The sequence below is a fragment of the Pseudomonas sp. QD4 genome (assembly GCF_049199125.1).
Lineage (GTDB): Bacteria > Pseudomonadota > Gammaproteobacteria > Pseudomonadales > Pseudomonadaceae > Aquipseudomonas.
This window is the reverse complement of record NZ_JBLZOM010000003.1, coordinates 113,003-336,003: the sequence shown is the minus strand read 5'-3', so window position 1 is coordinate 336,003 and position 223,001 is coordinate 113,003. Positions and strand designations below refer to the sequence as shown.

Here is a 223,001-nt window from a genome sequence, read left to right as displayed (position 1 = left end):
CTGGCAACTGCAACGACGTGCCAGCAGCCGTCAGACTGAACTGTCGTTGCTCGAAGAGCGCCTGGCCACTGCGCAACTGGCCCAGGAGGGCCTGGCGGCGCAACTGGATGCCTGTCGCGACGAAATCAGTGACCTGAGCCAGGCCAACGGCGCCAAGCAGGCCGATCTGGCGGCAGTGCGCCGTGAGGTCGAGCTGTTGCAGATCGAGCGCGACAACGCCCGTGACGCGGCCCACGCCTGGAACCTCGAACGTGCCGGCAAAGAGGCCGAGCTGCGCCGGCTGGATGCCCAGGCTGCCTCGCTGCATGCCGAGCTGCGGGAACAACAGGAAAGCCATCAACAGCGCCTGAGCGATTTGCAGGGCTCGCGAGATGAACTGCGGGCGCAATTTGCCGAGCTGGCCGGGAAAATCTTCGATGAGCGCGAGCAGCGCTTTGCCGAGAACAGCCAGCAGCGCCTCGGGCAGTTGCTCGACCCATTGAAGGAACGCATCCAGTCGTTCGAGAAGCGGGTCGAGGAAAGTTACCAGGCCGAGGCCCGCGAGCGTTTCTCCCTGGCCAAGGAGCTGGAGCGCCTGCAGCAGTTGAACCTGCGCCTGAGCGATGAGGCGACCAACCTGACCCGCGCCCTCAAGGGCCAGAAAACCCAGGGCAACTGGGGCGAGCTGATTCTGGAGCGGGTGCTGGAGCACGCCGGGCTGGAAAAGGGCCGCGAGTATCAGACCCAGGTCAGCCTCAAGGGCCCGGACGGCGAGCGCTTCCAGCCCGATGTGCTGATCATGTTGCCGGGCGACAAGCAGGTGGTGGTGGATTCCAAGGTCAGCCTGACCGCCTATCAGCAGTACGTCGTCGCCGATGACGAGGTGATTGGCCAGGCGGCGCTCAAGCAGCACGTACTGTCCTTGCGCAATCACGTCAAAGGCTTGGCCGGCAAGGATTACAAGCGCCTTGAAGGGCTGCACAGCCTGGATTTCGTGCTGCTGTTCGTGCCGATCGAAGCGGCTTTTTCCGCAGCCCTGCAGGCCGAGCCTAATCTGTTCCAGGAGGCCTTTGATCGCAATATCGTGATTGTCAGCCCGACCACCTTGCTGGCCACCCTGCGAGTGATCGACAGCCTGTGGAAGCAGGAGCGGCAAAGCCAGAACGCCCGGGAAATTGCCGAGCGGGCCGGGTGGCTGTACGACAAGTTCGTGCTGTTTATTCAGGATCTGGATGAAGTCGGCAATCGTCTGCAGCAACTGGATAAGGCCTACAGTGCGGCGCGAAACAAACTTACAGAAGGGCGCGGCAACCTCGTCAGCCGCAGCGAACAACTCAAGCTGCTCGGCGCCCGCGCCAGCAAGAGCCTGCCGGCCGACCTGCTGGAGCGGGCAATGACCGACGCCAATGGCGAGCTGCTCGAACTGCCCGAGTAACCCCACGCGCATCGTCCCGGGCCGGGGCTGACCCCTAGGCGCTCTGGCTCAGAGCGGTAGGTGGCGGCTGAGCAGGGCCCTCAAGGCGGCCGGCTTCACCGGCTTGGCCAGGTAGTCGAGGCCCGCTGCATGCACCTCGGCCACCATCTCCGGGCGGCCGTCCGCGCTGATCACCACCCCGGGCACCGGCTCGCCAAGCTGGGTACGCAGCCACGCCATGAGCTCGGTTCCGGTTTCGCCGTCGTCCAGGTGATAGTCGACCAGGGCCAGTTGCGGGCGAACGCCATCGCTGAGCAGCGCGGCGCATTCTTCGCGGTTGCGCGCGGTCCACACCTGGCAGCCCCAGCGGCTGAGCAGGCTGTTCATGCCAATCAGGATGCTGTCTTCATTGTCGATGCACAGCACCTGGGCGCCGCTGGGCAGCGTGCCGTTGGGCTCGGCGGTCTTGCCGGGTGCAGCGGCAGGAGTACGCGCCAGGGGCACGCTGACGCTGAACACGCTGCCCTGGCCCGGCCAGGATCTGACTTGCAGGCCATGGTTGAGCACCCGGCACAGGCCATCGGCGATCGCCAGCCCTAGCCCCAGGCCTTTTTCGGCGCGGGTCTGGTGGCTGTCGAGGCGTTTGAACTCCTCGAAAATCACTTGCTGCTTGTCCTGTGGAATTCCCGGGCCGCGGTCCCAGACTTCCAGGCACAGTTGATCGCCGCGACGGCGCACGCCCAGTAGCACCGGGCCCTTGGCATAGCGGAAAGCGTTGGTCAGGAAGTTCTGCAGGATGCGCCGCAAGAGCTTGATATCGCTGTCGACCCGCAGGCGGCTGCCGCGCAGGCGGAATTTCAGGCCTTGTTCCTGAGCCAGGGCCTTGAATTCGGCGCCGAGGGTGTCGAACAGTTCGTTGAGTACGAACGGCTTGCGGTCGGGGTTGATCTTGCCGTTTTCCAGGCGCGAGATGTCCAGCAGGTCACTGATCAGGTCTTCGGCGGAGCGCAGCGAGCTGTCCAGGTGTTGCACCAGTTGCTGGGCTTCGGTGGACAGGCCGTCGTCCTGGTGAGACAGAGCGGCGGAGAACAGGCGAGCGGCGTTCAGCGGCTGCATCAGGTCATGACTGACGGCCGCCAGGAAGCGTGTCTTGGATTGGTTGGCCGACTCGGCGGTGCCCTTGGCTTCCGTCAGCGCGGCGTTGAGTTGCGACAGTTCGTGGGTGCGTTCGGCAACCCGCTGCTCCAGGCCTTCGTTGGCCTCGGTCAGCGCCTGCTCGGCTTCGCGGAACGGGGTGATGTCGGTGAAGCTCATGACGAAACCGCCACCGGGCATCGGGTTGCCGATCAGCTCGATGACCCTGCCATTGGGGAACAGCCGTTCGGACGTGTGGGCGCGGCCCTGGCGCATCCAGTGCAGGCGCCGCGCCACGTGGACCTCGGCCTCGCCCGCGCCGCACAAGCCGCGCTCGGCGTTGTAGCGAATGATGTCGGCGATCGGCCGGCCGACGCTGATCAACCCTTCCGGGTAGTTGAACAGCTCCAGATAGCGTCGGTTCCAGGCCACCAGTTTCAGCGACTGGTCGACCACGCTGATGCCCTGGGTGATGTTCTCGATGGCGCCCTGCAGCAGCGCGCGGTTGAACTGCAAGACCTCAGAGGCTTCATCGGCGATGCGCACCACGTCTTCAAGCTGCATCTCCCGGCCCTCGATGGCGGCCTTGACCACCGCGCGAGTCGAGGAGGCGCCGAGCACACCCGCCAGCAGGCGCTCGGTGTGGGCGATCCATTCGCCATCGGCATTCTGGTTGGGGTTGAACCCTTTGCCCTGGCGGTAGGCGAAGCGGATAAAGCTCTGGCGCGCGCGTTCTTCACCGACAAAACGTGCCGCGAGTTTCAGCAGGTCATCGATCTGCACCGAGAGCATCGAACGTGAACTGGGGCGGCCGCTGATTTCCTGGCCAATAAAGCGTCCGGCCTGCCAGTGCTCGGAAACCCGGGTGCGCGACAGCACCGAGACCCAGGCAAACAGAGTGAAGTTGCCCGCCAGCGACAGCACCACGCCCTGGGTCAGCGGGGTGATCGGCAGCCCCAGCGGGTTGCTGTGCAGCCAGGCCAGGCCTGGAAAGCTGCTCAGGGACCAGCCCAGGCTGTGGGCCGCAATCGGCAGGATCAGGGTGTAGAACCACAGGAAAGTACCGGCGGCCAGGCCGGCGAACACGCCACGGCGGTTGGCCTGTTTCCAGTACAGCGCGCCGAGCATGGCCGGCGCCAGTTGGGTCACGGCGGCAAAGGCGATCTGGCCGATGGTCGCCAGGCTCGCGGTGGAGCCCAGCAGGCGATAGCTGACGTAGGCCAACAGCAAAATCACGACGATGCTGACCCGGCGCACCGAGAGCATCCAATGGCGAAACACTTCGAACGGCCGCTCGGCGTTTTTGCGCCGCAGCAGCCAGGGCAGCAGCATGTCGTTGGAGACCATGGTCGACAGCGCGACGCTGGCCACGATCACCATGCCGGTGGCCGCCGAAGCGCCACCGATAAACGCCAGCAGGGCCAGGGCAGGGTGGGCCTGGGCCAGGGGCAGGCTGATCACGAAGGAGTCGGGCAGCACCGAGCTGGGCAGGAGCATCTGCCCGGCGAGGGCAATCGGCACTACAAACAGCGCGGCCAGGGCCAGGTAGGCCGGGAACACCCACTTGGCCAGGCGCAGGTCCTGGGGTTCGATGTTCTCCACCACGGTGACGTGGAACTGCCGGGGCAGGCAGATGATGGCCATCATCGCGACACCGGTCTGGACCACCATCGACGGCCAATTGATGGTTTCTTTCCAGTATTGCTCCAGACGCGGGGCGAGCATGGCCTGGTTGAACAGGTCGTCGAAGCCGTCATAGAGGCCGAACGTGACGAAGGCACCGACGGCGAGGAAGGCAAATAGCTTGACCAGGGATTCGAAGGCAATCGCCAGCACCATGCCCCGGTGGTGCTCGGTGGCATCGAGGTTGCGGGTGCCGAAGACAATGGTGAACAAGGCCAGGATCAGCGACACGATCAGCGCTGTGTCTTGCGCGCGGGTGCCCATGGCATCGGCCCCGGCGCCGATCAGCAGGTTGACCCCGAGCACGATGCCCTTGAGCTGCAAGGCGATGTAAGGCAGGACGCCGACCAGGCAGATCAGCGCCACCACCACCGCCAGGGACTGGGATTTGCCATAACGTGCGGCAATGAAGTCGGCGATTGAGGTGATGTTTTCCTGCTTGCTGATCAGCACCATCTTTTGCAGGACCCAGGGCGCCAGCACCAGGAGCAGGATCGGCCCCAGGTAGATCGGCAGGAATGACCAGAGCTGTTCCGCCGCCTGGCCCACGGCGCCGAAGAAGGTCCAGCTGGTGCAGTACACCGCCAGGGACAGGCTGTACACCCAGGCACGCACCCGCGGCGGCAACGGCGCGCTGCGGCGGTCGCCGTAGAAGGCGATGGCGAACATGATGGCCATATAGGCCAGGGCGACGGCGGCGATCAGCCCGCTGGACAGCGACATGGGAACTCCGGACAAAAAGGCATCCGGGCACTCCAGCCCGGCCCGACAGTCTCGCACGATGTCCGGGGTTAGTCAGTGTCGACCATGGTATTGGCGTGGCCTGGTGTCGCAGGGCTTGCAAGCCATTTTCGGCATGGGCTGGCAGGCTAGGGAGGTGGCGTTTTGTGGCGCTTCTAGGGGCGTCGAGCTTATTGCCCAAGCGCCAGTTCGATCAGTTCATGCAGCTCTGGAACCGTCAGCGGCGTGGCTGAAAACAGGATGCGGAATACGGTTGGCGCCACCACCAGGTTAAGCAGGCGGTCGACGCTGGGCGGCGTGTCGGCAGACGGGTAGCGAGCGAGGATGATCTGCAATTGGCCGCCGAGGATGGTCACGCAGTAGCCGGGAGTGGCGCTGCACTGCACGTCACGCATCATGTTGCGCCCGGGCTCCGAGCTCATTTCATCCAGGTACTGTTCGGCCCAGGCGCGCAGGTCGCCGCGCAGGCTGCCGGTGTTGGCGGGCTCGCTGTCCGGCTGCATGCGCGCCAGGGCGACATCCGCCAGCAGCGCCGACAAATCGCCCCAGCGCCGGTAAATGGTCGACGGCGTGACCCCGGCGCGTACAGCGATCTGCGGCACGGTCAGGGTCGCGCGCTCCTGTTGTTCCAGGAGTTCGCGGACTGCCGAGTGGATGGATTCCTGAACCCGGGCGCTGCGGCCGCCTGGGCGTAAACCTTCTTTAATAGCCATGGGCGGCACCTTAACACAAAGAATTTGCTTTAAGCTCGAGCCAGTAGCACACTGCGCAAAAGCAAAATATTAGCTTTAGCGGAGCGTCCCCATGTCCAGCCTTGCCGACACCCCGGTGTCAAACCGTCCCAGCCTGGTGTTTTTGGCTATCACCTTGCTCAGTTTCCTAGCTGCCTCCAGCGCGCCGACCCCGCTGTATCACCTGTACCAGGAGGCCATGGGGTTTTCCCCCGCCACCCTGACCCTGATTTTCGGCGTCTATGCCCTGAGCCTGCTGGCCGCCTTGCTGACGGTGGGTTCGTTATCGGATTACCTGGGGCGCAAGCCGGTGATCTTTATTGCCTTGCTCCTGGATATTCTGGCGATGCTGCTGTTTATCAATGGCCACAGCGTGGCGTGGCTGGTGGCTGCGCGGGTGATGCAGGGCTTTGCCACCGGCATGGCCACCAGCGTGCTGGGCGCGGCCCTGCTCGATACGGATCGCCAGCAGGGGCCGTTGGTCAATAGCGTGGCGCCCTTGCTGGGCATGGCCTGCGGCGCCATGGGCACGGGGTTGCTGGTGGAGTTCGCGCCGCTGCCGCTGCAGTTGGCCTACTGGATTTTGTTGCTGTTGTTCGTGGCGCAGGCGTTGTACGTCTGGCGCTTGCCGGAAAGCGTCAGCCCTCAGCCAGGCGCCTGGGCCTCGCTGCGTCCGACTCTGCATGTGCCGCCCCAGGCGCGACGGGCTTTGTGGCTGGCGCTGCCGGTGGATATAGCGGTCTGGGCCATGGGCGGTTTTTACCTGTCATTGGCGCCTTCCCTGGTGCGGGCGGCCACCGGGTCCACTTCGAACCTGATCGGAGGCGGCCTGGTTGCCGTCTTGACCCTGAGCGGCGCGCTGATGATTTTCACCCTGCGCAATCGCCCGGCCGACAAGGTGCTGCGCCTCGGCGCCGGGCTGCTGGCCGCCGGGGTCATGTTGATTCTGTGTGCGGTGCACAGCGCCAGCCTGGCGCTGTTCTTCTTCGGCACCCTGGTGGCCGGCAGCGGCTTTGGCGCCGGCTTTCTCGGGGCGCTGCGCAGTGTGGTGCCCCTGGCCTTGCCCCATGAGCGGGCGGGGTTGATGTCGGCGTTTTATGTCCTGAGTTACCTGGCGTTCTGCCTGCCGTCGCTGTTGGCCGGCAACCTGACCCGGACCTTCGGCCTGATCGCCACTACCGACGGCTATGGCGCGGTCTTGATCGTGCTGGCCGTCGGTGCCTTGTTGGCCCTGGTGCGTCAAGGTTCGGCCAACGCCCTCACCGCTAATGGCCGGTGATAAAACAGCCGCCGATTTCCTGTCGCCTTGGGTTAGCCTTGGGTTCCTGAAGCGCCAGGGCGCATGGACCCCGTTATGGAGCAGCACGCCGTGACCAAGATTATTCGCAGCAAATCCTTCACCGGTGAGCGCGCCTGGGCGGCGCTGGATATCGCCTCCATGAACGGCATCACCACCCGCCTGCACTGGACCGACCAGCCCTATAAATGGCACATCAACGATGGCCAGGAAGTGTTTGTGGTGCTCGATGGCTGCGTGCAGATGCGTTACCGGGAGGCGGGCGTTGAAAAGGCGGTGCAGTTGGAGGTGGGCGATATCTTTTATGCGGATGTCGGCACCGAGCATGTGGCCCATCCACAAGGCGTGGCGCGAATCCTGGTGATCGAAAGCGAAGGCAGCGTCTGATATATATCTGCAAAGTAGATAACAGATAGAGAAATTACCCGTTATATAGATATTCGATTCGCTTCTATCATGGGCTCCACCTCATCAGAGGACAGGAGGCACGCCATGCAATGCTCTAAAACTCCCGCCAGCCAGCGCCGTCCGCTGAGCCAGTTGCAGCACCCACGGGAAGCCATTCGGCAATTCACCCCCAACTGGTTCGCCGCCACCATGGGCACCGGTGTCCTGGCGTTGGCCCTGGCCCAGTTGCCGCTGCAAGTCCCGGGTTTGCACCTGCTGGCCGAAGGCTTGTGGTGGTTCACCATTTTTCTGTTTCTGTTATTCAGCGCGGCCTATGCCGCGCGCTGGATTCTGTTTTTCGATGAAGCGCGGCGGATCTTCGGCCATTCCACGGTCTCGATGTTTTTCGGCACCATTCCCATGGGGCTGGCGACCATCATCAATGGCTTCCTGCTATTTGGCGTACCGCGCTGGGGCCAGGGCGTGGTGTCGCTGGCCGAGGTCTTGTGGTGGCTGGATGTGGCTCTGTCGCTGGCCTGCGGGGTGTTGATCCCCTACATGATGTTCACCCGCCAGGAGCACAGCATCGATCAGATGACGGCCGTCTGGCTGTTGCCGGTGGTGGCCGCGGAAGTAGCGGCGGCCAGTGGCGGCCTGCTTGCACCCCATCTGCTGGAGGCGCATTCGCAGTGGGTAGTGCTGGTGACCAGTTACGTGCTGTGGGCGTTTTCGTTGCCCGTGGCCTTCAGCATCCTGACCATCCTCATGCTGCGCATGGCCTTGCACAAATTGCCTCACGAGAGCATGGCTGCCTCGAGCTGGCTGGCCCTCGGACCGATCGGCACCGGGGCCCTGGGCATGTTGCTGCTGGGGAGCGACGCGCCAGCGATCTTCGCCGCCAATGGCTTGCCAGGCATCGGCGAAATCGCAGCCGGGCTGGGGCTGGTCGCCGGGGTCACGCTGTGGGGCTTCGGCTTGTGGTGGATGTTGATGGCAGTCTTGATCACCCGGCGCTACCTGCGTGCTGGCATCCCGTTCAACCTCGGGTGGTGGGGCTTTACCTTTCCCTTGGGGGTGTACGCGCTGGCCACCCTGAAATTGGCGAGCACCTTGAACCTGACCTTCTTCAGTATCTTTGGCAGCGTGCTGGTGCTGGCACTGGCGATCATGTGGCTGATCGTGGCCAAGCGCACCGTGCAAGGCGCCTATAAAGGCGAGCTGTTTGTTTCGCCCTGCATCGCAGGATTAGCGAAATAATTGCTCAGGATTAGGTAAGGTTGTGGCCTGGATCAAAGATCGACATTCCAATAACCAGCATCCACGCCACTCAGGGACATGGAAGATGAGTCACCCTTCGCAGTTCACCTTGCTCCGCAAGCGGCGCTTCTTGCCGTTTTTCATCACGCAGTCCCTTGGTGCATTCAACGACAACATCTTCAAGCAGTCGCTGATTCTTGCCATTCTCTACAAGCTGACCATCGAGGGCGATCGCTCGGTCTGGGTCAACCTGTGTGCCTTGTTGTTCATTCTGCCGTTCTTCCTGTTTTCGGCGCTGGCCGGGCAGTTTGGCGAAAAGTTCGCCAAGGACTCGCTGATCCGTCTGATCAAACTGGGTGAAATCGCGATCATGGTGGTCGGCGCCGTGGGCTTTGCCTTCGATCATCTGTCGCTGATGCTGGTGGCGCTGTTCGCCATGGGCACTCACTCGGCGCTGTTCGGTCCGGTGAAGTATTCGATCCTGCCCCAGGCCCTGCGTGAAGAAGAGCTGGTGGGGGGCAACGGCCTGGTGGAAATGGGCACCTTCCTGGCGATCCTGGCCGGGACCATCGGCGCCGGGATCATGATGTCCTCGGCGCACTACGCACCCATCGTCTCCACGGCCATGATCGGCGTCGCGGTCCTGGGGTATCTGGCCAGTCGCAGCATTCCACGGGCCGCTGCGTCCAGCCCGGAAATGCGCCTGAACTGGAATATCTTCAGCCAGTCCTGGGCCACCCTGCGCCTAGGCCTGGGGCAGACGCCGGCAGTGTCGCGCTCGATTGTCGGCAACTCCTGGTTCTGGTTTGTCGGGGCGATCTACCTGACGCAGATTCCGGCCTACGCCAAGGAGTGGATGCACGGCGATGAGACCGTGGTCACGCTGATCCTGACCGTGTTCTCGGTGGGTATCGCGCTCGGTTCCATGCTGTGCGAGAAGCTGTCCGGGCGCAAAGTCGAGATCGGCCTGGTGCCTTTCGGCTCCCTGGGCTTGACGATTTTCGGCCTGTTGCTGTGGTGGCATTCGGGGGGCATTCCACTGAGCGCCAACCCTGAAGGGCACAGCTGGCTGGCGGTGCTCGGGTTTGGCCAGAGCTGGTGGGTGTTGCTCGATATCCTCGGGCTCGGTGTGTTCGGTGGCTTCTATATCGTGCCGCTGTACGCCTTGATCCAGTCGCGCACGCCGGAGAAGGAACGGGCGCGGGTGATTGCCGCCAACAATATTCTCAATGCCTTGTTCATGGTGGTCTCGGCGCTGGTCTCCATCGTGTTGCTGAGTGTGGCCAAGCTGTCGATCCCGCATTTGTTCCTGGTGGTGTCGCTGCTGAACATTCTGGTCAACGGCTACATCTTCAAGATCGTGCCCGAGTTCAGCATGCGCTTCATGATCTGGCTGCTGAGCCACTCGATGTACCGCGTCGAACATCGCAACCTGGACTTGATCCCCGACGAAGGCGCCGCCCTGCTGGTGTGCAACCACGTCTCGTTCGTCGATGCCTTGTTGATCGGCGGTGCGGTGCGTCGGCCGATTCGCTTTGTGATGTATTACAAAATCTACAACCTGCCGGTGCTGAACTTTATCTTCCGCACGGCCGGGACCATTCCCATCGCCGGGCGTCACGAAGACCTGCAGATTTACGAAAAGGCCTTCAAAAGGATTGCCCAGTACCTGAAGGACGGTGAGTTGGTGTGCATCTTCCCGGAAGGCAAACTGACCGCCGATGGCGAGCTCAATGAGTTCAAGGGTGGCTTGACGCGGATTCTGCAGGAGACTCCGGTGCCCGTGATTCCGTTGGCGCTGCAAGGATTATGGGGCAGCTTCTTCAGCCGCGATCCGGGCAAGGGGCTGTTTCGCCGGCTCTGGTCGCACGTGACCCTGGTGGCCGGTCCGCCGGTGGCGGTGGAGGCCGCTGAGCCGGCCCACTTGCAGACGCTGGTGGGGCAGTTGCGCGGCAGCGTGCGCTAGTTTCAGCCAGGCAAAAAAACGCCCGCATGATTGCGGGCGTTTTTATTGGCATCGGATTTCTTGCCGTCAGCTGGCGCTGACCTTCAGACCGACCAGCCCGGCGATGATCAGGCCGACACTCAGCAGTCGGACCAGGGCCATGGATTCACCAAACAGAATGATCCCGGCGATCACCGTGCCGACTGCGCCGACCCCGGTCCAGATCGCATAGGCGGTGCCCAGGGGCAACTCCTTCATGGCCAGGCCCAGCAGGCCCAGGCTGATGGCCATGGCGATCACGGTCAGGGCGGTGGGCAGCGGGCGGCTGAAGCCGTCGGTGTATTTCAGGCCGACGGCCCAGCCAACTTCAAACAGGCCGGCAAAAAACAGAATGATCCAGGACATGAACACCTCCATCGATTGATGGGGCCGTCCCCAGATTGATAACTCGATCGAGCCGCGAGGTCGTCCCCGCGATGCGCAGTATAGTGCCCACTAATAAACCCTCGATCAAGCCCGCGCTTACTCGGCTGTGGGTTGCGTGGCCTGCTTGCGGTCTTCCTTTTCACTCATGCGGCGGAAATAGGTCGAGAGCAGCGCTCCGGAAATATTGTGCCAGACACTGAACAGCGCGCTGGGCACTGCCGCCAGGGGTGAAAAGTGCGCGCTGGCCAGCGCCGCGCCCAGGCCGGAGTTCTGCATGCCGACTTCCAGTGCCAGGGATTTACGCTGGGCCAGCGGCAGTTTGAACAGCTTGCCGGTGAAGTAGCCCAGCAGGTAGCCGAAACTGTTGTGCAGCATGACCACGGCCATGATCAGCAGACCCGATTCGGCGATCTTCGCCTGACTGGCGGCGACCACGGCGGTCACGATGATCACGATGCTGACCACTGACACCAGGGGCAATACCTCCACCGCGTGCCGCACCCGATCACCCAGCAGGCGCTGGGCCGCCACGCCCAGCACGATCGGCAGCAACACCACCTGCAGGATCGACCAGAACAGCTCCATGAACGAAACCGGCAGCCAGGCTGAAGCCAGTAGCCAGATCAGCGCCGGGGTCAGCACCGGGGCGAGGAGGGTGGTGACGGCGGCGATGGCCACGGACAACGCCAGGTCGCCCCGTGCCAGCCAGGTCATTACGTTGGATGAGGTGCCGCTCGGGCAGCAGCCCACCAGGATCACCCCGACCGCGATTTCCGCGGGCAGATGGAACACCTGGCACAGCAGCCAGGCCACCCCCGGCATGATCACGAAATGCGCGACCACCCCCAGCGCCACCCGCCATGGATGGCGAGCGACCTCAGCGAAGTCATCGAGCTTCAGGGTCAGGCCCATGCCGAACATCACCAGGCCCAGCAGCGGCACGATGGCGCCCTTGAGGCCGATGAACCAGCCGGGTTGCAGGAACGCCACCACGGCGAAAATCAGCACCCAGTAAGCGAAGGTATTGCCGACAAAACGACTCAATGCAGCCAGTGCACGCATGGCCTGTTCCTTATTATGTGAAAACGCCACCCAGGCGGTGGCGTCTATAAACAGTGGCTGGCTTGGCTGCGGCGTTGCGGCTGCGGCCAGGCCGGGTCCCGCAAGGGTCAGATGCCTTGGGGTATTTCTTCGCCACCCAATGCTTCGACCAGTGCCGGCAGGAATTCGCCGAAGGTCAGCATCATCAGGGTGAAGCTGGCGTCCAGCTGGCCGAGGGCTTCTTCGCCGCCGTCCTGTTCCGCCTGGTCTTGCAGCAGGTCTTCGAACTTCAGGCGCTTGACGGTCATTTTGTCGTCGAGCATGAAGGACAGCTTGTCCTGCCAGGCCAGGGACAGCTGGGTGACCACTTTGCCAGTGCTCAGGTGCAGCTGGATCTCTTCGCTGGTCAAGTCCTGGCGTTTGCAGCGCACGATGCCGCCATCTTCATGGGTGTCGCGCAGCTCGCACTCGTCGAGCACGAAGAAGTCGGCCGCGGTTTCCTGGGTCTTGACCCAGTCGGTCATGATCGCGGTCGGTGCAGTCTTGACGGTCAGCGGACGTACCGGCAGGGTGCCGAGCACTTCGCGCAGGGTGGAGAGCAGGTCTTCAGCGCGTTTCGGGCTGGCCGAGTTGACCAGGATCAGGCCCTGTTTCGGCGCGATGGCGGCAAAGGTCGAGGAACGACGAATAAAGGCGCGGGGCAGGAAGGCCTGGATGATTTCATCCTTGATCTGGTCGCGCTCCTTTTTATAGACCTTGCGCATTTGTTCGGCTTCGATCTCTTCGACCTTTTCCTTCAGGGCGTCGCGTACGACGCTGCCAGGCAGGATGCGTTCTTCCTTGCGCGCGGCAACCAGCAGGAAATCCTGGCTGACGTGGACCAGGGGCGCATCTTCGCCTTTGCCGAACGGCGCGACGAAACCGTAGGTGGTCAACTCCTGGCTTGCACATGGACGCGCCAGTTTGGTGGCCAGTGCGGTTTCCAGCGCCTCAGCATCAAAGGGCAGATCTTGGGTCAGGCGATAGATAAGCAGGTTTTTGAACCACATGGGGTGAATCTCTCCTTTATACAAAGGAGGGCATTATTCTCTTCGCGGCTGCTCAGGCCAACCCTTCGCTAAGCCTTTGGAAGGCATGAAAAAATTATTATAAAAAGTGCTTGCCAGAGTTCGGGTCGCTCCGTAGAATGCGCGCCACACCGAAAGTGAAGGGTGATTAGCTCAGCTGGGAGAGCATCTGCCTTACAAGCAGAGGGTCGGCGGTTCGATCCCGTCATCACCCACCATTCGCTTCAAGTGTTACGCGCAGCGGTAGTTCAGTCGGTTAGAATACCGGCCTGTCACGCCGGGGGTCGCGGGTTCGAGTCCCGTCCGCTGCGCCATATTCGGTTACCTGGAACGCTGAACGCCAGGTCACCACGGAAAGCCCGCTAACGCGGGTTTTTTTGTGCCTGTATTTTGCGGGTGCCCGTTGTCTTGCAATTATTTCTGCTTTTTTTAATAAATTGTTTATTTAAATCAGCACGTTATGAATTTTTGTGAGAGAATGCGCCCCGCAACGAAGGTAAAGGGTGATTAGCTCAGCTGGGAGAGCATCTGCCTTACAAGCAGAGGGTCGGCGGTTCGATCCCGTCATCACCCACCACTTACTTTCAACGCTACGCGCAGCGGTAGTTCAGTCGGTTAGAATACCGGCCTGTCACGCCGGGGGTCGCGGGTTCGAGTCCCGTCCGCTGCGCCATTATTCAGTTTCCAAGCCCCTTGAACGCTTGGAAGCGCCAAAGAAAGCGACCTTAGGGTCGCTTTTTTTGTGCCCGGATTTTGCCCTGCTCAACCTACTGCGTGAGATGACGACTCGTCGGTGCGCGGCTTGCTCACCGAGCGGCTGGCCAGCAGGCCCACCTCGAACAGCATCCACATCGGCACCGCCAGCATGGTTTGCGAAAACACGTCTGGCGGGGTCAGCAGCATGCCGACCACAAAGCAGCCGACGATCACGTAGGGCCGACTTTTTTGCAGGGTCTGCACGTCGGTGATGCCGGCCCAGATCACCAAGAAGGTCGCCACCGGAATTTCAAAGGCCAGGCCGAACGCCAGCAGCAGCGCGAGAATGAAATCCAGGTACAGCGCGATGTCGGTCATCATTGCCACGCCGTCCGGTGTGACGCTGGTAAAGAAGCCGAACATCATCGGGAACACCAGGAAAAACGCAAACGCCATGCCGCCGTAAAACAGCAGCACGCTGACGGCCAGCAACCACGCGGCAATCCGCCGTTCCTGGCGATACACCGCCGGTGCGATCAACCCCCAAACCTGATGCAGCAGCAGCGGCATGCTGATGAACAGGGCAATCATCATCGTCAGCTTGAGCGGTGCCAGGAACGGTGAGGTCACGCCGGTGGCGATCATGCTGGCGCCGGCGGGCAGGAATTCGCGCAGCGGCTGCGAGACGAAGCTGTACAGGGTCTGGGCGAAGGGAAACAAGGCGCAGAACACCAGGGTGATGGCCAGGGCGCAACGCAGCAGGCGCGAGCGCAATTGAGTCAGGTGCCCGGTCACCGACAGGCGTCGAGCAGGCAAGGGCAAGTCGTTCATGGGGTGGGGTGTCCTGATGGGGTGCCGCTCTCGGGTTGCGGCGCCCCCGGGGGCGGGGCCTCCAGGCGGATGCCGTCGCGCAGTTGCTGTTCCAGTTGCCGCAGAGGCGCCTGGTCGAGGCCCTGGAGCATGTGCTCGTTATCCAGCTCCTGGGTCACCTGGGCCTTGAGCGTATTCATCGCGCGTTTGGCCCGGCCCAGCCACAAGCCGGCGTTGCGCGCAGCAACCGGCAAGCGTTCCGGGCCCAGCACCAAGAGAGCCACCAGGCCGACCAGCAGCAGTTCGCTGAAGCCGATATCGAACATCAGTGTTTGCTGTCTGCAGATCGATTGTGCGCGGCGTCCACCTCAAGCCCGGTTTTTGCCGGGTCCTGCTGGGCACCGGGCTCGTTGCCCATCGATGAGCGGAACCCCTTGATCGCCTCGCCCACATCGCTGCCCAGCCCTTTCAAGCGTTTGGTGCCGAACAGCATCATCACGATCAGCAGCACGATGACCAGTTGCCAAATCCCTATACCACCCATATCGACGCTCCAAGCCATTGATTTGAGATATAAAGGCGCAGTTTGCCGAGGCTTTGTGACGCTGCGGTGACGTTTTCGGGGGATTTGTGTGAGCCTGCCACCTGGCTGAAACATCCACTGTGTTGACTGTCGCCTGTTGTTCAACAAAGGCGGCGTGGCGATGTTCGGAAAGCGGCAGCAAGGGGCAGCGTTGTTGATGGTCCTGGTGGCCCTGGCAATGCTGGCGGGGGGCATGGCGTGGATGGTCGAGCAGGGGCGGCAGGAGGTCGACAGCGTGCGGCTGATCCAGCAACGGGTGCAGGCGCGGGCTATCGAGCGGGCGGCGCTGGCCTTCACCGAGCAGGCGCTGCAGGACCCGTTATGGCGCGCCAGCCCGCTGTTCTGGCAGGCCCTGCGCGGGCAGCCCCTGAGCTATGACTTCAAGGGCGGCAAGGCGAGCATTCGGATTCGCGACCTGCACAGCTGTTTCAACGTCAACGCGCTGATTGGCCCCGAAGCCGAGCGTGCGCAACGCCAGCTGGTGCAGTTGCTGGGCGCCGACATGGCCGCCGAACGCCTGGCGCAGACCCTGGCCGACTGGCTCGACGCCGACCAGCAGACGCGCCTGCAGGGTGCGGAAAGCAACGAATACCTGCGCCAGTTGCCGCCGCGCCTGGCGGCCAATCAGTTGATGGGCGATATCAGCGAGTTGAACCTGCTGCTGGCCGCCGATGCCGGTCGGGCCCTGCGCTACCCGCAATTGTGCGCCCTGGCCGAAACTTCGGGCTGGCGCCTGAACGCCAATGCCTTGAGCCTGGATATGCTGCCGCTGCTGGATGCGCTGTATGAGGGCGAGGTGTCGCGCTCGCTGCTGACTCGCCTGGTCAGTGCACGCCCTGCCGGGGGCTATCGCGATGCCGGCGATCTGCGCCAGGCCCTGGGAGCGCTGGATGACCCGACGTTCGAGCGGATCAGTGAAGGCTTGCAGCTCAATGGCGATCACTTTCTGCTGCAACTGGAGATCGATCTGGACGGCCAGCTGTTTCGCAGCCAATACCGGGTCGAAGCCCAGGGCGTGGTCAAGTGGCATGCCAGGGTGCCGGCCCAGGGCATGCTGCTGCGCTCGCGCGAACCGCTGCCTTTATAGGGCAGACGGCAAAAGCCCCGAACCAGTCGGGGCTTTTGTGGTGGCGGGGCGGTTGTCAGATCGCCAGTTCACCGTCATCGCTGCGCTGGATCACCACCGTGGATGCGCGTGGGCGCACAGTGCCGACCGTGACATCGGTGGCCACATCGGTGGACGGCCAGTTGCCCGGGTGCTGGATATTGACGAACACGGTTTTGTTGTCGGGGGTGAAGGTCACGCCGGTCACTTCGCAGCCGTTGGGCCCGACGAAGAAGCGCCGCAGGTCGACCTGGTTCTGGGCGTTGACCGGCACCTGTTTGCCCTGGGCATCGACCAGGTTGGTGGGGATCACCACCAGCATCTGATCGTTGGTGTAGCTGGTGAGGGTGGATTCGCCGTTGTCGGTCTGGATCCACATCACCCCACGGCTGTCGAAGCTCATGCCGTCCGGGCTGGCGAACTGGTTGAGTACGGTCAGGCCGGAGCGGTTGATGTCCGGGGTGCCGGCGGCGTTGGCGCCGAAGACAAAGATGTCCCAGGTGAAGGCGATCTGATTGTCGGCGTCGTGCCAGCGAATGATGTGCCCGTGCTTGTTGTTGACGCGCGGGTTGGCGGCGTTGGCCACGGTGCGGCTGGTGTTGTTGGTGAGCGTCAGGTAGACGTCGCCATTGAGCGGGTTGACCGAGGTCCATTCCGGGCGGTCCATGGGCGTGGCACCCACGGCGTCGGCGGCGCCCCGAGTGTTGAGGATGATCCCCGGCAGGTCGGTGAATTTCGCCCCCAGGGTGCTGCCGTCGGTGGTGGCGCTGGCCACGTCGAGCAGCAGCCAGTCGCCGCTGCCATCGGCGTTGAAGCGCGCCACGTACAGCTTGCCGCTGTCCATGTACTTGGTGCCGGTGGCCAGGCGATCGCTGGGGTTGGCGTCGGCCGGGTCCCACAGGGCGGTGGAGACGAACTTGTACAGGTACTCGTTCTGCGAGTCGTCGCCGCTGTAGAACACCACCGGTTTGCCGGCGGTGGTCAGGCCCGGCCAGCAGCCTTCATGGCGGAACCGGCCGAGGGCGGTGCGTTTCACCGCGCGGGTGGCGGAGTTGTAGGGGTCGATCTCGACGATATAGCCATAGGTGCTGGCTTCGTTGCGGTAGTCGTCGGTGGCGGTGGCGCCAGTGGGGGTCACGTTGAAACGGCTGAACTCTTCGGCCACTTCGCTCGGGTCGCCGGCGGCGGTTTCCCAGCGATAGTTGCCGTTGGTGGTGCCGACGCCGATCCGCACCTGGTCTGCCGGTCGCGCGCCGCTTTTATTGATGAAGATCCCTGGCCAGTTTTCCTCGCAGGTGAGGTAGGTGCCCCACGGCGTGTAGCCGTTGCCGCAGTTGTTGTTGGTGCCGCGGGTCTGGGTGCCGGTGGGCGAGAACTTGGTCTTGACGTGGTCGGTGCCTTTCATCGGGCCTGACAGGTCCATCACCGTGGCGGTGGTGAAGCGGCGGTTCAGCGGGTCGTTTTCAATCACCTGCCAGCGGCCGCTGATCTTGGTCACGCGCATCACGCCGGCGCCGTGGGCGTTGATTTCCTTGCGCACTTCCTCGACCGGGCGAATGCCGCCGATCAGGGTGGCGCCGGCCGGGTGCAGGGCGGCCTGGTCGATGTATTCGTGGTTGATGGCGATCAGGCCGTCGGTGGAGCTGCCATTGATCGGGAAGAACCGCATGCCGTCGTGGTGCATGCCCACCGAGTTGGCCTGGTCGGTCGAGGTGTTGCTGCCGTCGCTTTTCCAGGCGGCGGCGGTGCTGTTCAACGGCGTGCCCCAGGGCGCCAGGACATGGGCGGTGTAGCCGGCGGCCACGGTGCAGGCGTCGATCAGGGAGCCGGGGATCGAGTTGAAGCCCAGTTTCAGTGCTGGCTTGGTGGTCGGTGGCGGCGTGCTGTCGTTGTCTGAGCCGCTGTCGCTGTCAAAGCAGCCGGTCAGGCCGGTGCCGGCAATCATGGCGATCGCGGCGCCGAGCCCGCCACGTACCACGCTGCGACGGCTGAGGTAGGTAGTGAGTACCGATTCCATCGGCTCGTTGAGGCTCAGATTGCGATTCTGGTTGTCGCCAGTCTCTCGACTCATTTCATCAGGTCCTTTGTAGATCACGGTTGGTTTGAAAGGAACCGGGACTGTAAGAGCCGAGTGTGATGATTCTTTGGCGGTTTTGTTAAAAACGGATTTAACCTGCTTTCTTTTATTTCCTTTTGTTACAAGGCCGCAGATTTCAGCCCTGTTAAAAAACTGACATTAAACCGTCATTAATTGCCCGCCACTATGCCGCCCCTGTGAAGAGTTAGCCTCAGGGTGAGAGAACAATGGCTTCAATGGTGCGGCGCGATGTATTGGGATGGATGACGCTCGGGGCCTGTGCGCCCTGGCTCGCCGGCTGCTCCAGCCTGGGGGCTGCGGCGGGGCCGAGCGACAGCCAGCCGGTGGATCTGTTGTATGTCGCCGATACCCTCGACGCCCGCCAGCCGGGTCGCCCGGTGGTGCCCGCCACTCGCCTGGGGCCGGCGACACGTATCGGCCAGGCACCCTGGATCACCGGGGCCAATGCCCGTTCTGCCCAAGCCGGCGGCAGCCCGCTCGATGGCCTGCTTGATGCGGCCTTGAGCGATGGCGTGGAAACCGGCGGCTACGCGGTGCTCGGTGCGCTGCTGCAACGCTTGCGTGAGGAGTCCGGCCACGGCAACAGCCTGACCCTGGAAAACGGCCAGTGCTGGAACGGCAGTGGCCTGGCCTACCTGACCCGCGGGGTCTCCGGAGTCCAGGGCAGCGCCTTGCTTGGCAGCGAAGTGCGAGTCAGCAGCGATGAACGTGTGCTCTGGCCGGACCAATGCCAAGGGCTGTACCACCAGTTCGGCCATCCGGTACTGGGCGCCGGGCTGGCCAGCGACAGCGCGCAACGCCTGGCCACCCCCGGCATGAGTGTGTTCCGCCGTGGCGGCGTGCGCATCGCCGTGGTCGGGATCACCGATCCCTATGCCCGGGATCAGAAAGCTTCCCTCAAGCAATGGCTGCACAGTCTGCAGCCGGTGCTGACTCAGGCCCGGGCCGAAGCCGACCTGGTGGTGGCCCTGGTCGATGTCGGCACTGGTCCGGGGTTCTGGCTGGCCGAGCGCCTGAGCCAGGTCGATCTGGTGCTCTGTGCCCGGGGTCAGGACCTGTGGCCGCAACCGGTGGAAATCCTGCAAGGCTCCGGCAAACGGGTCCCGGTGCTGCTGGGCGGGGCCCGGGCCAGCGGCGCGTTTCGTATCCGGTGCCAGGCCCAGGCCGGGCAGTGGCGGTTTGAAGCGCGCTTCTACCCGGCCTTCAACAATGCCCTGGACGCTGGCGGACAAGCCCATGCCCAACGCCTGCGCCAAAGCCTGCAACAACAGCGGGCGGCCCACGCCGGCTGGCTCGATCAACCCTTGGCCCGGGCCCCGGAAAACCTCTGGCGCCGCGATGTGCGCGGCGGCAGTTGGGACCGCCTGTTGCACCAGGCACTGGCGAGCCAGCCCGACAGCGCGGTGCTGCTGCCGGGGTTGCGCTACGACAGCCCCCTGGCGCGGGGCCAGATGATTACCCGCGAACACCTGATCAGCCTGAGTGGCAGCTACCCGGCGCCGGTGGTCGACGTGCCGGCGCAGCAGGTACGCCAGGTGCTGGAGAACGCGGCCGAGCAACTGTTTGGCGAGCCGTTGCTGCTGGATAACAGCCAGGATCTGCCGCGCTGGCTTGGCCAGCCCTGGCAGGTCACTTACAGCCCCAGCGGCAAGCGGGTCAGCGAGTTTGCCGAACCGCTCGGCCAATGCCGGACCTTCGGCCTGGGCTTTGACGCCGAGGCCGGGCAACCGCTGTGGCAGCACCTGGAAGGCTGGTTGCGCGAGCGGCCGGCGGATTGGCAACTGGCGCCGCTGCAACTGCCGCACGTGCGTTACGTGCAGGGTCACCCCGGGTGGCACCCACGGAGCCTGATCAGTTGAGCCGTGCCGGCGGCCTGTTCAACCTGGTGCTGGTGACCCTGCTGGCCTGGCTGGCGGCGCGCTGCGTGCTGCAACTCTGGCACGGCGCCGCGCAACCGCCGCCGCAGTATCCGCAACCGGCTCCGGTGGCCGACCTGCTCCAGCGGCATTGGGCACCGCGCCAGGCGCCAGGCAGCGACTTGCCGCTGACCACGCTCAAGGTCGATTACCTGGGCAGCCTCAAGGCCAGCCAGTTGCGCGCCACGGTGGTGGTGCTGCGTTACCAGCAACAAGAACGGACGTTGACCCTCGGTCAGCGCCTGGCCCCGGGCATCGTCTTGCACGACATCGATGAGCGCGGGCTGATTTTCGACAATCAAGGGCAGCACGAACGCCTGCCGTGGCCGCCCCGGCGGCCGGTGATCGGCCTCACGCGCCAGGAATGAACCGACTATGCACATGATCAATAAATGCCTGGGCCTGACGGCCTTGTGCCTGAGCTTGAGTTTTATTCCGGCCGGCGCCGAAGAAGAGGAGGCCTTGTATGAGGTCAACTTCATCGACACCGAGCTGACCGACTTTATCGACAGCGTGTCGCGCATCACCAGCACCACCTTCATCATCGACCCCCGGGTCAAGGGCAAGGTCACGGTGCGCAGCATCGAGATGCTTGGCAGCGAAGAGATCTACGACATCTTTCTCGCCCAACTGCGGGCCCAGGGGTTTGCCGCGGTCGACCTGCCCAATGGCAGCGTGAAGATCGTGCCCGACCAGGCGGCGCGCCTGGAGCCGGTGCCGGTGGAGTCCTCGCGCCAGGACCCGCAAGTCAATGACGGCATGGCGACCCGGGTGTTCAGCGTGCGCAACGCCGCCAGCGAGCAGATGCTGAACATCCTCAAGCCGCTGATCGACCCCCGGGTCGGGGTGATTACCCCCTATCCCTCGGCCAACCTGTTGGTGATCACCGACTGGCGCAGCAACCTGGACCGCATCGACAGCCTGCTGTTGCAGCTCGACCAGGTCAGCCAGGAACCCCTGGAGGTGTTGCCCCTGGTCAACGCCAGCGCCAACGACACCGCGCAGTTGATGACCCGCCTGCTGGCCCGGGAACAGGGCGCCGACAGCGCGCAAGTGATTGCCGACCCACGCAGCAACGCGTTGCTGGTGCGCGGCAGTGCCGATAGCCGGCAGCGGGTGCGGACCCTGCTCAAGCAGCTGGACCAACCCCAGAGCGCGCTGCGCAGTTCCAACACCGTCGTGATGTACCTGCGCCACGCCAATGCGGCCGAGGTGGTCAAGGTGCTGCGCGGCCTGACCCAGGACACGGCGGCCGGCGCGCCACCGGCCGAAGGCGAGCAGAAGCAGGTGGCGGTCAGCACCTCGGGGATCCGCATGGAGTCGGAGGAGGGCACCAACGCCGTGGTGATGGTGGGTCCGGACAGTGAAATCGCCGCCTACCGCACCATCGTCGAACAGCTGGATATCCGCCGCGCCCAGGTGGTGGTCGAAGCGATCATTGCCGAAGTCTCCGACACTCGTGCCCAGGAGCTGGGGGTGCAGTGGCTGTTTATGGGCGACTCCTTCGGCGGCGGTGCGGTCAACTTCACCGGCAGCGGCGCCAGCATCACCAGCCTGGCGGCCGCCGCCTCCAGCAACGACACCGCCGGCCTGGGCAAGCTCCTGGCGAATGTCCCGGGGGTGACTGCCGGGGTCGGCAACCTGAGCGGTGGCGGGCTGAATTTCCTGGCCCTGCTCAATGCGCTGAAAAGCGAAAGCGGCTTCAACCTGCTGTCGACTCCGACCCTGCTCACCCTGGACAACGCCGAGGCGTCGATCCTGGTGGGTCAGGAAGTGCCCTTCGTCACCGGCTCGGTCACGCAAAACAACACCAACCCCTACCAGACCATCGAGCGCAAGGAAGTGGGGATCAAGCTGCGGATCAAACCGCAGATCAATATCGACAACACCGTGCGCCTGGACATCGTCCAGGAAGTGTCTTCGATTGCCGACAGTGCCGGCGCCAGCGATGTCATCACCAACAAGCGCGAGATCAAGACCAAGGTCATGGTCGAGGACAACGGCCTGGTGGTGCTCGGCGGGCTGATCGGCGACGAAGCCAAATCCGGCGACCAGCGCGTGCCCTGGCTCGGCGATATTCCGGGCTTGGGCCGGCTGTTCCGCTCCACCTCCAGCCAGCGCACCAAGCAGAACCTGATGGTGTTTATCCGCCCGCGAATCATGCGTGATGGTGAGACCCTGGCCCAACTCAGCAGCGAAAAATACCGCAACCTCAAGGTCAACACCTCCCTGGCCTTGCCGGCGCTTTCGCAGAGCAATGCCTTGCTGCAGTTGTTCCCCGCCAGCCGCGAGCGCCTGGATGCCGGCACATGGTAAGCAGCCTGTTGCCCTATCGGCTGGCACGCCAGGCCGGCCTGGCGCGGGTGCCGGGCCAGGATGGCTGGAGCCTTTTGCTGCGCGAGGATGTCGACACCGATGCCTTGCAGGAAGTGTTGCGGGTCCATGGCCTGCCGTTGGCGGTCGAGCACCTGGACCCGACCCAGTACGAAGTGCGCCTGGGCAGCCTGTACCAGGCCGGGGAGTCGGCCACTGCGGCCTTGATCGAAGGGATTGGCGAGCAGGTTGACCTCGACAGCCTGATCAGCGAGTTGCCGCGGATCGAGGACCTGCTCGAAAGCGACAACGAAGCGCCGGTGATCCGCCTGATCAACGGGTTGTTCGCCGAGGGCCTGCGTTTGCGGGCGTCGGATATCCATATCGAAACCTTCGAGCAGAGCCTGGTGGTGCGGCTGCGGGTCGATGGCCATTTGCGTGAGATCCTGCGTCCGCCCAGGGCCCTGTCGGCGATGCTGGTGTCGCGGATCAAGGTCATGGCACGCCTGGATATCGCCGAAAAACGCCAGCCCCAGGACGGGCGCATCACCCTGCGCTCGGGCGGTCGCGAGGTGGATATCCGGGTCTCGACTTTGCCCGGCATCCACGGCGAACGGGTGGTGATGCGGGTGCTCGACAAGCAGGCCAACCTGCTGGACCTGAACAACCTGGGCATGCCGGCCGAGGTCGAGCAGGCGCTGCGTGCCTGCCTGTCGCGGCCCAACGGCATTCTGCTCAGCACCGGGCCCACCGGCTCGGGCAAGACCACCACCCTCTATGCCAGCCTCAATGCGCTGAACGACGGTTCGTGCAACATCCTCACCGTCGAAGACCCGGTGGAATACGCGATCACCGGCATCGGCCAGACCGCGATCAACCCGCGGGCCGGCATGACCTTCGCCAGTGGCCTGCGGGCGATTCTGCGCCAGGACCCGGACGTGATCATGCTCGGTGAAATTCGCGACCAGGAGACCGCGCAGATCGCGGTGCAGGCCAGCCTGACCGGGCACCTGGTGCTGTCGACCCTGCACACTAACAGCGCGGTGGGCGCCGTGACCCGCTTGCGCGACATGGGCATCGAACCCTTTCTGATTGCCTCCAGCCTCAAGGGCGTCATGGCCCAGCGCCTGGTGCGGCGCTTGTGCCATTGCGCCACCCCCTTGCCGTTGCAGGCTGCCGAGCGCCAGCTGTGGCCGGAACTGGCGCAGCTGGAGCAGAGCTTTCACCCTCAGGGCTGCGAAGACTGCCAGGGCAGCGGCTACAACGGACGCATCGGGCTCTACGAATTCATCACTTTGGATGCCGGGCTGATCAGCCTGCTGTACGACGGCGCCAGCGAAATGGCCATGCACGACTACCTGGCGGACAAGCGCCAGAGTCTCACGGCCATGGCCACCGAATGCCTGCGCCTGGGCCAGACCAGCCTCGAGCAAGTACTGCGCGCGGTGCGTGACTGATGCCGACGTATCGCTACCAGGCCCTGGACCTGCTCGGGCGCAGCCGCAAAGCCAGCATCCAGGCAGAGAGCGAGCGCCATGCCCGGCAGTTGCTGCGCGAGCAGGGCTTGTTCGCCCGCGACTTGCAGGTGCAGCGCGGGAGCCTGTCGAGCCCGCGCGGGCAACGCTTGAACCATGGGCAACTGTGCGAGCTGACGCGGCAGTTGGCGACCTTGCTCAGTGCCGGCATTCCCCTGGTGGATGCCCTGGCGACCCTGGAGCGCCAGCTTGCGGAACCGGCGATTCGCAACCTGCTGGTGGCGGTGCGCGGTGCCTTGGGCGAAGGCCTGAGCCTGGCCCAGAGCCTGCGGCGCCAGGGCGGGCAGTTCAACACCCTGTATTGCGCACTGGTCGAGGCCGGCGAGCGCTCCGGCAAATTGGCCCCGGTGCTGGAGCGGCTGGCCGAGCACCTGGAGCAGGTGCAGAAGCAACGGCACAAGGCCCGCACCGCCCTGGTGTACCCGGCGGTGCTGATCCTGGTGTCGCTGGCGGTGGTGATCGGCCTCATGACCTTTGTGGTGCCCAAACTCACCGAGCAGTTCAGCCATACCGGGCAGAGCCTGCCCCTGATTACCCGAGTGCTGATCGGCGCCAGCGAAGGCCTGGTGCTGCTCGGCCCCTGGTTGTTGGCCCTGGCGTTGGTGCTGGGGCTGGGCGCCCGATTGTTGCTGCGCCAGGCGCCGTGGCGCTTGCGCCGCGACCGCCTGGCATTGCGCCTGCCACGGGTCGGGGCGCTGTTGTCGGTGCTGGAAAGCGCTCGGGTCTCGCGCAGCCTGGCGATTTTGCTGGGCAGCGGTGTGCCGTTGCTCGAATCCCTGGAAGTGGCGACCGCCACCGTGGGTAACCGGCAGATTCACCAGGCTCTGGAAACCGTGCGCGAGCAGGTCGAAGGCGGCGTGACCCTGTACCGGGCGCTGAGCGCCAGTGGGTATTTCCCGCCGATGCTGCTGAACATGGTGGCCAGCGGCGAGGCCAGCGGCACCTTGCCCGACATGCTCGAACGGGTTGCCGACAACCAGGAGCGCGGTTTTGCGCGGCAGGTCGACCTGCTGCTGGCGCTGTTCGAACCGCTGATGATTCTGCTGATGGGGGCGGTGGTGTTGTTCATCGTGCTGGCGGTGCTGCTGCCGATCATGCAGCTCAACCAAGGCCTTACTTTCTGAAAAAGGAGATCCATGCCATGCCTGGCAATCGTGTGTTCAAGCGCCGCGAGCGCGGTTTCACCCTGATGGAAATCATGGTGGTGATTTTTATCATCGGCCTGCTGATCGCGGTGGTCGCCCCCAGCGTCCTGGGCAGCCAGGACAAAGCCATGCGCCAGAAAGTCCTGGCGGACCTGGCGACCCTCGAGCAGGCCCTGGACATGTACCGCCTGGACAACCTGCGCTTCCCCAGTTCCGAGCAGGGGCTGCTGGCCCTGACCAGCAAGCCGAGCGTGGAGCCGTTGCCCCGCAGCTGGCGCGCCGATGGCTATATCCGGCGCCTGCCCCAGGACCCATGGGGCAACGCCTACCGCTACCGCACCCCGGGCCAGCATGGTCGGGTGGATGTGTTCTCCCTGGGTGCCGACGGCCAGGAAGGGGGCGAGGGCACCGACGCCGACATTGGTAGCTGGGACCTCTAGGCATGCCGCGCTGCGACGGTTTCTCGCTCCTGGAAATGCTGGTGGTCTTGCTGATCGTCGGGTTGTTCAGCGCCCTCGGCGTGGCTGCGCTGGATGCCGGCCAGGCCCCGATGCGCCAGGCTCTGGCGCAATTGGCCAATGACGCCCGGACCCAAGCCGCCCAGGCCCGGCATGGCGGACAACTGCTGGGCTTGCGCTGGAACGGCCGGCAGCCGGAGTTCGTGCGCTGGCAGGTGGCGCAGGGCCGGGGAGCCTGGCGCGTCGAGGGTGCACGCTCCACGCCCTGGCCGGCCCAGTTGCAGCCCGACTGGCCTCGCAGCGCCGAGCCGCAGGTGATTTTCACCCCCTCCGGACTGGCCCGCCCCGTGGCCTTGACCTGGCGCTGGCCCGAGGGCAGCCAGCGCTGGCAATGGCGCGCCGACAACACCCTGGAGATTGCGATCCAGCCATGAAGCGCCAACGAGGTTTTACCTTGCTCGAAGTCACAGTCGCCCTGGGGATCGCCGCACTGATGGCGGTGATGGTCAGCCAGCTGTTGCGCCAGCGCATCGCCACCCACCAGGCGGTGGCGCAACACCGTGTCGGCAGTTTGTGCGCCCGGGAGCTGGAGGCGCGCTTTGGCGTGGAACGCTACTGGCCGCAGATCAACGCGGTGAGTGGCGAACTGCGCCAGGGCCACACCACCTGTCACTGGCAATTGGCGCTGGGCAACACCGGGGTCAACCGCCTGCGGCGCGGGGAGCTGACGCTGTTCGCCGACCCCGAGCAGCGCCAGCCCCTGGGCCGGTTCAGCCTGTTTCTGGTGCGCCCATGAGGGCGGCGCAGCGCGGCCTGACCCTGATCGAGTTGCTGGTGGCGATGGCCTTGACTGCGGTGCTCGGGGTGCTGCTGGCGGCCCTGGTCAATGGCTGGATCAAGGTTCGCGAGCGCCTTGAAGAGCCTGGCAGCGAGCCCCGGGTGCTGGAATTCTGCCTGGCCCTGGAGCGGCGTTTCGATGCCCTGGTGCTGCGTCAGTTGTATGAACAGCGTCTGCCACTGGGGCTGACCTGGCTGGATTGGCAACCCGGGCTCGGCCACTTGCAGTGGGTAGCACTGGGCGCCTGGCCAGCGGCTGACGCCACATCCCGGGTGCAGCGCCAGCGCCTGGTGTTCGACCCCCGGCAACGGCGCCTGAATCTCCTGACTTCGGCCGACCTTTACGCGGCCGGCATGCCGCGCTGGGAGTTGCGTGAGTCGCTGGAAAACATCGACCGGGCCACCTTCAGTTTTTATCAGGGCACGCGCTGGCTGGCCTTTCCTTCCACCGTTGCCGCCCAGCCCAACCGTGGCGTGCGGATCGAGTTCGAGCACCAAGGAGCGCCTTATGTCTGTACCTTCGCCTTGCCCGACACCCAGCCATGAGTCGCAGCATGTTTGAGCGTCTGCGGGCCAAGCCGCGACAGTGGCTGCTGGTGCGGCCGCCGACCGGCGCCGACGCTGGCTGGCAATGGCTGCACTACGCCGCGCAGCAGCCTCGATCCAGCGGTGACTGGCCGCCGCCGGCCGCCTATCTGGAGCTGCCCGGGGCCTTGATCATTCCAGCGCTCGATTGCAGCCATTTCTGCCTGCCGGCGCCCCCGGGGCTCAAGCGCCATGAGTGGCCGCAATTGTTCGAAGACTATGGGCAACAGCCTGCCGAGCAGTTGCTGGTCAGTTGTCTGTCCCGGGATTGCGGGCACCTCGAGCTGCTGGTGATGCAGCGCCAGCAGGTGCAGCAGTGGCTGGCCGAATGTGCGGCGCTGGGGGTGCAGATCACCCAGGGCTGGGCCGAGCTGCAATTGTTGCCGCAGCCCGAACCCGGGCACGGCGTGTGTTGGCAGCGCGAGCAGTTGCTGTGCCTCAAGCGCGGTGGCCAGGCGCAGCCCGGGCAGTGGCTGGTGTGGCCACAGGTGCTGGGCGCTACTTTGCCGCAGGCCTGGCGTGAGTTGCCCGTGGAGCAGATTGCAGGCACCTGGCCCTCGCGACTGGCAGCGCTGGAGCAGGTGCCCGGGGTGCTGGAGGGCGCGCGTCCGCAGCCTGGCCGCGGGCGTCGCTCTCTGCAATTGACCGGGTTGCAGCGCCGCTTGCTGCTTGCTTGCGCGTTGCTGGCGGTCTGCTGGGGTGCGGTTTATCTGCTGCAGACCTGGCAGCAGCTCGCTGACTGGAAGGCTCAGGTCAAGGCCGTGGCCGGGCCGTCCAGCAGCCCGCTCCAGGCGCGGGGGGCGCTCGCTCGGTTGCAGAACCAGGACACCGACTGGCGGGTGCGTCAGCAGCAGATCGTCACCCTGGAGCAGGCACTGTCGGCCTGGTTGCAACAACAGCCGGGCTGGTCGGTATCGAGCAATCATTTTGACGGCCGGCTCTGGCGCGTGGGCCTCAGTGGCAGCGGGGTGCGGCCCGAGCCGGCTGAGTGGCAGGCGATGGCCCAGGCAGCCGGGGCGCAATGGCGTGCCGAGCCCCAGGGCCCTGGCGCTGACCTGCAGTTGAGCTTTGATCTGGGGGAACAGCCATGAGCGTACGGATGCTTGCGTACCTGGACAGCTTCAAGCAATTGGCCCCGGCCCGGCGTTATGGCGTGCTGGTCGGCTGGGCCCTGGTGCTGCTGTTGTTGCTGGTGCTCTTGACCCGGCCCCTGCTGGCGGCCTGGCAAGAGGCGCGCCAGTGGCAGGCTCTGGCCCAGCAGGCGCGCACCCTGGCGCCGCGCCCGGTGTTTTCCAATGAACACTGGCAGGCCCTGGCCGCCTCGCGGCAGTGGGTCCTGACCCATGTCGAACGCCAGGGCGAACGCTGGCAGTTGCAGGGTGAACTGCCCGGTCCCCAAGCCTTGCAGCAGTTGCTGCGCACGGTGCAGGAACAGGGCGGGCGCCCGATGCAGTGGCGCCTGGAGCGTGGCGCGCAAGGCTACGCCTTCAGCCTGGAGCTGGCCGCCGGGGTTGAGGGGGCATGAGCCGCCACATCGCCTGGGGCGTTCTGGTGTTTGCCTTGACCCTGTTGCTGGAACTGCCGGCAGCCTTTGTCGCCCGCCAGGTGCCTTGGCCAGCGCAATGGCAGCCCGACGGAGTCTCGGGCAGTGTGTGGCAGGGCCGGGCGACCCGGTTCGCAAGCCTGGGGCCGCTGGAGTGGGAGGTCCGACCCTGGGCGCGGGAGGTGCGGTTGAACCTGGGGTTTCAACAACGGTTCTGGGAGGGCTCGGTCCGCGGCTGGCCTTGGAACTGGCAGGTGCAGTTGGCACCGCGTGCGGCCAGCGCGATGCCCACGACGGCATGGGTGCTGGACGGGCGCTGGCAGGGGCGGCTCCAGGTCAATGGCGCCGGGCATCGTTGTCGCAGCGCTGAAGGTGAATTACTGGGCAGCGAGCTCGCGCTGCTGAGCCCATGGCAGATCAACCTGGGCAGCACCCGGATCGAACTGCAATGCCGGGATGGGCTGCAACTGTTGGCAGACTTGCAGCTGCCTGGGGAACACGGTTTCAAGGTCGAGGCCGACCTGCAACGCCAGCGCGTGCAGGTGGACGGGCGGGTTGAACCGGACGCCGCCGTCATCCCGCTGCTGGTTCAGGCGCGCTGGCTGCAACCCTCGGCGCAGACCTTCAGCAAGGTCCTGGGTAAACCCTGAGGGCTGCGCGGCGCTGATCACTGCTCGGCGTTGCGGCTGTGGCGGTAGTCGCTGACGGCTTCATACACCGCTTTGCGCAGGCGGTTGATGCCGCCAATCGGGCGATGTTCTTCCAGGCCGAACCAGGGGTTGAAGGACTGGTTGTCGCAGGCCAGGTTCTGCGCCGGGGTATCGAAATCCTGGGGCGCAATCCTGACCCGGGCCACGGTCTCGAACGGGGCATCGCTTTCGCGCCACTCGATACTGGTGTCTTCCAGCGGCATGTATTTGCTCGGGTCCTGGCGCTGGATCTGCAACACGAAGCAGGCCGCCACCCGGTCGGTGGACAGTTGCTGGGTCAGGGCGCTGCGCAGGAAGTTGGGCAGGTCCTGATTCTGCGCCGGCAGCTCGTAGCTCGGGCAACTCGCCGGATCCGGCGCGACCCGGAATTTGGCGTTGGCGCTGCCGAACTTGTAGGGCGATACCGAGAAGTAGGTGGTCTGGGTCGGGCTGGTAGGCGCGGGCGACAGGGTAGCCAGGGCGATAAACAGATGACGCACCTGCCAACTGCGCGGATCCCAGCCGGGGAAGAACGCCAGGACCTTCTTGCCGTCCGCCTGGGCCGCGACGTTCTGCGCGTATTCCGCCACATCGCTGACGAAGAAGTTGGGATGGTTGAACATCACAAAATCTTGTTCGGTGCGCAGCGGTTGGTCCTTGAGCAGTTGTGGCCCCGCCACGTCGAGTAGCTTGATTGCCATGCCCCGTGCATCGCGGATGCTGTCGAACTGCGGGTAGGCATTGCCGTTGGATAAGCGGATGTTCGCTTGCCAGGTCTTGCCCGGCTCGGCGAAGACCCCTTGGCGCAACTCGGGGGCCAGTTGCTCCAGCACCTGGACCTCGGCCTTGACGCAGCCGTGGGCCTTGGCGTGGGCATCGCGCAGGTAGCGAGTGCCTTCGCGGTGCTGGTCGACGATGCGCACGGCGGTCTGGATGATGCCCTGGGTCATGGCCGCCTCGCCCGGCGGAATCTGCTCCTGGGCCGAGACCGCGCCGCTGTGGTGCCAGGCGAACCAGGCGCTGGACAGGGCCCAACCGAGCAGTCCCAGGCCCAGCAGCCAGAGTAGAGTCTTGCCCAGCAGGGCACCGACGCGTAGCCAGAGGGTTATCAGCATGGGGCAATCCTTTTAACGAAGTCGATCATCATGGCAGTTGTGGTTCCAGCGGCCCGCCCAGGACCTTCAGGTATTCGAGCAGGGCCCAGCGTTCCTCGGGTTGCAGCAGGCGACCGATCACCCCGTTGCCCCGTGCCCCCGAGCGAAATTCGTGGCCGCTGTTGTGGTTGCCGCTGATTCGGGTGTCGAACACGAAGCCATTGGCGAAAGCCTCGGTGCGATAACCCAGGTGGCGCGGGTCGTATTCGAAGGTGCCTCTATAGAAGGTGGTGGCGCGCTCATCCTGAGGCGACAGCAACTGATAGATGCTTGGCACCGAACCGTTATGCAGGAACGGCGGCGTGGCCCACACCCCCGCCAGCGGCCGGGCCTTGTAGGCTCGCAGTTCGCGTACGCCGATCGGCAGGCCGAAACCGTCAAGTTGGGGCCGCTCTTCGGGGGTGACCTGGGCATCGCGGTAGGCGCGCTCCTCGACAAAGGCGGTGACGTAGGCCAGGCCCTTGGCTACCGACAGTTGGCTCATGTCCAGCGCCTCGGTGGGCGTCGGGTGCAGTTGCACATTGGACGCTGCCAGTTGCGCGGCGTCCCACTTCAGGGCGCTGAGGTCGTAGCGCTGGTCGGCAATGTTGTTGGCGCTGTTGGGATCAGTGCCGATCACCTCGACCGGCAGCATCTTCAATTGCTGGACCGGGCGGCCGTTGACCTGGGTCACGGGGGGCACATGGCAGCCGGCGCAGTTCTCGTTAAATAGCCCACGACCCTTGGCCGCCAGCGGCAGGTCGATGGCGCCGAACAGCTCCTGCGGCCACGCTGGCGGCTTGAGGCGCTGCAGGGTTTCTTCAATCAGGTTCAGGTCCCGCACCCTTACGCTTGAGGGGTAACGTGCTTCGTTCTGCAGCGGCTGGCCGTTGGCGTCGAAGAAATTCAGGGTGGCGCCCACTCCCAGGGCTTCGCCTATGTTGCGGGCCATGGGCTGCTGGGCCGAACCGTTCCACTGCACCCAGTCGAAGGTCCAGATGTCCCACAGTTGCGGGTAATCCACCGGGGCGTTGGCGACGCGGTAGTTATCGGGAGTGATCGCATCGCCGAAGCTGGCATTGGCGATACGGCCGAAGGCATCGGTGCGTCCCGGGCCCTCTTCGGTTGGATAGAGGCCCCGGTGGGTATCGTTCCAGGCCACGCGCAGGAAGTTGTTCAGCGACAACTTGAAGTCTTTGCGCAACTGTTGGTGCTGGGCCTCGTAATCATCGCCCAGTACGTTGCGCGCGAAGCGCTCGAATTTCCACGGGTTGTAATAGGTGGCCGCCAGGCTGGCCACCAACGCCTGGCCAAAACTGCCGCCACGCAGGGTCGGCACGCTGGAGGGCAGCACATGCTGGGCCGAACCGCCGTCGATACGCAGTGCCTGGTTATTGAAGCGCAGCTCGCCGGTGTGGCAGGCGGCGCAGGTGATGTCCAGGTACTGCGCCGGGTTGCCCGGGTTCTGGTGGCGGGCAAAGCCCACCGGCAGATTGCCCGGGTTGTTCGGCGTGGCTTTCTGCGCCGGGTCCACCAGGAAGCCGAAGCGCGCCAAGTACTCGGGCGCCGCGAAGCGCTGCTCGGAAAACGGCAACTCCAGGGCGCCGAACCACTCATAACGCAGGCCTTTGACCTGGGTGCCCTGGGGGGTGAAGTAGTAGGTCTGGCGGTCGGCAGCACTCCACTGTTCCAGGTAGTGCACCTGTTGCGGCGGCTGATAGGCCGGCAATCTGGGGTTGGCGACGTAGTACAGGACGACGGCTAGGATAATTCCGAGCAGCAGTGCGATCAGGGTCAATACACGGTAGAAAAGGCGCAAGTTAAACATCCTTGTCGAATTTTGTTTCCTTATGCACTAGGGCACCAGGCTGGGCAAGTCGCCATTATCGCGTAATCAGGCCGCCCGCGGGCTTTGGCGGCGGGTGCCGCCCTGGCCTTTGCAGGCTGATTAAATGCGCTTTAAGACGTGAACTAATCCAGGGTTTGTTGCTCTCATGCCGGTAGCCATTGGTTGTGGGCGCCTGATAAGCTCGCGGCTTTATTCGATTGCCCTTTTGGCGCATGAACAAGGAAATAGCATGAAACAGCATCGGTTGGCGGCGGCGGTGGCCCTGGTTAGCCTGGTACTTGCGGGTTGTGACTCGCAGACCAGCGTAGAGCTGAAAACCCCGGCGCAAAAAGCTTCCTACGGTATTGGCCTGAACATGGGCAAAAGTCTTGCCCAGGAAGGCATGGATGATCTGGATTCCAAAGCTGTAGCCCAGGGCATCGAAGATGCCGTCGGCAAGAAAGAACAGAAGCTGAAAGATGACGAGTTGGTCGAAGCCTTCGCTGCCCTGCAAAAACGTGCAGAAGAGCGCATGGCCAAGGTCAGCGAAGAGTCGGCTGCAGCCGGCAAGAAATTCCTCGAAGAGAACGGCAAGAAGTCTGGTGTGACCACCACCGCTTCCGGTCTGCAGTATGAAGTGCTGAAGAAGGCCGACGGCGCTCAGCCCAAGCCGACTGACGTAGTGACTGTTCACTACACCGGCACCCTGACCAACGGCACCGTGTTCGACAGCTCCGTCGAGCGTGGCAGCCCGATCGATCTGCCGGTAAGCGGCGTGATCCCGGGTTGGGTCGAAGGCCTGCAACTGATGCACGTTGGCGAGAAGTACAAGCTGTACATCCCTAGCGACCTGGCTTACGGCGCGCAAAGCCCGAGCCCGGCGATTCCAGCCAACTCGGTGCTGGTATTCGAACTGGAACTGCTGGGTATCAAAGATCCAGCCAAGCAAGACGCCGCCAAGTAATACGCGTCTGTGTTTGAAACAACGCCCCGCTTGACGGGGCGTTGTCGCATCTGGCGCTTGATGCTGGTAAAAAATGCGAACGGACGCTGCAAGGCGCAGTCTGATCAAGAGGTAAGCAGTGGGTAGCCGCACAAGGCTGCCAAGTCAATGAAATAATGGGTTTTTTTATGTGAGTAAAAAACGCCCGATCTGAGCTCAGCCCTTATGAAACGGGGCTTTCAGCCGTGAAAAATAGCTCTGTTCACAAGGTTATCCACAATTTGTGTGGATAACATTTCAGTGGGAGTGAAGATGAAAGCGCCGTGGAATTTTTCCCGCTTCCTGCCCCTCGCCGGAAGGCTGCTCAGCCGTGGTCGCCTGCCTACCCTGTTGTTCGCCGTGGCGAGCAAAGGCGCCAGCCAGGGCAACCGCCTCGGCAAGCTCAAGGACGACCTGCGACTGCTCCAGGCCTTGTGCCTGGCCTACTGGCGTGGCGAATATCGGGCGATCAGTCCCAAGTCGATGATTTCAATTGTGGCTGGCCTGATGTATTTCCTCAGCCCGCTGGATGCGATTCCCGACTTCATTCCGGTTTTCGGCATGATCGACGACATCGCCGTGCTGGCCTGGGTGATGAAAACCCTAGACGACGAACTCAATGCCTTCCGCGCCTGGCGTAATCGCCAACTGCCGGAGAAGCTCGCCGTGGTCGAACGTTTGCCCGATACCCCGGAGCAATTGCAGCTCGAGGCCCCGAAGAAAGACTGAATCCTGCGCAACGGATCCATACAATGATGCTCCCCGCGACCTTGGCGACTGTTAGGATTACACTTCAAGGGAAAAGTCCGACTCGCTAAGTGTCGTTGTCCTACGGGGTAGTAATGGATATTCAGATAATTGCACGCGATGGCGAGCCCGAATATGCGGTTGTGCCATGGGCTCAGTATCAGGCTTTATTGACAGCAGCAGGGATCACCGACCCATCGCCGCGCCCGGACTCCGTCATCCACGCGGCCGCACCAGGCCAGGTTCTTCCTGGCCTGGATCAACTACGCAGTTTGCGCGAAGGGAAGGGCATCGCCATTGAGGCGCTGGCCCGCAAAGTAGGCATCAGCCCGTCTTACCTGGCCCTGATTGAAAGCGGCGAGCGTCTACCCGACGCTGCGATTCGCCGCAGCCTGGCCTGGGAACTGACGGTGCCGGGGTGGAGGGAGCAACCGTGAGTGTAAGGATCAGTCGTCAGCATTGGGATGGGCTGTTGGGTGAACTGGATCAGGCCCGTCGACAGCGTCATCTTCTTACTTATCGTGCGCTCCTTGAGCGCCTGCAGTTACCCAGCCCCGCCATGCAGACCCTGACCGCCGCGCTCGAACACTTGGCGGCTCTGGATGCGCGCGCGGAACAACCGCTGCGCAGTTCGCTGGTCATCAGCCAGGGCGCCAGTCGCCTGCCACGCACCGGTTTTTTTGAGTGTGTCGAGCGTCTCGGGCGTTTTTCCGGGCCGTCCGACGGTGTAGCCGCGGCCTCCTGGCATGCTTCGGAAGTGGTGCGGGTGTTCGAATACGAGTACCCCGAATCAGCGGAGGCCTGACATGTTCTGGCGACTCAAGGCGCGTTTCGGCTACTGGCTGGCGCGCCGGTTGTTTCATTGGTCATGGCTGGTGCGGCAACCGCGCAGTTGGCACTGGCTGGAAGGGCAATTTGCGCGCATGGCCAACCTCGGCAATGTCGATGCCCAGAGCTTCTACGGGCATATCCTGACTTTTCGTGGCCAGGGGCTCGGTGCTCGCGAGGAAGGTGTGCGCCTGTTGCGTCTGGCGGCGTTGGCCGGGGACGGCAAGGCCGCTTATCAGGTCGGTGTGATCAGCCTCGCCGGCACAGCCAGCAAGGCACCTGACCCGGCCGAAGCCGCGCGCTGGTGGACCATGGCGGCCAAGGCCGGGCACCCGTTGGCCGAGCTCAAGCTTGCGCAGCTGAATCCACCGGATCCTGCACTCCCTCAGCGCTGAGTGTGGCCGCCAGGTCCAGGCTGTCGATCACATGGATGCTGTAACCCAGCACATTCTTGGCGTGGTGCTTGGCCTGGGAGGCCAGCTCGGCGAGCTGGCTGGAGTCGAGTTGTCCACAGGCCTCTGGATGCAGATGCACCACCCCGATCGACAATGACAGCAGGGCGAATTCCTGGCGCACGCCCTGGCGGTTGGGCGCGATGAAGCACCCGGCTTCCAGGTGTTCGGCGCGGTAGAAGCGTCGGCACTGGCTGTGGAAATCATCCAGGAGCTGGCTCAAGCGCTTGCGCCAATCCTCGGGGCCCAGCACCAGCAAAAAATCATCGCCGCCGATATGCCCGACAAAGTCGCGACTGGGGTCAACACGATCGTTCAGGCATTGCGCCAGGCACAGCAGCACTTCATCGCCGCGGCCGTAGCCGTAGATATCGTTGAAGGGTTTGAAACTGTCGATATCCACATAACAGATCACCGACTCCCGCCCTTGTTGCAGCAGGCGCGTCAGGCATTGCTGGATCGGCACATTACCCGGCAGCAGGGTCAGCGGATTGGCATAGCGTGCCTGCTGGATTTTCAGCTCGGTGATCAGTTTCAGCACATCGATTACCCGCCCCAGGCCCAAGTAGCCGCCGTTGAGGGTGATGATGAAGTCTTCTTCGATGCGCTGGCGTGCGCGGCTGGTGATCAGCCGGCTGACCTGCTGCAGTGATTGACTCAGCTCTACGGCCAAGAAGTCGTCGTTCATCAGCCGGCTGATGGGCTTGCGCGCGAACAGGTCGGTGGCGAAGGGCTTGAGCAGGGCATCGGACAGCGAATGGCGGTGCACGATGCCACAGGGTTGGCCGCGCTCATCCAGCACCGCCAGCGAGTTCAGGTTGGCCTGGGAGCGGAAGGCCTCGAGTACGGTGGCGGTCGGCGTATTACGCGCCACTGCCGGTTGCTCGTTGAGCAGGGCGCTAAGGTCGGGGCTTTCATCGCTCAAGGCTACCGTGCTGCTCTCGTGCTTGGGCAGCATGGCGCGGGCGTCCCGGGGGGGCTGCTCTTGCGGGCGGCAAAGCAGATAGCCCTGAATCAGATCGACGCCCATCTCGGTCAGCACCGCCAATTCTTCCGCCAGTTCGATGCCCTCGGCGATAACCTGGGCCCGGGAGGCCCTGGCGATTTGCAGAATCGAGCCGACGAATTCGCGCTTCAACGCGTCCTGATGAATGCCGTCGATAAAGTGGCGGTCGATTTTCACGTAGTCCGGACGCAGTTCCGACCACAGGCGCAGGCTAGAGTAACCGGCGCCCAAATCGTCCAGGGCAATCGAGAAGCCCATGTCGCGGTAATGGTGCAGTGCGTTTTGCAGCAGGCCGAAATCATCGATTGGCGTCTGCTCTGTCAGCTCGATGACCACCTGGCTCGGCGGGATACCGAAGTCCTCCAGCAGTTGCAAGGTACGGCCAGGCTGGTGGGCGGCTTCAAGCAGGGATTCAGGGGAGACATTGAGGAACAGTTTGCCGGGCAGCTGCTGCTCGCTGAACCGTTTGCAGGCACTGTGACGGCAGGCTATTTCCAATTCGCTGAGGCGTCCGGCCTGGCGGGCCACGGCGAACAGTGCTACCGGCGAATGCAGCGGGCTGTTGGAGGGGCCGCGACTCAAGGCTTCATAACCCAGGATTCGACGTTCGGAGAAGCTGATGATGGGCTGGAACAGGCTGTGCAGACCGCTTTGAGCCAGGATTGAACTCAAGGCACTCAGCTGTTCGGTCGTGGTCATGGCGATCTCTGTCGAAAAAAAAAGGACCGGGCGAGCCCTTGATTCAAGAGCAGCGCCCGGTCCTTTATTTCACGACAGAATGATGACTGTTTGATGACGCTCCGAGGAGCGTCAGCATTAAATTGCCATCATTGTCAGTGCTTGGCGACCGAGGTGTTGAGCTTCAGGTAATCGAGCAGGATGCGCCCGGTTTCGCTGAGGTAGGCATCGTCTTCCGGTTTGGTCTTGTCCGGTTCGGCGGCGGCCAGTGCGTCTTCGTCCTCTTTCTTCAGCTCTTTCAGCGGGTCCTCGCCCTTGGCCTTGCGGCGGGCGTTTTCCAGGGCCAGTTGCTTGGCTTCGATGTCGGCATGTTGTGCGCGGCGTTCGACTTCGTTGAGGCTGACGGTCTTCTCGGCCATCAGTTTCTGCGCCAGGGCCAGCTTGTCACGGATAAAGACGAATTCCGCGTCTTTGGCCGAACGTGCTTCATGTTCCGACTTGAGCTGTGCCAGGTACGGTTTGAACGGGTCTACCGCAGGCTTGATCGAAGGACGAATGGTGTCCCACGGCATGGCTTCGGGCAGGGCGCTCTCGCCGATTTCCTTGGTGTCGATGATCGATGGGAAGTTGACGTCCGGCAGTACGCCCTGATGCTGGGTGCTCTGCCCGGAAACCCGGTAGAACTTGGCCAGGGTCAGCTTCAGCTCGCCATGGTTGAGCGGCTGAATGGTTTGCACCGTGCCTTTGCCGAAGGTCTGGCCGCCGACGATCAACGCGCGGTGATAGTCCTGCATCGCACCGGCGAAAATCTCCGAGGCCGACGCCGAGAGGCGGTTGACCAGCAGCGCCATCGGGCCTTTGTAGAAGGCACCCGGGTTCTCATCTTCCAGCACATCCACGCGGCCATCAGCGTTGCGCACAAGTACGGTCGGGCCTTTGTCGATAAACAGGCTGGTCAGCTCGGTGGCTTCCTGCAGCGAGCCACCACCGTTGTTACGCAGGTCGATGACCACGCCGTCGACTTTTTCCTTCTGCAACTCGGTCAGCAGTTTCTTCACATCGCGAGTGGTGCTCTTGTAGTCCGGATCGCCGGCACGGAAGGCCTTGAAGTCCAGGTAGAAGGCCGGGATCTCGATCACCCCGAGCTTGTAGTCCTTGCCGTCCTGTTTCAGGTTGAGGACCGACTTCTTCACCGCCTGGTCTTCGAGCTTCACCGCTTCGCGGGTGATCGGCACGATCTTGCTGGTTTGGTCGTTTGGCGCATTACTGGCCGGGATCACCTCCAGGCGCACCAGGGTGCCTTTCGGGCCACGGATCAGCTTGACCACTTCGTCCAGGCGCCAGCCGACCACGTCGACCATTTCCTTGTCGCCCTGGGCGACACCGATGATCTTGTCTGCCGGTGCCACTTGTTTGGTCTTGTCTGCCGGGCCAGCCGGCACCAGGCGTACGACCTTGACCTGGTCGTTGTCGCTCTGCAACACGGCGCCGATGCCTTCCAGCGACAGGCTCATGTTGATGTCGAAGTTTTCCGCGTTATCTGGCGACAGATAGTTGGTGTGCGGATCGTATGACATGGCGAAGGTGTTGATGTAGGCCTGGAAGATGTCTTCGGCACGGGTCTGGTCCAGGCGCGCCAACTGGTTCTTGTAGCGCTTGGTCAGCAGTTCCTGGATGGCCTTGGGCTCTTTGCCCGCGATCTTCAGGCGCAGGACTTCATCCTTGACGCGTTTGCGCCACAGGTCGTCGAGCTCTGCGGTGGTCTTGAGCCAGGGAGCGTCCTTGCGATCGATCAGCAAGGTTTCCTTGGTGGTGAAATCGAATTTGTCGACGCCCTTGTCCAACTCTGCCAAGGCGAAATCGAGACGGGTTTTGACCCGATCCAGGTAGCGCTTGTAGATGGTGAACCCGGCGTTGAGGTCGCCGCTTTTCAGGAAGTCGTCGAACTGGGTTTTCCACTTGTCGAATTCGGCGATATCGCTGGCCAGAAAGTAGCTGCGCGAAGGGTCCAACAGCTTGATATAGCTGTCGTAGATAATTACCGAACGCGCATCATCCAGCGGAGGCTTGCTGTAATGGTGGCGCTTGAGCAGCTCGACGACGCTAAGGCTGGCAATCACCTCTTCGCGATCAGGCTGAAGTTTGTCCCAGCTATTGGCTGCGAACGTATTGGCCGACATCGGCAACAGGCCAATACCAATGAAAAGAGCGAGGGCGGTGCTGGGGAACAAATGCTTCATGCTGATTCGACGCGGGGGCAATTGATAACGCATATTAGGCCGTCTTTGAAGTCGCCGGTTCCATAAGGGCCGGTCGCATAATGCAAAAAGCCCGGCGCTACAGCATCGGGCTCAGTCCAGACTCACTATGGAGGCACTGTGAAAGCATTGCAAGGCGTTGAAGGTCAAGTGGAGTGGGTTGAAGAGCCGAGCCCTGCGTGTGATGTAGGTCAAGTTCGCATCCGGGTGGCCGCTGCCGGCCTGAATCGAGCCGATTTGCTGCAGAAGGCCGGGCTCTATCCACCGCCGCCCGGTGCGAGCCAGGTGCTGGGGCTGGAATGCTCCGGAGTGATCAGCGAGGTGGGGCCGGGGGCGTCGTGGCAGATCGGCGACCGGGTGTGTGCGCTGTTGGCTGGCGGCGGCATGGCCGAGGAAGTGGTGGTCGATGCCCGTCATGTTTTGCCGGTACCGGAAGGCCTTTCCCTGGCCGAGGCGGCGGCCTTGCCGGAGGTGTACAGCACGGCGTGGTTGAATCTGTTCCAGCTGGCGGCGCTCAAGCCTGGGGAAAAGGTTCTGCTGCACGCCGGTGCCAGTGGCGTCGGTTCGGCGGCGATCCAGCTGTGCAAGGCCTTTGGCAATCCCTGTTGGGTCAGCGTCGGTTCGGCCGAGCGCCTGGCGTACTGTGAGTCCCTGGGCGCACAGGGGGGCGTGGTGCGTACTGATGGCCTTGAAGGCCTGAATGATTTTGCGCCGTTTGATGTGATTCTCGACCCGGTCGGTGCCAACTATGCCGCGCTCAACCTCAAGCTGCTGGCCCGTGACGGGCGTTGGGCACTGATTGGCTTGATGGGGGGGCGCGAGGCGAAATTGGACCTGGCCCAGGTGTTGGTCAAGCGTGTGCAATTGCTCGGTTCGACCTTGCGCAGCCGCGACGAGCAATTCAAGGCGGACCTGTTCAGCGACCTGAGCCAACACGTCTGGCCCCTGTTCGCCGAAGGGCGCCTGAGCCCGCAACTGGCCAGGGCCTACCCGATCAAGGATGCCGAAGCGGCATTTGCCGAACTGGCGACCAATCAGGTCTCGGGCAAGCTGGTGCTGGTGATTGATCCCACTTTGGTTTGACCGTCACTCGTAGCCGCTGCCGTGAGGCTGCCCTGGCGGTGTCGGGCGGTGGGAGCTGTTGAGATGCGGCGTTGTCGAGGGGCAACGCAGCCTTCGGCAGCGGCTACACAGAGGGTAGCCGCGGCCCTATCAGGCGCTGGGTTACTTCCAGTGATGAATCGGCCAGCCGGCTTTTTCGGCATGTTCGCGCAGCACCGGGTCGGGGTTGACCGCGTGGGGGTGGTCGACCTTGAGCAGCAACGGCAAATCGTTGCGCGAGTCGGAATAGAAGCTTGCGCCCTCGAGGTTTTCCTCTTCTTCATCCAGCCATTGCAGGAGCCGAGTGATCTTGCCCTCGCGGTAGGTCAGGGTACCGACGGTGTTGCCGCTGTAGACCCCGTGGGTGACTTCCAGCTCGATCCCCAGCACTTCATCGATGCCTAGGCGCTCGGCAATCGGCTTGACCAGGTGCGTGCCCGAGGCCGAGATCACCAGGATCCGGTCACCGGCCTGGCGATGGGCGGCGATGGCCTTGCAGGCGTCGCTGTAGATGATTGGTTCGATCACGTCTTCGACCCAGGGTCCTACCAGGTGAGCGACTTCTTCCGGGGTGCGCCCGGCCATGGGTTCCAGGCTGAAGCTCATGAACTCTTCCATCGCCAGCTTGCCGTGGCTGTAGGCGTCCATCAGCTCGTGGTTGCGGCGCATGAACGACTCGCTGTCGACCCAGCCCAGGCGCCCCATCTGCTCGCTCCAGAGGGTGGCGCAGTCGCCGTGAATCAGGGTTTCGTCCAGATCAAAAATTGCCAGGGCCATCAGTGCAGGTCTCTCTTCAGAAGCGTTGCTGTCAAAGGCATCAGGCTACCTCACACAGGGCCGAGGGATCGATGGAAAGTGCCAGGCGCTGGCCGTCGGCATGCAGGTCGGCCGCCGAACGGTTGAGCACATCGACCACCAATTCCACGCCCCGGGCTTCCACGCGATAGCGAATCACATTGCCCAGCAGGCTGTGGCTACGCACCAGGGCGTCAGGCTCGCCGCTGCGGCTGAGTTCAATGGCTTCCGGGCGAATCGCGATGCGTCCGCTGATCGTCCGTTGCAGCAAGCGGCTCGCGCTCTCGGCGTCCAGCAGGTTGTAGTTGCCGATAAACCCGGCGGCGAATGCATCCACTGGCGCGGTGTAGAGGGTCTCGGCGTCGCCGCTCTGGACGATCCGCCCTTGGTTCATCAGGAAGATCCGGTCGGACATGGTCAGGGCTTCTTCCTGGTCATGGGTCACGAAAATCGTGGTCAGGCCCAGCTCGCGCTGGATCTGCCGGATCTGCTCGCGCAGGTGCTTGCGGATCCGCGCATCCAGGGCCGACAGCGGCTCATCGAGCAGCAGCAGGCGCGGGCGGGTCACCAGGGAGCGGGCCAGGGCCACGCGCTGACATTGGCCGCCGGACAGCTGATGGGGGTAGCGCCCGGCAAACTCATTGAGTTCGACCAATTGCAGGGCTTCGAGCACGCGCTTGTGGCTGTCGTCGGCGTTGACCTTCTGCATCCGCAGGCCAAAGGCGACGTTCTGTTCCACGGTCATGTTGGGGAACAGCGCGTAACTCTGGAACACCATGCCGATTCCGCGTTTCTGCGGGCTCAGCGGCACGATGTCCTGGCCTTCGAGAAGGATTTTGCCGGCGTCCACCGGGGTCAACCCGGCGATGCAGCGCAGCAGGGTGGATTTGCCGCAGCCGGAGGGGCCGAGCAGGGTGACGAACTCGCCCTTGGCGATTTCGCAATTGATGTCGCTGAACACCGGCGTGGCGGCGGCGCCTTTTTGCCCGTAACTTTTTTGCAGATGCTGGACGCTGACATAGCTCATTGGCTTTTGTCCTTGTTCAAGGTGTTGGCGGCCCAGGTCAGGACCAGGACAAAGAGGAAGTACGAGATCACCAGCGCACTGGTGAAGTGGCCACTGCTGTTGCGCATGTTGTTGAGGTAGACCTGCAGGGTTTCATAGCGGGTGCCGACCAGGATGTTGGCGAACACAAACTCGCCGAACAGGAACGAGAACGACAGCAGCAACGCCACCATCAAGCCTTTGCGCAGGTTCGGCAGCACCACCAGGATCGCCGCCTGCCAGGTACTGGCGCCCAGCAATTGGGCCGCATCCATGAGGTCGCGCAGGTTGATTGCCTGCAGGTTGTTGGTGATCGCCCGGTACATGAACGGCAAGGCGACGGTGAAGTAGCAGCCGATCAGGATCCACGGCGTGCCGACCATGGCGAAGGGGCCTGAACCGTACAGCTGCAACAGGCCGACCGACGACACCACCGGCGGCACCGCGAAGGGCAGCAGGATCAGGATATTCATCAGCGCGTCGAGCTTGGGGAAGTGGTAATGCACGACAAACAGCAACGGCAGGATCAGCACCACCGACAGGATCAAGGCGCCGACACAGACCAGCAGTGACTGGCCGAATGCGCTCAGAAAACGCGGATCGCTCCACAGCTGCACGAACCACTTGAAGGTGAAACCGCTGGGCAGGATGGTCGCCGACCAACTGCTGGCAAGGGAGTAGATCAGGGTCCCGGCGAGGGGCAGCAACAGGATCACGAACAGCAGGTAGACCACTACCCGGTGGTAGAGGTGGGCGGAGCCTTGTTCAGCGCGAGACATGGTAGCTCCTCTTCAGCAGCAACTGATGGACGATGGTCACCAGGGTCATCAGCGCTACCAGCACCAAGGCCAGGGCGCTGGCCATGTTCGGGTCCAGGGAAATATCCCCCGACACCATCGCCGCGATGCGGATCGGCAGCACGTTGAAGTTACCGGTGGTCAGGGCAAATACCGTGGCGTAGGCGCCCAGGGCATTGGCCAGGAGGATGACGAACGTGCCGAGCAGGGCCGGGGTCAGCACGGGCAAGCCGATGTGGCGCCAGAACTGCCAGCCATTGGCCCCGAGCAGGGAAGCCGACTCGCGCCAGTCTTCGCGCAGGGCATCGAACGCCGGGTACAGCAGCAGGACGCCGAGGGGAATCTGGAAGTAGGTGTAGAGAATGATCAGCCCGGTCTTGGAGTACAGGTTGAAGTCTTGAATGATCCCCGACTGCTTGAGCATCAGGGTGATGGTGCCGTTGAAGCCCAGCAGGATGATGAACGCGAAGGCCAGGGGCACGCCGGAAAAGTTGCTGGTCATGTTGGCGAAGGCGTTCACGAAGTTGCGCAATCTGGAATCCACGCGACGCAGCGAGTAGCTGCCGAGCACCGCGATGACGATGCCGAATGTGCTGGACCAGAACGCCAGCTCCAGGCTGTACTGGATCGATTGCAGGTAGAACTTGGAGTTGAAGATCTTGCTGAAGTTGGCCAGGCCCCAGCCGAACTCTTCCGATCGCAGGCTGTTGATCATGACCCAGATCAGCGGCGCGATCTGGAACACGATGAAGAACAGGGCGAAAGGCACCAGGCACAGGATCGCCAGCCATTTACCACGGGTGACTGAATTCACTTCAACAGCTCCCGGCATGCAGGTTTGTCGTGGGGGACGCCGAGCAACTCGCAGACCGTGCCGCACAATTGGGTCTGCGTGGGCGCGGCGTCAGGGTTGAAACTGAACGCATCACCGATCACGAACAGCGGCACTTCGCGCTCTTCGGGCAACAGGCCATTGTGCGAGCGGTCATTGTTCATGCCGTGGTCGGCGGTCACCAGCACCTGGTAACCGGCGTCGAGCCAGCCTTGCAGGTAGTCGGCCAGGATGATGTCGGCCGAGCGTGCGCTGTTGCGGTACTGCGCAGTGTCGAGGCCGTGCTTGTGCCCGGCATCGTCGATGTTCATCGGGTGCACCAGCAGGAAGTTCGGCGCGTGGCGCAGGCGCAGGTGCTCGGCGTCGGCGAACAGGTGCGAGTCCGGGTAGTGATCATTCCAGTAGAAATGCCCCTGCTGGATGGGCAGCTCCGGGTTGTCGGTATGCCGATCACGGGCCGCGACAAAGGGCGTCCGGTTATACAGCTCGCTGACCCAGTGATAGGCCGCCGCGGCGGTACTGAGCCCGGCATCCCGGGCGTAATGGAAGATGCTGCGTTGGGTCGATAGTCGCGAGACATTGTTGTGCACGATGCCGCTGTCGATCGGCGGTACTCCGCTGAGGATGCATTCATAGAGCGGGCGAGACAGGGCGGGCAGTTCGCATTCGAGCTGGTACAGCGCTGCGCGCCCTGCACCGCAGTAAGCCTGAAGGTGGCCCATGGCATCTCGGGCGACCTGGTAATTCAGGCCGTCGAGCACCACCAGGATGACGTTGTGCTTCATGGGTTGCAGGACTCCGGATCAGATACAGCGTTGAACCGCCAGGAGCCGGCAACCCGGCCCCTGGGGATTACAGCCTTACTGCATGTTGATGATCACTTCTTCCTGCCACTTCTGCGGCAGGCCTTTGGAGGTCTTTTCCCAGGCATCGGGGTCCTTGATCGGCGTGACGTGTTTGTACTGCTCGTTAGGCAGCAGGTTGGCCTGGACCTCGGCCGGCAGAGTCAGGTGTTCGGCACGGATCGGCCGGGCGTTGCCCCGTGCCAGGTTGGTCTGGCCGGCGTCGCTGAAGATGTATTCGCGTGCCAGTTTGGCGGCGTTCGGGTGCTTGGCGTATTTGTTGATGATGGTGGTGTAGCCGGAGATCACCGAACCGTCCGAAGGGATCAGCACGATGTAGTCGTCCTTGTTGACCATCTTGTTGCGATAGCTCAAGCCGTTGAAGTCCCAGACCACGCCGACTTCGACCTCACCCTTTTCCATGGTGGCGATGGTCGGGTTGGCCAGGGACAGGCGTCCCTGCTTGGCGATTTCGGCGAACAGCAGCAAGGCCGGCTGGATGTTCTTTTCATCGCCGCCCTTGGCGATGGCGGCGGCCAATACACCGTTAGCGGCTTGCGCGGCGGTGCTGACGTCACCGATGGAAACCTTGTACTTGCCTTTCTCCAGGTCGGCCCAGCTTTTCGGCGCTTCGGACCCGTGCAGCAATTTCTTGTTGATGATGAAGGCAATGGTGCCGGTATAGGCCAGGGCCCAGTTGCCGTCCTTGTCCTTGGCCCAGTCCGGGACCTGGGCCCAGGTGCTTGGCTTGTAAGGCTGAACCACGCCCTGCTTGACCGAGATAGGGCCGAAGGCGGCACCGACGTCGCCGATGTCGGCGCTGGCATTGTCTTTTTCGGCTGCGAACTTGGCGATTTCCTGGGCCGAGCTCATGTCGGTATCGATGTGCTTGAGGCCATAGAGTTTGGCCAGGTCGTCCCAGGTGCCTTTCCAGTTGGCCCAGTCATCGGGCATGCCGACGCTGTTGACCGCACCTTCCGCTTTCGCAGCGGCTTCCAGGGTTTTCAAATCGGTATCAGCCGCCATGGCTGCGGTGCACATGGCAATGGTCGAGCCTAACAGTGATGCCAGGAAAAGCTGTTTCATCCGAAGCTCCTTTGGGCGTGTTCAACGCTGCGTTTTTATCGACGTTTGCGGTTGGGTTGGTCTAGGTCAGCAATACCTGAGCCAATTTAGGCGTGCTGGATGACACTTTGATGTCGGCATCAGTCCTGCAAGGTTTTTGATGGCCGCAGGTTGGGCGCCGCGAGATAAGCGTAGACCATGGCTAAACAGCTGAAATGAAAGGACTTGGCGAAGTAATTGCAGGTGTCTGCAACAGCCGTTCGGCGGCTTTGTCATCTGTCAGTCATATGTATTGCCTAGGCTTTGGGCGACTTGCAGAGGCCTTGTTTGCCAGGCTGGCTGCCCTGTAACAGTGCTGGTCTAGTCCAGATAGGTAACGTTGATGCGCATCGATGCAACAAAGGCGGTAACCGCCATTGGCCAGGTCCTGCAGGAACAGATCGACCATGGCCTGCTGGCGGCAGGCAGCAAGCTGCCGGCCGAGCGCAAACTCAGTGAGTTGTTCGGCACCACCCGTATCACGGTGCGTGAGGCGTTGCTGCAGCTGGAAGCCCAGGGCCAGATTTATCGCGAGGAGCGCCGCGGCTGGTTTGTCTCGCCGCCACGGCTGGCTTACAACCTGATGCAGCGCAGCCACTTCCACGCCATGGTCAGTGCCCAGGGACGGGTACCTTCCACCGAGGTCATCTCCGCACGCTTGCAGCCGGCGTCGGCGGCGGTCTGTGCCTGGCTGCAACTGCCGGCGTTATCCAGCGTGATCCAGATCTGCCGGGCGCGACGCATCGATGAGCGGCTGGTGCTGTATGTCGAGCACTACCTGAACCCGCAGTACTTTCCGAAGATCCTCGATCTTGACCTGAACCAGTCGATCACCGAACTCTACGCCCGGCACTACGACCTGCATTACGGGCGGGTGCGCTTCGAGATCGTGCCGACCTCGTTGCAGGTGGAGGCGGCGGCGGCCTTGCGGGTGTCGGTGGGCAGCCCCGGATTGCGCATTGCCCGCGTCAACTACGACCAGCACGAGCGGCTGATCGATTGTGATCTGGAGTTCTGGCGCCATGATGCGATCCATGTCGGGGTCGACGTGGCCTGATACCGACCACTGGCCAAGTGACCGGCGTGCAGGAGGGAGGGGCTTACTCTTTTTCTGCACCGCCGGCGCCGGTGATCACCTGGATGCTCATGCGTGGGGTCGCCAGATCCAGGCCTGCGGCGTCGAGGTGGCGCTTGAGCGACAGGTTGAAGGCCCGTGACACTTCCCATTGCTTGATCGGCGCGGTCTTGAAGCGTGCGCGCAGCACCGCGCTGCCGGATTCAAAGCTCTCTACACCCTGGATCTCCAGGGGCGACCAGATATTGCGCCGTTGCAGCGGGTCGGAACGCATCTTCTGGCCGACATCGCGCATCAGCTTGATGGCGTCATCAATCTCCATGTTGTAGGGGATGGCCACGCGGAAAATCGCGTAGCCGAACTCCCGGGAGTAGTTTTTGATGCTCTTGATTTCACTGAACGGGATGGTGTGCACGATGCCGTCGATGTCCCGCAGGCGCACGGTACGGATGGTCAGGCCCTCGACGGTGCCGAGGTGGCCGCCGACGTCGACGTAGTCATCGATAGCCAGGGAATCTTCAATGATGATGAACAGGCCGGTGATCAGGTCGGCCACCAGGGACTGCGCACCGAAACCGATCGCCAGGCCGATCACACCGGCACCGGCCAGCAGCGGCGTGACGTTCATACCCATGTTGGCCAGGGCGACGATGGTGGCAATGATGAAGATGGCCACGAACAGCACGTTGCGGATCAGCGGCATCATGGTCTGCGCGCGGGCATTGGCCAGGCCTTTGCGCGAGCGGGTCAGGGCGTGATGCACGGCGGTGTCGCTGAGGATCCAGATCAGCCAGGCGAAGATCAGCGTGCCGGCGAGGCTGAACAGTTTGACGCTGACTTCGTGGCCCTCGCCTTCGGTGAAGCGGATCAGCGACATGCCCCAGACCCGTAATCCCAACTCGATAAACGCCAGCCAGACCAGCAGGTGGGCGAGGGTGTAGCAGAAGCTTTTCAGGCGTTCGGAATACAGCGCATGGCGCTTGTGTCCGCGCAGGGGCTTGAGCGAGTGGCGTCGCACCAGGCCGTTGATCACCATGCACAGCACCAGCAGCACGGTGCAGATCAGCGATTGACGCAGGGCGGTGCTGGTGTCGCCGGCGGAAACGAAGGTGGCGAACAGCGAGATGCCTACCAGCAGCAGCGCTGGCAAGTACCAGAACGTGCCAATGATTTCGATGGTGTCGCTCAGCGCACGGCGGGTCAGGCGCCGCGACAGTGGCTGGTTACGGATCAGGTGGGCGATCGGGCGGCGAAAGCGCAGGATGAACACCGCCGTGGAAAGCGCCGCCATCACATTGGCGAGCGTGGCGGCGGTGTGCGCCAGGTGGCTGCCCAGGCTGGCCACCAGGCGCGGGTCGCTGAGGGCTTCGCCAAAGGCGGCAAAACTGCCGATCAACCACAGCGGGCGGAATGCCTGACGGCGCAGAATGTAGAGCGCACGGTGACGATGCGGGCCGTCAAGCACCGAAAACGCCACCACGCAGATCGCCGAAAAGAAGGTGCCGACCACCAGCGCATACGCCAGGACCATGGCCAGGTCCTTGCCCAGGGAGGAAGGCAGGGCGTAGCTCATGTACACCGTGATCAACAGCGCGATCAGCCAGGGGCCGAGCTTGCGCAGGGCAAAGCGCAGCATGTCCCAGGTCTTGGGGTGTTGCGGCAGTTCCTCGGTCAGGCCAAAGCGCAGGCGGACCCGGTGGCTGATCCAGATCAGCGCAGCGGCCAGCAGGCTCCAGAGCATCAGGATCATGGCAAAGGCAAAGATGATCGGCAGCCATTCGCTGGCGGGCAGCATCAGCGCCGAGAGTTCGTCCTTGGCCTGGTCGAATTCTGCGGACCAGCGGTTGATCGGGCTGTCGGCACCGGAGAACTGTTTTTCCAGGCTCGCCAGGGTGCCGCCTATCAGGCCGAGCACGCCTTCCTCGCTGATCGGCTGAGCCTTTTTCGTGGTGTCGCGCAGCTTTTTCAGATCGGCCAGCAGCTTCGCCCGTTGCTGGTCGTTTTCCAGTGACTTGATCACTTCATCCAGGGATTGCCCCAGTGGCTGGTCGGCCTGGGGCTGGGTCTTGCTCGAGTTATTGAGCAGCCCCGGCAGGCCGACCGCCTGGGCAGCTGTCAGCGGCAGCAGGGTCAGCAGGCAGACAAGCAGGCAGTAGGGCAGGCGGAACAGACGAGCGAACACTGGGCGGGCAACCTCGGACAATAGCGGATCGACCGAGTGTACGAGGCAGTCCGGGCCAATGCGAGCTTGGCGGGCTGATTTATTCGGCGAGTTTGGCGAGGATCTTGTAGACCACTGTGCCGAGAATCAGCAGCATGCCCACCCACATGGTGAACACCCCGGCGTTTTTGTCGCGGAAGTTGAAGCCGATGGCCAGCAGGATCATCCCGGTCAGGATCGGAATGAGCATGGAGTGAAACGACGACATCGAGATCATGGCGACTGCCTTGTCAGAGAGAATACTAATAAGTCTAGGTCGCTTTACTGCGACCCGGATTGATGTGTATCAGAAACAAACCTGTAGCCGCTGCCGCAGGCTGCGCTGGTCCAATAAAACTGACACTTCCACTGCGCCCATTTCGGCCCGCGCAGCCTAGTGCCTCGGCAGCGGCTACAGGATTATGGCAACTCGCGGCTGGCGTAAAACGCGCTCAGCACTTTTACCAGATGCGCCAGGTCGTGGCTGCCGCACAGTTCACGAATCGAGTGCATGGCGAACGTCGGCAAGCCGATGTCCACGGTACGCACGCCCAGGTGGCTGGCGGTAATTGGGCCGATGGTCGAACCACATCCCATGTCGCTGCGCACCACAAAGCTCTGCACCGGCACTTCTTCGGCCATGCACAGGTGGCGGAAGAAGCCGGCGGTTTCGCTGTTGGTGGCGTAGCGCTGGTTGCTGTTGACCTTGATCACCGGGCCAGCGTTGAGTTTCGGGCCATGGTTGGCATCGTGCTTGTCGGCATAGTTGGGGTGCACGCCGTGGGCATTGTCCGCAGAGATCAGCAGCGACTTCTGAATGGTGCGTACGAACTCATCACCTTCCGGCAGCAGGCGGCGCAGGGTCTGCTCCAGCATCGGTCCATCGGCACCGCAGGCCGAGCAGGAACCGACTTCTTCGTGGTCGTTGCACACCAGTACGCAGGTTTCATCGGTCTCGGCGGTCAGCAGGGCTTGCAGGCCCGCATAGCAGGACAACAGGTTGTCCAGGCGCGCGCCGGCGATAAAGTCGCCATGCAGGCCGATGATCGCCGCGCTCTGGGTGTCGTAGAAGCTCAGCTCGTAGTCGAGGACCACGTCGGCGTTCAAACCATGCTCGCGGGCCAGCTGATCGGTGAGCACGGCACGGAAATCCACGCGCTCGTCACCGGCAAATTGGGCCAGGATCGGCGGCAATTCGGTTTGGGCGTTGATCGCCCAGCCCTGGTTGGCCTCACGGTTGAGGTGAATGGCCAGGTTGGGAATGATCGCGATCGGCGCCTTGAAGTCGATCAGTTGGCTTTCAACCTTGCCATCACGACGGAAGGTGACGCGCCCGGCCAGCGACAGGTCGCGGTCGAACCACGGCGCCAGCAGCGCGCCGCCATAGACTTCGACACCCAGCTGCCAGAAGCCCTGGCGCTGCAACTCCGGCTGCGGCTTGACCCGCAGGCACGGGCTGTCGGTATGGGCGCCGACCAGGCGAATCCCGCCCTGCAGCGGCGAATGCCGGCCCAGCTTGAACGCGACAATCGAGGAGTCATTGCGAGTGACGTAATAGCGACCATTGGCTTCGGTGGTCCACGGCTCGCGCTCGTCGAGACGTTGAAAACCTGCCGCTTCCAGGCGCTGGACAAGGCTGGCGGTGGCATGGAAAGGGGTAGGGGAGGCCTTGAGGAAATCGATCAGGCCTTGGTTCAACTCTTCGCGCATAAGTAGCTCCAGACAGCAGTGGCGCGAGTTTAACGTATTGGCCCAAGGCATTGCAGGGACAACGCGGCGATTGTTGTCCGCTTGCCCCGCGGCTCAGCCAACCACCAGTTGGCCGCTGAGATAGACGTCGCGCCGTTGCTTGCGCCCCACGTGCTCGTGTTTGCTGGGCTGGTAGAACGCGTGGAATTTCTCTGATGAGACGTTTTGTTGCTGGCCCACATACTCATCGACCAGGCGATCGTAATCGGCTTCGGTAATCAGTTTGTAGATTTCCCGCCGATAGAAAAAACCCAGTTGGAAGCCCAGGGTTTCGCTGTGGTGTTGGGCAGGCCTGGCAAAGCAGTTTTCGAAGTCGATGACTTTGAGTTCAGCGTCGACAGTCGGTGGCAGCATGATATTGCCGGCCCAGAAATCCATGTGGATGATTTCTTTCTGGGTCAGGGAACCCAGCAGGGCGAAGGCGTCGCGCACGAACTGCTCGACCCTCTCAGGGTGCTTTTGCAGCCACTCCACGCCGTTTATATGGTCTTCCAGCAGGTGGGTGATGATGAAGTATTCGTGGGTCAGCCCCAGGCGACCCTTGGTGTAGCCATAACCCTGCAGTGGAGGCATGTTGACCCCGCGACTCTGGGCTTCCTGAGTGTTGATCAACTCTTCCAGGGGCCAGTCGAAACGCCCGTTGCGTTGTGGCTTGCCCAGGGTCACGCGGACTTTCGCCTTGAAGCTGTCCAGAGGCTGGACTTTGGCGAACAGTGAAGTATCGGTGGTACTCAGGGGGGCACTGGCACGGGTCTGCTTTTTTTCGTGGCGATTCTTGATGAGTTTCTTGAGCGCTTGAGCGACCTTGCTGGAGGGCTTCTCACGAAGGTGCAAGGTGGTGTTCAGAAAGGAAAACGTGAAAGGGTAATCGATGTGAAGATTCATACTGCTGAGCACGCTGGCATCCCGCCTTTATTTCTTCAATTTTGGATCCGAAACTTTTCACATTATTTCACAAAAAATTCACATTTAAGTTACATTTTTTTTTGGTTCTTTCGCTACAAGGTGTTTCAAAAAAAAGCCCCTGAGATCAGGGGCTTTTTGAGCAAGAGCGCTGACACCGGCACGCATCAGAACGGCGCCGGGCACTCGAAGCGCAGGCGTTCACCGCTTTGCGGGTGAGTGAAGCTGAGCATGCTGGCGTGCAGGCACAGGCGTGGCCAGGCGGCCAGCGCTTGTGGGTGCGCATAGAGGCCGTCGCCAAGCAGGGGGTGGCCGATGGACAGCATGTGCACGCGCAGCTGGTGCGAGCGCCCGGTGATCGGTGTCAGCTCTACCCTGCACCAGTCGTCGCAACGTTCCAGCACGCGCCAGAAGGTCAGGGCGTTCTTGCCAAATTCGTGATCGACCACATGGCGTGGTTTGGTCGGCGGGTCGTAGCGCAGGGGCAGGTCGATGCTGCCGCTGTCCAGTTCCGGCTGGCCCCAGCAGAGTGCGGTGTAGGCTTTTTCCGTTTCGCGGTCATGAAACTGGCGCGAGAGTTCGCGATGGGTATCGGGGTCGCGAGCCAGCAGGATGATGCCTGAGGTTTCCCAGTCCAGGCGGTGGACGATTCGCGCTTCGGGGTAGCCGTTTTCCTGCAGGCGGGTAATCAGGCAGTCCTTGTTGTCATCGGCCCGGCCGGGCACGGAGAGCAGCAGGGTGGGCTTGTTCACCACCAGTACGGCGGCGTCCTGATGGATGATGCGGATATTCGACAGCGGCATTAAAACAGCCTCGTAACAAACGCCAACGGCGGCTCGGAAGCCTGATGCAGTGCACCAGGTCCCGAGCCGCCGTGGCTCCAGCGGGATCGATCAGCGATCCGGCAGGGTGATATTGAGTTCCAGAATCGAGCAGCTACCCTGGTTTTCCAGGGCGACGTGCACATCATCGGACCCGATATTGACGTACTTGCGGATCACTTCCACCAGTTCCTTCTGCAAGGCCGGCAAGTAATCGGGGGTGCTGCGCTGGCCGCGTTCATGCGCCACGATAATCTGCAGACGCTCTTTCGCTACCGACGCGGTACTTACCTTTTTATTGGCACGAAAGAAGTCAAAAAGATTCATTATCTACCTCCAAACAGGCGCTCGAAGAATCCCTTCTTCTCGACATCAAGGAACCGATGTTCCACGGTTTTGCCCAGCAAACGATCGACGGCATCGCTGTACGCCTGACCGGCGTCGCTCTGGTCGTCGAGAATGACCGGCACGCCCTGGTTGGAGGCCTTGAGCACCGCTTGAGATTCCGGAATGACACCCAGCAGGGTCACGGCGAGGATTTCCTTGACGTCTTCGACGCCAAGCATTTCGCCGTTACTGACGCGCTCGGGGTTGTAGCGGGTCAGCAGCAAATGTTCCTTGATCGGGTCTTCGCCTTTTTCGGCGCGGCGCGATTTGCTGGCCAGCAGGCCCAGCATGCGATCGGAGTCACGTACCGAAGACACTTCAGGGTTGGTCACGACAATCGCTTCGTCGGCGAAGTACATGGCCAGGTGAGCGCCTTTCTCGATACCGGCAGGGGAGTCGCAAACCACGAACTCGAAGGTTTCCTTGAGTTCCATCAGGACTTTTTCCACGCCTTCGACGGTCAGCGCGTCTTTGTCGCGAGTCTGGCTGGCGGCCAGTACGTAGAGGTTTTCCAGGCGCTTGTCTTTGATCAGGGCTTGCTGCAGGTTGGCTTCGCCGTTGACCACATTGACGAAGTCGTACACCACGCGGCGTTCGCAGCCCATGATCAGGTCGAGGTTACGCAGGCCGACGTCGAAGTCGACGATGACTGTTTTGTGGCCGCGCAGAGCGAGGCCGGTACCGATAGCGGCGCTGGTGGTGGTCTTACCCACACCACCCTTGCCGGATGTAACCACGAGAATCTTGGCCAAGGTGTTTCACCCCTAAGGAAAAAGGACTTTTAGCCCCTGAAAAACATCTCTTGAAAACTACTTCAGTCGGACAGCCTGGGCTGGAGTTCGGTCAGCAGCAGGATTTACCCTCGGTAAACACCACCTATTGCCAATTTCCCACTTCGTTTGAGCCGTTTTCGCTACGTTTTAGAGATGCTTGGAAAATGCGGCAGTATCCGTTAAAGACGAGTGATGTTCAACACGTCACCCGACAGGCTGACCTGCACGCCCGCACCCCATAACGGATCACGTCGCAAGTCTTCGGAAACCTTGTACTGGCCAGCGATGGAGACCAGTTCAGCGCTCAACTGCTGACAGAAAATCCTGGCCTTGGTATCACCCTTGACGCCCGCCAGTGCGCGACCGCGCATGGGGCCGTATACATGGATGTTGCCATCGGCCAGAAGTTCCGCGCCCGGGCTGACCGAGGACACCACTACCAGATCGCCACCCTGGGCATAGATCTGCTGCCCGCCACGTACTGGCGAAGTGATGATGCGAGTCGGCTTGATGGTCGGTTCCGGCGGTTTTTCCGGTTTTTTGCGCAGCTCGTTTTCCTGCGGGTCGAGCGGCCGTTCGCGGGCGCCGGAGGGCGGCAGCACCGGCAGGTCGACGGCAATGGCCGCGGCAATGTCTTCGATGCGATTGGCGCGGATCGCCAGGGTACGCAGGCCATGCTGGCGACATACGCGCATCAGGCTCTGCAGATCGACTGCACCTTCGCTGGCCGGCAGTTTGTCCAGGGCCAGCACCAGGGGGGCGTTGCTGAAGAAGTTCGGGGCCTGTGCCACCTTCGCGGCCAATTGGCGATCGAGGCCTTCAAGGTCGTTGCGGGCCAGTTCCAGCACCGTGATGGCGAGCATGCTGCCCTTTAACTGGAACACAGGATCTTGGTCTAGCGATTCGGTTTGGCTCATGGTCGGCATAAAGCGGCTTGTCACTAAAAGTGCCGAGACTTATAACGAGAACGCCCGCGAGCCGCAAGCCGGGTCGAACCGATGTAGAATGCGCGGCCTTGTTGTCTGTCCGGAATCTGTAATGGATCGCCCGCGTTTTCGAGCTGCATTTTTATCCCCGCGTTTCTGGCCGCTGTGGCTGGGCCTGGGCCTGTTGTGGCTGGTGGTCCAGCTGCCTTATCCCTTTATAGTCTGCCTGGGCCGTGTTTTGGGGGCGCTGATGTATCGGGTGGCCGGCGACCGGCGGCGGATTGCCAAGCGCAACCTGGAGCTGTGTTTCCCCGAGAAGTCAGTGGCCGAGCGCAAGCGTTTGCTCAAGGAAAACTTCGCCTCCACCGGTATCGCCTTCTTTGAGATGGCCATGAGTTGGTGGTGGTCCAAGCCGCGCCTGGCACGTCTGGCCCACGTCGAAGGGCTGGAGCATCTGAAGCAGGCGCAGCGTGAGGGCAAGGGCGTGATTCTCATGGCTCTGCACTTCACCACCCTGGAAATCGGCGCCGCTCTGCTCGGCCAGCAGCACACCATCGACGGTATGTACCGCGAGCATAAAAACCCGCTGTTCGACTTTATCCAGCGTCGCGGTCGCGAGCGGCATAACCTGGATTCTCTGGCGGTTGAGCGCGAGGACGTGCGCGGCATGCTCAAGCTGCTGCGTGCGGGCCGGGCGATCTGGTATGCACCCGATCAGGACTACGGCGCCAAGCAGAGCATTTTCGTGCCGTTCTTCGGGATTCAGGCCGCCACTGTGACCGCCACCAGCAAGTTCGCCCGCCTGGGCCGAGCGCTGGTGGTGCCCTTCACCCAGCAACGCCTGGCCGATGGCAGCGGCTACCGGTTGGTGATCCACCCACCGCTCAGCGACTTCCCCGGTGAAACCGAAGAGGCCGACTGCCTGCGCATCAACCAGTGGGTCGAAGCCGCCTTGCGTGAATGCCCGGAGCAATACCTCTGGGCCCACCGGCGTTTCAAGAGCCGGCCGCCGGGTGAGCCCAAGCTCTACGCCAAACGCGGTTGAGTTGATTTCTTTCAGGCCCCCTTGAACGCCATGGACGGAGTGTTGCGATGAGCCCAGTTGAACCGGTCACAGGTCTGATTCTGTCTGGCGGTGGTGCCCGTGCGGCTTATCAGGTGGGGGTGCTGGCGGCGATTGCGGAGTTGCTGCCGGCGGGCGCCGCCAACCCCTTTCCGGTGATCGTCGGCACCTCGGCTGGCGCGATTAATGCGGTCAGCCTGGCCAGCGGTGCCATGGATTTTACTGCGGCCATCCAGCGTCTGACGGCGTTCTGGCAGAACTTTCGCAGCCACCAGGTGATGCGCAGCGACTGGCCCGGCGTGATCAGCCAGGCCAGTCGGTTTGTCGGCCATAGCCTGCTGGGCCTCGGTGCCCAGGTTCCCGTGGCATTGATCAACAGCTCGCCATTGCGCGACTTGCTCAATGATCAGTTGCACCTGTCGGGTATCCAGGAAGCCATCGAGCAAAACCAGTTGCACGCGGTGGCGGTGACGGCATTCGGCTACGAGTCGGGGCAGGCAGTGACCTTCTATCAGGGCGGCGGGGTGATCGATGCCTGGTTGCGCCATCGTCGTGTCGGCGTGCCTACGCGGATCACGGTGGAGCATCTGCTGGCCAGCTCGGCGATTCCGTTGCTGTTTGCGCCGGTCAAGATCGACCAGGAGTTTTTTGGCGACGGCGCCGTACGCCAGTCAGCCCCCATCAGCCCGGCGTTGCACCTGGGCGCACGGCGGGTGCTGGTGGTGGGCGTCAGCGGCAACCCGCGAGGCGCGGATGCTGCCGGACCGCGCTCCTACACCGGGCAGCAGCCGACCCTGGCGCAGATCGGCGGGCACATGCTCAACAGCACCTTTATTGACAGTCTTGAAAGCGATATCGAACTGTTGCAACGGCTCAATCAGTTCGGCCGGCTGTTACCTCCGGAGTTCGTGGGCAATGGCCTGGGTGTGGCGCCGGTCGAGGTGCTGGTAATTGCCCCGAGCCAGCCGATCGACGAGATCGCCGCCCGTCACCGCCAGGAATTGCCGGCGCCCCTGAGGGTGTTCTTGCGTGGCCCGGGGGCCACCAAGACCAGTGGCGCCGGGGTGCTCAGCTATCTGTTGTTCGAGTCCGGATATTGCAGCGAACTGATCGAGCTGGGACGCAAGGACGCCTTGGCCAAGCGCGAGGAGTTGTCGCGCTTTCTCGGGTTGGCGGCCGCCTCTCCCACGGGGCTGGCAGGAGAGGCAAACCCAGTCACTGGGGCGGGTAATCCCGGATGAACTGGCGGATCACGCTGGCAAAATTCTCATCGGCGGTAAACCCCAGGCTACGGGCGTAGCGGGCACTGAACTCTCCGGGCCATGAGCCGACAATCCGCTCGATGCTGGCATCCGGACGCAGCTCAATGCGTTGCGCCACCTCGTCGCCCGAGACCTCGCGCAAGGCGCCGATCATCTGCTCCGCCGTCTGCGACAGGCCGGGCATGTTGATCACCCGGCCTTCAGTCAGGCGCTGCGCCGCCAGCTCATGGCCATGAATCAGGTTGGCAATGGCCTGGGCCGGCGACATCAGCCACAGTCGGGTCCTCAAAGGCACCGGGCAGACGCTGGCCAGGCCATTGAGCGGTTCGCGGATGATGCCGCTGGCAAAGCTTGACGCTGCCAGGTTCGGCTTGCCCGGGCGCACGACGATGGTCGGCATGCGCAGGCTGCGGCCATCGACGAAGCCGCGGCGGCTGTAGTCGGCGAGCAGCAGGTCATTCATGGCTTTCTGGGTGCCGTAGGAACTTTGCGGCGCCCAGACCTGATCGTCGTCGACGACCTGGGGCAGTTGCCCGCCGAACACCGCCACCGAGCTGGTCATGACCCACTTCGGGCAGGTGCCCAATTGCCGCGCCCGCTCCAGCAGGCCCTGGGTGGCGCTGAAGTTGACGCGCATGCCCAGCTCGAAGTCGCTTTCGGCCTGGCTCGAAACCACGGCCGCCAAATGGAAAATACTGTCGGTATCGGCGTCGATCAGGTTGGCCAGTACCTGTTCATCGGTGATGTCTCCGCCTTTGACCAGGACCCGAGGGTCCGTGATGCCTTGCACAGGTTCGCGGTCGAACGCGGTGATGCGGGTGATGGGCTGCAACTGGCCGTGCCGGTCAGTGAGCGAGCCGAGTTGCAGCAGGGCTTCGATCAGGCGCCGTCCGAGAAAGCCGGCCGCGCCGGTGACGAGAATATTCATGAGTGACTCCAACTATCAGCGATTGACGAGTTTTCCGGGAATTCTGAAGACCAGCAGGGCACCGATGAACAACGCGCTGGCCATGACGTACATGCCGATCGTGGTGCTGTGGGTCAGGTCCTTGAGAAAGCCCATGAGGTAGGGCGAGACAAAGCCCGCGAGGTTGCCCCAGGAGTTGATCAGGGCGATGCCGGCTGCGGCAGCCGTGCCGCCGAGGAAGGCCGTCGGCAAACTCCAGAACAGTGGCAAGGTGCTGAAGGCACCCATGGCGCCCAGGGTCAGGCCGATCATCGACACCGTGAAGTTGTCGCTCCAGGTCGCGGAGATCATCAGCCCGACACCCCCCAGCACGGCGGTCAACGCCAGGTGCCAGCGGCGTTCACGCAGACGGTCGGCGCTGCGCGAGATCAGGACCATGGTCAGCGCCGCAGCGGCATAGGGAATCGCGGTGAGCATGCCGACTTCGAACACATCGCTGACGCCCGCCTGGCGAATCAGCGACGGCAGCCAGAAACCCACGGTGTAGAAGCCGGCGATCATGCAGAAGTAGATCGCGGTCAGCAGCCAGATCCGCGGTTGGCGGAATACCTGGCGGACGCTGTGCACCTGATGGCCATCGGTCTCGGCTTCGATCCGGGTTTGCAGCAGGGTTTTCTGTTCGCGGGTCAGCCAGCGGGCATCGGCGATGCGGTCGCTGAGGCAGTAGATCACCAGGCCACCGACCAGGATCGACGGCAGCCCTTCGAGGAAGAACATCCATTGCCAGCCCGCGTAGCCATGCAAGCCGTTGAGGGCGGTCATGATCCAGCCGGACAAGGGCGCGCCGATCAGCCCCGAGAGCGGCACGGCGGTGGCGAACAGGGCGTACATCTTGCCGCGACGGCTGGAGGGGAACCAGTACGAGAGGTAGAGAATCACCCCTGGGTAAAACCCGGCCTCGGCGATGCCCAGCAAAAAGCGCATCACGTAGAACGAGGTCGGCGTGGTGACGAAGGCCATGCACGAGGAAATGATGCCCCAGCTGATCATGATGCGGGCGATCCACAGGCGGGCGCCGACCCGGTGCAGGATCAGGTTGCTGGGAATTTCCACGAGGAAGTAGGCAATGAAGAAGATCCCGGCCCCAAGGCCATAGACCGCTTCGGAGAATTGCAGGTCTTGCGACATCTGCAACTTGGCAAAACCGACGTTGACCCGGTCCAGGTAGGCCACCAGGTAACACAGCAACAGCAGGGGCAGGATGCGCCAGGCAACTTTGCGGTAGGCCACATCCTCGAGGGAGGCAGTGGGTGAGCGGGCAGCAGTTTGCGTCAGTGATTCAGGCATGTCTTTACCCATCCTAGTTTCTTGTTTTGGGTGATTTTGTTTTTATCGGACTCGCTGAGGTGTCTTAGATATCATAATACATCATACGAATTCAATGGTCGGCGACCGGACGCGACGGCTTAACGGAAATCCAGTACCGTTAGCCCATTTGAATACAGAGATACCCATGTCCAAGCCTGATAACTCTTCCCGCGTCGACTCCCTGGCGTCGCTCAAGGACTCGGCCAAGGGCACGCTGGCGGATCAGGTGACAGCCGCGCTCAAGGCGCATATCGCCAGCGGCGAGGCGCTGCCGGGCTCGCGCCTGCCGACTGAACCGGTGTTGTCCGAGCGTTTTGGTGTCAGCCGTACCGTGATTCGCGAGGCGATTTCGCGCCTGAAATCAGCCGGCCTGGTGGAGGTGCGCCAGGGCAGTGGCACGGTGGTCAGCGAGGGCGCCCATATCAAGGCCTTCACCATTGACCTGGATGTGCGCGGCTCGATCGAGGCGGTGCTGCGGGTCACCGAGTTGCGGCGCGGCATCGAAGGCGAGGCGGCAGCGCTGGCGGCGCAGCGGCATACCGCGGAACAGTTGCAGGCCATCCATCAGGCCTTGCTGGCCATCGATGCGGCCGAGCAGGCGGGCCTTGATGGAGTGGAGCAGGACCTGGCCTTTCACTTTTCGATTTCCCAGGCCACGGGCAACCCGCTGTATCCCTCGTTGCATGAATTCATTGCGCAGTTCATCAAGGAGGCGATCCGCATCACGCGCTCCAATGAAGAGCGGCGGCGGGATCTGGCGAGTACGGTGCGTACCGAGCATTTCGCAGTATATGCGGCCATTGCCGCGCGGGATGTGGAAGGCGCGCGGCAGGCGGCTCTGACCCATATCCATAACGCGGTCGAACGCCTGAAAAACGCCGATCCGGCCTTTTGGCAGAGCCCGGGATCACGCATTTCCTGAGCGCCGGCTCGACGCGGCTTGCCTCAGGCACCGAGGCAAGCCGTATCATCCACGACCTTAGAAGTGGTACTTGACCAGCAGGCTGGCGGTGTCCTGGTTGGTTTCGAAGTTGCGCGAATCCTCGATCCCGTATTTGTTTTTCCAGTAGTCGTACTCGACACCGACGTACAACTGCTTCTCACCCCAGTTCAGCGCCTTGCCCAGGTCGTACTTGATCTGCGGGTTGAAGTGCAGGTTGGCGTGGTAGGTGCCACGGGCGTTCTTGTCGTTGTCCACCACCCAGTCCATGAAACCGTCGATCAGGATGTTCGAGTCGCCCACTGGAATGGTGTAGGACCACACCGGCGTGATCTGCCAGACGTTGTCGCCCGGGCGGCTGCCTTCGGTGTGGCGCTGGTAGAAGTTGAGCTGGAAGTAGTCGAAGCCGGGGATCGCCAGGTCAAAGCCCGGGCCGATCAGGTATGACTCGTTATCGCCTTCGCCAAACTCGTAAGTCAGTGCCAGCAGCACGTCCTTGATCGGGCCGAACTCCAGTTTCTGGTCGAATATCTTGCCGAACGACAGGCGTGGGCTGAACTCGCCGTAGTACGTATCCGGGCCGACGTTGCCGTCTTCCTTGCCGTTGTAAAAGATGCGGTCGAGGAAGAAGAAGTTGTCGCCGTATTTCCAGCCATCGGCGTGTTCGAAAGTGACGGTCTGCTGGATTTGCGGATTGACTTCGAAGTTCTTGCCGTACAAGTAAGTCAGGCTGTTGTTTTGCCATTGCAACAGGTCGCCGGCCATGGCCTGGCCCCCGGCCAGCAAGGATCCTGCAAGCATCAGGCGTGTGCACGTATGTTTCATTCGGTTGCTCCCAAAGTTAAGTGGTCCGACGTTTTTTCAAATGGGCGCTCTGGTGTGGCGCCTTTTTTAATTGCAGTAAAAGTCATCCATTCGGTCAGCTTTATTGCTGATAGCAAGAGCTGAGCCAACGCGCTTAAAAAGCAAAAAAACTCCCGCTCGGCTGTAGCGAAACAGTCGATTGAGAGTGGATTCGGCTTGAATTCAATGCGCCTTGATACTGTCCAGGGCCTGGGTAAGTTGGCTTTCTGGTCAGGTTTTAGATCCGGGCTTTTTTTTTCACCGGATATGCGCGGTCGCGGAGAATACTGGCTCCCGTGACCTGGCTCAAGTGCCCCGCAACAGCGCACTTGAAACAACTTTGGGGCATGTTTGGCCTGGCTTTGGACTGGGGTCCGCAAAGAGGGGGAGTCCTCACGTGGCCAATGCCGGGCATTTTGCGGCCCAGGCGCGGGCACAGCCCTCCAGGGCTGGTTGATGGCCACCGACGGTTCGGTGCTCGTCAGGCAGCGAGAGTGTGGAGCGCGCATCCTGTGGCCTCTGTTGTTTTTATTGTCAGGGCGTAGGGGGCCGGCGCCAGCCCCCGGGTGTCGACCGGGGTGGGCGTGCGGTGCAGCAGGTGAGCGGGGCGAGGCGTTGCTCGCCCGATTGGCGATCAGTGCGGGTGGGCGTGTCGGGCATTTTCGGCGGCGCGCTCATGGCCGCCGAGGATGTTGAACAACAGGTTCAGCGTCAGGGCGCTCAAGGTCGCCATGGCGATCCCACTGTGGGTGATCGGGCTCATCCATTGCGGCAGGTGGGCGAAGAACTCCGGACGTACCACCGGGATCAGGCCCATGCCGATACTCACCGCCACCAGCAACTGGTTACGGCGATCGGCAATGTCGGCCTCCTGGAGAATCTTGATGCCGGTGGCCGCCACCATGCCGAACATGGCGATGGCCGCACCGCCGAGCACCGCGGCTGGAATCGACGCCACCAGGAATGCCGCCTTGGGCAGCAGGCTGAGGACGATCAGCAAGCCGCCGGCGACGATGGTCACCGAACGGCAGCGCACGCCGGTCATTTGCACCAGGCCGATATTCTGGGCGAACGAGGAGTGGGTGAAGGTGTTGAAGAAACCGGCAAAAAATGACGCGCCGGCATCGCACAGCAAGCCACGGCGCAGCATGCGGGGTGTGACCTCTTGGCCGGTGATCTTGCCCAAGGCCAGAAACATCCCAGTGGATTCGACAAAAATGATCACCACCACCAGGCACATCGAAAGAATCGGTGCGAGGTGGAACTGCGGCATGCCGAAATGCAGCGGCGTGACGATCTGCAGCCAGGGCGCCTCGGCCATGCCGCTGAGATCGACCATGCCGATCAGCCCGCACAGCACGTAGCCCAGGCCCATGCCGATCAGCACCGAGATATTGACCCAGAAGCCGCGCATGAACCGGTGAATCAGCAAGATGCTGCCCAGGACCAAGGCGGCGATAGCCAGGTAGATGGGGGAGCCGAACTGAGCGGCGTTGCTGCCGCCCCCGGCCCAGTTCACGGCCACCGGAAACAGCGACAGGCCAATGGAGGTAATGACCGTACCGGTGACCAGGGGTGGGAAAAAGCGCACCACCTTGGACATGAACGGCGCGATGAGCATGCCGAAGAAGCCGGCGGCGATAGTGGCACCGAAGATCCCCTGCATGCCGATACCGGGCATGCCGGCCATGGCCACCATGCTGCCGACGGCGGCGAAGCTGGCGCCCATCATCACCGGCATGCGGATGCCCATGGGGCCGATGCCGAGGGATTGAACAACAGTGGCAATGCCGGCCACCAGCAGGTCGGCATTGATCAGGAAGGCGATTTCTTCACGACTCAGGCCTGCGGCCTGTCCGATGATCAACGGCACCGCAATCGCACCTCCATACATCAGCAATACATGCTGCAAGCCAACCAGGATCAGTTGCAGCAGCGGCAGGCGCTGAATCGCAGGCGCGTCGGGGATGCGCGGTTCGGATAACTCGGACATGCAACACCTCAGGTCTTTTTTATTCTTGTGATTTAGCGGCTGTGTGGTTGCTCACAGCCTTGTGCAACAAAGGCTGCGGTACCGTTTCCGGTAGCGCAGCCTTTCTCGGCATTACTTAGTTGGTCTGCGCCCCCTGGTTGATCCAGGCACCGATCAGGTCACGTTCCTGCTGGGTCATCTGAGTGATGTTGCCCAGGGGCATGATCTGCGTGGTGATGGCCTGGGCCTGGATGCGTGCGGCCTGCTGGCGAATCTGCTCCGGTGTATCGAACATCACCCCGGCTGGCGCGGCACTGAACAGCGGGCTGGTGGGCTTGGCTGAATGGCAGACTGCGCAGCGTTCCTGGATCACGCTGTGCACCTTATCGAACGCGGGCCCGGCGCTGGACGCCTGGGTCGCGGCGGCTGGCGCGGCCGGTGCAGCGGGTTTGGCACCACCGCCCAGGGCGGTTTCCGGTAGGGGCTGGTAGTCGATCTGGCCCGCGGCCTTGGCCACTGGTGCGGCGGCGGGTGCGGTCGCCGGGCCGGTGACGTACGCCAGGCAAATCATGCCCAGGGCTGCCACGGGCAGGGTCCAGGCAAACTTGTGGCTGTTGTGGCGGGTGTTGAAGTAGTGACGTACCAGTACTGCCAATACCGCGATCCCGGCCAGGATCAGCCAGTTGTATGAGCTGCCGTAGGTGCTCGGGAAGTGGTTGCTGATCATGATGAACAGCACCGGCAGCGTGAAGTAGTTGTTGTGGCGCGAGCGCAGCAGGCCCTTGGCCGGCAGTGCCGGGTCGGGGGTGCGGTTTTCCGCGATGGCGGCGACCAGTGCGCGCTGGGCCGGCATGATGATGCGGAACACGTTCCCGACCATGATGGTGCCGATGATGGCGCCGACATGCAGGTACGCACCGCGACCGCTGAATACCTTGCTGAAGCCGTAGGCGGCTGCAATCAGCAGCACAAACAGGATCAGGCCGAGCAGGGCTGGGCGCTTGCCCAGGGCCGAGTCGCAGAGGAAGGAGTAGACGAACCAGCCGATGAACAGCGAGCCGATACCGATGGCCACGCCTTCAGGGCCGCTCAGGCCGCTGCCCGGTGCCAGCAGGTACAACGTGGGGTTGGAGTAGAACACCACGCACAGCAGCGCGATCCCCGACATCCAGGTGAAGTAGGCTTCCCATTTGAACCAGTGCAGGTTGTCCGGCATGGTCGGCGGGGCCAGTTTGTATTTTTCCAGGTGGTAGATACCGCCGCCGTGGATCGCCCACAGGTCGCCGGCCAGTCCATCCTTGGGGTTGACGCGGTTGAGGTTGTTTTCCAACCAGACGAAGTAGAACGATGCGCCGATCCAGGCCACGCCGGTGATCATGTGTACCCAACGCACGCTCAGGTTGAGCCATTCCAACAGATGTGCTTCCACAGTCTTTACCTCTCGCCTGTCACCCTTGTTGTCGGGTGATCAGACCTTCTCTTATTGGTGGGGGGCGAGGATCAAACGCTCATCCTCTTTGAAAAAATGCTCATCGCAGTTATTGCCTGTGCCACTGCGATCAACCACCAGGAAGTCATCCCGCTTTTCGATCGTCAGCACCGGGTGGTGCCAAACGCCGCGATGGTAATTAATGCCCTGCCTGCCATTACTGACAAAGGCGCGGACCAAGCCCGATACAGGTTCATCGCCAAGTGGCGCGACCACGATCAGAAAGGGGTTGCCGAGCAGCGGGATGAAAGCCTGGCTGCCCAGCGGGTGACGCTCCAGCATGCACACGGTCAGCGGCATGTCCTGCGCGTCGGCGCGGAAGATGCTGATGATCGCGTTGTCTTCCGGCGTAGCGGTTTCGACCGTCGCCAGTTTGTGAAAGCGCATGGTCGAACCGTTGTTGATCATGAAGTGGTCGCTGCCGTCGGTTTCAATCACGTCACCGAAGGGGGCGAAGGCTTCTTTGGTCAGGGGTTCGATCATCAGTGTGCGCATGGCTGTCTCTTATCCGGATTCTGTGTTGTTTGTTCTGCTGTTGTGGGGAGGAGGGAGCACGCTCCCTCTCCGCGGGGCACTGCTTATTTAGCGACCTTGCCCAAAATCCGCAGGCGGCTGACGCCACCGTCCGGGAAGATGTTCAGACGGATATGAGTGATTGGGCCCAGGGCCTTGATCTGCTCGGCGAAGGTGTGTTCGGCGTGCATTTCCAGCTTCTGGCTCGGCAGCAATTCACGCCAGAACAGCGACTGGGTTTCGATCTGGCTGTCGGTGCCGCCTTTGACAAAGGCACCCTGGATCGAGCAGCTGTCCGGGTAGTTGCCCTTGAAGTGCAGGGTATCGACGACGATTTTCTCGACTTCGCCGGCATGGCCGAGGGCGACGATCACCCAGTCGTTGCCAGGGGTACGGCGACGTGCGGTTTCCCAGCCATCGCCCATGTTGATCCCGCGGCCCGGGTTGAGCAGGTTGCTGATACGGCCGAAGTGTTCATCGGAGCATGCCAGGGCGCGGCCACCGTTGAGGGCCGAGGCCAGGTCGACCTGTTCGTTGTCGCCAATCGCCGACCAGTCGCGGAACGGAATGCCGTACACCCGCAGGCGGGCCACGCCACCGTCCGGGTAGATATTGAAGCGCAGGTGGCTGAAGGCCTGGTCGTTGCTGATCTCGTGGTAGTGGTGGCTGTTGCCTTGCAGCTCGACGGCCGACAGCACTTCCACCCACTGGGTGTTTTCATTGGGCTCGCCGGAGGCCAGGAAGCAGGCTTCCAGGGAGGCCGAAGGCGGGAAGTTGCCGGTAAAGAATGAAGTGTCAATGTCCACGCCCTTGATCGAACCTGGCACGCCCAGGCGGATCACTGCGCTGTCGTAGCCTTCGAAGCGCTTGCGGCGCGACTCCCAGCCGTCCATCCACTTGCCGTTGTCATCGAAAACGCCCTCCTTCCATACGGCCGGGGTCGGCTGGAACATCCGGTTGGCATCGGCGAACCAGTCATCGGTCACCGAAATGATCTTGGTGCCCAGGCGGGCATCGGCCAGGTTGACGAACTTCTCGAAAGGTACGGCGTAAGCTTTCATTCTTCTTGTCTGCCTTTAATAAAGTGGCTGGGGATGCTTGCAGAGCCCTGGGAAACCGTTGCGTACGTGGTGATTTCTCGGGCTAAGGTCGCTATAGGGTCAGTAAACGGAACAGGGCGATCTTGTTGATCTCCGCCAGCGCGCATTTGAATTCGGTGTCCACCGAGTTGTGGATGCGCGTTTCGAACGCCGCGAGGATCTGATGCCGGTTGCTGCCTTTTACCGCCATGATGAAGGGAAACTTGAACTTGGCCTTGTAGGCATCGTTCAGCTCGGTGAAGCGAGAAAACTCTTCGGCCGTGCATTGGTGAATACCGGCGCCCGCTTGTTCGTTGGTGCTGGCTTCGGTCAGTTGGCCCTGGACGGCGGCACGGCCGGCCAGGTCCGGGTGAGCGTTGATCAGTGCCAGCTGGCTGGCATGATCGGCGCTCAACAGGATGTCGCTCATGCGCTGGTGCAGGGTTTCGATCTCGTCGATCGAAGCGTCCTGGCCCAGGTCGAAGGCCTTTTCGGCCACCCATGGCGAATGTTCGTAGGTGTCGGCGAAGGCTTTGACGAATTCGTCACGGCTCAGGGTCGACGGTTTCAAGGTCTGGAACGCAGTCATTTGGCGGCTCCCTGGAAAGGGTGTACGTCATGCCAGTGACGGGCAATGTCTACGCGGCGGGTGAACCACACCTGGTCATGGCTCTTGGCGTACTCGATAAATCGCTTGAGGGCGGCCAGGCGCGCCGGGCGGCCGATCAGGCGGCAGTGCAAGCCGATAGAGAGCATCTTCGGTGCTTGCGCGCCCTCGGCATACAGGACGTCGAAGGCGTCTTTGAGGTACTCGAAAAAGTCATCGCCCTTGTTGAAACCCTGGACCTGGGTGAAGCGCATGTCGTTGGTATCGAGGGTGTAGGGGATCACCAGGTGCGGCTTGCCGGTAGGATTGTTCGGCTCCCAGTACGGCAGGTCATCGTCGTAGGTGTCGCAGTCATAGAGGAAGCCTCCTTCCTCCATCACCAGGCGCCGGGTATTGGGGCCGGTGCGGCCGGTGTACCAGCCCAGTGGGCGTTCACCGGTGATTTCGGTGAGGATGCGGATCGCTTCGAGCATGTGCTCGCGCTCCTGGGCCTCATCCATGTACTGATAGTCGATCCAGCGGTAGCCATGGCTGCAGATCTCGTGGCCGGCATCGACCATGGCGCGGATCACATCCGGGTGGCGCTGGGCGGCCATGGCCACGGCGAAGATGGTCAGGGGGATGTCGAATTCCTTGAACAGCTTGAGAATCCGCCACACGCCAGCACGGCTGCCATACTCGTACAGCGACTCCATGCTCATGTTGCGTTCGCCCTGCAGCGGTTGTGCCGAAACCATTTCCGAGAGGAAGGCTTCCGACTCTTTATCGCCGTGCAGGATGTTGCGTTCGCCGCCTTCTTCGTAATTGAGCACGAAGGACAGGGCAATCCGGGCATTACCCGGCCAGTGAGGATGAGGTGGGTTGGAGCCGTAACCGATCAGGTCGCGTGGGTAGTCAGCGCTCACTGCAGTCTTCCTTCTTGTGCGTGATAACGGTGGCGTGGCGTGGCCTGAAAAAGAAAAGCCAGGCTGGCGTCACTGCGATGGAGTGATTGTATACAAAACTGTAATCACATTGTAAGCCTGAATTTTTGCATTTTTCATCGGTTACTGGCGCATTGTGATACTGCAAGAAACCTGCCTGACTGGTCAGCTAATCGACAATAAACCTTCTATTCCCATGGTGTGCCCGCCGGACGGTGGTTAAACGCTTTATGGCCGTCAGGTGACTTAATTTGTGATTTTTATTGTGTACAATTTTTTTTAAAAATGTCTTAATCAGTCGCTCGCCGCATTTTTTCAGGCCCTGAAAGGGTGCGGCCTCCTTATTAACTGACTCCGGGAGGCGCGAGGTCTGGGTGCTTGAAGCGCGCCAGCCACGCACAATCAATGGGACGTTTGACTACACACGTTTTGGATGCCGCACATGGCTGCCCTGGCAGCGCAATCAAGGTTGAACTGTACCGGGTCGAGGGAGCCCAGTTGGAGCTGGTCGCCAGCGCCCTGACCAACAGCGACGGCCGTTGCGATGCACCCTTGCTGCAAGGCGATGACTACCGTTCCGGGGTTTATCAATTGCAATTCCACGCCGGGGACTACTACCGCGCCCGTGGCGTTCAGCTACCTGAGCCGGCGTTCCTCGATGTGGTGGTGCTGCGCTTCGGTATCTCGGCCGAGCAGGACCATTACCACGTGCCACTGCTGATTTCGCCCTACAGCTATTCGACCTATAGAGGAAGCTAGGAGGCTCCCCCAAGAATCCTGCGCAAATAGCTTCTTTGGTCTTTCGCCCGCTCACACTGCGGGCTTTTTTTCGTCTGCTGAACACCGTTGCCGGCAACCGCCCCCCGCAGGAGGCGGCTCGCCGATGTTGTCCTCAGCGGCTCAGCAGCGATGCCGCACCGGCGCCGCTGAACAACCCGGCGCTGATGCGGTTGAACCAGCTCTGGCCCTTGCCGCTGCGTAGATAGCGCGCGGCACCGTGTGCGCCAAGGCCATAGGCCAGCTTGCACAGCAGGTCGAGCACGGTCCAGGTGGCGATCATGATCAGCAGCTGGGGCAGGAACGGCTGCTCGGCACTGAGAAACTGCGGCAGGAAGGCGGCGAAGAACAGGATGTCCTTGGGATTGCTCGCCCCCAGGACGAATGCGCGCCCAAACAGTGCACGAAAGCGCGGAGTCGGTGCAGCCTCGGGCACATGGGCCCCCCGGGAAGGCTGTCGCGATTGTTGCCAGCTCTGCCAGGCGAGGTAGAACAGGTACAGCGCGCCGACGATTTTCAGGGCGCTGAACAGCTGTTCAGAGGCCAGCAGCAGCGCACCCAGGCCCAGCGCCGAAGCGCTCAGCAGGCAGATCGAAGCAAACACCCCGCCGAGAAACGCCGGGTACGAACGGCGCAAGCCGTAGTTCAGGCTGTTGCTGATCATCAGCAAAGACAGGGGCCCCGGAATCAGGATTACCACCAGCGCCGCGCCGCTGAACAGCAGCCAGGTTTCCACACTCATCACTTTCCTCCCAATGCACAAAAGCCCCACCCGACGGGGTGAGGCGGTTAAAACCGGTGTCGCCTACAAGAAAATGAACTTGGCGATAAAGATCGCGCACAGCACGTACAGGCTGACGGAAATTTCCTTGTGCTTGCCGGTCCCGGCCTTCAGCACCACATAGGTGATAAAGCCCAGGGCGATGCCATCGGCCACCGAGAACGTCAGCGGCATCATGATTGCCGTGACGATCGCCGGAATGCTGTCCGTAGCCTCGTCCCAATTGATATGGGCCATGCCGCCCATCATCAGCATCGCCACGTAAATCAATGCGCCGGCGGTGGCATAAGCGGGAATCATGCCGGCCAGCGGTGCAAAGAACATGGCCGCGATAAATAGCACGCCGACGGTGACCGCGGTAAGACCAGTCCGACCACCTGCCGCGACCCCCGCGGCGCTTTCGACGTAGCTGGTTACCGGCGGCACCCCGACCATGGCCCCAAATACGCTGGACGCGCTGTCGGCCTTGAGAGCTCGGGAGAGGTTTTCGATCCGGCCATCGGCGTTGACCAGCCCAGCGCGTTGGGCCACGCCCATCAGGGTGCCGGCGGTGTCGAACATGTGCACAAACAGAAAGGCCAGGACCACGCTGATCATGCTGACGTTGAACACCCCGGCGATGTCCATCGCCATCCAGGTTGGAGCCAGGCTCGGCGGGGTCGAGAGAATGCCGTTGTAATGCACCAGGTCCAGGCCCCAGCCGGCTGCAGTCACGGCGATGATGCTGATCAGGATCGCGCCGAACACCCGGTGGTAGCTGAGTACGGCGATCATCAGGAAGCAGATTGCTGCCAGCAATGGGCCGGGTTCGCGCAACGAACCGAGCTTGATCAGAGTGGCCGGGCTATCGACGACAATGCCTGCGGTCTTCAGGCCGATCAGCCCAAGGAACAAACCGACCCCGGCGCCCATGGCATAACGCAGGCTTACCGGAATGCTATTGAGCAGCCATTCACGCACCCGGGACAGGGTCAGGATCATGAACAGCACGCCCGAGATAAATACGGCGCCCAGTGCGGTTTCCCAGGTGTAACCCATGGTGCCGACCACGGTGTAGGTGAAAAACGCATTGAGGCCCATGCCCGGCGCCAGGCCCACCGGCCAGTTGGCGTACAACCCCATCAGCAGGCAACCGAGGGCGGCGGCGATGCAGGTCGCGACGAACGCCGCGCCATGGTCGATGCCGGCGTCGGCCATGATGTTGGGGTTGACGAAGATGATGTAGGCCATGGTGATAAAGGTCGTCAGGCCGGCAATCAACTCAGTCTTGACCGTGGTGCCATGCAACTTGAGTTTGAAGATGCGCTCCAGCCAGCCATGGCGCAGCGGCGGCGAGAGGTCGAGCGTAGGGGCTTCGGATTTGCGGCTTTCCACAGCGAGTACTCCTCAAGAGTTTTATTGTTATTTCCAGAACCGGACACGCGAAGGTGGGCAGCGGCTCTTTGAGGCAGGCAAGGCTGGCGGGTTTTGTTGACTGGAAGGTCAGGAACTCGCACGGAGCGAATTATGCGTTTGTATACAAAGAAAGCAAATAATGTTTTCTATATTGTATTCGAAAACTCCGGCGCAAAGGCTATATGCGCCAAAGGGTGACGCAAGGCCGCCAGGCGCGGCCTGTACCGGCAACCGTGCAATCGATTTTTTGGGGCCAGATCTGGCCCGGGGAGGGGATCAGCGGTTTTCGCCCAGCGCCTTGTTCACGGCCAGCCAACCATTCACGGCCGCCTCGCCGGCTTCGGCAAATGCGCGCTGCAGCAGTTTGACCTGCTCGCGGCGCAATGACTGCTCAAAGCGCACGCCGTCTTCGCTCAATTCGAGCAGGCGTTTGCGCTTGTCGGCTTCGGACGCAACGCTGCTGACCAGGTGCATTTCCATCAATTGGCGCAATGGAATGTTCAGCGCCTGCTTGCTCACGCCCAGGGCGGCGAGCAGTTCTTTCACGCTCAGCCCCGGGTAGCGGGCGATAAAAAACACAATGCGCTGGTGCACCCGGCTCAGGCCTCGGCGTTCGAGCATTTCGTCGGCCTTGGCGGTGAACGCCTGGTAGCCGAAGAAAAACGCTTCCATGGCATCTTGCTGAGTGGTTTGGTTTTTAAGGTCAAGCATATTGACGTATCTGTCCGGCTCGGCGTAATTTCGGTCAAGCAGTTTGACGTATTTCCTTCAGCCTTCGCTAGCGGTGATCCCCATGGCCTTCTCCGAACGTGTCTCTCGTCTTAAAAGCTCCCTGATCCGTGAAATCCTTGCCGCGGCCCAGCGCCCGGAAGTGATGTCGTTTGCTGGCGGGCTGCCGGCCGAGGTGATGCTGCCGAAGATCGAATGGGACGACATGCCGCTGTCCATGGGTCAATACGGCATGAGTGAGGGCGAACCGCAGCTGCGTGAAATCCTCGCTGCCGAGGCCCGGGTCCTGGGTGTGCCGTGTGAGGCGAGCCAGGTGCTGGTGGTCAGTGGTTCCCAGCAGACCCTGGATCTGGCAGCCAAGCTGTACATCGACAAGGGCACCGAGATCATGCTCGAAGCGCCGACCTACCTGGCGGCGCTGCAGATCTTCCAGCTGTTCGGCGCTGACTGCATCACCGTGCCCCTGGAGGCCGACGGCCCGGATCTCGGGTTATTGCGTGCGCGCCTGGAACAACACCGGCCGGCGTTTATCTACCTGATCCCGACTTTCCAGAACCCGTCGGCGGTGCGCTACAGCGAAGCCAAGCGCGATGGGGTGGCGGCGTTGCTCGATGAATTCGGCGTGACCCTGATCGAAGACGAACCCTATCGCGAGCTGACCTTTGACGGCGGCAGCGCCACCCCCATCGTCAGCCGTTTGAAAAAGGCCAGCTGGATCTACACCGGCACGGTTTCCAAGACCTTGCTCCCCGGTTTACGTGTGGGTTACCTGATCGCCAGTCCGGACCTGTTCCCGCATCTGCTGCGGCTGAAACAGTCGGCCGACTTGCACACCAACCGTGTTGGCCAGTGGCAGGCGATGCAATGGCTTGGCAGCGAAAAATTCCAGCAGCACCTGCACGAGTTGCGAGCTTTTTACCGGGTGCGCCGCGATGCATTTCAGGCCGCACTGCAGACTCACTTCGCGGACCTGGCGGATTGGCAGGTGCCTCAGGGTGGACTGTTTTTCTGGCTGAGCTTGAAACAGCCCCTGGACACCCGCACCTTGCTCAAGCCAGCGCTGGAACAGGACGTGGCTTTTATGCCTGGCGAGCCGTTCTTTTCCGAGCCGGACCGCAATCCAGGTCATTTGCGGTTGAATTTCAGTCATATCGATCCAGCGCGGCTGGACGAAGGTCTCAAGCGGTTGGCCGCCGTAGTACGTCAAGCACAGGCTGCACAAGCAGCCTAAGGGGAGGGCCATGTACAAGGTTTACGGCGATTATCGTTCAGGCAACTGCTACAAGATCAAGCTGATGCTGCACCTGCTGGGGCTGCCCTATGCCTGGCAGGCGGTGGATATCCTCAATGGCGACACCCAGACCGAGGCCTTTCTGGCCAAGAACCCCAACGGCAAGATTCCGGTGCTGGAACTTGAAGACGGCACCTGCTTGTGGGAGTCCAACGCGATCCTAAACTTCCTGGCCGATGGCAGCCGGTTCTTGCCCAGCGAGCCGAGATTGCGCACCCAGGTCCTGCAATGGCAGTTTTTCGAGCAATACAGTCACGAGCCTTACATCGCCGTGGCGCGTTTTATCCAGCTGTACCAGGGCTTGCCGGCAGAGCGGCAGCATGAATACGAAAAACTGCAAAAGCGCGGCTACAAGGCGCTGGACGTGATGGAACAGCAACTGAGCCGCACGCCCTATCTGGTGGGCGAGCAGTTCTCGATTGCCGATATTGCGTTGTATGCCTACACCCACGTGGCCGATGAGGGTGGTTTCGACCTGGTTCGCTACCCGGCGATCCAGGCCTGGATCCAGCGGGTACAAAGCCAGCCGGGGTATATCGGGATGTTTGACTGAACCTGCGCGGCCGCCGGACCGGGGCTGAGCAGCCCCGGGGTTGGCGACCTCAAGCCGCCTGGAAGCGTTTGTCGAGGTAGTCGATGATCACTTTGGATTCATACATCCAGGTGGTCTGGCCGTTTTCTTCGATGCGCAGGCACGGGACTTTGATCTTGCCGCCCTGTTCCAGCAGGGTCTGGCGGTCCTGTTCGTTGTTTTTCGCATCACGCAGGGCCACCGGCACGTTCAGGCGGCGCAGGGTGCGGCGGGTTTTCACGCAGAACGGGCAGGCATGGAACTGGTACAGGGTCAGGTCCTTGGCGGCCTGATCGACCTGGGCCTGGGCGGCGGCAGGGCGCTGCTGCTTGCGCGGGCGGGTGATGAAGTCGATGAGGATGATGAGTTGGCCCAGGCCGACTCGGAGCGCTTTGACAATCACAATTACAGCCTCTTGCCCATGAATGAAGGGGCGGCAGCTTACCTGATTTTGCCCAGGCGAAAAAAAACCGGCGATGAACGCCGGTTTTTCTGTGTTCGGTATTACTTGATCAGGCTGAGAAACTCGCTGCGGGTGGCAGCGTTTTCGCGGAACTCACCGAGCATCACCGAGGTGATCATGGACGAGTTCTGTTTCTCGACACCGCGCATCATCATGCACATGTGCTTGGCCTCGATCACCACAGCCACGCCCAGGGCGCCCGTCACTTGCTGGACGGCGTCGGCGATCTGCCGGCTGAGGTTTTCCTGGATCTGCAGGCGGCGGGCATACATATCGACGATGCGCGCGACCTTCGACAGACCCAGGACCTTGCCACTCGGAATGTAAGCGACGTGGGCCTTGCCGATGAAAGGCAGCAGGTGGTGTTCGCACAGCGAGTAAAGCTCGATGTCCTTGACCAGTACCATTTCGCTGTTGTCGGAGCTGAACAAGGCACCGTTGGTGACTTCTTCCAGCGTTTGTTCATAACCGCGGCAGAGGTACTGCATGGCTTTGGCGGCACGCTTAGGCGTGTCGAGCAGGCCCTCGCGGGAGACGTCCTCGCCCAGTTGGCCGAGGATCGCGGTGTAATTCTGTTCCAGTGTCACAGAGGCTGATTCCATAAGGGTTTCAGAGGGGTACTGTTTCTGTCTGTACCGATTTTGTACCAATCAAGCTTTGTTCAAGCTTCCCGAGTTCGCCCCAGTCAGTGCTGGAGTTTATCCATCGGGCGTATGTCGATAGCAGCATCTGAACGCTATGACCTAGCTGATTGGCAATAAACGCAGGGTTCATACCCGCCATGAGGCACATGGTAGCGTATGTGTGTCGGCAGTTGTATTGCCGGCGGGCGCGAATAGTCAGATCACTCAGCGCAGCCTGGAAGTGCTTATCTGTAACGCTCGCTTGCTGAATGAACTCAAAGCTCTTGGTTGGCGGAAACACGAATGGTGACTTTGTATGCTTGCGCCTGGTCTGTCGTTCACGTTGCTTGGCGACCAGTTTAGCCTCCTCAATGGCATGTAAGGCTCGACTGTTGAGCATGACCTGGCGGGTGTTGCGGGTCTTGGTGCGCTCCTCAATCTTGTAGTCAACGACGATTCGGCAAACATTGGCGAGGCGTTTCTCGGTGTCAATCTCGCTCCATTGAAGTGCGGCGATCTCACCTGGTCGCATCCCGGTATAAAAGGCGAACTCGAAATAAGCCGCGTAGATACGCATTGAACCTGTGAGTGTTGAGTACAGGTGCGCGATTAGTGCGTCTGCCTCCGCAACGCTAAAGGGATCTATAGTCTTTTTTGCCTTCGCCGGTAGTTCAATAGATTCAACGGGGTTTCTATTGATTAGCCCGTCTTTTACAGCAGTGCCGAGCAATGTGCTGAGCCGCTGAATAGCCGAACGCTTCACTCCCGCTGATGCCCATGGCGTGCTGCCGACGATCTGCCGCAGCATCACCGAGGTGATGCTGTCGAGTGGAAATATCGCCAGGCTAGGCATCCAATATAGGTTGAAGGATATGCGGTAGTTTTTGCGAGTGCCTTCCACAACTTCCCTGCTGTTCAGCCATTGCTGGGCATACTCCCCGAAGAGAGGCGTTGCCGTATATGTGGCGTATGCAGAGTTAGGAAACAACTCTGCATAGCGCTGATCATCCATTACACCGTGTTTGATCAGGTTGGTTACGTTAGTGCGTAGATCGGCGGCCGCTTTAATTCCTTTCGGCGTCTGGGGATAGGGGAGGGTCTCGCAGCGCCGGCGCCCGTTCCATGTGAAGCGAATGCGGACTGATTGACCGGCAAATTCAACTCCTGTGGGCAATCCCATTGGCTTTCGAGCCATGCCTCGTATCTCCTGATGCTGTAATAAATGCGATTATCAATGACGTTCCAAACACCCTTGGGGATGATTCCCCGGGCACGTTTGCCTTGTAGGGCTCTGCGAGTCGATCCCACCAATTCAGCCATTTTTTCTTCTGGAATCTTGTCGACTTGATAGCTTTCGAGGGGGGTGTCGGCTGTATCAATGGCCTTGTTCATTTATTGGACCCTCCACTCTGCTAAGGCCTGGAGCTGGGCGGCTGCTCGTCGATTCCACTCCTTCACAGCTTCGTCATGCCCTGGTTGATCTTCGTAGTCGTGCTGTTGAACTCCAACCGGACCCCGCGCCAAACAAGCGGAATGCTCACCTACCCGACCCTGACAGATGACAACTGAGGAGTCGCTGTCCAGCTGCTCGACGAATGGATCCTGCTGACCGCAGAAAGGGCACGGTTGGAGCGGCACGCTGATCAACTTACCCATGGCTCGCGCCCTCTGTGGCGGTGTCTTTCTGTTCAATCTCGTTCATCTGCTTACGCACCACGTCGACCAGTTCGTGACCGGTTTGGCCGGGGTAAAAATATGTACTGACCTGGCCTCGAGCATTACTGCGACACCAGTCAATTCGCAGGCAGTAGGAGCCGGGGCGCCAAGTGTTCGGGTTTGCCTCCCAGTATGTGTAGGTTTTGGGGTTGCGCAGCTTGAGCAGGTGCTGGCGCTGCGCCAATGTCAGGTGCTGTGGATAGCTGCTCATGCTGCCTCCTTTAACTGCTCGGCTTGGCGCCAAGGGTCATTTGTACGGGCGAGGGCAGCCATTGGCGGCGGGCTGACGCTGTTGCCGCACATGTGGACCTGCTGGGTCTTGGTGAACGGCTTGCCGTCGGCGCCGTGGCTGATGATGTAGTCGGCCGGGAAGCCCTGGGCCTTGTACAGCTCAGCCGGTTTCAGCATCCGCAGGCAGATGTCGACGATCACATACGGCGTCCCCTGGAGCATTACGGTGACCATGGCCAAGCGATCCTTGGTGGTGATGGTCGGTGTTGGTGAGTCGCAGGCGCTGATGTTCTCGGTGCCGTAGTAGCTGATCAGGAACGCCGCAACGCGCAGGGCGCCGGCTTCATGCTCTGGCGACAGCGTGAGCGACACCAGGGAGCTCTTGCCGCCACCACCGGCGGTAATGGTAGGCGCCGGTTCTTCCAGGCCCTGGCCTACACTGGCGCCGAACGCCCGCTCCATGAATGCGCTGGCCAGCCCGTGGTGTTGGCCGCCGGCGCTGATGGTGTGCAGCGGGTCGTTTACGTCCCGAGCATCGCAGTTGCCACGCAGGTGCACCAGGTTTGCCACGGCCAGCTGCTGCTGGCTGCCGGTGTTGGTTACCGTGGTCATGGGTTCGTGCATGCCCTTGGCGTGCGTGGTGTTGAATCCCCCGTTGGCCTGGATCATCACCGCCGTGCTGACGGCTTGGCCGCCGCCGCTGGCCGTGATGGTGCCGATCGGGCCGCAGATGTCGTTCACCCCGTGGGAGCGGCGCTTGTTTGCGCCAGAGCCCTCGCCGTGCCCAGCCTGGACGATACAGGCGGAAGCCAGCGCGCGGTGGTTCTGGGTCATCAGCGTGCCCACTGGCTGTTCCATGCCCACCGGCTTGCCGGAGTACTCCGGGCCACCGGCCCCAACCATCAATGGGCTGATAAGTGTCAGCTCGCCGCGATTCGCGCAGGTCACCGTCGGCAGCGGATCAAGTGGGTCATTGATCCTGTCACTGCCCTGGTGCGTTGCTGGTGCGATCACCGGACTCACCACCGAGAAGGCGCCGCCCTTGGGGTAAGAGGTAATGGTGCGCAACGGCTCGCCGGCGGATTGCACGGACTCGCCTGACCAATTAGCAATCGGCACAATGAACGGCGCCGGGTTGTCGATGACAAACTTCTTCATCCCCTTGGCGACACGGCGCAGGGTGGCCTGGGCCAGGTCTTTCTTGCGACCGAAAATGCTTTTGCCCAGGTCGGTGAAATCGATGCAGTCGGCGGCGGTTTTCCACTTCTGCTGACCCTTGACCGGGTTCTTTGCGTGGGTTGGCTCTGGCCATACGATCGGCTGGCCGTCGCACCGGGCAATCATGAACAGGCGTTCCCGGCTCGTCGGTGCGCCGAAGTCGCACGCTTTGATCACCTTCCACTCGACGACATAGCCCATGCCTTCCAGCAGGGCCACGAAGCGGCGCCAAGTGCGGCCGCGCTGTTTCGGGTCTGGTACCAGGAACTGGTTGGATACTGGCACCTGTTCGCCCGGCGCTGCCACTCGGTTGGTGGTCTTTCCTTTCTGGGTCGGGTGCGGCACCTGGTCCAGGGTCACCACGCGCCCGGTTGCCTTGTCGCGCTTGGCGATCAGGCGCCCCCACTGCAGGATCTGCTTCACGTTCTCCAGGCTGATCACTCGGGGCTTCTTCTTGCCGCCCCACTTAAGACCGATCCACGACAGATTACGGATCTCGCGCTTGCGCGGCTGACCGCCGGCTGCCTGGCTGTGGTGTGTGCAGTCCGGTGACATGTGAAACCAGCCGACGGCCTTGCCGCCGCATTCGGTGTCCGGATCGCCATCAAACACGTCGGTGGTGAAGTGTTTTGCGCCCGGGTGATTTACGGTGTGCATGCTGATTGCTTGCGGGCTGTGGTTCTTCGCCACATTCACAGTGCGGCCGAGGCCCATCTCCAGACCGGTCCCGGCACCGCCGCCACCGCAGAAGAAGTCGACAACGATCTCATCGTCTTGCGTGTTGAAGCTCAAAGCGTATTGGGTCTTGAAATCGAAGGGAGGTTTTTTCATGGATGTCATGACTGCTTCCCCTGAACAAGCAGAGAGTCAGCTCGCCCTGATAGGTGTGCATACCCCACGGCAGGCTGCGCGGGCGGGCAATCCTGAGCGATTAGCGTTGCATCATCAGTGGCTGCCTCGCGCAGCTTTTCGTGGGGTATAAACGCCTCGGAGGTGTTGCTGGAAAGAGTAGTAATGCCTGCTGCTGCGCAGCAGAGGCTCTCTGTTTTCTGAGTGTCGACGCTGATCGAGCAGCAGAGCAAAGCGGCTCCTGAACATGCTGTGTGCCTGCAGGTTTGTGTGCCGCTTTTCTCTGGGGAATGAATGGGTGTCGGTCCTGTGGTCGCTGTTATGTGGTGGCTAAGATCACTTGAGTGGTTCATGCCACCTTCTCCTGATCTGCAGAAAGCATTGCAGCCAGTTCGAGCAGTTTCTCCCGGTGGGCGCGAGCGTCCCTCTCCAGCTTTTTACCTGTCCGGAAGGCCCTGAAGGTGTCAGCTGCAATTCTCAGAGTCTCAGCAGCTTCAAGTAGCGTCAGGCGCTCAGCCTCACCCAACTTTGTGGCTGACAGGGCGCGTTCGTAGTGGCCGTAGAGCTTTTTGTAGTGAGCCCGGGCCTGGTCGAGTTGTAGTTGAACCTCCCTGATCGCTTCAGTGCTGTCGGCGTGCTCAATCGTCTTGCCTTCTTCAATCCCTGAAGTGCGGCCATCGTTCAAGCCATTGCGATAACCGGCGCAAAAGACGATGCCGACAAGCAGGATGAAAACGATCAGTGCGCAGATTTGGTACTCGGTCATGTGGTGTGCTCCTGGTGATTAAATCCGGCTGGTGGTGTCAGCCGGATGGGTTACTGATCTTGCTCAGGTGTTTCGGTTTGCAGCTTGGCTTGGTCCTCGTCGGCTCTGTAGGCGCGGATATCGATCAAGGCGGCTACATGTCGGATGTGTGCGTACTTCGGTGCCTTGCGGCTGCCGTACAGTGTTGTGATGGGGAGCTGGATACGACCGCTACTAATTTCTGTTGCGAACGACTGCTCGTTCAGGTTGCGGAAGTACTGCACGCGCAGCTTGTCAAGGGGGATCAGCACGTCGCCGAAGGTGCGGTAAAGCAACTCGACGGTGGCTGGATCCGGTGCAGGCATAAGCCGCAGTGGGTTCTGGTTAGCGTTGCTCATTTTTCTGTTGGCTCTCCGTGCGTTTCTGGCGGGCCGGGTGGTTCCAGGTATTGAGGCAGTGGCGTTTGGTCAACTCGCGCAGGTGCTCAGGTACCTCAAGGAGCGCAGCGTTGCGCTCCTCTTTGGTCCGCATGGCAAGGATCTGGCGAGCGTATTCCCTAGGCCACGTCACGGTGGTCAGCCTGGATCTCCGGCAATGGGAGTCCTAACTGCTCGGCAAGCCAGTGAAGCCCGAGTTGTTTTACCCGTGCTGAGCGGCTGTATTGCATGCCGAGTTTCGGGTGCCACCATTTGCTTTCTTTGATGCCCAGGTACTCGCGATCCCGAGTTGGGAAGGTGGGCAGGTTCTGCTCGTTGAGTAGACCTTTTGCACGCATCAGTTTGATCAGTTTCGGCCGAGTCGTGCCCAGGTACTGGGCAGCTTTGGTGAGGTTGCGTTCCATGGCTGCCCCCTCACGCTGCATGCGCTGCAGGTGTTGCGACTTCAGACAGGTGCCGGATGGATTCGACCAGCTTCTGGTACATCTCGATTTCAGTGCCGCATAGGGTGAAGCACTTGGTGCGTGGTCGTTTCTTGCCAATGCTCATGATGGTGGTCACGGCATTGCGGGTGCTGCAGCGGTGCAGCGCCACCTGGATGGGGAGATCAAACCCCATGTACAGGTCCAGAACACCGCCACGGCGAACCAGCTCAAACAGCTGTTGTTGATGTGCGGTATCAAATTCGCCGTATTGACGAGTCGCATGAGGGAGGGGGTTGAGGTCAACCACGCCGTCCAGGTCGCTGGTGCCATTGGCGATTTCCTCGATGAAGTCCGCCAGTTTGAGGTGCGTCTTCGGGCCGTTTTCCAAGGTCAGCGTGTGGCGTTCGCTGCCGAGTTCAACCGTGAAGAGGGTGTCGGTAAGGCCGCGGTCGACCTTCAAGCGAAAGGTCATGGCTTCACGCTTGGGAGCTGAGCGGATCGTGTGCACGAATGTCTCACTCAAGTTCACTTGGGCGTTAAGCAGCTGCAGTGTGCGGTTGTCGAGTTTGAACACGTTCATGCTGCGTGCCCTCCGCCGTTAGGGTCGACAGTGGGAAACGCAGTGGGAGCCTTGAGGCGTGGCTTGGACGCAATGAACGCGCACCCGAATTGAAGCGCCAGGCGGCGAACTTCAAAAATTCGGGTGGATGTTGCGGCCGTTGGGTGGACGTGCAGAGTTGCTGTGGTGTGCATGGTGTTGCCTCGCTCTGTGGTGGAAGAGTGAGGCGAATATCACGTATCGTGCGCTACCATGTCAACACGAAATGTGATTTTTAATCACGGATTGTTCAGGAACCGTGATGACTTCAGTATTCCTCCTACTAGATGTATCTCCATCACCTCGCTTTTAGCTATATGAATTGGAGAGTGTTCAGCATTGACGCTGTCCAGTCTGTACATACCGTCACGTTGGTAAATGAACTCTTTGATCATGGTTCGACCGGCGACAGTTCGGACCATAACCTCGTCACCACTGTAGTAACTCTTGTTCGGTTCAATTAGGACGTATTCGCCGTTTTTGATCCTGGGGTGCATGCTATCGCCTGTGACTTTCAGGCCATAAGCATCAGGGTCGTCGCTGTGAATATTTAGATAACCGTCACCGTGGCCCGGTGGGAAATCCATTGCTTCAAAGAAACCTTCATTACCAAGCTGAGCAGTTCCAACCACTGGAACACGTCCTGTTTTCGCTGTTCCCGCGCCTATATACAGGGGGGAATCCTGGTTGATCTTCAGCTTAGGGCGAGCGCTGATGTCGTAGGTGTTCCCTAAAGTGTCATTGAACTTGTGAGGCGAGGGCCCTTCAGCTTCGGCAACAAGCTCAGCAAATTTAATGTTTAGTGCAGCTGCGATCTTCCCTAAATCTTGAAGGTTGGGTTGGCGGGTCCCCTTCTCATAGTTGCCGATTCGAGACTGTGATTCCCACCCACAGGCTTGGGCAAGCTCCTTTTGGCTCATGCCTTTGGCGGTTCTTAATGTTTTGATGCGTGAGCCGAGTGTGTTCATGGGGGTATTTTTACCACGCATTGAAATGTTTTTTTTGCACTTTGCGTGTTGCCTTAATCACGTAACGTGATAATATTTGATCCGTTCAAAGGAGGATCTGAATGAACAGGATTGCAGAGCTTCGAGACAAGGTCGGTATAAAGCAGCGTGATTTGGTTGCGGCCTTAGGCTGGACGCAAGCCCGGATCAGTAATTATGAGGCAGGGCGGAGAACGGCTGGCCTTGCTGAGTGCCGAGCTATTACTGCAGCGTTGAATCAGCTTGGGGCGAAATGTTCTTTGGATGAAGTTTTCCCGCCCGAAGTAAACGCTTCAGAGGCAGCTTAGAAAAAAGGCGACCCAAGGGCCGCCCAGTTCCTCCCGACACGCACCACCACAGCGCCGTCGGGTCGCGATAAAGATAGGCGGGCACACCACATGCAAACCGTCGATCTTTACCGCGCTTTCCAAGGCTCGGAAGCCTTGGTGTTGCTGCCTTTTCCACCACAGATTGGGCAGCTGTTGCGCCAGAGGTGAACAACGGATTGTTCGCCTTGGCACGGTGCCGGTATCGGTCTTGCGGACCTAGCCGGCTTTTGGGCCCTTTCAAGCCACGCGGCAAATGTATCACCACTGCATGCCGCGCGGCACTGGCAACTTACAAGGATTAATGCCATGAGCCGTATCGCTCTGAGTTGCGTTGATCGAGCACAGCGGGAAGTCCTGACGCTCGAATTAGCGCTGTACCACGCCGCCCGGGACTATCCAGGCGGCGCTGCTGCAATCGCCGCCACCACCGGCAGAAACTCCACCACGCTGCAGCACAAACTGTCCCCGACCCACCCCAGCCACTCGGTGAACATTCAAGAGTTTGGCGAAATCCTTGAGTTGACCAAGGACCGCCGGATCCTCGATGCGGTGCACGCGTTAGTCGGGGATACGACCTGGCAAGAGTTGGCCGAGGCGTATACCAACGACATGCCGGAGACCCTTACCACCGGCATTGCAGTCTATTTCCGCCAGGTGGCGGATCTGGCTGATACCTGGGCCAAGAGCATTGGTGACGGAGTTGTCTCCGACAGTGAGCTGGCTGAGATTCGCCTGCAGGTTTTTCGTGGCATTCAAGGGCTGTTGGGGATGTTCAACCGCGCCACCTACGTCAACAAGACGACGCGAGGTGCCGACCGTGGCTGATATCGCTGATTTTGCTAATGACCTGGTGCAGGAGCGTCTCGACCAAGCGCTTGCAGCACGAAATGCCAGCAAGCCCGAGACCGCCCCTCACTCCTTTTTGTTCTGCGACGAGTGCGACTCGCCGATCCCTGAAGCCCGGCGCCTGGCATTGCCAGGGTGCATCTGCTGCGTTTCGTGCCAACAGATCAACGAACTGCGGGAGGCCCGCCATGCTCGATGAGGTATTGGGGCAATTCGCCGATTACGGCCTGGAGCCCTTGCAGCCGCTGGTGTTCGGCAAGCTCACTCGCTGCAAGACTGCCCAGGACAAGGGCAAGGAAAAGAATGGTTGGTACGTGGTGCATGAGCACCGAACCGCGAAGGGTGAAACCCTGATCTTCGGCAGCTTTGGCGACTGGCGCTCGGGCGAGACGCAGAAGATCAAGGTCAAGGCCGGTCGCATGAGCGCTGAGGAGCGCGAGGTGATGCGCGCTCGCCAGGAGGAGGCCAAGCGACGTGCTGCAGAGGTGGCTGCCAACGCAGCGCGCCGCGCGGCGAACCGTGCGGCCTCGCTGTTCAAACGTATGCCCGAAAAGGGCCGCAGCACCTACCTGGATCGAAAGCAAATCGTCGGGTTCGGCGTTCGTTATGCACCACGCTCCGGCGCATTTTTGGTGCCGATGAGCAACGTACGTGACCAGATTGTCGGCCTGCAGGTGATCTTCCCCGAGAAGCAGCCAGACACCGGGCGAGACAAGTCCTACTGGCCCTACGGGATGTCAAAGGAGGGCGCTTTTCATCTGATCGGGCCGCACCCTGAGCCGGGCGAGGCCATCTTGGTGTGTGAGGGCTACGCCACCGGCGCCAGCTTGCACATGGCGACCTCGCTAACGGTCGCCATTGCTTTTGATGCTGGCAACCTGATGCTGGTTTCAAAGGCCATGCGTGAGCGTTTTCCTGGGCGCCCGGTCATTGTGTGCCGGGATGATGATTGGAAGACCAAACGCCCAAATGGCGAGCCTTGGAACCCGGGCAAGGAGCGTGCTGAAAACGCGGCGACCGTCGTGGGAGGCCAGGTGGTTGGGCCGAACTTTGCTTGTGAGCGAGAGGATAAGTGGACCGACTTCAACGACTTGCACTGTGCTGAAGGCTTGGACGCTGTCCGGCGGCAGGTGCTCGCGGTGGTCAAGCCTGCCGCAGCTGGTGGTTGGAGGGATCTGTTGGCCCGTAGTGAAAGCGGCATGCTGATTGCGCACATGCAGAACGTTGAGCTGATCCTCGGTAATGACGAGCGCTGGGCCGGAGTGATCGGCTTCAGCTCATTCAGTTCGAAGATCGTCAAACTGCGAGTCCCACCCTATGGCGGTGTGACTGGTGATTGGGCGGACATCGACGACATGCTGGTAATGAAGTGGCTCGCGCAGCAGTACAACCTGCGGGTAAAGGCTAGTCACGTGATCGAGGCTGTCAGCGTCGTCGCTCACGACAGCTCATTTCACCCCGTACGCAACTACCTTCATGGCTTGGAGTGGGACCAAGTACCACGGCTCAGTTCCTGGTTGACCGACATCATGGGTGTGGCCCCCACTGACTACAGCTCAAAGGTGGGCAAACGATGGATGATCTCGGCTGTGGGCCGGGTTATGTCGCCCGGCTGCAAGGCCGACTCGGTGATGATCCTTGAAGGTGCCCAGGGCGCCGGTAAGTCGACTGCCATGAGCATTCTCGGTGGTGAGTGGTTCATGGATACGCCGTTTACTCTGGGTGACAAGGACGCGTTCCAAGCGATCCGGGGGAAGTGGATTATCGAACTGGGTGAGCTGGACAGCTTCAACAAGGCCGAGTCGACCAAGGCTAAACAGTTCTTCTCGGCCTCGATTGATACCTACCGTGAGAGCTATGGCCGCAGAACGATGGACGTGCCACGCCAGTGTGTTTTCGTGGGCACGACCAACCAGGACGAATACCTCAAGGACGCGACGGGCAACCGGCGCTATTGGCCGGTGGCGTGTACCAAGGTTGAGCTGGAGCAGTTGCGCCAGGTACGTGACCAGCTCTGGGCTGAGGCGATGTTCTGCTACTTGGCGGGGGATATCTGGTGGGTTGTTCGAGATGAGGCGCCCCTGTTCGCTGAGGCCCAGGAGGAGCGCTTTGTGGTGGATGAATGGGAGGGCCCGATCCTCACCTGGTTGGAGGAGTCGCAGATCGGTGAAACCGCCACTGGTAGCGAGATCTTGGCCGGAGCCTTGAAGCTGGACTTCGGACATTGGGGCAAGCCGGAGCAGATGCGTGTCGGCGCGATCATGCATCGCCTGGGGTGGCGCAAGGTGCGGCAGCCCGCGTTGGCCAAGAGTGGGGTTCGACCTTGGGCCTACAAGAAGCCTGAGACGTGGGGCCGGCACTCGGCGCTGGTGGTCGAGAAGATCGAGGAGCCTTGTTTTGATTAAGGAGATCGATGCGCTGTTGCGGCTTTGGGCCCATGAGCTACACAGCGATCTATCCAGCGGTGGGCTCGCCGGCGGCAACATGGTCGCGATGATGATGGAGAGTAACGGCCAGCTCAGTCGAGGCAGGCGTGCAAGTAAGGCGCCACTGGAGGGCTCGCTCGACATGGAGCTGATCGTGACTAAGCACCTGGATGCAGAGCTGGCGTTGGTCGTGCGCGAGCACTACTGCAACCACGACTCCAACATGGCACTGCGTTATGCCCATTGCGGATGCGGCCGCGACACCTACTACCAGCGTCTGCACGACGCTCACCTGTGCATTGGTATGTTGCTGATGGGGAAGGCTGCTTGATCCTTGCCCTAGCTCCGTTCCTTGCTGTCCTACTGTCCAGCCTTGTCCAACTGCAAATGGGTGCAGTTGGACAGGCGCGGGGCACGTCTTTTGTGGTCTGTCCTACTGTCCTACCTTCCCGCACGTCACACACATGTGTGAGCGCAGCGGGCGCCCATACGCGCCATGGGCGCGCACGCGTGCTTTTAGCTTTCTCTCTTTACACGAGGAAGGATAAGTAAAGGTAGGACAGTGGGCCAGAGCCTTTAATTTCGGGGCCTGTAGCTGTCCGACCTGACTCAATATAGGTGGGACAGGTAGGACAGCGCCAAAGGCGCTGATAGCCGAAATAAAGATATTCACCGACATTGCCTAGGCGTTCACCAGACATTCACCGGGTGGCATTAAAACAGGCTTGCTGCCACCGGAATCGACCTGTAAAAAGTAGTCATCTTCGATAGGTGCGACCGCAAGCAGCGGGACACACCACCACACTGAGCCCGGCCATTGCGCCGGGTTTTTGCGTTTATGGGGTAGGGCGATGACGAACGAGCAGCAGGCTCTTGTAGATATGCCGGTATGGATGCTGATCATGCTGTCGCTGGTCGGCGGCGTGTCCGGTGAGATGTGGCGAGCGGACAAGGCCGGGGTCCGAGGCTGGCCCTTAGTGCGGCGCTTGGCGCTTCGGTCCGGCGCCTGCATCGGGTGCGGGTTGTCCACCATGATGTTGTTGCACGCTGCCGGCGTATCCATCTGGGCGGCTTCGGCCATTGGTTGCCTGACGGCGATGGCCGGCGCCGATGTGGCCATTGGGTTGTACGAACGTTGGGCAGCCAAGCGGCTGGGCGTGTGTGAAGTGCCGCCCAGCGATGGCGGTCAAGCATGACAGCGCCGGGCAGGCCGGGGCGGAGCCCAGAATTTCTGGGTCCTCCCCCGGGGCCGCCCCCTACACGGGTTATCGAACTCGCGGTTTCCCTGTAGCTGAGATTGGTGCAGGGATGTCCGTCTTTTCAAGGACTTAACAATGGGCAAGACAGTCAGCAAGCCCGAGCTTAGTGAGATCGTCGGTCGCGATGAACGCACCCTGAGCCGGTGGCAGAACGACGGGATGCCGGTGATTGAGTTCGGGGTAGGGCGGGGCAACGAAAACCAGTACGACACCCAGGCAGTGATCGAATGGCTGATGCGCCAAGCCGCACTGAACGGCAAGAAGGAGTCCACCCGGGACCGGCTCGACAGGCTGCGCGGCGACCGCGAAGAGCTGGCGCTGGCCAAGGAGCTGGGCGCGGTTGTGATCGAGGCGGAGATGGTCCAACGGTTTGAGACCGCGATCACTTCAGCCAAGATCGAACTGCTCAATACCTTTCCCGATGAACTGGCTACGACCTTGTCCGCCCGCTATGGGGTTGAGGTGGATGAGCAACTTATCCGCGAGCCCGTCGAATCAATACTGAGGAGGCTGTCCGCGTATGACCAGGACGACGATGATCCCGAGTGGGATACTGACGAGCCGGACGATGAGGAGGGCGCTGAAGAAGACGGCGAGTAATGGCATCCGTCGGGCGTGCCGAAAATGGGCGCCGCCGCCACGCATGAGTATCATCGAATGGGCCACTCGATACCGTTACCTCTCAACCGAAGAGGCGGGCAAGCCAGGCAAGTATCGATTTGACGTTACGCCTCACTTGATTTGGCCGGGTGGCCCGCTGGAGGCACTAGACGATCCGAATGTGTTTGAGGTCGTTGGGCGCAAGTCGGCCCAGGTAGCCTGGACCTCGGGCGTGATGGGTAACGCTATCGGCAAATGGATCGACCTCGACCCGTCCCCGATCCTGATCCTGTTCCCCAAAGCCGAAGCGGCGAAGCAATATGTCGCCGAAAAGCTGGAGCCCATGATTGCCGCAACTAAGCGCTTGCGTAAAAAGGTTGATCTGCGCAGCCGCAAGCTGCAGCAACGTCAAGACTTCAAGCGCTTTCCGGGTGGCTTCCTGAAGATGGTTGGCTCCAACAGCCCGTCCAGCGTGAAGTCGACGCCGGTACCTCGGGTGGCGGTGGAAGAACCCGACGACTGCAACCTCAACCTGAGGGGGCAGGGGGACAGCATCAAGCTGGCCAAGGAGCGTCTCAAGACCTTTCGCCGTTCAAAGATCATCATCGGCGGCACCCCGACCATTAAGGGGCTGTCGGCAATCGATGCAGAGCTGGAGCTGTCGGACAAGCGCGTGGGCCTGGTGCCGTGCCACGAATGCGGCCAGGCCCACGCGCTGAGCTTCGAACACCTGCACTGTGACGAAGACCCGCATTACTTCCATGAGGTCTACGGCAAGCGTCGACCTGAAACGGCGTTCTATGCTTGCCCGCATTGCAGCGCCATCTGGGATGACCACCAGAAGAACGCCAACCTTAAGCACGGGCGCTGGGAGGCAACGGCCGAATTTCGCGGCATTGCGGGTTACATCCTCAATGAGCTTTACGCCACGTTCTACGGTTCGCGGTTTGAGGCGTTGATGGAGAAGAAGCTGCAGGCCGAGCATGCCGCTTCTAACGGTAACCATGGGCCGATGATCGCGTTTACCAACAGTCAGATGGGCGAGTGCTACGAATACAAGAGCAACGCGCCCAAGACCGACGAGCTGGAGAAACGGGCCGAACCCTACGCCGAGTTGACCGCCCCTAAGGGTGTGTTGCTGGTGACGGTTGGTGTGGACGTCCAAGGCGACCGCCTGGCGCTGATGATCGTGGGCTGGGGCAGGGGCGAGGAGTCTTGGCGGTTGTACTGGGGCGAGCTGCCCGGCAACCCCATCGACCCCCACGACCCGGTCTGGTCCGAACTCGACAAGATCATTGCCACCCCGATTCCGGTTGAAGGCGGCGCACAGATCGCGGTTTCGGCGGTGAGCATCGACAGCTCGGACGGTAACACCAGTGATGCGGTGTACACCTACGTGCGGGACCGTCAGCGCTTCAACATCATGGCAATCAAGGGCGCGTCCATCGACAGCCGCGACCGGGAGATCTTCACCAAGCCGGCCCAATCGGCAGACACCAGCCAGGACAACACCAAGGCCGCCAAGTACGGCCTGCGGGTGTATATCGTTGGCACACATAAGGCCAAGACGCTGATCGATGGCCGCATGCGGCTCACGGGCAGCGGGCCCGGGCGGATGCACTGGTACAGCGAGATCCGCCCGGACTACTACGAGCAAGTCACCAACGAGGTGCTGGCACCGCATCCCCGACAACCCAGCAAGATGGTCTGGCAGAGGAAAGCAGGCCGGCGCAACGAAGCGCTGGACTGCGAGGTGTACGCCTTGCATGCGGCTCGCAGCCTCAAGACGCACCTGTTGCGTGACAACGAATGGGACCAGCTCGAGCAGCAACAGCTCCAGCCCACCCTCTTTTCTACTGAGCAGGCGGTCGCCCCGGTTCCTCGTCGCGCGGTTTCTCGCGGCAGGGGTACCCGGAGCCGCGTCGGCTAACCGAGGTTCACCATGACAGATGCACAACAACGCCTTGCGGAAGTACGGGCGGCGATCTCGGCCGTCCTGAACACCGGCCAGCGCCTGCGCCGAGCGGACCGCGAGGTACAACTGGCGGAGCTCAACAGCTTGCGTCTCTTGGAAAAACAGTACGCCGAACAGGTGGCAAGCGAGCAGGCCGCGCTCAAGGGGCGAGGCCGTAGCCGCGTTTCTTACGTGGGGATCTGATCATGTGGCCATTTCGTACACGTGAGTCTGCACCTGAACAGCTGATGCGCGAGGCTATCCGGGTTGCGAGGGCATCGACCGATGACCAGCAGATCGTCGCCCAGGGCGGTGGCGGCGGCGTCGAAACCCGCTGGCGCGGCGCCTCCCGTGTGCTGCGCAGCATGGCCAGCTGGATCCCTGGGCTGGGCAGTCCGCGCCGTGATTTCAATCAGAGTGAACGGCGCATGCTGGTGGCGCGCTCCCGCGATGCCATGCGCAATCACCTGGTCGCTCGCGCGGCCATCACGCGTTTGCGGACCAACGTGGTGGGCACCGGGTTGGTCTGCCGGGCGCAGGTCGACAACGAGGCGCTGGGCCTGAGTGAAGAGGAGGCGGATGCGCTGAACGGCCGGCTAGATCGGTTGTGGTCCTTGTACGCCGATGACCCTCGGGAGTGCGACGCGGAGGCAACACTGAACCACTACCAGCTGCAGGCCCTGGTGCTGGTGTCCTCGTTGGTAGCCGGTGATGTACTGGTGGCCAGCCCGGATCAAGAGCGGCCCGGGTGCATTTTCAGCACACGGCTGCAGCTGATCGAATCGGATCGGGTCAGCAATCCGAACGGCGGTATGGACCGGGTCGACCTGGTCGACGGGGTGGAGTGTGACGCGTTGGGGGCGCCAGTCGCTTATCACGTCTGCACCGGCTATCCCGGCGAGCACCTGGTGGGCAAGACGTTGGCCTGGGAGCGTCTAACCGCGTTCGGTGCTGAGACAGGCCGGCGCCGTGTGCTGCATGTCCTTGCAGACAAGGAACGGCCAGGACAGAAACGAGGCATGCCCTACCTGGCCCCGGTGCTGGAGCCGCTGCAGAAGCTGGAGCGCTATAGCAGCGCGGAGCTTATGGCGGCGGTGATCTCGGCCATGTTCACCGTGTTTATCAAGAAGGGGTCCGATTTCTCGGCCGGCAATCTGCCGATGACGGCACTCTCTGAAGAGCGTCCTGATGGAGACAACACGGCAGACGGTGAGCTGAGCCTTGGCGAAGGGGCAGTTGTCGACCTCGGGGTGGGCGAGGAACCGGTGGTAGCCAACCCCGGCCGGCCTAATGCCCAGTTCGACCCGTTCTTCACCGCTGTGGTCAAGGAGATCGGCGCTGCCCTGGAGCTGCCGCTGGAGGAGTTGCTGCTGCACTACAGCAGCAGCTACAGCGCCGCCCGGGCTGCAATGCTGCAGGCGTGGCGCTTCTACAGCCTGCGCCGCTGGTGGTTGGCCTGCGACTTCTGCCAACCCAGCCGCGAGCTGGTGATCGATGAGGCGGTGGCCCGGGGGTTGATCGACCTTCCCGGGTACGGCGACCCAGCCAAGCGCAAGGCGTACTGCCAGGCCATCTGGATCGGCCCAGCCCGTGGCGCCATCGATGAACTGAAAGAGGCCAACGCCGCCGGCAAGCGCATCGAGATCGGCGTTAGCAACGAAACCCTGGAGACCGCAGCGATGACTGGTGAGCCCTGGCAGCAGGTCTTCCGCCAGCGCGTGCGCGAGGTCGACCAACGCCGCAAACACAGCCTGCAAGCCCTGCCCAAGAGTGGGTTGGAAAACCCGCCTGAGCCTACCCCCGAAGAGGAATAGACATGCCGCGAGCACTTGAGCTGGCTGCCTCGCAGCCGTGGCTGATGCTGCCTGCCGCCCTGGATAACCTGCTGACCATCTCTGATCGCATGGGCGATCCGATGGCGCTGGAGACCAAGCGCGGGGAGCGGCTGGAAAACACCCGCCAGGTCACCCTGCGCAACGGCGTGGCGGTGGTGCCAGTCATCGGGCCGATCTTCCGTTACGCGAACCTGTTCACCGAGATCAGTGGCGCTACCAGTACCCAGGTCCTGGCCACTGACATTCAGCGAGCGCTGGATGATCCGAAGGTGAGGGCCATTGTCCTCAACATCGACAGCCCAGGCGGCGTTGCGTCCGGTATCAACGAGCTGGCGGAAATGATCTACGCCGGTCGCTCTCGCAAACGCATCGTGGCCTACATCGGCGGCACCGGGGCGAGCGCTGGCTATTGGATCGCTTCCGCCGCGAGCGAGATCGTGATCGACGAGGCAAGCCTGGCTGGAAGCATCGGCGTCGTTGTCGAGGCTGTCGTTGAGAACGAGAACGCCACCGGGCGTACGCGTTACCAGATCGTCAGCCGTGACGCGCCGAACAAGCGCCCCGACCTCTCTACCGAGGAAGGCCGCGCCAAGATCGGCGAAACCATCGACGCCCTGGGCGAGGTCTTTGTGGGCAAGGTCGCCCGCAACCTGGGCGTCGCTGCCGAGCTGGTCCCCGAGATGGGGGACCACGGCGGGCTGCGTGTCGGTGCCGACGCCGTTAAGCACGGCCTGGCCCACCGCGTGGGCTCGCTGGAGTCTCTGATCACTGAACTGGCCAAGCCGGCCATCACTAACCCAAGGATACACACCATGACCACCGTCAAGACCACGGCCGACTTGCGCACAGCTCTGGCAGCCGGCACCGACCCGAACACCATCGAAATTGCCCAGGCCGACCAGCCTGACCTCGCCGCGATCCGCGCCGAGACGGCCACCGCCGAGCGTGAGCGCATCAAAGGCATCAATGCCCTGGCCAGCAAGGGTTTCGAGAAGGAAATCGAGGCGGCCATTGATACAGGCAGCTCGGTCGAGGCCACCGCGCTGGTGCTGTTCAAGGCCGCTCAGGATCGCGGCATCTCGCTCCAGGGCATCAAGAGCGATGCCCAGGGGGCCACTGGAGCCGCCCCAACCGGCGACAGCCTGCAGGCCGAACGCCAGGCAGCTGTTAGCGCAATCGTTGCAGGCGCCTCGCGCCGTTAACCGGAGACACCCATGAGCAACCCTAAACGTGAAACCTATGTGCCACGCCAGATCTCGGCGGGCGACTTCCCCATTGTGATGGACACCGGCGTTATCGCTGCCGGCCAGACGTTGCACGCCGGGGCGGTCCTGGGCCAGGTGACCCCATCCATGGAGTACGTCCTGTGCAAGGCGGCGGCAGAGGATGGCTCGAAAACCCCAGTTGCCATCCTCGATCAGGACGTCGACACCACCGGCGGAGCGAAGAGCGCGCCTGTTCGCCTGACCGGCCAAGTGCTGGGCAGCCAACTCACCCTCGGCGAGGGGTTGACCCTGGCCGCAGCCAAGGCCGCTCTGCGTCCTTTGTCCCTCTTCATTCGCTGAACGGAGTCACCATGACTGACATTTTCGACACCATGACCATGCTGCAAGCGGTCGAGCAGATCCGCACGCCACGCCGCTTTCTGATGGACACCTTCTTCAACGGCTCCATGCCGGAAACCTTCGGGACCAAGACGGTGACCATCGACATCATCAAGGGCCAGCGCAAAATGGCCCCGTTCGTTCACCCCTCGCTGCCGGGCAGCGTTGCGTCTCGACAGGGCTTTGTCTCTAACACCTACGAGCCTCCCTACATTCAGCCCAAGCTGCCGACCAATGCTGAGCTGATCCTGAAGCGCTCGGCTGGCGAAAACCCTTTCTCCACCCGTACGCCGTTGCAGCGCGCTGGCGAGCAGTTGGGTAAAGACCTGGTTGATCTGGACGAGCAGATCATTCGCCGCGAGGAGTGGATGTGTGCGCAAGCGCTGACCACGGGTAAGGTCCGGGTCATTGGTGAGGGGGTTGATGACACCATCGATTTTCTGATGGAAGACAGCCACAAGATCACGCTCGGTAACGGGCGTTGGAATGCCGCTGGCTCGGATCCGATTGCCAACCTGCGGCAGTGGCAGCGCTTGGTGGCCAAGGACTCCGGTCGCACTGCCAACGTGGTGGTGCTGAGCGCCGAGGCCCAAGACGCTTTCCAGGGCAATTCAAAAGTCCTTGAGCAACTCAACAGTCGCCGCGTAGACATGGGGATTATCAAGCCCGAGTTACTGCCCGACGGTGTGACGTACCTGGGCTATTTGAATGATCCAGGCGTTGACCTGTATGCCTACAACGAGTGGTATCTGGCCGATGACACTGGCGACGAGGCGCCGGTGATCCCGGCCGGTGGTGTGATCCTGGGGGCTACTGCCACCCGCAACGCCATGCTGTATGGCGCGATTCAAGACCTCGACGCCATCGAGAGCGGCTTGGTCGAGGCGGCTCGTTTCCCTAAAAGCTGGGTGACACAGGAACCGAGCGTGCGCTGGCTGAAACTGCAGAGCGCGGCGCTGGCCGGCCTGCTGGAGCCGAACGCCTTCATCTACGCAAAGGTGGTGTGACATGGCTGCGAAAGTTGAGTACGTGGTGGTGGACGGCTGTATTCAGGACGGTCGCGAAGTCGTAAAAAAGGGTGAGGTGTATGCGCCGCCTAATGCCGAGGTCCGAGATCAATTGCTCGCTGAGGGCAAGATTGCCAAGCGCGGCAAGCTCGACGCCGAACAGGGCGAGGACGACTAGCTATGTCGTTCCGTGACCAGGTGGCAGTGATGGATGCGCGCCTGCTGGATGTCCTGGGCGATGAGGCGGTGATCGAGGGCATCGACAAGCCAATCCCTGGCTTTCTCGCTGCTCCCTGGTTGCAGCCCAAGTTGGGGCGGATCAATACGGGGCTTCGAGAGCCGCGTTTTGAGATTCGCGTCAGCGATGCGGCGGGCATCACCCCGGGCAGGCAGGTCTCGATTGACCTGCCGACCCAGGATGGCGGTGGGCATTATGACCTTGTACGGCTGGAGCCAGGCGGGGCTGGATGGGTGGCACTGGTACTGAGGGCTAAAGCATGAGCGTTGGAAGTTACGTCAGGCAAACATCCCGCGATGCCATGATCACCCTGCAGCCATCGGCCACCGATATGCAGGCGTTCAAGGACTTTGCAGCACTGGTACCCAAAGCCGCAGCCGCTGCTCAGCGGCGGGCTATCAACAAGACCTTACGCTGGCTGCGCACGCACATTGCGCGCGCTGTCAGCAGCAAGGAGCGGATTGCCGTTGCGGCGGTTCGCCAGCGGTTGCGGGCTTACCCTATCAACGGCAACGGCCAGGGCAAGCTCTGGTTTGGGATCAACCCCATTGAGTCCAGCCGGATCGGGCGAGCGCGTCAGAACCGCGCGGGCGTGTCGGTCGCTGGGCGGCGGTATCAGGGCGCCTTCTTCAAGAAGGTTTATGGCGGGCAAGCCGATATCTGGATCCGCACCGGCAGCAAGCACTTCAACGCGCAGGACTACCCCGAGACACGGCAGGGCAAACGGCGCTCTGGCTTCGTTGCCGAAAACGACAACCGCTTCCCCCTGGCCAAGGCCAAGGTGTCGCTAGATGACGTCCGGCCGCAGTTCGAACAGTGGGTTGCGAAGGCCGACGAGCGCCTGCTGGTGGTGCTGGAGCAAGAGCTGAACTTTGAGCTGCAGAAGTATCTGCGAGGAGCGAACAGTGTCTGATGAGCCGTTTAGCCTGGATCAGTTGTACGCCGCGATCGAGCAGCACGTGATCGAGGCGATCCCCGGGTTGTGTTTCGTGAGCACCATGCCCGACATGCTTGAGCGTGTTGCCCTTCCCGCCGTGGTGATTGAGCTGACGGAGTTGGAGCCCGGGGTTGATCAGCTCACCGGTGAGACGGCGCTGGAGGCGCGCTTTGAGGCTCGAGTGATTGTTGGTTCTGAGCAGGAGCAATGCCAGCAGCAAGCCGCGTTTGTGGCCTCGCAGATCGTGGTGCTGTTGCGCATGCAAACCTGGGGCTTGGCGGTCAATCAGGCCGAGTTTGTGAGGGCGGCCCAGGACTGGACCCGCCCGGAGCTGGATGGTTACGCCGTGTGGGTGGTGGAGTGGACCCAGGGCATTTACCTCGGCCAAGAGGAATGGCCGTGGCCCAATCAGGCGCCAGGTGAATTGGAGTATCACCTGAGTGAAGAAGCCCCAGGCGTCCGTGTTGAGGTTGAACCATGAGCTACGTCGCAGCCTCGCATGACCGCATGCTGTCGGGCCTGATTATTCCCTGCAGCGTTGTGGGTGTCGACTTGGCCGGTGGCACTGTGCGCGTATCGGACGGCGCCGGTTGGACCAGTGCCTGGGTGCGCTGGCACAGCCAGGCCGCCGGCAAAGCCCGTCACTGGCGGGCGCCGAGTCTGGGAGAGCAGGGAGCATTGATCAGCCCCAGCGGTGAGCCGGCGCAGGGTACGTTTGTCGCTGGCCTGTACGGCAACGCCGGCCCCCAGCCGGATAACCGCGACCACGTCGAGGTCTGGCGCTTTGATGATGGCGGCTCGCTGGTCTACGACTGGCAGGCCAAGAGCTACATCATCAGCCTGCCCAGCGGCACGGTGAGCATTCAGGTCGGCGGCAGCTCTGCGGTGGTGACGGACAACGCCATTGCTGGCAAGGCCGACACCATCACCCTGACTGGAAAGATCACCCTCAATGGCGACGTGCAAATCAACGGTGCCAGCCTGCAGCACAACGGCGTAAACGTCGGATCGACCCATACCCATATGGGTGTGATGCCAGGCCCCGGGTCAACCGGAGCGCCGCAGTAATACCGATCAGCAACCCATAACCCCATCAGCCGCCGAGAGCGGTTTTTTTGTGCCTGGAGAACAGCATGGTCACCCCCAAGAAACTCACAGACGAATCAGCCAGCCCCGGCCCTGCGGTGTTTCGCGACACCCTCTATACCTCCCGTGCTCTGTTCTTGCCGGACGGTCGCCAATTGGCGGTGGCCCAGGGTCGAGTGTCTGCCGAAGTCGGTGACGCCGTAGCCCTGGACTACCTGAGCAAGCACCCGGATCTGCAGCAGGAGTAAACGCGATGATCGGAATGGATCGCCGCACCGGCTTGCCGCTGTCGGGCATCGAGCATGTGCGGCAGTCCATCGAGGACATCCTGACCACACCGCTCGGCAGCCGGCGCATGCGGCCGGAGTACGGCAGCAAGTTGCGCCGCTTTGTCGACCTGCCGGTGACCGAGGGCTGGAAAAGTGCGGTGCAGGCCGAGGTCGCTCGGGCGTTAGAGCGCTGGGAGCCGCGGCTGAAACTGGAGCGGGTGCGGGTGACGGCGGTGGTGGGTGGCCAGATCACCTTTCACCTGACCGGCCAGTACCTGGGTAATAGCGCGATATTGGAGGTGGCGGCATGAGCACGCTGGATTTGTCGGCACTGCCGGCGCCGCAGGTGCTGGAAAGCCTCGACTTTGAGGAGCTGTACCAAGGCAAGCTGAGCACGTTTCGCCTGTACATGGGCGACAACTGGTCCGCCAACCTGGAGAGCGACCCGGTGGTCAAGCAGCTGGAGCTGGCGGCCTACCGTGATATGCAGTTGCGAGCCCGGGTCAACGATGCGGCTAAGGCCTTGCTGCTGGCCCACGCCAAAGGCACGGACCTGGACCACTTGGCAGCCAACGTCAGCCTGTCGCGCCTGGTGATTCAGGCAGCGGACCCGCTGGCGGTGCCGCCGGTGGAGGAGGTCAAAGAGTCGGACGATGCTTTGCGCGAGCGTGTGCAGCTGGCCTATGAAGGCCTGACCACGGCCGGGCCGCGTAACAGCTACATCTTGCATGCGCGCAATGCCTCGGCCCTGGTCGCGGATGCCTCGGCCGAAAGCCCATCACCGGCGCGCGTGACGGTGACCGTGCTGAGCCTGGACGGCAACGGCGCGGCCAGCCCTGCGTTGTTGGCGACGGTGGCTGCCGCGCTCAATGATGAGGATGTGCGGCCGCTGGGGGATCGAGTCACGGTGCAAAGCGCCCAGGTCCTGCCGTACCGCATTGATGCGGTGCTGCACATGAAAGGCCCGGGCCCTGAAAGCGATACGGCCCTGGCCGAAGCCGAGCGCAAGCTGGCGGCCTGGATCAATCCCCGCAAGCGCCTGGGCGTTGAGGTGGCTCGTTCGGCCATCGATGCGCAGCTGCACGTCGCCGGCGTGGCCCGGGTTGAGCTGACCAACTGGCAGAACATTGCCCCGACGCTGGCCCAGGCCGCGTTCTGCACCGGCTACAGCGTGACGCTGGGAGACTGATATGAGCAGTCTTCTGCCGATCAACAGCACGCCGCTGGAAAGGGCGATTGAGGCGGCAAACGCGGGTGATACCGAGATTCTGCTGCGCACCCTCTACGACCCCAGCACCTGCCCGGTGCACCTGTTGCCGCAATTGGCCTGGGCCTGGTCGGTGGATCGCTGGGACCCGCGCTGGTCCGAGGCGGTCAAGCGCAACGCCATACGCGCCTCGTTCTTCATCCATGCGCGCAAGGGCACCATCGGCGCGTTGCGTCGGGTGGTCGAGCCGCTGGGTTACCTGATCGAGGTGGTGGAGTGGTGGCAGACGGTGCCCGAGGGCGAGCCCGCCACCTTCGCGCTCAAGGTCGGGGTGCTGGACACCGGCATCACCGAGCAGATGTATCAGGAGCTGACCCGGCTGATCGACGACGCCAAACCGGTGACCCGGCACATGACGGGCCTGGCGATCAGTCTGGAGACCTCCGGTGTGATCGGCTTCGGCGCCTACGTGGATGAGGGCGAGGTGATCGACGTTTACCCGCCAAGCCCGCGCGATATCGAGGTGACCGGCCGCTATGGCCAGGTCATGTGCATTGATGAAATTGACACCCTGGACGTGTACCCATGATCGATTCAAACAGTCAGTTCTTCGCCATCCTCACCGCAGTGGGCGAGGCGAAACAGGCCAACGCTACGGCGCTCGGCGTGCCCTGGACCTTCAAGGAAATGGGCGTGGGGGATGCCAACAACACCGACCCCATTCCCAACCGGACGCAAACCAAGCTGATCAACGAGTGGCGCCGGGCCCCGGTCAATCAGGTGCGCACCGACCCGGCCAACCCGAACGTGGTGATCACCGAGCAGGTGATCCCGGCCGATGCCGGCGGGCGCTGGATCCGAGAGATTGCCCTCTACGATGCTGACGGCGACATGGTGGCGGTGGCCAACTGCGCGCCGAGCTTCAAGCCGTTGCTGGCCCAGGGCACCGGCAAAACCCAGATCATCCGCATGAACTTCATCGTGGCCAACACCGCGCAGATCGTGCTCAAGATTGACCCGGCCGTGGTCCTGGCGACCCGCGAGTACGTCGACAATGCGGTGATCGAAGCCCTGGCCAAGATGGATTTCAAGCACTCAGCGCTGGTGGCCACCACGGCTAACATCGCGTTGAGCGGGATCCTGACTATCGACGATGTGCTGCTGCCGGCTGATGCCCGGGTGCTGGTGAAGAACCAGGCCCAGGCCAAGGACAACGGCCTGTACGTGATGTCAGCGACCGGCGTGTGGAAGCGGGCGCAGGATGCCGACAGCAGCGCGGAAGTGACCCCGGGCCTGTTTGTCAGCATCGAGAAGGGCACGGTCAACGGCGACAGCGTCTGGCAGTTGGTCACCGATGGGCCGATCACCCTGGGCACCACGCCGCTGGCCTTTGAAATGGCCGTGGGTCGTACCGGCATCAGCGCGGGCTCATATGCCAATGTCACAGTCGACAAGTACGGCCGGGTAATCGCCGGCACCAACCCGGCCACCCTGGCCGGTCATGGCATCACCGACACCTATACCAAGCCTGAGATCGAATCCATCGTCGCGCAGGCGTCGTCGCTGCCTGTCGGCTCTATGGTGGCGTTTCCCAAGGCCAGTGTGCCGCCTGGGTTCCTTGAGATTGATGGCAGCGTGAAGAGTGTTGCTGCCTTTCCTGACCTGGCGGCGTACCTCGGGACCACCTTCAACAAGGGCGATGAAGGCGCGGGCAACTTCCGTTTGCCGGACTCACGTGGGGAGTTCTTTCGGGGTTGGGACCACGGCCGTGGTGTTGATGCCGGGCGAGAGCTTGGAAGCGGTCAGGGAAGCCAGAACCTGAAGCACGTTCATCCTCAGCCATTGGCGGGTAATGGAGAGGTAATTTCGACGCAGTTTGTTCCAGGGTCGTGGGCATTAACCCCCAATCTTGCGAAGACGCTGATCAATGACAGCGCGCCAGCTGACAACGGAACAGCGGTTCCACTTGACTGGGCGGCAAGTGGTGGCAATGAAGCTCGCCCGCGCAACTTGGCGGTCATGTGGTGTATCAAGGCCTGGAACGCTCCGGTCAATCAGGGAAACATCGATGTTGCAGCGCTGGCCCCGCTGGCTGCTCAGGCGACAGAGGCAAATCAAGGTACGGCGAAAATCGCAACTGACGCGCAGATCAACGCTGGTACGAATGACGCGACAATCGTCACTCCAAAAAAACAGCGCATTGGTTTTTCATGCATGTTCGGTACTGACGGATATGTTGCGCTCCCGACTTGGCTAGGCGGATTTATCTTGCAGTGGGGTCGATTCTCGATCAACGGCAACTCCGCCACTGTGCTTTTTCCGACTGCATTCCCATCACGCGCGGTTTTTATTTCTGCGCAACGTGTCACGGACGGCACGGGGGCGTATGCGTTGACGCTCAGTCAAAACATTCCGCATACCAATTCGAGCGCCACTTTCCGGCATTCTGGCGGAACAATTACAGAAACCGATTTCTGGTGGGCATGGGGGTACTGATGGCACATTTCTACTCTGCAACAGCGCACAGCTTTTACACGTCTGCTGTAAACGGCAAGAGCATGCCGTCGGACGCGGTTGAGATTACGCGTGAGGCCCTGGTGTCGCTTCTTGCCGCTCAACGTGAGCTAAAAGTTATCGTGCCGGACGAGCGAGGATTTCCGATTGCTGTCGATCCTGGCCCGCCTTCTCATGAACAACTGATAGAAGCGGAACGAGCCTGGCGCGATGGTGAGCTTACATCAGCTGTCTGGCTGCGCGAGCGTCACCGCGACCAACTGGAGATCGAGGTGGAAACCACGCTTACGGCGGAACAGTTCAAAGAGCTGTTGGTGTACATGCAGGCTCTGCGCGACTGGCCGCAATCGCCAGATTTCCCTGTGCTCGAGCAGCGTCCTGCAGCACCACCCTGGATCGCCGAACAAACTCAATAAACGCCCCGCATCGTCGGGGCGTTTTTGTTCCTGCTACCCGTCACACGCACACCCCTACAGCCTCGCTTATGCGGGGCTTTGTCATTTCTGGAGCTTATCCATGAGCGGTTTCTTTCACGGCGTTACTGTCACGAATGTGGACACCGGCGCGCGCACCATTGCGTTGCCGACGTCCTCGATCATCGGCCTGGTGGACACCTTCACCGAGGCCCCGGCCTTCACGGCCAAGGCCAACGACCTGGTGCTGATCACCAACGAACGCGAAGCCATTGCGGCCTGGGGCCCGGACGCGGCCATCACCAAGGCCTGCCAAGCCATTTACCTGCGCGCCAAGGCGGTGATCGTGGCGTGCGGCGTGGCCAAGGTCGCGGATGCAGCGCAGCAGACCTCGGCGATCATCGGCGGTGTGCTGGCCAGCGGTAAGCGTACCGGCCTGCAGGCACTGCTCGATGGCAAGAGTCGCTTCAACGCTCAGCCGCGCCTGCTGGTGACGCCCAAGCACAGCTCGACCCTTCCGGTCGGGATGGCCCTGGTCGCCCTGGCGGACAAGCTGCGTGGCCTCGCCATCCTCGACGGCCCCAATACCACCGACGAGGCGGTGATGGAGTACGCCAAGAACTTCGGCGCCAAGCGCGCCTTTATGGTCGATCCGGGGATTCAGTACTGGGACACCGTGGCCAGCGCGACCCTCGACACATCGGCCTCGGCCTGGGTGGCGGGCTTGTTTGCCTGGACCGACAACGAGTACGGGTTCTGGGCCTCGCCGTCGAACAAGGAGTTCGTCGGCGTCACGGGTACCACGCGCGCCATTGAGTTTCTGGATGGTGACGAGACCTGCCGGGCCAACCTGCTCAACAACGCCAATATCACCACGATCATTCGTGACTCGGGCTTTCGCCTGTGGGGCAACCGGACGTTGGCGAGCGATCCGAAATGGGCGTTTGTCACCCGGGTGCGAACCATGGACATCGTCATGGACGCGATCCTCTTCGGCCACAAGTGGGCGGTCGACCGCTCGATCACGGCGACCTATGTCAAGGACGTCACCGAAGGCCTACAGGCGTTCATGCGCGACCTGAAGAACCAGGGCGCGATCATCAATTTCGAGGTGTATGCCGACACCGAGCTCAACACGGCCAGCCAGCTGGAGCAGGGCAAGGTGTACTGGAACATCCGTTTTACCGATGTACCGCCGGCCGAAAACCCCAATTTCCGGGTCGAGGTCACCAACCAGTGGTTGACCGAAGTCCTCGACCAAGCCGCTTAAGGAGCCGCAGCAATGGCAATGATTCCCGAAACCCTGGCGAACATGAACCTGTTCGCCGATGGCGTCAGCTTTCAGGGCGACGTGCCCAGCCTGACCTTGCCCAAGCTCACGCTCAAGACCGAGGAGCACCGCGCCGGCGGCATGGACGTCCCGGTGGAGCTGGACATGGGCATGGAAAAACAAGAGGCCGGGTTTACCACCACCGGCGTGCGCCGCGAGTCGCTGAAGTTCTTCGGCCTGGCTGATGGCACCTCGTTCAATGGCGTATTCCGCGGTGCCTTCAAAGGCCTCAAGGGCAAGGTCACCCCGGTCATTGTGACCCTGCGCGGCCTGCTCAAAGAGGTCGACATGGGCGACTGGAAGGCCGGCGACAAGGCCGAGATCAAGCACAACGTGGCCCTGACCTACTACAAGCTTGAGGTCGACGGTCGCCTGATCTATGAAATCGATGCGCTGGGTATGAAGCGTGTCATCAACGGCGTCGACCAGCTCGCCGCCCAACGTTCGGCCCTGGGCCTTTAAGGAAACCCCCTCATGTCTCAAGTCAAAAAGACCCCGGCCTGGATGGTCCTCAGCGCCGAGAGCGTCGTGGTGAGTCTCACCAAACCGGTGCAAATGAACAGCGTCACCTGCGACAAGGTCACCTTGCGGGCCCCGACCGTGCGCGATGTGCGCGCCGCCAATACCGCCGCCGGCGGCGATGACGAGCAGCGGGAGCTGCTGCTGTTTTCCAGCCTGGCCGAGGTCGGTGCCAAGGACCTGGAGGGTATGACCCTCAAAGACTACCAGCGCCTGCAGGCCGGTTATTTTCGCCTGGTGCAAGACGACGAACTTTGACCCGGCGGTGATGAAGATGGCGGCAAAGCGGCTAGCGAGTGAGCTGCACTTTTCCGCCGAGGAAATCATGACCATGCGCTTTTGCGACATGGTCTGGTGGCTCACGGACTGAGCCGGTCACATCGGGCATAGGGGCGACAGATGGCGAGCAAACTGGCATTAGGGTTGGTGATCGGCGGCGCCGTCAGTTCGACGGTCGGCGCTGCTTTCAAGACGGTTGAAAACCGGATCAAGAAGCTGGAAGAAACAGGCAACCGGGCCAAGGTGCTGAAAAACACCATCGGCGAAACCATGCGCTTGCGTGATGAATGGAAAAAGGCCTACGAGACCGGTTCCGCCTCGGCGTCCGGTCTGCTGCGTAAGCTCGAGGGCAATCTGGATTGCCTGCGCAAGCAGGGGGTGCAGGTCCACAAACTGCGCCAGGAATACCAGGCACTCGGACGGGTCGCCAAAGGTGCAGATCTGCAGCTCAAGGGGCATGAGCAAATTCGGCAGGGCAAGGACAGCCTCAAGTCGGGGATCGGCCAGGCAGTGGCCGGCGTCGGTGCGGTCGCGATTCCGACTAAGATCAGCGCTGACTATCAGGCGATCATCCGTGACATCGCGATCAAGTCGGACGTGGCCAACAAGCCGCAAGAAGCCCAGATGACCCGCACCATCATTCAGACCTCGCAAGACACCGGGATGGGCCGCAACGACGTAGCCGACCTGGTGAACCAATTGGTCGGTGCCGGCATGGAGCTGGACAAGGCGCTGGCCTATGCGCCAGTGGCGGCCAAGTTCGCCGTGGGGCAGGGCGCAACCGGGGTCGATACCGCGAACATGATCCAGGCGCTGCAGCAGAACGCCAATATCACTGACCCCAAAATCATGGAGAAAGCCCTGGAAGCCATTGCCCTGCAGGGCCAGGCGGGCAGCTTTGAGGCGGCCGACATGGCGCGCTGGTTTCCCCAGTTGTTGGCCAGCATGGGCAACATGAAGATTTACGGCATGGATGCGGTGAGTCAGCTGGGATCAATGTTGCAGGTGCAGATGAAGACCGCCGGCGGCACTGATGAGGCGGCCAATAACCTGAAAAACTGGATGGAAAAGATTGGTTCCGGGGAAGTGGTCAAGGCGTATAAGGACGCCGGTATTGATTACCACGCTTCTCTCAACACCGGTATTCAGGGGGGCATGTCGACCCTGGAGTCGAGTTTCGCCCTGGCCATGAAGTACATCAAGGCTACCGACCCGGCCAAGGCCGCGAAGCTGGAGAAGGCCCAGGCCCAGATCAGCAAGGAGACGGATCCGGTCAAGGCCAAGGCCATGCTCGAGGCACTGGAGCAGTCGTTGCGGACCGGCGATCTGTTCGCCGACATGCAGGTCAAGGCAGCCTTGACCGCATACTCGCAGAACAAGGCACTGTATGAGCAGCTGAAAGCCGAATCGAAGAACGCCACCGGCATCCTCGATAAGAACCTGGCCGAGCGACGCGAGTCGTCGTCGCAGATGTGGGCCGAAACCGCGCAGGCTCTGAACGACAGCATGCGCGCCGTAGGTGATGCCCTGCGGCCGGTGACGGACTCGGTAGCCCAGGGCATCACCGTGGTGGCCAAGTCGCTGACCGGTCTCACAGAGAAGGCGCCGCCGTTGGTGCTGGGTCTGACCGCCTTGGGCGCCGGGCTGATCGCGCTAAAAAACGTGGTGGCCGCATTCAAGATCGGCAAGGGCCTGCTCAACGTGGCCCGGGGCTCGATGATGGGCAACCCGAACGTGATTCAGCGGGTGTTTGTCACCAACCCAGGGGCGGGCGGTGATTACGACACGGATGGCGGTAAGGACAAGAAGGGCCGTAAGGGCGGACGTGGTGGTCGTGGGCGTGGTGCTGGCCGTGGGCTGGGTGCCCGCGCTGGTGCTGCCGGCATCGGTCGCGGTGCCACTAACTTCATTAAATTTGGCACCCTGCTGGCTGTGGTCGGGGCCGTCGTCAAGGCTAAGGACACCTACGACAACGCCGTCACCCGGGACGAAAAGGCCGAGGGTTATGGCGGTGCGGTGGGTGGCTTAGCGGGCACCATCGTGGGAGCCAAAATGGGCGCTGCGGCTGGAGCTGCCCTAGGCTCAATCGTGCCAGGGCTTGGCACGGCCATCGGTGGCGCTATCGGTGTCGTCGTTGGTGGCGCTCTCGGTTACTGGGGCGGTGACGCCCTGGGCTCCTTTGCAGGCAAGTCGCTGTTCGGGACCGACGAGTCGCTTAAAACCATGCCCATCGCTGGGCCGCTCATGATGGCGAACGCCGGGAAGAACATCCCCCCAGTTCTGGGCGACATCGCCAAATCATTCAAGACCGGCCAGACCGATCCAGCGATGGGGCAGGTGGTGCGGTCGATGGCCCTGGCGTCGCCCACTGCGGCAGCGCCGCCGATGATCAAGGCGCCGGAGCCTCCCAAGCCCGCACCGCCCAAGGTCGAGCAGCAACTCACCTTCGCACCGCATATGCCCATCGTGGTGCATGGCGATGTGAAAGACCCTGCGCAATTGGCGCGGGAGATCGAGCCGCAAATGCGCCGGATGTTCGACGAGTTCAACCGCCAGGCGGCGGCCCGTCAGCTGTCCGACGCACCACATATTTAAGGAGGGGCCATGGCTTACATGGAGCAACTGCAGTCGGGGTTCCAGTCCCTGGTGGCGGCAGGAGAGGCTGGCCGGCAAAGTGCCGACGGCATGCTGGGCCCCATGAACGGTGCGATCAGCGACATCACCGGCGCCGCCTCGGAGCTGGAGAACATACCGTTTGTGGGGCCTGAGTTGGGCGCCAAGCTGCAGCGGACCATGCGCGGCATCACGGCCGCCCAAGCTGCGGTCGGTGAGGTGGCGGCCAAGTACAGCCAGGCGGTCACGGCGGCGAGCCAGATCCAGGAACGCATGGGCGCACTCAAGGAGCAGGCGGCCAAGGCCAGTGCTGCGATCAACCGCATCGGCGGACAGATCAGCCCGAGCCTGGGCAACATCTTCCCGACCGGCGCCTTCGGTGCTGAGACCACGCCGGCGGCCGAGGCGGTGAAGCCGTTCCCGCACCTGCTGATCATTCAGCCGTTCCGGGCAGCCGGCGAGGCCTTCTACTTCAACCTCGACACGGCGGCCTTTGATGAGCTGCGGCGGCAGACGGGCTTTCGTTGGGCGGCTCAGGAGCGCCTGACCCGTAGCATCGCGCAGCAAGCGGTGGGTCAGGGCGACGACAAGATCACCCTCAAGGGCGCGATCTTCCCGGGGTTCAAGGGCGGCCTCGGTCAACTGCAGACGTTGCGCAGCATCGGGCGGCGTCTGCAGCCGTTGAGTCTGACCACGGGCTATGGCGAGGTGCTGGGCACCTGGTGCCTGACCAGCCTCGAGGAGGAACAAAGCCACCTGCTGGCCGGCGGCATCCCGCGTAAACAAGGCTTTTCACTGGAGTTTGTGAGCTATGGCGATGACCTGCAGAACGTCTAGCGGGGATCTGCTCGACACCCTCTGTCATCAGTATTACGGCCACCTGAATGGCTGTGTCGAAGCGGTGCTGGATGCCAACCAAGGGCTAGCCGATGAGCCGCAGCCATTCCGGGCCGGGGTGTTGATCGTGTTGCCAGATCTGCAGATCCAGGCCGAGGCCACGGTGCAGCTCTGGGATTGATTGCCCGTGCTACCTACAGACCCCGCCGCGTGCGGGGTTTTCCATTTCTGGAGCTTGAACAATGAAACCTGAGTTCCGAATCGTTGCCGATGGCAAGGACATCACCGCGCTGATCAACGATCGGCTGTTGACCTTGCGTACCTCGGACAAGCCTGGGATGGAGTCCGACGAGTTTGAGCTGCGCATCGATGACCGTGACGGCGCCGTGGCCTTGCCCAGCCGTGGGGCCAACATCGAGGTTTACATGGGTTACAGCGGCCAGGCCTTGACCCGCCTGGGCCGATACACCGTCGACGAGGTGGTGGTGTCGGGTCCGCCGGACTCCATCGAGATCCGTGGCAAGGCCAGCGACATGCGCGGCAGTGGCAAGACCACCCGCAGCGGCAGTTGGGAAGGTGTGCCGCTGCAGCAGATCGTGCGCGACGTGGCGGCGCGCAATGGCTGGACGCCGGTTTGCCCGGTCACCACCAAGGTGCCTCGGGTCGACCAGCTCAATGAATCCGATTTCAACTTCATCACGCGCCTGGCCAAGCAGTACGACTGCACGGCCAAGGTGGCGGACGGCAAGTTGTTGGTGTTGCCGCGACAGGCCGGGCAGAGCGCGAGTGGTAAGGCCCTGGGCACGGTCACCGTTCACCGCAGCGACGTGAGCCGCTACCAGTTCCGCCTTGGCGACAAGAGCACGCACAAGGCCGTGCAGACCAAGCACCAGGACAAGAAGAGCGGAAAGCTGCAGGTGGTCGACCTGGCCAACGATGAATCGCCCGATGGCCTCCCGCCGGTTCACACCGACCGGCATATCTACCCGAACAAATCCGCCGCCGAACAGGCGGCCAAGGCGCGCTTAGCGGCGTTCAACCGCAGCACCGCCGGCGTGCGCCTGGAAATGCTCGGGCGTACCGACCTGTTCGCCGAACGCATGATCAACGCCCAGGGCTTCAAGGTCGGGCTCGATGGTGAGTACCTGGTCGAGTCGGTGGAGCAGACGTTCACCCAGTCGGGCTGGAGCACCACCGTCGAGTGCAACGGCGGCAAGAAGGGCAAAGCCAAGGCCGCCGGAAAGAAGAAAAAGAAAGAGACCAAGCCGCTCAGGGTTGAGCAGCGTTAAACCCACATCACTGGAGACGTACGCATGACCATTAACGCGCAGCAGCTGCTGCAGATCCTCCCCAACGCCGGCGCTAAAGCCGGCGTTTTTGTTCCTGCGCTCAACGCCGCTATGGGTAAGTACGCCATCGTCACCCGGCTGCGTATCGCGGCCTTCATCGCCCAGATCGGCCATGAGTCAGGCCAGTTGCAGTGGGTGCGCGAGCTGGGCGGCGACCAATACTTGAGCAAGTACGACACCGGCACCCTCGCTAAGCGCTTGGGCAATACCCCCGAAGCGGATGGCGACGGCCAGAAGTACCGGGGCAGGGGCCTGATTCAGGTCACCGGCCGGGCCAACTATGCAGCCTGCAGCGAGGCGCTGTTTGGTGATGCGCGCTTGCTCAACACCCCGGAGCTGCTCGAGCATCCGGTGTATGCCGCGCTGTCGGCTGGGTGGTTCTGGCAGCGAGTGGGGCTGAACACCCTGGCCGATAAGGGGGACTTTCTTACCATCACCCGCCGCATCAACGGCGGTACCAACGGTCTGGCAGACCGTGAGGCGCTGTATGAGCGTGCGCTCAAGGTGCTGCCGTGAGCGCGCTGGGTGCACGCGGACTGATCGCCGCCCTTGTGCTGGGGCTTGCCCTCGGCGCCTGGGCTGCTTGGGCCTGGCAAGCCAACCGCTACGGCCAGCAATTGGCCGCCCAGGCCGAGGCGAACCGGCGTGAACGCGAGCAGGCGGCGGTGGCGGTGATCGATTGGCAAGACCGCCAGCAGGTTGAGCGCCGAGCGCTGGAGGATCGCCTGCAGGTGAATGACGATACCCACTACAAGGAATTGCGAAATGCTCAAACCGATCAGGCTCGCCTGCGTGACCGGCTTGCTACTGCTGATGTGCGGCTGTCAGTCCTACTCGCCGCCCCGGGTGGTGGCGGTGGGCTGCCAGCCGTTACCAGCGCCGGCGGCGTGGATCATGGAGAAGCGCGAGCCGAACTTGACCCAGCGGCTGCTCAACGAATTGTCGCCATCGCCGGCGACGGTGACCAAGGACTGATCGCCCTGGCGGCATGCCAGGACTACGTCAAAGAAGTGATTGCCCCGAAGTAAAAGAAGCGGCCGGCCTGGATGCGTCAACATTCCGGCCGGCCCCTGTCCCCGCAGAATGTCCCTGCAAGTCCAGCCAAGGCTTCTGCTTCGTGCACAAAGCGAAGCGAGCCTAGCACCTGTTTATCCATACAGTAAAGGTCTTGCTTTTTATGTCCTCTCCCATCATCCCCTGGATGGGCGGCAAACGCCGCCTGGCCGACCGCCTCATTCCTCTCTTTCCTCCCCACGAATGCTATGTCGAGGTCTTTGCCGGCGGTGCCGCGTTGTACTTCATGCGGCCTCAAGCTGCGCCCGTCGAGGTCCTCAACGACATCAACGGCGACCTGGTGACCCTTTATCGAGTGGTGCAGAACCACCTGGAAGAGTTCGTGCGCCAGTTCAAATGGGCACTTAGCTCGCGCCAGGTGTTCGAGTGGCAGAAGATGACCCGCCCCGAAACCCTCACAGACATTCAACGCGCAGCGAGATTCTTCTACCTGCAGCACCATGCTTTCGCCGGTAAGATCACTAGCCAATCATTTGGGACAGCGACGACAGCACCTGCCATCAACCTTTTGCGGATTGAGGAAAACCTATCTGCCGCTTGGCAGCGCTTGTCCGGTACCTACGTCGAAAACCTGTCCTGGCTTGAATGCGCCGAACGCTACGACCGTGCCCACACCTTTCACTACATGGACCCACCTTACTGGCAGACTGCTGGTTATGGCGTGGATTTTCCGTTCGAGAACTACGAGCGAATGGCGGACTTCATGCGACGCTGCAAGGGCAAGGTGATGGTGAGTATCAACGATCACCCGGACATTCGCCGGGTGTTCGAGGGATTTCATTTCGAAACCGTGGATATCCGGTACAGCACCACCAATCAGCGGCAGAAAATGGCGGAGTTAACCGGCGAGCTGGTGATTTTGAATTGGGAGCCTGAAGCCTTGGGCGGGCTTTTTTAGTCACCAAAGTTGCCCGGTGGAGTACAGGGTTAGAATAAGGTTTAGAAATCGAATGGTTTCAATGTAAGCGATTAATAGTAGCGCGTTCATGATTTCTGCTCGCAGTAGTCCGGCGCCGCATTAGTCACGGTGCTGGGTTTAGTTGGTTGGGTGGTACAGCTGCGAATGTACCGTTACTTTAATTGCTGCGTCAATAAAGGAGCATATTTTTTCAGTTAAATAAAATTATGTTGGGGCGTGTAATGCGCGCGTGGTGGCTGAGGGGCGCGGTTTATAAGGGGGTGGGTGGTTTTTGTTGGTTGCAGGCTGTTTGCTCGATTGGTTTAAAGCCCGTGATTGGGTGGGGGGCTGGATTGTCATGGAAAGTAGCACGGAATCTAAGTTAGAAAACCAGAATGGGAAACGAGTATGGAAAGTAGCGTGGAATATAAGTTAGAAAGCCAGAATGGGAAGCGAGTATGGAAAGTAGCGTGGGATATAAGTTAGAAAACCAGAATGGGAAACGAGTATGGAAAGTAGCGTGGAATATAAGTTAGAAAACCAGAGTGGGAAATGAGTATGGAAAGTGGCGAGAAAACTAAGTTGGAAAACTAGCTTGGGAAATGAACGTGAAAAGTAGCGTGGAATCCAAGTTTAAAACCTAGCTGCGGAAGCGAGCATGGAGCGTAGTCCGAAATCTAAGCTAAAAATGTGGCTTGGGAAGCGAACATGGAAGCTAACGTAGAACTAAAATAAAAGCCTATCTTGGATAACAAGCACAGAAACTTTCGTAGATTTTGACTGATTAATGCTTCACGCAATCGGGCGAATCAGTGATTCATCCTGATTTTTAACGTTTCCCACGGCTTTGCCGACCTGAAACCATTCGAACTTATCAGTGGGTTGGCACAGGTTTTTGGCGATCTCCTCGGCACGCTCGGGCGATAGCTCTGGGTCAAGCCACTCGTTCGCATGCTCAGGTGTCAGCACAAGCGGCCGGCGGTCGTGGATGTCGACCATCCCTGAATCACTCGCTGCGGTGATGATCACAAAACCATCTCCTTCGTGTGGCTCCAGCCCGAGATGTATCTGGGCCAGGGCGCCGAAGAACATGGGTCGCCCGCTCTTCAATCGGATGAAGTAGGGCTGTTTCTTCTTGGGATCATCGGGATCCTTTACCCACTCATACCACCCTTCACTGGGTACGATGGCACGGCCTTTTGGCCAGAGCTGTTTGAAGAACTTGCCGGTGGTAACCGTCTCCACCCGAGCATTGATCTGGTCGGGCCGCTTTCCCTTCGCCCAAAAGGGCGCCCATCCCCAGTGGACTGCATCTATGTGCAGTCCGTCCTCCAGGCCGTGCAGCACCTGCACGCGCGTCGAAGGTGCGACGTTGAACCGGTTTATCGGTTGAGCGTCGTAGCCGCTGAACAGCTTGAGCTGCGGGCTCAGCTCTTCCATGTAGACCGCCATCCCCTCGTATTGCACGAAGCGTCCGCACATCGCCGTCTCCACATGTCGGAAGTACTGAACGGCTCAGCGTGGCCGTTTTCAATACTGTAGACCCCAACCGATGCGCATCGTCATGAAAATCGACATCCAAAAAATCAACGAGCTTGAAGCGTGGTACGCACTTTTCAACGACCCTGAGTTTTTAGCCGGCCCCCCCGAAGATCGCTACGACGCCAGGTTGGCCCTTGCTGATGACCTGGTGGCGCGGGGCGTTATCCACAAGTGGGAGTGGAAAGAGCTGATGGAAGAGGCTGACGCTGGATACGCTGACGAGCTCGGCTGATATCAATCCTCCTGTCAGATAAATCCTACATGGAAATTGACCGCAAGCCGTTCTCACAGTTAACTGTATGTTCGTACAGTATTGAGCGACTACGTCATGAGCTTTTCAATTTTAGGCCCTATCGCCGAGCGCGGCCGGAAGCTGCCGCTGTGTCTCTTCCAGGTGCCTGCCGGGTTTCCATCTCCGGCGGCTGACCACATCGAGGCGCATATCTCATTGGATGAGGTTCTAAATATCCGTGCTCCCCATGTGTACTTGGTGTCGATCACCGGTGACAGCATGCAGGGTGCAGGAATCTATGAAGGGGATCTGGCCGTGGTCGACCGTTCGATTGAGCCGGCCCACGGCCACGTCGTCGTCGCATTGCTGAACAATGATCCCGTCTGCAAGCGCCTATGCAAGCGCGGCAAGGAAGTCATTCTGTTGTCCGAGAACCCTAAATACCCGGCCCGGTATGTCCTGGAAGGCGACGAGCTCTCTATATGGGGTGTGATTACCAGCACAGTGCGCAGCCATGTCTAAAGCTCTGCCTGTTTTTGCCTTGATCGACTGCAACAGCTTCTATGCCAGCTGCGAGCGGGTATTCCGGCCGGACTTAGCCAAGGTCCCCATTGTGGTCCTGTCGAACAATGACGGCTGTGTCATCGCCCGCAGCTATGACGCCAAGCCCTTTATCAAGATGGGCGAGCCGTATTTCCAGATCAAACAGAAACTTCGCCAGCACGGCATCGTTCCGTTCTCATCGAACTACGCGCTTTACGGCGACATGAGCGAGCGGGTGATGACGCTGATTGAGTCGATGGTGCCGGCGGTCGAGGTCTACAGCATCGATGAGGCCTTCGCCGACTTGACGGGGATCGATGGCCTGGACGCGCTCGGCCGGCAGATACGGGCTCAGGTGCTGCGCTGCACCGGCATCCCGGTTGGCGTCGGTATTGCCCACACCAAGACTCTGGCCAAGTTGGCCAACCACACAGCAAAGCGCCTGCAGGCTCAAACCGGTGGCGTCGTGAACATTTGCGACCAGGTCAAACGCGACTGGGTATTGCGCAACACTGACGTCTCAGAGGTTTGGGGCGTAGGCCGGCGAATGAAAGCACACTTGGACGCCATGGGCATCAAGAGCGCAATGGACCTGGCCAAGGCCGACCCCTGGACGCTACGAAAGAACTTCAGTGTGGTGATCGAGAAGACGGCCCGGGAACTGGCCGGCACACCGTGCCTGGAGCTGGACGAGCCCGACCCGCCGAAACAGGAGATCTGCTGTAGCCGGATGTTCGGCAAGCGCCTCAAGGAGTTGCCACCGATCAAAGAGGCCGTGGCCACCTACATGATGCGAGCCTCGGAAAAGCTCCGAGCCCAGAACTCCCTATGCAAAAAGATCCGCGTCAGCATCCGCACCGGCATGTTCAATCCGGAGGAGGCCAAGTATGCAAACGGAGTAATAGTGGATCTGCCGTACCCGACCGATGATGTTCGGCTGCTGACCAAGGCTGCGGTCGACGCGCTTGATCGGGTGTTCAGGCCCGGCTTCAACTACAGCAAGGCCGAAGTGATGCTGCTGAGCCTGTGCCAGCCTGGCGAGTACACAGACGATCTCTTCGCCATATCTCAGCCAGCCGAGGCTACGAAGGTGATGACGGTCCTTGATCAGATCAATGGCCGGTGGGGTAGAGGTACGCTTCGCGCTGCCAGTGTGCCGAAAAATCCGGACTGGGGGATGCGGCGGGAGATGATGAGCCAGAGCTATACAACAAAGTTGGATCAGCTATGGCGAGTTCATTGCTAGTGAGGTTCCCAGCGCAACAGTATAGGAGTCCGTATCAGACGCCGTAAGCTTATGGTGAAATCGGTTGTGAATTAAGAGAATCGGATGGTCGTGGAAGCCTGTGCTGGGGGGGCCGTTCTATCGCGTCTCTTCGAGTCAAAACCGGAAATCGGGAGCCGTTGATTGGCGGCTGTGTTCGCAAAAAATCGGCCAGATCAAAAGGAAGGCTGAAGTAGCGCCCAATCCACATTAGCAGCTCTGCTAGCTTAGGGGGCTTCGGCGTACTGGCGCGAAGTGTCTGCTTTCCGGCTTTTTGGATCGTCGACTTGGGATGGACTAGGCGATTCCTCTCGCTGAAGACTCTACGTAGTGTTTCGGCCTCGGCACAGCCTGGTGGGATCACGTAGTCAGGTAACAATATTTTCGGGCCATGCAGCCATTTTTCTGGCGTCGGCTTCGACTCTATCAGTTGGAACACGTCCTCTTTATCGAGCATCGAGAGTCCCCAGGCCAGCGCAAGGTTGATCTCGGCCTCACAAAGTGCCGCTGAGATTATGGCTACCTCAGTGTGGAGAGGCAGGATCCGCCAAGAGTAGCGATGGGAAACTCGCTCTTCTGGGGTTTTATCAAGTCCGGATCGCCGTCTCGCTTCCTCATCAATTTCCAAGTCGGAAGCTTCGGGGTTCAAAGAGATCAAGTGTGATCGCCACTTTACAAAGTCGGCACGTGCCTCTTCAGAGGTTCGGGTAGCATCGCTTTTGATCTCGTCACGCAATGCGATGAACTGCGGCCAAAGTCCTTTCAGTACGTGTTCTAGCCAATTGTCGCTTCCGACATGCCAGTTGGCTACTAAAACTGGGGCCTCAGCAATCCTTTCGCGAAACTCGTCCCAGCCATCACCGGTGATCAACGCCATGGCCCCCCCCTAGTCCGATGTCGGACACATCCATGTGATGCTGTGGTGTTGCATTCAATTCGGCGCTGATCAAGAAATACGCCGTGTGCAAAGTTAGTTGCCTTTTGAGAGTCAAAATCAAAAGAATCTCAGCACAACCATGTACCAATTTTTGTACCAATGCATAGGGATAGTAGTGAAAAACTGGGTTCGCTAGAGTGTGACCTAACCCGGTTTCGTTACTCCATCCTACCTAGGCAGCCCCACCTGAAATAGCGGTGTAATTCTGTTCCAGGGACATGAAACTACCTGTGGGATTTTACGCAAAGGGCAAGGGTACGGTGGCGGACACGACGCTGCAAGCATGCAACATCGGCTTTATTCGTCGCGACCTTCCATCATGGTGCGTTTGAGCATGACGTAAACCGCTCCGGCACCGCCATGCCTGGCCTGGCACGAGGTAAAGCCAAGCACTTGCGAATGCTGGCGCAACCAGGTGTTGACGTGGCTTTTGATCATCGGCCGCTTGCCGTCCAGGCGCACCGCCTTGCCGTGGGTTACGCGCACGCAACGGATTTCGAATTTGGTGGCTTCGGCGAGAAAGGCCCACAGGGTTTCCCGGGCTTTTTCCACGGTCATGCCGTGCAGGTCGAGGCTGCCTTCGAACGGGATCTGGCCAACCTTCAGCTTGCGCATCTGGCTTTCCTGAACTCCGTCGCGGGCCCACATCAACTCGTCTTCCGGACCCACGTCGATAACGAACTGGTCGGACAGGCCATCCACAGTCGTGGCGTCGTTGCGCACGGTCGCGGCCTGGCGCAATGTCGCAATCTGCGCCCGGTCGGACTTGGGTTTGCCGGTATCGGCGCGATCATGCTTGATCGGCTTGACGCCGCGGATCTCGCTTTTGAACAGGGAAAAATCGTCGTCTTGCATGTCAGCCTCCGCGAAGGGCGGCTAGTTTACCCAACTCGACGCCAGCGGCGCGACAAAACACGGGCGCGTCGAGTCAGTCATGTTTTTTCATCAGGTGCGGGGCGATGTTCAGCGTTTGCGGTTGGCGCATGCGGCGCCGGCAGCGACGCCAGAGCCAGACACCGGCGTACAGCAACAACAGGCCCACCACCAGAATCACCGCCGAGCCGGCTGGGCTCGCATTCAACTCGCCGAGTGCCGGAGGGCGTCCGAGCAGGCTGGCAGCGCCGGCCATTGCCAGCAGCACACCGAAGGTCGCCAGCAATGCAGAGAATGCCGCGCCCAAGCGCAATCGCCAGTTTCGCGGGCCTTTGGGCCGTAGTCGGCGTGCGTCAAAACCATCGGATATCTTCATTCCGACCTTCCTCAATGGGTATCGGCCCTTCGACCGGGAGATGCGCGGGTTGTTCCTGAGGCTAAGGCAATTGCCGCCAATGACAGGTTATTACGGATGAGCGGCCCACCAGCCGCTCATCTGGGGAGGGGATCAAATCAGATCTTTGGTCTGCGCCAGGGTGGCGAAGTTATCGGCCATGATTGCCATTTCGGTCTGCTGCACGGTTTCGGCGCTGAGGATGCCGCCCTTGTAGGGGAGGTCGCGGGTGGCGCAGGCGTCCTCGACTAACGTGCAGCGAAAGCCCAGGTTCTTGGCCGCGCGCACGGTGGTGCTGACGCTGGAGTGGCTCATGAAGCCGGCGACGATCAGGTCGAGCGAGCCGAGGTCCTGCAGGCGTTTTTCCAGGTCGGTGCCATGGAAGGCGCTGGGCAGCAGCTTGCCGATGATGGTTTCGTCACCTTGGGGCTCTAGACCCGGGATGAACTCGCCCCGTTCGCCTTGCGGGTCGAACAGGCCGCCGACGGTGCCGAGGTGACGCACATGCACCACTGGCCGGCCGGCTGCGCGGGCAGCGGCCACCAGTTGCTGGATGTTGGCGACGGCCGCCGCCATGCCGGACAGCGCCAGCGGGCCGTTCAAATATTCTTTCTGGGCGTCGATGATCACCAGGGTCGCGTGGCTCAGATTGGCCGCTGCATAACCACGACCGCTGAGTTGAAACATCGTCTTTGGAACAGACATTCTGGGGCTCCTGTGAGTGGGGCTTTTGCGTCATTGTCCTCTGGCAGAGCGCTTCTGTGAATCGCTACTAACGTAAGGTGCGCCGTTGTTGGCTTACAGCCGTGTCAAGGGCCGCGTGCAATGGCGTCCGACGACGAAAAACGGCTCCGGTGCCGGGTTTTTTCAAGCGTCGTCGGGGAGCGTTTAGGCTGCTAGAATTGCCAGTCGTTTTTTCAGGAGTCTGCCCGTGATCACTTCCCGCCTGCGCACCTTGCGCGACCACATCCGCTGGGCTGTCAGCCGTTTTCATGGGGAGGATCTTTTTTTCGGCCATGGGACCGACAATGCCTGGGATGAAGCCCGCCAGTTGGTACTGGGAGCCCTGCATCTGCCGTGGGAAATCGCCGACAGTTATCTGGATTGCGCGCTGGAGGACGATGAGCTGGTCAACCTGCAACGGCTGCTCAAGCGTCGGATCGAAGAGCGCATCCCCACCGCCTACCTGTTGGGCGAGGCCTGGTTCTGTGGCTTGTCGTTCATTGTCGACGAGCGTGTGCTGATCCCGCGTTCGCCGATTGGCGAGCTGATCGAAAAACGCTTTGCGCCCTGGTTGGGCCGCGAGCCTGCGCGGATTCTCGATCTGTGCACCGGGTCCGGCTGCATCGGTATTGCCTGTGCCTACGAATTCCAGAGTGCCGAAGTGGTACTCGCCGACCTGTCGTTCGAAGCCCTTGAAGTAGCCAATCAGAACATCGAGCGCCATGGCGTCGATGAACGTGTATTCACCGTGCAGGGCGACGGGTTTGACGGGTTACCGGGGCAGCGGTTCGACTTGATCGTGTCCAACCCGCCCTATGTCGACGCCGAAGATTTTGCCGACATGCCCGATGAGTATCAGCACGAACCGGAGCTGGGCCTGGCCTGTGGTGAAGACGGCCTGAACCTGGTGCGACGCATGCTGGCCGAGGCCGGCGAGCACCTGACCGAGAAGGGCTTGTTGATCGTCGAGGTCGGTAACAGCCAGGTGCATGTCGAGGCGCTGTATCCGGAAGTCGACTTCGCCTGGCTCGACTTCGCACGTGGCGGCCATGGCGTGTTCATGCTGACCGCCGAGCAGTGCCTAGCGCATCAGGGGCTGTTTGCCTCCCGCGTCTGAGGCATGAAAAAGCCCGCTCGATGGCGGGCTTTTACGTGACAACACGGATGTTCAGCGGTGGGTGGCGATCCAGATCAGCAGCCCGGCCTGGAACACCGCAAAGGCCACCAGGCAACTGATGGTAAAGCGCAGCCCGGTGTCTTCGCGTTTGTACTTGCTGACCTTTTCGTCCTGCTTGCGCAGTTTGCCTTCCAGCTCTTCGAGGTTCTGTTCGGCTTGCTGGAGCATCTGTGCGGCTTCGAGGATTTCCACGAACTGCAGCTTCTCGGTGTTCCACTTGTCCAGCAGCTCACCGACCTGCACCGCCTTCACGCTGCCCTTCAAGTGCTGGGCATCGGCGTAGACCACATCAAAGCCCTGGGTGCGCAGCACGTGGTCGCGGCGCAGGCGCGTGTCTTCGTTCAGCGCATCCTTGTTCGCCAGGTCAAAGCCTTCGATCCGATAGTGCGACCACTTCTTCTGCGCCCAAATCGCCGCCTGGGCCAGCAGGAAGCGGCCGATGCCGCGGTTTGCCGGTTCGATCTGCAAACCGCTTTCCGGCTGGAACGTGACGCTGTGGGTGGCATGGTCGACCCACAAATCCAGATGATTCTGTTCCTTGCGTACCCGTTGCCCGGGCAACGAAATACTCATGCGCAACAAGCTGTGCTCTTTGTTACTGCGCTCGGCATAACCGAACTCCACAAAACGCAAAGGCCGCCCACCGGTGGCGCGATCAGTCTGCAGCGGTGCCAGGCGGAGCATCTTATGGTGCTCGGCATGCACATCCGCCCACGGCCGCTCGACCGCCTCCGGGGCGGGTTTGTCGAGTTCGGTGTCGGTTGAATTCGGGGTTTCAGTCATAACGGCGAGGTCCTGTCCAAGCGCTGCTTGCCGACGGAAAGTAAGCGGCCGGCAAAGGCTTATCGGCCGTTTTTTTCAGGACTGGAGGGCGAAAACGCGTTAACGGATGTGAAGTCCGTCAATAAATCCGAGAATTTTCGTTCCCAGCTCGGCGGCCAGTGGCAGTTGCGGATCCTTGTAGGAGGCCAACTGACGCTTGATGTCGTTGGGCACGATGCGCATCACGTGGTTCATACCCTCGATCAGCGCCAGCTGCGCATCCGGCTTGGCGGCCTTGAGCATTTGCGCATCGCCGACGCCGACCTGGATGTCGTTGCTGCCCTGGATGATCAGGGCCGGCATTTTCAGTCTGGCAAAGGCGGCGGACGGGTCTTCCCGGAACAGGGTGATCAGGTAGGGCTGGACGCTGGGGCGGAAGATCACCTGCAGTTGCGGCGGCACGTCTTCATCCACCCGGCCGGCCTTGAGGCTGTCCAGGAGTTCGTTGGCGCGCAGCATCAGCGCGGGTGGCAGGCGGTAGCTCAACTGCTGGCGCAGTACCTGGTCGACTGGGCGCGCGGTGCCGGACACTGAAATGACCGCCGCCGCATCCAGTTGTGGAGCGGCGAGGGTGGCAATCAGCGCACCTTCACTGTGGCCAAGCACGATCAGCGGGCCCAGGCGCGAGTCGGCCTTGAGCTTCTGGCCCCAGGCCACGGCGTCCGACACGTAGGCGTCGAGGGTCAGGTTGCGTTCGTCCGGGGTCGCGGCCAGGCTGGCGGCGACCCCGCGCTTGTCGTAGCGCACGCTGGCGATGTTGTGCTTGGCCAGCACCCAGGCCAGGCGCTTGAGGCTGTCATTGCGCCCGCCGTCCGGGTTGTTGCCGTCGCGATCGGTGGGCCCGGAGCCGGAGATGATCAGCACCACCGGCACCGGCTGCTCGGATTTGGGCAGTAGCAGCGAGCCATAGAGTTCGCCGTGCCCGGTGTCCAGGCTGATCGGGCGTTGCAATACGGCGGCCTGGACCAGGCCGGTGAACAGGGTAAGGCTCAAGAGGAGAACTCGCAGCATCATCACGCCATCATGGATAAGGTGCCGGTTGGACTTCCCGGTACGGATAAGGTTCGAGGATGAACTAGTCCGATAGCCTGCGTATACTGGCGCGCTCAGTAATCCTGATTGAGTTATTTCGGCTGATTTCACGGAGCTCCCCGCATGTCCGGCAATACCTACGGCAAGCTGTTCACTGTCACCACCGCGGGCGAAAGCCATGGTCCGGCGTTGGTCGCCATTGTCGACGGCTGCCCGCCGGGCCTCGAGCTGTCGCTGGACGATCTGCAACGTGACCTGGACCGGCGCAAACCCGGCACCAGCCGCCATACCACCCAGCGTCAGGAGCCCGATGAGGTCGAGATCCTTTCCGGGGTATTCGAAGGCAAGACCACGGGCTGCGCCATCGGTCTGCTGATCCGCAATACCGACCAGAAGTCCAAGGATTACTCGGCGATCAAGGATCTGTTTCGCCCCGCTCACGCCGACTACACCTACCACCATAAATACGGCGTACGCGACTACCGTGGCGGCGGACGCAGTTCGGCGCGGGAAACCGCCATGCGCGTCGCGGCCGGTGCCATTGCCAAGAAGTTCCTGGCCACCCAAGGCATTGTGGTCCGCGGCTACATGAGCCAGCTGGGCCCGATCGAGATCCCGTTCAAGACCTGGGACTCGGTGGAAGACAACGCCTTTTTCAGCCCCGACCCGGACAAAGTGCCGGAGCTGGAGGCCTATATGGACCAGTTGCGCCGCGACCAGGATTCGGTCGGAGCCAAGATCACGGTAGTCGCCGAAGGCGTGATGCCGGGCCTGGGCGAGCCGATTTTCGATCGCCTGGACGCCGAACTGGCCCACGCGCTGATGAGCATCAATGCGGTCAAGGGCGTGGAGATCGGCGCCGGCTTTGCCTGCGTTGCCCAGCGCGGCACCGAACACCGTGACGAACTGACCCCGGAAGGTTTCCTCAGCAACAACGCCGGCGGCATCCTCGGCGGGATCTCTTCGGGACAGCCGATCATTGCCCACCTGGCACTCAAGCCAACCTCCAGCATCACCACTGCGGGCCGTTCCATCGACGTTGATGGCAACCCGGTGGACGTCATCACCAAGGGCCGTCACGACCCGTGCGTCGGCATTCGCGCCACGCCGATCGCCGAGGCGATGATGGCCATCGTGCTGATGGATCACCTGCTGCGTCATCGCGGGCAGAATGCCGACGTGCGCGTCAGCACGCCGGTGCTGGGCCAGTTGTAATGGCGGTCCTGCCAGTCGCCACGGTCTGAACGCCGTGGCGGCGCTCCCGTACTGGCGGCTCTCCAGTTTCTACCTGTTCTATTTCGCCTTGCTGGGGTCGACCGCGCCGTTTCTTGCGCTGTATTTCGACCACCTGGGGTTTTCCAGCGCGCGCATTGGCGAGTTGGTGGCCATCCCCATGCTGATGCGCTGCGTGGCGCCCAATATCTGGGGCTGGCTGGGGGACTACAGCGGGCGGCGCTTGGCTATCGTGCGTTTTGGCGCGATCTGCACGTTGCTGAGTTTTTCGCTGATTTTCATCAGCAAGACCTACGCCTGGCTGGCGATGGTCATGGCCCTGCACGCCTTCTTCTGGCACGCGGTGCTGCCCCAGTTCGAAGTGATCACCCTGGCCCATCTGCGGGGCCAGCCCGCACGCTACAGCCAGATCCGCCTGTGGGGCTCGATCGGTTTTATCCTGGCGGTGGTCATCATCGGGCGCCTGTTCGAATGGCTGAGCCTGGATATCTACCCGGTGACGCTGGTGGTGATCATGTCCGGAATCGTACTCAGCAGCGCCTGGGTGCCCAATGCCCAGCCTGCGACCCAAGGCAGCAACAGCTCGGCGGGTTCGGGGTTTCTCAAGCAACTGCGGGTGCCGGGCGTCCTGGCGTTTTATCTATGCGTGGCCTTGATGCAGTTGAGCCATGGCCCGTATAACACCTTCCTCACGTTGCACCTGGAGCGACTCGGTTACAGCCGTGGGTTGATCGGCCTGTTGTGGGCGCTGGGGGTGGTGGCCGAAGTGCTGATGTTTCTGGCCATGAGCCGGATCCTGGCGCGCTTTTCAGTACGCCGGGTGCTGCTGGCGAGTGTGCTGCTGGCGGCCTTGCGCTGGCTGCTGCTGGGGGAGTTTGCCGAGTACCTCGGGGTCTTGTTGCTGGCCCAGGTGCTGCACGCGGCGACATTCGGCAGCTTTCATGCGGCTGCCATTCATTTCGTGCAACGTAGTTTCGGTGCCCGCCAGCAGGGTCAGGGCCAGGCGCTGTATGCCGCCTTGGCCGGTGCCGGCGGGGCCATGGGGGCCTTGTATTCCGGTTACAGCTGGAATGCCCTGGGACCTGTGTTGACCTTTAGTATTGCCAGCGTCGCAGCTTTGGCTGCAGCCGTTATCATTGCCACACGTATGCAAGAGGACAGGCCATGAGCCTTACCCGTGAACAGCTCGCCCAGGAAATCATCGATGCCGGGCGCTTTCTTTATGGCCGCGGCTGGTCGCCGGCCACCAGCAGCAACTATTCGGCCCGCCTGTCGTCGACCGAGGCTTTGCTCACGGTCTCTGGCAAGCATAAGGGGCAGTTGGGGGTGGACGATGTGCTGGCCACCGACCTGGCCGGCAACAGCCTGGAACCGGGGAAGAAGCCGTCGGCGGAAACCCTGCTGCACACCCAGCTCTACAGTTGGCACCCGCAGATCGGTGCGGTATTGCATACCCATTCGGTGAACGCCACAGTGCTCTCGCGCCTGACCCCGGGGACCGTGATCGAGTTCGAAGACTACGAATTGCAGAAAGCCTTCAGCGGCGTCTCGACCCACGAGTCGCGGGTACGGGTACCGATTTTTGACAATGATCAGGACATTGCGCGCCTGGCAGCCAAGGTCCAGCCCTGGCTGGAGGCCCACCCGGATTGCGTCGGCTACCTGATTCGCGGCCATGGCCTGTACACCTGGGGCGCACGCATGAGTGATGCGCTGCGCCAGATCGAGGCTTTTGAGTTTCTGTTCGAATGCGAGTTGAAGACCCGCGCGATCCTGAACCGTTAAACCGTCAAGGCTTTCTTCGACCGAAGTAGCCATCGCCTGATGAAGTGCCTCGCCTGACCGGTGTGTAAAAGCCGGAAGGCGGGACGAAGACCTAGGAGTTGCCATTATGAGCAGCCTGTCCGTTTACCACGTATCCAGCCCGGACCTGCCAAACAAGGTCCTGACCCATTTCGACGATATCGCTTCGACCCTGGCCGAGCAGGGCGTGCGTTTCGATCGCTGGCAAGCTGCTAGCAAGATCGAGCCGGGTGCCAGCCAGGAAGAAGTGATCGCCGCCTACCAGGTGCAGATCGATCGCCTGATGACCGAGCGCGGCTACATCACCGTCGATGTCATCAGCCTCAACAGCGATCATCCGCAAAAAGCTGAATTGCGCGCCAAGTTCCTCGACGAGCACCGACACGGCGAAGATGAAGTACGGTTTTTCGTCGCCGGGCGTGGGCTGTTTACCCTGCATATCGATGATTATGTGTACGCGGTGCTGTGTGAGAAAAACGACCTGATCTCGGTGCCAGCTGGCACCCCGCACTGGTTTGACATGGGCGAGCACCCGCATTTCGTTGCCATCCGCCTGTTCAATAATGCAGAAGGTTGGGTCGCTCAATTCACCGGCGAAGACATCGCCAGCCGTTTCCCACGCCTGGAGGATTGAGCGGATGCCGATCAAGGCCATTCTGACCGACATTGAAGGCACCACCAGCGCGGTGAGTTTCGTGTTTGATGTGCTGTTTCCCTACGCTGCCACGCATTTGCCCGACTTTGTTCGCCAGCACGCCACCCGCGCAGATGTGGCCGAGCAGTTGCAGGCGGTGCGCCAGGACAGCGGCGAAACGGCGGCGGATGTGGAGCGGGTGATCGAGATCCTGCTGGGCTGGATCGCCGAAGACCGCAAGGCCACGCCGCTCAAGGCATTGCAGGGCATGGTCTGGGAGCAGGGTTATCAGGCCGGCCAGCTCAAAGGGCATGTCTACCCCGACGCGGTCGAAGCGCTGCAGCGCTGGCATCAGCAAGGTTATGAGTTGTATGTCTACTCGTCTGGCTCGATCCAGGCGCAGAAACTGATCTTCGGCTGTTCGGATGCCGGGGATCTGTCTGGGCTGTTCAGCGGGTATTTCGACACCACTTCAGGCCCCAAGCGCGAGGAGCAATCCTATCGCCGCATCAGCCAGGCCATGGCTTGCCCGGCGGCGCAGGTGCTGTTCCTGTCGGATATCGTCCAGGAACTGGACGCAGCCAAAGCCGCCGGCATGGCCACTTGTGGACTGGTGCGCGACGGCGGGGAATTGCTGGGGCATCTCAATGTAACGAGCTTTGCCGATATCGATCCGGCCAGCTTCTAAAACGAAGGCCGTGTCAGCGCAAGGCTGGCACGGCCTGAGGTGTGGCGCGAGCTTCACTCAAACGGAGTGATAGGTCGGCAGGGCGAAGCGATTCTGGCTTTGCAGCATGGAAATCTGTGGCAACTCGCTGGCTTGTTCGGCCAGGTCGCGACGAATCGCACTGATCACCCAAGACAACTGGTCACCGGCATGCAACTGCGCGTAGGAGATCGACCGTTTGAACTGTCGGCCTTCGCTATTGCGCAATGTGAGCAGGATGCCGCCGTCAGGACGTGGCTGGGTGGTGACTTCGAAGTTGGAGAACAGCGACGAAAATTTTTCTTGGATCAGGCTCATGTCTATCAGCTCCGTTAGCTCTTGAATGGCAAGCGTGGAGTGATAGGTGCAGCGATTGTGCCAGTATTTGATTTTAATAAAACTCTATTAAAATCAACACGTTACAAATTATCCGATTTTTCTTTTTCGTGCATATTGCATGAATGGCCATCGTGCATCCTGCATTTTGCGTGGTTCGGGCGGGCTCTGGCGCTCGATCCGGGTACCGCTGTGACCCTGGCACCGTCCTAAAAATTCCATGGCTCAGACTTGCGGTCGGCAATTTTTCCCCAGGGCAGGCGTTGCCAAGGGATACAAAACTTTGCAAAAACCACGTGTACAGTCCGAGAACGGCTGACGTATTTTTCAGCCTGCAACGCTGCCTCACGGCTGTCGTGGCCAAGCGTTGTGCCAGCTGTTTACGGGAGTTGCCGAGTAGTGCCGGTTATCACGACAAGGAAAGTCATGAGCGGCGGATTGCGAGGTCCGCTCGACCGAATAATAAGAAACAGGATGGGATCCATGAACAGCAATCAAAGCGACATGATCACCTGGGGCATGATAATTCGTAAGTTGCCGTCCATTGCCCGGGCGTTGCCTCGGGTGCTCAAGGGCATGAAAGCGGCCAACGTCGAGAAACCTGATCAAGCCTGCGGTCTGGGCTGGACCTTCGAACAGGCAACACAGCGCAATCCCGATGGCGCGGCGCTGCTCTATGGCAACCAGCGGCTGACTTATACACAGGTCAACCAATGGGCCAACCGCATCACTCATTACCTGCAGCAACAGGGCCTGGGCAAGGGCGATGTGGTGGCGATCTTCATTGAGAACCGCCCGGAACTGCTGGTGACGGTGCTGGCGGTGGCCAAGCTGGGTGGCATCTGCGCAATGCTCAATACGGCGCAGACCCAGGGCGTGCTCGCGCACAGCCTGAATCTGGTCAAGCCGGCAGCGATTGTGGTTGGTGGCGAACTGGTCGCGGCCTATTCCGCGGTTCGCCCGCAGTTGGCGATCGACGCGCAGCGGACCTGGTTTGTTGCCGATCAACAGACCTTTGTCGATCCGGGCGAGGCGCCCGAGGGCTACATCAATCTGATCAGCGCCAGCGCCGATTCGCCATCGAGCAATCCGCCGAGCACCCAGCAGATCTACCTCGATGACCCGTGCTTCTACATCTATACCTCCGGTACCACCGGCCTGCCCAAGGCCGGGATCTTCAAGCACGGGCGCTGGATGCGCACCTCCGCCAGCTTCGGCACCATCGCCCTGAATATGCAGCCCGAAGACGTGGTCTATTGCACCTTGCCGCTGTACCACGCCACCGGGCTTTGTGTGTGCTGGGGTTCGGCCATTGTCGGCGCCTCGGGGTTTGCGATCCGGCGCAAGTTCAGTGCCAGCCGGTTCTGGGATGACGTACGACAATTCAATGCCACCACCCTGGGTTATGTCGGCGAACTCTGCCGCTACCTGATCGATCAGCCGCCCAGCGCCCGGGACCGTGACAACCCAGTGTTGAAGATGATCGGCAATGGCCTGCGCCCGGGCGTCTGGGCCGAGTTCAAGCAACGTTTCGGAGTCGGGCATATCTGCGAGCTGTACGCCGCCAGCGACGGCAATATCGGTTTCACCAACGTGCTCAACTTCAACAACACCATTGGGTTTTCCCTGGCGTCCTGGGCCTTGGTGGAGTACGCCCACGACACGGGGGAACCGATCCGCAACAGTGCCGGGTTCATGCAGAAGGTCGCCAAGGGCGGGCAGGGCCTGCTGTTGGCGAAGATCGATGACAAGGCGCCTCTGGACGGCTACACCGAGCCAGAGAAAAACCGCAAGGTCACGCTGTGCGATGTGTTCGAGAAGGGCGATCGCTATTTCAACACCGGCGATCTGCTGCGCGATATCGGTTTTGGCCATGCGCAATTCGTCGACCGCCTGGGCGATACCTATCGCTGGAAGGGCGAAAACGTCTCCACCACCGAGGTCGAGAATATCTTCCTGCAACACCCCCATATCGCCGAGGCCGTGGCCTACGGAGTGCAAGTGCACAACACCAACGGCCGTGCCGGAATGGCGGCGATCACCCCGGCCGAGTCCCTGGCGACCCTGGATTTTCGCGACCTGCTGCAATTTGCCCGGGAGCAGATGCCGGCGTATGCCGTGCCGCTGTTCCTGCGGGTGAAGGTCAAGATGGAAACCACCGGCACCTTCAAATACCAGAAAACCCGGCTCAAGGAAGAAGCCTTCGACCCCGCCAAGACCGGTGACGACCCAATCTATGCCTGGCTGCCAGGCTCGGATACCTATGTGCAGGTAACTGAACAGACGGTGCTGGATATCCAGGCGGGCAAATTCCGTTATTGATTCTGGCTATGGCCGCTCTTGAGAAAAAAGGGGTGACAGGGCCGGGGCGGCTTAAGGAAACTAGCGCCTTTGCAATTTGCCGAATGTGGAGTTTCCGATGACAGACAACAGCCGCCAGATGACCCAGGAAGAAGCTGAGGAATTTGCCGAGCAGGTGTTCAACGTGGCCCGCCAGGGTGACGCATTGATGCTCGACAGGCTGGTGAGCAACGGCCTGCCGATCAACCTGCGCAACCATAAGGGCGACACTTTGCTGATGCTCGCCAGCTACCACGGCCACCTGGACGCGGTGCAAGTGCTGCTCAAACACAAGGCCGACCCGGAGATTCGCAACGATAACGGGCAGAGCCCGATTGCCGGCGCGGCGTTCAAGGGCGACCTGGCGGTGGTCAAGGCGTTGGTCGAGGGCGGCGCCGAGGTTGAAGGTTCGTCCTTCGACGGCCGTACCGCGCTGATGATGGCCGCGATGTTCAACCGCACCGAGATCGTCGACTACCTGATCAGCCAGGGCGCCGACCCCAAGGGCCGCGACGCGAATGGCGTGAGTGCGCTGGAGGCGGCCAAGACCATGGGCGCCAAGGACACGATCGCGCAGCTTGAGCGCCTGCTGGGCTGACCGCAGGGGAGGGCGAGGGCGCAACACCCTCGCCGCCGCCTGGCCTTTGCGCTATCCTGCGCGCCCGAAAAAATCACTCGCCTTCAGGATGCACCCATGAAAACCGCCCTAATCGAACTCATCGGCAAAATCAGCTCCGGGTGCATGGGCGATGCTGAAATCGAGCAAATCGCCACCGACGCGGCGCAAGCCTACGCCGACCCCGAAGCGTTTCTGACGGCCAATCCGGACATCAACTACGACGATACTTTCCCGATCCCGCTGGGTGAGTGGGTGGTAGTGGGTAGTCTGCCGGACACCGTGCTGTTCCAGGCCGATACCTATGTCGACCTGTTCGCCCAGATCGTCGACTCGTTCGGCCCGGGCGTGACCTTCAACATCAAGCCCAAGCAACTGGCGAAGACCGAGGCGTTGACTGCCCTCAACCGCATTCAGATCCAGATGGCCAGCATGAACCCGGAAAACGGCGGTTATGTGCTGATGAATTTCAGCCAACTGCTGGATGACGAGCTGCAACTGGTGCTGGTGTATGGCAACGACGTGCCGCGCGTCCTGGAGTTGTGCGCCGAGGTAGGGATCGCCGCTGCGCCGTCCCTGGAAGCACTCAAAGTCGCGATTCACGTTTAAAGCCGGCGATCTGCGCAATAAAACGGAACCCTGGCCAGGCGCGGCTATCCTAAGGGTGCAATCCATCACTTGGGAGCAACACCATGGGATCCACCTTCAATGGCCTTATCGGCCTGATTATTCTGGCGCTGGATATCTGGGCGATCATCAACGTTCTGAAAAGTAGCGCAGAAACCGGGATGAAAATCATCTGGGTGCTGCTGATCATCCTGTTGCCGGTGCTGGGCCTGATTATCTGGGCGATCGCCGGGCCACGAGGCAATGTGCGGATCTGACCCGATGCGGGTGTAACAGCCCCCGAGCCCCGGCAACGGCTGCCGGGTGATTCATGCCGTGGCCCGGGCCGGGCATGAAAGTCGAACCAGAAGGTTCGACCTGTCATGTTCGGCGACGTAGAATGCGCGCCTTTCCTTGGTTGAATGCCCACACGCAGGTGCCGGCATCCGACCATCATGGGCGGGTAACCGTCCGTTGCCACCAGCATTTATCGGGGGACTTACCCATGAGCAGCACCAAGACCAGCGAATACCTAGAAACCCTCTACGAAGGCTACGGCCAGCGTTTTCGCGTGGAAAAAATGCTTCACGAAGTGCGCACCGAGCACCAGCACCTGGTGATTTTCGAAAACCCGCGCATGGGCCGGGTCATGGCGTTGGACGGTGTGATCCAGACCACCGAGGCTGACGAATACATCTACCACGAGATGCTGACCCACGTGCCGATCCTCGCCCACGGCACGGCCAAGCGCGTGCTGATCATCGGCGGCGGTGACGGCGGCATGTTGCGTGAAGTGACCAAGCACCGCAGTATCGAACACATCACGATGGTCGAGATCGACGGCACCGTGGTCGAAATGTGCAAGGAGTTTCTGCCCAACCACTCCAAGGGTGCGTTCGATGATCCACGCCTGAACCTGGTGATCGACGATGGCATGCGCTTCGTCGCTACCACCGAAGAGAAGTTCGACGTGATCATTTCGGACTCCACCGACCCGATCGGCCCGGGTGAAGTCCTGTTCTCGGAAAACTTCTACCAGGCTTGCCATCGCTGCCTGAATGAAGGTGGGATCCTGGTGACCCAGAACGGCACGCCGTTCATGCAACTGGGTGAAGTCCAGACCACCGCCGGCCGCCTGCGCAGCCTGTTCCCGGATTGGCACTTCTATCAGGCGGCGATTCCGACCTACATCGGCGGCGCCATGACCTTTGCCTGGGGCGCGACCGACACCGCGTATCGCAAGCTGTCCCGTGACGTCCTGCGCCAGCGTTTTGCCGGCAGCGGTATCGTGACGCGCTACTACAACCCGGAAATTCATATCGGCGCCTTTGCCCTGCCGCAATACGTCTTGCAAGCAGTGAACAAACCGAGCAACGACTGATCATCATATGGAAAGGGCCTCAGGGCCCTTTTTTATGTGACCAAATATGCGTTGCACAAAATTTTCACAAAGTTTCCAAGACAATCCGCCCGCACCGTTTCCTCTGTTTTGTGACGCAATCTCTTGCCCTAGAGCCGTTGCGGGCTTGCTTGGGTGTTTGCCAGTAATCAATGGCAATGCCACGAGTGATCGTGCAACATTTGCGCTCCGCGTATCCCCCCTGCCCCTGGTGGCGAAAAGAGGGCAGAGCGCAGCTGCATTTTTGAAACTTAAACTTCCAATGGGTCCTAAAACGACATGGCAAACCCGGACGCCCTGAGTCAGCAGCGAGCCTCGAATCGCCTGCTGCAACCGACCGTCAAATCCCACCTGGCTTATACGCTGCTGTGCGCGTTGGTCATGATGGTGATGTTCACTTTGCTGCGCGTGGCGCTGCTGGCCTACAACCGCGAGATGATCCTCGACACCCCGGCTTCGACCTTTCTCGAAGCGTTCGCCAACGGTCTGCGTTTTGACCTGCGGCTGGTGGTGTACCTGAGCATTCCGCTGTTGCTGGCACTGTTCAGCGCCAGGGCCATGGCCGCACGCGGCTTCTTCCGCTTCTGGCTGACCCTGGTATCGAGCATCGCGCTGTTCCTCGGCCTGATGGAGATGGACTTCTACCGTGAGTTCCACCAGCGCCTCAACGGCCTGGTCTTCCAGTATGTGAAGGAAGACCCGAAAACCGTGATGAGCATGCTCTGGTATGGCTTCCCGGTGGTGCGTTACCTGCTGGCGTGGGCCGTGGGTACCTGGATCCTGAGCCTGGCGTTCAAGGGCGCTGACCGTGCGACCCGCCCTCGTGGCCCCTTCAGTGGTGGCAGCATCGGCACCCGGCAGATCGCCCCCTGGTACGCCCGGGTCGGTGTGTTCGTGGTCTGCCTGCTGATCTGTGTGGTTGCAGCGCGTGGCACCTTGCGCCAGGGGCCGCCGCTGCGTTGGGGTGACGTGTACACCACCGACTCCAACTTCGCCAACCAGCTCGGCCTGAATGGCACCTTGCAACTGGTGGCGGCAGCCAAGGACCGCATGTCGGAAGACCGCGGCAACATCTGGAAAGCCACCCTGCCTCAGGAAGAGGCAACCAAGATCGTGCGCCAAATGCTGGTGATGCCGGACGAAAAACTGGTGGATGCCAACACGGCCGCCGTGCGCCGTGACTACACGCCGCCCGCCGAGAAGACCCTGCCGATCAAGAACGTGGTCGTGATCCTGATGGAAAGCATGGCCGGTCACTCGGTCGGTGCATTGGGCGCTCCCGGCAACATCACGCCGTACCTCGACAAGTTGTCCAAGGAAGGGCTGCTGTTCGACAACTTCTTCTCCAATGGCACCCATACCCACCAGGGCATGTTTGCCACCATGGCCTGCTTCCCGAACCTGCCCGGTTTCGAATACCTGATGCAGACCCCGGAAGGCAGCCACAAGTTGTCGGGCCTGCCGCAACTGCTCAGTGCTCGCAAGTACGACGATGTGTACGTCTACAACGGCGACTTCGCCTGGGATAACCAGTCGGGCTTCTTCAGCAACCAGGGCATGACCAACTTTGTCGGGCGCAACGACTTCGTCAACCCGGTGTTCTCCGATCCGACCTGGGGCGTATCCGACCAGGATATGTTCGATCGCGGCCTGGTCGAGCTCAAGGCGCGGGAGAATGGCGCACCGTTCTATGCCCTGCTGCAAACCCTGTCCAACCACACGCCTTACGCGCTGCCGACGCCGTTGCCGGTTGAGCCGGTGACCGATCGCGGCACCCTGAATGAGCATTTGACCGCCATGCGCTACGCCGACTGGGCGTTGGGCCAGTTCTTCGAGAAGGCGCGTAAAGAGCCTTACTTCAAGGAAACCCTGTTCGTGGTGGTGGGTGACCATGGCTTCGGCAACGAGCGCCAGATCACCGAAATGGACCTGGGCCGCTTCAACGTGCCGATGCTGATGATCGCGCCGGGGATCCAGGAAAAGTTCGGTCCGCGCAGCCACATCGTCGGGACCCAGGTCGACATCGTGCCGACCATCATGGGCCGCCTGGGTGGCGAAGTGCGTCACCAGTGCTGGGGCCGTGATCTGCTGAACCTGCCGGAAGGCGACACCGGGTTTGGCGTGATCAAGCCATCGGGTAGCGAGCAGACCACCGCCATTGTGACGGCGGGCGAGATCCTGGTGCTGCCGAAGGAAAAGGAAATGCTGCCCAAGATGTACCAATACCAACTGGGGACTAACCCACGAGCTGAAATCGTTCCGGACGCACCTGATACCGCCGAGATGAAACTCAAGTTGGAAGCGTTCCTGCAAACAGCCACCAAGAGTCTGATTGATAACACGGCCGGTGTTATCGATGGCAAGCCGGACTGATCAGTAAGCGCAATAAAAAAGAGGCCCTGCAAGGGCCTCTTTTTTTTCGGCTATACAATAGCGATGTGCTTATATTCGACCCAGCAGCAGCAATACCAGCAGCACTACCAGAACCACACCGATGATACCGGACGGGCCGTAACCCCAGCTTCTGGAGTGCGGGAACACCGGAAGACCACCGATCAGAAGAAGTATCAGAATAACGATCAGAATTGTGCCCATGTCGATTTCCTTATTGGAGTTTTCGGTCAAGACGCGGCTGTTTGACGACGAGGTTCAGTTATCAACTAAGCCGAACCGCTTAATAAATCCGACTCTGCACGCGGAGAAAAAATTCCAAGTATTTTTAATGTTTTTTGCACACGGGTTTATTTCTTTTAATGCTGGGGCAATTGCCCTTCGGCGCTGAACTTATTGATTCGCGCCAAGTCCCGACTCGGATTGTGCAAGGCATGGGGGCTAAGTTTGCCTGGGGCATTCAGCATTCTGATGGTACGTGGGAGAGCCAGGCTCCTTCGCTACACTGCGGCTCAACTTCCCCGGAACAACAAGGCAACTCCTATGCAAAATCGCATGATGATTACTGGCGCCGGGTCCGGCCTGGGTCGTGAAATCGCACTGCGCTGGGCTCGTGAAGGTTGGCAGTTGGCGTTGTCCGATGTCAGTGAGCCGGGCTTGCAGGAAACCCTGAAGCTGGTGCGCGAGGCGGGTGGCGATGGCTTCGTGCAGCGCTGCGATGTGCGCGACTACAGCCAATTGACCGCGTTTGCCCAGGCCTGCGAGGTGAAGCTGGGCGGTATCGATGTGATCGTCAACAACGCCGGGGTGGCCTCGGGCGGGTTTTTCAGCGAGCTGTCCCTGGAGGATTGGGACTGGCAGATTGCAATCAACCTGATGGGCGTGGTCAAGGGCTGCAAGGCGTTCCTGCCGTTGCTGGAACAGAGCAAGGGCAAGATCATCAACATCGCCTCCATGGCGGCCCTGATGCAGGGCCCGGCCATGAGCAACTACAACGTGGCCAAGGCCGGTGTGGTGGCGCTGTCGGAAAGCCTACTGATCGAGTTGGCGCAACAGGAGGTTGGGGTGCATGTGGTATGCCCGTCGTTCTTCCAGACCAACCTGCTGGATTCATTCCGTGGCCCGACCCCGGCGATGAAAGCCCAGGTCGGCAAACTGCTTGAAAGCTCGCCCATCAGCGCGGCCGACATTGCCGACTATATCTACCGTCAGGTCGCCGCCGGCGAGTTCATGATCCTGCCCCATGAGCAGGGCCGCATGGCCTGGGCCCTGAAGCAGAAGAACCCGCAGCTGCTGTACGACGAAATGACCCTGATGGCCGACAAGATGCGGGCCAAGGCCCGGCAAAGCGCAAGCTGAACTTGCCCGCTGGCCGGTGCGTCGTTAGGGTTGCCGGCATCTGGCAATCCTGACGAGACCTTGCATGCTTAATTACCTGTGGTTTTTCCTTGCCGCGCTATTTGAAATCGCTGGCTGCTACGCCTTCTGGATGTGGTTGCGCCAGGGCAAGAGTGCCTGGTGGATCATCCCCGCGCTATTGAGCCTGACCTTGTTTGCCCTGTTGTTGACCCGCGTCGAGGCCACTTATGCGGGGCGCGCCTACGCCGCCTATGGCGGGATCTACATCATCGCTTCGATTGGCTGGCTGGGGCTGGTGGAGCGGGTGCGTCCGCTGAGCTCGGACTGGCTCGGGGTGGCACTGTGTGTGATAGGCGCGAGCGTCATCCTGTTCGGCCCACGCTTCTCCAACGGCTGATCGGGCCCAATGCGGGCCCGCAGACTCTTCAGTCGAACAGGGCCTTGGGCACATCGTGCTTGAGCATCAACTGGCACTGTTCGCTCTCCGGATCGAAAACGATCAGCGCCTGACCCTTGCTCAAGGCCTGGCGCACCCGCAGCACGCGGGTTTCCAGTGGCGTGTCATCGCCATTATCGGTGCCGTCGCGGGTCACGAAGTCTTCGATCAGGCGGGTCAGGGTGTCGATTTCAAGTTGGTCGTGGGGAATCAGCATACGGGCCTCCGGCAAACAATCCCGGATGCTACTGCGCCCGGGCCTGCACCGCCAGCCAAAGCGCGTGCAGGCAGGGTGTCAGTCGCCGTTATGATTTTTGCCCGACCAGGCTGTCGACCGACGGCACTCGGGTGTCGCTCTCCATCTGTGCGTCATGCTCCAGTTGATGGCTGAAGCGATCGAGTGAGCCCTGGGCCGGTTGCGCGTCGCTGGCGAATACCGGCGGGCTGAGGATGTAAGCCCCGAGCAAGCGACTGAGCGCTGCCAGGCTGTCGATATGAGTGCGTTCGTAGCCGTGGGTCGCGTCGCAACCGAAGGCCAGCAGCGCCGTGCGGATATCGTGACCGGCGGTGACCGCCGAATGGGCGTCGCTGAAGTAGTAGCGGAACAAATCCCGGCGTACCGGCAACTCGTGGTCATGGGCCAGGCGCAGCAGGTGGCGCGACAGGTGGTAGTCATAAGGGCCGCCGGAATCCTGCATGGCGACACTCACCGCGTGTTCGCTGGAGTGCTGGCCGGGCGCGACCGGGGCGATGTCGATGCCGACAAACTCGCTGACATCCCAGGGCAGGGCGGCCGCCGCGCCACTGCCGGTCTCCTCGGTGATGGTGAACAGCGGGTGGCAGTCGATCATCAAGGGTTCGCCACTGTCGACAATGGCCTTGAGCGCGGCCAGCAAGGCGGCGACCCCGGCCTTGTCGTCCAGGTGGCGGGCGCTGATATGCCCGCTTTCGGTGAATTCCGGCAGCGGATCGAAGGCGACGAAATCCCCGACGCCGATGCCCAGGGAGTCGCAGTCGGCGCGGGTGGTGCAATAGGCGTCCAGGCGCAGCTCAATGTGGTCCCAGCTGATGGGCATTTCATCCACTGCCGTGTTGAACGCGTGCCCGGAGGCCATCAACGGCAACACGCTGCCGCGCAGCACCCCGTTATCGGTAAACAGGCTGACCCGGCTGCCTTCGGCAAAGCGGCTTGACCAGCAGCCGACCGGGGCCAGGGTCAGACGCCCATTGTCTTTGACCGAGCGGACGCTGGCGCCAATGGTGTCCAGGTGGGCCGAGACTGCGCGGTCCGGGCTGTTTTTCTGGCCCTTGAGGGTGGCGCGGATGGTGCCGCGGCGGGTCAGTTCAAAGGGAATGCCCAGCTCTTCCAGGCGTTCGGCGACGTAACGCACGATGGTGTCGGTAAAGCCCGTCGGACTGGGGATGGCCAGCATCTCCAGGAGGACTTTCTGCAGGTAGGTGAGGTCGGGTTCGGGGATTTTACGGGTCATGGAAACTCCTGATGAGTAAAGGACATCGATGGTTTCGATGAGGCCAAGGGCGTGTTGCCTGGTGCAGGTCGAGGGCCTTGATGCCGGCACCACAGCCCGTCGGGCTGCCGATGCCGGCCCAGGGCGAACCTAGGTCGCCGGTTGGCTATGGGGGAACAGCAGATCGACAAAGCGCTCCGCCGTCGGTTGCGGCTCGTGGTTGGCCAGGCCGGCGCGTTCATTGGCTTCGATAAACACGTACTGCGGCTGATCGGCGGCCGGCACCATCAGGTCGAGGCCGACCATCGGGATATCTAGCGCCCGCGCGGCTCGCACCGCAGCGTCGACCAGGGTCGGATGCAATATCGCTGTGACGTCTTCCAGGGTGCCCCCGGTGTGCAGGTTGGCGGTACGTCGCACAAACAGGCGTTCGCCTGCCGGCAGTACGCTGTTGTAGTCATAGCCTGCGGCATGCAGGGTGCGCTGGGTTTCGTGGTCCAGGGGGATCTTGCTTTCGCCGCCGGTAGCGGCCTGGCGTCGGCGGCTCTGGGCTTCGATCAGGGCACCGATTGAATGCTGACCGTCACCGATCACTTCCGCAGGCCGGCGAATCGCGGCCGCCACCACTTCAAAGCCAATCACCAGGATTCGCAGATCCAGGCCTTGGTGAAAGCTTTCCAGCAACACCCGGCCGTCGAACTGCCGGGCATGATCGATAGCCTGCTGCACCTCTTCAATGCTGCGCAGGTCGACCGCCACGCCCTGGCCTTGCTCGCCGTCCAGGGGCTTGACCACGACCCGCTCGTGTTCATCGAGAAACGCCAGGTTGTCGTCGGCGTTACCCGCCAATTGCTGCGCGGGCAGATTCAGCCCGGCGCTGCGCAGCACTTTGTGGGTCAGGCTCTTGTCCTGGCACAGGCTCATGCTGATGGAACTGGTCAGGTCGCTCAGGGACTCGCGGCAGCGCACCCGGCGCCCGCCGTGGCTCAGGGTGAACATCCCGGCCTCGGCGTCGTCGACCTGCACATCGATGCCGCGGCGATGGGCTTCCTCGACAATGATCCGCGCGTAAGGGTTGAACTCGGCTTGGGGCCCAGGGCCCAGGAACAGCGGCTGATTGATGCCGTTCTTGCGCTTGATGGCAAAGGTCGACAGGGTGCGAAAACCGAGCTTGGCATAGAGGTTCTTGGCCTGGCGGTTGTCGTGCAGCACCGACAGGTCGAGGTAGCTCAGACCACGGCTCATGAAGTGCTCGATCAGGTGCCGCACCAGCACTTCGCCGACACCGGGGCGGGTGCACTGCGGGTCTACCGCCAGGCACCAGAGGCTGCTGCCGTTTTCCGGGTCTTGGAACGCCTTGTGATGGTTGAGCCCCATCACGCTGCCGATCACCGCGCCGCTGTCTTCGTCTTCCGCCAGCCAGTACACCGGGCCGCCCGCGTGGCGCGGAGTCAACAGCGCCGGGTCGATGGGCAGCATATTGCGCGCCTGGTACAGCTGGTTGACGGCCTGCCAGTCGGCCTCGTTCTGCGCGCGGCGGATGCGAAACCCGCGAAAGACCCGGGTCGCCTGGCGGTAATCACTGAACCACAGGCGCAAGGTGTCGGACGGGTCGAGAAACAGCTGCGTCGGCTCCAGCCCCAGAATCTGCTGCGGCGCCGCCACATACAGCGCGATATCGCGCTCGCCGGGCTGTTCGTTGAGCAACTCCTGGGCCAGGCTCGCCGGGTCGGGAAAGGTATGGCCGATCAGCAGCCGGCCCCACCCGCAATGCACGGCAATGGGTTCCGGCCCGGGCTCGCTGCCGTCTTCGGCAAAGCGCGCTTGCAGGCGTTCATAAGACGGCGCCTGACCGCGTAACAAGCGTTGGCTGTAAGCCGTGGCGTGGGGTTTCATCGATCAGATTCCTTGTTCGCTGAGCCACAGGTTCAGCGCTGCCAGTTGCCACAGCTTGGAGCCGCGCAATGGCGTCAGTTGGCCTTGCGGGTCGGTCAGCAGGCGGTCGAGCATGGCCGGGTTGAACAGGCCACGATCCTGGCTCGGGTCCAGCAGCAGTTCGCGCACCCAGTTCAGGGTGTCGCCTTGCAGGTGCTTGAGGCCCGGGACCGGGAAATAGCCTTTCTTGCGGTCGATCACTTCGCTGGGGATGACCAGCCGCGCCGCTTCCTTGAGCACTTGCTTGCCGCCGTCCGGCAGCTTGTATTTACCCGGCACCCGCGCCGACAACTCCACCAGGCGGTAGTCGAGGAAGGGCGTGCGCGCTTCCAGGCCCCAGGCCATGGTCATGTTATCCACACGCTTGACCGGGTCGTCGACCAGCATCACCGTGCTGTCCAGGCGCAGGGCCTTGTCCACCGCGGCGTCGGCTCCGGGCTGGGCGAAATGCTCGCGCACAAAGTCACCGGCGGCGTCGTTGGCGGTCAGCCATTTGGGCTGCACGGTGGCGGCGTAGTCGTCATAGCTGCGGTCGAAGAACGCCTCGCGGTAGGCGGCATACGGGTCGCTGGCGCCATCCACCTGCGGGTACCAGTGGTAACCGGCAAACAGTTCATCGGCGCCCTGGCCGCTTTGCACCACCTTGCAGTGCTTGGCCACTTCCCGCGACAGCAGGTAAAAGGCGATGCAGTCGTGGCTGACCATGGGCTCGCTCATGGCTCTGAAGGCTGCCGGCAACTGCTCGATGATTTCGCGCTCGTCGATACGCAACTGGTGATGCTCGGTGCCGTAATGCTTGGCGATCAGGTCCGAGTACTGGAACTCGTCGCCACGTTCGCCGCCGGCATCCTGAAAACCGATGGAGAAGGTCGAGAGATTTTCCACCCCGACTTCCCGCAGCAGGCCCACCAGCATGCTCGAATCGACACCGCCCGAAAGCAGCACACCGACATCCACCGCCGCCCGCTGGCGGATCGCCACGGCTTCACGGGTGCTGTCGAGCACACGGTCGCGCCAGTCTTCCAGGGTCAGGTCGAGCTCGTCAGCGCGCGGACCGTAGGGCAGGGTCCACCAGGTTTGCTGCTCGGTGCGGCCATCGGCTTCGATGCGCATCCAGGTCGCGGGCGGTAGTTTTTCGATACCGGCCAGCAAGGTGCGCGGCGCAGGTACCACGGCGTGGAAGTTCAGGTAATGGTTCAGCGCCACCGGATCGAGGATCGGGTTGATGTCGCCGCCCTTGAGCAGTGCCGGCAAGGCCGAGGCAAAGCGCAGGCGCTGGCCGGTGCGGGACAGGTACAGCGGCTTGACGCCCAAACGGTCGCGGGCGATGAACAGGCGCTGGGCATCGCGCTCCCAGATGGCAAAGGCAAACATGCCGTTGAGCTTGGACAGCAGGTCGGCGCCCCAGGCGTGATAGCCCTTGAGCAGCACTTCGGTGTCGCCGCCGGAATAAAAGGCGTAACCCAGGCCTTCGAGTTCGGCCCGCAGCTCGGGGAAGTTGTAGATCGCGCCGTTGAACGCCAGGGACAGCCCCAGCTGGTTGTCGATCATCGGCTGCGCCGAGCCGTCCGACAGGTCCATGATTTTCAGGCGTCGATGGCCGAGGGCAATGGGCCCCTGGCTATGGAAGCCCCACGCGTCAGGGCCGCGAGGGGCCAGGTGATGGGTGATTCGTTCAACCGCTGCCAGGTCGGCAGGTTGATGATCAAAGCGTAATTCGCCAGCTAGTCCGCACATAAGTCCTTACCGGTTTTTCCGTTGGGGAGAGTCAATCGTCGATCGGCCAGAAGGGCCGGTACTCAGAAACTGACCTGTGTGAAACTCGGGAGTTTTAGACCAATAGGTTATAAGGCGCCCGGCTGTAGTGCGCAGCCAGGTGCTGGAAAAGGCTTGGGGTGCATGCGGGCGGCGTTGCACGGGAGCAACGCCGCCAAGGGGCTCAGGCTTTGCCGCGAATCAGCCGACGCAAGGCAAAACGGTTGGGATGACAGGCTTCGGCCACGCTGCGGGGCAGTGGCAGCGGCTCGTTTTCCAGCCAGGCGGCCAGCAGTTCGCCGGAAAGCGGGGCGGTGATCAGCCCCCGGGAGCCATGGCCGCTGTTGATATACAGGCCATCCAGCCAGGGGCACCGCAGGTCCGGTACTTGCCGCGCGTCCTTGGCCAGTGCGGCGTAGGTCTGGGCAAAGAGCGTCTGATCAGCCAGCGGCCCGACGATCGGCAGGTAATCCGGGCTGGTGCAACGAAACGCGGCCCGTCCCTGCAGGTTATCCACAGGCAGTTGATCGGCCTGCAGGCGTGCCACCAGGTCGCTGGAGATTTCTTCCAGCATCTGCAGGTTGCCGGCGTGTTCAGCAGCGGTGGGCGTCAGGTCGTCGCTGTTGAAGTCAAAGCTCGCCCCCAGGGTGTGTTCGCCCAGGCGTGGCGGCGCGACATAACCTTCGGCGCAGACCACGGTGGCCAGGCTCTGGCTGAGGGCGGTCTGCGGCAGGCGGGTGATCTGCCCGCGAATACGCTTGAGGGGCAGTTCGGCGCTGGGCGCGAAGCGCTTGATCTCTGCTGCGCCGGCAAGAATCACCACCGGCGCACTGGCCAGCAACTGCTCGCCGTCCCAGGCTTGCCACTGCTGGTCGACCTTGTGCAGGTGCAGCACATCGTGGTGCGCGAGGACCTTGATCAACGGGTTGCGGGCCTGCCACTGGCACAGTGCCGGTGGATGGACCCAACCGCCCTCGGGGAAAAACAGCCCCCCTTGGGCCAGGGCGATACCGGCCCGTGCCTCGGCCTGGGCCTGGTCCAGTCGATGCAACAGGTCGGCGGGAAAGGCCTCGGCCAATTGTTGCTGGCGCTCATCTTCCTTGGCGTTGAACGCCAGTTGCAGCACCCCGCAGCCGTCCCAGTCGACGCCCCGTTGCAGGTGCTCCAGCAGACGCCGGGTGTAACCGAAGCCGCTGAGGATCAGCTGCGACAACGCGGTGCCGTGGGCCGAAAGCTTGAGGTAGAGCACGCCCTGGGGATTGCCCGAGGCTTCCTGGGCCAGCCCGGCATGGCGCTCCAGCAGGCTGACCCGCCAACCGCGTGCGGCCAGGCTCGCGGCACTGGCGCAACCGGCCAGGCCGGCACCGATCACCAGAGCGTGTTTGTCTGTCGGGGCCTGATCGGGGCGAGCGAACCAGGGCCTGGCAGTGGCGGGTGCCGGTGTCTCGGCGGGCCAGCCGAGAAACTCGCCGCGCAGCACTTCCCATTTGTGGCCGATGCCCGGGGTGCGTTTCATTTTGAAGCCGGCGGCGTTCAGCAGGCGGCGCACCCAGCCGGTGCTGGTAAAGGTGCTGATAGTCGAACCCGGGGCCGCCAGGCGCGCCAGCTCGGCGAACAGCTCTGGGGTCCACATGTCGGGGTTTTTCGCCGGGGCGAAGCCGTCGAGGAACCAGGCATCGATCTGTGCGTCGAGCTGGGGCAACTGCTCCAGGGCATCGCCGATCAGCAGGGTCAGGGTGACGCGGCCCTGGTCCAGGACCAGGCGCTGGAAACCCTGATGCACTGCGACATAGGCCTTGAGCAGCGGCTCGGCAAGCGCCGCCAATTCCGGCCACAGGGCCAGGGCGCGTTGCAGGTCGGCAGGGGCCAGCGGGTACTTTTCAACACTGACGAAATGCAGGCGAGCGCTGGGCTCGGCCTGTTGCTCGAAGAGCTGCCAGGCGCAGAGGAAATTCAGCCCGGTGCCGAAGCCGGTCTCGCCAATGACAAATCGGGCACCCGGGGCCAGCGCGGCAAAGCGTTCGCGCAGCCGATTCTGTTCGATAAACACATGGCGGGTTTCATCCAGCCCGGACTCGGTGGAGAAGTACACGTCATCGAACACCCGCGAGTGCGGGCGTCCCTGTTCGTCCCAGTCGAGCTGGGCGTGGGGCAATACGGCGGTCATGTTCGGCTCGATTACGGCAAGGCGGCCATTCTAGCCGATAGCCGTGGCGGCGATTGATCCATGACAAGGCCGTGGTTCGACAGTCGGCCGCCATTGGCGCGGGGGCAAGGCCGGGTGAATGAATCGTCGGGGATTTGTTTCCACAGCCAGGGGGCGATCCGCTAGTCTTGCCCCATCTTGGAAGGGAGCCGCCCATGTTCGAATCTGCCGAAATCGGTCACGCCATCGACAAAGAAGTCTACGACGCCGAAGTCCCCGCCCTGCGGGAAGCCCTGCTGGAAGCACAGTTCGAGTTGCGAGAAAAAGCGGCCTTTCCGGTGATCGTATTGATCAACGGCATCGAAGGCGCCGGCAAGGGCGAGACGGTCAAGCTGCTCAACGAGTGGATGGACCCGCGGCTGATCGAGGTGCGCACCTTCGACCAGCAGACCGACGAAGAACTGGCGCGGCCGCCGGCCTGGCGCTACTGGCGGATGCTGCCGGCCAAGGGCCGCATGGGTGTGTTTTTTGGCAACTGGTACAGCCAGATGCTCCAGGGGCGGGTGCATGGGGAGTTCAAGGATGCGCGCCTGGACCAGGCGATCAACGCCGCCGAGCGTCTGGAGAAAATGCTCTGCGACGAGGGCGCGCTGATCTTCAAATTCTGGTTCCATTTGTCGAAGAAACAGATGAAGTCGCGGCTCAAGTCGCTGCAGGACGATCCGCTGCACAGCTGGCGCATCAGCCCCCTGGACTGGCAGCAGTCGAAGACCTACGACAAGTTCGTCAAATACGGCGAGCGTGTCCTGCGCCGCACCAGTCGCGACTACGCGCCCTGGCACGTGATCGAAGGTGTGGACCCGCACTACCGGAGCCTGACAGTGGGGCGGATTCTGCTCGAGGGCCTGCAGAATGCCCTCAACCGTCCCGCCGCCAAGCCGGCCACGGTGAACGCGGCGCCGTTGCCGGTGAGCGTCGATCAGATCAGCCTGCTCGACAGCCTGGACATGACCCAGCACCTGGAAAAAGACGATTACGAAGAACAACTGATTACTGAGCAGGCGCGCCTCGCCGGCTTGCTGCGTGACAAGCGCATGCGCAAGCACGCGCTGGTGGCGGTGTTCGAAGGCAACGATGCGGCGGGCAAGGGGGGCGCCATTCGCCGTCTGGCGGCAGCCCTCGACCCGCGCCAGTACAGCATCGTGCCGATTGCCGCGCCCACCGAAGAGGAGCGGGCGCAGCCTTATCTCTGGCGGTTCTGGCGGCATATTCCGGCGCGGGGCAAATTCACCGTGTTCGACCGCTCGTGGTATGGCCGGGTGTTGGTGGAGCGGGTCGAGGGCTTTTGCAGCCCGGGTGACTGGTTGCGTGCCTATGGCGAGATCAATGACTTCGAAGAGCAGCTCGATGATGCGCGGGTGATCGTGGTCAAGTTCTGGCTGGCGATCGACAAGCAGACCCAGCTGGAGCGCTTCCAGGCCCGCGAGGAAATCCCCTTCAAGCGCTTCAAGATCACCGAGGACGACTGGCGCAACCGCGACAAGTGGGACGCCTATCGCGCGGCCGTTGGCGACATGGTTGATCGCACCAGCACCGAAGTTGCGGCCTGGACCCTGGTCGAAGCCAATGACAAGCGCTGGGCGCGGGTCAAAGTGCTGCGCACCATCAACCGCGCCCTGGAATCGGCGTTTGAAAAGTCCGACAAGCACGATAAGAAGCACGGCAAATAAGGCGATGGTTTTGCATACGCGGGGTGAATGATTGTCGCGGTCGGGGGAGGGCTGGATCTATGCTCGATCCACTCTTAACCGACAACAACAATGAGGTGTGCCATGCGTGAAGTGGTGATCGTCGACAGCGTACGGACTGGCCTGGCCAAATCCTTTCGCGGCAAGTTCAACCAGACCCGTCCGGATGACATGGCGGCTCATTGCGTGAATGCGCTGCTGACCCGCAATGGCATCGACCCGGCCAGCGTCGAGGACTGCATCGTCGGCGCCGGCTCCAACGAAGGCGCCCAGGGCTACAACATCGGGCGCAACGTCGCGGTGCTTTCGCAACTGGGCACCGGCACTGCGGGCATGACCCTCAACCGTTTCTGCTCCTCGGGCCTGCAGGCAATCGCCATCGCCGCGAACCAGATCGCTTCCGGTTGCAGCGAGATCATCGTCGCCGGTGGCGTCGAGTCCATCAGCCTGACCATGAAAAGCGTCAACACCGACAACCTGATCAACCCGCTGCTCAAGGAACAGGTTCCCGGGATCTACTTCCCCATGGGCCAGACCGCCGAGGTCGTCGCCCGGCGCTACAGCGTCAGCCGCGAAGAACAGGACCTGTACGCCCTGCAAAGTCAGCAACGTACGGCCCAGGCCCAGGCGGCCGGCCTGTTTGATGACGAAATCGTGCCGATGGCGGTCAAGTACCGGGTCGAGGACAAGAACACCGGGCAGGTGCAGATTCTCGAGGGCGTGGTGGACCGCGACGACTGCAACCGCCCTGACACCACCCTGGAAAGCCTGGCTGGCCTCAAGCCGGTATTTGCCGAAGACGGCTCGGTGACCGCGGGCAACTCCTCGCAATTGTCCGATGGCGCGTCCATGACCCTGGTCATGAGCCTGGAAAAAGCGCTGGCGCTGGGGCTCAAGCCTCGGGCGTTGTTTCGCGGGTTTACGGTAGCCGGTTGCGAGCCCGACGAGATGGGCATCGGCCCGGTGTTCTCGGTGCCCAAGCTGCTCAAGGCCAAGGGTCTGCAAGTGGCCGATATCGACCTGTGGGAGCTCAATGAGGCATTCGCCTCGCAGTGCCTGTACAGCCGCAACCGCCTGGAAATCGACAACCAGAAATACAACGTCAACGGCGGTTCGATCTCCATCGGCCACCCGTTCGGCATGACCGGCTCGCGACAGGTAGGGCACCTAGTGCGTGAGCTGCAACGGCGCAACCTGCGCTATGGCATCGTCACCATGTGCGTGGGCGGGGGCATGGGTGCGAGTGGGTTGTTCGAGGCCTTGCGTTGAGCAGACAGTCCTCTTTGTGGGGCCTGGCGGCGGGTTGCACCGCTGACGGAGCGACGGCTCTTGCATGGGTTGCCTGTGCAAGAGCCGTTTTTATCCACAGCCCGAATCAGCCCTGTTTGCCAGCCTCGAGCATGTTTTCCGGGCGAACCCAGGCGTCGAACTCCTCGTCGGTCAGATAACCCAGTTGCAGCGCCGCTTCGCGCAAGGTCAGGTTCTCGCCGTAGGCCTTCTTGGCGATTTCCGCCGACTTGTCGTAGCCGATATGGGGGTTGAGCGCGGTCACCAGCATCAGGCCGCGTTCAAGGTGCGCCGCCATTTGCACCGGATCAGGTTCCAGGCCCGCCACGCAATGCTGCTGGAAGTTGCTGCAGCCATCGGCCAGCAGGCGAATCGATTGCAGCAGGTTGTGGATGATCACCGGTTTGAACACGTTCAGTTGCAGGTGACCCTGGCTGGCGGCGAAGCCGATGGCCACGTCGTTGCCCATGACCTGGCAGGCCAGCATCGACAGGGCTTCGCACTGGGTCGGGTTGACCTTGCCGGGCATGATCGAACTGCCGGGCTCGTTGGCCGGCAACTTGACCTCGGCAAACCCGGCCCGCGGCCCGGAGCCCAGCAGGCGCAGGTCGTTGGCGATTTTCATCAGGCACACGGCCAGGGTTTTCAGCGCACCGGACAGGCTGGTCAGCGGCTCATGGCCGGCGAGGGCAGCGAATTTGTTGGGGGCGGTGACAAACGGCAGGCCCGACAGCGCGGCCAGCTCGGCGGCAATCGCTTCGCCGAAACCATGGGGTGAATTGAGTCCGGTGCCCACTGCAGTGCCGCCCTGTGCCAATTCGCACACCGCTGGCAGCGTGGCGCGAATCGCCCGTTCGGCGTAATCGAGTTGGGCGATGAATGCCGACAACTCCTGGCCGAAGGTGATGGGCGTGGCGTCCATCAAGTGAGTGCGTCCGGTCTTCACCAGCTTCATGTGCCGCGCCGAAAGTTCGGCCAGGCCGCCGGACAACTCGGCGATCGCTGGCAGCAGGTGATGCTGCACGGCCTGAGCTGCGGCAATGTGCATGGCGGTCGGGAAGCTGTCGTTGGAGCTTTGCGAGCGGTTGACGTGGTCGTTGGGGTGCACCGGGCTTTTGCCGCCGCGTGGGTTGCCGGCCAGTTCGTTGGCGCGTCCGGCGATCACCTCATTGACGTTCATATTGCTCTGGGTGCCGCTGCCGGTCTGCCAGACCACCAGCGGAAACTGCTGGTCGTGATCACCTGCCAGCACTTCATCGGCGGCCTGCTCGATCAGGCGTGCGATGTCAGCGGGCAGGTCGCCGTTGCGATCGTTGACCCGGGCCGCGGCCTTCTTGATCAGGGCCAGGGCATGCACCACCGACAGCGGCATGCGCTCGTCGCCGATTGCGAAGTTGATCAGCGAACGCTGTGTCTGAGCGCCCCAGTAGGCTTCATCCGGGACTTCAACCTGGCCAAGGCTGTCGGTTTCGATACGGCTCATCGTGCACACTCCTGTAGGTCTGATTGCGCAGTTTAGGTCGTGATCGGGCAGTGGGGTTCCCTAAAGCTGCTTTTGCGTCGTTTGGTCGAGCAAATCCAGGCGCGGCAAGGGGTGGGGTTGAGTGCATGAGTTTTTTAGGCGCAGAATGGTCGCCCTTGGGGTCTTACCTCGCCTGCTAGAAAAGGAAACTCGATGACTCGTCTTCGTGCCATCTGTACCGCGGTTGTTCTGGTTTGCGCCAGCGGCCAGGTTCTTGCCGATACCGCCAGCCACAATGCCAGTGCCGAAGCCTTCCTGACCCTGGCGCACGCCGACAAGCTGGGTACCCCGGTGTACATGCAAGTGCAGCAAATGTTCGCTCAGCGGTTTGAGCAGACCAAAGCCCCCGAATCGAAAAAAGCCCTGCTGGACACCTACCAGGCCAAGGCCAACGCCGCCCTGGACCAGGCCATCGGCTGGAACAAGCTGAAGCCGGACATGGTCAAGCTCTACACCAGCAATTTCAGCGAATCCGAACTCAAGGACCTGGTGGCGTTCTACCAGTCGCCGCTGGGCAAGAAAGTCCTGGAAAAAATGCCTCAGCTGACCCAGCAATCGGCCCAACTGACCCAAGCCAAGCTGGAAAGCGCGGTGCCTGTGGTCAACAAGCTGCTGGATGACATGACCACTGAACTGACGCCAAAAGCAGCACCGGCGAAGAAGAAGTAAGCGGAGCCAGGAATGACCATGCAACAACGTATCGAATCGGCGCTCGGCGCATTGCAGCCAGAGCATTTGCAGGTGGCGGATGAAAGCCATATGCACAGTCGCGGGCTGCAGACCCATTTCAAGGCCGTGCTGGTCAGTGAGCAGTTTGCCGGGCTCAACAGTGTCAAGCGCCACCAGAAGGTGTACGCCACGCTTGGCGACCTGATGGGCGAGTTCCATGCGTTGGCGCTGCATACCTATACCCCTGAGGAATGGGCGAAGATCGGTGTGGCCCCGGCCTCGCCGACCTGCGCCGGGGGCAGCGGCAAGCATTGAGGGGCCCGCCGCAAGCTTGACGCTTGCCCCTTGGAGCTTGTAGCTGCCTTCCTGCTACAATCCGCAACGCGCCGCTCAGTCGGCGCGTTTTTTTTCGCATCCGGTTCACCCTTTACGAGGGTAGCCACCTGGAGATCACCCATGACACAACCCATTGTCGTGGCGGCACTGTATAAGTTCGTCACCCTTGAAGATTACGTAGCCCTGCGCGAACCCCTGCTGCAGGCGATGCTGGACAACGGCATCAAAGGCACCCTGTTGATCGCCGAAGAAGGCATCAACGGTACGGTTTCCGGTAGCCGCGAAGGCATCGACGGGCTGATGGCCTGGCTCAAGAACGACCCGCGCATGGACGACATCGACCACAAAGAGTCGTACTGCGACGACCAGCCGTTCTACCGCACCAAGGTCAAGCTGAAGAAAGAAATCGTCACCCTGGGTGTCGAGGGCGTGGACCCCAACAAGCAGGTCGGGACCTATGTCGACCCGCAAGACTGGAATGCCCTGATCAGCGATCCGGAAGTACTGCTGATCGATACCCGCAACGACTATGAAGTCTCGATCGGCACCTTCGAAGGCGCCATCGATCCGAAAACCACCAGTTTTCGCGAGTTCCCCGATTACATCAAAGCCCACTTCGACCCGAGCAAACACAAGAAAGTCGCGATGTTCTGCACCGGCGGCATTCGTTGTGAAAAAGCCTCCAGCTACATGCTCAGCGAAGGCTTCGACGAGGTGTTCCACCTCAAGGGCGGGATCCTCAAGTACCTCGAAGAAGTGCCGCAGCAAGAGAGCAAATGGCAGGGCGACTGCTTTGTCTTCGATAACCGGGTCACCGTGCGCCACGACCTGAGCGAAGGCGACTACGATCAATGTCATGCCTGCCGCACTCCGGTAAGCGTCGAAGATCGCGCATCCGAGCACTATGTGCCGGGCATCAGTTGCCCGCACTGCTGGAACACCCTGAGCGAGAAGACCCGACGCAGCGCCGCCGATCGGCAGAAGCAGATCGAACTGGCCAAGGCTCGCAACATGCCTCACCCCATTGGTTACAACTACAAGCAATCACCTTCCGAGGCCTGAGCCATGTCTGCCCGCCTGCTCTATGTAATGGATCCGATGTGTTCCTGGTGCTGGGGCTTCGCTCCGGTGGCCGAGGCCCTGGTGGAGCAGGCACATGCAGCAGGCGTCGAGCTGCACCTGGTGGTGGGTGGTTTGCGCACCGGCAGCGGTGCGGCGCTCGAGCCCACGACCCGGCGCTACATTCTTGAGCACTGGCAGGCGGTCACCGAGGCCACCGGCCAGCCGTTCCAGTTCGAAGGTGCGCTGCCGGATGGCTTCGTCTACGACACCGAGCCCGCCTGCCGCGCCATCGTCACCGCCCGCAGCCTGGCGCCCGACTGCGCCTGGAAGCTGCTCGGGCTGATCCAGCGAGCGTTTTACCGTGAGGGGCGCGACGTCACCCACGCCAGTGTGCTGGTGGAGTTGGCCGAGCAGGCGGGTGTGCCGCGAATCGAATTCGCCGAGGCTTTCGACCGTGCCGAACAGCACGCAGCCACCGCAGCGGATTTCACCTGGGTACAGGATCTGGGCATTGCCGGTTTCCCGACCCTGCTGGCCGAGCGCAATGGTCAACTGGCGTTGCTGACCAATGGTTATCAACCGCTGAGCGAGTTGTCGCCACTGCTCGGACGCTGGTTGGAGCGAGCTGCCGGTGGATGAGCGGGACGCGACGAACGAGCAAGGTCAAACGGTCGACCGCCTGAGCTGGGCGGAAATTCGCCGTCTGGCACTGCATCACAAGAAAGCCTTGTGGATTGCCAACGGCGTCGCCGTGCTGGCGACCTTGTGCAGCGTGCCGATCCCTCTGCTGCTGCCGCTGTTGGTGGACGAAGTGCTGCTGGGCCACGGTGACGCCGCGCTGAAATTCATGAACCATGCCTTGCCCACGGCTTGGCAGAGCGCGGCCGGTTATATCGGCCTGATGCTGCTGGCGACGCTGACCCTGCGCTGTGGCGCGCTGGTGTTCAACGTGTTGCAGGCGCGGCTGTTCGCCGGGCTGGCCAAGGACATCGTCTATCGGATTCGCACCCGGCTGATCGAGCGTCTCAAGCGGATCTCCCTGGCTGAATACGAAAGCCTGGGCAGCGGCACCGTGACCACGCACCTGGTCACCGACCTCGACACTGTGGATAAGTTTGTCGGCGAAACCCTCAGTCGCTTTCTGGTGGCGATGCTGACCCTGGTCGGCACGGCCGGGATCCTGATGTGGATGCACTGGCAGCTGGCGCTGTTGATCCTGTTGTTCAACCCGCTGGTGATCTACGCCACGGTGCAACTGGGCAAGCGGGTCAAGCACCTGAAGAAGCTGGAGAACGACAGCACCGCGCGTTTCACCCAGGCCCTGACCGAAACCCTGGACTCGATACAGGAAGTGCGAGCCGGCAATCGCCAGGGATTTTTTCTCGGCCGCCTTGGGCTGCGGGCACGGGAGGTTCGCGATTTTGCCGTGGCCTCGCAGTGGAAAAGTGATGCATCCAGCCGCGCCAGCGGCCTGCTGTTCCAGTTCGGCATCGATATATTTCGTGCTGCGGCCATGCTCACCGTGTTGTTTTCCGACCTGTCCATCGGCCAGATGCTGGCGGTATTCAGCTACCTCTGGTTCATGATCGGCCCGGTGGAGCAGTTGCTGAACCTGCAATACGCCTACTACGCCGCCGGTGGTGCCCTTTCACGCATCAACGAGTTGCTGGCGCGTGCCGACGAGCCGCAATACCCGGGGGGTGTGGACCCGTTCCAGGGCCGCGAAACCGTGGGAATCGACGTCCGCGGCCTGTGTTTTGGCTATGGCGACGAACTGGTGCTCAATCAATTGGACCTGTCGATCACCCCTGGCGAAAAGGTCGCCATCGTCGGTGCCAGTGGCGGTGGAAAAAGTACCCTGGTGCAGTTGCTGCTGGGGCTCTATACCCCGCAGGCCGGGACCATCCGCTTCGGCGGTTCGACCCAGCAGGAGATTGGCCTGGAAACCGTGCGGGAAAACGTCGCAGTGGTGTTGCAGCATCCGGCGCTGTTCAACGACAGCATCCGCGCCAACCTGACCATGGGCCGCGAGCGCACAGACGCTGCCTGCTGGCAGGCCCTGGAAATCGCCCAGCTGGAAGCCACGGTGCGCAACCTGCCCCAGGGCCTGGACAGCGTTGTTGGACGTTCAGGGGTGCGTTTGTCCGGCGGCCAACGCCAGCGATTGGCCATTGCGCGCATGGTTCTGGCCGAGCCCAAGGTCGTGATACTCGACGAAGCGACCTCCGCCCTGGACGCCGCTACCGAGTACAGCCTGCACCAGGCGTTGACCCGATTCCTGCGTGGGCGCACGACCCTGATCATTGCCCACCGCCTGTCGGCGGTAAAACAGGCGGATCGGGTGCTAGTGTTCGATGGCGGGCAAATTGCCGAAGATGGCGACCATCAGCAGTTAATTGCCGACGGAGGTTTGTACGCCAAGCTTTATGGGCACTTGCAGCAAATTTGACGCTCTTGAGTTTTGCCCGATTTTCTGCGCTTAGTAATTGAATTCCTTGGTGGAAAGCCTGTTTCGAGCGTATCGGCCACAGGCATTCAAGGGCGTGGCGCCGAAGCGCGCGCCTCGCTGCACTTCGAACGGACGCAAACTAGCCTAGTCTGTGCTGGTAGGTGCAGGACTCCTCGGGTGTTCATTGGGCAATGCTTATGCAAGGGACCTCATGAAGCAAAAGCGCACTCTCGGAACCCCACGGCTGCTGGGCATTGTCTGGCCATTTATCGCCGTGGTGTTGTTTCAAGCACTGTTGGGTGGCCTGAGCCTCTACGTCCTTTCGGCGGTGCGTGGGTATGTCGCGGGCGAAAGCCTGTGGTCCAAGGGGCAGAAGGATGCGATTTATTACCTCAACCTCTATGCCGACAGCCGCGATGAATCGGCCTTCCTCAAATACCAGAACGCAATTGCCGTGCCCCAGGGCGGTCATGAACTGCGTCTCGCCCTGGACCGCAAGCCGCCGGACTTGGAAGCCGCGCGACTGGGTATCCTCAAGGGCGGTAACCATCCGGACGATGTGTCCAGCCTGATCTGGCTTTACCTCAACTTTCGTCACTTTAGTTACCTGGAAAAGGCCATCGACCTGTGGACCGTCGGCGACAGCTACCTGGTGCAGCTGGATGCGGTGGCGCGGGACATGCACCAGAGCATCAGCCGCAATCAAGTCAGTGATGCCGATATCCTTCGCTGGAAGAGCCAGATTTTCGCCATCAATGATGGGGTGACTCCGGCCGCCAAGGCGTTCAGTGATGCCCTGGGCGAGGGCTCGCGGGTCATCCTGCGGTTGCTGCTGGTGACCAACCTGGCCACCGCGCTGGTGCTGATTGCCCTGGCGTTATTGCGAACCCACAAATTGCTCACTCAGCGCCATGAATTTGCCGATGCCTTGCAGCTGGAAAAGGAGCGGGCGCAAATCACCCTGCAGTCCATCGGCGACGGGGTGATCACCACCGATGTGGAAGGCGCCATCGCTTATATGAACCCTGCAGCCGAAGAGCTGACCCACTGGAAGGCCGAGCAGGCGGTAGGGTTGCCCCTGGCGGCATTGTTCAACCTGCTGGATGAAAATGCCCAAGCCGACGGGTTTACCCTGATCGAACATATTCTCAGTGGCCAGCTCAGTGGCGGCAGCGAGCATTCCAAGCTGATCCAGCGCCTAGACGGCAGCACGGTGTCGGTGACCCTGGTCGGGGCTCCGATCCAGAACGCGGGCAAGGTCAGCGGCACCGTGCTGGTGCTGCACGACATGACCCAGGAGCGTCAGTACATCGCCAATCTGTCCTGGCAGGCGACCCATGATGCGCTGACGGGGCTGGCCAACCGCCGAGAATTCGAGTTCCGCCTGGAGCAGGCGTTGCACAACCTGTCGCGCCAGCCAGGGCGCCATGCGTTGATGTTTCTGGATCTGGACCAGTTCAAACTGGTCAACGATACCTGCGGTCACGCGGCCGGGGATGAATTGTTGCGGCACATCTGCGCGCTCCTGCAATCCGGGCTGCGCGAGGGCGATACCCTGGCGCGCCTGGGTGGCGATGAGTTCGGCATATTATTGGAGAACTGCCCACCCGACGCGGCAGAGAAAATCGCCGAAGGCCTGCGTCAGACCGTGCAGAACCTGCATTTTGTGTGGAAGGGCCGGCCGTTCGTGACCACGGTCAGCATTGGCCTGGTGCATATCGCGCAGACCCCGACCACTCTGGAAACCTCCCTGCGTGCGGCCGACATGGCCTGCTATATGGCCAAGGAAAAGGGCCGCAATCGAGTCCAGGTCTACCACGCCGATGACTCGGAGCTGTCCTTGCGCTTTGGCGAAATGGCCTGGGTCCAGCGCCTGCATATGGCCCTTGAGGAAAATCGCTTCTGCCTTTACTCCCAGGAGATTGCGGCCCTCGGACACCCTGATCGCTCTGGCGGACATATCGAGATTCTGTTGCGCCTGCATGACGAAGCCGGGCGCATGATCCTGCCGGATAGCTTTATTCCTGCGGCCGAGCGCTATGGGCTGATGACGTCCCTGGACCGTTGGGTGGTGCAGAACGTGTTCAAGATCATTGCCCAGTGCATTGAGGAGAAAGGCGAAGGGCCGATGGCCATGTGTGCGATCAATCTGTCGGGCATCACCATCGGTGACGACGACTTTCTCGACTTCCTGCGCGAGCAATTCACCCGCTACGCCATACCGCCGGCGATGATCTGTTTTGAAATCACCGAAACCAGCGCTATTGCCAATCTGGGTAGCGCGATTCGTTTTATTAATGAACTCAAAGGGTTGGGTTGTCACTTCTCCCTGGATGACTTTTGTGCGGGCATGTCCTCATTCGCTTATCTCAAACATTTGCCTGTAGACTTCTTGAAGATCGATGGAAGTTTCGTAAAGGATATGCTGGACGACCCGATTAACCGCGCCATGGTCGAAGTGATCAATCACATCGGCCATGTCATGGGTAAACGCACCATTGCCGAGTTTGTCGAAACACCGCAGATCGAGCAGGCGTTGCTCGAAATCGGTGTGGATTTTGCTCAGGGCTACATCATCGAACGCCCGCAATTGTTCACCTGTGACAGTCTGCAGTGTCGACCACCACGCGCGCAGCCGCTGTTGTTCAAGGCGCCCGGCACGTTCCGTTGAAACCTTTGTTGATCAGTATGAATCACACTCAAAAGGAGCCCGACAGTGATTGACACCTTCAACCGAACCGGCCCGCTCATGGAAGCCGCAAGTTACCCCGCCTGGGCTCAGCAACTGATCCAGGATTGCAGCGAGAGCAAGCGCCGTGTAGTCGAACACGAACTGTATCAGCGCATGCGTGACAACAAACTCAGTGCCAAGACCATGCGCCAATACCTTATTGGCGGTTGGCCGGTGGTCGAGCAGTTTGCTTTGTACATGGCGCAAAACCTGACCAAGACCCGCTTTGCCCGCCATCCGGGCGAGGACATGGCGCGACGCTGGCTGATGCGCAATATTCGCGTCGAGCTCAACCATGCCGATTACTGGGTGCATTGGAGTCGAGCCCATGGCGTCAGCCTGGAGGACTTGCAGGCGCAACAAGTGCCGCCCGAATTGCACGCCTTGAGCCACTGGTGCTGGCATACCAGTTCGTCTGACTCCCTGATCGTGGCGATTGCTGCCACCAACTATGCGATCGAAGGTGCGACGGGCGAGTGGTCTGCGCTGGTCTGTTCCAATGGCCTATACGCCGCGGCCTTTCCTGAAGAGGACCGCAAGCGCGCCATGAAGTGGTTGAAGATGCATGCCCAGTACGACGACGCCCATCCATGGGAAGCACTGGAAATCATCTGCACCCTGGCCGGCCAGAATCCGAGCAAGGCGTTGCAGGTCGAGTTGCGCCAGGCTGTGTGCAAGAGCTACGACTACATGTACCTGTTCCTGGAGCGCTGTATGCAGCAGGAAAAAGCCCCCGTAAGCCGCGAGCGGTTGGCCCTGGCGGAAGGCTGAGTATAGGATTTGCCTGCGCAGGCAGGTTCGGCGTCAACGGGAGCTGCGGCTTTCCGAGGCGACGAACCTGCCCGCGATTGTTTTCGGGGCAGGTTCAGCCGGCCATTGCCAGGCGGTTACGGCCTTCGCGCTTGGCCACATAGAGTGCGCTGTCGGCACGGCGCAGCAGGCTGTCCGACGACTCGCCAGGCAATAGAGTCGAGCAGCCGAGGCTGACGGTCAGTTCGATCGGCTGGCCGTCGACCCGATAATCGTGGGTCTGAGTCGCATGCCGCAGGCGCTCGCCAATCATCGCGGCAGCGTCGCGCCCGGTGTTGGAAAGCAGGATCAGAAACTCCTCCCCGCCGAAACGGAACACCATGTCGACATTGCGCAGTTGCCCCTTGATGGCTGCTGCAACGGCTTTGAGCACCTCATCGCCCGCGCTGTGGCCATGGTTGTCATTGATTCTCTTGAAGTGGTCAATATCCAGCATCAGCAGCGACAGCGGCTGGGTGTGCCGGCGTGCCATTTCGATTTCGCGCTGCAGGGTCTGGTCCATGGCGATACGGTTGCCGGTATCGGTCAGGGGGTCACGCAGGGCACTGCGGGTCGCTGCGCGATACAGCAGGGCGTTGCGCATGGGGTAGAGCAGGGATGAGAGCAGCGATTCGAGATTGCCCTGTTCCTGGTCGTTGAAGCGCTGATTGCGTCGGAACACCAGTTCGCCCATGGGCTCGCCTTCATGGCTGAGGCTGTAGCAGACCGAGTGGTGGCCGCGCAGGCCGAACTCCAGGCGCAGGTCGCTGGGAGTGTGTTTATAGACCATGGCGTCGAGGGGGACCAGGCGCTGGACTTCACGGAAGAACAGGCCAAGGATCCGCTGTGGTTCGAGGCTGGTTTGCAGCTGCAGGCCCAGTTGCTGGCGTAATTGAGCCAGCCCTACCGGACGTTGCGCCAATGGCGATGGTTGACCAAAGCCCAGGCGTTGCAATTTGGCGCTATCGAAGTCAATTGCGTTGGTCTGGGTTGGTGTTTTCATATGGCGTGAGCCCCTGAGCACGTAATGCAGTCTTACTGGCTGGGTGAGAGCGGCTCTGGGCTGCGCGTCATACTGTTCCATCAGTCCCGTAGGACGAGTTTTCACAGTCTAATCCGCTTTGCCCGTCGTTATAAGCCCCGATTGGGGCGGTGCCTGGCTCGCCAATACACTGCGTGTATGAGCAGGTTTAGAGCGAAAGTCATGCCATTCGGTTCAGATAAATAAAAGTCTTTTGAATTCAATCTGTTGGCAATAATGAGTGGCAAGAGAGGATGCCTGGCGCGGCATTTGTTTGACTGGAGGCGGCAAAAGTCCGCGGAATTTCAAAAAAGGCCGCGACAGCTTTCCGCCGCGACCTGATGTACGGCATGTTTACTGGGCGTCGAAGGCCTGGCCGTTGATCTCGCTGCTGTCCGGCCCCATGAGGTAGAGGTAGACCGGCATGATCTGCTCCGGAGTTGGGTTGTTGCTCGGGTTTTCCCCGGGGTAGGCCTGGGCGCGCATGCTGGTGCGGGTGGCGCCAGGGTTGATGCTGTTTGCGCGGACCGGGGCCACGGTATCCAGTTCGTCGGCCAGGGTCTGCATCAGGCCCTCGGTCGCGAATTTGGAAACGCCGTAGGCGCCCCAGTAGGCACGACCCTTGCGGCCGACGCTGCTCGAAGTGAAGACCACCGAGGCGTCCTTGGATAGCTTGAGCAACGGCAGCAGGGTGCTGGTCAGCATGAACATGGCGTTGACGTTGACTTGCATCACGCGCATGAAGTTCTCGCCCGAGAGCTGCTCCAGTGGCGTACGCGGGCCGATGATCGATGCGTTGTGCAACAGGCCGTCGAGGTGGCCGAATTCGGTTTCGATCATGGCCGCCAGTTCGTCGTACTGGTGAGGCAGGGCGGTTTCCAGGTTGAACGGGATCACCGCCGGTTGCGGGTGGCCGGCGGCTTCGATTTCGTCGTAGACCTGGGTCAGGTTGGCTTCGGTCTTGCCCAGCAGCAATACGGTGGCACCGTGGGCGGCAAAGGTCTTGGCGGCGGCAGCACCGATACCACGGCCGGCGCCGGTGACCAGGATGACCCGATCCTTGAGCAGTTCGGGGCGAGCGGAGTAATCAAACATAAAAACCTCAACACAATTCAACGATAGGACCGGCAGCACTCTTGGCGCTGGGCCGGTCGCACAGCCTGGGCGGTGACAGTGCAACTGCTCGGGCGAGGGGTATTACCCGCGTCGCATCAGCAGCTGCAGAGGGCGTTATCCAGCACGCGGCGCAGTTCCAGCGGGTGATCGACTACCACGTCGGCACCCCAGTGCCTGGGGTTGTCGTCCGGGTGGATATAGCCGTAGGTCACGGCGGCGGTCTTGGTGCCGGCATCGCGCCCGGATTCGATATCACGCAGGTCATCGCCGACGAACAGCACGCTGGCCGGGTCCAGGTCGAGCATCTTGCACGCCAGGATCAGCGGCTCCGGGTCGGGTTTGCTGTTTTTCACGTGGTCCGGGCAAATCAGCAGGGCCGAGCGTTCGGACAGCCCCAGTTGCTGCATGATCGGTTCGGCGAAGCGCAGCGGCTTGTTGGTCACCACGCCCCAGATTAGGTTGGCCTTCTCGATATCCGCCAGCAGCTCGGCCATGCCGTCGAACAATTTGCTGTGCACCGCGCAGTGCTGGAGGTAACGCTCCAGGAACTCCAGGCGCAGCTCTTCGAACCCGGGCGATTCAGGGTCCATGGAGAAGGTCACGGCGACCATGGCCCGGGCACCACCGGAGATTTCGTCACGAATGTGCTGGTCGACGATCGGTGCCAGGCCGCGATCGGCGCGCATGCTCTGGCAGACGGCGATGAAGTCCGGCGCGGTGTCGAGCAGGGTGCCGTCCATGTCGAAAAGAACTGCTCTGATACCCATGGGCTTATTCCTCTCGCAGGGTCTGGATCATGTAGTTGACGTCAACGTCCGCCGCCAGCTTGTAGTGCTTGGTCAGGGGGTTGTAGGTCAGGCCGATGATGTCCTTGACGGTCAGGCCGGCCATGCGGCTCCAGGCGCCAAGCTCGGAAGGGCGGATGAATTTCTTGAAGTCATGGGTGCCGCGCGGCAGCAGCTTCATGATGTATTCCGCGCCAATGATGGCGAACAGGTAAGCCTTGGGATTGCGGTTGATGGTGGAGAAAAACACCTGACCGCCCGGCTTGACCATGCGGAAGCAGGCGCGGATCACCGACGACGGGTCCGGTACGTGTTCGAGCATTTCCAGGCAGGTCACGACGTCGAATTGCTCTGGCATCTCTTCGGCCAGGGCTTCGGCGGTGATTTGCCGGTATTCGACGCTGACACCCGACTCCAGCTGGTGCAACTGCGCCACTGCCAATGGCGCTTCGCCCATGTCGATACCCATCACGGTAGCGCCACGCTGGGCCATGGCTTCGCTGAGGATGCCGCCGCCACAACCGACGTCGAGGACTTTCTTGCCCGCGAGATTGACCCGCTCGTCAATCCAGTTGACCCGCAGCGGGTTGATGTCGTGCAGGGGTTTGAACTCGCTTTCACGGTCCCACCAGCGGTGAGCCAGGGCTTCGAATTTGGCGATTTCAGCGTGGTCGACGTTGCTCATGGGTAATCCTCAAATCTAAAAAATTCTGCACTGGGCCTTGAGTTGATCCTCAAGGGGTCTGTCTATTCGGTATGTCCGCTGATGCGCTGGCCCCAGGCGGTGGCCGTGGCGCACAGCTGCTGTTCATCGACGCGGGTCAGGCGCCGGTCGTCGAGCAACTGCTTGCCGGCGACCCAAAGGTGTTTCACGCAATCGCGGCCGGTGGCATATATAAGCTGCGAAACCGGGTCATAAATCGGCTGCTGGGCCAAACCCGACAGGTCGAACGCCACCAGGTCCGCGGCCTTGCCCAGTTCCAGGGAACCGACTTCAGTCTCCAGGCCCAGGGCGCGAGCGCCGTTCAGGGTCGCCATGCGCAGGGCGCGATGGGCGTCCAGTGCGGTGGCGGAGCCTGCAACGGCTTTGGCCAGCAGCGCGGCAGTGCGGGTTTCACCCAGCAGATCCAGGTCATTGTTACTGGCGGCGCCATCGGTTCCGACCGCGACATTCACCCCAGCCTGCCAAAGTCGCTCCACCGGGCAGAAACCGCTGGCCAGCTTGAGGTTCGATTCCGGGCAATGAATGACGTTGCTGTTGGTTTCTACCAGCAAAGCCAGGTCTTCATCGCTGACCTGGGTCATATGAACGGCCTGGAAGCGAGGACCGAGCAAACCGAGGCGACCAAGGCGGGCCAGGGGCCGCTCGCCGCGCTGTTCGAGAGATTGTTGCACCTCGAATGCGGTTTCATGGACGTGCATATGGATCGAGGCGTCGAGTTCTTCGGCGATAACGCGAATTTTTTCCAGGTTCTCATCGCCCACGGTATAGGGTGCATGAGGGCCGAAGGTGATCTTGATGCGTGGGTGGTGCTTGAGGTCGCCGAACAGCTCGACGCCCTGGCGGATCGCTTCATCGGCGTCGTGGGCGCCGGGGATCGGGAAATCGAGGATTGGAATCGCGATCTGTGCGCGTATGCCGCTGTTGTGCACGCGTTCGCTGGCCACCTTGGGGAAGAAGTACATGTCGGAGAAGCAGGTAATGCCGCCTTTGAGCTGTTCGGCAATTGCCAGGTCGGTGCCGTCGCGCACGAAGGCTTCATCGACCCACTTGGCCTCGGCCGGCCAGATGTGCTTTTCCAGCCAGGTCATGAGCGGTAGATCGTCGGCCAGGCCGCGAAACAGGGTCATGGCCGCATGCCCGTGAGCATTGATCAGGCCCGGGCTGAGCAGCATGCCTGGCAGTTCCCGCACTTGCGTGGCCTTCAGGCGCAAGGCCTCGGCCCTGGGCCCGATAAAAGCGATGCGCCCGTCGCGGATGCCCAGGCCGTGTTCTTTGAGAACCACGCCAGCAGGTTCGACAGGCACCAACCAGGTCGGCAACAGCAATAAGTCGAGCGCAGCGGCAGGTGTCGGCATCGAAGATCGGTTCCAGAGCTTTTGTAAGGGATGGCGAAGTATACCCGAGCGTCTTCGCCGGGGGATCGCTATAATCGACGGCTTTTGTTCATGAGTGCGGGGTGAGGGATGCGCGATCGACTGTTGGCTGCGGAGAAGGTGAAGGCCATCGATTGGCGGGATGACGCCCTGTATCTGCTCGATCAGCGCATTTTGCCTTTCGAGGAAACCTGGATCGCCTACACCAGCGCCGCGGGCGTTGCCGAGGCAATTCGCTCCATGGTGGTCCGTGGCGCGCCGGCAATCGGCATCAGCGCGGCCTATGGCGTGGTCCTGGCGGCGCGCGCGCGGTTTGCCGCCGGCGGTGACTGGCAGGCGGCAATGGAGGAGGACTTCACCCTGCTTGCCGACTCGCGCCCGACCGCGGTCAACCTGTTCTGGGCGCTCAATCGCATGCGCGATCGCCTGGAGCGGCTCAAGGACCACATCGACCCGCTGGCCGTGCTCGAGGCCGAAGCCCTGGCCATTCATGAAAGCGATCGCGAAGCCAACCTGACCATGGCGCAGTTGGGCGTGGACCTCATCCGCCGGCACCAGGGCAATGCCCAGGCGCTGCTGACCCACTGCAATACCGGTGCCCTGGCCACCGGTGGCTTTGGCACGGCGTTGGGGGTTATCCGCGCGGCATGGCTCGAAGGCATGGTCGAGCGCGTTTACGCCGATGAAACCCGGCCCTGGCTGCAAGGTTCGCGCCTGACGGCCTGGGAATTGGCCAATGAAGGCATTCCGGTGACCTTGAACGCCGACTCCGCAGCCGCCCATATCATGAAGACCAAGGGTGTGACCTGGGTGATAGTCGGTGCCGACCGCATTACCGCCAACGGTGATGTGGCGAACAAGATCGGCACTTATCAGTTGGCGGTCAATGCCATGCACCATGGCGTGCGATTCATGGTGGTCGCGCCCAGTTCCACCATCGACATGAACCTCGCCAGTGGCGATGAGATCCCGATCGAAGAGCGCGACGGCAAGGAATTGCTGGAAGTGGGCGGCAAGCGCGTCGGTGCCGAGGTGGACGCCTTCAACCCGGTATTTGATGTGACGCCGGCAGACCTGATCGACGCCATCGTCACTGAAAAAGGCATAGTCGAGCGGCCGGATACCGCGAAAATGGCCCAATTGATGTGCCGCAAACGCCTGCATTGAGACACTCGTTTCCCGTGGAGTAGGCCGCTGCTCCCTGGAAACGGCTATTGGTCAAGAAAAAATCCCCGTTTAAGCGCGAAATCCGCCTCTGAGCTTCTCTGGTCCCCTATCAGGCTGTCACCGGTCAACTAACTACGCACCATGCGCATCTGGGGGATAGGTGCGTGGCGGCGATTGTGATAACATCCGGCGGTTTCCAAGGTGGCCCAAAGTGGTTGCCTTTACTGCGCAAATCCATGGCATAACTTGTTGATTTGTCGTAAGTCGGTGCAAGGCGCTAAGCCTGCAGCGACGAGCTTCGTTCGTCCCATATGGATGTGACGAGGTTTCACCAGAAAAAGGAATCAGGCTTCTCATGGGCGAACTGGCCAAAGAAATCCTCCCGGTCAATATCGAAGACGAGCTGAAACAGTCCTACCTCGACTACGCGATGAGCGTAATTGTCGGGCGGGCACTGCCTGATGCGCGCGATGGCTTGAAGCCCGTGCATCGGCGTGTGCTGTTCGCGATGAGCGAGCTGGGCAACGACTTCAACAAGCCGTACAAGAAATCTGCCCGTGTTGTCGGTGACGTGATCGGTAAGTATCACCCTCACGGTGATACCGCGGTGTACGACACCATCGTTCGGATGGCGCAGCCATTCTCGCTGCGCTACCTGTTGGTAGACGGTCAGGGCAACTTCGGTTCGGTCGACGGCGATAACGCTGCGGCCATGCGATACACCGAAGTGCGCATGACCAAGCTGGCACATGAGCTGCTGGCCGACCTGCATAAAGAAACCGTGGACTGGGTGCCGAACTACGACGGCACCGAAATGATCCCGGCGGTCATGCCGACCCGTATTCCCAACCTGCTGGTCAACGGTTCCAGCGGCATCGCCGTGGGCATGGCGACCAACATTCCGCCGCACAACCTCGGTGAAGTCATCGACGGTTGCCTGGCGCTGATCGACAACCCTGAGTTGACGGTCGACGAGCTGATGCAATACATCCCGGGCCCGGACTTCCCGACCGCCGCGATCATCAACGGTCGTGCCGGCATCATCGAAGCCTATCGCACCGGTCGTGGCCGCATTTACATGCGCGCCCGCTCGATGATCGAAGATATCGACAAGGTCGGTGGCCGCCAGCAGATCGTCATTACCGAGCTCCCATACCAGTTGAACAAGGCGCGTCTGATCGAGAAGATCGCCGAGCTGGTTAAAGAGAAGAAGCTCGAAGGCATCACCGAGCTGCGCGACGAGTCCGACAAAGACGGGATGCGCGTGGTGATCGAGCTGCGTCGCGGCGAAGTGCCTGAGGTGATCCTCAATAACCTCTACGCCCAGACCCAACTGCAAGCGGTGTTCGGTATCAACATCGTGGCCCTGATCGATGGCCGCCCACGGATCCTCAACCTCAAGGATCTGCTGGAAGCCTTCGTTCGTCACCGTCGCGAAGTCGTCACCCGCCGTACTGTGTTCGAGCTGCGTAAAGCGCGCGAACGCGGCCACATTCTTGAAGGTCAAGCGGTTGCCCTGTCGAACATCGACCCGGTCATTGCCCTGATCAAGGCCTCGCCAACCCCGTCGGAAGCCAAGGAAGCGCTGATCAGCACTGCCTGGGAGTCCTCCGCGGTGGTGGCAATGGTCGAGCGTGCCGGTGCCGATTCCTGCCGTCCAGAGACCCTGGACCCGCAGTACGGCCTGCGCGAAGGCAAGTACTTCCTGTCGCCAGAGCAGGCGCAAGCCATTCTGGAGCTGCGTCTGCACCGCCTGACCGGCCTGGAACACGAAAAACTGCTGGCTGAGTATCAAGAAATCCTCAACCAGATCGGCGAGCTGATCCGCATCCTCAACAGCGCTACGCGCCTGATGGAAGTGATCCGCGAAGAGCTGGAAGTGATCCGTGCCGAATACGGCGATGTGCGCCGTACCGAGATTCTCGATGCCCGTCTCGACCTGACCCTGGGTGACATGATCCCGGAAGAAGAGCGCGTGGTGACCATCTCCCACGGCGGCTATGCCAAGACCCAGCCATTGGCTGCGTACCAGGCCCAGCGTCGTGGCGGGAAAGGCAAATCGGCCACTGGCGTCAAGGATGAGGACTACATTGCTCACCTGCTGGTAGCCAACAGCCACACCACGCTGCTGCTGTTCTCCAGCAAGGGCAAGGTGTACTGGCTCAAGACTTACGAAATCCCTGAAGCATCGCGTGCGGCCCGTGGTCGTCCGCTGGTCAACCTGTTGCCGCTGGATGAGGGTGAGTACATCACCACCATGCTGCCGGTCGAGGAATACACCGAAGGTCACTTCATCTTCATGGCCACCGCTGGCGGCACCGTGAAGAAGACCCCGCTGGAATCCTTCAGCCGTCAACGCAGTGTCGGCCTGATCGCGCTGGAGCTGGACGAAGGCGACGTGCTGATTTCTGCCGCGATCACCGATGGCGAGCGTGAAGTCATGTTGTTCTCCGACGGCGGCAAGGTCACTCGCTTCAAGGAATCCGACGTTCGCGCTATGGGCCGTACCGCTCGCGGTGTGCGCGGCATGCGTCTGCCGGAAGGCCAGAAGCTGATTTCCATGCTGATTCCGGAAGAGGGCAGCCAGATCCTGACCGCATCCGCACGTGGTTATGGCAAGCGCACGGCGATCACCGAGTTCCCTGAGTACAAACGTGGCGGCCAGGGCGTTATCGCCATGGTCAGCAATGATCGTAACGGCCGTCTGGTCGGTGCGGTCCAGGTGCTGGATGGTGAGGAAATCATGCTGATTTCCGACCAGGGCACCCTGGTGCGTACACGGGTCGACGAAGTGTCGAGCCTGGGTCGTAACACCCAGGGCGTGACCCTGATCAAGCTGGCCAGCGATGAAACGTTGGTCGGCCTGGAGCGGGTGCAGGAGCCGTCTGAAGTCGAGGGTGACGAGCTGGAAGGCGAAGAGGGCGAAGAGTTCGAAGGGACCGTGCTGGACGCGGGCACCGATCCGGATGACGCAACCGAGGGCCGGCAGGCTGACGCCGCAGGCGAAGAAGAGTCGCAAGACTAAATAAATCGTAGCAGGGCAGAGTGTTTGCTCTGTCCGCTACCGTGAATGCATAGCGAGAGTGGATGTGAGCAAACGAGCCTATAACTTCTGCGCGGGTCCCGCTGCGCTACCTGAAGCTGTCCTGTCGCGTGCCCAGGCCGAGTTGCTGGATTGGCATGGCAAGGGTCTGTCGGTCATGGAGATGAGCCATCGCAGCGATGAGTTCGTGTCCATTGCCACCAAGGCTGAGCAGGATCTGCGTGACCTGCTGGATATCCCCTCGAACTACAAAGTGCTGTTTCTGCAGGGCGGCGCCAGCCAGCAATTTGCTCAGATCCCCCTGAACCTGTTGCCGGAAAACGGCTCGGCCGACTATATCGATACCGGTATCTGGTCGCAGAAAGCCATTGAAGAAGCCTCGCGCTACGGCCACGTCAATGTGGCTGCCACCGCCAAGCCCTACGACTATTTCGCCATTCCCGGCCAAAACGAATGGCAGCTGTCGAAAGACGCGGCCTACGTTCACTACGCACCGAACGAAACCATCGGTGGCCTGGAATTCAACTGGATCCCGGAAACCGGCGACGTTCCGCTGGTGGCTGACATGTCTTCGGACATCCTGTCGCGCCCTGTGGATATCTCCCGTTTCGGCATGATCTACGCCGGCGCGCAGAAAAACATCGGACCTAGCGGGATCCTGGTCAACATCATCCGTGAAGACCTGCTGGGGCGTGCCCGCTCCCTGTGCCCGACCATGCTCGACTACAAGGTCGCGGCGGACAACGGCTCGATGTACAACACCCCGCCGACCCTGGCCTGGTATCTGTCCGGGCTGGTGTTTGAGTGGCTCAAGGAGCAAGGCGGCGTGGAGGCCATCGGCAAGCTCAATGAAGTGAAGCAGCGCACGCTGTATGACTTCATCGACGCCAGCGGCTTGTACAGCAATCCGATCAACAAGTCCGACCGCTCGTGGATGAACGTGCCGTTCCGTCTGGCTGACGATCGCCTGGACAAGCCGTTCCTGGCCGGTGCCGAAGCGCGTGGCCTGTTGAACCTCAAGGGTCACCGCTCGGTTGGCGGCATGCGCGCCTCCATCTACAACGCCGTCGACATCACCGCAGTCAATGCGCTGGTGGCCTTCATGGCAGAGTTCGAGAAGGAACACGGTTAATGTCTGAGCAAGAACTCAAGGCACTGCGCCTGCGCATTGATGCCTTGGACGAAAAGGTCCTGGAACTGATCAGTGAGCGTGCGCGCTGCGCCCAGGAAGTCGCGCGCGTCAAGATGGCCTCCCTGGCCGAAGGCGAAGTGCCAGTGTTCTATCGTCCTGAGCGTGAAGCTCAGGTGCTCAAGCGGGTGATGGAGCGTAACCAGGGGCCGCTGGGCAACGAAGAGATGGCGCGCTTGTTTCGCGAAATCATGTCGTCGTGCCTGGCGCTCGAGCAGCCGTTGAAAGTGGCCTACCTCGGCCCTGAAGGCACCTTCACCCAGGCCGCGGCGATGAAGCATTTCGGTCACGCCGTGATCAGCAAGCCAATGGCAGCGATCGATGAAGTGTTCCGCGAAGTGGCAGCCGGAGCGGTGAATTTTGGCGTGGTCCCGGTGGAAAACTCCACCGAGGGCGCGGTCAACCACACCCTCGACAGCTTCCTTGAGCACGACATGGTCATCTGTGGCGAAGTCGAGTTGCGGATTCACCACCATTTGCTGGTTGGTGAAAACACCAAGACTGACAGCATCAGCCGCATCTACTCCCATGCCCAATCCCTGGCCCAGTGCCGCAAGTGGCTGGACGCGCACTACCCGAATGTGGAGCGTGTCGCCGTCTCGAGCAATGCCGAGGCCGCGAAGCGGGTCAAGGGTGAGTGGAACTCGGCGGCAATTGCCGGCGATATGGCAGCAGGTTTGTATGGCCTGACTCGCCTGGCCGAGAAAATCGAGGACCGCCCGGACAACTCCACGCGGTTCCTGATGATCGGCAGCCAGGAAGTGCCGCCGACTGGCGACGACAAGACCTCGATCATCGTCTCCATGAGCAACAAGCCGGGCGCGCTGCATGAGCTGCTGGTGCCATTCCACGATAACGGCATCGACCTGACGCGAATCGAAACCCGACCTTCGCGCAGTGGCAAGTGGACCTATGTGTTCTTTATCGACTTCGTCGGCCATCACCGCGACCCATTGGTCAAAGGTGTGCTGGAGAAGATCAGTCAGGAAGCAGTGGCACTCAAGGTGCTGGGTTCCTACCCGAAAGCGGTTCTCTGAGGCTTTAACAATGAGTGGCGACTTCCTCGCTCTGGCACAGCCGGGCGTGCAACAACTTTCGCCTTACGTTCCGGGCAAACCCGTGGACGAACTGGCGCGTGAGCTGGACATCGATCCGGCAAAAATCGTCAAGCTGGCAAGTAACGAAAACCCGCTGGGTGCCAGTCCCAAAGCGCTGGCGGCGATCCGTGACGAGCTGGCAGAGCTGACACGTTATCCCGATGGCAATGGTTTTGCCCTCAAGACCCTGTTGGCCGAGCGTTGCGCTGTCGAGCTGAGCCAGGTCACCCTGGGCAACGGTTCCAACGACATTCTGGAGTTGGTCGCTCGTGCTTACCTGGCTCCGGGCTTGAATGCCGTATTCAGCGCCCATGCCTTTGCCGTCTATCCGATTGTCACCCAGGCCGTGGGCGCACAGGCGCACGTGGTTCCGGCCAAGGATTGGGGGCATGACCTGCCTGCAATGCTCCAGGCAATCGACGCCAATACCCGGGTGGTGTTTATCGCCAATCCGAACAACCCGACCGGTACCTGGTTCAGCGCCGAGGCGTTGGACGAGTTCCTGCAGGATGTGCCAGGGCATGTGCTGGTGGTGCTGGACGAGGCTTATATCGAGTACGCCGAAGGCAGCGACTTGCCCGACGGCCTGGATTTCCTGGCGGCCTACCCGAATCTGCTGGTTTCGCGGACCTTCTCCAAGGCCTATGGCCTGGCGTCGTTGCGTGTGGGTTATGGCTTGTCGACGCCGGTGGTGGCCGATGTGCTGAACCGGGTTCGCCAGCCGTTCAACGTCAACAGTCTGGCGTTGGCTGCTGCCTGTGCGGCGTTGCAGGACGAGGAATACCTGGCTGAAAGCCGTCGCCTGAATGAGGCTGGCATGCAGCAGCTGGAGGCGGGCTTTCGCGAGCTGGGACTGTCGTGGATTCCTTCGAAGGGCAACTTCATTGCCGTTGACCTGGGAAGGGTGGCTGCTCCGGTATTCCAGGGGTTGCTGCGCGAGGGTGTGATTGTGCGTCCGGTGGCCAATTACGGTATGCCAAACCACCTGCGTATTACCGTCGGTCTGCCGGCTGAAAACAGTCGCTTCCTCGAGGCGTTGTCCAAGGTTCTGGCTCGTGGTTGATGTCATTCCAATGCAATCTGCTGTGCCTATGATCGGTCGCCTGGTGGTGGTCGGTCTGGGGCTGATTGGTGGCTCTTTTGCCAAGGGCCTGCGTGAAAGCGGGGTGTGTCGCGAGGTGGTAGGGGTCGATCTGGATCCTCAGTCGCGCAAGTTGGCAGTCGAGTTGGGCGTGGTGGACCGCTGCGAAGAAGACCTCGCCGTGGCCTGCCAGGGTGCTGATGTGATCCAGCTGGCAGTACCGATCCTGGCCATGGAAAAGCTCCTGGCGCTCTTGGCTGGTATGGACCTGGGGCAGGCGATCCTGACGGATGTCGGCAGCGCCAAGGGTAATGTGGTACGCGCTGCAACCGAGGCCTTTGGTGGCATGCCGCCGCGCTTCGTGCCGGGGCACCCGATTGCCGGTTCCGAGCAGAGCGGCGTCGAGGCGTCCAATGCCCAGCTGTTTCGTCGACATAAAGTAATTCTGACTCCGCTGGAGCAGACCGACCCCGAGGCGTTGAGGCTGGTCGATCGGTTATGGCGCGAGCTGGGAGCGGATGTCGAGCATATGCAGGTCGAGCGCCACGATGAAGTGTTGGCGGCGACCAGTCATTTGCCCCACCTGCTGGCATTCGGCCTGGTCGACTCGTTGGCCAAGCGCAGTGAAAATCTGGACATCTTCCGTTACGCTGCGGGCGGTTTCCGCGATTTCACGAGAATCGCCGGCAGCGACCCGGTCATGTGGCACGACATCTTCCTCGCCAATCGCGAAGCGGTACTGCGCACACTCGATACATTTCGCAACGACCTCGACGCCCTGCGCGACGCGGTCGATGCAGGGGATGGGCACCAATTGTTGGGCGTATTCACTCGCGCCCGGGTTGCCCGCGAGCATTTCAGTAAAATCCTGGCCCGCCGGGCCTATGTGGACGCTATGAACTCCAACGATCTGATTTTCCTGGCAAATCCTGGTGGCCGCCTGAATGGGCGGATTCGTGTACCGGGTGACAAGTCGATTTCTCACCGCTCGATCATGCTCGGCTCGCTGGCTGAAGGCGTAACCGAGGTCGAAGGTTTCCTCGAAGGCGAAGACGCGCTGGCAACCTTGCAGGCGTTCCGCGACATGGGCGTGGTGATAGAAGGTCCGCACCACGGCCGCGTAACCATTCACGGCGTTGGCCTGCATGGCTTGAAGCCCGCCCCAGGTCCTATCTACCTGGGCAACTCCGGTACCTCAATGCGCCTGCTGTCCGGCCTCCTGGCGGCGCAGAACTTCGACAGCACCCTGACGGGTGATGCGTCGCTGTCCAAGCGTCCGATGAATCGCGTGGCCAACCCGTTGCGGGAAATGGGCGCTGTCATCGAAACGGCTGCCGAAGGTCGTCCGCCGATGGTCATTCGCGGTGGCAGCAAGCTCAAGGGCCTGACGTACACCATGCCGATGGCCAGTGCCCAGGTTAAGTCCTGCCTGCTGCTGGCGGGGCTTTACGCCGAAGGCAAAACTACCGTGACCGAGCCTGCGCCGACCCGTGACCATACCGAGCGTATGCTGCGCGGTTTCGGCTACCCGGTCAGCGTCGACGGTGCGACTGCTTCGGTTGAGTCGGGCCACAAACTGACTGCTACGCACATTGAAGTGCCAGGCGATATCTCGTCGTCGGCGTTCTTCCTGGTGGCTGCGTCGATCGCCGAGGGTTCGGAGTTGGTGCTGGAGCATGTCGGTATTAACCCGACCCGCACCGGCGTGATCGACATCCTGCGCCTGATGGGGGCGGATATCACCCTGGAAAACCAGCGTGAAGTCGGTGGCGAACCTGTGGCAGACCTGCGCGTACGGGCAGCTAAACTCAAAGGTATCGAGATTCCTGAAGAGTTGGTGCCCTTGGCCATTGACGAGTTCCCGGTGCTGTTTGTCGCTGCGGCCTGCGCCGAAGGGCGTACCGTGCTGCGTGGTGCTGAAGAGCTGCGGGTCAAGGAGTCTGATCGTATCCAGGTCATGGCCGACGGCCTGCTGGCGCTGGGCGTCAAGTGCGAGCCTACGGCGGACGGCATCATCATCGATGGCGGCCAGATTGGCGGCGGTGAAGTGCATGGTCACGGTGATCACCGGATTGCGATGGCTTTCAGCGTGGCTTCGCTGCGTGCCAATGCTCCGATCCGCATTCATGATTGCGCGAACGTGGCGACTTCTTTCCCCAACTTCCTCGCGCTGTGCGCGCAGGTCGGTATTCGCGTAGCGCAAGAGGCTCAGTCGTGAACATCAAGGCACCTGTAATCACCATCGATGGGCCTAGCGGTTCTGGCAAGGGCACCATCGCCGGGATTCTGGCCAAACGTCTGGGCTGGTGCCTGCTGGACTCCGGGGCCTTGTACCGGTTGCTGGCATTTGCCGCACGCAACCATGGCGTCGACCTGACCAACGAAGAGTCGCTGAAATTGCTCGCGGCTCATCTCGATGTGCAGTTCCTTGGTGCGACTGAAGGGCATCCGCAGCGCATCATTCTCGAAGGTGACGATGTCACTGATGATCTGCGCAATGAGCAGGTGGGCGCCTGGGCTTCCCAGGTAGCCGCATTGCCCGCGGTGCGTGATGCGCTGTTGCAGCGCCAGCGGGCCTTCCAGGAGCCGCCGGGCCTCGTGGCTGACGGTCGTGACATGGGTACGGTGGTTTTTCCAGAGGCGCCGTTGAAGATTTTCCTCACTGCCAGTGCCGAGGAGCGTGCACGTCGCCGTTACCTGCAGTTGAAGGGAAAAGTAGATGGTGTTAGTCTGTCGAGTCTGCTAGATGAGATTCGTGCGCGCGATGAGCGCGACACCCAGCGAGCGGTAGCCCCGCTTAAACCGGCGGCTGACGCCATACAGCTGGATTCCACGGAGTTGTCCATCGAGCAGGTGCTGGAACGCATTCTGAGCGAGATCGCCATTCGCGACATCGCCGGGTGACCAAGAAGAGCGTGGGGAACCAGTCATAGTCCCGCGGTCTTTCTTTTATATGAACGTAACCCACATCGTCTGGGATGTGGCAGATGGGCGTATTCTTCGCCCTTATCAACAGGAATTAAAATGAGCGAAAGCTTTGCGGAACTCTTTGAAGAAAGCCTAAAAACCCTGAACCTTCAGGCAGGCTCCATCATCACCGGTGTTATCGTTGATATCGATTACCAAGCTCGTTGGGTAACCGTTCACGCTGGCCTGAAGTCTGAAGCACTCATCCCGCTTGAGCAGTTCTACAACGACGCTGGCGACCTGACTATCAACGTCGGTGACGAAGTTCACGTTGCGCTGGACTCGGTTGAAGATGGCTTTGGTGAAACCAAGCTGTCCCGTGAAAAAGCCAAGCGCGCTGAATGCTGGATTGTTCTGGAAGCAGCCTTCGCAGCCGAAGAAGTGGTCAAGGGCGTTATCAACGGTAAGGTTAAAGGCGGCTTCACTGTCGACGTTAACGGCATCCGTGCGTTCCTGCCAGGTTCTCTGGTTGACGTCCGTCCAGTGCGCGACACCACGCACCTGGAAGGCAAAGAGCTGGAATTCAAGGTCATCAAGCTGGACCAGAAGCGCAACAACGTTGTCGTTTCCCGTCGCAGCGTCCTCGAAGCCGAGAACTCCGCCGAGCGTGAAGCTCTGCTGGAATCCCTGCAGGAAGGCCAGCAAGTCAAAGGTATCGTTAAAAACCTCACCGATTACGGCGCATTCGTCGATCTGGGTGGCGTTGATGGCCTGCTGCACATCACCGACATGGCTTGGAAGCGTATCAAGCATCCTTCCGAAATCGTCAACGTTGGCGACGAGATCGATGTCAAGGTTCTGAAGTACGATCGTGAACGTAACCGTGTCTCCCTGGGCTTGAAGCAGCTGGGCGAAGATCCATGGGTCGCTATCAAAGCTCGTTACCCAGAAAGCACTCGCGTTACCGCGCGTGTAACCAACCTGACCGACTACGGCTGCTTCGCTGAGCTGGAAGAAGGCGTTGAAGGCCTGGTACACGTTTCCGAAATGGACTGGACCAACAAGAACATCCACCCTTCGAAAGTCGTACAAGTCGGCGACGAAGTGGAAGTTATGGTTCTGGACATCGACGAAGAGCGTCGTCGTATCTCCCTCGGTATCAAACAGTGCAAATCTAACCCATGGGAAGATTTCTCTGGCCAGTTCAACAAGGGCGATAAAATCTCCGGCACCATCAAGTCGATCACCGATTTCGGTATCTTCATTGGTCTGGACGGCGGCATCGACGGCCTGGTTCACCTGTCCGACATCTCTTGGAACGAAGTGGGCGAAGAAGCCGTACGCCGCTTCAAGAAGGGCGACGAGCTGGACACCGTTATCCTGTCGGTTGACCCAGAGCGTGAGCGTATCTCCCTGGGCATCAAGCAACTGGAAAGCGATCCGTTCTCCGAGTACGTTCAAGAGAACGATAAAGGCGCAATCGTTAAGGGTGTTGTAAAAGAAGTTGACGCCAAAGGCGCCATCATCACCCTGGCCAACGACATCGAAGCTACTCTGAAAGCCTCCGAAATCAGCCGTGACCGCATCGAAGATGCACGTAACGTTCTGAAAGAAGGCGAAGAAGTTGAAGCCAAGATCATCAGCGTTGACCGCAAGAGCCGCGTAATCCAGCTCTCGATCAAGTCGAAAGACGTTGAAGACGAGAAAGAAGCAATCCAAAGCCTGCGCGACAAGCCAGCTGCTTCGGACATCGCTGCTGGTCCTACCACTCTGGGCGACCTGCTGCGTGCACAAATGGAAAAACAGAACTAAGTTCTGTAAGACCATAGAAAAAGGGCGACTTCGGTCGCCCTTTTTTGTGCCTTGAATTTGAGTTAAACCCTTCTGAAACCAACATATGCAGTGAGTTGTCTCTTCTTACAAGCAACGAGCTTGCTCATCAGGAGCTAGGCTTGGGTTGAAAGGGTGTCAGCATCGCAGCCTATGCTGCATAAGGAAGGGAATGAACAGACTCGCAGTTATTGTCGCCGTGCTCCTTCTTGCTGGATGTACTACCAGCGCCAAGACCCATGCGATACGTGGCGTCAGTGGAATTGAAATTGATTGCTCGGGCTTGGGCTCGGATTGGGATAAATGTTACAAGCGCGCGGCTAAGGAGTGCAAAGCCGGTGGGTATAAGGTCATAACCAAGTCCAGCGACGCGAAGGACGAGGAGGGCGATTATCCCTTCGGCTGGAACCCCGCTGGCTACGTTACCCGGACAATGCTGGTCATGTGTAGGTAAGTGGCTCTGAGGTGCTGAAGGGGGCGCTAGATGCGATGCAATTGTGGTCCAGCAGATAAGTCAATACACGGGCTGTTCAAAATCCTCAGAGCATGCTAAAACCTTCTGAGCACTGACCTAGCTGCTTGAAAAAGAAGGGAAAAATATGACGAAGTCGGAGTTGATTGAACGAATTGTCACCCATCAAGGGCTGCTGTCATCCAAGGATGTCGAGCTGGCCATCAAGACTATGCTTGAGCAAATGTCCCAATGCCTGGCTACCGGCGACCGGATCGAGATTCGGGGATTTGGTAGCTTTTCACTGCACTACCGTGCGCCGCGAGTGGGTCGCAACCCGAAGACAGGGCAGTCGGTAAGCCTCGACGGTAAATTCGTGCCGCATTTCAAGCCGGGTAAAGAACTGCGAGATCGAGTGAATGAAGAAGAGGAAGAGGGTTTTTAATATGTATATAAGGAGCAAAAGCTGAGGTTTCTAGGCTTGGTTGTTTTTGTTTTTTACGAAGATGTTGGTGCTCGATATATTAGTGTGGTTTTATTGATGTTCAAGTGTGTTGATGTTTTGTTAAGAAACATCTGGGCGTTCATGATGTGCTTTTTATGGTTTGTCAGTAGATAACCGTTTTATTGTTTTTTTAGTTTTCTTGCGTGGTGCGCTTGTAGAGTTGTACGGTAGTTCGAATATTAATTATGGAGGGTATGTTTTTTATTTTTTATTAAAGATCGGTTCTTTTAAATTTTAGCCATTTTTCTCCATCTTAATGTTAAGTTGAATTTTGTAGTGGCTTTTTAAGGGTGTTTGAGTCGGTTAGTATTGCAGGGCTAATATGTAAAATTAGTCTGTTTCTTTTGAGCAAGATGTCCAGTCTTGTGGGTCGTACGTTCCCAGAAAAATTAGTTTATCGTTGCGTTATTGGATTCTATTGGTACTTCCCATAAGCCACCTATCACACTGAAAATTCCGATATCTATGTGTCTGCTGCTTGGTGAGATGGCTAGAAATACCTTTAGTCATGCTGCGGCTCGAGTTTTTGTCTTGGTCAGATATCAAGTAAGAGGGTTATGATTCTCAATCGAGGAATGTTGAAGGCTTGCTTAAGCTGGCTTGACGAGCTTCGCGAGTATTGTCGATTGCTTTTTAGCTCGATCAAGTTCAACGGAAAATAAATGATTTCAGGCTCTCCTTATTCGATGATGCTGCATTTTTATTCTCGGATTTCCATGGTGCTCCCAAGTTGTAGGCGAGCAGAAAGATGGAAAAAACAGATATGCGGTAATGTGGGTTGTCATTGTTCGTGACATACATCTTATATGTGAAATTCTGATCTATTAATAGAATAAGTTGGTTTGGCGAGGAGAGGGTGCTATTTGAAGTGAGAGCGTAATACTATGGCTCTGGCGTAGCTATAAACCTGATTGATTTGGTCGTGATCTCTATCAAACATTGTGCATCCACCAATCAGGCCTTTTTGATCAGTGACGATGCGCATCTGTCTATTCTCGGGTTACCGCGTAGTATGGGCAGAGTCGCTCGGCTCTATGGCACTGCTACACCCTGTGTCCCGTCGTATGCTTGACTCGGTGGCTATGCTCAGGCTAAAGGCTCATTCCCACCGCTTATGTGGATCGCTTAACGTTTATTTTAGTACACTCCACGAGTTATTAGGCTGGACTCCTCCCCTGAGTGTTGATGCTGCACTGCGCGTCACCGCTCAGCATTTTATTGAACAGCGTAAGTAATCCGCAGGCGGTCCAACGAGCGCAGTTATTCTCATCCGGATGTTAGCGCCTTGGATCTGTCCGCTGATGAACTCTCATATGGTTTCAGGAACTGAATCGTAAATGGCAATTTGGTACTTTTTTGCGGGGGTGGCACTTGCCTCGCTTTTGCTCACATGGGTACTGCGTCGATACGCATTGGCGCGCAGCCTTATGGATATACCTAATGGGCGTAGCTCTCATACGGTACCAACGCCGCGCGGGGGCGGGGTGGCAATTGTCCTTAGTTTCCTTCTCACTTTGCCGTTTCTGGCGGTAGCAGTTGAGATGCCATTGCATGTTGTATGGGCACTGACGGGAGCTGGAGGACTGATAGCAATTGTTGGGTTTCTGGATGATCACGGGCATATCGCCGCCCGCTGGCGATTATTGGCGCATTTCCTTGCCGCGGCGTGGGCATTGCTCTGGTTGGGTGGGCTGCCGACTATCAAAATTTTTGGGGCTGACATCAGCCTTGGTTGGCTGGGCCACGCCCTGGCTGCTTTTTATCTGGTCTGGTTGCTCAATCTCTACAACTTCATGGATGGAATTGATGGTATCGCCAGTGTTGAGGCTATTTGTACGTGCCTGGGAGCTTGCCTGATCTATTGGTTTACTGGCAATGAGCATTTGATTTGGTCGCCATTGTTACTGGCGATGGCTGTGCTCGGATTCCTCTACTGGAATTTCCCACCGGCACGCATTTTCATGGGGGATGCGGGCAGTGGTTTTCTGGGCATTATCCTTGGCGTCCTGTCTCTGCAAGCTGCGTGGGACTCGCCAAAATTTTTATGGGTGTGGCTGATCCTGCTGGGCGTATTCATCGTTGACGCTACTTTCACCTTGATCCGGCGTCTGCTGCGAGGGGACAAGGTTTATGAAGCGCACCGTAGCCATGGATATCAATTCGCTTCCCGACAGTTTGGGCGACATCTGCCGGTCACGCTTGCAGTCGTGTTTATTAATCTGTTCTGGTTGCTGCCAATAGCGCTTGGCGTCGGTCTTCTTGGGCTGGATGGTATTATTGGTGTTGCGCTGGCTTATCTGCCTTTGATTTTCCTGGCACTCAGATTCCATGCTGGAGAGCTGGAACAAAAAAGCTGATGCACATCTGCATGGGTTAGCGTGGAGCACGTATTGGCTTGCTGACCAAATAAATCAATACACCATGGTTATCAAGCCTAGGGATTGAGGTAGTAACAGAGGTTATGGATAAAATACGAACATATCTATTGAGCCTTCCGCGCCGACAAAAGCGCTTCCTTCAGGTGGCCACCGACATTGTGTTGGTGTGGATCGCCTTGTGGATGGCGTTTGTTGTGAGGCTGGGGTTCGATGATCTGAACAATCCCTTTGTCGTTCATCTCTGGCTATTTTTGAGCGCGCCGGTGGTGGCAATTCCGCTTTTTGTCAGGTTTGGAATGTATCGCGCGGTGATGCGTTACTTTGGTAACGATGCGCTGATCGCCATTGTCAAAGCAGTCAGTTTATCTGCGTTGATACTGGCCCTGGTTGTGTACTTGTACAGTAATCATCAAACGGTCGTCCCTCGCTCCATCGTGTTCAACTATTGGTGGTTGAGCATGGTTCTGGTAGGTGGATTACGTCTGGTGATGCGCCAGTACTTTATCGGTGACTGGTTTACCGCAGCACAGCATGTTCCTTTTACTAATCGCGATGATGGGCTGCCCAAAGTTGCCATCTATGGAGCCGGCGCTGCTGGTAACCAGCTTGTTGCTGCATTGCGCATGGGTAAGCTTATGCGTCCCGTGGCCTTTATCGATGATGACAGCAGCATCGCCGATCGGGTGATCTCCGGGTTGCAGGTCTATAAACCAAAACACATCAAACAGATGATTGATGATACAGGGGCGATCGAAGTGCTCCTGGCTATCCCTTCATCAAGCCGCAGTCGTCGTCGGGAAATATTGGGTTTCCTGGAGAAGTACCCACTGCACGTGCGCAGTGTTCCCGGTTTTATGGACCTTGCCAGTGGTCGGGTAAAGGTCGATGACATTCAAGAGGTGGATATTGCTGACTTGCTGGGGCGTGATGCAGTGCCCGCGCAGGAGGAGCTGCTTGCCCGTTGTATCAAAGGGCGAATTGTTCTGGTGACGGGAGCGGGTGGGTCTATCGGCTCTGAACTTTGCAGGCAGATACTTTCGGCCGAGCCAACGACGCTGCTGCTGTTCGACCATAGCGAATTCAATCTTTACAGCATTCTGTCAGAGTTGGAGCAGCGCATCGCGCGCGAATCATTGCCGGTCAAGTTGCTACCCATTTTAGGCTCGGCCCGTAATCAGGCGAAGTTGTTAGATGTGATGACAACCTGGAAGGTCGATACGGTCTACCACGCCGCGGCGTACAAGCATGTGCCGATGGTCGAGCACAACATTGCCGAAGGTGTCCTGAATAACGTCATCGGCACACTGAATACGGCTCAGGCCGCTTTGCAGGCAGGTGTCGCAAACTTTGTACTTATCTCTACAGATAAGGCTGTTCGCCCGACCAATGTCATGGGCAGTACCAAGCGTCTTGCCGAATTGACTCTGCAGGCGTTGAGTCGTGAACTGGCTCCCGTTTTTCTGGGCGATGAGTCGAATATTTCTCGAGTCAATAAAACCCGCTTCACCATGGTTCGCTTCGGCAATGTGCTGGGATCTTCCGGTTCAGTCATTCCGTTGTTCCATAAGCAGATCAAATCTGGCGGCCCGCTAACGGTCACCCATCCCAAGATCACCCGTTACTTCATGACCATCCCTGAAGCGGCTCAATTGGTGATTCAGGCCGGCTCCATGGGGCAGGGCGGTGATGTTTTCGTGCTGGATATGGGGGAGCCGGTCAAGATCGTCGAGTTGGCGGAGAAGATGATTCACCTTTCGGGCCTGAGCGTGCGTTCGGACAAGAACCCGCATGGTGATATCGCCATCGAGTTCACAGGTCTGCGTCCGGGTGAAAAGCTTTACGAAGAGTTGCTGATTGGCGACAACGTTGCTGCGACCGATCACCCCATGATCATGAGTGCCAACGAAGACCATTTGCCTTGGGATGTATTGAAGGTCCGGCTGACCGAACTGCTTGCTGCTGTTGAGCTGGATGACTACGCCCGGGTTCGCCAATTGCTGCGCGAGACGGTCAGCGGCTATACCCCGGACGGGGAGATTGTTGATTGGATTTATCAGCAGCGGCGCCTCAAACCCTAGACCTACATAAGCTGTAACTCACCCACTTTTGACTTGCCCGGCACATCACCTAGGTTTGGAAGGCAGCTTCGGAAAAGCTGCTTTTCCTAATCGATGTCATGGAGAGTCACTCAATGCGTAACCCTTACTTTTCTTCGTTGATCTTTGCATTGCTGGCCGGCGTGGCGGCGACTGTCGTCAACGCTGCTCCTGTCGCCAAATCGCAAACTGAAGCTCCGATCGTTGCTTCAGCTCCCGCAACGGTCGCGGTAACCAAGCTCGATTTGAATACCGCTGATGTAGCAGCATTGCAGCGTGAGCTTTTCGGTGTCGGTGAAACCAAAGCGAAGGCCATCATCGCTTATCGCGAAAGCAATGGCCCGTTCACATCGGTGGATGAATTGCTGGAAGTCAAAGGGATCGGCAAGGTGTTGCTGGAAAAGAACCGCGAGAAACTCGAGGTCAATTGAAGCTGATCTAACGTCTGAAGCCGGTCATTGACCGGCTTTTTTTTGCGTTGGTTTTGGTGAGTGTAGGCAGGCTTTTATTGTGAGCTGAACGTTGCGAGGCGGCGCTGCGCAATGTGGCTGCGGCCAAGATTCCCAAGTGCTTTACGCAAGCCTGTTCAGCTCGATGACGGTGGCGTCTGCTTCAGTTGCTCACGCGCGACATCCAGTATACGTCGAGCTAGCTCGGTGCTTTGCACACTGCGCGACAGTACCAGGGCACCCACCAAGGTCGACATGATCAGCAGGCTTTGATCGTTAGCCTGCTCTGTACCCAGCAAGGCGTTTTGCACTTGCTCAAGTCGGGCCTTGAGGATGGCATCGGTGGTGGGGCTTGGCTGGCCGCGCAAGCCCAGTTCTGCGGACATGGTCGGCAGGGGGCACCCTTGGTGAGGGGAGCTTTGATGCCATTCGGAAAGGTAGTTGTCGATAAAGGCGTGCAGCGGTCGCTGCTCGCTAAACAGCTGGGCGCAATGCTCGTCGAGCTCTGCAGCCGAGGCTTGCAGGGCTTTCTCGACCAGTTCGTCCTTGGACGCGAAATGCGAGTAGAAGCCTCCGTGGGTCAGGCCTAAGGCTTTCATCAGCGGTTGCAGTCCGGTGGCGCCGATACCGTCACGTCGGAAGCGCTGCGAAGCCTCTTTGATGATGCGCTGGTGGGTCTGGGCTTTGTGGTCTGGTGAGTACCGCATCTTAGAAATCTCCACAAACTGAGGCGCCATCTTAACCAAGGTTAATCAGATGGTGACTGTACTTCAAAGTCCCGACGGCCAGCTGTCGGCGGAGTCAGTCCGTTGCTGACGGGATGTGGGTAGTTGGCACGATTAGTGGTTATCTGTTGTTCAGTGATTGTTGAACAATGTCGAGGCGCCCCATGAGTGCAGGTGTGTCACTGGCCGATCAGATCAGGCTCGAATTGCGTGACGATATTATCGGTGGGCGCCTGCTGCCCGGGATGGCGTTGATCGAAAGCGAGCTGGTGGCGGCTTACAACGCTTCGCGCAATACCATCCGCGAAGCCTTGCATCAGCTTGGGCAGGAAGGCTTGACCCGTTATGTGCGCAACAAGGGGGTCATGGTCCGGCGCTTGGGCACGGAAGAAGTACGTGATCTGTTCCAGGTGCGCCGGACGCTGGAGTTGCAGGCCATCGCCAATAGCCGGCCTTTGCGCGACTACCAGTCCGATCGCATGCTCGAATCCATTGAGGCCGCGCAGTTGGCATGGGAGCGTGAAGACTGGCGCTCGGTAGGCACCCATAGCCTGGGTTTCCACCAGCATGTTGTGGGGTTGATGGGCAGTCGGTTGTTCGACGAGTTCTTCACCAACGTTGTGGCACAGATGCGACTGGTGTTTTGTGCCGCCCCGGACGAGCAGCATTTCCAGGCCCCCTGGCTGACGCGGGACCGGCATATCCATGACTTGCTGGCCGAAGGCGACAGGTACCAGGCGGGTGTGGCCATGGAAGGGTATCTGGACGACTCCGAGCGTTTGCTGCTCGACATTCTCAATCAGGCTTCCCGTTAACCCGCGAGGGCTTCAACCATGTACAAGGACTATCCAGCCGCTTATCAGGTGAGCAAAGGCTCTGCTTTGCAGGTAGACACGGCGTTTTATGAGCGGATCCGCGATACACCCGACAAGCGCCGGCTGATCGAGCAGTTCGAGGTTCCGATCCGCACCGGGCGTGCCTGGAAAGTACCCGCCGGGCATGTGTTTCGGGTGACCACCCCGGTGGGGCCTCAGGTTGGCGACTTCAATGTCTGGAATGCCAATGACCCTCGGGAGCGGTTGTGGGCGGCGCGAACCCGGCAATTGCAGGGTGCCCACGTCAGCACCCATGACCGGCTCTGGTCGAATCTCCCGTTTCTGCGGCCGTTGGTCACCATCACCGATGACAGTCTGGCCAGCTACGGCATCGATGAGCATGGTGGCCGGGTGCATGACCTGCTGGGCACGCGCTGCGACCCCTACGTCAACCGGATGCTGACCGGCGAGGACTTCCATCACCATTGCCACTCCAATCTGACCCGCGCCGTGCTGCCCCATGGCCTGACCGAGTTCGATGTGCACGATGTGTTGAATATCTTTCAGTGCACCGGGCTCAACCATGACGACCTGTATTTCATGAAGGCCTGTCCGGCGCAGAAGGGCGACTACCTGGAGTTCTTCGCCGAGATCGACGTGCTGTGTGCGTTGTCGACCTGTCCCGGCGGCGATCTGTCGTTGCCGATGTGGGGGCCGGATGCCCAGGATCCGTTGAGCGTCTGCCGACCGTTGGGGGTGGAGATTTATCAGCTGGAGGAATCGTTGCTCGAGGGTTGGAGCCAACCCGAACGTGCGGCCTATAAGGGGCAGCATGGTCTGCAACTGGCCAGGGCCGATTGGGAATAGCGGCCATTGAAAAGCCCCTTCCTGATCAGGGAAGGGGCTTGAGGTTTAACGGTCTTGCGCTTCCTTGGCATCCATTTGTGCGTTGCGCTCGGCGACGCGTTTACGTTGCTCATCGGTCAGTCCCACCTTGTCGGCGGTGTCGCGCAGCATCATCAAGCCGCCGACGATCGAACCTATAGCAACCACCAGAATCAACCAGGCATACCAGGGCATAGGGCTCTCCTTGATGGCAGGCCGGTGGGCGAAGGGTTCGCCTGCGAGCCTGCCTGTACCACTTTGAGTTAAAGCGTTTCGCAGTGGTTCCATTGTATGCCTGATCAGGCGGGCATGCGTCCGCTCCGTTGTCAGAGCCCGGTGAGCATCGCGTCCGCTGGAGCCTCGGCGCGCAGTTGCGCGGTGAGCTGGAAGTAGATGAAGCCGGCCGCCATGAAACCGAGAAAGATCAGCCCGATCAGGGTGTTGAACCAGGCCATGGCCACCAGGCAAACCACCGCCAGTGCCAGGGCGATGGCGGGTACCAGCGGGTAGCCCGGGGCACGGAAAGTACGTTCCAGGTTGGGCTCGGTTTTGCGCAGCTTGAACAGGCTGAGCATGCTCATGATGTACATCACAATCGCTCCGAACACCGCCATGGTGATCATTGCCGCCGTCAGCGTCATGCCGCCCAGGTTGATCAGGCCGTCACTGTAGATGGCGGCGATACCGATCAGGCCGCCCGCGATGATGGCACGGTGCGGGGTCTGGAAACGTGACAGTCTCGACAGCGATTTGGGCAGGTAGCCGGCGCGGGCGAGGGCGAAGAATTGCCGCGAGTAGCCAAGGATGATGCCGTGGAAGCTCGCCACCAGGCCGAACAGGCCGATCCACACCAACATATGCAGCCATCCCGAGCTTTCGCCGACCACGGTCTTCATTGCCTGGGGCAGCGGGTCATTAATGTTCGACAAGGTGCGCCAGTCACCCACGCCGCCGGCAAAGAACATCACGCCCATGGCCAGTAGCACCAGGGTCAGGATGCCGCTGATGTAGGCCTTGGGAATGGTGCGTTTCGGGTCCTTGGCTTCTTCGGCGGCCATGGCTGCACCTTCGATGGCGAGGAAGAACCAAATGGCGAATGGAATGGCCGCGAACATCCCGGCAATCGCCGGCGCGCCGAAGGTGTCCGAACCGGCCCAGCCATTGAGGGCGAAGTTGCTGAAGCTGAACGCCGGCGCGACCACGCCCATGAACACCAGCAGTTCGGCCACCGCCAGCACGCACACCACCAGTTCGAAGGTGGCGGCCAGTTTCACCCCGAGAATATTCAGCCCCATGAACACCAGGTAGGCGCCGACTGCGGCGTGTTTTGGGTCGAGGGCGGGAAACTGCACGTTCAGGTAGGCGCCAATCGCCAGGGCGATGGCCGGCGGGGCGAAGACGAACTCGATCAAGGTCGCCAGACCCGCAATCAGCCCGCCCTTTTCACCAAAGGCCCGACGGCTGTAGGCAAAGGGCCCGCCGGCATGGGGAATCGCGGTGGTCAGCTCGGTGAAGCTGAATATGAAGCAGGTGTACATGGTCGCGACCATCAGTGAGGTCAGCAGAAACCCCAGGGTCCCGGCCACGCCCCAGCCATAACTCCAGCCGAAGTACTCCCCGGAAATCACCAGGCCGACCGCAATACCCCATAAGTGCAGCGTGCCCAAGGTGGGCTTGAGTTGTGTGTTCATCGCATGCTCCCTGAACGGTTTGAAGTGCTCAGGGGGGAGGGCTGCACCGGCCATGCCAGTCTTGGCCAGTACGTCGCAAAGCTGTGAAAGCTGTCGTATCGAGGATGTTTAGCCCTTTTTCACCCCTGAAAGCGTTCGAAATGGGGCGCCCGCGTGCCTTGCATCGGGGCGCCGCTGTTGGCGTGGCCAATGGTGATCGGCCCCTGGCAGACCGGCGTAAAGGGCATGCAAAGCCACTCTTTACGCTTTCTTTATGCCTGGCCCACCGCGTCGATCTCGTTCCTTTACAGGCTGCCTGCGGACAATGCCCCTACACGCGGCAATCGCCGTAACTCGGAGAAATTCCATGAGCGTTCTGGACGGGGTGTCACTGCTGTTGGCAGTGGGGCTGTTCATTTATCTACTGGTTGCGCTGTTGCGCGCGGATCGGAACTAGGAGCAGCTATGCACAGTTATGACTACGGGCTGATCCTGGCTTTTTTCGCCCTGGTGCTGCTACCGGCGCCGTTGCTGGGACGGTTCTACTACAAGGTAATGGAAGGCCAGCGCACCTGGTTGACACCGGTGCTGGGGCCGGTGGAGCGGGTCTGCTATCGCCTTTCCGGGGTTGATCCACAGACCGAGCAGAGCTGGCAGAAGTACACCCTGGCGTTGCTCGCTTTCAACCTGGCGGGCTTTGTCCTGCTGTTCGCGATCCTGCTGTTCCAGGACCACCTTCCGCTCAATCCGCAGAACCTGCCGGGCCAGGAGTGGACGTTGGCGTTCAACACCGCCATCAGCTTCATGACCAACACTAACTGGCAGAGTTACAGCGGCGAAGCCTCCCTGAGCTACCTGAGCCAGATGGCAGGCCTGACCGTGCAGAACTTCGTCAGCGCCGCCACCGGCCTGGCCGTGCTGGTTGCCTTGTGCCGTGGCATCGGTCGTCGCTCGGCGCAAACCCTGGGTAACTTCTGGGTCGACATGACCCGCGCAACGCTCTATGGCTTGCTGCCGTTGTGCCTGCTGCTGGCGCTGTTCCTGGTGTGGCAGGGCGTGCCTCAGACCTTCGCTCACTATGTGAATGCCCTGACGATGCAGGGCGCCGATCAGGTGATCCCCCTGGGCCCGGCGGCCAGCCAGATCGCCATCAAGCAACTGGGGACCAACGGCGGTGGCTTCTTTGGCGCCAACTCGGCCCACCCATTCGAAAACCCGAGCGCCTGGAGCAACCTGTTCGAGTTGGGCTCGATCATCCTGATCCCGGTGGCCCTGGTGTTTACGTTTGGTCATTACGTCAAGGATCTGCGGCAGAGCCGGGCCATCATCGCCTGCATGCTGGCGTTGTTCCTGATTGGCGGCGCCACCTCGCTGTGGGCTGAATACCAACCCAACCCTGCGCTGAACAATGTGGCGGTGGAGCAGACCGCGCCGCTGGAAGGCAAGGAAGCGCGTTTCGGTACGACCGCCACCGTGCTCTGGTCGGTGACCACCACCGCGGCGTCCAACGGTTCGGTCAACGGCATGCATGACAGCCTCAACCCCCTGAGCGGGATGGTGGCGCTGATCAACATGATGGTTGGCGAAGTGATTTTCGGCGGCGTGGGAGCCGGTCTTTACGGGATGTTGCTCAACGTGTTGATCGCGGTGTTCCTGGCCGGGCTGATGATCGGGCGAACCCCGGAATACCTGGGCAAGAAACTACAGGCCAAGGAAGTGCAATTGCTGGTGGTGACCCTGATGGTGATGCCGATCGGTGTGCTGGTGCTGGGGGCGGTTGCCGCCAGCCTGCCGGTGCCCGCATCGGCCATCAGCAACCCCGGGCCCCATGGTTTCAGCCAGTTGCTCTATGCCTACACCTCGGCCAGTGCCAACAACGGCTCGGCCTTCGCCGGCTTCAGCGCCAACACTGCCTTCCACAACCTGATGCTGGGCCTGGGCATGTTGATCGGGCGCTTCGGCTACATCCTGCCGGTACTGGCCCTGGCCGGTAGCCTGGCGATGAAGAAGACCGCGCCGATTGGCCAGAACAGTTTCCCGACCCATGGCCCGCTGTTCGTCACGCTGCTGACGGTGACCATTTTGCTGGTGGGTGGCCTGACGTTCCTGCCAACCCTGGCACTGGGGCCTATTGCCGAACACCTGAGCATGGCTGCCCTTGGGTTCAAGGGCTGAGGATTAGACGATGAATATGCATGTTCCTGCTGCAAAAAAATCTGCGCCTGATGCTGCTGGCACCACGCCTGGCAGTTCCCGGCCGGCAACCTCGGAGCAGTCGAAAACCGCAATCTCGGCCCTGTGGCGCCCGGCGCTGGTCCAGGCCTTCGTCAAGCTCGACCCGCGCCAGCTCAAACGTTCGCCGGTGATGCTGGTGGTGGAGCTGACCGCGGTCCTGACCACTGTCCTGTGTGTGCTGCCGGACCCTGCGGTACCGACCTTCGTCGCCGCGCAAATCGCTCTGTGGCTGTGGTTTACCGTGCTCTTCGCCAACTTTGCCGAAGCCTTGGCCGAGGGGCGCGGCAAGGCTCGCGCCGACAGCCTCAAGGCGGGCAGCGAAGGCTTGAGCGCCCGGCGGCAAAAGGACGATGGCAGCTTCCAGGTCGTACCCGCCGCCAGCTTGCGCAAGGGTGATGTGGTGCGAGTCGAAGCCGGGGAGATGATCCCGGGTGATGGTGAGGTGATCGAAGGGATTGCCGCGGTCAACGAAGCGGCGATTACCGGGGAGTCGGCCCCCGTGATCCGCGAGTCCGGGGGGGATCGCTCGGCGGTCACCGGCAATACCCGGCTGGTGTCTGACTGGCTGCGTGTGCGGATTACCGCCAACCCCGGCGAGTCGACCCTGGACCGCATGATCGCCTTGGTGGAAGGCGCCAAGCGCCAGAAAACGCCGAATGAGGTGGCGCTGGATATCCTGCTGATCGGCCTGACCCTGATCTTCCTGCTGGTGGTGGTGACCTTGCAGCCCTTTGCCCACTTCGCCAACGGCAGCCTGCCACTGGTGTTTCTGGTGGCGTTGCTGGTGACCTTGATCCCGACCACCATTGGCGGCCTGTTGTCGGCCATCGGCATCGCTGGCATGGACCGCCTGGTGCGCCTGAATGTGATCGCCAAATCCGGGCGAGCGGTGGAGGCGGCGGGGGACGTGCACGTCCTGCTGCTGGACAAGACCGGCACCATCACCTTCGGTAACCGCCGCTGCACCGCGATTCACGCAGCGCCTGGAGTCAGTGCCAAAGAGATGGCCGAGGGCGCGTTATTCGCCTCCCTGGCTGACGACACCGCCGAGGGCAAGTCCATCGTCGAGTACCTGCGCGGGCTTTATCCACAGCCTGAACCGGCGATCGAAGTGCTGACTGCCGTACCGTTCAGCGCAGAAACCCGCTTGTCCGGGGTCGATTACCAGGGGCGGGTCTACCGCAAGGGGGCGGTGGATTCGCTGCTGGCCTTTGTCGGCCTGCAACGCAAGGACCTGCCTGCGGCGCTGTCCCGGGAGATCGACCAGATCGCCCAAAGCGGCGGTACTCCTTTGCTGGTCTGCGCCGAGGGCAAGCTGCTGGGCGCGATCCATCTCAAGGACGTGGTCAAACCGGGCATCCGCGAGCGTTTCGCCGAGCTGCGCAAGCTCGGGATTCGTACCGTGATGGTGACGGGTGACAACCCGCTGACCGCCGCCGCCATTGCGGCCGAAGCCGGTGTCGATGACGTGCTGGCCGAAGCCACGCCGGAGAAGAAGCTGGCGCGGATTCGCCATGAGCAGAATGACGGGCGGCTGGTGGCCATGTGTGGCGATGGCGCCAACGATGCCCCGGCCCTGGCCCAGGCGGATGTCGGCATGGCGATGAACGACGGCACCCAGGCGGCTCGCGAGGCGGCGAACATGGTCGACCTCGACAGCGATCCGACCAAGCTGCTGGACGTGGTGCAGATCGGCAAGGAGCTGCTGGTTACCCGAGGCGCACTGACCACCTTCTCGATTGCCAACGATGTGGCCAAGTACTTCGCGATCCTGCCGGCGTTGTTTGCGGCGATTTATCCACAGCTGGGCGTGCTCAACGTCATGGGGCTGACCAGCCCGCAGAGCGCGATCCTGTCGGCGATCGTGTTCAACGCCCTGATCATCGTCGTGCTGATTCCACTGGCATTGCGTGGGGTGCGGGTGCAGGCAGCCAGTGCGGCCCACCTGCTGCGGCGCAACCTGTTGATTTACGGCGTGGGCGGGATCGTGGTGCCGTTCGTCGGTATCAAGCTGATCGACATGCTGCTGACCGCGCTGCACCTGGTGTAACTCCCCGTTGCAGGGGCCGGCTGACCCGCCTGCTCCTGCCGGGATCGGACTTGATGAATCGAGGATTGAATGATGTCTAGCGTATTGCGTCCGGCCTTGAGCCTGATGGTATTGATGGCCCTGATCACCGGTGTCGCCTATCCACTGGTTGTGACCGGGGTCGCCCAGTTGGCCTTCCCGGACCAGGCCAACGGCAGCCTGGTGCGTGACGCCGACGGCAAGGTGCGTGGCTCGGCCCTGATCGCCCAGGATTTTGTCGGCGATGCCTGGTTCCATCCGCGTCCTTCTGCAGGCGCTTTTGCCACGGTTTCCAGCAGCGCCAGCAACCTGGCACCGAGCAACCCGGCCCTTGCCTCGCGGGTGATCGATGACGCCAACAAACTGCTGGTGCCTGGCCAGGGACCGGTGCCCCTGGCCTTGCTCACCACCTCTGGCAGTGGCCTGGATCCGCACTTGCCTCCGGCCGCGATTACCTATCAACTGGCGCGGGTTGCGGCGGCGCGCAACCTGCCCCAGGCCAAGGTCCAAGCGCTGGTGGACACGCTGGTCGAGCAGCCGCTGATAGGCCCTCCAGTGGTCAATGTGCTGGCCCTGAATCGGGCCCTGGAAACCTTGTAGGCACAGGCGCGGCTGTTTACTGCCGCTGCGTTGATTAACTTTTTTGTTGCAGAGAGTTCCGCCCATGAGCGATTCCGGCCGCGCCGACGCGCTGTTAGCTGATCTGCCCCGCGATGGACGCGGTCGGCTCAAGGTTTTTCTGGGCGCCGCACCGGGCGTGGGCAAGACCTACGCCATGTTGCAGGCGGCCCATGCGCAGCTGCGCCAGGGGGTGAAGGTCCTGGCCGGGGTGGTCGAGACCCACGGCCGCGCAGAAACCGAAGCCTTGCTCGGCGGCCTGCCGCAACAGCCGCTGGTGCGCTCCGATTATCGCGGGGTGATGCTGGAAGAGATGGACCTCGACGGGTTGCTCAAGGCTCGGCCCAAGCTGGTACTGGTAGACGAGTTGGCCCACAGCAACGCCCCCGGCAGTCGCCATGCCAAGCGTTGGCAGGACATCCAGGAACTGCTGGCAGCCGGGATTGACGTGTTCACCACGGTCAACGTGCAACACCTCGAAAGCCTCAACGATCAGGTGCGCGGAATCACCGGTGTGCAGGTGCGCGAAACCTTGCCTGACTGGGTGCTGCAGGAAGCCTATGAGCTGCTGCTGGTCGACCTGCCGCCCCGAGAACTGTTGGAGCGCCTGCGCGATGGCAAGGTCTACGTGCCGGAGCAGGCGCGGGCGGCCATCGATGCCTTCTTTACCCAAACCAACCTCACTGCCTTGCGCGAGTTGGCGATGCAGACCGCGGCGGCCCAGGTCGACGATGACCTGGCCCAGGGCTATCGGCAGCTGGGGCAGGCGGCGCCGGCCGTGCGCGGCCGATTACTGGTCGGGGTCGATGGTGATGCCCAGGCCGAACGCCTGGTGCGGCATGCGAGCCGGGTGGCACAACGTCGGCACCTGCCCTGGAGCATGGTGCATGTCGACAACGGCAGTGTGCGTGACGAGCAGTCGCGCCTGCGCTTGCAGGCGGCGCAGCAATTGGCCGAGCGCCTGGGCGGTGAAGTGGTGTTGCTGCGCGCCGCCGAAGTGGCGAAAACCCTGATTCAGCATGCGGCGGAGCGGCGGGCGAGCCTGGTGCTGGTCGGCCAGTCCAGTCATCGCCTGCGCCGACGCTGGTTCGGCGGCGGGCTGGCGGCGCGTTTGCTGCGTCAGGCCAGCGGCCTGGAAATCAACGTCCTGGACAGCGAAGCACAACCGCATCAGCCACGGCTGCGCCCTGAGCAATCTGTGGCCTGGTTCGACTACGGGTTGGCGCTGCTGGCTACGGCCTTGGCCAGTGCCCTGGCCTGGGCGGTGGCCAGTGTGCTGCCGCTGCCCAACATCTCCCTGGTGTTTCTGGCCGCGGTGTTGCTGGTGGCGGTGCGCAGCAGCTTGGGGCCGGCGCTGGCGTGCGCGGTGCTGTCGTTTCTGACCTATGACTTCCTGTTTATCCCGCCCAGTTTTTCCTTCTCGATCCAGCGCGAAGAGGATGTATTGACCCTGGTGTTCTTCCTCATGATGGCGGCCCTGACCGGTAACCTGGCTGCCCGCCAGCGCCGCCAGTTGCAGGCATTGCGTGATACCCAGGAAGAAACCAGCGAGCTGTTGGATCTGTCGCGCAAACTGACCGCGGCTACCGATCGCCAGGCGGTGATCAGCGCTGCGGCCCAGCACTTGAACGGCTGGAAGGACTTGAAACTGTGCCTGCTCAACCGCGACGGGCAGGGTGACTGGAAGGTGGAAACCGGTGGCCCGCTGCAGTTTTCCGAAGCCGAGCGTGCGGCTGCCGATTGGGCTTGGCAGCATGACCAGCCGGCCGGCCATGGCACCGGTACCTTGCCTTTTGGACGCTGGTGGTGGTGGCCGCTGTCGGTGGACGAAGGTCCGCTGGCCTTGTTGGGGGTTTGCCCGAAAGAGGGCACGGAACTTACCGGGCAACGTCGGCGGTTATTGACCGCCTTGAGTCAGCCGCTGGCCCAGGCGCTGGCTCGGGCGCAACTGGCCGAAGACCTGGAAGCCGCCAGGCTGCACGGCGAAACCGAACAGCTGCGCAGCGCCTTGCTGGCCTCGGTGTCCCATGACCTGCGCACTCCCCTGACCTCGATGCGCGGCAGCATCGACAGCTTGCTCGCGCTGGGCGAGGCGATTCCGCTGGAGGACCGCCGCGAATTGCTGGAGGGCACCCGTGACGAAGCCGAGCGCCTGGACCGCTACATCCAGAACTTGCTGGACATGACCCGCCTCGGCCATGGTGCCCTGAAGCTGGCACGGGACTGGGTGGCCCCCGGGGATATCGTCGGCAGTGCAATGAACCGCCTGCGGGCCGTGCTCGCCCCCTTGCAAGTCAGCACCGATGTGCCCGCGCAGTTGCCGCTGTTGTATGTGCATGCGGCCTTGATCGAACAGGCGCTGGTGAATGTGCTGGAGAACGCCGCGCGGTTCTCTCCCGCCCACGGTCGTTTGCAGTTGAGCGTCGGTGCGAGTGAAAGCGAACTGTGGTTTGCCGTGAGCGATGAGGGGCCGGGTATTCCCCAGGACGAGCGGGAAAAAATCTTCGATATGTTTTACACCGCCGCCCGGGGTGACCGAGGCGGTCAGGGCACCGGCCTGGGGCTGGCGATCTGTCAGGGCATGGTCGGTGCCCACGGTGGGCACATCAGCGTCGCCGAAGGCATTGAGGGACGTGGCACCTGTATTACCCTGTTCCTGCCGTTGCCGACGCAACCTGCCGCCGAGGCCCAGGTGTGATTGGCTGTCCGGCATCGCCCAGGCCAGGCCCGCGCAGGCAGCGCTGGGCTACTCTTTTGCAACTTATTTGTCTTGAATGGAAATCATGAGCCAGACCGCGACCATCCTGGTCATTGACGACGAACCGCAGATTCGCAAATTTCTGCGCATCAGCCTGGCCTCCCAAGGCTACAAAGTGATCGAGGCCGGCACTGGCAATGAAGGGCTGGCCCAGGCCGCGCTGAACAAGCCGGACCTGCTGGTGCTCGACCTGGGCCTGCCGGACATGGACGGGCAGCAGGTGCTGCGCGAGTTTCGCGAATGGTCGAGTGTGCCGGTGCTGGTGCTCTCGGTGCGTGCCAGTGAAATCCAGAAAGTTGAAGCACTGGACGGTGGTGCCAACGATTACGTGACCAAGCCCTTTGGGATCCAGGAGTTTCTGGCGCGCGTCCGAGCCCTGTTACGTCAGGCGCCTGTCGGTGAAGGGCAGGAAGCCGCGCTGAGCTTCGGACCCTTGACCGTGGACCTGGCCTATCGCCGGGTGCTGCTCGAGGGCGTGGAAGTGGCCCTGACCCGCAAGGAGTACGCGGTGCTGGCGCAACTGGCGCGTCACCCAGGGCGGGTGATTACCCAGCAGCAGTTGCTCAAGGACATCTGGGGCCCGACCCATACTGAAGACAGTCACTACCTGCGGATCGTGGTCGGGCACTTGCGCCAGAAGCTGGCGGACGATCCGGCCCGTCCACGTTTTATCCTCACCGAAGCCGGGATCGGCTATCGCTTGTTGAACGCTGAGTCCTGAGCGTCCAGGCGTTCGGTGCTCAGTTCTGCTCGCTTTCGTAGCGGTCCAGGGTATCGCTGGCGATTTCCCGGCCCAGGGCGATCAGCTCCGGCGCCTTGTAGAACTCGAAAAAACGGCAGACGCGCTTGGGCACGTTGATCAGGATATCCGGCGGGTAGCCCGCGATTTTGTACTGGGCCAGGGAGGTCTGCATCACCTCGAAGCTCTGGTTGATCAGGTCCAGCAGCGAGGCCGGGCCGACGTTATCGATGATGAAGGATCCGGTGGCAGACTTCGGCGCCCCTTCACTTTCCGGTGCTGCCGCCGGTTGCTGGGCTTCGGGCTGGGCCGATTCGATCCAGGGATTGATCTCCGCTGCCTCGGCCTTCAAGGCTTCTTGCTCGATAAGCAGCAGCTGTTCGGCCTGCTTGCGGCGAAAGGGCATGTGCGAACCCAGGGAACTGATCAGGTTGTCGAAGCGACTCTTGAAGGCCGGAGGGCGTTGAATCACCGGCAATTGATAGTGGCGCTGGTTGGTCGAGTTGAGGTTGACGGCGATGATCAGGTCGCAATGGCTGGACACCACCGGCACGATCGGCAGCGGATTGAGCAGGCCGCCATCCACCAGCATGCGGTTACCTTGCATGACCGGAGTGAACAGGCTGGGGATGGCTGCCGAAGCGCGCATGGCCTGGTGCAGGCAGCCTTCCTGGAACCAGATTTCCTGTTGGTTGGTCAAGTCGGTGGCGACGGCGGTGTAAGGGATTCGCAAGTCTTCGATGTTGATTTCGCCGACGATTTTGCGGATCTGGCCGAAAACCTTCTCGCCGCGAATCGCGCCCAGGCGAAAGCTGACGTCCACCAGGCGCAGTACGTCTAGGTAATCCAGGCTCTCGATCCATTCTCGATAATCGTTGAGCTTGCCGGCGGCGTAGATCCCGCCAACCACCGCGCCCATGGAGCAGCCGGCGATGCAGGCGATGTCATAGCCACGCCGTTCGATTTCCTCGATCACCCCGATGTGGGCGTATCCCCGGGCGCCACCTGAGCCCAGAACCAGTGCAACACGCTTCTTCATGACTCGACCCTTAGGCAAACAGGCTCCAACAATGCACCCTTCGAGGGGGGCTGTTCAATCGTGGCCTGTATTGCGCTGCAGCGCGCGGTTTACCTAGGGGGCCGCAGCGCATGCAGCTATGCTGGCGCACGCTATATTTCCCGGGGGCTATCAAGGCACTTTTTTCGGTGCCGATCGTCTGATCTTGTACGACTGTGTTTTATTCCTGAGGTGTCATCGATGAAAGCCTGGATCTGTCTGCCCCTGATTGTGTTGGCACTGGCCGGTTGCGCCGGCAAAACCGCTTACCGCGACACCTGCGGCACGCAACTGGATGCGGCCTGGCATGAACTGGACCTGGCCAAGGCTGAAGGCTTTGCCGGTACCGTCAGCTACTCTAAGGCGTTGTCCCTGCTGACCGGGGCCAAGACCCAGCAACAATTTGAGGCCTTTGAAGGTTGCGCCAGCAAGGCCGAGAAGGCACGGTTCTACATCCGCGAGTCCCGCGCTGGCCGTTGATGCAATCACTGCTGCCGTGTGAGGTCGGGGAAGGGCCACCACCGCTGGCCGGCATGACGCAGCGCAATGCTGCATGCTGGTCGGCGGTGTCATTCTGAGGGAAACAGGTTGGGCCGTTCAGAGGCTGCAGCCGTGAATGCTCGATGCGGGAGTCAATGATGTCAGCCCTGGTTGATCGATTGGTGGCTCAGGTCCTGAGCCTGGAAGTGCGTTTGCTGGCCTGTCAGGCCCGGCTGGCGGCAAGTACGGATCCCGAAGCACTGCATGACTTGCGCATTACCGTGCGGCGCTTGCGCAGCTTGTTGCGACCCCTGCGCGGTTTGCCTGGGGTGGAGCAACTCGAGGCGGCAGCGGGGGAGGTCGGTCAATTGACCACGCCCTTGCGGGATCGCGAAGTGCTGGCGGCCTATCTGCATCAGCACGGGCAGCATCAGGCCGCTGATCGGCGTACCGCGCAACTGGCCCAGGAGCTTCCGGCCGTCGCAACCGGGCCGCAAGTGCAGCAGTTGCTGATGGTGCTCGATGCGTTCCCACGGTTTTTGCGGGCGTCCGAGCGGCAGGGCATCTTGCGCAGCTTGCGCCAGCGCATCGAAAAACGCCTGGCCAAACAGTGGAAAGCGCTGGATGTGGCATTGCATGACCCCGCCCATGATCGACACCGCCTGCGCCTGTTGATCAAACGCGTACGCTACGCCGCTGATGCCTACCCCGAACTCGATCGTTTGCCGGCCAAGGCGATGTCCCGGCTCAAGGCGGCCCAGGGGGCACTGGGCGATTGGCATGACTGCTGGCAGTGGCTGGCGCAGGCTGAGCAGCAACCGGACTTGCAGCCCTGCGTGGGCGTCTGGCGCAGCACCATGCTCAAGGCGCAAACCCGCGCTGACCGGGTGCTGGACAAACTCAGCGGCGATTGTTTCAAGTCCTGACCATGCGTTGACGGCTCATCTGTCCGCTTGTTTGGCGGGAATAAGTGCTGTGCCCCTGCTTTTGGCTGGTTACTATCCTCGAGTTCTTTTCCGCTCTCGAGGTTTCCATGCGCTTTTTCGATTTGCTTGATGCCGTTCGCCAGAATCCCCAGCAGCTGTCTATCCCGGTCGAGTGGGCCCAGGGGCGGGCGAGTTTTGGTGGCCTGGTGGTGGCCTTGCAGTACGAAGCCATGCGCGCCAAGGTTCCGGCCGATCGTCCTGTACGTTCGTTGGCCATCACCTTTGTCGGGCCGGTCGAGCCGGATGTGCCGGTGAGTTTCGAAGTGGATGTGCTACGTGAGGGCAAGGCCGTCAGCCAGGTACTGGGCCGGGCGATGCAGAACGGGCAGGTGGTGACCCTGGTGCAGGGGAGTTTCGGTGCTTCCCGGGCCTCCGAAGTCAGCGTCGAGGCGCAACCGGCACCGGAAATGAAACACTGGGATGAGTGCCAGGAGCTGCCCTATATCAAAGGGGTAACGCCCGAGTTCATGCGCCACCTGGCCATGCGCTGGAGCATCGGCGGCCTGCCCTTTACCGGTAATCAATCCCGTGACATGGGTGGTTGGGTGCGCTTGCGCGGAGACGTGAAGGAAGAGCCGCTGACCGAGGCGCATATTCTCGCCCTGGTCGATGCCTGGCCGCCGGCGTTGTTGCCGCACCTGCGCAAACCGGCGGCGGGCAGCACCCTGACCTGGACGATTGAATTCGTTCAGCCGTTGCTGGAGTTGAGCACCCTGGACTGGTGCAAGTATTGCGTGCACATCGAGCATGCACGCGACGGTTATGGCCATGCCGCCGCCGCGCTGTGGAGCCCGGAAGGCGGATTGATCGCCTTGAGCCGGCAAACGGTGACGATTTTCGCCTGAGTCCTTTGCTGCCGAGTGGCACGGGTATCGCCCGGCCACCCGGCGGCAATGAACACTGGTCGCTAACAGGGTTGCCAGTAACCTGGCGAATAGCCCTGTCAGTGCCGGACCGCCCGCAACTTCAGGCTTCCAGGCTGTGAACACGACGTTGCAGCGACAGAGCGGCGACTACCGCGACTGCGCCGATGGCAACGCTGACCGCGCTGGGCGCGAACACCCCTGATGCAATCAGCAGGAAACCCACGATAAATAACGGGCCTGCAATCAACTGCAATACCAGGTTGGCCGAGTTGCGATGGCTTTCCGGGGTGGTGCGCCATTGCCATGCGGGGATGTTGGGATGACGTTTGCCCATGGTGTCCTCCTTAATTCATGTGTTGAAGCCGATGAATCAAGAATAGGGGCGACGCTGAGCAACATCGAATCAAGCGTTGCTATCGGGTTGATAGGCTATTGGGGGGATTCACACCGGCCAAGTTCCAGGCCTTGCGGCCAACCCATAATCTTGCAGGGCTGGGCTGGCCGATGACCTGCGATTAAAGCTTCAGCTGTCCGATAGCCTTGCTCAAGGCTCCGGCCAGGGTCGCCAGTTCATTGCTGGTGGTGGCCGAGTCGACGGTTTGCTGCACAGTGTTTTCAGTCACATCACGGATACTGACCACCGCACGATTCATCTCTTCCGCCACTTGGCTCTGTTGCTCGGCGGCCACCGCGATCTGGGTATTGCTTTCACGCATCTGCGCCACGGCACTGGTTATTTCGGCCAGTGCGACTCCAGCCTCCTGAGCCTGTTGCACACAGTCGTCAGCCTTGAACGAGCTTTCCTGCATGAAGTCCACCGCATCGCGGGTACCGGCCTGCAAGGCGGAAACCATGGTGGTGATCTCATCGGTTGAGCTTTGTACGCGCTTGGCCAGGTTACGCACCTCGTCGGCAACCACTGCAAAACCACGCCCCATTTCCCCGGCGCGGGCCGCTTCGATCGCGGCGTTGAGGGCCAGCAGGTTGGTCTGTTCGGCGATGCTGTGAATCACACTGACCACGCCGTTGATTTTCTGGCTGTCTTCGGCCAGGCGCTGGATCATCTCGGCGGTCTGCTGTACGCCACTGGACAGCCCAGCGATGGATTTCTGCACGCGACTGACCACCTCCTGGCCACTGCCAGCCAATGTATCGGCAGTCTGAGACAGGTCGCGGGTTGCGCCGGCATGTTGGGCGATGTGGTAGACCGTGGCCGACATTTCATTGATCGCGGTAGCCGCCTGGTCGGTCTCACTTTGCTGGCCGAGCATGCCATGGCGTACGTCGTTCATGCTCGACGCCAGGCGCGCGGCACCCACATCCAACTGCCGGGCGGTATCGGCCACGGTGTTGACCACGCGCTGATAGCCGGCCTGCATGGCGTTGAACGCTGTCGCCATCTGCCCGACTTCATCTTTGCAGGCCAGGGGAACACGGGCCGCCAGGTCGCCGGTCTTTTCAACATGCAACATCACGTCTTTGAGTGTGTTGAGTTGGCTCAGCAGAAAGCGGATCAACAGTTGCGAGGCGCACAGCATGGCGAACATCAGGATGAATACAGCAGCGGCGTAGTTGGTGAAGCGCTCGCTGAACACCTGACTCAGGCTCGGGCCGTAGGCGAGTACCGCGATCTGCTGGCCATCGGCGCGACTGATGACTTCAGCGCCCATCAGTGGGTTATCGCCGAACAAGGGCATATGGCTGAACTCGACCCAGCCCTTGGCCCCGTTCAGCTCGGGTAATGGGCGATCGTTGAGAGAGGGCGTCTGCCCGGGCTGAAAACTCAGTAGATGATCGGCGCGGGGCAAAGCCTGCCCGGCCGGCCAGGCGCTGAGCAGCCGTGCCTGGGCTTGAGCGGCACCCTGAGACGCCTGGCTGCGAGCCTGCTGCTCCAGTTGTACGGCGTACAGCACCAGCAGCAGGGTAGTAACGAAGGCGACCGCATTGACCGCCCAGAATTTGTACTTCAGCGAGATATTGCTAAGCCAGGCACCCATGGAAGGTCTTCTCTGATTGAGCGAAACAGTATTGGCAAGGTGCCATTATTGTGCCGCTACTTGCTCAGACAAATCTTGATGTGGGTCAAGCAATATCCGGCAAGCCGAAGAATGCCCGGGAGCAGGCGGTGCTGTGGGCGGCCAGTTCCTCTTGGCTTTCGTTGCGATGCAAGGCCACTTCGCGCAGCACCTCCATCAGGTAGGCTGGTTCGTTGCGGCCATTTTTAGGCTTGGGACGAAGGCTGCGTGGCAGCAGGTAGGGCGCGTCGCTTTCCAGCATCAGGCGACCCCGGGGAATTTCCCGAACCAGCGGGTGCAAATGTGTGCCACGGCGCTCGTCGCAGATCCAGCCAGTGATACCAATATGCAAGTCCAGGTCGAGGTAGCTGAACAGCGCGCGCTGCTCGCCGGTAAAGCAGTGCACCACCGCGGCGGGCAAGCGATCGCGGAAGTCGCGCAGAATGTCCAGCATGCGCTGATTGGCGTCGCGTTCATGGAGGAACACCGGTAGCTGCAAGTCTGCGGCCAGGGCCAAATGCTCTTCCAGCACCTTTTCCTGCTGCGGGCGTGGTGAGAAGTCTCGATTGAAATCCAGACCGCATTCTCCCACTGCACGCACCTGGGTCTCATTGAGCAGGGCGCGCAGGCGGCGGGCACTGTCAGCATTCCAGTCACTGGCCGAGTGGGGATGGATACCGGCGGTGGTGAACAGCCGTTGGCCGCTTTCGTCCAACTGGTGGGCCAATTCCAACGCCTGTTCACTGCCCTCGACGCTGGTACCGGTCAGGACCAATTGGCACACGCCTGCCGCGTACGCCCGGTCGAGAACGGCCTGGTGCTTTTCGGCGAAACTTGGGTTGGTCAGGTTGACGCCGATATCGATGAGTTGCATGGTGTACCTCCGCCTGCGGCCGGAAAGCATATCAGAGCTGTAGATTTATAAGAAAAGCCAAGAACTACAACGAGTTAAAGCTGTCTTTTGCTGTCGGAAGTTAGCTTCGGTTGGTAACCCAGCCATTGCTGTGCCCGTCTTTCGCACTTTGCCAGCGCTCAAGGCGCTCTGTTTCTGACCCCCGACTCTCAAGTCTTCCTTGAATAGTTGGCCAGTATTCTTTCCGGAGAGCGGATGATCCGACCCTCGGTTTTGTTTGCGCTGTGCTTGTCGCTGTTGCTGCCGTTACCGGCGGTGGCACGTTTGGCTGGGCCACCGGAAATCGTGGCCTCGAGCAAAGTTCGCGATCTAGCGGAGATTCGCAGTAGCCGGGTGTTACGGGTGCTGGTCAATCAAAGCCGCAACAGCTCTGGCGAAGTCCAGGGTCAGGCGATTGGTGTCGAGTACCACCGGCTGCGCGCGTTCGAGCAGTACCTGAATGGCCACGCCCGCGACGGCCAGGAAATCAACCTCAAGATCATTCCCAAGTCCAAGGATCAGTTGCTTGGCGCCTTGCAACGTGGCGAAGGTGACTTGGTCGCGCCGGGCGAATTACTGGAGGCGCAACCAGGGCAGGCCGTGAGCCCCAGTGATCCCATTGCCAGTAACGTGCCGCTGCTTCTGGTGGGGATCAAGGGCGAACGCCGCTATACCCGGCTGGAACAGCTGTCCGGCAAAACCCTGGCGCTGACCACTGGCAGCGTTGCCGGCGACGCCATTAGCCAGATCAATCAGAAGCTGGCGCTGCACAAATTGGCGCCGGTGAAAGTGGAGTGGGTTGATCCCAGCCTGGCGGTGGAGGATGTACTGGAAATGGTCCAGGGCGGGATTTTCCACCTGACCATTGTCGAACAGCCCATTGCCGAACGGTGGGGCAAGATCCTGCCGAAGTTGCGCTTCGATCGTCAGGTCCTGATTAGCGAGCCGGGCGAGGAACACTGGTTTGTTCGCAGGGACGCCTCGATGCTGCGTGCGAGCATCGACCGCTTTCTGAAGACTTACAAAACCCCGGCCGATCAGGATGTGGCGTTTTTGCGCATCTACCGACGTCTGTATCAGGTGCATTACCCCTTGGCTCGCGCCGACCGCCAGCGTCTGGAAAAGCTGCGGCCGGTGTTGCAGAAGCACGCAAAGGAACAGGGGATGGACTGGCTGAACCTGGCGGCCCTGGCGTTCAAGGAGTCTGCCTTGCAGCCCAACGCACGCAGCGGCGCAGGCCCTACCGGCCTGATGCAGATCACCTCATCTGCGGCGCAACGGGTAGGCGTGAATGATATTCAGAACTTGGATAACAATGTTCAGGCCGGGGCCAAATACCTGGCGTTGATCCGACGTAAGTTTTTCGCCAGCCCCAAGCTTAATGAGCGTGAGCGCATGGCCTTCGTGCTGGCCGCTTACAACATGGGGCCTGAGCGGGTCCAAGGCATGCGTACCGAGGCCAAACGCCGTGGTTTGAACCCTAATCAGTGGTTTTTCCAGGTGGAGCGTATCGCCATGGAACAGGTGGGAATGGGAGCCGTCAGCTATGTTAATAGCGTCAATAAATATTATCTGGCCTTCGACCGCGAAAGGGACTCGTTGGAGCCCCAGGCAAGAAGCGTCGCCTCACGTAAGTGATCGATATAGTTGATTGTTATGGCGGGTTTTTTGCGCTTTTAACATGATAAAAACTGATTAGTATGGCGACCAACTTCCCACCTTAAACAAGGACTACACAGCATGAGCCCACTGATCAAATCCGTACTGAGCACCCGCGCTGGCTTTGGCCTGAGCGTATTGCGTATTTTTGTCGGCATCATTTTCGCAGCCCATGGCTCACAAAAACTCTTCGGTCTGTTTGGCGGTTATGGCCTGGCCGGCACTGCGCAGTGGATGGAGAGTATCGGCCTGGCTCCAGGTCATTTGATGGCGTTGCTGGCGGGGGGAACGGAGTTCTTTGGTGGCCTGGCATTGATTATCGGCTTGTTGGCTCGCCCGGCGGCTTTGGGCCTGTCCTTTACCTTGCTGGTTGCGATCTTCTCGGTGCACATCAGCAACGGTTTGTTCATGGCTAACAACGGCTATGAGTTCGCCTTGGCATTGCTTGGCGGCACCGTGGCGGTATTGCTTGAGGGCGCGGGCAAGCTTTCGCTGGATGCGGCGATCACAAAGTAGCACTTGGCGTATCACTGGAAAGGCCCGCCTGATGCGGGCCTTTTTCGTTTATGGAGGTTCTTGACACTGGCCTATGGGCTTCTCTAGGATGCTGCTTATGCGCCGATTTAAACAGCTACTTGCGGGGCGCCAGATGATCGAAAGGTTGTCGTTAGAAGCTTGAGGAAGGCTTCGAAATACCGCTAAAGCGCTGGTTCGGTGTTGCCTCTCACCTGCCCGGCAGAAACTTGAGGCAGAGACACGACACGATGAATGCAATACACCCCCTTGTACGTATTGCGCCGATCACGGCGAACCTTGTCCAGCGCAATCCGAAAATCCTCCTGGCTGGCAAGCACCAACCCACGCTATTGCGATACCTGGACGGTTGGCCGCGACGCACCGGCAGGCCTTCGGCTTTCCTGATCCAGTTTGTCGAAGAGGGTGAGTCCCTGGCTCGTTTCCCCAGCGACAGTTTTGACCTCGCGGTCATTCAAGCCCCTAGTGCCGAAAACGCTGCTGAAGTCATCAAGCAACTGACCCGCGTTGCGCGCCAGGGATTGATTACTCGTCCTCAAGACCGGTTATAAGCAATCTCGGCACGGCTGATGGCGAGTTTGGTTTGTGGGTTCGCGCTATTTAAACAATCGCGTTACGTTTCGCCAGATCAACCAGCGCGACCAGATTGGAAATATTGAAACGTTTCAATAAGCGCACTTTGTAAGTACTTACAGTCTTATGGCTGATCAACAGTGCGTCGGCGATCTGCTGGTTATTCAGCCCTGTCGCCAGCAACCTCAAGACGGTAATTTCACGATCTGTGAGTCGTGAAATCAACACGCTTTCCTGGCAAGCCGCCGTGTTGTTCTGCTGCAGGATATTGATCGTGTCTTCGGGGAAGTAGCTGTAGCCCGACAAAATCGCCTTGACCGCATTGGCCAGCTCATTGAGGTTTTCGGTTTTGCATAGAAAGCCTGCGGCACCTGCTTGCAAGCAACGCAACGCGAAGTTCTTCGAATCACTGGAGGTCAGTACCAGCGTCTTGACTTGCAGATGTGCCGACTTGATATGGGCGATGACCGAAAAACCATCCAGATTGGGAATGCCCAAGTCCAGAATCAACAGGTCCGGAACGTGTTTGCGCACCAGTTGTACGGCATCGGCTCCGTTGCTGGCTTCGGCGATGATCGTGTGTTGATGGGGTTCAAGTATCGACCTTATGGCCAATCTGATCAGCGGATGATCGTCGACGATAATGATGTTTCCCATGAACAGGTTCCCCTCGAGTCTATGGTAGTGGGAAGTGTCATCCGCGCACTGCAAAGTGCGCGGTTTCGTTTTTGTTGTTGTGCACTCATTGCCGATTCGTAATGGGCGGATGATCGTTCGAAAAATGGCTGCTTGAGCCTTACGATGATCTGACTGGTCTGAAAAATGAATCGGACTAATCTGATAGTTTCGGTGCGCGCGATGCAGGGAAGGGCAGATTGCTAACCCAGCACGCAGCCACCATCCCTCGATGGCTGTGAGTATTTCATCGAGGATGTCGGCGCTTTACGTAAATGGCGATCAGGAGAAGTAGCAGCGGTATCGTAAAGATATTGATCAGCTTGATTGTTCTTCCCAGTGAGGCAATTTCATTATTGAGCTGCAGTTGCAGGTCTCTTAAGGATTTGCGTATTTGTTGGCTTTCTTGATGGTCCGCTTGTGTCGTTGTGCCGTTGGGAGTCCATTCCTCTGTCTCGGTTGGAGGACTCAGAGCGTATAGCGCGGTTAACTCGGCATCCGTCTGAGCCAGAAGTGTTTCGAGCTTTTCAGTCTTCTCGCGAAAGCGCTCTTCGTTCTCTTCGATCAATTTCTCAATACGAGTAAAAGTCGGTTGGATACGCGGTTGCGATCGCGGATTCAGCAGAGCACTTTGTGCATGGAAGTCACTCAGAATGTTCACTACGAACGCTGCGTTATCTGACCAGACCTGCGGTGCCTGAGAATCCGATTCATTCCCTTCCTTGACCCACATGCGGTTATCCAGGATGTCTGTATCAGCCACTACCACAACCTGTATCCGAGACCGCTCTTTTGGCTCTGTATCGCTGCCTGCCTCCTGTTGAGCAAACGCAGAGTCTGCAAGGCCTTCAATCCGCGCGGCTAATGAATAGCGTTTGTCAGACGTTTTGATTTCGCTCATAAGCTCGCTCAGCCTGCTTTTCTCATTCAGGCGAGCGAGGTCGAATGGCATAGCCTTGGTGGAGCTCTGAAGCAGAGGGGTGAAAGTCGTACTCGCACCCTGAATGGGTTCGAGGATGCCCGCGGTTGAAAGATTAATGCTCTCCACGTTTAACGTGCTGGCATCTGCCTGATTCATGGAGTCTTTGGGCAATTTGATAAAAAACGGGTGGCTGATGGATTGTTGTCCTGGTTTCAGCACGGCTGACATTGCATAGAGGCCATCTCCGAGAACGCGTTCGGGCAGCATCTGTACTCCCCAGGCCTTTAGCAGTTTCGGGAGTGCGGAAGATGTCTCTCGACCCGTTGGGTTTACGGCTTCCTGTTTTAACTCCAGCTCGCTGATGGGGTCTAGAAAAACCAGGAGTTTCCCCCCGTTCTGCACAAAGCCATCGATTGCTTTTAACGTCTGCTCCGGCAGTTGTTTGGGGTGGACCAATATCAGGCTGCCGAGCTCTTCAGGTATCTGATCTACATCTGGGCTCAACGTAGTCAGGTCAAACTGCTCGCAGACTTCTTGCAACCACTTCCACGCAGGGAGTGTCTGCTGGGTACGTTCATCGAATCGGCGGTTCATGGGCAAGCTGGATATCAACCCCGTCATTGGACGTTTTACTTGTGCCGCACCCTGGATCAACCGATTGATTTCATATTCGAGGAACACTTCGCGCTCAGGGGTAAAAAATGAAATTGCATGGGTCTCGCGATTGGCGTCGCTGGCTGCTAAGCCAAAGTAGAAGTGAGTGCCTTGATCCGGCAGTGGCATGGACTGGAGCCCCAAAAGATCAGCCTTATCCTCTTCATCTGAAAAAGGCATAGGGTCGATGATATGCAGAGTTAATTTGCCACTGGCTTCGTGTTCATAGGTTTTGAGCAGGGCTTTTACACGTTTGGCATATTCATCTGTGGTGCCTGGCGTTTTTACATGATTGCTGGAGTAGAAAAAAAACAATTCAAGTGGTTTGTTGAGGGCGTTCAGAATGTTCTTTGTGTTCTGTGAAATGCTATAGGTCTTTTGCTCAGTCAGATCAAATTGAATGGCAGGCAATTTGGAATTCAAGATCAGAGTGAAGACTAAGAGTAGAGACCCGATCAGCAGCAGAACGCGGCTGGGTCGAAGTATATTCTTCATGTGTTTACCCTTATTCAGCTTTCTTGAGTTCGATGACAGCAGTGGTTGCTATGAGCCACGCACTGATCATGGCGAAGAAGTACAGCAAATCTCGTAGGTCGATCACACCCTTGCTGAACCTATCGAAATGGGAGATCAAGCCTATAGAGTCAAAGGATGCGCTTAGCCATCTGGGGAGGCTTGCAACGGGAACGTCCAGCGCTGGCAATAGGTTTGGGATCATGAAGACAAGCCCAATAATAAAGGTCGAAATAAACGCGGTCAGATGGTCGCGCGCTAAGGCGGACAAGCAGCAGCCTATTGATAAATAAGCGCCGGCCAGTAACCAGCTGCCCAAATAACCGATGTAGAGTGCAGTGTTGTCGGGCTCGCCTAGGTAGTTGATGGTGGTTGCAAGCGGGAAGGTGAGTAATAGGGATAGTCCCAAAATCGTCCAGGCAGCCAGAAATTTTCCCATTACCACTTGAAAGCTGTTGATTGGCAGGGTTAACAAGAATTCGATAGACCCGCTCTTGCGTTCTTCTGCCCAGGTTGATGTGGCAATTGCTGGGATCAGCAAGAGGTAGAGCCAGGGGATGATGTCAAAGAGCGGGTTGAGGTTGGCAATATTTCGTTCGAATAAGCTCCCGAAATAAAAGCAGGATATCCCCGAGGTTGCCAAAAAGACTGCTATATAAATATAGGTCGCAGACGTGAGTGAGTAACTCTTAAGTTCACGTTTTAAAATAATCAGAGACTGTCTCAATTTGATTTTCCAAACATGCTTTCGATCACCTCATCCAGACTTCCCGGGTTGACGGTCAGGTGTTTGATCACCCATTGCCGTGCAGCAATCAGTGCGTTGATCTTTGGAGAAATAGTTGCGCCTGGCGTAGCAAGTATGGTGATGGCGCCGGGTATGTCGGTTTGCTCTTCAATTCCCGAAACCCCTGGCAGTACGGCCAGTGCAAGGTAATCCAGGGGTTTCTCACTGACGATAGTCACTGCGTTGTGATAACGGGATTGTTTACGCAGTTCAGGAATTGTATTGTCCGCCAAGAGGCGACCGTCGTACATGATCAGCGCCCGACTACAAATAGCAGTTATTTCATCCGCACAGGTTGTGGAGAAGATGATGGTCGTGTCTGTTGATAGTGACTTTATGATGTTGTGGAGTGTTTGCCTTTGATCGGGATTGAGCCCATTCGTTGGCTCGTCGAGAACAAGTAATTTAGGCTCATGAACTATGGCCTGGGCTAGCCCGACTCTCTGCTTGAGCTCCCATGACAGGCTGCCAATCGGTTGTTTCAGAATATTTTGAAGCTTTAGTCGCTCAACGGTATTGCTCAAGTTCTTGCTTTTTTTTGCGCCCCGAATTCCCCGTAGTTCGGCAACGAAGTCGAGAAACCAATGAACGTCCATGTTGGCGTAGCGGGTGGCTCTTTCAGGCATATAGCCGAGTTGGCGCAGCGCCTGAAGTTTCTGCTTGTCTACATCGAAGCCGGATAGCTCCACTTTTCCTGAAGTAGGGGGGAGTAAGCCGGTCATTATCTTCATGAGTGTGGACTTTCCTGCGCCGGTGGGCCCGAGTAGTCCTAGTACTTCGCCTGCTTGAGCGCCGAACGAAACATTCTTGATGATAGTGTGCTCGCCAAAGCGCTTGGTTAGTTTTTCTACATAGATCATATTCTTGTGCCTGATAATCCTGAAGGCGACTCTCTCTACAGGGCTGGATCCGTCCCTTTAAGGTAGCCAGTGGCATCATTGATCACGGTGGTTCGAGCGAAGCTGAGGAGTTGCATAGTGCAAGTGCGTGTGTCTGCTCTAAGGCCAAATAATACGGTTAATGTCAGTAACTGCAAGCCTGTGGCTGATTAATAGGACTGGTCCTAATGTGGTTTTTGTCCGCTTGTAATATCTTCCCTGAGCTTGTTTTTTAATATGCATGATGGGGTTTCAAATCTGCTATGTTTCTACGAACCATTACCATAAAAAACGCTGATCAAGAAATCGTTAGTGGTGCGTTGCTCTGTGGTGTTGCAGTTCCTCAAATTGGCAGTAATTTTCTTGTGTATAGCCTGAATGAGGAAGTGGAAGGCGACAAAACTCGCGTGTATATCGCAATGTTGCATAAGACGAGTGATAAGTATGTTTTGAGTCAGGTTGATTCAGGCCATGAATGGACGGTCGCAGCTCATGTATTCAAGCAACTCGTCAGAAGAGCTGCCCACGGTGATCTTCAGAGCCATGTCGATATTCCCTATCATCTTATTGATCTGACAGATTGTGACTTGCCTGTCGCCGAAGTCGAAGATCATCGGCCTCTCGGCATCAAAAAGGCGCTGATCACCAAGCTGATCTCCATGCGCGATCAAGAACGGTTGCCAGCGATCGAACGTACGGTGCCGATTGTCTCCGGTGTTAGTGCTTTGTTCACGGAACCAGATGGATCTTATGAACATGATGACTCTCAGTTGCTGACGCTCCTTGATACAGCGGAAACGCCGGGCGATGACATTATTCAGTTAACTTCTCAAGACGCTAAGGGGCTCGATAACGGGTCATCCATGTATGCAGAGGCTGCTGACGAGCAGAAAGCAGAAGGTGTGGTGCAACACTCGGGTGATTTCAGTTCTGCGCTGGCTTCATTTACCAGTGAAGAGCTGCTGGCTGCTCCAATGCTGACTGCTTCATTTATAGATGGCTCGCAGATCAGTTCAAATGCCGAGGCATCGGATCTCTATTCGGCCGATGGGGCTCCAGGCTTGGCACTCGACAACGAAGGTGAGCCTGATGTCCTGGAAGTTACAGCGCTCGCGACTACTGCTGCTCAAGAGGAAACGGACATGAAACTCCCTGTTTCGTCATCGATGGTTGAGCGCCTACGAGTTGATGACAGTCAAAGCGAACAGTTTCGCCAGGATATGCAAAGCACGTTGGCGGAGCTTGAAGGGCTGGTAGGCGATCTCGGTTCGGAGCCCCTTAACGATATGACTCTGGAAGAAAACGGCTCAGACCTTGGTGCAGAAGATGCCGGTATGGACTCATTGCGACCTTTTGCCCAAGTCGATGAGCATGAGGTGGGATCAGCTGATTTCATTCGGTCGAATCTTGCGGTTTCAGCCATGACTGAGGTTGGCGGTGCATCTGAAGGGGCTTCAATTAGTCCCCTTGTACAACCACGGGCTGAAGAGATGTTGGATCCAGAACACTCAGCGAAGAACTTAAAAGAACTGGAGAGCATTCAGCCGTTTGAAAATGCATCTCTTCCAGGGGCTGATACCGAGCATCTATTGCTTGATGTCGAGAGTACCTTGGCCAATGTTGCGGGCATGGCGCAAGAGTTGGTCCAGCAAAAGCTGGGCGCAATGAAGCAGCAAGAAACCCTGGAGGGTTTGAAGTCCCAACTGCAAGAGAGAGAGCGGCAACTGGTGGAGAAAGAGGAGGGCTTGATGCTGCTCCAGAGCCAGTTGCAGCAGGAACGGGTGGCCGCAGACAGAGCTGCCGACAACAACGCCCGGATCATCGCCGAGCGTAGTTCCGCTTTGCAGCAATTGGCTGAAAGCCTTGAAGCCAGGGAGCGAAATGCAATTCGGCGATCCGAGCTTCTGCAACTGGGGCAGCAGCGTCTTGAGGAGCTTTCCAAGCAGCAGCGCGCCCGGGATCTCAAATTGGAAGCGCGTGAGCTGGATATACAGAAAAAGAGTGCTGAATTGGTAGAGCGCTTGAAGCAACTAACCAATGCCAAGAAAAAGCTCAGCAGCATTGTGAAGAACTTCAACGAAACGGTGACTTTCAACAATAGCCTCCATGCCATTTCCAGCATCCCCCTCGGCGAGGGCGAATGTTCTCCGGATGGAGTGGTCTGAGCCCGCTGTAAGCGGCGAATCACGTTATTTGAAGCCTGTCTCTGCCTGATTCCAGGTACCGCTATCGAGCCCTGATCTTGTTGAAAGAACAGGGCCTCACTTCCCCGTTTTCAAGCCATTCCAATAGACGTGCTCTCGCAGATTTTTTCTGCGTCATTACGTTTTCTATGAGCAATGGATCGATCAGGGATTGCTCTAGTTGCCGATCTCCTGGGGGGCTTAGGTTGAGTGTTGGCCGTGCTCCCAGGCAGAGATCGGTTGATGTGGCTGCCTCGTCCACCGCAAGGATTAGGGCTAGCTACTTTCCCGCAGTGATTTATCATCGGTTTTTCTCAAGCCGGCTGGGCCCGCGACTTAGGTCCGGTCAGGCGGGTTGTTCGGCCTCAGGCCAAATCGTGAGATTCATGGTCGGTTCACTGCGGGTGGTGATTAAGCAATTGAGTACAAAACTGATTACCCAGGAAGGTCATGAGGCCCTCAAGAAAGAGCTCGACTATCTATGGCGGGAAAAGCGTCCCGACACTACCCGCAAAGTCACCTGGGCTGCGTCACTGGGTGACAGGAGTGAAAACGCCGATTACCAGTACAACAAGAAGCTGCTGCGAGAAATTGATCGCCGGGTGCGCTACATACGCAAGCGCCTGGAAGACATGCGCGTGGTTTCATACGCGCCCGAGCAGGAGGGGCGAGTGTTCTTCGGCGCGTGGGTCGAGGTGGAGAATGAAGCGGGTGAGACCAAGCGCTTTCGTATTGTTGGTTATGACGAGATATACGGGCAGAAGGATTACATCTCCATCGACTCGCCAATGGCTCGAGCGCTGTTGAAGAAGGAAGAGGGGGATGAAGCGATTGTTCCTACGCCTGGAGGTGAAACCTGCTGGTGGATCAATCGAATCGAGTATCAAAAGTAGGCCCGTCTGCCTGAGACGGGCCTTGGTCTTCAGCCTTCGCGCAGTACCGTCAGCGGGCTGGCATTCAAGGCCCGTCGTGTGCCGAAAACCCCCGCGCCGCCGACCAGTGCGGCACCGATCAGCGGCAACACCAGCAACCACGGATGTGGGTGCCAAGGCAGGTCGAAGGCATAGCGGTAGAGCACCAGGCTCACCAATTCAGAACCCAGAGCAGCCAGCAGACCACTGACAGCGCCGAGCAGGCCGAACTCGATACGCCGCGCTGTGACCAGCAACCGCCGCTCCGCCCCCAAGGCCCGCAACAGCGCACCTTGGCGAATGCGCTCGTCAAGGGTGGCCTGCAGGCCGGAGAAGAGGACGGTCATCCCAGCTGCCAGGACAAACAACAAGACGTATTCCACCGCCAGGGTCACCTGGGCGAGGATGCTGCGCAGTTGCTCCAGCAAGGCCTCCACCTGAAGAATGGTCACTGCGGGAAAGGCACGGGACAGCTCGACGATCTGTTGGTCATGCCCGGCCGCCAGGTAAAAGCTGGTCAGGTAGGTCGCGGGGAGATCTTTCAAGGTGCCCGGCTGGAAGATCATGAAGAAGTTGGGCTGGAAGTTATCCCAGTTGATTTTGCGCAGGCTGGTGACCTGGGCTTCTCGATTGATCCCGCCGACGGTGAAGGTCAGCCGATCGCCGATTTTGAGTTTCAGGCTTTCTGCGACCTTGTTTTCCACCGAGACGCCGGGCAGATCGCCTTGCGGCTGGCTCGACCACCAGCTCCCGGCGGTGATGCTATTGCCTTGTGGCAAGTCGGCGGCCCAGGTCAGGCTCAGGTCGCGCTGGACAGCGCGATCGCCGCTGGAGTCTTTGCTGACGATATCCCTGACCGGCTCGCCGTTGATGCTGATCAGTCGCCCCGGTACTACCGGATACAGCGGCGCCGAAGGTGCCGAGAGTGCCACCAGCCGATCGGTGAAGGCCTGTTTATCGGCGGGAAGGATATTCAGCGCGAAGTAGTTGGGGGCATTTTTCGGTAGCTGATTCTGCCAGGTATCCAGCAGCTCGCCGCGCAACAGGGCGATTAACGCCATCGACAATAGAATCAGGCCGAATGCCAGGGATTGGCCCGCAGCCGCCAGTGGATGGCGCAGCAACTGCCCCAGGCCCAGGCGCCACGGCAGCGAGGCGCGAGCCAACAGGCGCCGCAGGCTTTGCAGGGCAAGCAGCAGAAGCCCACCCAGAACCACCGCAGCCACCACCCCACCGCCGAGCAGGGCGAAGGTCAGTACCAGGTCCAGGCTCAGGCGCCACATGATCAGGCCCAGGGCGAGCAGGGCCGCGCCATAGACCATCCAGGTGCTCGAAGGGATGGGCAGCAGGTCGCGACGTAACACTCGTAATGGCGGAACACGACCCAGGGCGGCAAGCGGCGGCAGGGCGAAGCCGGCGAGTGCCACCAGCCCGGTGCCGATCCCGGCGACCGCCGGCAGCCATCCACCCGGCGGTACATCACTGGGCAAGAGCTCATGCAGCAGGGCGAACAACCCGAGTTGAGCCAGCCACCCTATCAGTGCGCCGCTGAGGCTGGCCAGAAGGCCGAGTACAGCCAACTGCACACTGAACAACAGCATGGTTTCACGCCTGGACAAGCCAAGGCAGCGCAGCAGGGCGCTGGCATCGAAGCGCCGGGTGGCGAAGCGCGTGGCCGACAGCGCCACCGCGACGCCCGATAGCAGTACGGCTACCAGGCTGGCCATGTTCAGGTAACGCTCGGCCTTGCCCAAGGCGCCGCCGATCTGTTGGTTGCCATCGCGTGCATCCTGCAAGCGCTGATTGGCAGCCAACCCTGGTTTGATCAATTGTCGATAGGTTTCCAGCGCAGGAGCGGTGCCGCGCCACAGCTCCTTGTAGCTGACCCGGCTACCGGGCTGCACCACGCCCGTGGCCGCCAGATCGGACAAATTGATCAGCACCCGCGGCGTCAGGCTGTAGAAGTTGCCGGCACGGTCCGGCTCATAGGTCAGCACTCGGGCCAGGCGCAGAGTCTTCATCCCAACGTCGATGCTGTCGCCGATCTTCAAATCCAGCGCGGCCAATAGGCGCGACTCGACCCAGGCTTCACCTGGCTTCGGTCCGCCTCCTGACTCTTCGGCTGCGTAGGGCGCCGGTGCGCTTTTCAGCTCGCCACGTAATGGATAGACCTCATCCGCTGCCTTGATGCTGGACAGCTGGATACCTTTGTCGGTGGCTACGACGCTGGAGAACTCCACGATCTGCGCATGCTCCAGCCCCAGTTCCCGGCCGCTCTGGATCTGCTCCGGGCGTGCCGGCGAGCTGCCCTCGAGCAGCAGGTCGGCGCCGAGGAATTCGGTGGCGCGCAGCAGCATGGCGCCGTTCAGGCGGGCGCCGAAATAGCCGATGGCGGTGCTGGCCGCAACAGCCACCAGCAAGGCGAAGAACAACACCCTTAATTCACCGGCGCGGGCATCGCGCAGCAGTTGACGCAGGGCGAGGCTGAACAGGCGCAACAGCGGCAGGCGTGCCATCAAGGCTCCAGAGGGGCGACCAGCAGGCCGGCTTCAAGGCGGATCAGGCGCCGGCAGCGGTGTGCCAGGCGTTCGTCGTGAGTGACCAGTACCAATGTGGTGCCGCGTTCTTTATTGAGCTCGAACAACAGATCGCAGATGCGCTCGCCGGTGTGGCTGTCGAGGTTGCCGGTCGGTTCATCAGCGAACAAAACGTCGGGCTCCGCCGCAAATGCCCTGGCGATCGCTACCCGCTGCTGTTCGCCGCCGGAGAGTTGGCGCGGTGAATGGGTCAGGCGCTTGCCCAGGCCCACCCGTTGCAGCAATTGGGTCGCGCGCTCGCGAGCATCCTTGCGACCGTCCAGCTCCAGCGGCAGCATGACGTTTTCCAAGGCATTGAGGCTGTCGAGCAATTGAAATGACTGGAAGACAAAACCCACGTGTTCGGCACGGATGCGTGCTCGCTGATCCTCATCCAGGGTACTCAGGGCCTGGCCTGCAAGCGTGACTTCACCGCTGCTGGGCAAGTCGAGCCCGGCCAGCAGGCCCAGGAGCGTGGATTTGCCGGAACCTGAGGCACCGACGATGGCCAGGCTATCGCCCTTGTTCAGTTCCAGGCTGAGTTGGTGCAGGATGGTCAGTTCACCTTCCGCGCTGGGAACCACTTTGCTAAGGTTCCGCGCAGTGAGAATGCTTGCGCCCATGGAGAGTCCGATGCGTGTGTGGTTTTTGAGTGCTGGCCTGGCCTTGATGTGCATGGCCCAGAACGCAGCGGCGGGTACAGTCCTGATCGTTGGCGATAGTATCAGTGCGGCTTTCGGCCTGGATACCCGACAAGGGTGGGTAACCCTGCTGGAGCAGCGGCTCAAGGACGAAGGTTTCAACGACAAGGTAATCAATGCATCGATCAGCGGCGACACCAGCGCAGGAGGCCTGGCGCGGCTACCTGCGCTGCTCACAGAGCATAGGCCGGATGTGGTGATCCTGGAGCTGGGAGGCAACGATGGGCTGCGCGGTCAACTGCCAACGCAATTGCAACAAAATCTTGCGTCGATGATTGATAACTCAAAAGCCAGCGGTGCCAAGGTGCTACTACTGGGTATGCAGCTACCTCCCAACTATGGCGTGCGTTATACCCAGGCATTTGCCGAGGTCTACAGCAACCTGGCCAACGAGAAGAAAATCGCCCTGGTGCCGTTTTTTCTGCAAGGGATCGGCGGCATTCCCGAGCTGATGCAGGCCGATGGTCTGCACCCAGCGGCTGCGGCCCAGGGCAAGTTGCTGGAAAATGTCTGGCCGACGCTAAAACCGCTGCTTTGACGCTTTTCTAGTGGCAGTGTTTCGGCTAATGTGGCGCCCCCGATTTGGAGCCCCCAATGCCGCGTCCTGCCTGGTCCCTGTTTGCCTATCAACTGATCGAGCCTGACGAACAGCTGGATCTGTTTGCCTGCCAGGAAGTTCGGGTGCACCTGGTCACGCGTCAGTTGGAACTCGGTGGTGCTGCCGACCGGACGTTATGTGGCTCTTTGCTTCCCGCCCAGCCGCGCTGGTCGAGCGTGGACCGGACCATTTTTCAGGAACAGCGCCTGTGTCCGCTCTGCCGCGCGATTCTCGAGTCGCAGAAGCGTGGTACTCCACCGATCTGGCCTGAGCTGCGCTTCGAACTTTAAACATTCGCCATCGGATGGCCTGTAGCTACGCTTACCCCAGCCAACTGCCGAAGCGGGAGGCTGCGGTGTACAATCGCTTTTTTTCTCACCCGTTGATCATGCGAAGGATTTTCCGGATGTTGCCGCGTTTTCCTGCCGTCACCCGCTGCCTGACGCTTGCCGCACTTTGTGTGGCAGGCCCGGTGGCCGCACTGGAGTTGCCTCTCCCCCCCCCCGGTGAAGACATCGTGGGCCAGGTGCAGGTGATCAAGGCCAAGTACGAAGACACCTTTGCCGATCTGGGAACGACTTACGACCTGGGTTATCTGGAAATGGTGGCGGCCAACCCGGGCGTCGATCCATGGTTGCCTGGAGCGGGTACGGAAGTGGTTCTGCCGACCCGATTCATTCTGCCGCCGGGCCCGCGTGAGGGCATCGTGATCAACCTGGCCGAATATCGGCTGTATTACTTCCCCAAGGGACGTAATGTCGTTTACACCTTCCCCCTGGGCATCGGCCGCGAAGGCTGGGGCTCACCGATTGCGCACACCAGCATCGTTGCCAAAACTCCGAACCCGACCTGGACGCCTCCTGCTTCGATCAAGGCGGAGCATGCGGCCGACGGTGACCCGCTGCCAAACGTGGTGCCGGCCGGCCCGGACAACCCGCTGGGCCCGTTCAAGTTCACCCTGGGAACTCCGGGTTACCTGATTCACGGCTCGAACAAGAAATTCGGGATTGGCATGCGCACCAGTCACGGCTGCTTCCGCATGTTCAATAACAACGTGCTGGAAATGGCCGGCATGGTGCCGGTTGGTACCTCGGTACGAATTCTCAACGACCCTTACAAGTTTGGCGTCAGCGGTGGCAAGGTCTATCTGGAGGCTCACACGCCACTGGACGACAATGGCAACCCGTCGGTAGTCGACAAGCACACCGCAGTGATCAATGCCTTGCTCAAGCGCGAAGACCTGGCGAACAGCCTGCGCATGAATTGGGATGTGGTGCGTGATGTCGTCGCGGCCGAGGATGGTCTGCCGGTGGAGATCGCGGTGCCTGTTTCCGCACCGACGGTGTCTTCCGTTCCCGTCGATCCAGAGCAGTAATCACTGTTGGAAAAGCCCGTCGGAGCCTCTGGTTTCGGCGGGTTTTTTATTGCCTGCAGAAAAATCCGGGCAATAAAAAAGCCGACCCAAAAATGGATCGGCTTGATAACAATCCCGAGGGACTATTACTTGCGGCTAGCTTTTTCAAGCATGCGCAGAGCGCGCTCGTTAGCTTCGTCAGCAGTCTGTTGTGCTTTTTGAGCAGCAGCCAGAGCTTCATCAGCTTTACGGTAGGCTTCGTCTGCACGAGCCTGGGAGCGAGCTGCTGCGTCTTCAGTAGCAGTCAGACGAGCTTCGGTTTCTTTGGATACGCTGCTGCAACCGGTAGCCAGAACTGCGGCCAGAGCCAGAGCAGAGAATTTCAGAACGTTGTTCATCGTGTTCCCCTTCAAGGACTTTCTATTAGTAGCTATCTCTTCAGAGTGAGGAAATAGCCGGCGTACATACTACCCATTACTTGTAGTAAGTAAACTGACGTAGCGCAAGAAGCAAAAAAAATTCTAGGTGCTGAATCTTTTTCGAGCAACTTTTTAGCCAGTTGTATAAAAACCGCGCAGCTGCGAGGCCCGGCCTGGGTGCCTTGCTGGATAGCCGGTGTTACCCGTTAGCCACTCCCCACAGCAGTTTCTGAGTGTAGGCTAAAGTCGATCTATATTGAGGCGTCTACACTTTTCTTCAGATTCTGTGTAAACGCTCACGTATCTTTGTTGATGTTGAGGTGACTTTAAGAAGGGGCGCTCGTCTTAAGTCTCAACATCCGGCGATGTTCAGTGTGTCATTGGTGAAACGTTGTGTACGTGAGCATTTTGGTTTGCACTGTTAGGTCGGCGTGTGACGCGCCTCATGCTGCGCAGCACAAGATGAGTGCGTCTTGAGCATTTATGCCAATGATGCATACTATTTGTAACGTGCAGGTTGAACCTGAGCGGCAGGCTTTTCTCGGTGTCCAGTCAGGCACGGGGTGGCGTAGATGTTCCTTCGCCGGAAAAACATCGGTAAGGTAGGGGTCAGAATCCAAGACCCGCGAGGAGTAGTGATGAGCGAGGCGTTGTCCATCCACCATGACCAGGCTGGTCATCAGTTCGAGACCAATGTGGACGGTCATCGTGCCTACCTGACTTACATGGACCTGGGTAAGCAGACCCTGGATATCTATCGGACATTCGTGCCCAACGCATTGCGTGGCCGTGGCATTGCTGCCGCGTTGACCGAGCAGGCCCTGGAGTATGCTGATCGCATGGGGTACACGGTAATTCCTTCGTGCTCATACGTGGAGCGCTACATGGAGCGCCATCAGCGTCACGCCGCGAAACTCTGAGTGGGCACACACAAAAACGCCGGGCTGAGCCCGGCGTTTTTGTTTGCGTCTTTTGTGAAATCAGCCGCGATCGCGTTTAGGCAATACGTCCTTGAGCTTGGCATGCATGCCGCGCAAGGTTTTTTCGGTGCTTTCCCAGTCGATGCAGGCGTCCGTGATCGACACGCCGTATTGCAATTCGGCCAAGTCTTTCGGAATCGCCTGGCAGCCCCAGTTCAGATGGCTCTCGACCATCAGGCCGATGATCGACTGATTGCCTTCGAGAATCTGGTTAGCCACGTTCTCCATGACCAAAGGTTGCAGCGCCGGGTCCTTGTTGGAGTTGGCGTGGCTGCAGTCGACCATGATGTTGGGTTTGATCTTCGCTTTGTTCAGCGCCTGTTCACACAGCGCGACGCTCACCGAATCGTAGTTCGGCTTGCCGTTGCCACCGCGCAATACCACGTGACCATAAGCGTTGCCTTTGGTGGTGACGATCGATACGCCGCCTTCCTGGTTGATACCCAGGAAGCGATGAGGGCTGGAAACCGATTGCAGTGCATTGATCGCAACGGTCAGGCCGCCATCGGTGCCGTTCTTGAAGCCGACAGCGGAAGACAGGCCAGACGCCATTTCGCGGTGGGTCTGGGATTCTGTGGTGCGCGCGCCGATGGCCGACCAGCTGATCAAATCCTGCAGGTACTGCGGGGAGATCGGGTCCAGCGCTTCGGTGGCGGTTGGCAGGCCCATCTCGGCCAGGTCCAGTAGCAACTGGCGGCCAATGTGCAGGCCGTCCTGAATCTTGAATGAGTCGTCCAGGTAAGGGTCGTTGATCAGGCCTTTCCAGCCGACCGTGGTCCGCGGCTTCTCGAAGTAGACGCGCATTACCAGGTACAGAGTGTCGGACACTTCGGCGGCCAGTACCTTCAGGCGCTCGGCGTACTCGTGAGCTGCTTTGATGTCGTGGATCGAGCAAGGGCCGATAACGACAAACAGGCGATGGTCGGTGCCATCCAGAATATTGCGGATCACCTCGCGGCCCTTGGTCACGGTGCGCAGGGCAGCATCGCTCAGGGGGATGTCACGCTTGAGCTGATCAGGAGTGATCAGCGTCTCGTTGGAGGCGACGTTAAGGTCGTTGATCGGTAAATCAGCCATCGTGTTACTCGTCAGGTCACGGGTGCCGGCCGCCAGCGATCCCCGCGCGGCGGAGCACAGCGGATTTGAGCGCGTCGGGGAGCGGAACCTTAGCGCGTTAGCCGGTGATTCGACAATGGGCTGGCGGGGGTTTTATCCCGCTAGGGCTGGATAAATGCGCGATGGACCTGCTCCTGGGAAAAGTCCTCGGCGTGCTGGGTGATCCATTGCAAGGCGAGCGCCTCGGTACGCTGTCGTTCGGCCTGGGGTTCGTGCAGGCGGCAGTAGCGTTCGATCTGGCAAACCTGCGCGCCCATGCGCGCACCGAACAGGGTCTGTTCGTCGACAAAGGCGATACCCACCAGGTAGCCGTGCTTGCGGCGCAGGCACCAGGCGACATAGCCCTGATAGCAGGCGTTTTCGCCCAGGGTCGGCATGCGCACCAGCAGCGCCGTGCCGCATCGCCAGGCACGGTGGTAATTGCAAGCCACGCCGCCGAGGCTGATAGTGTGCAGCCGCTGCCGCGAAATGCACGAGTGTTTGCGCAAGGTCAGTTCAACCGGAACATCGTCTGGATGAGGTAGAAAACGTCCCATGAGCGCGGACCCCGAGCGTCGGCTAGTCGACAGTGTTTCCCCCAGTATAGTGGCCCAATTGGAGCTGACCGATTTCGACACCGATCAGCGGTTGTTGGCGATGAGTGGCATTTCCCTGGTGATTTTCACCAGCATCGGTTGCTCCAGCTGTCGTTGGGCACGCCAGCAATTGCCCACCTTTGATTTGCCTGTCGATCGGCTGTGCTGGATTGATGCGGGAAACAACGGTGGCGTCGTCCAGCGTTATCAGGTGTTTCATTTACCGGCCCTGTTCGTGGTGCGCGACGGTGAGTTTTACGGCGCTGTGCAATCGCGTCTGCGCGCGACTGATCTCGCCGACGCCGTGCACCAGGCATTGGAGCGAATTGCAGAGGAGTTGCCATGATGAGTGCTGTGCACAAGCCGCGAGTCGGCATTATTGGTACCGGCGCGATCGGTGGTTTTTATGGCGTGATGTTGGCGCGGGCCGGTTTCGACGTGCACTTTTTGCTGCGCGGTGAGTTCTCGGCGGTGGCACTGCGTGGCTTGCAGCTGAACCATGCGGTTCAAGGTCAACTGACACTGAACCCAGTGCAGGCTTACGCCAACGGCGAGGATCTGCCGCCTTGCGACTGGTTGCTGGTGGGAGCCAAGGCCACCAGCAATCCTGATCTTGCACCCATCTTGATCAGCGCAGCGGCCCCAGGGGCCAAGGTGTTGTTGCTGCAGAACGGCTTGGGCGTCGAAGAAGCACTGCGTCCATTGCTGCCTGAGTCAATCCATGTGCTGGGTGGGCTTTGCTATATCTGTGCATACCGCTCGGCGCCTGGGGTGATTGAGCATCAAGCCTTGGGTGCGGTGAATCTGGGGTATCACAGTGGTCCGGCGTCGGACGCGGCGGCACGTCAGGCCATTGTCGAAGAAGGCTCGGCGATGTTTCGCAAGGCTGGTCTCGATTCCCAGGCGATGCCTGACCTGGGGCAGGCGCGCTGGCAGAAGCTAGTGTGGAATGTGCCGTACAACGGTCTCTCGGTGCTGCTCAAGGCCAGTACCGCGCCCTTGATGGCCGATGACGCAAGCCGGCAGTTGATCCAGGCCTTGATGGCCGAGGTGGTGCGCGGGGCAGAGGCCTGTGGGCATAGCGTGCCGACCGGTTATGCCGAGCATCTGTTCAAGGTTACGGAAAAAATGCCGGATTACTGGCCGAGCATGTACCACGATTATCTGCACAAGCGTCCCTTGGAGCTTGCGGCCATCTATGCTGCGCCTCTGGCCGCGGCCAAGGCCGCGGGATGCGAGCTGCCGAGAATCGAAGCGCTGTATCAGGCGTTGAGTTTTATTGATCGGTATAACGATTGAAACCGTCAGGCGGGGGAGCAGTACATGGCTAAGGGCCTGGGTGGAAAGTTGGTGGTGGCGATTTCGTCGCGGGCACTGTTTGACTTGAGCGACAGCCACAAGGTCTACCTGGCGGAGGGCGTCGAGGCTTATCGGCAGTATCAGATCGAGCATGAAGAGGAAAACCTCGAGCCGGGTGAGGCTTTTCCTCTGGTGAAGAAGCTTCTCAGTCTCAACGCCAGCCTTGGGCGAGCCCGGGTCGAAGTCGTCCTGGTATCGCGCAACAGCGCCGACACCGGCTTGCGTGTGTTCAACTCGATCCAGCACTACGGCCTGGATATCTCCCGGGCCGCTTTCGTCGGCGGGCGCAGCCCTTACCCTTATCTCGCGGCATTTGGCTGTGACCTGTTCCTCTCGACTCACGCCGAAGACGTGCGCAGCGCGCTGGATGCCGGATTCGCTGCGGCGACCATTTTGTCGGGCGGCGCGCGCCGTGCCGCCAGTGCCGAGTTGCGCATTGCCTTTGACGGTGATGCGGTGTTGTTTTCCGATGAGTCGGAACGGGTTTATCAGTTGGGCGGCCTTGAAGCGTTCCAGGCCAAGGAGCGCGAATCTGCTCGCGAGCCTTTGCGAGGCGGGCCGTTCAAAGGCTTTCTCGCTGCGCTCAATCTGTTGCAGCGCGAGTTTCCCGACGACGCCTGTCCGATCCGCACCGCCCTGGTCACTGCGCGCTCGGCGCCGGCTCATGAACGGGTGATCCGCACCTTGCGCGAGTGGGATATCCGCCTGGATGAATCGCTGTTCCTGGGCGGCCTGGAGAAAGCGGCGTTTCTCGAGGCTTTTGCCGCAGACGTATTTTTCGATGACCAGGCCGGTCATTGCGAACTGGCGCGCGAAGTGGTCGCCACTGGCCATGTGCCCCATGGCATCAGCAATGAGAGCAAAACCTGAGCCTTTGATCCCGGGCCCGGCGGCTGGCGTCGCAGTTGGCCGGGCACTGCTAAGCTGAATCAATCTCCGCCGTCCTGGCAGTCATGGAGGTCATATGATTCGTTCGATGCTATATGCCACTGACCTTGGTCTGTACGCACCTTATGTGATGCAGCATGCGGTGGAACTGGCTCGAACGTTCAATGCCGACCTGCATGTCATCCACGCCGTGGAGCCTATGGGGCTGTTTGCCGAGTCGGTGCTGCAGAGCTACCTCGATGAGCAGGCGTTGAATGATTTTCACAACCAGGGTTTGAGCACGGTGATGGCCAGTATCGAGCAGCGGGTGCTCGACAGCTTCCGTGAAGAACTGGGGGAGGGCATGCAGGACCTGGCGTTGATTCAGTCGGTCAGGGTGTTTCAGGGGGATCCTGCGCAGGTCATTCTCGAGCAGGCGGCGAAACTCTCCGTGGATTTGCTGATCGTAGGAAGTCATAGCCACGAAGCGGGCGTGGAAACCCCGCTGGGCAGGACGGCAGCCCGTGTGTTGCAGTTGGCGAAGGTGCCGGTGTACCTCGTGCCCTTGGTGCAGCGTCGTCGGCTGGGGGATATCTGAAAGGGGCGTCGAAGAGTTTCTAATAAAAAGTTCTAGATTTATTCTTCAAACCATTAATATAGTTATATACCGTCGCTGATACCCGTGGCGTCCAACTGCTTTGAGGGATTGATATGAAGCTCCAACAATTGCGCTACATCTGGGAAGTGGCGCACCACGACCTCAACGTTTCCGCTACAGCCCAAAGCCTTTACACCTCGCAACCGGGTATCAGCAAGCAGATCCGCCTGCTCGAAGATGAGCTGGGGGTCGAAGTCTTTGCCCGTAGCGGCAAGCATTTGACTCGTGTTACTCCGGCCGGTGAGCGCATCATCACCACCGCCGGCGAGATTCTGCGCAAGGTCGAAAGCATCAAGCAGATTGCCCAGGAGTTCTCCAACGAGAAAAAGGGCACCCTATCGATCGCCACTACTCACACCCAGGCGCGTTATGCGTTGCCGCCGGTGATCAGCAGCTTTATCAAGCAATACCCTGACGTTGCCCTGCATATGCATCAGGGCTCGCCCATGCAGATCGCCGAAATGGCGGCCGACGGCACTGTCGACTTCGCCATCGCCACCGAAGCCCTGGAGCTGTTCGGTGACCTGGTAATGATGCCGTGCTATCGCTGGAACCGTTGCGTGGTCGTGCCCCAGGGCCACCCGCTGACCAAGTTGCCGAAGCTGACCCTGGAAACCCTCGCGGAATACCCGATCGTCACCTACGTATTCGGGTTCACCGGTCGTTCCAAGCTCGACGAAGCCTTCAGCCACCGTGGCCTGACCCCCAAGGTGGTGTTCACCGCCGCCGACGCCGATGTGATCAAGACCTACGTGCGCCTGGGCCTGGGTGTTGGCATCGTGGCCAAGATGGCGGTCGATACCAAGCTCGACAGTGACCTGGTGGTACTGGATGCCAGCGAATTGTTCGAGTCGAGCATCACCAAGATTGGCTTCCGCCGTGGCACCTTCCTGCGCGGTTTCATGTGCGACTTCATCGAGAAGTTCGCCCCGCACCTGACGCGTGAAGTCATGGCCAAGGCCATCCAGTGCCACAACAAACAGGAACTGGAAGAGCTGTTCGACGGCGTTGAGCTGCCAGTGCACTAAGGCTGCGGCGTGCTCACTTGACCTCGGTAACAGTGAACTGTTGCCGAGTGCCCGCGACAACGATCTGCACCTCATCTCCCTCGAATTTACCCATCAGGCTCTGGCCCAGCGGTGAGCGAGGGGTGATGACGGTAATCAACTGGCCTACCACGTACACCTTCAGCCCAGCACCATCCGGCCCCAGAAACAGCCATTGCTCGTGGCCGTTTTCATCTTCAAGCCCCAGTAAGGCCCCCACCTGAATCCCTGTCTGTTCGTCATAGGCGCGCAGTGTCAGGTTCTGGCACAACGCCAGGGCTTGCCTGATCTCCTCGACGCGTTTGGCCTGGCCTGCAGCCAGGTACGAAGCCTCAAGGCCCAGGGTGTCGTATTTGTTTTCGGCGATGTTCTCTTCGTGGGTCGCCGTCTCGTAGGCCGTTTGCGCCGCGCGCTGTGCCACGTCGAGGTCGTCCCGGAGTTTTTGCAGGATCAGTTGATGGATGGCGTGTTTGTTCATGATCAATCGCAGAACTGCAGGACGTTGGCCCGGCTCTTGTCGGTCGGCGCCGTCTGGTCCTGTTGCAGCCAGAACTGGCATTTGGGATTGGACTGATTGCGCAGGTTGTTGCGAGCATTCTCCAGGCTTTGCTGTTGTTCGTTCTTGCGCAGGTTTTCCTGATATTGCTCGAACATCGGGTTGGCGGGTGCCGGTTCGACCACCGGCGGTTTGGCCAATTGCTGAACGGCTTGGGCCACCGGCGCCAGTTGTTGGCTGAACACAAAACGCGAGGCCAGCCAGCAGGTCAGAGCAATGGCCACAAAACCCAGCCACAGACCCAATGCAATGCTGACGCTGAGTTTCAGGCCATTGAAGCTGATGCGTAGCGGTTTGCGGGCGGTGGGGCGGTAGGACATGGCGGCCTCCTGGCGGGCGGACGAGTGCGGGGGCCGATTGTCGCACGAAGATTAATCGGCGTCGGCTCTTCTGCGCGGGACGATTTATGCGGACAATCGGCGCCTTTGCCAATCGGAGCCCGGAATGAAAGCCTCCTGGGATATTTTCTGCAGTGTCGTGGACAACTTCGGCGATATCGGGGTCACCTGGCGCCTCGCTCGGCAGTTGGTGGCCGAGCATCAATGCGAGGTGCGGCTGTGGGTCGACGATCTGCGTGCCTTTGAGCGCCTTTGCCCGGAAGTCGATATCAGCGCCGTCCGCCAATGGCAGGCAGGCGTCGAGGTCCGGCACTGGCCGACGGAATGGGCTGCGCAGCCGGCTGCCGATGTGGTGATTGCCGCCTTCGCCTGCCAACTGCCTGCGGCTTACATGGAAGCCATGGCCGAGCGCGAGCGCCCGCCGCTCTGGTTGAATCTCGACTACCTGAGCGCCGAGGATTGGGTGGTCGGGTGCCACGGCTTGCCGTCGGTGAAGTTCAAGGGTGTGCAGAAGTACTTTTTCTTTCCCGGGTTTCGCCCGGGCACAGGTGGCCTGTTGCGTGAGGCAGGGCTATTGGAAAGGCGTAGGGCGTTTCAACAAGACACCCTCGCGCAGCGTAATTTCCTGCAAGGGCTTGGCGTATCTGCCGCGAGCGATGCACGGCTTATCTCGTTGTTTGCCTACGAAAATGCCGGCTTGGGCAACTGGCTCGACGCGTTGGCGGCCGATACCCGGCTGACTCATCTGCTGGTGCCCGAAGGTCGAATTCTCGGCGATGTGAAGCGCTGGCTGGCCTGCGACGAGCTGCATGTCGGCACGCAACAGGTGCGTGGTGCAGTGACGGTGCAGGTCCTGCCGTTCGTCCGGCAGGAACAATACGATCAGTTGTTGTGGTGCTGCGATTTCAATGCCGTGCGTGGCGAAGACTCGTTTGTACGGGCGCAATGGGCCGGGCGTCCGATGCTCTGGCACATCTATCGTCAGGACGAAGATATCCACCTGGACAAGCTCGAGGCCTTCCTCGACCTGTATACCCAAGGCCTGTCGCCGCAGGCTCGTGACGCAATCAATGGCTTGTGGCAGGCGTGGAATGCCGGTGGCGACATGGGCCAAAGCTGGAAAACCCTGCTCGATGTGTGGCCGGAGGTGTCTTTGCATGCTGAGCAATGGTGTCTGGAACAGGCCTTGCAAGCCGATCTTGCCGCAGCGCTGGTGCAGTTTTACCTAAATTGGATATGATACGCGGCCTAGATTTTTGTAAATCCCATCCAAATTCGGATATTCGTAATGAAAACTGGTAAAGAACTGAAACCTGGGATGGTGATCCGTCTCGAAAACGATCCTTGGCTGGTTCAGAAAGCTGAATTCACCAAATCCGGTCGTAACAGCGCGATCATGAAGACCAAGCTGAAAAACCTGCTGACCGGTTACAAGACCGAGATCGTTTACAGCGCTGACGACAAACTGGACGACGTGATCCTCGACCGCAAAGAAGCGACCCTGTCCTTCATCAGCGGCGACTCCTACACGTTCATGGACACCACCGACTACACCATGTACGAACTGAACGCTGAAGACATCGAAGCTGTTCTGCCTTTCGTTGAAGAAGGCATGACTGATGTTTGCGAAGCGATCTTCTTCGAAGAGCGTCTGGTTTCCGTAGAACTGCCGACCACTATCGTGCGTCAGGTTGACTACACCGAAGGTTCCGCTCGCGGCGACACTTCGGGCAAGGTGATGAAGCCTGCCAAACTGAAAAACGGTACCGAGCTGAGCGTTGCAGATTTCGTTGAAATCGGCGACTGGATCGAGATCGATACCCGCGACGGTGGCTCCTACAAGGGCCGCGCCAAGGTCTAAGCCTGGCTTAAACCTCGCGTACGAAAAAGCCCGACCATTGAGTCGGGCTTTTTTGTGCCTGGGATCTTCTGCCAGGACTCAGACGCTGACGTGCAAGCGCACATCGACGTTGCCGCGAGTTGCGTTGGAGTACGGGCAGACCTGATGCGCTGCGTCCACCAGGCTCTGGGCCTCGGCTTGCTCGAGGCCGGGCAGGCTCACATGCAGGTCGATATCCAGGCCAAAACCACCGGGGATCTGGCCGATGCCGACGTGGGCGGTGATCGAGGCTGCATCCGGGATTTGGCGTTTGCTCTGGCTGGCGACGAATTTCAGGGCGCCAATAAAACACGCAGAGTAGCCGGCGGCGAACAGCTGTTCCGGGTTTGTCGCCTGGCCACCGGCACCGCCCAGCTCTTTAGGGGTGGCAAGCTTGACGTCGAGGATGTTGTCGCTGGAGACAGCGCGGCCATCACGGCCACCGGTAGCGGTTGCGACTGCGGTATAGAGCGTTTGCATGGGGTAGGTCTCCGAGGTTTGGTTTTCGCTAAATATTGGCGCGCTAAATAAATGCCAAATAAATCTATCGCGCAAATATTTAGTTCGCAATATATATTTTTGAGAAAATGTCGCGCTGTCCCCGCGAGATGTCTTATCTAGTTGATTTTAGAGAATTTTAATATTCGGAGGTGGTTGGCGAGACTTTCCGCCCGCCAGCAGGTCATGTGGGGGCGGCTATGTCGGGGCGGCGTGCAGGCAGGAAGGGCTAGAGGCTGTGTTGCAGATGGCCGCGCAACGCCAGCAGGTCGGCCTGCAATTTTTGCAGTTGCTCCACCGTCTGGCCGCTGGCCGCCAGGATGCAGTGCGGTATTTCGCGAGCCTTGTCGCGCAGGGCGCGGCCTTGCGCGGTCAGTTCAACGATCACCACCCGTTCATCCTCTCGGCTGCGGGTACGGCTGAGCAGGCCTTCGGCTTCGAGGCGCTTGAGCAGCGGGGTCAGGGAGCCCGGGTCGGTCAGCAAGTGAGTGCTGATCTCGCCAACGGTCAGGCCGTCACGCTCCCACAGCACCATCATCGCCAGGTATTGGGGGTAGGTCAGCCCCAGTGCTTGCAGCAGGGGCTTGTAGACCTTGGTCATCAGCAGCGAGGTGGAGTGCAAGGCGAAGCACAGCTGATTATCCAGTCGCAGTTCGTCGCAAGAGTCGGGGAGGGAGCCTTTGGTGGTCATGGTGGGGCCTTGATCAGTACAGGTTTTGAATCTAGCGGGCGAATCTTTAATGCGCCAGATAATTGTGCGAGGGCGCTGAGTCCAAGGCTTCAGCCCATCTTGCTTTGCAGGGCCAGGTCCCAGGGTGGAACCGGGCTGAAGCGCGCCTTCAAGTATTCCAGCAGCAGGCGGCTACGGGCGTTGCTGTGCTGCTCCAGGCGCAGGGCATAGATGCCGGAGGTTTCCGCCGGGGGCAGGCCATGCTGGCAAAACAGCGGTAGCAGCTCGCCGCGCAGCAGGTATTCACTGGCCAGCCAGGTGGGCAGGTGGGCGATGCCCAGGCCGGCCAGCGCCCCCGAGAGCAATGCTTCGGCGTTGTTGGCGCTCATGCGGATGCGCTGCGGGCGATGACTGTGCATCTGCCCATCCTGCTCGAAACGCCAGGCGAAGAGTGGAGCCAGTCCCTCCCAGTCGAGCCCGTCGTGTTCACCGAGTTCGTTGGGGTGGGCCGGCGTCCCGCGGTTTTTCAGGTAGGCCGGACTGGCGCAGGCAATGCGCACAATGCTGGCCAGCGGCGTGGCCACCAGCCGGGTATGGACCATATGCCCGGCGCGCAGCACGAGGTCGACCTTACCCAGGTTCGAGCCCTGCATATCGACGAAGCTGTCGATCAGGTGCAACTGCACATCCAGCCCTGGGTAGACGCCGAGGAAGTCGGCGATTGCCGGCGCCAGGTGGCGTCGGCCGAAGGCGGCCGGAGCGTCGACCCGGATCAGTCCTTCGGGGGCGTGGCTCAGGGACACCGCTTCGGCTCGGGCCAATTGCAGTTCGGCGACTATCCGTCGTGCGCGTTCAGCAAAGGCCAGGCCCGCCGCAGTCGCGACCACGGCGTGGGTGGTGCGCATGAACAGCTTGCTGCCGATGGCACTTTCCAGGCTGTCGATGCGCCGGGCCACCGCCGAGGGCGTCAGGGGATGGCGCCGGGCCGCGGCGGAAAAACTGCCGGTTTCCAGGACGTCAATGAACAGTCCGAGCTGCTCGGTCAGGGCTTTGGGGTTCATTTTCGATGTGCTTGTGCGGAGTTGGCACAGCCATTGTGCGTTGCTATGCGTTTCCGTACCAGCGTCGACTGCGTAGCATGCAGCCTCTGACGTGAGGGGAAATGCACCGTGATTGATCTAGTGATGTATCTGCTGCTGGGTGTGGCCCTGGGCACCATGGGTGGGCTGTTTGGCATCGGTGGTGGCTTGATCGCGATTCCGGTGTTGGGCGTGTGGTTCGGCCTGGATCAGCAAATCGCCCAGGGCACTGCCCTGGTGATGGTGGTGCCCAATGTGATGCTGGCTGTGTGGCGTTATCACCAGCGCAATCGCATTGAGCTGCGGCACGCCTTGCCACTGGCGAGCATGGGCTTCTGTTTTGCCTGGATCGGCTCGATCTGGGCGGTCGGCATTGATGCGCAGATCATGCGCATCGGGTTTGTCGCCTTCCTGGTGGCGCTCTCTTGCTACAACCTGCTGCGGATTTTTGTCGGCAATACCCCGGCATCGGCGCAGATGCGTTATTCCTGGCCCTGGCTGGGCGTGCTGGGCGCGGCCTCGGGCACCATGGGTGGGCTGTTCGGGGTCGGCGGCGCGGTGGTTGCCACGCCGATACTGACCAGCGTGTTCGGCACCAGCCAGGTGGTTGCCCAGGGTTTGTCGCTGGCGCTGGCGCTGCCCAGTACCGGAGTCACCCTGGTGACCTATGGCGTGCACCATGAAGTGGATTGGATGATCGGCCTGCCCCTGGCCCTGGGTGGCTTGATGAGCATCAGTTGGGGCGTGAAGATTGCGCACTCGATGCCGGAGCGCCTGTTGCGCGGATTGTTCTGCGGGTTTCTGGTGCTGTGTGCGGTGATGCTCGGCTTCAAAGTTTAAAACCGTCGACGATATGCTCGGCCAGGCACTCGGTGATGGGTGAGGGCGTGTTCAGGTTGCGCAGCAGCATGATGCTGGCCTCGGGCAACTGCGGCAGGTTTTGCGCGGCGCCGAGAATGCGCATGTCCGAGGTGATCAGGCTTTCGAGCTGAGCGGTGACCGCCAGGCCGGCGCTGACCACCGCCATGATTGCCGACAGGCTGGAGCTGTTGTAGGCAATCCGATAATCACGCCCTGCGGCGTCCAGCGCATTGCAGGCCCACAGCCGGCAGAAACAGTCACTGTTGAACATGGCCAGGGGCATGGGCGTTTGTTCATGAGGGTTGAAGCACTGCGCCTCGGCCCAGACGAAGCGCTCCTTACGCAACAGCTGACCGATCTCGCT

The 223,001-nt window shown here is 60.7% G+C and carries 223 protein-coding genes, 4 tRNA genes and 1 pseudogene (1 of these 228 cut by a window edge); 136 read left to right on the top strand and 92 right to left on the bottom strand.

All coding sequences use genetic code 11. From position 1 onward, the window contains the following. Positions 1–46 precede the first annotated feature (46 nt). Positions 47–1,414, top strand: a complete 1,368-nt coding sequence (gene rmuC / locus ACOZJV_RS21860) for a DNA recombination protein RmuC (RefSeq protein WP_178102950.1) — start codon at positions 47–49, stop codon at positions 1,412–1,414. 48 nt (positions 1,415–1,462) lie between these two features. Here the strand turns inward: rmuC and ACOZJV_RS21855 are convergent, their stop codons facing one another. Both ACOZJV_RS21855 and ACOZJV_RS21850 read right to left on the bottom strand, forming a co-directional pair. Next, complete coding sequence (locus tag ACOZJV_RS21855; RefSeq protein ID WP_421548488.1) at positions 1,463–4,933, bottom strand: NahK/ErcS family hybrid sensor histidine kinase/response regulator; 3,471 nt, start codon at positions 4,931–4,933, stop codon at positions 1,463–1,465. Between the two features lie 188 nt (positions 4,934–5,121). Then, positions 5,122–5,664 carry a TetR/AcrR family transcriptional regulator gene (locus ACOZJV_RS21850; RefSeq protein ID WP_078470784.1) on the bottom strand — a complete coding sequence of 181 codons (543 nt, stop codon included), beginning with the start codon at positions 5,662–5,664 and terminating at the stop codon, positions 5,122–5,124. Between the two features lie 91 nt (positions 5,665–5,755). Here ACOZJV_RS21850 and ACOZJV_RS21845 point away from each other — a divergent pair, with 91 nt between their 5' ends. The 4 genes from ACOZJV_RS21845 to ACOZJV_RS21830 all read left to right on the top strand — a co-directional run bounded on the left by ACOZJV_RS21845 (position 5,756) and on the right by ACOZJV_RS21830 (position 10,589). Next, the gene (locus tag ACOZJV_RS21845) at positions 5,756–6,961 is read left to right on the top strand and encodes an MFS transporter (RefSeq protein WP_421548487.1); all 1,206 of its coding nucleotides are present in this window, start codon (positions 5,756–5,758) and stop codon (positions 6,959–6,961) included. A gap of 75 nt (positions 6,962–7,036) precedes the next feature. Continuing rightward, on the top strand, positions 7,037–7,366 hold the full coding sequence (locus ACOZJV_RS21840) for a cupin (protein WP_201131966.1): 330 nt from the start codon (positions 7,037–7,039) through the stop codon (positions 7,364–7,366). Positions 7,367–7,471: 105 nt separating this feature from the next. Continuing rightward, entirely contained in the window at positions 7,472–8,623 is a 1,152-nt protein-coding gene (locus ACOZJV_RS21835; RefSeq protein WP_421548486.1) for a TDT family transporter, read from the top strand. Positions 8,624–8,708: 85 nt separating this feature from the next. Continuing rightward, entirely contained in the window at positions 8,709–10,589 is a 1,881-nt protein-coding gene (locus ACOZJV_RS21830) for an MFS transporter (RefSeq protein ID WP_078470780.1), read from the top strand. A 66-nt stretch (positions 10,590–10,655) separates the two neighbouring features. On the opposite strand, the gene sugE is transcribed toward ACOZJV_RS21830, so the two are convergent. From sugE to rdgC, 3 genes are all read right to left on the bottom strand, one after another. Continuing rightward, positions 10,656–10,973 carry a quaternary ammonium compound efflux SMR transporter SugE gene (gene sugE / locus ACOZJV_RS21825; RefSeq protein ID WP_020295580.1) on the bottom strand — a complete coding sequence of 106 codons (318 nt, stop codon included), beginning with the start codon at positions 10,971–10,973 and terminating at the stop codon, positions 10,656–10,658. A gap of 117 nt (positions 10,974–11,090) precedes the next feature. Then, positions 11,091–12,056, bottom strand: coding sequence for a bile acid:sodium symporter family protein (locus ACOZJV_RS21820; protein ID WP_421548485.1), 966 nt, complete (start codon positions 12,054–12,056; stop codon positions 11,091–11,093). Between the two features lie 107 nt (positions 12,057–12,163). After that, positions 12,164–13,084 carry a recombination-associated protein RdgC gene (rdgC, locus tag ACOZJV_RS21815; RefSeq protein WP_020295578.1) on the bottom strand — a complete coding sequence of 307 codons (921 nt, stop codon included), beginning with the start codon at positions 13,082–13,084 and terminating at the stop codon, positions 12,164–12,166. Between the two features lie 160 nt (positions 13,085–13,244). Between rdgC and ACOZJV_RS21810 the strand changes: the two genes are divergently transcribed. From ACOZJV_RS21810 to ACOZJV_RS21795, 4 genes are all read left to right on the top strand, one after another. After that, positions 13,245–13,320: transfer RNA gene (locus tag ACOZJV_RS21810), tRNA-Val, on the top strand. 19 nt (positions 13,321–13,339) lie between these two features. Continuing rightward, positions 13,340–13,416, top strand: a tRNA-Asp gene (locus tag ACOZJV_RS21805). A 187-nt stretch (positions 13,417–13,603) separates the two neighbouring features. Then, positions 13,604–13,679 (top strand) — tRNA-Val (locus ACOZJV_RS21800). Positions 13,680–13,698: 19 nt separating this feature from the next. Beyond that, positions 13,699–13,775, top strand: a tRNA-Asp gene (locus tag ACOZJV_RS21795). 89 nt (positions 13,776–13,864) lie between these two features. Here ACOZJV_RS21795 and tatC read toward each other — a convergent pair. Genes tatC through tatA form a run of 3 tightly spaced genes read right to left on the bottom strand, consistent with a single transcriptional unit; the run spans position 13,865 to position 15,152 of the window. After that, positions 13,865–14,629, bottom strand: coding sequence for a twin-arginine translocase subunit TatC (gene tatC / locus ACOZJV_RS21790; RefSeq protein ID WP_078470778.1), 765 nt, complete (start codon positions 14,627–14,629; stop codon positions 13,865–13,867). Continuing rightward, positions 14,626–14,934 carry a Sec-independent protein translocase protein TatB gene (gene tatB, locus ACOZJV_RS21785; RefSeq protein ID WP_421548484.1) on the bottom strand — a complete coding sequence of 103 codons (309 nt, stop codon included), beginning with the start codon at positions 14,932–14,934 and terminating at the stop codon, positions 14,626–14,628. The genes tatC and tatB overlap by 4 nt, the downstream gene beginning before the upstream one ends. Next, positions 14,934–15,152 carry a twin-arginine translocase TatA/TatE family subunit gene (tatA, locus tag ACOZJV_RS21780; protein WP_020295575.1) on the bottom strand — a complete coding sequence of 73 codons (219 nt, stop codon included), beginning with the start codon at positions 15,150–15,152 and terminating at the stop codon, positions 14,934–14,936. The genes tatB and tatA overlap by 1 nt, the downstream gene beginning before the upstream one ends. Before the next feature lie 160 nt (positions 15,153–15,312). Here tatA and gspK point away from each other — a divergent pair, with 160 nt between their 5' ends. Beyond that, on the top strand, positions 15,313–16,278 hold the full coding sequence (gspK, locus tag ACOZJV_RS21775) for a type II secretion system minor pseudopilin GspK (protein ID WP_421548483.1): 966 nt from the start codon (positions 15,313–15,315) through the stop codon (positions 16,276–16,278). A gap of 55 nt (positions 16,279–16,333) precedes the next feature. Here the strand turns inward: gspK and ACOZJV_RS21770 are convergent, their stop codons facing one another. Continuing rightward, positions 16,334–18,367 (bottom strand): PhoX family protein, encoded by a 2,034-nt coding sequence (locus ACOZJV_RS21770; protein WP_421548482.1) that lies wholly within the window; start codon positions 18,365–18,367, stop codon positions 16,334–16,336. Positions 18,368–18,600: 233 nt separating this feature from the next. Between ACOZJV_RS21770 and ACOZJV_RS21765 the strand changes: the two genes are divergently transcribed. The 12 genes from ACOZJV_RS21765 to gspN are packed head-to-tail and all read left to right on the top strand — an operon-like array spanning position 18,601 to position 29,376. Next, positions 18,601–20,253 carry a lipoprotein UxpA gene (locus tag ACOZJV_RS21765; RefSeq protein ID WP_421548481.1) on the top strand — a complete coding sequence of 551 codons (1,653 nt, stop codon included), beginning with the start codon at positions 18,601–18,603 and terminating at the stop codon, positions 20,251–20,253. Further along, positions 20,250–20,678, top strand: a complete 429-nt coding sequence (locus ACOZJV_RS21760) for a hypothetical protein (RefSeq protein ID WP_078470771.1) — start codon at positions 20,250–20,252, stop codon at positions 20,676–20,678. Before ACOZJV_RS21765 ends, ACOZJV_RS21760 begins: the two co-directional genes overlap by 4 nt. 7 nt (positions 20,679–20,685) lie before the next feature. Further along, the gene (gene gspD / locus ACOZJV_RS21755) at positions 20,686–22,626 is read left to right on the top strand and encodes a type II secretion system secretin GspD (protein ID WP_102047908.1); all 1,941 of its coding nucleotides are present in this window, start codon (positions 20,686–20,688) and stop codon (positions 22,624–22,626) included. A gap of 5 nt (positions 22,627–22,631) precedes the next feature. After that, positions 22,632–24,080, top strand: coding sequence for a GspE/PulE family protein (locus ACOZJV_RS21750; protein ID WP_421548589.1), 1,449 nt, complete (start codon positions 22,632–22,634; stop codon positions 24,078–24,080). Further along, positions 24,080–25,282, top strand: coding sequence for a type II secretion system inner membrane protein GspF (gspF, locus tag ACOZJV_RS21745; protein WP_421548480.1), 1,203 nt, complete (start codon positions 24,080–24,082; stop codon positions 25,280–25,282). The genes ACOZJV_RS21750 and gspF overlap by 1 nt, the downstream gene beginning before the upstream one ends. 17 nt (positions 25,283–25,299) lie before the next feature. Next, a complete protein-coding gene (gene gspG, locus ACOZJV_RS21740) occupies positions 25,300–25,743 on the top strand; it encodes a type II secretion system major pseudopilin GspG (RefSeq protein ID WP_020295567.1) in 444 nt (147 codons plus the stop codon). Positions 25,744–25,745: 2 nt separating this feature from the next. After that, entirely contained in the window at positions 25,746–26,195 is a 450-nt protein-coding gene (gene gspH / locus ACOZJV_RS21735; protein ID WP_201131959.1) for a type II secretion system minor pseudopilin GspH, read from the top strand. Further along, positions 26,192–26,557, top strand: coding sequence for a type II secretion system protein (locus ACOZJV_RS21730; RefSeq protein ID WP_201131958.1), 366 nt, complete (start codon positions 26,192–26,194; stop codon positions 26,555–26,557). Before gspH ends, ACOZJV_RS21730 begins: the two co-directional genes overlap by 4 nt. Continuing rightward, on the top strand, positions 26,554–27,144 hold the full coding sequence (locus ACOZJV_RS21725; RefSeq protein WP_078470767.1) for a prepilin-type N-terminal cleavage/methylation domain-containing protein: 591 nt from the start codon (positions 26,554–26,556) through the stop codon (positions 27,142–27,144). The genes ACOZJV_RS21730 and ACOZJV_RS21725 overlap by 4 nt, the downstream gene beginning before the upstream one ends. 8 nt (positions 27,145–27,152) lie before the next feature. Beyond that, the gene (locus tag ACOZJV_RS21720) at positions 27,153–28,274 is read left to right on the top strand and encodes a type II secretion system protein GspL (RefSeq protein ID WP_421548479.1); all 1,122 of its coding nucleotides are present in this window, start codon (positions 27,153–27,155) and stop codon (positions 28,272–28,274) included. 8 nt (positions 28,275–28,282) lie between these two features. Further along, positions 28,283–28,708 carry a type II secretion system protein GspM gene (gene gspM, locus ACOZJV_RS21715; protein WP_421548478.1) on the top strand — a complete coding sequence of 142 codons (426 nt, stop codon included), beginning with the start codon at positions 28,283–28,285 and terminating at the stop codon, positions 28,706–28,708. Further along, positions 28,705–29,376: a type II secretion system protein N gene (gspN, locus tag ACOZJV_RS21710; RefSeq protein ID WP_421548477.1), complete on the top strand. Its 672-nt coding sequence runs from the start codon at positions 28,705–28,707 to the stop codon at positions 29,374–29,376. Before gspM ends, gspN begins: the two co-directional genes overlap by 4 nt. A 17-nt stretch (positions 29,377–29,393) precedes the next feature. On the opposite strand, the gene ACOZJV_RS21705 is transcribed toward gspN, so the two are convergent. Then, positions 29,394–30,530, bottom strand: a complete 1,137-nt coding sequence (locus ACOZJV_RS21705) for a catalase family protein (protein ID WP_421548476.1) — start codon at positions 30,528–30,530, stop codon at positions 29,394–29,396. 28 nt (positions 30,531–30,558) lie between these two features. Further along, entirely contained in the window at positions 30,559–32,367 is a 1,809-nt protein-coding gene (locus tag ACOZJV_RS21700; RefSeq protein WP_421548475.1) for a di-heme-cytochrome C peroxidase, read from the bottom strand. Between the two features lie 259 nt (positions 32,368–32,626). Here ACOZJV_RS21700 and ACOZJV_RS21695 point away from each other — a divergent pair, with 259 nt between their 5' ends. The 5 genes from ACOZJV_RS21695 (at position 32,627) to ACOZJV_RS21675 (ending at position 35,328) form a co-directional block, all read left to right on the top strand. Further along, positions 32,627–33,340 (top strand): FKBP-type peptidyl-prolyl cis-trans isomerase, encoded by a 714-nt coding sequence (locus tag ACOZJV_RS21695; RefSeq protein WP_020295558.1) that lies wholly within the window; start codon positions 32,627–32,629, stop codon positions 33,338–33,340. A gap of 291 nt (positions 33,341–33,631) precedes the next feature. Continuing rightward, positions 33,632–34,087, top strand: coding sequence for a YkvA family protein (locus ACOZJV_RS21690; protein ID WP_020295557.1), 456 nt, complete (start codon positions 33,632–33,634; stop codon positions 34,085–34,087). Between the two features lie 113 nt (positions 34,088–34,200). Next, the gene (locus ACOZJV_RS21685; RefSeq protein ID WP_043228752.1) at positions 34,201–34,542 is read left to right on the top strand and encodes a helix-turn-helix domain-containing protein; all 342 of its coding nucleotides are present in this window, start codon (positions 34,201–34,203) and stop codon (positions 34,540–34,542) included. Then, complete coding sequence (locus ACOZJV_RS21680) at positions 34,539–34,910, top strand: hypothetical protein (protein ID WP_003179080.1); 372 nt, start codon at positions 34,539–34,541, stop codon at positions 34,908–34,910. The genes ACOZJV_RS21685 and ACOZJV_RS21680 overlap by 4 nt, the downstream gene beginning before the upstream one ends. Position 34,911: 1 nt before the next feature. Then, on the top strand, positions 34,912–35,328 hold the full coding sequence (locus tag ACOZJV_RS21675) for a tetratricopeptide repeat protein (RefSeq protein ID WP_421548474.1): 417 nt from the start codon (positions 34,912–34,914) through the stop codon (positions 35,326–35,328). Here ACOZJV_RS21675 and ACOZJV_RS21670 read toward each other — a convergent pair. Next, positions 35,279–37,090 (bottom strand): bifunctional diguanylate cyclase/phosphodiesterase, encoded by a 1,812-nt coding sequence (locus tag ACOZJV_RS21670; protein ID WP_078470760.1) that lies wholly within the window; start codon positions 37,088–37,090, stop codon positions 35,279–35,281. The genes ACOZJV_RS21675 and ACOZJV_RS21670 overlap by 50 nt on opposite strands. Positions 37,091–37,224: 134 nt before the next feature. After that, on the bottom strand, positions 37,225–39,309 hold the full coding sequence (locus tag ACOZJV_RS21665) for a carboxy terminal-processing peptidase (RefSeq protein ID WP_177326754.1): 2,085 nt from the start codon (positions 39,307–39,309) through the stop codon (positions 37,225–37,227). A gap of 138 nt (positions 39,310–39,447) precedes the next feature. Between ACOZJV_RS21665 and ACOZJV_RS21660 the strand changes: the two genes are divergently transcribed. Then, positions 39,448–40,410 carry a zinc-binding dehydrogenase gene (locus ACOZJV_RS21660; protein WP_421548473.1) on the top strand — a complete coding sequence of 321 codons (963 nt, stop codon included), beginning with the start codon at positions 39,448–39,450 and terminating at the stop codon, positions 40,408–40,410. A gap of 141 nt (positions 40,411–40,551) precedes the next feature. Here the strand turns inward: ACOZJV_RS21660 and ACOZJV_RS21655 are convergent, their stop codons facing one another. The 6 genes from ACOZJV_RS21655 to ACOZJV_RS21630 all read right to left on the bottom strand — a co-directional run bounded on the left by ACOZJV_RS21655 (position 40,552) and on the right by ACOZJV_RS21630 (position 45,825). Next, positions 40,552–41,205 carry an HAD family hydrolase gene (locus ACOZJV_RS21655; RefSeq protein ID WP_020295550.1) on the bottom strand — a complete coding sequence of 218 codons (654 nt, stop codon included), beginning with the start codon at positions 41,203–41,205 and terminating at the stop codon, positions 40,552–40,554. A gap of 40 nt (positions 41,206–41,245) precedes the next feature. After that, complete coding sequence (locus ACOZJV_RS21650; RefSeq protein ID WP_201131951.1) at positions 41,246–42,250, bottom strand: ABC transporter ATP-binding protein; 1,005 nt, start codon at positions 42,248–42,250, stop codon at positions 41,246–41,248. Continuing rightward, entirely contained in the window at positions 42,247–43,047 is an 801-nt protein-coding gene (locus tag ACOZJV_RS21645; RefSeq protein ID WP_078470757.1) for an ABC transporter permease, read from the bottom strand. The genes ACOZJV_RS21650 and ACOZJV_RS21645 overlap by 4 nt, the downstream gene beginning before the upstream one ends. Then, complete coding sequence (locus tag ACOZJV_RS21640) at positions 43,034–43,897, bottom strand: ABC transporter permease (RefSeq protein ID WP_421548472.1); 864 nt, start codon at positions 43,895–43,897, stop codon at positions 43,034–43,036. The genes ACOZJV_RS21645 and ACOZJV_RS21640 overlap by 14 nt, the downstream gene beginning before the upstream one ends. Continuing rightward, positions 43,876–44,682 carry an alkaline phosphatase family protein gene (locus ACOZJV_RS21635; protein WP_201131948.1) on the bottom strand — a complete coding sequence of 269 codons (807 nt, stop codon included), beginning with the start codon at positions 44,680–44,682 and terminating at the stop codon, positions 43,876–43,878. The genes ACOZJV_RS21640 and ACOZJV_RS21635 overlap by 22 nt, the downstream gene beginning before the upstream one ends. Before the next feature lie 75 nt (positions 44,683–44,757). Beyond that, positions 44,758–45,825 carry an ABC transporter substrate-binding protein gene (locus ACOZJV_RS21630; RefSeq protein WP_421548471.1) on the bottom strand — a complete coding sequence of 356 codons (1,068 nt, stop codon included), beginning with the start codon at positions 45,823–45,825 and terminating at the stop codon, positions 44,758–44,760. Positions 45,826–46,186: 361 nt separating this feature from the next. On the opposite strand from ACOZJV_RS21630, the gene ACOZJV_RS21625 reads away from it, so the two are divergent. Then, positions 46,187–46,900 (top strand): UTRA domain-containing protein, encoded by a 714-nt coding sequence (locus tag ACOZJV_RS21625; protein ID WP_020295544.1) that lies wholly within the window; start codon positions 46,187–46,189, stop codon positions 46,898–46,900. A 43-nt stretch (positions 46,901–46,943) separates the two neighbouring features. Here ACOZJV_RS21625 and ACOZJV_RS21620 read toward each other — a convergent pair whose 3' ends face one another. The 8 genes from ACOZJV_RS21620 to minC all read right to left on the bottom strand — a co-directional run bounded on the left by ACOZJV_RS21620 (position 46,944) and on the right by minC (position 54,668). After that, complete coding sequence (locus ACOZJV_RS21620) at positions 46,944–49,100, bottom strand: mechanosensitive ion channel domain-containing protein (RefSeq protein ID WP_421548470.1); 2,157 nt, start codon at positions 49,098–49,100, stop codon at positions 46,944–46,946. Positions 49,101–49,179: 79 nt separating this feature from the next. Beyond that, positions 49,180–49,356, bottom strand: a complete 177-nt coding sequence (locus tag ACOZJV_RS21615) for a hypothetical protein (RefSeq protein ID WP_020295542.1) — start codon at positions 49,354–49,356, stop codon at positions 49,180–49,182. Between the two features lie 182 nt (positions 49,357–49,538). Continuing rightward, positions 49,539–50,828, bottom strand: a complete 1,290-nt coding sequence (locus ACOZJV_RS21610; RefSeq protein WP_078470752.1) for a M18 family aminopeptidase — start codon at positions 50,826–50,828, stop codon at positions 49,539–49,541. Between the two features lie 93 nt (positions 50,829–50,921). Beyond that, a complete protein-coding gene (locus tag ACOZJV_RS21605) occupies positions 50,922–51,764 on the bottom strand; it encodes a lipopolysaccharide kinase InaA family protein (RefSeq protein ID WP_421548469.1) in 843 nt (280 codons plus the stop codon). A 173-nt stretch (positions 51,765–51,937) separates the two neighbouring features. Further along, complete coding sequence (locus ACOZJV_RS21600; RefSeq protein WP_421548468.1) at positions 51,938–52,573, bottom strand: RluA family pseudouridine synthase; 636 nt, start codon at positions 52,571–52,573, stop codon at positions 51,938–51,940. A 90-nt stretch (positions 52,574–52,663) separates the two neighbouring features. Beyond that, complete coding sequence (gene minE / locus ACOZJV_RS21595) at positions 52,664–52,918, bottom strand: cell division topological specificity factor MinE (protein ID WP_019693048.1); 255 nt, start codon at positions 52,916–52,918, stop codon at positions 52,664–52,666. Further along, positions 52,918–53,730, bottom strand: coding sequence for a septum site-determining protein MinD (gene minD / locus ACOZJV_RS21590; protein WP_020295538.1), 813 nt, complete (start codon positions 53,728–53,730; stop codon positions 52,918–52,920). Before minD ends, minE begins: the two co-directional genes overlap by 1 nt. Before the next feature lie 200 nt (positions 53,731–53,930). Continuing rightward, complete coding sequence (gene minC / locus ACOZJV_RS21585; protein WP_421548467.1) at positions 53,931–54,668, bottom strand: septum site-determining protein MinC; 738 nt, start codon at positions 54,666–54,668, stop codon at positions 53,931–53,933. 121 nt (positions 54,669–54,789) lie between these two features. On the opposite strand from minC, the gene ACOZJV_RS21580 reads away from it, so the two are divergent. Next, positions 54,790–55,722 carry a lipid A biosynthesis lauroyl acyltransferase gene (locus ACOZJV_RS21580; protein WP_078470749.1) on the top strand — a complete coding sequence of 311 codons (933 nt, stop codon included), beginning with the start codon at positions 54,790–54,792 and terminating at the stop codon, positions 55,720–55,722. Between the two features lie 47 nt (positions 55,723–55,769). Continuing rightward, the gene (locus ACOZJV_RS21575; RefSeq protein WP_201131943.1) at positions 55,770–56,981 is read left to right on the top strand and encodes a patatin-like phospholipase family protein; all 1,212 of its coding nucleotides are present in this window, start codon (positions 55,770–55,772) and stop codon (positions 56,979–56,981) included. On the opposite strand, the gene denD is transcribed toward ACOZJV_RS21575, so the two are convergent. Next, positions 56,956–57,930, bottom strand: coding sequence for a D-erythronate dehydrogenase (gene denD, locus ACOZJV_RS21570; RefSeq protein WP_421548466.1), 975 nt, complete (start codon positions 57,928–57,930; stop codon positions 56,956–56,958). The two genes, ACOZJV_RS21575 and denD, sit on opposite strands and share 26 nt — an antisense overlap. Positions 57,931–57,945: 15 nt before the next feature. Further along, positions 57,946–59,256: an MFS transporter gene (locus ACOZJV_RS21565; protein ID WP_043228745.1), complete on the bottom strand. Its 1,311-nt coding sequence runs from the start codon at positions 59,254–59,256 to the stop codon at positions 57,946–57,948. Positions 59,257–59,422: 166 nt separating this feature from the next. Between ACOZJV_RS21565 and ACOZJV_RS21560 the strand changes: the two genes are divergently transcribed. Further along, the gene (locus ACOZJV_RS21560; RefSeq protein ID WP_421548465.1) at positions 59,423–60,199 is read left to right on the top strand and encodes a FadR/GntR family transcriptional regulator; all 777 of its coding nucleotides are present in this window, start codon (positions 59,423–59,425) and stop codon (positions 60,197–60,199) included. Positions 60,200–60,256: 57 nt separating this feature from the next. On the opposite strand, the gene ACOZJV_RS21555 is transcribed toward ACOZJV_RS21560, so the two are convergent. The 7 genes from ACOZJV_RS21555 to puuE all read right to left on the bottom strand — a co-directional run bounded on the left by ACOZJV_RS21555 (position 60,257) and on the right by puuE (position 67,625). Continuing rightward, complete coding sequence (locus tag ACOZJV_RS21555; protein ID WP_078470746.1) at positions 60,257–61,042, bottom strand: outer membrane protein OmpK; 786 nt, start codon at positions 61,040–61,042, stop codon at positions 60,257–60,259. A gap of 652 nt (positions 61,043–61,694) precedes the next feature. Further along, a complete protein-coding gene (locus tag ACOZJV_RS21550) occupies positions 61,695–63,053 on the bottom strand; it encodes a nucleobase:cation symporter-2 family protein (RefSeq protein ID WP_078470745.1) in 1,359 nt (452 codons plus the stop codon). 115 nt (positions 63,054–63,168) lie between these two features. Further along, complete coding sequence (locus tag ACOZJV_RS21545; protein WP_421548464.1) at positions 63,169–64,461, bottom strand: urate hydroxylase PuuD; 1,293 nt, start codon at positions 64,459–64,461, stop codon at positions 63,169–63,171. 51 nt (positions 64,462–64,512) lie between these two features. Then, a complete protein-coding gene (locus tag ACOZJV_RS21540; RefSeq protein ID WP_020299583.1) occupies positions 64,513–65,016 on the bottom strand; it encodes an ureidoglycolate lyase in 504 nt (167 codons plus the stop codon). An 83-nt stretch (positions 65,017–65,099) separates the two neighbouring features. Further along, positions 65,100–66,095, bottom strand: coding sequence for an allantoicase (gene alc, locus ACOZJV_RS21535; protein ID WP_020299584.1), 996 nt, complete (start codon positions 66,093–66,095; stop codon positions 65,100–65,102). Between the two features lie 91 nt (positions 66,096–66,186). Then, entirely contained in the window at positions 66,187–66,702 is a 516-nt protein-coding gene (uraD, locus tag ACOZJV_RS21530; protein WP_421548463.1) for a 2-oxo-4-hydroxy-4-carboxy-5-ureidoimidazoline decarboxylase, read from the bottom strand. Next, positions 66,699–67,625, bottom strand: coding sequence for an allantoinase PuuE (gene puuE, locus ACOZJV_RS21525; protein ID WP_421548462.1), 927 nt, complete (start codon positions 67,623–67,625; stop codon positions 66,699–66,701). Before puuE ends, uraD begins: the two co-directional genes overlap by 4 nt. A 423-nt stretch (positions 67,626–68,048) precedes the next feature. Between puuE and uraH the strand changes: the two genes are divergently transcribed. Next, a complete protein-coding gene (gene uraH / locus ACOZJV_RS21520) occupies positions 68,049–68,402 on the top strand; it encodes a hydroxyisourate hydrolase (RefSeq protein WP_078470741.1) in 354 nt (117 codons plus the stop codon). A gap of 133 nt (positions 68,403–68,535) precedes the next feature. Here uraH and ACOZJV_RS21515 read toward each other — a convergent pair whose 3' ends face one another. From ACOZJV_RS21515 to ACOZJV_RS21505, 3 genes are all read right to left on the bottom strand, one after another. After that, positions 68,536–69,162 carry a LysE family translocator gene (locus tag ACOZJV_RS21515; protein ID WP_078470740.1) on the bottom strand — a complete coding sequence of 209 codons (627 nt, stop codon included), beginning with the start codon at positions 69,160–69,162 and terminating at the stop codon, positions 68,536–68,538. A 63-nt stretch (positions 69,163–69,225) separates the two neighbouring features. Further along, entirely contained in the window at positions 69,226–70,575 is a 1,350-nt protein-coding gene (locus ACOZJV_RS21510; RefSeq protein WP_020299589.1) for an NCS2 family permease, read from the bottom strand. Between the two features lie 297 nt (positions 70,576–70,872). Continuing rightward, a complete protein-coding gene (locus ACOZJV_RS21505) occupies positions 70,873–71,307 on the bottom strand; it encodes a MarR family winged helix-turn-helix transcriptional regulator (protein WP_201131939.1) in 435 nt (144 codons plus the stop codon). An 82-nt stretch (positions 71,308–71,389) separates the two neighbouring features. Between ACOZJV_RS21505 and ACOZJV_RS21500 the strand changes: the two genes are divergently transcribed. Then, a complete protein-coding gene (locus ACOZJV_RS21500; RefSeq protein ID WP_421548461.1) occupies positions 71,390–72,556 on the top strand; it encodes a PLP-dependent aminotransferase family protein in 1,167 nt (388 codons plus the stop codon). 10 nt (positions 72,557–72,566) lie between these two features. Next, entirely contained in the window at positions 72,567–73,169 is a 603-nt protein-coding gene (locus tag ACOZJV_RS21495; protein WP_078470737.1) for a glutathione S-transferase family protein, read from the top strand. A 49-nt stretch (positions 73,170–73,218) separates the two neighbouring features. Here ACOZJV_RS21495 and ACOZJV_RS21490 read toward each other — a convergent pair whose 3' ends face one another. The 11 genes from ACOZJV_RS21490 to ACOZJV_RS21440 all read right to left on the bottom strand — a co-directional run bounded on the left by ACOZJV_RS21490 (position 73,219) and on the right by ACOZJV_RS21440 (position 81,460). Continuing rightward, entirely contained in the window at positions 73,219–73,590 is a 372-nt protein-coding gene (locus ACOZJV_RS21490) for a glutathione S-transferase N-terminal domain-containing protein (RefSeq protein ID WP_020299593.1), read from the bottom strand. Positions 73,591–73,691: 101 nt separating this feature from the next. Then, positions 73,692–74,237, bottom strand: a complete 546-nt coding sequence (gene folE / locus ACOZJV_RS21485; RefSeq protein WP_010456659.1) for a GTP cyclohydrolase I FolE — start codon at positions 74,235–74,237, stop codon at positions 73,692–73,694. A 22-nt stretch (positions 74,238–74,259) separates the two neighbouring features. Next, entirely contained in the window at positions 74,260–75,468 is a 1,209-nt protein-coding gene (locus tag ACOZJV_RS21480; RefSeq protein ID WP_421548460.1) for a tyrosine-type recombinase/integrase, read from the bottom strand. A 197-nt stretch (positions 75,469–75,665) separates the two neighbouring features. Then, positions 75,666–75,929, bottom strand: coding sequence for a Lar family restriction alleviation protein (locus ACOZJV_RS21475; protein WP_421548459.1), 264 nt, complete (start codon positions 75,927–75,929; stop codon positions 75,666–75,668). Continuing rightward, positions 75,922–76,200, bottom strand: coding sequence for a hypothetical protein (locus tag ACOZJV_RS21470; protein WP_421548458.1), 279 nt, complete (start codon positions 76,198–76,200; stop codon positions 75,922–75,924). The genes ACOZJV_RS21475 and ACOZJV_RS21470 overlap by 8 nt, the downstream gene beginning before the upstream one ends. After that, the gene (locus tag ACOZJV_RS21465) at positions 76,197–78,278 is read right to left on the bottom strand and encodes a DNA cytosine methyltransferase (RefSeq protein WP_421548457.1); all 2,082 of its coding nucleotides are present in this window, start codon (positions 78,276–78,278) and stop codon (positions 76,197–76,199) included. Before ACOZJV_RS21465 ends, ACOZJV_RS21470 begins: the two co-directional genes overlap by 4 nt. Positions 78,279–78,636: 358 nt before the next feature. Further along, complete coding sequence (locus tag ACOZJV_RS21460) at positions 78,637–79,053, bottom strand: hypothetical protein (protein WP_421548456.1); 417 nt, start codon at positions 79,051–79,053, stop codon at positions 78,637–78,639. 50 nt (positions 79,054–79,103) lie between these two features. Continuing rightward, positions 79,104–79,430, bottom strand: a complete 327-nt coding sequence (locus ACOZJV_RS21455; RefSeq protein ID WP_421548455.1) for a pyocin activator PrtN family protein — start codon at positions 79,428–79,430, stop codon at positions 79,104–79,106. A 158-nt stretch (positions 79,431–79,588) separates the two neighbouring features. Then, positions 79,589–79,873, bottom strand: a complete 285-nt coding sequence (locus ACOZJV_RS21450; protein ID WP_421548454.1) for a phage antirepressor KilAC domain-containing protein — start codon at positions 79,871–79,873, stop codon at positions 79,589–79,591. A gap of 10 nt (positions 79,874–79,883) precedes the next feature. Next, complete coding sequence (locus ACOZJV_RS21445; protein WP_421548453.1) at positions 79,884–80,474, bottom strand: hypothetical protein; 591 nt, start codon at positions 80,472–80,474, stop codon at positions 79,884–79,886. A gap of 257 nt (positions 80,475–80,731) precedes the next feature. Continuing rightward, positions 80,732–81,460, bottom strand: coding sequence for an XRE family transcriptional regulator (locus tag ACOZJV_RS21440; protein WP_421548452.1), 729 nt, complete (start codon positions 81,458–81,460; stop codon positions 80,732–80,734). 101 nt (positions 81,461–81,561) lie between these two features. Between ACOZJV_RS21440 and ACOZJV_RS21435 the strand changes: the two genes are divergently transcribed. From ACOZJV_RS21435 to ACOZJV_RS21270, 34 genes are all read left to right on the top strand, one after another. Continuing rightward, on the top strand, positions 81,562–81,786 hold the full coding sequence (locus ACOZJV_RS21435; RefSeq protein WP_421548451.1) for a helix-turn-helix transcriptional regulator: 225 nt from the start codon (positions 81,562–81,564) through the stop codon (positions 81,784–81,786). Positions 81,787–82,113: 327 nt separating this feature from the next. Next, entirely contained in the window at positions 82,114–82,632 is a 519-nt protein-coding gene (locus tag ACOZJV_RS21430) for a phage regulatory CII family protein (protein ID WP_421548450.1), read from the top strand. Then, a complete protein-coding gene (locus tag ACOZJV_RS21425; RefSeq protein WP_421548449.1) occupies positions 82,625–82,852 on the top strand; it encodes a TraR/DksA family transcriptional regulator in 228 nt (75 codons plus the stop codon). The genes ACOZJV_RS21430 and ACOZJV_RS21425 overlap by 8 nt, the downstream gene beginning before the upstream one ends. Further along, positions 82,842–85,058, top strand: a complete 2,217-nt coding sequence (locus ACOZJV_RS21420; protein ID WP_421548448.1) for a VapE domain-containing protein — start codon at positions 82,842–82,844, stop codon at positions 85,056–85,058. Before ACOZJV_RS21425 ends, ACOZJV_RS21420 begins: the two co-directional genes overlap by 11 nt. Continuing rightward, the gene (locus ACOZJV_RS21415) at positions 85,051–85,410 is read left to right on the top strand and encodes a hypothetical protein (protein WP_421548447.1); all 360 of its coding nucleotides are present in this window, start codon (positions 85,051–85,053) and stop codon (positions 85,408–85,410) included. The genes ACOZJV_RS21420 and ACOZJV_RS21415 overlap by 8 nt, the downstream gene beginning before the upstream one ends. A 520-nt stretch (positions 85,411–85,930) precedes the next feature. After that, positions 85,931–86,275 (top strand): phage holin family protein, encoded by a 345-nt coding sequence (locus ACOZJV_RS21410; protein ID WP_421548446.1) that lies wholly within the window; start codon positions 85,931–85,933, stop codon positions 86,273–86,275. A 138-nt stretch (positions 86,276–86,413) separates the two neighbouring features. Further along, complete coding sequence (locus tag ACOZJV_RS21405) at positions 86,414–86,938, top strand: terminase small subunit (protein ID WP_421548445.1); 525 nt, start codon at positions 86,414–86,416, stop codon at positions 86,936–86,938. Further along, positions 86,859–88,868, top strand: a complete 2,010-nt coding sequence (locus ACOZJV_RS21400) for a phage terminase large subunit family protein (protein WP_421548444.1) — start codon at positions 86,859–86,861, stop codon at positions 88,866–88,868. The genes ACOZJV_RS21405 and ACOZJV_RS21400 overlap by 80 nt, the downstream gene beginning before the upstream one ends. A 12-nt stretch (positions 88,869–88,880) precedes the next feature. Further along, the gene (locus ACOZJV_RS21395) at positions 88,881–89,096 is read left to right on the top strand and encodes a hypothetical protein (RefSeq protein ID WP_421548443.1); all 216 of its coding nucleotides are present in this window, start codon (positions 88,881–88,883) and stop codon (positions 89,094–89,096) included. 2 nt (positions 89,097–89,098) lie between these two features. Continuing rightward, a complete protein-coding gene (locus tag ACOZJV_RS21390) occupies positions 89,099–90,706 on the top strand; it encodes a phage portal protein (protein ID WP_421548442.1) in 1,608 nt (535 codons plus the stop codon). A 2-nt stretch (positions 90,707–90,708) separates the two neighbouring features. Beyond that, a complete protein-coding gene (locus ACOZJV_RS21385; protein WP_421548441.1) occupies positions 90,709–91,929 on the top strand; it encodes a S49 family peptidase in 1,221 nt (406 codons plus the stop codon). A 12-nt stretch (positions 91,930–91,941) separates the two neighbouring features. Then, positions 91,942–92,292, top strand: a complete 351-nt coding sequence (locus tag ACOZJV_RS21380; RefSeq protein ID WP_421548440.1) for a head decoration protein — start codon at positions 91,942–91,944, stop codon at positions 92,290–92,292. Positions 92,293–92,303: 11 nt separating this feature from the next. Continuing rightward, positions 92,304–93,338 (top strand): major capsid protein, encoded by a 1,035-nt coding sequence (locus ACOZJV_RS21375; protein WP_421548439.1) that lies wholly within the window; start codon positions 92,304–92,306, stop codon positions 93,336–93,338. A gap of 1 nt (position 93,339) precedes the next feature. Further along, positions 93,340–93,516: a hypothetical protein gene (locus tag ACOZJV_RS21370; protein WP_421548438.1), complete on the top strand. Its 177-nt coding sequence runs from the start codon at positions 93,340–93,342 to the stop codon at positions 93,514–93,516. Between the two features lie 2 nt (positions 93,517–93,518). Continuing rightward, positions 93,519–93,839 (top strand): head-tail joining protein, encoded by a 321-nt coding sequence (locus ACOZJV_RS21365; protein WP_421548437.1) that lies wholly within the window; start codon positions 93,519–93,521, stop codon positions 93,837–93,839. Then, positions 93,836–94,489, top strand: a complete 654-nt coding sequence (locus tag ACOZJV_RS21360; protein WP_421548436.1) for a hypothetical protein — start codon at positions 93,836–93,838, stop codon at positions 94,487–94,489. Before ACOZJV_RS21365 ends, ACOZJV_RS21360 begins: the two co-directional genes overlap by 4 nt. Further along, positions 94,482–94,994, top strand: coding sequence for a hypothetical protein (locus ACOZJV_RS21355; RefSeq protein ID WP_421548435.1), 513 nt, complete (start codon positions 94,482–94,484; stop codon positions 94,992–94,994). The genes ACOZJV_RS21360 and ACOZJV_RS21355 overlap by 8 nt, the downstream gene beginning before the upstream one ends. After that, entirely contained in the window at positions 94,991–95,581 is a 591-nt protein-coding gene (locus ACOZJV_RS21350) for a phage baseplate assembly protein V (RefSeq protein ID WP_421548434.1), read from the top strand. The genes ACOZJV_RS21355 and ACOZJV_RS21350 overlap by 4 nt, the downstream gene beginning before the upstream one ends. 65 nt (positions 95,582–95,646) lie before the next feature. Next, a complete protein-coding gene (locus tag ACOZJV_RS21345; RefSeq protein WP_421548433.1) occupies positions 95,647–95,847 on the top strand; it encodes a hypothetical protein in 201 nt (66 codons plus the stop codon). Positions 95,848–95,852: 5 nt separating this feature from the next. Next, positions 95,853–96,179: a GPW/gp25 family protein gene (locus ACOZJV_RS21340; protein WP_253166952.1), complete on the top strand. Its 327-nt coding sequence runs from the start codon at positions 95,853–95,855 to the stop codon at positions 96,177–96,179. After that, on the top strand, positions 96,176–97,057 hold the full coding sequence (locus ACOZJV_RS21335; protein ID WP_421548432.1) for a baseplate assembly protein: 882 nt from the start codon (positions 96,176–96,178) through the stop codon (positions 97,055–97,057). Before ACOZJV_RS21340 ends, ACOZJV_RS21335 begins: the two co-directional genes overlap by 4 nt. A gap of 1 nt (position 97,058) precedes the next feature. Further along, positions 97,059–97,664 carry a phage tail protein I gene (locus ACOZJV_RS21330; protein ID WP_421548431.1) on the top strand — a complete coding sequence of 202 codons (606 nt, stop codon included), beginning with the start codon at positions 97,059–97,061 and terminating at the stop codon, positions 97,662–97,664. Further along, entirely contained in the window at positions 97,661–99,571 is a 1,911-nt protein-coding gene (locus ACOZJV_RS21325; RefSeq protein ID WP_421548430.1) for a phage tail protein, read from the top strand. Before ACOZJV_RS21330 ends, ACOZJV_RS21325 begins: the two co-directional genes overlap by 4 nt. Continuing rightward, the gene (locus ACOZJV_RS21320) at positions 99,571–100,005 is read left to right on the top strand and encodes a phage tail assembly chaperone (RefSeq protein ID WP_421548429.1); all 435 of its coding nucleotides are present in this window, start codon (positions 99,571–99,573) and stop codon (positions 100,003–100,005) included. The genes ACOZJV_RS21325 and ACOZJV_RS21320 overlap by 1 nt, the downstream gene beginning before the upstream one ends. A gap of 100 nt (positions 100,006–100,105) precedes the next feature. After that, a complete protein-coding gene (locus tag ACOZJV_RS21315; RefSeq protein ID WP_421548428.1) occupies positions 100,106–101,272 on the top strand; it encodes a phage tail sheath C-terminal domain-containing protein in 1,167 nt (388 codons plus the stop codon). A 12-nt stretch (positions 101,273–101,284) separates the two neighbouring features. Further along, the gene (locus ACOZJV_RS21310) at positions 101,285–101,794 is read left to right on the top strand and encodes a phage major tail tube protein (RefSeq protein ID WP_253166958.1); all 510 of its coding nucleotides are present in this window, start codon (positions 101,285–101,287) and stop codon (positions 101,792–101,794) included. Between the two features lie 12 nt (positions 101,795–101,806). Further along, the gene (locus ACOZJV_RS21305) at positions 101,807–102,109 is read left to right on the top strand and encodes a phage tail assembly protein (protein WP_421548427.1); all 303 of its coding nucleotides are present in this window, start codon (positions 101,807–101,809) and stop codon (positions 102,107–102,109) included. A 141-nt stretch (positions 102,110–102,250) separates the two neighbouring features. Continuing rightward, the gene (locus tag ACOZJV_RS21300) at positions 102,251–104,725 is read left to right on the top strand and encodes a phage tail tape measure protein (RefSeq protein ID WP_421548426.1); all 2,475 of its coding nucleotides are present in this window, start codon (positions 102,251–102,253) and stop codon (positions 104,723–104,725) included. Between the two features lie 9 nt (positions 104,726–104,734). After that, on the top strand, positions 104,735–105,580 hold the full coding sequence (locus tag ACOZJV_RS21295) for a phage tail protein (protein WP_421548425.1): 846 nt from the start codon (positions 104,735–104,737) through the stop codon (positions 105,578–105,580). Next, the gene (locus tag ACOZJV_RS21290) at positions 105,555–105,761 is read left to right on the top strand and encodes a tail protein X (protein WP_421548424.1); all 207 of its coding nucleotides are present in this window, start codon (positions 105,555–105,557) and stop codon (positions 105,759–105,761) included. Before ACOZJV_RS21295 ends, ACOZJV_RS21290 begins: the two co-directional genes overlap by 26 nt. 61 nt (positions 105,762–105,822) lie before the next feature. Continuing rightward, the gene (locus ACOZJV_RS21285) at positions 105,823–106,869 is read left to right on the top strand and encodes a phage late control D family protein (protein ID WP_421548423.1); all 1,047 of its coding nucleotides are present in this window, start codon (positions 105,823–105,825) and stop codon (positions 106,867–106,869) included. 24 nt (positions 106,870–106,893) lie between these two features. Next, complete coding sequence (locus ACOZJV_RS21280) at positions 106,894–107,445, top strand: glycoside hydrolase family 19 protein (protein WP_421548422.1); 552 nt, start codon at positions 106,894–106,896, stop codon at positions 107,443–107,445. Further along, the gene (locus ACOZJV_RS21275; RefSeq protein ID WP_421548421.1) at positions 107,442–107,957 is read left to right on the top strand and encodes a lysis system i-spanin subunit Rz; all 516 of its coding nucleotides are present in this window, start codon (positions 107,442–107,444) and stop codon (positions 107,955–107,957) included. Before ACOZJV_RS21280 ends, ACOZJV_RS21275 begins: the two co-directional genes overlap by 4 nt. 149 nt (positions 107,958–108,106) lie before the next feature. Next, the gene (locus tag ACOZJV_RS21270) at positions 108,107–108,901 is read left to right on the top strand and encodes a DNA adenine methylase (RefSeq protein ID WP_421548420.1); all 795 of its coding nucleotides are present in this window, start codon (positions 108,107–108,109) and stop codon (positions 108,899–108,901) included. A gap of 792 nt (positions 108,902–109,693) precedes the next feature. Here ACOZJV_RS21270 and ACOZJV_RS21265 read toward each other — a convergent pair. Next, positions 109,694–110,383 (bottom strand): SOS response-associated peptidase family protein, encoded by a 690-nt coding sequence (locus ACOZJV_RS21265; RefSeq protein WP_421548419.1) that lies wholly within the window; start codon positions 110,381–110,383, stop codon positions 109,694–109,696. Between the two features lie 82 nt (positions 110,384–110,465). Here ACOZJV_RS21265 and ACOZJV_RS21260 point away from each other — a divergent pair, with 82 nt between their 5' ends. The 3 genes from ACOZJV_RS21260 (at position 110,466) to umuC (ending at position 112,464) form a co-directional block, all read left to right on the top strand. Next, on the top strand, positions 110,466–110,675 hold the full coding sequence (locus tag ACOZJV_RS21260; protein WP_421548418.1) for a hypothetical protein: 210 nt from the start codon (positions 110,466–110,468) through the stop codon (positions 110,673–110,675). A gap of 96 nt (positions 110,676–110,771) precedes the next feature. Beyond that, positions 110,772–111,197 carry a LexA family protein gene (locus ACOZJV_RS21255; protein WP_421548417.1) on the top strand — a complete coding sequence of 142 codons (426 nt, stop codon included), beginning with the start codon at positions 110,772–110,774 and terminating at the stop codon, positions 111,195–111,197. Continuing rightward, a complete protein-coding gene (umuC, locus tag ACOZJV_RS21250) occupies positions 111,190–112,464 on the top strand; it encodes a translesion error-prone DNA polymerase V subunit UmuC (protein ID WP_421548416.1) in 1,275 nt (424 codons plus the stop codon). The genes ACOZJV_RS21255 and umuC overlap by 8 nt, the downstream gene beginning before the upstream one ends. A gap of 49 nt (positions 112,465–112,513) precedes the next feature. Here the strand turns inward: umuC and ACOZJV_RS21245 are convergent, their stop codons facing one another. The 4 genes from ACOZJV_RS21245 to ACOZJV_RS21230 form a co-directional block, all read right to left on the bottom strand. Beyond that, positions 112,514–113,359, bottom strand: coding sequence for a hypothetical protein (locus ACOZJV_RS21245; protein ID WP_421548415.1), 846 nt, complete (start codon positions 113,357–113,359; stop codon positions 112,514–112,516). 357 nt (positions 113,360–113,716) lie between these two features. Beyond that, on the bottom strand, positions 113,717–114,274 hold the full coding sequence (locus ACOZJV_RS21240; protein WP_020299594.1) for a Smr/MutS family protein: 558 nt from the start codon (positions 114,272–114,274) through the stop codon (positions 113,717–113,719). A gap of 73 nt (positions 114,275–114,347) precedes the next feature. After that, positions 114,348–114,668, bottom strand: a complete 321-nt coding sequence (locus ACOZJV_RS21235) for a hypothetical protein (protein WP_043230410.1) — start codon at positions 114,666–114,668, stop codon at positions 114,348–114,350. Between the two features lie 132 nt (positions 114,669–114,800). Next, the gene (locus ACOZJV_RS21230; RefSeq protein ID WP_078470736.1) at positions 114,801–115,391 is read right to left on the bottom strand and encodes a cysteine hydrolase family protein; all 591 of its coding nucleotides are present in this window, start codon (positions 115,389–115,391) and stop codon (positions 114,801–114,803) included. A 226-nt stretch (positions 115,392–115,617) separates the two neighbouring features. On the opposite strand from ACOZJV_RS21230, the gene prmB reads away from it, so the two are divergent. Next, positions 115,618–116,526: a 50S ribosomal protein L3 N(5)-glutamine methyltransferase gene (prmB, locus tag ACOZJV_RS21225; RefSeq protein ID WP_421548414.1), complete on the top strand. Its 909-nt coding sequence runs from the start codon at positions 115,618–115,620 to the stop codon at positions 116,524–116,526. Between the two features lie 51 nt (positions 116,527–116,577). On the opposite strand, the gene ACOZJV_RS21220 is transcribed toward prmB, so the two are convergent. Both ACOZJV_RS21220 and ACOZJV_RS21215 read right to left on the bottom strand, forming a co-directional pair. Beyond that, the gene (locus ACOZJV_RS21220) at positions 116,578–117,369 is read right to left on the bottom strand and encodes a hypothetical protein (RefSeq protein WP_078470734.1); all 792 of its coding nucleotides are present in this window, start codon (positions 117,367–117,369) and stop codon (positions 116,578–116,580) included. 99 nt (positions 117,370–117,468) lie between these two features. Continuing rightward, positions 117,469–118,422: an alpha/beta hydrolase gene (locus ACOZJV_RS21215; protein ID WP_020299599.1), complete on the bottom strand. Its 954-nt coding sequence runs from the start codon at positions 118,420–118,422 to the stop codon at positions 117,469–117,471. Positions 118,423–118,563: 141 nt separating this feature from the next. Between ACOZJV_RS21215 and aroC the strand changes: the two genes are divergently transcribed. From aroC to mtnC, 5 genes are all read left to right on the top strand, one after another. After that, positions 118,564–119,655 carry a chorismate synthase gene (aroC, locus tag ACOZJV_RS21210; protein ID WP_421548413.1) on the top strand — a complete coding sequence of 364 codons (1,092 nt, stop codon included), beginning with the start codon at positions 118,564–118,566 and terminating at the stop codon, positions 119,653–119,655. A 34-nt stretch (positions 119,656–119,689) separates the two neighbouring features. Continuing rightward, a complete protein-coding gene (locus tag ACOZJV_RS21205; RefSeq protein WP_201131936.1) occupies positions 119,690–120,841 on the top strand; it encodes an MFS transporter in 1,152 nt (383 codons plus the stop codon). Next, complete coding sequence (locus ACOZJV_RS21200) at positions 120,838–121,458, top strand: methylthioribulose 1-phosphate dehydratase (protein ID WP_421548412.1); 621 nt, start codon at positions 120,838–120,840, stop codon at positions 121,456–121,458. Before ACOZJV_RS21205 ends, ACOZJV_RS21200 begins: the two co-directional genes overlap by 4 nt. A gap of 106 nt (positions 121,459–121,564) precedes the next feature. Continuing rightward, positions 121,565–122,110, top strand: a complete 546-nt coding sequence (locus ACOZJV_RS21195) for a 1,2-dihydroxy-3-keto-5-methylthiopentene dioxygenase (RefSeq protein ID WP_078470730.1) — start codon at positions 121,565–121,567, stop codon at positions 122,108–122,110. A 4-nt stretch (positions 122,111–122,114) separates the two neighbouring features. Beyond that, positions 122,115–122,798, top strand: a complete 684-nt coding sequence (mtnC, locus tag ACOZJV_RS21190) for an acireductone synthase (RefSeq protein ID WP_078470729.1) — start codon at positions 122,115–122,117, stop codon at positions 122,796–122,798. Positions 122,799–122,855: 57 nt separating this feature from the next. Here the strand turns inward: mtnC and ACOZJV_RS21185 are convergent, their stop codons facing one another. Next, positions 122,856–123,134 (bottom strand): DUF3509 domain-containing protein, encoded by a 279-nt coding sequence (locus ACOZJV_RS21185; protein WP_020299605.1) that lies wholly within the window; start codon positions 123,132–123,134, stop codon positions 122,856–122,858. Between the two features lie 501 nt (positions 123,135–123,635). Between ACOZJV_RS21185 and ACOZJV_RS21180 the strand changes: the two genes are divergently transcribed. The 6 genes from ACOZJV_RS21180 (at position 123,636) to ACOZJV_RS21155 (ending at position 130,486) form a co-directional block, all read left to right on the top strand. Then, a complete protein-coding gene (locus ACOZJV_RS21180) occupies positions 123,636–125,474 on the top strand; it encodes a long-chain-acyl-CoA synthetase (protein ID WP_421548411.1) in 1,839 nt (612 codons plus the stop codon). Between the two features lie 97 nt (positions 125,475–125,571). Next, the gene (locus ACOZJV_RS21175) at positions 125,572–126,090 is read left to right on the top strand and encodes an ankyrin repeat domain-containing protein (protein ID WP_020299607.1); all 519 of its coding nucleotides are present in this window, start codon (positions 125,572–125,574) and stop codon (positions 126,088–126,090) included. A gap of 96 nt (positions 126,091–126,186) precedes the next feature. Beyond that, the gene (locus ACOZJV_RS21170; protein ID WP_078470726.1) at positions 126,187–126,717 is read left to right on the top strand and encodes a hypothetical protein; all 531 of its coding nucleotides are present in this window, start codon (positions 126,187–126,189) and stop codon (positions 126,715–126,717) included. Between the two features lie 83 nt (positions 126,718–126,800). Beyond that, on the top strand, positions 126,801–126,992 hold the full coding sequence (locus tag ACOZJV_RS21165; protein ID WP_020299609.1) for a PLDc N-terminal domain-containing protein: 192 nt from the start codon (positions 126,801–126,803) through the stop codon (positions 126,990–126,992). A gap of 227 nt (positions 126,993–127,219) precedes the next feature. Further along, complete coding sequence (speE, locus tag ACOZJV_RS21160; RefSeq protein WP_421548410.1) at positions 127,220–128,095, top strand: polyamine aminopropyltransferase; 876 nt, start codon at positions 127,220–127,222, stop codon at positions 128,093–128,095. A 297-nt stretch (positions 128,096–128,392) separates the two neighbouring features. Further along, positions 128,393–130,486, top strand: a complete 2,094-nt coding sequence (locus ACOZJV_RS21155) for an LTA synthase family protein (RefSeq protein ID WP_078470725.1) — start codon at positions 128,393–128,395, stop codon at positions 130,484–130,486. A gap of 69 nt (positions 130,487–130,555) precedes the next feature. Here ACOZJV_RS21155 and ACOZJV_RS21150 read toward each other — a convergent pair whose 3' ends face one another. Continuing rightward, positions 130,556–130,714 carry a DUF3309 family protein gene (locus tag ACOZJV_RS21150; protein ID WP_177323429.1) on the bottom strand — a complete coding sequence of 53 codons (159 nt, stop codon included), beginning with the start codon at positions 130,712–130,714 and terminating at the stop codon, positions 130,556–130,558. A 333-nt stretch (positions 130,715–131,047) separates the two neighbouring features. On the opposite strand from ACOZJV_RS21150, the gene ACOZJV_RS21145 reads away from it, so the two are divergent. Continuing rightward, the gene (locus ACOZJV_RS21145) at positions 131,048–131,863 is read left to right on the top strand and encodes an SDR family oxidoreductase (RefSeq protein ID WP_020299613.1); all 816 of its coding nucleotides are present in this window, start codon (positions 131,048–131,050) and stop codon (positions 131,861–131,863) included. A gap of 64 nt (positions 131,864–131,927) precedes the next feature. Continuing rightward, positions 131,928–132,260, top strand: a complete 333-nt coding sequence (locus ACOZJV_RS21140; RefSeq protein ID WP_078470724.1) for a YnfA family protein — start codon at positions 131,928–131,930, stop codon at positions 132,258–132,260. A 28-nt stretch (positions 132,261–132,288) separates the two neighbouring features. Here ACOZJV_RS21140 and ACOZJV_RS21135 read toward each other — a convergent pair whose 3' ends face one another. From ACOZJV_RS21135 to mnmC, 5 genes are all read right to left on the bottom strand, one after another. Next, positions 132,289–132,516 (bottom strand): YheU family protein, encoded by a 228-nt coding sequence (locus ACOZJV_RS21135; protein ID WP_421548409.1) that lies wholly within the window; start codon positions 132,514–132,516, stop codon positions 132,289–132,291. A gap of 88 nt (positions 132,517–132,604) precedes the next feature. Further along, positions 132,605–133,789, bottom strand: coding sequence for an osmoprotectant NAGGN system M42 family peptidase (locus tag ACOZJV_RS21130; RefSeq protein ID WP_078470723.1), 1,185 nt, complete (start codon positions 133,787–133,789; stop codon positions 132,605–132,607). Positions 133,790–133,918: 129 nt separating this feature from the next. Continuing rightward, positions 133,919–135,664, bottom strand: a complete 1,746-nt coding sequence (gene ngg / locus ACOZJV_RS21125; RefSeq protein ID WP_421548408.1) for an N-acetylglutaminylglutamine synthetase — start codon at positions 135,662–135,664, stop codon at positions 133,919–133,921. 3 nt (positions 135,665–135,667) lie between these two features. Next, positions 135,668–137,440, bottom strand: coding sequence for an N-acetylglutaminylglutamine amidotransferase (locus tag ACOZJV_RS21120; protein ID WP_421548407.1), 1,773 nt, complete (start codon positions 137,438–137,440; stop codon positions 135,668–135,670). Positions 137,441–137,642: 202 nt separating this feature from the next. Further along, positions 137,643–139,625: a bifunctional tRNA (5-methylaminomethyl-2-thiouridine)(34)-methyltransferase MnmD/FAD-dependent 5-carboxymethylaminomethyl-2-thiouridine(34) oxidoreductase MnmC gene (mnmC, locus tag ACOZJV_RS21115; RefSeq protein ID WP_421548406.1), complete on the bottom strand. Its 1,983-nt coding sequence runs from the start codon at positions 139,623–139,625 to the stop codon at positions 137,643–137,645. Positions 139,626–139,819: 194 nt separating this feature from the next. On the opposite strand from mnmC, the gene pap reads away from it, so the two are divergent. Then, on the top strand, positions 139,820–141,334 hold the full coding sequence (gene pap / locus ACOZJV_RS21110) for a polyphosphate:AMP phosphotransferase (protein ID WP_421548405.1): 1,515 nt from the start codon (positions 139,820–139,822) through the stop codon (positions 141,332–141,334). A gap of 102 nt (positions 141,335–141,436) precedes the next feature. After that, entirely contained in the window at positions 141,437–142,621 is a 1,185-nt protein-coding gene (locus ACOZJV_RS21105; protein WP_421548404.1) for a thiolase family protein, read from the top strand. 106 nt (positions 142,622–142,727) lie between these two features. Here the strand turns inward: ACOZJV_RS21105 and ACOZJV_RS21100 are convergent, their stop codons facing one another. Next, positions 142,728–144,122, bottom strand: coding sequence for a class II fumarate hydratase (locus ACOZJV_RS21100; RefSeq protein WP_078470717.1), 1,395 nt, complete (start codon positions 144,120–144,122; stop codon positions 142,728–142,730). 192 nt (positions 144,123–144,314) lie between these two features. Between ACOZJV_RS21100 and ACOZJV_RS21095 the strand changes: the two genes are divergently transcribed. From ACOZJV_RS21095 to ACOZJV_RS21065, 7 genes are all read left to right on the top strand, one after another. Next, positions 144,315–144,830 carry a DUF2059 domain-containing protein gene (locus ACOZJV_RS21095; RefSeq protein WP_020299623.1) on the top strand — a complete coding sequence of 172 codons (516 nt, stop codon included), beginning with the start codon at positions 144,315–144,317 and terminating at the stop codon, positions 144,828–144,830. Positions 144,831–144,842: 12 nt separating this feature from the next. Next, on the top strand, positions 144,843–145,145 hold the full coding sequence (locus tag ACOZJV_RS21090) for a BolA family protein (RefSeq protein WP_020299624.1): 303 nt from the start codon (positions 144,843–144,845) through the stop codon (positions 145,143–145,145). A gap of 141 nt (positions 145,146–145,286) precedes the next feature. Further along, positions 145,287–146,228: a rhodanese-related sulfurtransferase gene (locus tag ACOZJV_RS21085; protein WP_078470716.1), complete on the top strand. Its 942-nt coding sequence runs from the start codon at positions 145,287–145,289 to the stop codon at positions 146,226–146,228. Between the two features lie 36 nt (positions 146,229–146,264). Continuing rightward, positions 146,265–146,867 carry a DsbA family protein gene (locus ACOZJV_RS21080; protein WP_178102949.1) on the top strand — a complete coding sequence of 201 codons (603 nt, stop codon included), beginning with the start codon at positions 146,265–146,267 and terminating at the stop codon, positions 146,865–146,867. Further along, the gene (locus tag ACOZJV_RS21075) at positions 146,860–148,677 is read left to right on the top strand and encodes an ATP-binding cassette domain-containing protein (RefSeq protein ID WP_201131928.1); all 1,818 of its coding nucleotides are present in this window, start codon (positions 146,860–146,862) and stop codon (positions 148,675–148,677) included. Before ACOZJV_RS21080 ends, ACOZJV_RS21075 begins: the two co-directional genes overlap by 8 nt. Positions 148,678–148,888: 211 nt before the next feature. After that, entirely contained in the window at positions 148,889–151,348 is a 2,460-nt protein-coding gene (locus tag ACOZJV_RS21070; RefSeq protein ID WP_078470713.1) for an EAL domain-containing protein, read from the top strand. 78 nt (positions 151,349–151,426) lie between these two features. Then, entirely contained in the window at positions 151,427–152,179 is a 753-nt protein-coding gene (locus tag ACOZJV_RS21065) for a TenA family transcriptional regulator (RefSeq protein WP_207202530.1), read from the top strand. A gap of 94 nt (positions 152,180–152,273) precedes the next feature. On the opposite strand, the gene ACOZJV_RS21060 is transcribed toward ACOZJV_RS21065, so the two are convergent. The 5 genes from ACOZJV_RS21060 to ACOZJV_RS21040 form a co-directional block, all read right to left on the bottom strand. Continuing rightward, positions 152,274–153,200, bottom strand: a complete 927-nt coding sequence (locus ACOZJV_RS21060) for a GGDEF domain-containing protein (RefSeq protein ID WP_421548403.1) — start codon at positions 153,198–153,200, stop codon at positions 152,274–152,276. Between the two features lie 372 nt (positions 153,201–153,572). Next, positions 153,573–154,313, bottom strand: coding sequence for a YciK family oxidoreductase (locus ACOZJV_RS21055; RefSeq protein WP_421548402.1), 741 nt, complete (start codon positions 154,311–154,313; stop codon positions 153,573–153,575). 116 nt (positions 154,314–154,429) lie between these two features. After that, a complete protein-coding gene (gene mupP, locus ACOZJV_RS21050; RefSeq protein ID WP_078470710.1) occupies positions 154,430–155,101 on the bottom strand; it encodes an N-acetylmuramic acid 6-phosphate phosphatase MupP in 672 nt (223 codons plus the stop codon). A 4-nt stretch (positions 155,102–155,105) separates the two neighbouring features. Next, positions 155,106–155,804: a bifunctional 2-polyprenyl-6-hydroxyphenol methylase/3-demethylubiquinol 3-O-methyltransferase UbiG gene (gene ubiG, locus ACOZJV_RS21045; protein ID WP_020299633.1), complete on the bottom strand. Its 699-nt coding sequence runs from the start codon at positions 155,802–155,804 to the stop codon at positions 155,106–155,108. A 62-nt stretch (positions 155,805–155,866) separates the two neighbouring features. After that, on the bottom strand, positions 155,867–157,198 hold the full coding sequence (locus ACOZJV_RS21040) for a TRZ/ATZ family hydrolase (protein ID WP_421548401.1): 1,332 nt from the start codon (positions 157,196–157,198) through the stop codon (positions 155,867–155,869). Between the two features lie 108 nt (positions 157,199–157,306). On the opposite strand from ACOZJV_RS21040, the gene mtnA reads away from it, so the two are divergent. The 13 genes from mtnA to ACOZJV_RS20975 all read left to right on the top strand — a co-directional run bounded on the left by mtnA (position 157,307) and on the right by ACOZJV_RS20975 (position 175,391). Beyond that, entirely contained in the window at positions 157,307–158,383 is a 1,077-nt protein-coding gene (gene mtnA, locus ACOZJV_RS21035; protein ID WP_201131924.1) for an S-methyl-5-thioribose-1-phosphate isomerase, read from the top strand. A gap of 355 nt (positions 158,384–158,738) precedes the next feature. Beyond that, positions 158,739–161,408, top strand: coding sequence for a DNA gyrase subunit A (gene gyrA / locus ACOZJV_RS21030; protein ID WP_020299636.1), 2,670 nt, complete (start codon positions 158,739–158,741; stop codon positions 161,406–161,408). A gap of 64 nt (positions 161,409–161,472) precedes the next feature. Further along, positions 161,473–162,558: a 3-phosphoserine/phosphohydroxythreonine transaminase gene (serC, locus tag ACOZJV_RS21025; protein WP_421548400.1), complete on the top strand. Its 1,086-nt coding sequence runs from the start codon at positions 161,473–161,475 to the stop codon at positions 162,556–162,558. Further along, positions 162,558–163,652, top strand: a complete 1,095-nt coding sequence (gene pheA / locus ACOZJV_RS21020; protein ID WP_007899727.1) for a prephenate dehydratase — start codon at positions 162,558–162,560, stop codon at positions 163,650–163,652. The genes serC and pheA overlap by 1 nt, the downstream gene beginning before the upstream one ends. Positions 163,653–163,662: 10 nt before the next feature. After that, on the top strand, positions 163,663–164,775 hold the full coding sequence (gene hisC / locus ACOZJV_RS21015; protein WP_078470707.1) for a histidinol-phosphate transaminase: 1,113 nt from the start codon (positions 163,663–163,665) through the stop codon (positions 164,773–164,775). A gap of 28 nt (positions 164,776–164,803) precedes the next feature. Beyond that, entirely contained in the window at positions 164,804–167,011 is a 2,208-nt protein-coding gene (locus ACOZJV_RS21010; RefSeq protein WP_421548588.1) for a bifunctional prephenate dehydrogenase/3-phosphoshikimate 1-carboxyvinyltransferase, read from the top strand. Further along, positions 167,008–167,697: a (d)CMP kinase gene (cmk, locus tag ACOZJV_RS21005; RefSeq protein ID WP_020299640.1), complete on the top strand. Its 690-nt coding sequence runs from the start codon at positions 167,008–167,010 to the stop codon at positions 167,695–167,697. The genes ACOZJV_RS21010 and cmk overlap by 4 nt, the downstream gene beginning before the upstream one ends. Positions 167,698–167,817: 120 nt before the next feature. After that, complete coding sequence (gene rpsA, locus ACOZJV_RS21000) at positions 167,818–169,512, top strand: 30S ribosomal protein S1 (protein WP_020299641.1); 1,695 nt, start codon at positions 167,818–167,820, stop codon at positions 169,510–169,512. A 190-nt stretch (positions 169,513–169,702) separates the two neighbouring features. Further along, positions 169,703–169,984 carry a hypothetical protein gene (locus ACOZJV_RS20995; RefSeq protein WP_078470705.1) on the top strand — a complete coding sequence of 94 codons (282 nt, stop codon included), beginning with the start codon at positions 169,703–169,705 and terminating at the stop codon, positions 169,982–169,984. Between the two features lie 145 nt (positions 169,985–170,129). After that, positions 170,130–170,426: an integration host factor subunit beta gene (ihfB, locus tag ACOZJV_RS20990; RefSeq protein ID WP_020299643.1), complete on the top strand. Its 297-nt coding sequence runs from the start codon at positions 170,130–170,132 to the stop codon at positions 170,424–170,426. A gap of 1,397 nt (positions 170,427–171,823) precedes the next feature. Next, positions 171,824–172,843, top strand: a complete 1,020-nt coding sequence (locus ACOZJV_RS20985) for an MraY family glycosyltransferase (protein WP_421548399.1) — start codon at positions 171,824–171,826, stop codon at positions 172,841–172,843. Between the two features lie 104 nt (positions 172,844–172,947). Further along, positions 172,948–174,942 (top strand): polysaccharide biosynthesis protein, encoded by a 1,995-nt coding sequence (locus tag ACOZJV_RS20980; protein WP_421548398.1) that lies wholly within the window; start codon positions 172,948–172,950, stop codon positions 174,940–174,942. A 113-nt stretch (positions 174,943–175,055) separates the two neighbouring features. Further along, complete coding sequence (locus ACOZJV_RS20975) at positions 175,056–175,391, top strand: ComEA family DNA-binding protein (protein ID WP_078470701.1); 336 nt, start codon at positions 175,056–175,058, stop codon at positions 175,389–175,391. 155 nt (positions 175,392–175,546) lie between these two features. Here the strand turns inward: ACOZJV_RS20975 and ACOZJV_RS20970 are convergent, their stop codons facing one another. Beyond that, positions 175,547–176,116 (bottom strand): TetR/AcrR family transcriptional regulator, encoded by a 570-nt coding sequence (locus ACOZJV_RS20970; protein WP_078470700.1) that lies wholly within the window; start codon positions 176,114–176,116, stop codon positions 175,547–175,549. A gap of 182 nt (positions 176,117–176,298) precedes the next feature. Between ACOZJV_RS20970 and ACOZJV_RS20965 the strand changes: the two genes are divergently transcribed. Together ACOZJV_RS20965 and ACOZJV_RS20960 are read left to right on the top strand one after the other, a co-directional pair. Then, positions 176,299–176,949 (top strand): GntR family transcriptional regulator, encoded by a 651-nt coding sequence (locus tag ACOZJV_RS20965; RefSeq protein ID WP_421548397.1) that lies wholly within the window; start codon positions 176,299–176,301, stop codon positions 176,947–176,949. A gap of 18 nt (positions 176,950–176,967) precedes the next feature. Beyond that, a complete protein-coding gene (locus ACOZJV_RS20960; protein WP_078470698.1) occupies positions 176,968–177,816 on the top strand; it encodes an urea carboxylase-associated family protein in 849 nt (282 codons plus the stop codon). 45 nt (positions 177,817–177,861) lie between these two features. On the opposite strand, the gene ACOZJV_RS20955 is transcribed toward ACOZJV_RS20960, so the two are convergent. After that, on the bottom strand, positions 177,862–178,029 hold the full coding sequence (locus ACOZJV_RS20955) for a DUF2897 family protein (RefSeq protein ID WP_421548396.1): 168 nt from the start codon (positions 178,027–178,029) through the stop codon (positions 177,862–177,864). A gap of 131 nt (positions 178,030–178,160) precedes the next feature. Beyond that, the gene (eat, locus tag ACOZJV_RS20950; protein ID WP_421548395.1) at positions 178,161–179,525 is read right to left on the bottom strand and encodes an ethanolamine permease; all 1,365 of its coding nucleotides are present in this window, start codon (positions 179,523–179,525) and stop codon (positions 178,161–178,163) included. Positions 179,526–179,871: 346 nt separating this feature from the next. Here eat and kdpF point away from each other — a divergent pair, with 346 nt between their 5' ends. From kdpF to ACOZJV_RS20920, 6 genes are all read left to right on the top strand, one after another. Beyond that, positions 179,872–179,961: a K(+)-transporting ATPase subunit F gene (gene kdpF, locus ACOZJV_RS20945; protein ID WP_007899818.1), complete on the top strand. Its 90-nt coding sequence runs from the start codon at positions 179,872–179,874 to the stop codon at positions 179,959–179,961. A gap of 8 nt (positions 179,962–179,969) precedes the next feature. Continuing rightward, complete coding sequence (kdpA, locus tag ACOZJV_RS20940) at positions 179,970–181,679, top strand: potassium-transporting ATPase subunit KdpA (RefSeq protein ID WP_020299655.1); 1,710 nt, start codon at positions 179,970–179,972, stop codon at positions 181,677–181,679. A gap of 16 nt (positions 181,680–181,695) precedes the next feature. Next, positions 181,696–183,789, top strand: coding sequence for a potassium-transporting ATPase subunit KdpB (gene kdpB, locus ACOZJV_RS20935; protein WP_421548587.1), 2,094 nt, complete (start codon positions 181,696–181,698; stop codon positions 183,787–183,789). Between the two features lie 72 nt (positions 183,790–183,861). Next, positions 183,862–184,407 (top strand): potassium-transporting ATPase subunit KdpC, encoded by a 546-nt coding sequence (gene kdpC, locus ACOZJV_RS20930; RefSeq protein ID WP_421548394.1) that lies wholly within the window; start codon positions 183,862–183,864, stop codon positions 184,405–184,407. 64 nt (positions 184,408–184,471) lie between these two features. Next, positions 184,472–187,123 (top strand): DUF4118 domain-containing protein, encoded by a 2,652-nt coding sequence (locus tag ACOZJV_RS20925; RefSeq protein ID WP_421548393.1) that lies wholly within the window; start codon positions 184,472–184,474, stop codon positions 187,121–187,123. 85 nt (positions 187,124–187,208) lie between these two features. After that, positions 187,209–187,904 (top strand): response regulator, encoded by a 696-nt coding sequence (locus tag ACOZJV_RS20920; RefSeq protein ID WP_020299659.1) that lies wholly within the window; start codon positions 187,209–187,211, stop codon positions 187,902–187,904. Between the two features lie 19 nt (positions 187,905–187,923). On the opposite strand, the gene ACOZJV_RS20915 is transcribed toward ACOZJV_RS20920, so the two are convergent. Further along, entirely contained in the window at positions 187,924–188,961 is a 1,038-nt protein-coding gene (locus ACOZJV_RS20915) for a patatin-like phospholipase family protein (protein WP_020299660.1), read from the bottom strand. A gap of 219 nt (positions 188,962–189,180) precedes the next feature. On the opposite strand from ACOZJV_RS20915, the gene ACOZJV_RS20910 reads away from it, so the two are divergent. From ACOZJV_RS20910 to ACOZJV_RS20900, 3 genes are all read left to right on the top strand, one after another. Then, positions 189,181–189,459 (top strand): hypothetical protein, encoded by a 279-nt coding sequence (locus tag ACOZJV_RS20910; protein ID WP_020299661.1) that lies wholly within the window; start codon positions 189,181–189,183, stop codon positions 189,457–189,459. A gap of 158 nt (positions 189,460–189,617) precedes the next feature. After that, positions 189,618–190,385 (top strand): CHAD domain-containing protein, encoded by a 768-nt coding sequence (locus ACOZJV_RS20905; RefSeq protein ID WP_421548392.1) that lies wholly within the window; start codon positions 189,618–189,620, stop codon positions 190,383–190,385. A gap of 107 nt (positions 190,386–190,492) precedes the next feature. After that, positions 190,493–191,290, top strand: a complete 798-nt coding sequence (locus ACOZJV_RS20900; RefSeq protein WP_421548391.1) for an acyl-CoA thioesterase — start codon at positions 190,493–190,495, stop codon at positions 191,288–191,290. Positions 191,291–191,414: 124 nt separating this feature from the next. Here ACOZJV_RS20900 and ACOZJV_RS20895 read toward each other — a convergent pair. From ACOZJV_RS20895 to ACOZJV_RS20885, 3 genes and pseudogenes are all read right to left on the bottom strand, one after another. Continuing rightward, positions 191,415–191,645 (bottom strand): annotated as a pseudogene (locus ACOZJV_RS20895) (terminase); the annotation flags it as partial. 181 nt (positions 191,646–191,826) lie between these two features. After that, positions 191,827–193,308, bottom strand: a complete 1,482-nt coding sequence (locus tag ACOZJV_RS20890; protein ID WP_078470688.1) for a methyl-accepting chemotaxis protein — start codon at positions 193,306–193,308, stop codon at positions 191,827–191,829. Between the two features lie 85 nt (positions 193,309–193,393). After that, entirely contained in the window at positions 193,394–194,200 is an 807-nt protein-coding gene (locus ACOZJV_RS20885) for a TatD family hydrolase (protein ID WP_421548390.1), read from the bottom strand. Between the two features lie 234 nt (positions 194,201–194,434). Between ACOZJV_RS20885 and ACOZJV_RS20880 the strand changes: the two genes are divergently transcribed. From ACOZJV_RS20880 to ACOZJV_RS20870, 3 genes are all read left to right on the top strand, one after another. Beyond that, positions 194,435–195,856 (top strand): transglycosylase SLT domain-containing protein, encoded by a 1,422-nt coding sequence (locus ACOZJV_RS20880; RefSeq protein WP_078470686.1) that lies wholly within the window; start codon positions 194,435–194,437, stop codon positions 195,854–195,856. A 102-nt stretch (positions 195,857–195,958) separates the two neighbouring features. Next, a complete protein-coding gene (locus ACOZJV_RS20875) occupies positions 195,959–196,393 on the top strand; it encodes a DoxX family protein (protein ID WP_078470685.1) in 435 nt (144 codons plus the stop codon). A 248-nt stretch (positions 196,394–196,641) separates the two neighbouring features. Next, a complete protein-coding gene (locus ACOZJV_RS20870) occupies positions 196,642–196,962 on the top strand; it encodes a class I SAM-dependent methyltransferase (protein ID WP_421548389.1) in 321 nt (106 codons plus the stop codon). Between the two features lie 49 nt (positions 196,963–197,011). Here ACOZJV_RS20870 and ACOZJV_RS20865 read toward each other — a convergent pair whose 3' ends face one another. The 4 genes from ACOZJV_RS20865 to ACOZJV_RS20850 all read right to left on the bottom strand — a co-directional run bounded on the left by ACOZJV_RS20865 (position 197,012) and on the right by ACOZJV_RS20850 (position 201,395). Next, entirely contained in the window at positions 197,012–197,641 is a 630-nt protein-coding gene (locus ACOZJV_RS20865) for a response regulator transcription factor (protein WP_020299670.1), read from the bottom strand. Between the two features lie 265 nt (positions 197,642–197,906). Beyond that, positions 197,907–199,730: a Gldg family protein gene (locus ACOZJV_RS20860; protein ID WP_421548388.1), complete on the bottom strand. Its 1,824-nt coding sequence runs from the start codon at positions 199,728–199,730 to the stop codon at positions 197,907–197,909. A gap of 10 nt (positions 199,731–199,740) precedes the next feature. Continuing rightward, complete coding sequence (locus ACOZJV_RS20855; RefSeq protein ID WP_078470682.1) at positions 199,741–200,475, bottom strand: ABC transporter permease subunit; 735 nt, start codon at positions 200,473–200,475, stop codon at positions 199,741–199,743. Continuing rightward, the gene (locus ACOZJV_RS20850) at positions 200,472–201,395 is read right to left on the bottom strand and encodes an ABC transporter ATP-binding protein (RefSeq protein ID WP_421548387.1); all 924 of its coding nucleotides are present in this window, start codon (positions 201,393–201,395) and stop codon (positions 200,472–200,474) included. Before ACOZJV_RS20850 ends, ACOZJV_RS20855 begins: the two co-directional genes overlap by 4 nt. A gap of 281 nt (positions 201,396–201,676) precedes the next feature. Between ACOZJV_RS20850 and ACOZJV_RS20845 the strand changes: the two genes are divergently transcribed. Both ACOZJV_RS20845 and greB read left to right on the top strand, forming a co-directional pair. Next, positions 201,677–203,578 (top strand): hypothetical protein, encoded by a 1,902-nt coding sequence (locus ACOZJV_RS20845; protein WP_421548386.1) that lies wholly within the window; start codon positions 201,677–201,679, stop codon positions 203,576–203,578. 437 nt (positions 203,579–204,015) lie between these two features. Then, a complete protein-coding gene (greB, locus tag ACOZJV_RS20840) occupies positions 204,016–204,489 on the top strand; it encodes a transcription elongation factor GreB (protein WP_421548586.1) in 474 nt (157 codons plus the stop codon). A gap of 29 nt (positions 204,490–204,518) precedes the next feature. Here the strand turns inward: greB and ACOZJV_RS20835 are convergent, their stop codons facing one another. Both ACOZJV_RS20835 and ACOZJV_RS20830 read right to left on the bottom strand, forming a co-directional pair. Continuing rightward, positions 204,519–207,023, bottom strand: a complete 2,505-nt coding sequence (locus ACOZJV_RS20835) for an ABC transporter permease (protein ID WP_421548385.1) — start codon at positions 207,021–207,023, stop codon at positions 204,519–204,521. Beyond that, complete coding sequence (locus tag ACOZJV_RS20830) at positions 207,023–207,706, bottom strand: ABC transporter ATP-binding protein (RefSeq protein ID WP_078470677.1); 684 nt, start codon at positions 207,704–207,706, stop codon at positions 207,023–207,025. Before ACOZJV_RS20830 ends, ACOZJV_RS20835 begins: the two co-directional genes overlap by 1 nt. Positions 207,707–207,716: 10 nt before the next feature. On the opposite strand from ACOZJV_RS20830, the gene ACOZJV_RS20825 reads away from it, so the two are divergent. The 3 genes from ACOZJV_RS20825 to ACOZJV_RS20815 all read left to right on the top strand — a co-directional run bounded on the left by ACOZJV_RS20825 (position 207,717) and on the right by ACOZJV_RS20815 (position 209,757). After that, entirely contained in the window at positions 207,717–208,322 is a 606-nt protein-coding gene (locus ACOZJV_RS20825) for an arylesterase (protein ID WP_078470676.1), read from the top strand. Between the two features lie 56 nt (positions 208,323–208,378). Next, positions 208,379–208,672, top strand: a complete 294-nt coding sequence (locus ACOZJV_RS20820; protein WP_020299677.1) for a hypothetical protein — start codon at positions 208,379–208,381, stop codon at positions 208,670–208,672. A gap of 116 nt (positions 208,673–208,788) precedes the next feature. After that, positions 208,789–209,757, top strand: a complete 969-nt coding sequence (locus ACOZJV_RS20815) for a L,D-transpeptidase family protein (protein WP_020299678.1) — start codon at positions 208,789–208,791, stop codon at positions 209,755–209,757. A gap of 125 nt (positions 209,758–209,882) precedes the next feature. Here the strand turns inward: ACOZJV_RS20815 and oprI are convergent, their stop codons facing one another. Then, positions 209,883–210,134 (bottom strand): outer membrane lipoprotei OprI, encoded by a 252-nt coding sequence (gene oprI / locus ACOZJV_RS20810; protein WP_003172710.1) that lies wholly within the window; start codon positions 210,132–210,134, stop codon positions 209,883–209,885. A gap of 659 nt (positions 210,135–210,793) precedes the next feature. On the opposite strand from oprI, the gene ACOZJV_RS20805 reads away from it, so the two are divergent. Continuing rightward, the gene (locus ACOZJV_RS20805; RefSeq protein WP_007931380.1) at positions 210,794–211,075 is read left to right on the top strand and encodes a GNAT family N-acetyltransferase; all 282 of its coding nucleotides are present in this window, start codon (positions 210,794–210,796) and stop codon (positions 211,073–211,075) included. A 60-nt stretch (positions 211,076–211,135) separates the two neighbouring features. Here the strand turns inward: ACOZJV_RS20805 and ACOZJV_RS20800 are convergent, their stop codons facing one another. After that, positions 211,136–212,212, bottom strand: a complete 1,077-nt coding sequence (locus ACOZJV_RS20800) for a 3-deoxy-7-phosphoheptulonate synthase (protein ID WP_020299679.1) — start codon at positions 212,210–212,212, stop codon at positions 211,136–211,138. Between the two features lie 140 nt (positions 212,213–212,352). Then, positions 212,353–212,787 carry a pilus assembly protein PilZ gene (locus ACOZJV_RS20795; RefSeq protein WP_078470675.1) on the bottom strand — a complete coding sequence of 145 codons (435 nt, stop codon included), beginning with the start codon at positions 212,785–212,787 and terminating at the stop codon, positions 212,353–212,355. On the opposite strand from ACOZJV_RS20795, the gene ACOZJV_RS20790 reads away from it, so the two are divergent. The 5 genes from ACOZJV_RS20790 (at position 212,786) to cysB (ending at position 216,738) form a co-directional block, all read left to right on the top strand. After that, a complete protein-coding gene (locus ACOZJV_RS20790) occupies positions 212,786–213,172 on the top strand; it encodes a thioredoxin (protein ID WP_201131902.1) in 387 nt (128 codons plus the stop codon). The two genes, ACOZJV_RS20795 and ACOZJV_RS20790, sit on opposite strands and share 2 nt — an antisense overlap. Continuing rightward, the gene (locus ACOZJV_RS20785; protein ID WP_421548384.1) at positions 213,169–214,125 is read left to right on the top strand and encodes a putative 2-dehydropantoate 2-reductase; all 957 of its coding nucleotides are present in this window, start codon (positions 213,169–213,171) and stop codon (positions 214,123–214,125) included. Before ACOZJV_RS20790 ends, ACOZJV_RS20785 begins: the two co-directional genes overlap by 4 nt. Before the next feature lie 24 nt (positions 214,126–214,149). Continuing rightward, on the top strand, positions 214,150–215,055 hold the full coding sequence (locus ACOZJV_RS20780) for a 5'-nucleotidase (RefSeq protein WP_421548383.1): 906 nt from the start codon (positions 214,150–214,152) through the stop codon (positions 215,053–215,055). 94 nt (positions 215,056–215,149) lie between these two features. Next, positions 215,150–215,650 carry a universal stress protein gene (locus ACOZJV_RS20775; protein WP_078470672.1) on the top strand — a complete coding sequence of 167 codons (501 nt, stop codon included), beginning with the start codon at positions 215,150–215,152 and terminating at the stop codon, positions 215,648–215,650. A gap of 113 nt (positions 215,651–215,763) precedes the next feature. Next, entirely contained in the window at positions 215,764–216,738 is a 975-nt protein-coding gene (cysB, locus tag ACOZJV_RS20770) for an HTH-type transcriptional regulator CysB (RefSeq protein ID WP_007931387.1), read from the top strand. Positions 216,739–216,751: 13 nt separating this feature from the next. Here the strand turns inward: cysB and ACOZJV_RS20765 are convergent, their stop codons facing one another. Both ACOZJV_RS20765 and ACOZJV_RS20760 read right to left on the bottom strand, forming a co-directional pair. Continuing rightward, the gene (locus tag ACOZJV_RS20765; RefSeq protein ID WP_078470671.1) at positions 216,752–217,234 is read right to left on the bottom strand and encodes a GreA/GreB family elongation factor; all 483 of its coding nucleotides are present in this window, start codon (positions 217,232–217,234) and stop codon (positions 216,752–216,754) included. 2 nt (positions 217,235–217,236) lie between these two features. Next, positions 217,237–217,632 carry a hypothetical protein gene (locus tag ACOZJV_RS20760; RefSeq protein ID WP_201131899.1) on the bottom strand — a complete coding sequence of 132 codons (396 nt, stop codon included), beginning with the start codon at positions 217,630–217,632 and terminating at the stop codon, positions 217,237–217,239. 124 nt (positions 217,633–217,756) lie between these two features. Between ACOZJV_RS20760 and earP the strand changes: the two genes are divergently transcribed. Continuing rightward, entirely contained in the window at positions 217,757–218,890 is a 1,134-nt protein-coding gene (gene earP, locus ACOZJV_RS20755) for an elongation factor P maturation arginine rhamnosyltransferase EarP (protein WP_421548382.1), read from the top strand. Between the two features lie 48 nt (positions 218,891–218,938). Beyond that, positions 218,939–219,511: an elongation factor P gene (locus ACOZJV_RS20750; RefSeq protein WP_043230442.1), complete on the top strand. Its 573-nt coding sequence runs from the start codon at positions 218,939–218,941 to the stop codon at positions 219,509–219,511. Positions 219,512–219,589: 78 nt separating this feature from the next. Here ACOZJV_RS20750 and ACOZJV_RS20745 read toward each other — a convergent pair whose 3' ends face one another. From ACOZJV_RS20745 to ACOZJV_RS20735, 3 genes are all read right to left on the bottom strand, one after another. Then, entirely contained in the window at positions 219,590–220,009 is a 420-nt protein-coding gene (locus tag ACOZJV_RS20745) for an organic hydroperoxide resistance protein (RefSeq protein WP_201131897.1), read from the bottom strand. 247 nt (positions 220,010–220,256) lie between these two features. Continuing rightward, complete coding sequence (locus ACOZJV_RS20740; protein ID WP_421548381.1) at positions 220,257–220,718, bottom strand: MarR family winged helix-turn-helix transcriptional regulator; 462 nt, start codon at positions 220,716–220,718, stop codon at positions 220,257–220,259. Between the two features lie 89 nt (positions 220,719–220,807). Beyond that, on the bottom strand, positions 220,808–221,758 hold the full coding sequence (locus ACOZJV_RS20735; RefSeq protein WP_421548380.1) for a LysR family transcriptional regulator: 951 nt from the start codon (positions 221,756–221,758) through the stop codon (positions 220,808–220,810). 108 nt (positions 221,759–221,866) lie between these two features. On the opposite strand from ACOZJV_RS20735, the gene ACOZJV_RS20730 reads away from it, so the two are divergent. Further along, positions 221,867–222,616 carry a sulfite exporter TauE/SafE family protein gene (locus ACOZJV_RS20730; RefSeq protein ID WP_421548379.1) on the top strand — a complete coding sequence of 250 codons (750 nt, stop codon included), beginning with the start codon at positions 221,867–221,869 and terminating at the stop codon, positions 222,614–222,616. On the opposite strand, the gene ACOZJV_RS20725 is transcribed toward ACOZJV_RS20730, so the two are convergent. Beyond that, a protein-coding gene (locus ACOZJV_RS20725; protein ID WP_178102948.1) for a LysR substrate-binding domain-containing protein crosses the window boundary here: on the bottom strand, positions 222,606–223,001 show its end. 459 nt of this gene lie beyond the right edge of the window; the window shows 396 of its 855 coding nt (coding positions 460–855); its start codon lies beyond the right edge, outside the window; its stop codon occupies positions 222,606–222,608. The genes ACOZJV_RS20730 and ACOZJV_RS20725 overlap by 11 nt on opposite strands.

Bases quoted from the DNA above. Each gene is read 5' to 3' on its own strand.
- ACOZJV_RS21555 (WP_078470746.1), bottom strand. From the start codon at position 61,042: ATGAAACATACGTGCACACGCCTGATGCTTGCAGGATCCTTGCTGGCC.
- kdpB (WP_421548587.1), top strand. From the start codon at position 181,696: ATGCATGTTCCTGCTGCAAAAAAATCTGCGCCTGATGCTGCTGGCACC.
- ACOZJV_RS21575 (WP_201131943.1), top strand. From the start codon at position 55,770: ATGAGCCCAGTTGAACCGGTCACAGGTCTGATTCTGTCTGGCGGTGGT.
- ACOZJV_RS21385 (WP_421548441.1), top strand. From the start codon at position 90,709: ATGCCGCGAGCACTTGAGCTGGCTGCCTCGCAGCCGTGGCTGATGCTG.
- ACOZJV_RS21650 (WP_201131951.1), bottom strand. From the start codon at position 42,250: ATGAGCTATGTCAGCGTCCAGCATCTGCAAAAAAGTTACGGGCAAAAA.
- ACOZJV_RS21550 (WP_078470745.1), bottom strand. From the start codon at position 63,053: ATGTCCGAGTTATCCGAACCGCGCATCCCCGACGCGCCTGCGATTCAG.
- ACOZJV_RS21220 (WP_078470734.1), bottom strand. From the start codon at position 117,369: ATGACTGAAACCCCGAATTCAACCGACACCGAACTCGACAAACCCGCC.
- gspN (WP_421548477.1), top strand. From the start codon at position 28,705: ATGAGCCGCCACATCGCCTGGGGCGTTCTGGTGTTTGCCTTGACCCTG.
- ACOZJV_RS20820 (WP_020299677.1), top strand. From the start codon at position 208,379: ATGCCGCGTCCTGCCTGGTCCCTGTTTGCCTATCAACTGATCGAGCCT.
- ACOZJV_RS21495 (WP_078470737.1), top strand. From the start codon at position 72,567: ATGTACAAGGTTTACGGCGATTATCGTTCAGGCAACTGCTACAAGATC.
- ACOZJV_RS21245 (WP_421548415.1), bottom strand. From the start codon at position 113,359: ATGGCGTTGATCACCGGTGATGGCTGGGACGAGTTTCGCGAAAGGATT.
- ACOZJV_RS20740 (WP_421548381.1), bottom strand. From the start codon at position 220,718: ATGACCACCAAAGGCTCCCTCCCCGACTCTTGCGACGAACTGCGACTG.
- ACOZJV_RS20985 (WP_421548399.1), top strand. From the start codon at position 171,824: ATGGCAATTTGGTACTTTTTTGCGGGGGTGGCACTTGCCTCGCTTTTG.
- ACOZJV_RS21255 (WP_421548417.1), top strand. From the start codon at position 110,772: ATGAGCTTTTCAATTTTAGGCCCTATCGCCGAGCGCGGCCGGAAGCTG.
- pheA (WP_007899727.1), top strand. From the start codon at position 162,558: ATGTCTGAGCAAGAACTCAAGGCACTGCGCCTGCGCATTGATGCCTTG.
- ACOZJV_RS20955 (WP_421548396.1), bottom strand. From the start codon at position 178,029: ATGCCCTGGTATGCCTGGTTGATTCTGGTGGTTGCTATAGGTTCGATC.
- ACOZJV_RS21155 (WP_078470725.1), top strand. From the start codon at position 128,393: ATGGCAAACCCGGACGCCCTGAGTCAGCAGCGAGCCTCGAATCGCCTG.
- ACOZJV_RS21840 (WP_201131966.1), top strand. From the start codon at position 7,037: ATGGAGCAGCACGCCGTGACCAAGATTATTCGCAGCAAATCCTTCACC.
- ACOZJV_RS21615 (WP_020295542.1), bottom strand. From the start codon at position 49,356: ATGATCTCGATGTCGTCGTTTCACTCCATGCTCATTCCGATCCTGACC.
- ACOZJV_RS21500 (WP_421548461.1), top strand. From the start codon at position 71,390: ATGGCCTTCTCCGAACGTGTCTCTCGTCTTAAAAGCTCCCTGATCCGT.
- ACOZJV_RS20795 (WP_078470675.1), bottom strand. From the start codon at position 212,787: ATGGGACGTTTTCTACCTCATCCAGACGATGTTCCGGTTGAACTGACC.
- eat (WP_421548395.1), bottom strand. From the start codon at position 179,525: ATGAACACACAACTCAAGCCCACCTTGGGCACGCTGCACTTATGGGGT.
- sugE (WP_020295580.1), bottom strand. From the start codon at position 10,973: ATGTCCTGGATCATTCTGTTTTTTGCCGGCCTGTTTGAAGTTGGCTGG.
- ngg (WP_421548408.1), bottom strand. From the start codon at position 135,664: ATGAAACCCCACGCCACGGCTTACAGCCAACGCTTGTTACGCGGTCAG.
- ACOZJV_RS21705 (WP_421548476.1), bottom strand. From the start codon at position 30,530: ATGCTGATAACCCTCTGGCTACGCGTCGGTGCCCTGCTGGGCAAGACT.
- ACOZJV_RS20960 (WP_078470698.1), top strand. From the start codon at position 176,968: ATGTACAAGGACTATCCAGCCGCTTATCAGGTGAGCAAAGGCTCTGCT.
- gspM (WP_421548478.1), top strand. From the start codon at position 28,283: ATGCTTGCGTACCTGGACAGCTTCAAGCAATTGGCCCCGGCCCGGCGT.
- ACOZJV_RS21365 (WP_421548437.1), top strand. From the start codon at position 93,519: ATGTCGTTCCGTGACCAGGTGGCAGTGATGGATGCGCGCCTGCTGGAT.
- ACOZJV_RS21145 (WP_020299613.1), top strand. From the start codon at position 131,048: ATGCAAAATCGCATGATGATTACTGGCGCCGGGTCCGGCCTGGGTCGT.
- ACOZJV_RS21200 (WP_421548412.1), top strand. From the start codon at position 120,838: ATGAGCCTTACCCGTGAACAGCTCGCCCAGGAAATCATCGATGCCGGG.
- ACOZJV_RS21835 (WP_421548486.1), top strand. From the start codon at position 7,472: ATGCAATGCTCTAAAACTCCCGCCAGCCAGCGCCGTCCGCTGAGCCAG.
- ACOZJV_RS20805 (WP_007931380.1), top strand. From the start codon at position 210,794: ATGAGCGAGGCGTTGTCCATCCACCATGACCAGGCTGGTCATCAGTTC.
- ACOZJV_RS21560 (WP_421548465.1), top strand. From the start codon at position 59,423: ATGTCCAAGCCTGATAACTCTTCCCGCGTCGACTCCCTGGCGTCGCTC.
- rdgC (WP_020295578.1), bottom strand. From the start codon at position 13,084: ATGTGGTTCAAAAACCTGCTTATCTATCGCCTGACCCAAGATCTGCCC.
- ACOZJV_RS21085 (WP_078470716.1), top strand. From the start codon at position 145,287: ATGACACAACCCATTGTCGTGGCGGCACTGTATAAGTTCGTCACCCTT.
- ACOZJV_RS21845 (WP_421548487.1), top strand. From the start codon at position 5,756: ATGTCCAGCCTTGCCGACACCCCGGTGTCAAACCGTCCCAGCCTGGTG.
- ACOZJV_RS21405 (WP_421548445.1), top strand. From the start codon at position 86,414: ATGGGCAAGACAGTCAGCAAGCCCGAGCTTAGTGAGATCGTCGGTCGC.
- ACOZJV_RS21130 (WP_078470723.1), bottom strand. From the start codon at position 133,789: ATGACCCGTAAAATCCCCGAACCCGACCTCACCTACCTGCAGAAAGTC.
- ubiG (WP_020299633.1), bottom strand. From the start codon at position 155,804: ATGAGCAACGTCGACCACGCTGAAATCGCCAAATTCGAAGCCCTGGCT.
- ACOZJV_RS20900 (WP_421548391.1), top strand. From the start codon at position 190,493: ATGCGCTTTTTCGATTTGCTTGATGCCGTTCGCCAGAATCCCCAGCAG.
- ACOZJV_RS20765 (WP_078470671.1), bottom strand. From the start codon at position 217,234: ATGAACAAACACGCCATCCATCAACTGATCCTGCAAAAACTCCGGGAC.
- pap (WP_421548405.1), top strand. From the start codon at position 139,820: ATGTTCGAATCTGCCGAAATCGGTCACGCCATCGACAAAGAAGTCTAC.
- ACOZJV_RS21380 (WP_421548440.1), top strand. From the start codon at position 91,942: ATGAGCAACCCTAAACGTGAAACCTATGTGCCACGCCAGATCTCGGCG.
- ACOZJV_RS21665 (WP_177326754.1), bottom strand. From the start codon at position 39,309: ATGAAGCATTTGTTCCCCAGCACCGCCCTCGCTCTTTTCATTGGTATT.
- ACOZJV_RS21345 (WP_421548433.1), top strand. From the start codon at position 95,647: ATGGTCACCCCCAAGAAACTCACAGACGAATCAGCCAGCCCCGGCCCT.
- tatA (WP_020295575.1), bottom strand. From the start codon at position 15,152: ATGGGTGGTATAGGGATTTGGCAACTGGTCATCGTGCTGCTGATCGTG.
- ACOZJV_RS21325 (WP_421548430.1), top strand. From the start codon at position 97,661: ATGATCGATTCAAACAGTCAGTTCTTCGCCATCCTCACCGCAGTGGGC.
- ACOZJV_RS21140 (WP_078470724.1), top strand. From the start codon at position 131,928: ATGCTTAATTACCTGTGGTTTTTCCTTGCCGCGCTATTTGAAATCGCT.
- ACOZJV_RS21765 (WP_421548481.1), top strand. From the start codon at position 18,601: ATGGCTTCAATGGTGCGGCGCGATGTATTGGGATGGATGACGCTCGGG.
- gspK (WP_421548483.1), top strand. From the start codon at position 15,313: ATGTTCGGAAAGCGGCAGCAAGGGGCAGCGTTGTTGATGGTCCTGGTG.
- gyrA (WP_020299636.1), top strand. From the start codon at position 158,739: ATGGGCGAACTGGCCAAAGAAATCCTCCCGGTCAATATCGAAGACGAG.
- ACOZJV_RS21610 (WP_078470752.1), bottom strand. From the start codon at position 50,828: ATGCGCGAAGAGTTGAACCAAGGCCTGATCGATTTCCTCAAGGCCTCC.
- ACOZJV_RS21040 (WP_421548401.1), bottom strand. From the start codon at position 157,198: ATGCCGACACCTGCCGCTGCGCTCGACTTATTGCTGTTGCCGACCTGG.
- ACOZJV_RS21430 (WP_421548450.1), top strand. From the start codon at position 82,114: ATGAGCCGTATCGCTCTGAGTTGCGTTGATCGAGCACAGCGGGAAGTC.
- ACOZJV_RS21655 (WP_020295550.1), bottom strand. From the start codon at position 41,205: ATGGCCCTGGCAATTTTTGATCTGGACGAAACCCTGATTCACGGCGAC.
- oprI (WP_003172710.1), bottom strand. From the start codon at position 210,134: ATGAACAACGTTCTGAAATTCTCTGCTCTGGCTCTGGCCGCAGTTCTG.
- ACOZJV_RS21290 (WP_421548424.1), top strand. From the start codon at position 105,555: ATGGCGATGACCTGCAGAACGTCTAGCGGGGATCTGCTCGACACCCTC.
- ACOZJV_RS21820 (WP_421548485.1), bottom strand. From the start codon at position 12,056: ATGCGTGCACTGGCTGCATTGAGTCGTTTTGTCGGCAATACCTTCGCT.
- ACOZJV_RS21335 (WP_421548432.1), top strand. From the start codon at position 96,176: ATGAGCACGCTGGATTTGTCGGCACTGCCGGCGCCGCAGGTGCTGGAA.
- ACOZJV_RS21280 (WP_421548422.1), top strand. From the start codon at position 106,894: ATGACCATTAACGCGCAGCAGCTGCTGCAGATCCTCCCCAACGCCGGC.
- ACOZJV_RS21120 (WP_421548407.1), bottom strand. From the start codon at position 137,440: ATGTGCGGACTAGCTGGCGAATTACGCTTTGATCATCAACCTGCCGAC.
- ACOZJV_RS21770 (WP_421548482.1), bottom strand. From the start codon at position 18,367: ATGAGTCGAGAGACTGGCGACAACCAGAATCGCAATCTGAGCCTCAAC.
- ACOZJV_RS21420 (WP_421548448.1), top strand. From the start codon at position 82,842: ATGCTCGATGAGGTATTGGGGCAATTCGCCGATTACGGCCTGGAGCCC.
- ACOZJV_RS21725 (WP_078470767.1), top strand. From the start codon at position 26,554: ATGAGGGCGGCGCAGCGCGGCCTGACCCTGATCGAGTTGCTGGTGGCG.
- ACOZJV_RS21065 (WP_207202530.1), top strand. From the start codon at position 151,427: ATGGAAGCCGCAAGTTACCCCGCCTGGGCTCAGCAACTGATCCAGGAT.
- ACOZJV_RS21645 (WP_078470757.1), bottom strand. From the start codon at position 43,047: ATGTCTCGCGCTGAACAAGGCTCCGCCCACCTCTACCACCGGGTAGTG.
- ACOZJV_RS21295 (WP_421548425.1), top strand. From the start codon at position 104,735: ATGGCTTACATGGAGCAACTGCAGTCGGGGTTCCAGTCCCTGGTGGCG.
- ACOZJV_RS20915 (WP_020299660.1), bottom strand. From the start codon at position 188,961: ATGAAGAAGCGTGTTGCACTGGTTCTGGGCTCAGGTGGCGCCCGGGGA.
- ACOZJV_RS20790 (WP_201131902.1), top strand. From the start codon at position 212,786: ATGAGCGCGGACCCCGAGCGTCGGCTAGTCGACAGTGTTTCCCCCAGT.
- ACOZJV_RS21135 (WP_421548409.1), bottom strand. From the start codon at position 132,516: ATGCTGATTCCCCACGACCAACTTGAAATCGACACCCTGACCCGCCTG.
- ACOZJV_RS21470 (WP_421548458.1), bottom strand. From the start codon at position 76,200: ATGAGCAGCTATCCACAGCACCTGACATTGGCGCAGCGCCAGCACCTG.
- minE (WP_019693048.1), bottom strand. From the start codon at position 52,918: ATGAATCTTTTTGACTTCTTTCGTGCCAATAAAAAGGTAAGTACCGCG.
- ACOZJV_RS20885 (WP_421548390.1), bottom strand. From the start codon at position 194,200: ATGCAACTCATCGATATCGGCGTCAACCTGACCAACCCAAGTTTCGCC.
- ACOZJV_RS21235 (WP_043230410.1), bottom strand. From the start codon at position 114,668: ATGAAGATATCCGATGGTTTTGACGCACGCCGACTACGGCCCAAAGGC.
- cysB (WP_007931387.1), top strand. From the start codon at position 215,764: ATGAAGCTCCAACAATTGCGCTACATCTGGGAAGTGGCGCACCACGAC.
- ACOZJV_RS21480 (WP_421548460.1), bottom strand. From the start codon at position 75,468: ATGGCTCGAAAGCCAATGGGATTGCCCACAGGAGTTGAATTTGCCGGT.
- gspF (WP_421548480.1), top strand. From the start codon at position 24,080: ATGCCGACGTATCGCTACCAGGCCCTGGACCTGCTCGGGCGCAGCCGC.
- kdpA (WP_020299655.1), top strand. From the start codon at position 179,970: ATGCACAGTTATGACTACGGGCTGATCCTGGCTTTTTTCGCCCTGGTG.
- ACOZJV_RS21600 (WP_421548468.1), bottom strand. From the start codon at position 52,573: ATGCCGCTGTCGAATATCCGCATCATCCATCAGGACGCCGCCGTACTG.
- hisC (WP_078470707.1), top strand. From the start codon at position 163,663: ATGAGTGGCGACTTCCTCGCTCTGGCACAGCCGGGCGTGCAACAACTT.
- ACOZJV_RS21850 (WP_078470784.1), bottom strand. From the start codon at position 5,664: ATGGCTATTAAAGAAGGTTTACGCCCAGGCGGCCGCAGCGCCCGGGTT.
- ACOZJV_RS20825 (WP_078470676.1), top strand. From the start codon at position 207,717: ATGCGTGTGTGGTTTTTGAGTGCTGGCCTGGCCTTGATGTGCATGGCC.
- ACOZJV_RS21285 (WP_421548423.1), top strand. From the start codon at position 105,823: ATGAAACCTGAGTTCCGAATCGTTGCCGATGGCAAGGACATCACCGCG.
- ACOZJV_RS21720 (WP_421548479.1), top strand. From the start codon at position 27,153: ATGTTTGAGCGTCTGCGGGCCAAGCCGCGACAGTGGCTGCTGGTGCGG.
- ACOZJV_RS20995 (WP_078470705.1), top strand. From the start codon at position 169,703: ATGAACAGACTCGCAGTTATTGTCGCCGTGCTCCTTCTTGCTGGATGT.
- ACOZJV_RS20870 (WP_421548389.1), top strand. From the start codon at position 196,642: ATGAATGCAATACACCCCCTTGTACGTATTGCGCCGATCACGGCGAAC.
- ACOZJV_RS20980 (WP_421548398.1), top strand. From the start codon at position 172,948: ATGGATAAAATACGAACATATCTATTGAGCCTTCCGCGCCGACAAAAG.
- ACOZJV_RS21410 (WP_421548446.1), top strand. From the start codon at position 85,931: ATGACGAACGAGCAGCAGGCTCTTGTAGATATGCCGGTATGGATGCTG.
- ACOZJV_RS21360 (WP_421548436.1), top strand. From the start codon at position 93,836: ATGAGCGTTGGAAGTTACGTCAGGCAAACATCCCGCGATGCCATGATC.
- ACOZJV_RS21445 (WP_421548453.1), bottom strand. From the start codon at position 80,474: ATGAACGTGTTCAAACTCGACAACCGCACACTGCAGCTGCTTAACGCC.
- uraH (WP_078470741.1), top strand. From the start codon at position 68,049: ATGGGACGTTTGACTACACACGTTTTGGATGCCGCACATGGCTGCCCT.
- ACOZJV_RS21165 (WP_020299609.1), top strand. From the start codon at position 126,801: ATGGGATCCACCTTCAATGGCCTTATCGGCCTGATTATTCTGGCGCTG.
- ACOZJV_RS21450 (WP_421548454.1), bottom strand. From the start codon at position 79,873: ATGGAACGCAACCTCACCAAAGCTGCCCAGTACCTGGGCACGACTCGG.
- minC (WP_421548467.1), bottom strand. From the start codon at position 54,668: ATGAGCCAAACCGAATCGCTAGACCAAGATCCTGTGTTCCAGTTAAAG.
- ACOZJV_RS20880 (WP_078470686.1), top strand. From the start codon at position 194,435: ATGATCCGACCCTCGGTTTTGTTTGCGCTGTGCTTGTCGCTGTTGCTG.
- ACOZJV_RS21440 (WP_421548452.1), bottom strand. From the start codon at position 81,460: ATGAACACACTCGGCTCACGCATCAAAACATTAAGAACCGCCAAAGGC.
- gspD (WP_102047908.1), top strand. From the start codon at position 20,686: ATGCACATGATCAATAAATGCCTGGGCCTGACGGCCTTGTGCCTGAGC.
- ACOZJV_RS21565 (WP_043228745.1), bottom strand. From the start codon at position 59,256: ATGCCTGAATCACTGACGCAAACTGCTGCCCGCTCACCCACTGCCTCC.
- ACOZJV_RS21640 (WP_421548472.1), bottom strand. From the start codon at position 43,897: ATGCCGGGAGCTGTTGAAGTGAATTCAGTCACCCGTGGTAAATGGCTG.
- ACOZJV_RS21350 (WP_421548434.1), top strand. From the start codon at position 94,991: ATGAGCTACGTCGCAGCCTCGCATGACCGCATGCTGTCGGGCCTGATT.
- ACOZJV_RS21540 (WP_020299583.1), bottom strand. From the start codon at position 65,016: ATGCGCACACTGATGATCGAACCCCTGACCAAAGAAGCCTTCGCCCCC.
- ACOZJV_RS21855 (WP_421548488.1), bottom strand. From the start codon at position 4,933: ATGTCGCTGTCCAGCGGGCTGATCGCCGCCGTCGCCCTGGCCTATATG.
- ACOZJV_RS21180 (WP_421548411.1), top strand. From the start codon at position 123,636: ATGAACAGCAATCAAAGCGACATGATCACCTGGGGCATGATAATTCGT.
- ACOZJV_RS20745 (WP_201131897.1), bottom strand. From the start codon at position 220,009: ATGCAAACGCTCTATACCGCAGTCGCAACCGCTACCGGTGGCCGTGAT.
- ACOZJV_RS21675 (WP_421548474.1), top strand. From the start codon at position 34,912: ATGTTCTGGCGACTCAAGGCGCGTTTCGGCTACTGGCTGGCGCGCCGG.
- ACOZJV_RS20815 (WP_020299678.1), top strand. From the start codon at position 208,789: ATGTTGCCGCGTTTTCCTGCCGTCACCCGCTGCCTGACGCTTGCCGCA.
- ACOZJV_RS20920 (WP_020299659.1), top strand. From the start codon at position 187,209: ATGAGCCAGACCGCGACCATCCTGGTCATTGACGACGAACCGCAGATT.
- ACOZJV_RS21370 (WP_421548438.1), top strand. From the start codon at position 93,340: ATGGCTGCGAAAGTTGAGTACGTGGTGGTGGACGGCTGTATTCAGGAC.
- ACOZJV_RS21265 (WP_421548419.1), bottom strand. From the start codon at position 110,383: ATGTGCGGACGCTTCGTGCAATACGAGGGGATGGCGGTCTACATGGAA.
- ACOZJV_RS21055 (WP_421548402.1), bottom strand. From the start codon at position 154,313: ATGTTTGATTACTCCGCTCGCCCCGAACTGCTCAAGGATCGGGTCATC.
- ACOZJV_RS21395 (WP_421548443.1), top strand. From the start codon at position 88,881: ATGACAGATGCACAACAACGCCTTGCGGAAGTACGGGCGGCGATCTCG.
- ACOZJV_RS21260 (WP_421548418.1), top strand. From the start codon at position 110,466: ATGAAAATCGACATCCAAAAAATCAACGAGCTTGAAGCGTGGTACGCA.
- aroC (WP_421548413.1), top strand. From the start codon at position 118,564: ATGTCCGGCAATACCTACGGCAAGCTGTTCACTGTCACCACCGCGGGC.
- mtnC (WP_078470729.1), top strand. From the start codon at position 122,115: ATGCCGATCAAGGCCATTCTGACCGACATTGAAGGCACCACCAGCGCG.
- tatC (WP_078470778.1), bottom strand. From the start codon at position 14,629: ATGAACGACTTGCCCTTGCCTGCTCGACGCCTGTCGGTGACCGGGCAC.
- ACOZJV_RS20735 (WP_421548380.1), bottom strand. From the start codon at position 221,758: ATGAACCCCAAAGCCCTGACCGAGCAGCTCGGACTGTTCATTGACGTC.
- ACOZJV_RS21170 (WP_078470726.1), top strand. From the start codon at position 126,187: ATGAAAACCGCCCTAATCGAACTCATCGGCAAAATCAGCTCCGGGTGC.
- ACOZJV_RS21690 (WP_020295557.1), top strand. From the start codon at position 33,632: ATGAAAGCGCCGTGGAATTTTTCCCGCTTCCTGCCCCTCGCCGGAAGG.
- ihfB (WP_020299643.1), top strand. From the start codon at position 170,130: ATGACGAAGTCGGAGTTGATTGAACGAATTGTCACCCATCAAGGGCTG.
- ACOZJV_RS21080 (WP_178102949.1), top strand. From the start codon at position 146,265: ATGTGTTCCTGGTGCTGGGGCTTCGCTCCGGTGGCCGAGGCCCTGGTG.
- ACOZJV_RS20775 (WP_078470672.1), top strand. From the start codon at position 215,150: ATGATTCGTTCGATGCTATATGCCACTGACCTTGGTCTGTACGCACCT.
- rpsA (WP_020299641.1), top strand. From the start codon at position 167,818: ATGAGCGAAAGCTTTGCGGAACTCTTTGAAGAAAGCCTAAAAACCCTG.
- mupP (WP_078470710.1), bottom strand. From the start codon at position 155,101: ATGGGTATCAGAGCAGTTCTTTTCGACATGGACGGCACCCTGCTCGAC.
- ACOZJV_RS20970 (WP_078470700.1), bottom strand. From the start codon at position 176,116: ATGCGGTACTCACCAGACCACAAAGCCCAGACCCACCAGCGCATCATC.
- ACOZJV_RS20965 (WP_421548397.1), top strand. From the start codon at position 176,299: ATGAGTGCAGGTGTGTCACTGGCCGATCAGATCAGGCTCGAATTGCGT.
- ACOZJV_RS21695 (WP_020295558.1), top strand. From the start codon at position 32,627: ATGAAACAGCATCGGTTGGCGGCGGCGGTGGCCCTGGTTAGCCTGGTA.
- ACOZJV_RS21375 (WP_421548439.1), top strand. From the start codon at position 92,304: ATGACTGACATTTTCGACACCATGACCATGCTGCAAGCGGTCGAGCAG.
- ACOZJV_RS21400 (WP_421548444.1), top strand. From the start codon at position 86,859: ATGACCAGGACGACGATGATCCCGAGTGGGATACTGACGAGCCGGACG.
- ACOZJV_RS21300 (WP_421548426.1), top strand. From the start codon at position 102,251: ATGGCGAGCAAACTGGCATTAGGGTTGGTGATCGGCGGCGCCGTCAGT.
- gspG (WP_020295567.1), top strand. From the start codon at position 25,300: ATGCCTGGCAATCGTGTGTTCAAGCGCCGCGAGCGCGGTTTCACCCTG.
- ACOZJV_RS21305 (WP_421548427.1), top strand. From the start codon at position 101,807: ATGTCTCAAGTCAAAAAGACCCCGGCCTGGATGGTCCTCAGCGCCGAG.
- mnmC (WP_421548406.1), bottom strand. From the start codon at position 139,625: ATGACCGCCGTATTGCCCCACGCCCAGCTCGACTGGGACGAACAGGGA.
- ACOZJV_RS21175 (WP_020299607.1), top strand. From the start codon at position 125,572: ATGACAGACAACAGCCGCCAGATGACCCAGGAAGAAGCTGAGGAATTT.
- ACOZJV_RS21315 (WP_421548428.1), top strand. From the start codon at position 100,106: ATGAGCGGTTTCTTTCACGGCGTTACTGTCACGAATGTGGACACCGGC.
- earP (WP_421548382.1), top strand. From the start codon at position 217,757: ATGAAAGCCTCCTGGGATATTTTCTGCAGTGTCGTGGACAACTTCGGC.
- ACOZJV_RS20905 (WP_421548392.1), top strand. From the start codon at position 189,618: ATGTCAGCCCTGGTTGATCGATTGGTGGCTCAGGTCCTGAGCCTGGAA.
- ACOZJV_RS20800 (WP_020299679.1), bottom strand. From the start codon at position 212,212: ATGGCTGATTTACCGATCAACGACCTTAACGTCGCCTCCAACGAGACG.
- ACOZJV_RS20750 (WP_043230442.1), top strand. From the start codon at position 218,939: ATGAAAACTGGTAAAGAACTGAAACCTGGGATGGTGATCCGTCTCGAA.
- denD (WP_421548466.1), bottom strand. From the start codon at position 57,930: ATGAATATTCTCGTCACCGGCGCGGCCGGCTTTCTCGGACGGCGCCTG.
- ACOZJV_RS21090 (WP_020299624.1), top strand. From the start codon at position 144,843: ATGACCATGCAACAACGTATCGAATCGGCGCTCGGCGCATTGCAGCCA.
- ACOZJV_RS20925 (WP_421548393.1), top strand. From the start codon at position 184,472: ATGAGCGATTCCGGCCGCGCCGACGCGCTGTTAGCTGATCTGCCCCGC.
- ACOZJV_RS21230 (WP_078470736.1), bottom strand. From the start codon at position 115,391: ATGTCTGTTCCAAAGACGATGTTTCAACTCAGCGGTCGTGGTTATGCA.
- uraD (WP_421548463.1), bottom strand. From the start codon at position 66,702: ATGACTGCGTTCCAGACCTTGAAACCGTCGACCCTGAGCCGTGACGAA.
- ACOZJV_RS21505 (WP_201131939.1), bottom strand. From the start codon at position 71,307: ATGCTTGACCTTAAAAACCAAACCACTCAGCAAGATGCCATGGAAGCG.
- mtnA (WP_201131924.1), top strand. From the start codon at position 157,307: ATGCGCGATCGACTGTTGGCTGCGGAGAAGGTGAAGGCCATCGATTGG.
- ACOZJV_RS21270 (WP_421548420.1), top strand. From the start codon at position 108,107: ATGTCCTCTCCCATCATCCCCTGGATGGGCGGCAAACGCCGCCTGGCC.
- ACOZJV_RS21580 (WP_078470749.1), top strand. From the start codon at position 54,790: ATGGATCGCCCGCGTTTTCGAGCTGCATTTTTATCCCCGCGTTTCTGG.
- ACOZJV_RS20910 (WP_020299661.1), top strand. From the start codon at position 189,181: ATGAAAGCCTGGATCTGTCTGCCCCTGATTGTGTTGGCACTGGCCGGT.
- ACOZJV_RS20850 (WP_421548387.1), bottom strand. From the start codon at position 201,395: ATGATCTATGTAGAAAAACTAACCAAGCGCTTTGGCGAGCACACTATC.
- ACOZJV_RS21185 (WP_020299605.1), bottom strand. From the start codon at position 123,134: ATGAGCCTGATCCAAGAAAAATTTTCGTCGCTGTTCTCCAACTTCGAA.
- ACOZJV_RS21215 (WP_020299599.1), bottom strand. From the start codon at position 118,422: ATGATGCTGCGAGTTCTCCTCTTGAGCCTTACCCTGTTCACCGGCCTG.
- ACOZJV_RS20975 (WP_078470701.1), top strand. From the start codon at position 175,056: ATGCGTAACCCTTACTTTTCTTCGTTGATCTTTGCATTGCTGGCCGGC.
- ACOZJV_RS20865 (WP_020299670.1), bottom strand. From the start codon at position 197,641: ATGGGAAACATCATTATCGTCGACGATCATCCGCTGATCAGATTGGCC.
- ACOZJV_RS21625 (WP_020295544.1), top strand. From the start codon at position 46,187: ATGCGCATCGATGCAACAAAGGCGGTAACCGCCATTGGCCAGGTCCTG.
- kdpC (WP_421548394.1), top strand. From the start codon at position 183,862: ATGTCTAGCGTATTGCGTCCGGCCTTGAGCCTGATGGTATTGATGGCC.
- ACOZJV_RS21070 (WP_078470713.1), top strand. From the start codon at position 148,889: ATGAAGCAAAAGCGCACTCTCGGAACCCCACGGCTGCTGGGCATTGTC.
- ACOZJV_RS21390 (WP_421548442.1), top strand. From the start codon at position 89,099: ATGTGGCCATTTCGTACACGTGAGTCTGCACCTGAACAGCTGATGCGC.
- ACOZJV_RS20875 (WP_078470685.1), top strand. From the start codon at position 195,959: ATGAGCCCACTGATCAAATCCGTACTGAGCACCCGCGCTGGCTTTGGC.
- ACOZJV_RS20780 (WP_421548383.1), top strand. From the start codon at position 214,150: ATGGCTAAGGGCCTGGGTGGAAAGTTGGTGGTGGCGATTTCGTCGCGG.
- ACOZJV_RS21010 (WP_421548588.1), top strand. From the start codon at position 164,804: ATGATCGGTCGCCTGGTGGTGGTCGGTCTGGGGCTGATTGGTGGCTCT.
- ACOZJV_RS21730 (WP_201131958.1), top strand. From the start codon at position 26,192: ATGAAGCGCCAACGAGGTTTTACCTTGCTCGAAGTCACAGTCGCCCTG.
- tatB (WP_421548484.1), bottom strand. From the start codon at position 14,934: ATGTTCGATATCGGCTTCAGCGAACTGCTGCTGGTCGGCCTGGTGGCT.
- ACOZJV_RS21515 (WP_078470740.1), bottom strand. From the start codon at position 69,162: ATGAGTGTGGAAACCTGGCTGCTGTTCAGCGGCGCGGCGCTGGTGGTA.
- ACOZJV_RS21095 (WP_020299623.1), top strand. From the start codon at position 144,315: ATGACTCGTCTTCGTGCCATCTGTACCGCGGTTGTTCTGGTTTGCGCC.
- kdpF (WP_007899818.1), top strand. From the start codon at position 179,872: ATGAGCGTTCTGGACGGGGTGTCACTGCTGTTGGCAGTGGGGCTGTTC.
- ACOZJV_RS20785 (WP_421548384.1), top strand. From the start codon at position 213,169: ATGATGAGTGCTGTGCACAAGCCGCGAGTCGGCATTATTGGTACCGGC.
- alc (WP_020299584.1), bottom strand. From the start codon at position 66,095: ATGAAAGCTTACGCCGTACCTTTCGAGAAGTTCGTCAACCTGGCCGAT.
- ACOZJV_RS20845 (WP_421548386.1), top strand. From the start codon at position 201,677: ATGTTTCTACGAACCATTACCATAAAAAACGCTGATCAAGAAATCGTT.
- ACOZJV_RS21310 (WP_253166958.1), top strand. From the start codon at position 101,285: ATGGCAATGATTCCCGAAACCCTGGCGAACATGAACCTGTTCGCCGAT.
- ACOZJV_RS21475 (WP_421548459.1), bottom strand. From the start codon at position 75,929: ATGGGTAAGTTGATCAGCGTGCCGCTCCAACCGTGCCCTTTCTGCGGT.
- ACOZJV_RS21195 (WP_078470730.1), top strand. From the start codon at position 121,565: ATGAGCAGCCTGTCCGTTTACCACGTATCCAGCCCGGACCTGCCAAAC.
- ACOZJV_RS20830 (WP_078470677.1), bottom strand. From the start codon at position 207,706: ATGGGCGCAAGCATTCTCACTGCGCGGAACCTTAGCAAAGTGGTTCCC.
- ACOZJV_RS20760 (WP_201131899.1), bottom strand. From the start codon at position 217,632: ATGTCCTACCGCCCCACCGCCCGCAAACCGCTACGCATCAGCTTCAAT.
- umuC (WP_421548416.1), top strand. From the start codon at position 111,190: ATGTCTAAAGCTCTGCCTGTTTTTGCCTTGATCGACTGCAACAGCTTC.
- ACOZJV_RS21830 (WP_078470780.1), top strand. From the start codon at position 8,709: ATGAGTCACCCTTCGCAGTTCACCTTGCTCCGCAAGCGGCGCTTCTTG.
- ACOZJV_RS21320 (WP_421548429.1), top strand. From the start codon at position 99,571: ATGGCACATTTCTACTCTGCAACAGCGCACAGCTTTTACACGTCTGCT.
- ACOZJV_RS21340 (WP_253166952.1), top strand. From the start codon at position 95,853: ATGATCGGAATGGATCGCCGCACCGGCTTGCCGCTGTCGGGCATCGAG.
- ACOZJV_RS21630 (WP_421548471.1), bottom strand. From the start codon at position 45,825: ATGAAACAGCTTTTCCTGGCATCACTGTTAGGCTCGACCATTGCCATG.
- ACOZJV_RS21465 (WP_421548457.1), bottom strand. From the start codon at position 78,278: ATGACATCCATGAAAAAACCTCCCTTCGATTTCAAGACCCAATACGCT.
- ACOZJV_RS21100 (WP_078470717.1), bottom strand. From the start codon at position 144,122: ATGAGCCGTATCGAAACCGACAGCCTTGGCCAGGTTGAAGTCCCGGAT.
- ACOZJV_RS20890 (WP_078470688.1), bottom strand. From the start codon at position 193,308: ATGGGTGCCTGGCTTAGCAATATCTCGCTGAAGTACAAATTCTGGGCG.
- ACOZJV_RS21455 (WP_421548455.1), bottom strand. From the start codon at position 79,430: ATGAGCAACGCTAACCAGAACCCACTGCGGCTTATGCCTGCACCGGAT.
- ACOZJV_RS21460 (WP_421548456.1), bottom strand. From the start codon at position 79,053: ATGACCGAGTACCAAATCTGCGCACTGATCGTTTTCATCCTGCTTGTC.
- ACOZJV_RS21330 (WP_421548431.1), top strand. From the start codon at position 97,059: ATGAGCAGTCTTCTGCCGATCAACAGCACGCCGCTGGAAAGGGCGATT.
- ACOZJV_RS21635 (WP_201131948.1), bottom strand. From the start codon at position 44,682: ATGAAGCACAACGTCATCCTGGTGGTGCTCGACGGCCTGAATTACCAG.
- ACOZJV_RS21060 (WP_421548403.1), bottom strand. From the start codon at position 153,200: ATGAAAACACCAACCCAGACCAACGCAATTGACTTCGATAGCGCCAAA.
- ACOZJV_RS20860 (WP_421548388.1), bottom strand. From the start codon at position 199,730: ATGAAGAATATACTTCGACCCAGCCGCGTTCTGCTGCTGATCGGGTCT.
- ACOZJV_RS21435 (WP_421548451.1), top strand. From the start codon at position 81,562: ATGAACAGGATTGCAGAGCTTCGAGACAAGGTCGGTATAAAGCAGCGT.
- ACOZJV_RS21670 (WP_078470760.1), bottom strand. From the start codon at position 37,090: ATGACCACGACCGAACAGCTGAGTGCCTTGAGTTCAATCCTGGCTCAA.
- ACOZJV_RS21105 (WP_421548404.1), top strand. From the start codon at position 141,437: ATGCGTGAAGTGGTGATCGTCGACAGCGTACGGACTGGCCTGGCCAAA.
- gspH (WP_201131959.1), top strand. From the start codon at position 25,746: ATGCCGCGCTGCGACGGTTTCTCGCTCCTGGAAATGCTGGTGGTCTTG.
- ACOZJV_RS21685 (WP_043228752.1), top strand. From the start codon at position 34,201: ATGGATATTCAGATAATTGCACGCGATGGCGAGCCCGAATATGCGGTT.
- ACOZJV_RS20835 (WP_421548385.1), bottom strand. From the start codon at position 207,023: ATGGCACGCCTGCCGCTGTTGCGCCTGTTCAGCCTCGCCCTGCGTCAA.
- speE (WP_421548410.1), top strand. From the start codon at position 127,220: ATGAGCAGCACCAAGACCAGCGAATACCTAGAAACCCTCTACGAAGGC.
- ACOZJV_RS21240 (WP_020299594.1), bottom strand. From the start codon at position 114,274: ATGCAAGACGACGATTTTTCCCTGTTCAAAAGCGAGATCCGCGGCGTC.